Origin of the sequence: Nocardiopsis ansamitocini, from assembly GCF_030268225.1 — a bacterium.
GTDB classification, from domain to species: Bacteria; Actinomycetota; Actinomycetes; order Streptosporangiales; family Streptosporangiaceae; genus Nocardiopsis_D; species Nocardiopsis_D ansamitocini.
Genome location: NZ_BSQG01000007.1, coordinates 56,836 through 222,358 on the forward strand (window position 1 = coordinate 56,836; position 165,523 = coordinate 222,358).

126 protein-coding genes, 1 tRNA gene and 1 CRISPR repeat array (1 of these 128 cut by a window edge) are annotated in these 165,523 nt (G+C 70.3%); of the genes, 74 read left to right on the forward strand and 53 right to left on the reverse strand.

The window, feature by feature from the left end; translation table 11 throughout:
- From QSJ59_RS18605 to QSJ59_RS18640, 8 genes are all read left to right on the forward strand, one after another.
- Positions 1–246: the 3' portion of a DUF485 domain-containing protein gene (locus QSJ59_RS18605; RefSeq protein WP_285760946.1), read on the forward strand. 192 nt of this gene lie to the left of the window's left edge; the window shows 246 of its 438 coding nt (coding positions 193–438); the start codon falls outside the window, past its left edge; the stop codon is at positions 244–246.
- Entirely contained in the window at positions 243–1,904 is a 1,662-nt protein-coding gene (locus QSJ59_RS18610; RefSeq protein WP_285760948.1) for a solute symporter family protein, read from the forward strand. Before QSJ59_RS18605 ends, QSJ59_RS18610 begins: the two co-directional genes overlap by 4 nt.
- A gap of 484 nt (positions 1,905–2,388) precedes the next feature.
- Entirely contained in the window at positions 2,389–4,257 is a 1,869-nt protein-coding gene (locus tag QSJ59_RS18615; RefSeq protein WP_285760950.1) for a hypothetical protein, read from the forward strand.
- Complete coding sequence (locus QSJ59_RS18620) at positions 4,254–4,925, forward strand: hypothetical protein (protein WP_285760952.1); 672 nt, start codon at positions 4,254–4,256, stop codon at positions 4,923–4,925. Before QSJ59_RS18615 ends, QSJ59_RS18620 begins: the two co-directional genes overlap by 4 nt.
- Positions 4,922–6,799, forward strand: coding sequence for a hypothetical protein (locus tag QSJ59_RS18625; RefSeq protein ID WP_285760954.1), 1,878 nt, complete (start codon positions 4,922–4,924; stop codon positions 6,797–6,799). Before QSJ59_RS18620 ends, QSJ59_RS18625 begins: the two co-directional genes overlap by 4 nt.
- Positions 6,799–8,565: an RAMP superfamily CRISPR-associated protein gene (locus QSJ59_RS18630; RefSeq protein WP_285760956.1), complete on the forward strand. Its 1,767-nt coding sequence runs from the start codon at positions 6,799–6,801 to the stop codon at positions 8,563–8,565. Before QSJ59_RS18625 ends, QSJ59_RS18630 begins: the two co-directional genes overlap by 1 nt.
- A complete protein-coding gene (locus tag QSJ59_RS18635; RefSeq protein WP_285760958.1) occupies positions 8,562–9,353 on the forward strand; it encodes a hypothetical protein in 792 nt (263 codons plus the stop codon). Before QSJ59_RS18630 ends, QSJ59_RS18635 begins: the two co-directional genes overlap by 4 nt.
- On the forward strand, positions 9,350–11,785 hold the full coding sequence (locus QSJ59_RS18640; protein ID WP_285760960.1) for a TIGR03986 family type III CRISPR-associated RAMP protein: 2,436 nt from the start codon (positions 9,350–9,352) through the stop codon (positions 11,783–11,785). The genes QSJ59_RS18635 and QSJ59_RS18640 overlap by 4 nt, the downstream gene beginning before the upstream one ends.
- 74 nt (positions 11,786–11,859) lie before the next feature.
- On the opposite strand, the gene QSJ59_RS18645 is transcribed toward QSJ59_RS18640, so the two are convergent.
- The 4 genes from QSJ59_RS18645 to QSJ59_RS18660 all read right to left on the reverse strand — a co-directional run bounded on the left by QSJ59_RS18645 (position 11,860) and on the right by QSJ59_RS18660 (position 15,269).
- A complete protein-coding gene (locus tag QSJ59_RS18645; RefSeq protein WP_285760962.1) occupies positions 11,860–13,362 on the reverse strand; it encodes a hypothetical protein in 1,503 nt (500 codons plus the stop codon).
- Complete coding sequence (locus QSJ59_RS18650; protein ID WP_285760964.1) at positions 13,359–14,411, reverse strand: hypothetical protein; 1,053 nt, start codon at positions 14,409–14,411, stop codon at positions 13,359–13,361. The genes QSJ59_RS18645 and QSJ59_RS18650 overlap by 4 nt, the downstream gene beginning before the upstream one ends.
- Positions 14,412–14,491: 80 nt before the next feature.
- Entirely contained in the window at positions 14,492–14,848 is a 357-nt protein-coding gene (locus QSJ59_RS18655; RefSeq protein WP_285760966.1) for a hypothetical protein, read from the reverse strand.
- A 151-nt stretch (positions 14,849–14,999) separates the two neighbouring features.
- On the reverse strand, positions 15,000–15,269 hold the full coding sequence (locus tag QSJ59_RS18660; RefSeq protein ID WP_285760967.1) for a hypothetical protein: 270 nt from the start codon (positions 15,267–15,269) through the stop codon (positions 15,000–15,002).
- Between the two features lie 218 nt (positions 15,270–15,487).
- Here QSJ59_RS18660 and QSJ59_RS18665 point away from each other — a divergent pair, with 218 nt between their 5' ends.
- The 3 genes from QSJ59_RS18665 (at position 15,488) to QSJ59_RS18675 (ending at position 18,971) form a co-directional block, all read left to right on the forward strand.
- A complete protein-coding gene (locus QSJ59_RS18665; RefSeq protein ID WP_285760969.1) occupies positions 15,488–16,345 on the forward strand; it encodes a helix-turn-helix domain-containing protein in 858 nt (285 codons plus the stop codon).
- Complete coding sequence (locus QSJ59_RS18670; RefSeq protein WP_285760971.1) at positions 16,342–16,590, forward strand: DUF397 domain-containing protein; 249 nt, start codon at positions 16,342–16,344, stop codon at positions 16,588–16,590. Before QSJ59_RS18665 ends, QSJ59_RS18670 begins: the two co-directional genes overlap by 4 nt.
- A 470-nt stretch (positions 16,591–17,060) precedes the next feature.
- Positions 17,061–18,971: a rhamnogalacturonan lyase gene (locus tag QSJ59_RS18675; protein ID WP_285760973.1), complete on the forward strand. Its 1,911-nt coding sequence runs from the start codon at positions 17,061–17,063 to the stop codon at positions 18,969–18,971.
- Positions 18,972–19,158: 187 nt separating this feature from the next.
- Here QSJ59_RS18675 and QSJ59_RS18680 read toward each other — a convergent pair whose 3' ends face one another.
- The 7 genes from QSJ59_RS18680 to tkt all read right to left on the reverse strand — a co-directional run bounded on the left by QSJ59_RS18680 (position 19,159) and on the right by tkt (position 28,709).
- Positions 19,159–20,040 (reverse strand): sulfurtransferase, encoded by an 882-nt coding sequence (locus QSJ59_RS18680; protein WP_285760974.1) that lies wholly within the window; start codon positions 20,038–20,040, stop codon positions 19,159–19,161.
- A gap of 121 nt (positions 20,041–20,161) precedes the next feature.
- A complete protein-coding gene (gene pgl / locus QSJ59_RS18685; protein ID WP_285760976.1) occupies positions 20,162–20,950 on the reverse strand; it encodes a 6-phosphogluconolactonase in 789 nt (262 codons plus the stop codon).
- Positions 20,947–21,873, reverse strand: coding sequence for a glucose-6-phosphate dehydrogenase assembly protein OpcA (locus QSJ59_RS18690; RefSeq protein ID WP_285760979.1), 927 nt, complete (start codon positions 21,871–21,873; stop codon positions 20,947–20,949). The genes pgl and QSJ59_RS18690 overlap by 4 nt, the downstream gene beginning before the upstream one ends.
- A gap of 57 nt (positions 21,874–21,930) precedes the next feature.
- Positions 21,931–23,460, reverse strand: a complete 1,530-nt coding sequence (gene zwf, locus QSJ59_RS18695) for a glucose-6-phosphate dehydrogenase (RefSeq protein ID WP_285761101.1) — start codon at positions 23,458–23,460, stop codon at positions 21,931–21,933.
- 84 nt (positions 23,461–23,544) lie between these two features.
- Positions 23,545–25,179 carry a glucose-6-phosphate isomerase gene (locus QSJ59_RS18700; RefSeq protein WP_285760981.1) on the reverse strand — a complete coding sequence of 545 codons (1,635 nt, stop codon included), beginning with the start codon at positions 25,177–25,179 and terminating at the stop codon, positions 23,545–23,547.
- 197 nt (positions 25,180–25,376) lie between these two features.
- Positions 25,377–26,483 (reverse strand): transaldolase, encoded by a 1,107-nt coding sequence (gene tal / locus QSJ59_RS18705; protein WP_285760983.1) that lies wholly within the window; start codon positions 26,481–26,483, stop codon positions 25,377–25,379.
- A gap of 105 nt (positions 26,484–26,588) precedes the next feature.
- Positions 26,589–28,709, reverse strand: a complete 2,121-nt coding sequence (tkt, locus tag QSJ59_RS18710) for a transketolase (protein ID WP_285760985.1) — start codon at positions 28,707–28,709, stop codon at positions 26,589–26,591.
- Between the two features lie 588 nt (positions 28,710–29,297).
- Here tkt and QSJ59_RS18715 point away from each other — a divergent pair.
- The 3 genes from QSJ59_RS18715 (at position 29,298) to QSJ59_RS18725 (ending at position 36,254) form a co-directional block, all read left to right on the forward strand.
- The gene (locus QSJ59_RS18715; protein ID WP_285760987.1) at positions 29,298–30,287 is read left to right on the forward strand and encodes a heme o synthase; all 990 of its coding nucleotides are present in this window, start codon (positions 29,298–29,300) and stop codon (positions 30,285–30,287) included.
- Between the two features lie 235 nt (positions 30,288–30,522).
- A complete protein-coding gene (locus QSJ59_RS18720; RefSeq protein ID WP_285760989.1) occupies positions 30,523–31,407 on the forward strand; it encodes a DUF4132 domain-containing protein in 885 nt (294 codons plus the stop codon).
- Complete coding sequence (locus QSJ59_RS18725; protein WP_285760991.1) at positions 31,404–36,254, forward strand: hypothetical protein; 4,851 nt, start codon at positions 31,404–31,406, stop codon at positions 36,252–36,254. Before QSJ59_RS18720 ends, QSJ59_RS18725 begins: the two co-directional genes overlap by 4 nt.
- Positions 36,255–36,309: 55 nt before the next feature.
- Here QSJ59_RS18725 and QSJ59_RS18730 read toward each other — a convergent pair whose 3' ends face one another.
- Entirely contained in the window at positions 36,310–36,723 is a 414-nt protein-coding gene (locus QSJ59_RS18730; RefSeq protein ID WP_285760993.1) for a hypothetical protein, read from the reverse strand.
- A 138-nt stretch (positions 36,724–36,861) separates the two neighbouring features.
- Between QSJ59_RS18730 and QSJ59_RS18735 the strand changes: the two genes are divergently transcribed.
- From QSJ59_RS18735 to QSJ59_RS18745, 3 genes are all read left to right on the forward strand, one after another.
- A complete protein-coding gene (locus QSJ59_RS18735; protein WP_285760995.1) occupies positions 36,862–38,037 on the forward strand; it encodes an ATP-binding protein in 1,176 nt (391 codons plus the stop codon).
- Positions 38,034–41,633: a DUF5682 family protein gene (locus QSJ59_RS18740; RefSeq protein WP_285760997.1), complete on the forward strand. Its 3,600-nt coding sequence runs from the start codon at positions 38,034–38,036 to the stop codon at positions 41,631–41,633. The genes QSJ59_RS18735 and QSJ59_RS18740 overlap by 4 nt, the downstream gene beginning before the upstream one ends.
- Positions 41,634–41,746: 113 nt before the next feature.
- The gene (locus tag QSJ59_RS18745; protein WP_285760999.1) at positions 41,747–43,537 is read left to right on the forward strand and encodes a hypothetical protein; all 1,791 of its coding nucleotides are present in this window, start codon (positions 41,747–41,749) and stop codon (positions 43,535–43,537) included.
- Between the two features lie 447 nt (positions 43,538–43,984).
- Here the strand turns inward: QSJ59_RS18745 and QSJ59_RS18750 are convergent, their stop codons facing one another.
- Positions 43,985–44,857, reverse strand: coding sequence for a hypothetical protein (locus tag QSJ59_RS18750; RefSeq protein ID WP_285761001.1), 873 nt, complete (start codon positions 44,855–44,857; stop codon positions 43,985–43,987).
- Between the two features lie 159 nt (positions 44,858–45,016).
- Between QSJ59_RS18750 and QSJ59_RS18755 the strand changes: the two genes are divergently transcribed.
- Positions 45,017–46,312 carry a PrsW family intramembrane metalloprotease gene (locus QSJ59_RS18755; RefSeq protein WP_285761003.1) on the forward strand — a complete coding sequence of 432 codons (1,296 nt, stop codon included), beginning with the start codon at positions 45,017–45,019 and terminating at the stop codon, positions 46,310–46,312.
- Here the strand turns inward: QSJ59_RS18755 and QSJ59_RS18760 are convergent.
- Both QSJ59_RS18760 and QSJ59_RS18765 read right to left on the reverse strand, forming a co-directional pair.
- Complete coding sequence (locus QSJ59_RS18760) at positions 46,242–47,324, reverse strand: COX15/CtaA family protein (RefSeq protein WP_285761005.1); 1,083 nt, start codon at positions 47,322–47,324, stop codon at positions 46,242–46,244. The genes QSJ59_RS18755 and QSJ59_RS18760 overlap by 71 nt on opposite strands.
- Positions 47,325–47,468: 144 nt before the next feature.
- Positions 47,469–48,467 (reverse strand): EamA family transporter, encoded by a 999-nt coding sequence (locus QSJ59_RS18765; RefSeq protein WP_432707504.1) that lies wholly within the window; start codon positions 48,465–48,467, stop codon positions 47,469–47,471.
- 228 nt (positions 48,468–48,695) lie between these two features.
- On the opposite strand from QSJ59_RS18765, the gene QSJ59_RS18770 reads away from it, so the two are divergent.
- The 3 genes from QSJ59_RS18770 to arcC all read left to right on the forward strand — a co-directional run bounded on the left by QSJ59_RS18770 (position 48,696) and on the right by arcC (position 52,062).
- On the forward strand, positions 48,696–49,916 hold the full coding sequence (locus QSJ59_RS18770) for an arginine deiminase (protein ID WP_285761007.1): 1,221 nt from the start codon (positions 48,696–48,698) through the stop codon (positions 49,914–49,916).
- Positions 49,917–50,064: 148 nt separating this feature from the next.
- Positions 50,065–51,069, forward strand: a complete 1,005-nt coding sequence (gene argF / locus QSJ59_RS18775; RefSeq protein ID WP_285761009.1) for an ornithine carbamoyltransferase — start codon at positions 50,065–50,067, stop codon at positions 51,067–51,069.
- Positions 51,070–51,075: 6 nt separating this feature from the next.
- A complete protein-coding gene (arcC, locus tag QSJ59_RS18780; protein ID WP_285761011.1) occupies positions 51,076–52,062 on the forward strand; it encodes a carbamate kinase in 987 nt (328 codons plus the stop codon).
- 21 nt (positions 52,063–52,083) lie between these two features.
- Here the strand turns inward: arcC and QSJ59_RS18785 are convergent, their stop codons facing one another.
- From QSJ59_RS18785 to QSJ59_RS18795, 3 genes are read right to left on the reverse strand one after another with little or no spacing between them, the layout of a single operon-like run.
- A complete protein-coding gene (locus tag QSJ59_RS18785) occupies positions 52,084–52,479 on the reverse strand; it encodes a hypothetical protein (RefSeq protein WP_285761013.1) in 396 nt (131 codons plus the stop codon).
- 27 nt (positions 52,480–52,506) lie between these two features.
- Complete coding sequence (locus tag QSJ59_RS18790) at positions 52,507–53,304, reverse strand: ABC transporter permease (RefSeq protein WP_285761014.1); 798 nt, start codon at positions 53,302–53,304, stop codon at positions 52,507–52,509.
- Positions 53,301–54,233 (reverse strand): ABC transporter ATP-binding protein, encoded by a 933-nt coding sequence (locus QSJ59_RS18795; RefSeq protein ID WP_285761015.1) that lies wholly within the window; start codon positions 54,231–54,233, stop codon positions 53,301–53,303. The genes QSJ59_RS18790 and QSJ59_RS18795 overlap by 4 nt, the downstream gene beginning before the upstream one ends.
- A 308-nt stretch (positions 54,234–54,541) precedes the next feature.
- Between QSJ59_RS18795 and QSJ59_RS18800 the strand changes: the two genes are divergently transcribed.
- Genes QSJ59_RS18800 through QSJ59_RS18835 form a run of 8 tightly spaced genes read left to right on the forward strand, consistent with a single transcriptional unit; the run spans position 54,542 to position 61,183 of the window.
- Positions 54,542–55,345 (forward strand): helix-turn-helix transcriptional regulator, encoded by an 804-nt coding sequence (locus tag QSJ59_RS18800; protein WP_285761016.1) that lies wholly within the window; start codon positions 54,542–54,544, stop codon positions 55,343–55,345.
- A complete protein-coding gene (gene sufB / locus QSJ59_RS18805; RefSeq protein WP_285761017.1) occupies positions 55,345–56,757 on the forward strand; it encodes a Fe-S cluster assembly protein SufB in 1,413 nt (470 codons plus the stop codon). The genes QSJ59_RS18800 and sufB overlap by 1 nt, the downstream gene beginning before the upstream one ends.
- 2 nt (positions 56,758–56,759) lie before the next feature.
- On the forward strand, positions 56,760–57,920 hold the full coding sequence (gene sufD, locus QSJ59_RS18810; protein WP_285761018.1) for a Fe-S cluster assembly protein SufD: 1,161 nt from the start codon (positions 56,760–56,762) through the stop codon (positions 57,918–57,920).
- Positions 57,913–58,242, forward strand: a complete 330-nt coding sequence (locus QSJ59_RS18815; RefSeq protein WP_285761019.1) for a non-heme iron oxygenase ferredoxin subunit — start codon at positions 57,913–57,915, stop codon at positions 58,240–58,242. The genes sufD and QSJ59_RS18815 overlap by 8 nt, the downstream gene beginning before the upstream one ends.
- A 15-nt stretch (positions 58,243–58,257) precedes the next feature.
- Positions 58,258–59,019 (forward strand): Fe-S cluster assembly ATPase SufC, encoded by a 762-nt coding sequence (gene sufC, locus QSJ59_RS18820; protein ID WP_285761020.1) that lies wholly within the window; start codon positions 58,258–58,260, stop codon positions 59,017–59,019.
- Between the two features lie 2 nt (positions 59,020–59,021).
- A complete protein-coding gene (locus QSJ59_RS18825) occupies positions 59,022–60,299 on the forward strand; it encodes a cysteine desulfurase (protein WP_285761021.1) in 1,278 nt (425 codons plus the stop codon).
- An 18-nt stretch (positions 60,300–60,317) separates the two neighbouring features.
- The gene (sufU, locus tag QSJ59_RS18830) at positions 60,318–60,797 is read left to right on the forward strand and encodes a Fe-S cluster assembly sulfur transfer protein SufU (protein ID WP_285761103.1); all 480 of its coding nucleotides are present in this window, start codon (positions 60,318–60,320) and stop codon (positions 60,795–60,797) included.
- The gene (locus QSJ59_RS18835) at positions 60,794–61,183 is read left to right on the forward strand and encodes a metal-sulfur cluster assembly factor (RefSeq protein ID WP_285761022.1); all 390 of its coding nucleotides are present in this window, start codon (positions 60,794–60,796) and stop codon (positions 61,181–61,183) included. Before sufU ends, QSJ59_RS18835 begins: the two co-directional genes overlap by 4 nt.
- 90 nt (positions 61,184–61,273) lie before the next feature.
- Here the strand turns inward: QSJ59_RS18835 and QSJ59_RS18840 are convergent, their stop codons facing one another.
- The 3 genes from QSJ59_RS18840 to QSJ59_RS18850 all read right to left on the reverse strand — a co-directional run bounded on the left by QSJ59_RS18840 (position 61,274) and on the right by QSJ59_RS18850 (position 65,108).
- The gene (locus QSJ59_RS18840) at positions 61,274–62,017 is read right to left on the reverse strand and encodes a GNAT family N-acetyltransferase (protein WP_285761023.1); all 744 of its coding nucleotides are present in this window, start codon (positions 62,015–62,017) and stop codon (positions 61,274–61,276) included.
- Positions 62,018–62,106: 89 nt separating this feature from the next.
- Complete coding sequence (locus tag QSJ59_RS18845) at positions 62,107–64,248, reverse strand: hypothetical protein (RefSeq protein WP_285761024.1); 2,142 nt, start codon at positions 64,246–64,248, stop codon at positions 62,107–62,109.
- A 410-nt stretch (positions 64,249–64,658) separates the two neighbouring features.
- Positions 64,659–65,108 carry an SseB family protein gene (locus QSJ59_RS18850; protein WP_285761025.1) on the reverse strand — a complete coding sequence of 150 codons (450 nt, stop codon included), beginning with the start codon at positions 65,106–65,108 and terminating at the stop codon, positions 64,659–64,661.
- A 263-nt stretch (positions 65,109–65,371) separates the two neighbouring features.
- Here QSJ59_RS18850 and QSJ59_RS18855 point away from each other — a divergent pair, with 263 nt between their 5' ends.
- Complete coding sequence (locus tag QSJ59_RS18855) at positions 65,372–66,202, forward strand: SGNH/GDSL hydrolase family protein (protein ID WP_285761026.1); 831 nt, start codon at positions 65,372–65,374, stop codon at positions 66,200–66,202.
- A 21-nt stretch (positions 66,203–66,223) separates the two neighbouring features.
- Here QSJ59_RS18855 and QSJ59_RS18860 read toward each other — a convergent pair whose 3' ends face one another.
- The 6 genes from QSJ59_RS18860 to QSJ59_RS18885 all read right to left on the reverse strand — a co-directional run bounded on the left by QSJ59_RS18860 (position 66,224) and on the right by QSJ59_RS18885 (position 71,930).
- Positions 66,224–66,934, reverse strand: a complete 711-nt coding sequence (locus QSJ59_RS18860) for a nucleotidyltransferase domain-containing protein (RefSeq protein ID WP_285761027.1) — start codon at positions 66,932–66,934, stop codon at positions 66,224–66,226.
- Positions 66,935–66,998: 64 nt separating this feature from the next.
- Complete coding sequence (locus QSJ59_RS18865) at positions 66,999–68,144, reverse strand: EAL domain-containing protein (RefSeq protein WP_285761028.1); 1,146 nt, start codon at positions 68,142–68,144, stop codon at positions 66,999–67,001.
- Between the two features lie 226 nt (positions 68,145–68,370).
- Complete coding sequence (gene fabF / locus QSJ59_RS18870; protein WP_285761029.1) at positions 68,371–69,609, reverse strand: beta-ketoacyl-ACP synthase II; 1,239 nt, start codon at positions 69,607–69,609, stop codon at positions 68,371–68,373.
- Positions 69,610–69,762: 153 nt separating this feature from the next.
- Positions 69,763–70,002, reverse strand: a complete 240-nt coding sequence (locus QSJ59_RS18875) for an acyl carrier protein (protein ID WP_285761030.1) — start codon at positions 70,000–70,002, stop codon at positions 69,763–69,765.
- Between the two features lie 90 nt (positions 70,003–70,092).
- Positions 70,093–71,046: a beta-ketoacyl-ACP synthase III gene (locus tag QSJ59_RS18880; RefSeq protein WP_285761031.1), complete on the reverse strand. Its 954-nt coding sequence runs from the start codon at positions 71,044–71,046 to the stop codon at positions 70,093–70,095.
- Positions 71,046–71,930, reverse strand: a complete 885-nt coding sequence (locus QSJ59_RS18885) for an ACP S-malonyltransferase (RefSeq protein WP_432707506.1) — start codon at positions 71,928–71,930, stop codon at positions 71,046–71,048. Before QSJ59_RS18885 ends, QSJ59_RS18880 begins: the two co-directional genes overlap by 1 nt.
- Positions 71,931–72,196: 266 nt before the next feature.
- Between QSJ59_RS18885 and QSJ59_RS18890 the strand changes: the two genes are divergently transcribed.
- Both QSJ59_RS18890 and QSJ59_RS18895 read left to right on the forward strand, forming a co-directional pair.
- Positions 72,197–73,402, forward strand: a complete 1,206-nt coding sequence (locus QSJ59_RS18890) for a PucR family transcriptional regulator (protein ID WP_285761033.1) — start codon at positions 72,197–72,199, stop codon at positions 73,400–73,402.
- 278 nt (positions 73,403–73,680) lie between these two features.
- The gene (locus QSJ59_RS18895) at positions 73,681–74,517 is read left to right on the forward strand and encodes a hypothetical protein (protein ID WP_285761034.1); all 837 of its coding nucleotides are present in this window, start codon (positions 73,681–73,683) and stop codon (positions 74,515–74,517) included.
- On the opposite strand, the gene QSJ59_RS18900 is transcribed toward QSJ59_RS18895, so the two are convergent.
- Positions 74,514–74,906 (reverse strand): DUF1304 domain-containing protein, encoded by a 393-nt coding sequence (locus QSJ59_RS18900; RefSeq protein WP_285761035.1) that lies wholly within the window; start codon positions 74,904–74,906, stop codon positions 74,514–74,516. The two genes, QSJ59_RS18895 and QSJ59_RS18900, sit on opposite strands and share 4 nt — an antisense overlap.
- 58 nt (positions 74,907–74,964) lie before the next feature.
- Positions 74,965–75,675: a GntR family transcriptional regulator gene (locus QSJ59_RS18905; protein ID WP_285761036.1), complete on the reverse strand. Its 711-nt coding sequence runs from the start codon at positions 75,673–75,675 to the stop codon at positions 74,965–74,967.
- 251 nt (positions 75,676–75,926) lie between these two features.
- Here QSJ59_RS18905 and QSJ59_RS18910 point away from each other — a divergent pair, with 251 nt between their 5' ends.
- From QSJ59_RS18910 to QSJ59_RS18930, 5 genes are all read left to right on the forward strand, one after another.
- Entirely contained in the window at positions 75,927–77,171 is a 1,245-nt protein-coding gene (locus QSJ59_RS18910) for an NRAMP family divalent metal transporter (protein WP_285761037.1), read from the forward strand.
- Positions 77,172–77,229: 58 nt separating this feature from the next.
- Entirely contained in the window at positions 77,230–78,021 is a 792-nt protein-coding gene (locus tag QSJ59_RS18915) for a LamB/YcsF family protein (protein WP_285761038.1), read from the forward strand.
- A 91-nt stretch (positions 78,022–78,112) separates the two neighbouring features.
- Entirely contained in the window at positions 78,113–78,718 is a 606-nt protein-coding gene (gene pxpB, locus QSJ59_RS18920; RefSeq protein ID WP_285761039.1) for a 5-oxoprolinase subunit PxpB, read from the forward strand.
- A 54-nt stretch (positions 78,719–78,772) separates the two neighbouring features.
- The gene (locus QSJ59_RS18925; RefSeq protein ID WP_285761040.1) at positions 78,773–79,633 is read left to right on the forward strand and encodes a 5-oxoprolinase subunit C family protein; all 861 of its coding nucleotides are present in this window, start codon (positions 78,773–78,775) and stop codon (positions 79,631–79,633) included.
- A gap of 35 nt (positions 79,634–79,668) precedes the next feature.
- Complete coding sequence (locus QSJ59_RS18930) at positions 79,669–80,463, forward strand: putative hydro-lyase (protein WP_285761041.1); 795 nt, start codon at positions 79,669–79,671, stop codon at positions 80,461–80,463.
- 9 nt (positions 80,464–80,472) lie between these two features.
- Here QSJ59_RS18930 and QSJ59_RS18935 read toward each other — a convergent pair whose 3' ends face one another.
- Entirely contained in the window at positions 80,473–82,188 is a 1,716-nt protein-coding gene (locus QSJ59_RS18935; RefSeq protein ID WP_285761042.1) for an alkaline phosphatase D family protein, read from the reverse strand.
- A gap of 164 nt (positions 82,189–82,352) precedes the next feature.
- Here QSJ59_RS18935 and QSJ59_RS18940 point away from each other — a divergent pair, with 164 nt between their 5' ends.
- From QSJ59_RS18940 to QSJ59_RS18985, 10 genes are all read left to right on the forward strand, one after another.
- Entirely contained in the window at positions 82,353–82,781 is a 429-nt protein-coding gene (locus QSJ59_RS18940; protein WP_285761043.1) for a YjbQ family protein, read from the forward strand.
- 149 nt (positions 82,782–82,930) lie between these two features.
- Positions 82,931–83,362: a DUF3052 domain-containing protein gene (locus tag QSJ59_RS18945; protein ID WP_285761044.1), complete on the forward strand. Its 432-nt coding sequence runs from the start codon at positions 82,931–82,933 to the stop codon at positions 83,360–83,362.
- A gap of 126 nt (positions 83,363–83,488) precedes the next feature.
- On the forward strand, positions 83,489–83,950 hold the full coding sequence (locus QSJ59_RS18950) for a peroxiredoxin (protein WP_285761045.1): 462 nt from the start codon (positions 83,489–83,491) through the stop codon (positions 83,948–83,950).
- A 21-nt stretch (positions 83,951–83,971) separates the two neighbouring features.
- Positions 83,972–84,322: a hypothetical protein gene (locus QSJ59_RS18955; protein ID WP_285761046.1), complete on the forward strand. Its 351-nt coding sequence runs from the start codon at positions 83,972–83,974 to the stop codon at positions 84,320–84,322.
- A 60-nt stretch (positions 84,323–84,382) separates the two neighbouring features.
- Positions 84,383–84,456 (forward strand) — tRNA-Val (locus QSJ59_RS18960).
- Positions 84,457–86,033: 1,577 nt separating this feature from the next.
- The gene (locus QSJ59_RS18965) at positions 86,034–87,527 is read left to right on the forward strand and encodes a pectate lyase family protein (RefSeq protein WP_490247822.1); all 1,494 of its coding nucleotides are present in this window, start codon (positions 86,034–86,036) and stop codon (positions 87,525–87,527) included.
- 248 nt (positions 87,528–87,775) lie between these two features.
- Positions 87,776–88,180, forward strand: coding sequence for a hypothetical protein (locus QSJ59_RS18970; protein WP_285761047.1), 405 nt, complete (start codon positions 87,776–87,778; stop codon positions 88,178–88,180).
- A 207-nt stretch (positions 88,181–88,387) separates the two neighbouring features.
- Complete coding sequence (locus tag QSJ59_RS18975) at positions 88,388–89,572, forward strand: cytochrome P450 (RefSeq protein ID WP_285761048.1); 1,185 nt, start codon at positions 88,388–88,390, stop codon at positions 89,570–89,572.
- A 220-nt stretch (positions 89,573–89,792) separates the two neighbouring features.
- Complete coding sequence (locus tag QSJ59_RS18980) at positions 89,793–90,362, forward strand: TetR/AcrR family transcriptional regulator (RefSeq protein WP_285761049.1); 570 nt, start codon at positions 89,793–89,795, stop codon at positions 90,360–90,362.
- Positions 90,363–90,451: 89 nt separating this feature from the next.
- The gene (locus tag QSJ59_RS18985) at positions 90,452–91,636 is read left to right on the forward strand and encodes a GDSL-type esterase/lipase family protein (RefSeq protein WP_285761050.1); all 1,185 of its coding nucleotides are present in this window, start codon (positions 90,452–90,454) and stop codon (positions 91,634–91,636) included.
- A gap of 64 nt (positions 91,637–91,700) precedes the next feature.
- Here QSJ59_RS18985 and QSJ59_RS18990 read toward each other — a convergent pair whose 3' ends face one another.
- The gene (locus QSJ59_RS18990) at positions 91,701–92,615 is read right to left on the reverse strand and encodes an aminoglycoside phosphotransferase family protein (RefSeq protein WP_285761051.1); all 915 of its coding nucleotides are present in this window, start codon (positions 92,613–92,615) and stop codon (positions 91,701–91,703) included.
- Positions 92,616–92,830: 215 nt separating this feature from the next.
- On the reverse strand, positions 92,831–93,571 hold the full coding sequence (locus QSJ59_RS18995) for a sulfite exporter TauE/SafE family protein (protein WP_285761052.1): 741 nt from the start codon (positions 93,569–93,571) through the stop codon (positions 92,831–92,833).
- A 449-nt stretch (positions 93,572–94,020) separates the two neighbouring features.
- On the opposite strand from QSJ59_RS18995, the gene QSJ59_RS19000 reads away from it, so the two are divergent.
- Positions 94,021–94,788: a bestrophin-like domain gene (locus QSJ59_RS19000; RefSeq protein WP_285761053.1), complete on the forward strand. Its 768-nt coding sequence runs from the start codon at positions 94,021–94,023 to the stop codon at positions 94,786–94,788.
- Between the two features lie 69 nt (positions 94,789–94,857).
- On the opposite strand, the gene QSJ59_RS19005 is transcribed toward QSJ59_RS19000, so the two are convergent.
- Positions 94,858–95,577, reverse strand: a complete 720-nt coding sequence (locus tag QSJ59_RS19005) for a hypothetical protein (RefSeq protein WP_285761054.1) — start codon at positions 95,575–95,577, stop codon at positions 94,858–94,860.
- 567 nt (positions 95,578–96,144) lie between these two features.
- On the opposite strand from QSJ59_RS19005, the gene QSJ59_RS19010 reads away from it, so the two are divergent.
- From QSJ59_RS19010 to QSJ59_RS19020, 3 genes are all read left to right on the forward strand, one after another.
- Positions 96,145–97,554: a family 2B encapsulin nanocompartment shell protein gene (locus QSJ59_RS19010; RefSeq protein WP_285761055.1), complete on the forward strand. Its 1,410-nt coding sequence runs from the start codon at positions 96,145–96,147 to the stop codon at positions 97,552–97,554.
- Between the two features lie 139 nt (positions 97,555–97,693).
- Positions 97,694–99,088 (forward strand): family 2B encapsulin nanocompartment shell protein, encoded by a 1,395-nt coding sequence (locus QSJ59_RS19015; RefSeq protein ID WP_432707507.1) that lies wholly within the window; start codon positions 97,694–97,696, stop codon positions 99,086–99,088.
- 30 nt (positions 99,089–99,118) lie between these two features.
- Positions 99,119–100,159 (forward strand): family 2 encapsulin nanocompartment cargo protein polyprenyl transferase, encoded by a 1,041-nt coding sequence (locus tag QSJ59_RS19020; RefSeq protein ID WP_285761056.1) that lies wholly within the window; start codon positions 99,119–99,121, stop codon positions 100,157–100,159.
- Between the two features lie 6 nt (positions 100,160–100,165).
- Here QSJ59_RS19020 and recD2 read toward each other — a convergent pair whose 3' ends face one another.
- Complete coding sequence (recD2, locus tag QSJ59_RS19025) at positions 100,166–102,391, reverse strand: SF1B family DNA helicase RecD2 (protein ID WP_285761057.1); 2,226 nt, start codon at positions 102,389–102,391, stop codon at positions 100,166–100,168.
- A gap of 195 nt (positions 102,392–102,586) precedes the next feature.
- Here recD2 and QSJ59_RS19030 point away from each other — a divergent pair, with 195 nt between their 5' ends.
- Entirely contained in the window at positions 102,587–104,128 is a 1,542-nt protein-coding gene (locus QSJ59_RS19030; protein ID WP_285761058.1) for an amidohydrolase, read from the forward strand.
- A gap of 172 nt (positions 104,129–104,300) precedes the next feature.
- Positions 104,301–104,687 carry an RNA-binding S4 domain-containing protein gene (locus QSJ59_RS19035; RefSeq protein ID WP_285761106.1) on the forward strand — a complete coding sequence of 129 codons (387 nt, stop codon included), beginning with the start codon at positions 104,301–104,303 and terminating at the stop codon, positions 104,685–104,687.
- 48 nt (positions 104,688–104,735) lie between these two features.
- On the opposite strand, the gene QSJ59_RS19040 is transcribed toward QSJ59_RS19035, so the two are convergent.
- Positions 104,736–105,242, reverse strand: a complete 507-nt coding sequence (locus QSJ59_RS19040; RefSeq protein ID WP_285761059.1) for a MarR family winged helix-turn-helix transcriptional regulator — start codon at positions 105,240–105,242, stop codon at positions 104,736–104,738.
- 193 nt (positions 105,243–105,435) lie between these two features.
- On the opposite strand from QSJ59_RS19040, the gene QSJ59_RS19045 reads away from it, so the two are divergent.
- From QSJ59_RS19045 to QSJ59_RS19105, 13 genes are all read left to right on the forward strand, one after another.
- Positions 105,436–106,344, forward strand: coding sequence for an STAS domain-containing protein (locus tag QSJ59_RS19045; protein WP_285761060.1), 909 nt, complete (start codon positions 105,436–105,438; stop codon positions 106,342–106,344).
- A 30-nt stretch (positions 106,345–106,374) separates the two neighbouring features.
- Positions 106,375–106,815, forward strand: a complete 441-nt coding sequence (locus tag QSJ59_RS19050) for an STAS domain-containing protein (RefSeq protein WP_285761061.1) — start codon at positions 106,375–106,377, stop codon at positions 106,813–106,815.
- Positions 106,812–107,252: an ATP-binding protein gene (locus QSJ59_RS19055; RefSeq protein WP_285761062.1), complete on the forward strand. Its 441-nt coding sequence runs from the start codon at positions 106,812–106,814 to the stop codon at positions 107,250–107,252. Before QSJ59_RS19050 ends, QSJ59_RS19055 begins: the two co-directional genes overlap by 4 nt.
- Positions 107,249–108,340 (forward strand): ATP-binding SpoIIE family protein phosphatase, encoded by a 1,092-nt coding sequence (locus QSJ59_RS19060; protein ID WP_285761063.1) that lies wholly within the window; start codon positions 107,249–107,251, stop codon positions 108,338–108,340. Before QSJ59_RS19055 ends, QSJ59_RS19060 begins: the two co-directional genes overlap by 4 nt.
- Positions 108,337–110,184 carry a PP2C family protein-serine/threonine phosphatase gene (locus QSJ59_RS19065; RefSeq protein WP_285761064.1) on the forward strand — a complete coding sequence of 616 codons (1,848 nt, stop codon included), beginning with the start codon at positions 108,337–108,339 and terminating at the stop codon, positions 110,182–110,184. The genes QSJ59_RS19060 and QSJ59_RS19065 overlap by 4 nt, the downstream gene beginning before the upstream one ends.
- A 113-nt stretch (positions 110,185–110,297) precedes the next feature.
- Positions 110,298–110,453 carry a hypothetical protein gene (locus QSJ59_RS19070; protein ID WP_285761065.1) on the forward strand — a complete coding sequence of 52 codons (156 nt, stop codon included), beginning with the start codon at positions 110,298–110,300 and terminating at the stop codon, positions 110,451–110,453.
- A 212-nt stretch (positions 110,454–110,665) separates the two neighbouring features.
- Positions 110,666–110,998: direct repeats of the CRISPR family, unit length 29 nt; unit sequence GGTGCTCCCCGCGCACGCGGGGATGGTCC.
- Between the two features lie 253 nt (positions 110,999–111,251).
- Positions 111,252–112,343 carry a VIT1/CCC1 transporter family protein gene (locus QSJ59_RS19075; protein WP_285761066.1) on the forward strand — a complete coding sequence of 364 codons (1,092 nt, stop codon included), beginning with the start codon at positions 111,252–111,254 and terminating at the stop codon, positions 112,341–112,343.
- Between the two features lie 311 nt (positions 112,344–112,654).
- Positions 112,655–113,101, forward strand: coding sequence for an STAS domain-containing protein (locus QSJ59_RS19080; RefSeq protein ID WP_285761067.1), 447 nt, complete (start codon positions 112,655–112,657; stop codon positions 113,099–113,101).
- 249 nt (positions 113,102–113,350) lie between these two features.
- Entirely contained in the window at positions 113,351–115,072 is a 1,722-nt protein-coding gene (locus QSJ59_RS19085; protein ID WP_285761068.1) for an ATP-binding cassette domain-containing protein, read from the forward strand.
- Complete coding sequence (locus QSJ59_RS19090; protein ID WP_285761069.1) at positions 115,069–116,904, forward strand: ABC transporter ATP-binding protein; 1,836 nt, start codon at positions 115,069–115,071, stop codon at positions 116,902–116,904. Before QSJ59_RS19085 ends, QSJ59_RS19090 begins: the two co-directional genes overlap by 4 nt.
- Before the next feature lie 667 nt (positions 116,905–117,571).
- Positions 117,572–117,823 carry a hypothetical protein gene (locus QSJ59_RS19095; protein WP_285761070.1) on the forward strand — a complete coding sequence of 84 codons (252 nt, stop codon included), beginning with the start codon at positions 117,572–117,574 and terminating at the stop codon, positions 117,821–117,823.
- Positions 117,824–118,085: 262 nt separating this feature from the next.
- Positions 118,086–119,327, forward strand: a complete 1,242-nt coding sequence (locus tag QSJ59_RS19100) for a 2-isopropylmalate synthase (RefSeq protein WP_285761071.1) — start codon at positions 118,086–118,088, stop codon at positions 119,325–119,327.
- Positions 119,324–120,073 (forward strand): hypothetical protein, encoded by a 750-nt coding sequence (locus QSJ59_RS19105; protein WP_285761072.1) that lies wholly within the window; start codon positions 119,324–119,326, stop codon positions 120,071–120,073. The genes QSJ59_RS19100 and QSJ59_RS19105 overlap by 4 nt, the downstream gene beginning before the upstream one ends.
- On the opposite strand, the gene QSJ59_RS19110 is transcribed toward QSJ59_RS19105, so the two are convergent.
- From QSJ59_RS19110 to QSJ59_RS19170, 13 genes are all read right to left on the reverse strand, one after another.
- On the reverse strand, positions 120,009–122,342 hold the full coding sequence (locus tag QSJ59_RS19110) for a heavy metal translocating P-type ATPase (RefSeq protein ID WP_285761073.1): 2,334 nt from the start codon (positions 122,340–122,342) through the stop codon (positions 120,009–120,011). The genes QSJ59_RS19105 and QSJ59_RS19110 overlap by 65 nt on opposite strands.
- 68 nt (positions 122,343–122,410) lie before the next feature.
- Positions 122,411–124,813, reverse strand: a complete 2,403-nt coding sequence (locus QSJ59_RS19115; RefSeq protein WP_285761074.1) for a glycoside hydrolase family 65 protein — start codon at positions 124,811–124,813, stop codon at positions 122,411–122,413.
- Positions 124,795–125,592, reverse strand: a complete 798-nt coding sequence (locus QSJ59_RS19120; RefSeq protein WP_285761075.1) for an HAD family hydrolase — start codon at positions 125,590–125,592, stop codon at positions 124,795–124,797. Before QSJ59_RS19120 ends, QSJ59_RS19115 begins: the two co-directional genes overlap by 19 nt.
- Before the next feature lie 137 nt (positions 125,593–125,729).
- On the reverse strand, positions 125,730–126,764 hold the full coding sequence (locus QSJ59_RS19125) for a zinc-binding alcohol dehydrogenase family protein (RefSeq protein ID WP_285761076.1): 1,035 nt from the start codon (positions 126,762–126,764) through the stop codon (positions 125,730–125,732).
- 96 nt (positions 126,765–126,860) lie between these two features.
- Positions 126,861–127,577 carry a CBS domain-containing protein gene (locus QSJ59_RS19130; protein WP_285761077.1) on the reverse strand — a complete coding sequence of 239 codons (717 nt, stop codon included), beginning with the start codon at positions 127,575–127,577 and terminating at the stop codon, positions 126,861–126,863.
- Between the two features lie 214 nt (positions 127,578–127,791).
- The gene (locus QSJ59_RS19135) at positions 127,792–128,688 is read right to left on the reverse strand and encodes a universal stress protein (RefSeq protein WP_285761078.1); all 897 of its coding nucleotides are present in this window, start codon (positions 128,686–128,688) and stop codon (positions 127,792–127,794) included.
- A gap of 64 nt (positions 128,689–128,752) precedes the next feature.
- Complete coding sequence (locus QSJ59_RS19140) at positions 128,753–129,460, reverse strand: response regulator transcription factor (protein WP_285761079.1); 708 nt, start codon at positions 129,458–129,460, stop codon at positions 128,753–128,755.
- A 100-nt stretch (positions 129,461–129,560) separates the two neighbouring features.
- On the reverse strand, positions 129,561–130,235 hold the full coding sequence (locus QSJ59_RS19145; RefSeq protein ID WP_285761080.1) for a helix-turn-helix domain-containing protein: 675 nt from the start codon (positions 130,233–130,235) through the stop codon (positions 129,561–129,563).
- 156 nt (positions 130,236–130,391) lie between these two features.
- Positions 130,392–132,116 carry a sensor histidine kinase gene (locus QSJ59_RS19150; RefSeq protein ID WP_285761081.1) on the reverse strand — a complete coding sequence of 575 codons (1,725 nt, stop codon included), beginning with the start codon at positions 132,114–132,116 and terminating at the stop codon, positions 130,392–130,394.
- 223 nt (positions 132,117–132,339) lie between these two features.
- The gene (locus QSJ59_RS19155; protein ID WP_285761082.1) at positions 132,340–133,329 is read right to left on the reverse strand and encodes an Acg family FMN-binding oxidoreductase; all 990 of its coding nucleotides are present in this window, start codon (positions 133,327–133,329) and stop codon (positions 132,340–132,342) included.
- 5 nt (positions 133,330–133,334) lie between these two features.
- Positions 133,335–133,835 carry a universal stress protein gene (locus tag QSJ59_RS19160; protein WP_285761083.1) on the reverse strand — a complete coding sequence of 167 codons (501 nt, stop codon included), beginning with the start codon at positions 133,833–133,835 and terminating at the stop codon, positions 133,335–133,337.
- 183 nt (positions 133,836–134,018) lie between these two features.
- Complete coding sequence (locus tag QSJ59_RS19165; RefSeq protein WP_285761084.1) at positions 134,019–135,533, reverse strand: bifunctional aminoglycoside phosphotransferase/ATP-binding protein; 1,515 nt, start codon at positions 135,531–135,533, stop codon at positions 134,019–134,021.
- 70 nt (positions 135,534–135,603) lie between these two features.
- The gene (locus tag QSJ59_RS19170) at positions 135,604–135,981 is read right to left on the reverse strand and encodes an Hsp20/alpha crystallin family protein (protein ID WP_285761085.1); all 378 of its coding nucleotides are present in this window, start codon (positions 135,979–135,981) and stop codon (positions 135,604–135,606) included.
- 494 nt (positions 135,982–136,475) lie between these two features.
- Here QSJ59_RS19170 and QSJ59_RS19175 point away from each other — a divergent pair, with 494 nt between their 5' ends.
- The 3 genes from QSJ59_RS19175 (at position 136,476) to QSJ59_RS19185 (ending at position 141,922) form a co-directional block, all read left to right on the forward strand.
- Positions 136,476–137,333, forward strand: a complete 858-nt coding sequence (locus QSJ59_RS19175) for a universal stress protein (RefSeq protein WP_285761086.1) — start codon at positions 136,476–136,478, stop codon at positions 137,331–137,333.
- 746 nt (positions 137,334–138,079) lie between these two features.
- Positions 138,080–138,412 (forward strand): histone-like nucleoid-structuring protein Lsr2, encoded by a 333-nt coding sequence (locus tag QSJ59_RS19180; protein WP_285761087.1) that lies wholly within the window; start codon positions 138,080–138,082, stop codon positions 138,410–138,412.
- A gap of 342 nt (positions 138,413–138,754) precedes the next feature.
- Positions 138,755–141,922, forward strand: a complete 3,168-nt coding sequence (locus tag QSJ59_RS19185) for an ATP-binding protein (RefSeq protein WP_285761088.1) — start codon at positions 138,755–138,757, stop codon at positions 141,920–141,922.
- Here the strand turns inward: QSJ59_RS19185 and QSJ59_RS19190 are convergent.
- Together QSJ59_RS19190 and QSJ59_RS19195 are read right to left on the reverse strand one after the other, a co-directional pair.
- Positions 141,912–142,562 (reverse strand): response regulator transcription factor, encoded by a 651-nt coding sequence (locus tag QSJ59_RS19190; RefSeq protein ID WP_285761089.1) that lies wholly within the window; start codon positions 142,560–142,562, stop codon positions 141,912–141,914. The genes QSJ59_RS19185 and QSJ59_RS19190 overlap by 11 nt on opposite strands.
- Positions 142,550–143,755: a sensor histidine kinase gene (locus QSJ59_RS19195; protein WP_285761090.1), complete on the reverse strand. Its 1,206-nt coding sequence runs from the start codon at positions 143,753–143,755 to the stop codon at positions 142,550–142,552. The genes QSJ59_RS19190 and QSJ59_RS19195 overlap by 13 nt, the downstream gene beginning before the upstream one ends.
- Before the next feature lie 403 nt (positions 143,756–144,158).
- On the opposite strand from QSJ59_RS19195, the gene QSJ59_RS19200 reads away from it, so the two are divergent.
- From QSJ59_RS19200 to QSJ59_RS19220, 5 genes are all read left to right on the forward strand, one after another.
- Positions 144,159–144,869, forward strand: a complete 711-nt coding sequence (locus QSJ59_RS19200; protein ID WP_285761091.1) for an ABC transporter ATP-binding protein — start codon at positions 144,159–144,161, stop codon at positions 144,867–144,869.
- Positions 144,866–147,424, forward strand: a complete 2,559-nt coding sequence (locus QSJ59_RS19205; RefSeq protein ID WP_285761092.1) for an ABC transporter permease — start codon at positions 144,866–144,868, stop codon at positions 147,422–147,424. Before QSJ59_RS19200 ends, QSJ59_RS19205 begins: the two co-directional genes overlap by 4 nt.
- A 364-nt stretch (positions 147,425–147,788) precedes the next feature.
- Positions 147,789–148,778, forward strand: a complete 990-nt coding sequence (locus QSJ59_RS19210) for an ATP-binding cassette domain-containing protein (protein WP_285761093.1) — start codon at positions 147,789–147,791, stop codon at positions 148,776–148,778.
- Positions 148,775–149,596 carry an ABC transporter permease gene (locus QSJ59_RS19215; protein ID WP_285761094.1) on the forward strand — a complete coding sequence of 274 codons (822 nt, stop codon included), beginning with the start codon at positions 148,775–148,777 and terminating at the stop codon, positions 149,594–149,596. The genes QSJ59_RS19210 and QSJ59_RS19215 overlap by 4 nt, the downstream gene beginning before the upstream one ends.
- A 121-nt stretch (positions 149,597–149,717) precedes the next feature.
- A complete protein-coding gene (locus tag QSJ59_RS19220; RefSeq protein WP_285761095.1) occupies positions 149,718–150,683 on the forward strand; it encodes an ArsR/SmtB family transcription factor in 966 nt (321 codons plus the stop codon).
- Positions 150,684–150,716: 33 nt separating this feature from the next.
- Here QSJ59_RS19220 and QSJ59_RS19225 read toward each other — a convergent pair whose 3' ends face one another.
- The 3 genes from QSJ59_RS19225 to QSJ59_RS19235 all read right to left on the reverse strand — a co-directional run.
- On the reverse strand, positions 150,717–150,926 hold the full coding sequence (locus QSJ59_RS19225) for an MbtH family protein (RefSeq protein WP_285761096.1): 210 nt from the start codon (positions 150,924–150,926) through the stop codon (positions 150,717–150,719).
- Positions 150,927–150,975: 49 nt separating this feature from the next.
- Positions 150,976–158,844, reverse strand: a complete 7,869-nt coding sequence (locus QSJ59_RS19230; RefSeq protein ID WP_285761097.1) for a non-ribosomal peptide synthetase — start codon at positions 158,842–158,844, stop codon at positions 150,976–150,978.
- A 69-nt stretch (positions 158,845–158,913) separates the two neighbouring features.
- The coding region (locus tag QSJ59_RS19235; protein ID WP_285761098.1) for a non-ribosomal peptide synthetase at positions 158,914–165,523 on the reverse strand (6,610 nt) is incomplete at its 5' end.

Consider the following 165,523-nt stretch of genomic DNA (forward strand, 5'->3'; position numbering starts at 1 on the left):
TCCCTGGGCTGGTATCTCGCTTATGTTTTCCTCACCGTCTACGCCCGTGATCTAATGGCGATCCGAGTCGCCGGATCGATCAATATCGGTCTGCTCGTTGGAACCGGACAGTTCGTCTCGACCTTCCTGCTCGCCTGGGGCTACGCCCGTTGTGCCGAGCGTTCCATCGATCCCGTCGCCGTCGAGTTGCACACCGAGATGCGAGCGGCCGACGCCGCCCGCAACGGCGAAACGGTGCGTCCGTGACCCTCGGGCAGCTCTGGACCATCGCATTCTTCGCGCTCTTCGTCGCCGTCACCGCCATCGTCACCGTCCGGGCCCGACGCGGCGCAGCGGGCATCCTCGACTTCTATGCCGGTGGACGGCGCTTCGGCAGTACCCAGAACGGCCTGGCGCTGACCGGTGACTACCTTTCGGCGGCCTCCCTCCTCGGCATCGCCGGGATCATCGCGCTCGACGGCTACGACGGCTTCCTCTACTCGGTGGGCTTCCTGGTGGCGTGGCTGCTGGTACTCCCGTTGGCGCAGCTGATACGCAACACCGGCCGCTTCACCATGGCCGACGTCCCCGCTTTCCGGATGCGCCGGATGCGGGTCCGGATGGCCTGCACCACGTCCACGGTGACCGTTTCGGTCTTCTACCTGCTCGCCCAGATGGTCGGTGCGGGAGCGCTGGTCACGCTCATGCTCGGCATCGACCAGGGGGGTTCCTTCCTCGGAATGGATGCCGTCCAGGCCAGGACGGCATCCATCGTCGCGGTCGGAGTGCTGATGGTCGGTTACGTCATGTACGGCGGGATGAAGGCCGCGACCTGGCTGCAGATCATCAAGGCCGTCGTACTGCTCACCGGAACCGGGCTGCTCACGTTCGCGGTCCTTGCGGTGTTCGGGTTCAACGTCGACGACATGCTCACGGCAGCGGCCGACACCAGCGGCCGGGGACAGGCGTTCCTCGAACCCGGGCTGCGGTTCGGCCAGGAGGTGGCCGCGGACCCCGCCCGGACCCTCATCAACAAACTCGACCTGGTCAGCCTGGCGCTGGGGCTGGTCCTGGGCACCGTCGCGCTTCCGCACATCCTGACGCGCTTCTACACCGTGCCCGACGGCAGGGCGGCGCGCGCCTCGGTCAACCGCACCATCCTGCTGGTGGGCGCGTTCTATCTCATGACCTTGGTGCTGGGGTTCGGTGCGGCGGCCCTGGTCGGCCCGGAGCGCATCGCCGCCCAGGACCCCTCCGGCAACACCGCCGTTCCCCAGCTCGCCCGGGAGGTCGGCGAGCTGCTGGGCGGACCGGTCGGCGGCGCCGTGCTGCTCGCGTTCATCTGCGCGGTCGCCCTGGCCACGATCCTCGCGGTCGTCGCCAGTCTCACCCTGGCGTCGTCGGCCTCGTTGGCACACGACCTCTTCGGCCACGTCCTGATGTGGGGGCGTTCCAAGGAGTCCCAGGAGGTGGGCGTGGCCCGTCTCGCGGCGGTGCTGGTCGGAGCCGTGGCGATCGGTCTGGCCGTCGTCGCCCAGAACCTCAACGTCGCTTTCCTGGTCGGCCTGGCCTTCGCCATTGCCGCCGCCGCCAACCTCCCGGTCATCGTGCTGTCGCTGTTCTGGCGTCGCTTCAACACCAGCGGGGTCGAGGCCGGTGTCTACGGGGGACTGCTGTCCTCTGTGCTCCTGGTCCTGCTGTCGCCGGTGATGTCGGGCAAGACCGATCCGGTGACCGGAGCGAACCTCTCGCTGCTGCCCTCCTGGATCGACATCCAGCTCTTCCCCCTGGAGAACCCCGGTCTGGTCTCCATCCCGCTCGGCTTCCTCTGCGCCGTCGTCGGGACCCTGCTCTCCCGTGAACGCAACACCGCCCGCTACCAGGAGCTCCGCGTCCGGTCCCTGACCGGTACGGGCGCGCACTGAGCCGGTGGGGGCCGGGCGGGCCGGGGAACGCACCGGCGCGACGATCGTTCGCGGCCGGACGGTCACCGTCGGTCAGAAAGTCGTGCGAATCCGGGTAATCCCCGGCCGGAAACTGACCGCTAGTGGCCGTTCGATCCCCTAAAAAGCGGAAATCTCGCCGATGCGGCCCGTACGGCAGTCCGGATCGGCCACCATGTCCTCTACCCCGCATGCACGAATCAGCGGGCACTGCGCAGCGCCGCCGCTCCATTGGCCAGGGGGCCTCTTGGCCGGCGGTGTCCTCGCGTGGAGACGGCAACTGATCGTGCCGTGCGCTGGTGCCCCTGTTCGGTCCGGACCCCTCGTCGGCCTGTCCGGAACCGTCCTCGCATCGGCGCGCGGTCTTGGATCCATCGAGCCCCTGAGCGGTGTTCGCCCGGTCCGGCCACCCGAAATCCCGTCCACGTCCCACAGTGACCCGTTTCCCACCAGTGAGAAGGAGCCGATGAACGCACCACCCCCCGACGAGGGAGTGATCGTGGCGATCGACCTGCGCGGCATCCAGGATTTCGTGTACGGGAGCCCTCGCCTCCTCGACGCGATCGGCCGCGCGGTACTCGTCGCCAACCTCACCCGCACCCGGGAACCCGAGCCCGATGAGACCGGCACCCCCAGGCGCTTCTCCCCCGACATCCGGTCGTTGCTCCCCGACGACCACACCGTGCTCCGCGACGCCGGGGGCACACTCATCGTGGACCTGCCCGGTCCCGGCCGCGAGAACGCCCGCCGGTTCACCGCCCGCTACACCCGGCTGCTGCGCGACATCACCGCGCAGCTCTCGCCGGTGGTGGTGCACATCGGCTACGGCGGACCGGAGGACCACCACGCCGATCGCCGGGCCGCGGCGGCCGTGGTCAACGACCGGTTCCAGGCCGCGCGGCTCACCGCGCCGCTGCACCTGGCAGTGTCCGGCCTGGGTGTCACCGCGCCCTGCGACGTGACCGGGCGCCCGGCGGGTGGTGTGGACCGCAGCCGTGAACACGGCATCAAGAGCGAGCACAACGCCAACGCCAAGAGGCGACTCGACGACGCGGTGGAGGGCGAGCACCTTGCCCGGCTCGGCACCGTGCACGAGCGCGTCTCCCACGACGTCGCGGTGGCCCGGGGGCTGGGCCGCGACTGGCACCGCTCCTACGAGTCGACGTGGCTGGGCGGCGACACCCGGTTGCGGCTGCCCACCGAGGTGGACCACCTCGGACGCTCGATCGGAGACGTCAGCAGCCTGGCCGTCCTCCACTTGGACTTCAACGGGCTGGGCGACCTCCTCCAGCGGTTCCGTGCCGAGCTGGGCGGGAGGACCGACCCCGCCGTCGACACCGCGTTCGAGCTGAAGAAGGTCTCCGACGACATCGCCCGCCTCACCGAGGGGCTGGCCACCGCGCTGATCCGCGCCGTGTCCGGCGCGATCACCAAGGAGAACGGCAAACCCGTGCTGATCGGCCGGTGCGGGAACCGTTTCGTCCCGCACCACATCAAGGACACAACGCCCTCGGTCTCCGTGCGCCCCACCGTCGTGGCCGGCGACGACCCCATCAAGGACATAACGACCTCGGTCCCCGTGCGCCCCATCGTCGTGGCCGGCGACGACCTCACCGTCATGTGCGACGCCCGCCTCGCCTGGAGCGTGGCCCGCTTCGCCATCGAGTGGTTGGACGCCGACCCCGCCGCCCTCGCCGAGAACGACCCCCGCTACGGCATGGCCGATCGCATCGGGCAGGTGTGGGAACGTGTCGTGCCCCTGACCGGGGTCCGTACCGGAGTGCCCACGGTGGGTATCGGCATCGCGGTGCAGCCGGTGGGCGCGCCCATGTCGGTGGGCTACAAGGTGTGCGAGACGATGTGCCGTCTCGCCAAGGACCACAAGGGCAAAAATGAGAAAAATGACCGTCCTGGCTCGACGAATGGCGCCCCGAAACAGCCCGTCGTCGACCATTTGATCGCCTGGTCGCTGCGCTTCGACGACCCCCAGCGGATCGCCGAGCGGATGACCGCCGACCGCGACACCCGCACCGCCCAACCCATGACCGGCGCGGACTTTCGCGTGTTCCTGCACGAGTACCTCGACGGCGGCGCGCGCAGTCTGCGCCGGGGGGAGCTCGCCGAACAGCGGTCCTGGCTGCTGTCGTCGCTCAAGCCGCTGCTCCTCGCCGGGGGCGACCTCGAACCGGAGAAGAGGCGCAGGCGGGACCGGGGACTGCCCGCCGACCTGCCCGAATCGCTTCCCGGGGCGCTGCTGGACGCGCTGGCCCTGCTGGACCTGCACATGGACCTTCCCCTGGCCGAGGCCCGGAGCACGAGCCCGGAGGCGACGTGAGCGACACACCCACCCACCTGGTCATCGATCTGGTGTCACCCGCCCTGTTCGTCGGGCACAGCGCCACCGGGACCCACGCCCACACCGACGTCGTCACCGACGCCCACGGTCTGCCGCACCTGCCCCGGCAACGGGTCCTGGCGCTGCTGCGCATGGGTGCGGTCAGCGCCGCCCTCGCGGACGGGTCGCTGCTGGCTCCGGCGCACCGCCTGTTCGGTACGGCACGCTCCAACAAGGAGGACCGTGCGCTGCGGTTGCGCGACGCCGTCCTGGACGACTCCGTGCGCGCCGCCGTCGCCCTCGCCCTGGAGAACAGGGCAGAGGCCGCTCGTCTGCCGCTCCTGGCGGCGGTCACCGACGGATTCACCTGCCTGGAGAGCGGAATCGAGGTGGACCAGCACGGCGCACCGGTCCCGGGCCGACTGCGCACCGTGCGCGCCCTGCTGCCCGGTATGTGCCTGGCCACCCCCTTGTCATGGACGCGTGAGCCGACCGAGGACGAGGTGCGCTGCCTGGCCCGTGCCGCGCTCGCCTTCACCCAGGCCGGCCTGCGCACGAGCCGGGGGCGGGGCCGGGTGGACGCCCGGCTCGCCAAGGGCCGCGACGACTCCGAGCGCAACACCCGAACCCTGGCCTGGGCCGGTCTTGCCCGAGAGGAGACCCCATGACATCGACACCGTCCGTCGGCTACCTGCCGCTGCGCATCCTGCTCACCGAGTCCCTGGTCGTGCGCACCCGGTTCGATCCGATGAGCATCACCACCGACACCGTCATCAGCGGCCGTGCCCAGCGCGGGATGCTGGCCGCCGCGCTGCCGAGAAACCGGCATGACGAACTGATCGACGCCTGGATCGCCCGGGGCGAGGCCATCCGCTTCGCCCCCGCCTTCCCCCGGCTGGAAGCGGCCGAGAAACAACCCGTCGCCACGGTCCCGGCCCCGTTGTCGCTCTCCGGGGAGAAGAAGCCGGAGGACACCGACAAGCGCGCGCTCGTGGACCGACTCGTCCAGGAGCCCGGTGCTTCCGCCGTCCCGCTGCGCGCGCTCACCGGGACGATCACCCCCGACTTCCGCCACCTCGTCACCCCCATGACCAGCACCGAGCAGTACCTGGGGGTGGAGCGCACCGGACAACTCCAGCCCGGTGTCCCGTTCATCACCACCAGCCTCGACCCCGGCCAGGTGTTCGAGGCCCGTTGGCGGCTCTCCGCCGGGAGCCCGGACGAACTGGAAGCACTGGCCGGGGACATCCTCGGCGTTCTCGCCGGGCGCGAGGGGCGCCTCTCCCTCGGTTCGGGCGGCACCCGCGCGCACGGCGGCGGGGTGCGCGTCACCTGTGCCGCGCCATCCGGCACGGGGCATACGGTCATGGACCGAACCAGCCACGCCCGAACGGTCTGGCGAGCGGGAACCGATCGCTTCCTCGTGCTGCTCGCGCCCGCCCTGCTCACCGACGGCGCGGGGGTCCACAACCCCCTCGTCTTCGCCAAGCACGCACTGGAGGTCGTGCGGAGCCTGTTGGGCCGGGAACGGGAAGCCGTCGTGCCTGTGGGCTCCTACGTCGAACCGCGGATCGTCGGCGCCTACCACCGTCTCTACCACGGCCCGATGGCCGAGCGCCGGGCCGCGGCCCCGGGGTCGGTCCTGAGGCTGCGAGCCTGCCGCGACATCGGTATCTCCGAGATCCGCGCGCTGGAGGACATCCAACTCGGCGAGCGCGCCGTCGACGGCTTCGGGGCCTTCGTCCTGCTTCCGCCACCCCACGACGAGGCGGTTCTCAAGGCCAACCGCAAGCCCGTACCCGCGTGTGAGCAAGCACCGCGCGGCGCCTCGCCGCGTCGCCGCGTCCTGCTGGCCGACGGGACCGGCGTCGACGTCGAGGAGGACATCGCCGACGGCACGGCTTTGCGGCCCGGAAGCGGTACGCCACTGTCCACTCTTTACGACGCGATGCTGTGGCAGGCGGTGGCCGAGCCGGTCCGCGCCCGCGCCCGCGATCTCGCGGCCGGCATGGTCGGCACCCTCACCCCCAGCCTGCTGGGCCGGCTGCGCGAGATCGCCGCTGCCCCGGTCGCTCCTGAGGGGAACGAAGACGCCGCGCGCACGACCCTGAAGCGCCTGGCCCTGGCGGTCACCTCCGACAAACCCGAGGCGAGCCTCGGTGCCGTCAGCCCCTTCAAGCCGTTCACCAGTTCGGCGCTGGCCGCCGTCGAGACCGCGAAGGTCACCCTCTACAAGGAAAAGACCTCTGTCCAGAACTGGCTTTGCCAGACAGCGAAGGACCCCGCAGCCTCGTGGACGAACAACAAGGCGCAAGGAACCGAGCTCGCGAAGGCGATCAACACGGTGGACCTCGCGGGTGGTTCCGTCCGGGACGCGTCCGGAGAGTTGTCCACCGCCGCTCAGAAGTGGCTCAGCGATCCGGCCGTGCTCGCCCGGCTCTCCCTGCTGTTGATCACCACCTGGCTGGCCGAACGCACCCGGATCGCCCACCAGAACGAGACCGAGCGGGCCGACCGCGCCGAATCGGGGGAGAGGTCCTGATGTCCACGACAAAGAACAGCGAAGACACGACCCAGGGGGTGCCCGGCCTCGCCGCCGGGGCGATCCGCGAGACCGCCCTTGTGTGGGAGGTCGCCGTGCGGCTGCGGCTGCTGGGCGACACCCACGTCGGCGCCGCCCTGGACACCCCGCGCCACGCCGCCGAGAGCGACGTCGCCGGGCTCGTCGATCGCGACCCCGTCTCGGGGGTCCCGCGCCTGCGCGCCACCACCCTGGCCGGGTTGCTGCGCCACCACCTCACCGCACGGCTGGGCGGCCTCGACGCGCCCACCGGCCCCGACGACCCGGTACCCCGGGGCGCCGATGTCCTGTTCGGGAAGCCGAGCGTTCCCAGGGAACCGAACGAACTGGGCCCCGGCGCCACCGACAGCCCCCTCGAACTCGACGACTGCGTCGCCCTCCTGCCCGAGGGGGTGGGAATCTCCGTGCGCACCGGCAACCGCATCGACCGGAATCGGGGTGCGGCCGCCTCCGGTGGCCTGTGGCAGTTCGAGGTCCTGCCCGCCGGGACGCTGTTCACCGCCACTCTGCGGCTGCGCGTGCGCAACCGGGCCGACGAGGGTCGCCTGCTGGCGCTGCTCGCCCTGGCCGCCGACGGCCTGCGCGGTCCCGTGGCCGGACCCGATATTCGGCTGGGTGCGCGCACCGGACGCGGCTACGGTGCGGTGCGCGCCGAGGTCTGGCACGCCCGCCGCCACGACCTCGCCACCGTCGAGGGCTGGGCCGGCTACTACGCCTGGACCTGGGCCGAACGCCGTCAGCGCGCCGAACGCGGCCTGGACGCCGGACCGCGCGACGAGCGGCTGCGCGACCTGCTGGACAGCCGGGCGTCCGAGTGCGCCGACGCCTACCGTGCCGCCCTGGACGCCGTGGGCGCGGATCAGCGTGACCGCGACGAGTTGGTCCTGGCCGTGGCCGTGGCGGAACAGCCCGCCGAGGTGCTGGCCGCCGGGGCCGGTGGTCCGGTCCGCCCCGGCCTGGTCATGATCGGCGACGTTCCCGGCCCGGGAGCCCCCGACCGCACCGACCGAGCGCACCGCACCCGTCCCCGCTTCACCGGTGACGGGGCGGTCGAGTGGCAACCCATGCTCGGCGACACCGGACTGTTCGCGATGGTCAAGCGGATCGGCCGACGACTCGCGACGGACGCCGCCGACGCCGCCGGGTACGCCGGGGGAGAGGCGCGACCGGCCGGACCGGAGGCCCGTACCGGAGCGGTTCGCGCCCGCGCCTGGCACGCCTCCTGGTGGGGGGAGGACCCGGCACCGGGCTCGGGTCGCCCGCCCGCGCCGTCCCAGGTCAGGCTGCGCGACGCCCCCGCCATCGACGGCGGTCACCCCATGGCGGTGACCCGCAACAGCATCGACGCGCTGTTCGGCGACACCGTGGACGGCCGGCTGTTCACCGACGCCCTGCACGCGGGTGGCACGGCCCGCGTGGTCCTGGACGTCTTTGGTGCCGACGACTCCGTGCGCGGCCTGCTGGCCCTCGTGGTCCGGGAACTGGGCACCGTCGCCTTCGACGGTGTCGGTGCGGGCTGGGGGGTGGGCCAGGGGCGGCTCACCGTCACCGGCGCGACCCTGACCCGCCACCGGCCAGGTGCCGCACCCGAGCCCACCGACCTGATCGCGGCCGTGCACGGCACCGACCCCGTGGCCCGCTCACGCGCCCAGGAGTGGGTCGGCGCGCTGCACGACCGGTTGGCCCCCACCGCCGCCGCCGACGCACCCCGAGGAGAGGACCGATGACCGCAGTGAACCCCGCCCGGCCGGAGCCGGACCGGCTGAAGCCCATGGGTGTGGAAAACGTGAGCCTGTCCGTTGAGGACATCACCACGCTGCACGCCGAAGTGTTCGGCAAGGTGCCCGACAAGCAGGGCCGCAGCAGTCTCCTCGACCGTTACGACCCCGGCACGACCCAGTGGCTCATCGCCGAGTTCGGTGACGGCCGCATCGTCGGCGCCTGCCCCGGTAAGGAGTGGCGGCTGTCCAGCACGGGTCCGGAGCCGTTGCCCAGGTTCTCGGCCCCGCATCCCGGTGCCTGGCACCGCACATCGGACAAGGACGACACCGACGCCTGGCGGCTCCTGGAGGCGGTCGTGTTCTCCGCCAACGCCCAGATCCGGGTGGGGGAGGGGGCGCGCGCCGCTTGGCTGCTGCGCGACGGCGACCTCGACGCCTTGGTCGAAAAGCCGTGGCTCGCCCCCCGCGACCGCTCGTTCCTGCTGGCCGGATACCCGGGAAACCCCAACCGATCCGGCCGCCCAGACCGGCCCGGCCAGAAGCACCGATGGGTCTCGCACGACGACGTGACCTTCACCATCGCCGAGGAACTGTCCGGGGCCACCGTGGTCCATCCAGTGAGGTGGGAGAAGCCCTGCCCCGCCTCCACGGGAAAGCCGCCGCAGGGCAGCTGGCTGAGCGTGCGCGAGTACTGGGGGCAGGACGAAACGACCGGTGAGGTCGTGGTCGCGGCGCACCGGCTCACCGGTTACCACGTCGGCGACGACCCCCACCCCGAGGGAGACACGAAGTGAGCACGGAGAAGCCCCGGTCGACCCCGGGAAACATTCAGCCGGGCAAACCGAACCCGGCGACGTTAGCGAAGCTGTCGGGCCCGGCGTTCGCGCAGCAGAAACCCGGCGGAGCGACGGCGAGACAGGGCGGTCCGGGCACGTCCGGTGCCAAACCGGGTGCGGGGGTTGATCGTCGTCTCGCCGCCGACGCCCCGCCGCCCGAGCCGGGAGCCAACCCGGGCACCGACTTCCACGCCCTCGCCCCCTACGGCGCGATCCCGCTGCCCGAGACGCCGATGCCCGCCACCCGGCTCCAGGCGTCGGCGCTGGACCTCCTCGGTCCCGACGCCTCGCCGGACGCACTGCTCAGGAGCCATGACTCCCGGCTGCCCGGCACGCACACCGGCTGGATCGACCTGGAGATTCGCGCCCTGACCCCGCTGTTCGTGGGGACCACCCAGGACGAGCGGCAAGAAGGGGAACCGCCGCCCGTCGCCCGTTCCGCGCACGTCGAGAACCGCCCGGTCATCCCGGGCGCGTCACTGCGCGGCCTGCTGCGCAACGAGCTGCGCCTGCTCACCGGCGGCGAGACCGGTCCAGTCAACACCCCGCAGCTGTTCTTCCGGGCGCCGGTAGACCTGCGTCCGGATTCCGTCAAGAACAACAAGGAGGAGTACCGCACCCGCTTGGTGGGGGACCGTCTGCACAAGCAGTACAAGAAGATCGAAAAGATCGATGAGAAACGCAAGGTCAGCGCGGGCTTTCTCGTTCATAGGGAGAGCGGCTGGTCCATCGTCGAGCTGGCCGCCAAGAAACCGTGGACGATCAGCTTCAAGGCCATCCGGGCCAGCCTCGCAGAGCGCTCGTTCGGCTACGCCGAACGCGACTTCCCCGACCCGCCGCGGGACAACACCTACGTGCCCGCCGAGCACCACTCGGCGTTCCAGTACCGCAGGGTGTGGGCGATGCTCAAACCGGAGGAGCTGACGGCGTTCCTGATCGCGCCGACGGAGGAGACCGCGAAGAAGAAGCGCGCCGAACTGTTGCTGAACGGTGAGCGGGGGACCGAGATCCGTCAGTGCGTCCTCGTTCTCACCGGCGCGGCGGGTGAACCCCGGAACAACGCCTACCTCTTCCCGATTCCCACCGGTTTCCGTGACGGACTGCCAGTGGACGAGGGCCTGATTCGCCTTTTCGAGTCCGCCGAGCAGATCACCAAATACCAGCAGAAGAACTTCCACGAAGAACTGTCGGTCACCAGTGGCGACCCGGAGCGGCCGCCGCTGGCCAACGGGCGCGGCGGCGGCCTTCCCCGGCGTTCGCTCGAACCCGTCTGGTTCCAGACCGTCGATGGAACGGTGGTCTCCTTCGGGCGATCGGGGGGTTACCGGGTCGCGGTGGGCGACTTCGATCCGTTGAGTAAGGTGGTTCCCGCCGCCGTGCTCGGTCCGCAGGAGTGCAGGAGCGGTCACCGGGCCGGTGAAACGGAGCGGCCCGACCGCGACCGCCCCGCCGATGTGCCGCGTGCGATCTTCGGCGATATCGACCTTCTCGCAGAAGACGAGGGTAAGCGGCTCGCCGCGCGCGGCAGGGTCAGCGTAGGCGCGGCGCTGAGCGAGAGCACGGACGTCGAGTTCACCGATCCGCTGCGGGTCGAGCTGCTGTCGCCGCAGCGGGGCTGTTTCGCCAACTACCTCGTCCAACCCCATCCCGGGTTCGACCCCAAGAAGCCGCTCGACCTGGTCACCTGGTCACACGAGGGCGACGTCCGGCTCGGCGGGTACAAGGTCTACCTGCACCGTCACGACGAGCAGCCCACGGGCCCGCGCGCCAATGACCGGCACGCTCAGCTGCGCCCGAAACCGGAGACCGACCCTTTGGCGACCGAGCGCGACGTGCGCCCGGTCCGCGAAGGCACCGTCTTCCACGGCCGCCTCACCTTCACCAACCTGGCCGAGGCCGAACTCGGCGCGCTCATGCGGGCACTCCTGCTCGGCAACCCGGCCGACGGTGGGGCCGCCCGTGACCCGCGCTACGCGCACAAGATCGGGATGGGCAAGCCGCTGGGCCTGGGCAGCGTGCACATCACCCCGCGCCTGCACCTGGTGGACGCCACCGAACGCACCCGGTCGCTCGATCCGTTGGCCGGGGTGCGCGCCGTTGACGACGCCGGTGTGGAGAAGCTGCTGGCCGCCTTCGACGACGCGCTGCTGGAGTGGGAGCGCGGGCAGCCGGTCAAACGAGGGGAGTCCGTCCCGCAGCGGTGGGAGGACGTTCCTCGGGTGCGCGAACGGCTGTGCGCGGCCCAGTGGCGCGAGCGGCTGCCGGAGAGCTGGACCCGCACCATGACCCTGGACGAGTTCAAGCGTTTCCCGGTGCTGCCCGCCGTCAGCGAGCGGTTCGCGCGCCACCGGCAGCACGGCCGTCCCCGGCCGGGGCGCACCACCGCCTGATCCGGGGATTCAAGCGGTTTTCCGGTGGGTGCGGTCCACGGGCCGCGCCCACCGGTCACGCGGCGGAGCGGTTCTCACCGCTGCCAACGCAGGTGCGCCAGCGGCGCGGTGATCGGCCGGTCGTCCCACAGGATCTGCGAGAACACCCCAACGGCCAGGCACCAGCCGGTCGCCAGCACCAGCACCGCCCACGGATCACCGCCGGTGCCGTGCCACAACGATTCCCACCTGGCGGCCGCGGCGGTGTCGGCCAGTACCGGCGCCACCGCCACCAGCCCGATCAGGCTCACCAGGAACGCGTGCGCCGCGCCCAGCGCGGTGACGCCCAGCGCCCGGGCGAGTGCCTGCCCGCCCGACACCCCGTGGTTGCGTGCCTCCACCACCAGGTAGCACCACGCCACCGCCGCCAGCAGCACCGCTGCCCACGGTGCCGAGGGGAACGCCGGGTCGAGCCGCGCGCGCTGCCACCAGTCGGGAAACGCCACCAGCACCACCAGGCCCACGGCACACGCCGCCGGGATGCGCAGAGCCCAGGGGGCGGAGCGCTGCCGGCCCAGCGCGGCCGTGTCCAGGATGGCCAGCAGGTAGGCGGCCGCGCCCAGCCCCGCCGCCGGGGTGAAGAGTCCGGACACGGCCAGGCCGAACGCGCCCGCAGCCGCCCCCACCACTGTGAGGGGTAAAAACCAGTTCCAGCCGGGCACGTGGCCGTACAGGGCGAGTCCCGCCGCCGACAGCAGCTGGAACCGGGGGAGCAGGTGCCGCTCCACCACGTCGGCGGACACCGCCTCGTCCTCGCCGTCGGGCGGGGCGGGTTTGTCCAGCGGAGCGGACGACAGGACGAGCGGCCCCCTCCAGTAAGAGTTCTGCGCCGTCGCCAGCTCACTCAGCTCTGCCTCCACCATCGCCGGGTCGGCGGCGGACAACAACGGATGTGACTGGTAGGAGTCCAGGCACGATTGCCAGTCCCGGCGGGCGGCGCGGGCGCGTGCCAGCAGAAGCTTTTCGCTTCCGGCCCCGAACGCCCAGCCGACGACTCCGTGCACTCGTGCGCTATGGGCATCGGCCGCCCCCCATACCCAGTTCCCGGAGTCCTGCTGGCGGTGCCGGAACGGCTCGCTGAGCACCAGGAAGCGCAGGCGCGCGGCCAACGGCAGCAGCCGCCGCGTCTCCGCCTGGTCGGCGCTCTCCACCGCCGACCACACCGCCTCGGCCGCCCGGCAGGCAATCGCCCACCGTTCGGCGGGAGAACCCTGCGGCGGTTGCTCGGAGTCCGAACCGGTGACCAGGAAATGGGGAGTGGTCAGCAGCACGCGCAGTGTCGAGTGCCTTTCCGTCTCTTCCGGTACCAGCGCCTGGGCGAGCCCGCCGGTCATGGCCTCCACACCCGCCGCCTCCTGGCCCCAGGGGCGGTCGGCCCAGTCGGACAGCGTCGCCAGCAGGGGGCAGACCCGCCGCCAAGCCGTCTTCGGGTCCCCCGAAGCACCCAGGTGCGACAGGGCGGGTGCGCCCATGACTCCCGACCTCAGACGCCGCGCGAGCCCGTCCAGCGGGTCCGTCTCCGCCTCTGTCGCGGTCACGGCTTCGCAGGTTCGGTGAAGAGGGCGCGCAGCCCTTCACCGAAGGGCGTGAGTTCGAACCGTCTGTTCACCCGCTGGTAGACGTATCCTTCGAGGTCGTCGTTCTGGGCTCCCCTGGCGGCGAAGGACTCCGGGTGCTCGTCGGCCTCGCGAAAGACCTCTTTGACGAGTGCGTAGGGGAGATCGCGCAGCGGTACGGGGATCAGCCGTTCCCTGCGCGACTCGTGCATCATCCGGGCCGACACCGACGCCACTTCCGCATGCTCTGCTCCGTTGCGGGACCGCAGCGAGCGCATCCCTTCGGCGAGCCCGATCAGGTAGGGGAGCGGGGCACGGTATCCGCCGGTCAGGTGGAAGACGTAGCGGTGTCCGGGGCCGGCCAGGGTGTCGATCAGGCGGCTGCCGAGGGTGCCGATGTGGCGCATCGCGCGGGAGAGGTCGCCTCCGTGGAGCAGATCCAGCCCGGGGACGGGGGCGATCAGCACGCGTCCGTGCGCGGGCTCCGAGGCATCCTTCGGAGAAGCGAGGTAGTCCACCCGTGAGCGGTCCCCACCGGTGAGGGCCAGCGCGTTCCACAGGGCGGCGCGGGTCCCGACGGCGGTGTCGCTGGGGATCAGCACCACCACGTCGTGCAGACCCGCGCGGACGTGCGGGGGGAGCTGGAGGGTGTCGGGGCTCCCGGGGTGCGCCAGGGAGGCGAGTTCGGCGCTGGCCCCGCTCAGGAACAGTTCCGGCCGCAGAACGGCGATGTCGGCGTCGAGCTCCTTCGCCTCTGCGGTGTCGCCGTTCAGTTCGTGTTTCAACCGTTTCCGGTGGGCGTCCGCCAAGGTCCGTTGAATGTCTGGGTCGGGGTTCTCCACCGGGATGAGCCGGTCGACGTGTGCGCGTGTCTTGGCCCCCCGCTCGGGTGCGCCCGGTGCGTTGCGCCACGGTTGCATGGGCGAGTGGTCGTTGATCAGCGTGTTTCGCAGTGACAGCCCCACCGTCACGATGTGCACGGTGCCGGGGCGGGGCTTGCGCCCGAGTATCTCGGAAATGGTTCTCCGCATACGGTTTCCTCTCGCAAAGGTATGCGCTGACCGATGAGGAAACCGGTGCGGTGGGAGGGCCCGGTGAAGCCGTTTTCCGCTCAAGCCCTCTCGGTCAACGACCGTGAACGCTCCTCGATACTGCGCGCTATCCCTTCGCGCAGCCAAGGGATCCCCTTCAACGATTCGGCCGCTTCCGGCCACCGTTCACGGACCCCCCGAACCACGGAGGCCGCCGTGTCCGCGAGGTGCGTCTCGCCCGCGCCCAGCCGGACCGCCAACCGGTCGAACGTGGACAGGGAGACCGCCGAGAAGCGCTTGGTCCCGCCGAACTTGAGCCCCAGGGTCTCCGCGCCGTCCGGGTGGTACACGCCGTTGGAGACCAGGTCGTAGGCGGGCGACAGGTCTTCGATCTCGTGGATCTCCGTCTCAGGGCTGCCCTTCAACCTCTCGCTCACGATTTCCTTGCTCCTAGCGTTCGCACCAGACGGCACCGCGGCCGACGGTGCGTTTGCCTTGACCCTGGTCTGATGCATGGGAGAGGCGCGTCGTGGTCCGGATCGGCTGGAACCTCTTTTTCCGAGGCCCGAGCCGATCCGGATGAGGTGATCAGATCCAGACCACGTGGCCGCCGACCCGTGCGGCGAAACGTTCGGGGTCCGACAGCGAGTAGAAGCCGTGTTCGTCGATCCCGCGTGCCACGGCGCCCCCGGCGGGGTTGGTCGCGCCGTAGTAGGCGTGCTCGGTGTCGTCGCTGTCGTCGTCGGTGTACACGTCGATGTAGAACGCGCGGGGCACCTCCGTGGGAGGGGCTGCCGTCTCCTCGGGAGCGGGGGCGCCGTGGTAGACAGGACGTGAGTCGAGGGACGGGTCGTCCATAGGACACCTTTCTCGGTTCGAGGCCCGAGCGGGGTGGTTGGTAGCCGGTTTCCGCTCGGGCCGCTCTGCGTTCGGGGGCTGGTGGCCGTATCGGTCGGGTCTCGAATGTCCAGTTTCTGTGACGGCCGTCTCACCTGCTGTTATGATTGCACATATTCTAGTAACTCACAAGCTTGTGCAGAAAGAAGCTTGTAAATATGTGGGAAGGGGAGTAGGTGATGGTCAGCCGCAAAGCGCCCACGCCGACTCTGCGTAGTCGCTGGCTCGGCAGCCGCCTGCGACAGCTGAGAGAGGAGAGTGGTCTGAGCATTGAGGAGGTGGCCGACTACCTTCAACGCAACATGGGCACCGTCAGCCGGTTCGAGAATGGGATCTATCCCGTACGCCGCCCGGACATGCAGGCGATGCTCACCCTCTACGGGGTCAACGAGCCGCGTCGGAGAGAGACCCTCACCGGCCTCAGTGAGAGCGTATGGCGCACCGGTTGGTGGGACGGCTACGCCGACGACTTCAGGGAGTTCGTGGACTTCGTGTGGTTGGAGGAACAGGCCGACGAGCAGTTGCTCTTCGACAACACGGTGCTGCCGGGGTTGTTGCAGACCGAGGACTACGCTCGCGCCGTCATCGAGGCGGCCGAGTTCGACGGAAGTGCCGAGTACATCGAGCGCGGTGTCGCGCTGCGCATGGAGCGCCAGAAGATTCTGGACCGGCGGAACCTCAGAATTCGCTCGATCATCGACGAGGCGCTCCTCCACCGACAGGCAGGCGGTCCCGAAATCATGCGTGACCAGTTGCGGCACCTGCTCGCCTGCGCGCAGCGGCCATCGGTCCAACTCCGGGTACTGCCGTTCAGCGCCGGAATGCACGCGAGTCCAACCGGTTCGTTCATTCTCTTCAAAATGGCCGAACCGTACCCTGAGGTGACGTGTGTAGAGACTTTGAAGGGAGCTCTCTACATCGAATTGCCCGATTCCGAGGCGGTGGCCGAGCGCTACGATCGGTTGTGGGAGGTATCTCTCGGCCAGGAAGAATCTGCTGCGCTTATTGCGGCAAGGATCGAGGAGCGAGCACTGTGACCACTATTCCGACACCGCAGGAGCTTTCGGAGCGGGAGCGTGCGGGTGTCGCGTGGCACATCAGTACCTACAGTTCCAACGGCGGCGCCGCGTGTGTCGAGGCCGGGCTGCTGGGTGACGGGTCGGGTCGGGTGGCGGTGCGGCACAGTCATCACCCGGATGCCGCCGTGGTCGTTTACACCCGGCAGGAGTGGGAGGCGTTCACCGCCGGTGTGCGTTCGGGGGAGTTCGATTTTCACGCGTGACGCCCTCGGCCGAAACGGTCACGGTCCAACGGGGTGCCGGACGATCGCGGCGGGCCTCGCGCGCGGTGGAGGCGGTAGCGCTCTCGGCGGCCCGTTCCTGAGCTGACCGCCCGGCCCCTGCGCAGTGGTCCGTTCCGGTACGCCGAGGCTGCTCCACTCCCCTCGCCCCGCCACTCCCCGCCCGCAGGCCGAAGAGCCCCCCGACTCGCGTCCCCCGGGCTCCTCCGAGTCCGCCCGCTGCTTCTCCCGCGAACGCGCAATCGCCTATGGCGCAGGGGTTCTCGGTGCGTATCTTTCGTGTTACGTTCTGTCCCACCCTTAGCAGGTAAGCGCTTACCTTTTGTGGGGAAAGGGGAGGCGCGTTCTGCAAGGTCGTCCGGGCTCCGCTTGTGGTGGGGCCCGGTCAAACCAGCAGGCGGTCGGGGACAGCGACCCCGCCCGCCTCGAAAGTGCTCATAAGGAGTGCTCCTGTGCGATCCCCCCTACCCTCCTCACCCTCCGGTCCAGGCCGGCTCCGCCGAACCGCGGCCCTCCTCGGCCTCCTCGCGCTGACCGCCGCGCCCCTGACCGCGGCCCCCGCCCACGCGGACGTCCCCGCCGCGCAGTCCGCCGCAGCCGCCGATCCCACGGGCACCCGCCAGGCCGAGCGCCTCGACCGCGGTCTGATCAGCGTGCGCAGCGGTAACGGCAACCTGGTGAGCTGGCGCCTCCTCGGCGGTGACCCGCCAAACGTCGGGTTCGACGTCTACCGCGGCTCCACCAAGGTCAACTCCTCCCCGCTCACCGGGGCCACCTCCTATCTGGACTCCGGTGCGGCGGCCAGCGCCTCCTACACGGTGCGCGCGGTCGTCAACGGCACCGAGCAGGCAGCGTCATCCGCCTCGCTCACCTTCACCAACGGTTACCTGGACGTCCCCCTCCAGCGCCCCGCGGGCGGCACCGTCAACGGCTCCGCCTACACCTACGACGCCAACGACGCCGGCGTCGGAGACCTCGACGGCGACGGCCGCTACGAGATCATCCTCAAGTGGGAGCCCACAAACGCCCAGGACAACTCCAATTCCGGTTACACCGGCCCCGTCATCATCGACGCCTACACCCTCACCGGCACCAGGCTGTGGCGCATCGACCTCGGCCGCAACATTCGCGCCGGGGCGCACTACACCCAGTTCCAGGTGTACGACTACGACGGGGACGGGCGCGCCGAGGTCGCGATGAAGACCGCCGACGGCACGCGCGACGGCGCCGGGACGGTCATCGGTTCGGCCTCGGCCGACCACCGAAACTCCGCCGGTTACGTGTTGAGCGGTCCTGAGTTCCTCACCGTTTTCGACGGCCGCACCGGCCGGGCCCTGGACACCGTGGACTACGTGCCCGCGCGCGGCACCGTCTCCTCGTGGGGCGACAACTACGGCAACCGGGTCGACCGCTTCCTGGCCGGGACCGCCTACCTCGACGGCCGGCGTCCCAGCATGATCTTCTCGCGCGGCTACTACACGCGCACCGTCATCGCCGCCTGGGACTTCCGCAACGGCCAGCTCACCCGGCGCTGGACCTTCGACACCAACAGCTCCACCAACAGCGGCCAGGGCTATGACGGCCAGGGTTTCCACAGCCTGTCCATCGCCGACGCCGACGGCGACGGCCGCGACGAGATCATGTTCGGCGCGATGGCCGTGGACGACAACGGCTCCCGGCTCTGGACCACCCGCTACGGCCACGGCGACGCCCTGCACGTCGGGGACTTCGTGCCGGGCCGCCCCGGCCTGGAGGTCTACGGGGTGTCGGAGAGCGCGAGCCAGCCAGACGCCTGGCTGGCCGACGCGAGGACCGGGGCCACCCTGTGGCGTACCGCAACCGGCGGCGACAACGGACGCGGTGTGGCCGGCGACATCTGGGCGGGCAGCCCCGGTGCGGAGTTCTGGTCGGCACGCGTGGGCGGGCTGGCCAACACCTCCGGCCAGAACGTGGCCCGCAAGCCCGGTTCGACGAACTTCCTCGCCTGGTGGGACGGCGATCCCAGCAGGGAACTGCTTGACCAGACCCAGATCGACAAGTACGGGCCCAGCGGCGACACCCGTCTGCTCACCGGTTCCGGCGTGGCCGCGAACAACGGCACGAAGGCCACCCCCGCGCTGTCGGGGGACATCCTCGGCGACTGGCGTGAAGAGGTCGTCTGGCGCACCGGTGACAACTCGGCACTGCGCGTCTACTCCAGTCCGCACGCCACCGACCGCCGCATCCCCACCCTGATGCACGACACCCAGTACCGCACCGCGATCGCCTGGCAGAACACCGCCTACAACCAGCCGCCGCACCCTTCGTTCCACATCGGTGACGGCATGGCGACCCCGCCGTGGCCCGACATCTACCACCCCTGATCCTCCCGGGGCGAACAAGGGGGCGGACGGTCCCGACGGGCCGCCCGCCCCCTCCGTGCGGGACGGGGCCGGGAACTCACCAGGGCCGGAGGCCCTTTCCGGCCGGGGCAGCCGGACGAACGCTTCACCGGGCAACCGGGATCCCCCGATTCCCCGGCGGGTGGAGGGCCGTTCCGGGATACCGCCCCTATCGAGGGGAGGAGCCGGTGACCAGGGGCAGAGAGCTGTCGGCGCTCCACTCCGTCAACGAGCCGTCGTAGACGGCCACGTCGTCCCGGCCCACCAGGGCCAGGGCGTGCGCAACCCCGGTGGCGGCGATTCCGCCACCGCAGTAGGTGACGGGAGCGACGCCAGGGTCGAGCAGCCCCGCCCGATCGAAGATCACGCGCAGTTCCTCGACCGGCTTGAGCAGTCCGGTCGAGGGGTCGGTGATCTCGGTGACCGGCAGGTTGATACTGCCGGGGATGTGCCCGGGGCGGCTGTACGTGGTCCGTTCGCCCCGGTAGGTCTCGGGATCCAAAACGTTGACCAGCACGGTGCGCTCGTCGTCGACAGCGGCTGCGACCTCCTCCTTCGAACGCAGCAGCCCGGGGCGACGCGCGGGAGTGAACTCCGCGGGCGGCACAGTGGAAGGGGCATCGGTGACGGGCCGTCCGGAGGCCGTCCAGGCCCGCAGGCCGCCGTCGAGCACGGCCGCGTTGTCGAAACCCTCCAGGCGCAGATGCCACCACAGGCGGGTGGCCCAGAAACCGCTGCTCTGGTCGTAGAGCACGACGCGCCGTCCGTCGCCGATGCCCAGTTTCGCGGCGCTCGCCGCGAACTTCTCCGAGGGCGGGACCGTCCAGGCCCCGGAAGCCTCGGTGTCGGCGAAGTCCGTGAGCAGGTCGGCGAAGACCGCACCGGGGATGTGCTCGGCCTCGTACGTGGATCGTCCGGATTCCAGGGTGTAGGGGCCGTTCGCGGGCAGTGCCAGGTGGGTGGTGGAGTCGACCACCACGAGGCCGTCGTCGTCGAGGTGCTCGGCCAGCCAGGCCGCGCTCACCGTGGGTGCACTGTCGTGAGACGTCATCGCCACTCCTTTTTCATACTAAAACGGTCGAAAATTAATAGTATGCGACGGGAATGGAAAAGCCCTGGTGACGATGGACACCAGGGCGATTCGACACCATGGGCGGAGCCCGTGCGGACGGCTAACCGCCCGCACCCGTGCGCAACTCCTCCGGCAGGGCGCCGGCGGCCTCGGCGTCCAGGAGGAACAGTGTGCGCGAGCGCCCCCGTGCACCGGCCGCCGGGACCTCCAGAGGGCCGGCCTCCTTGGCCAGGGCCAGTCGCACCGCCTCTGCCTTGCCCGTCCCCGACGCCAGCAGCCACACCTCCCGCGAGGCGCGGATCGCAGGCAGGGTCAGCGACACCCGGGTCGGCGGCGGCTTGGGCGAGTCGTGCACCGCGACCACCGCCTGCCCCGTCTCGCGCAGGGCCGGGTGCTCCGGGAACAGCGACGCCACATGGGTGTCGGGCCCCACGCCCAGCAGGCATACGTCGAAGGAGGGCGAATCGGCGCCGTCGGCCGCCGCGCGCAACTCCTCGGCGTAACGGGCCGCCCCCGGCTCCGGCTCGGGACCGTCGGCCCCGTCCGACGCGGGCATGGCGTGCACCCGATCGGCCGGGAGCGCTATGTGGTCCAACAGCGCGGCCCGCGCCTGTGTCTCGTTGCGCTCGGGGTCGCCCGTGGGAAGGAAACGCTCGTCACCCCACCACACGTCCACCCGCTGCCAGTCCACGGCGTCGCGCGCGGGGGCCGCGGCCAACTCCTTCAGCACCGCGATGCCGATCCCACCACCGGTCAGCACGATCGAGGCACTGCCGCGCAGTGCCTGGGCGTCCACCAGGCGGGTGATGATGCGCGCCGCCGTCGCGTGCGCCAGCAGGCCGGAATCGGGATGGACGACGACGGTGGGCGGGTTGGCGATAGTGGTCACGCCGAGACTCCTGTCGTCCTGATGGCAGCCGCCATGTGGCGCACGGTCCGCTCATAGGTCTCGTCCGGGTCCAGCCGGCGCAACTCCTCGGAGAGGAACTCCGAGACCCGTCGCCGTGCCAGTGCCACCGTCTGGTCGGGCTGGTTGGGCCGTTTCAGCGTCGCTACCCGTCCGTCCAGGCGCGAGATCTGGATCTCGCCCTCATCGGTGAACAGCTTGGCGTCGGTGATGCCGGGACCGCCCGACTCCTTGCGCTCCACCTCGACCTCCAGTTGCTGCGACAACCAGGCCGCCAGCAGGTTGGCGCTGGGGTAGTGCGACTCGGCGCTCACCTCGGCCGCCGACACCCAACCGCACGGCTGGTCCATCGTGGAGGCAAGCAACGAGCGCCACGGCGTGAGCCGGGTCCAGGTGAAGTCGGTGTCGCCCGGAACGTAGTGCTCGACCCTGGCCAGCAGGTCGGCCATGGGGTCGGCGGCGCTCTGGGCGTCGGTGATGCGCCGGTGGGCCAGACGTCCCACGGGGTCCTCCGCGGGGTTGGCCGGTCCGGTGCCGGGCCACCAGGCGACGATCGGCGCGTCGGGGACCAGCAGCGGGGTGATCACCGAATCGGCGTGTTCGCCGAGAGGTCCGTAGAGCCGCAGCAGCAGTGCCTCGCCGGGACCGGCCGTGCCGGGACGGCGGATCTCGGCGTCGATCGCCGGCTCGGCGTCCGGGTCGCGTCGGATCAGCGCGATCACCCGACTGGGGTGCTCGTGGCCGGCCTCGGTCGCCGCGCGCACCGCGTCGTAGTGGTCGGCCTCGTCGGTGACGATGATCAGGGTGAGTACGAGGTTCATCGCGCCGCCTCCGACGCTACGCCGCTCGGTGGCCAGGGCCTCGGCGATCTGCGACGTCGTCGTGCGGGGAAGGTAGAGCGTCATGGGTCCTCCATGAGAAGCGGGTGCCATCCGGGTGCGCCGTCGGCGAGGACAACGGGATCAGGGCCTGCGCCACTGCCGGCCGTCGCGGGCCAGCAGTTCGTGTGCGGACTTCGGCCCCCACGCGCCCGACTCGTACTGCTCGGGCCGACCGGCCTTGACCCAGTGCTCCTCGATCGGGTCGAGGATGCGCCAGGACAGCTCGACCTCCTCCTGGCGGGGGAACAACGGCGGGTCGCCGATGAGCACGTCCAGGATGAGCCGCTCGTACGCCTCTGGGCTTGCCTCGGTGAAGGACTCGCCGTAGCTGAAGTCCATGCTCACGTCGCGCACTTCCATCGCGGCTCCCGGAACCTTGGAGCCGAACCGCAGCGTCACGCCCTCGTCGGGCTGGACCCGGATCACCAGCGAGTTGGCGCCCTGCTCCTCGGTGGCGGTATGGCTGAACACCCGGTTGGCGGTGCGCTGGAACACCAGGGCCACCTCCGTGACCCTGCGCCCCAGGCGCTTGCCGGTGCGCAGGTAGAACGGGACGCCCGCCCAGCGCCTGGTGTTCACCCCCAGCTTGATCGCGGCATAGGTCTCGGTGGTGGAGTCGGACGGGATGCCCTCCTCCTCCAGGTATCCCACGACCGACGCGCCGCCCTGCCAGCCCGCGGCGTACTGCCCGCGAGCGGTGGCCGTCTCCAGGTCTTCGGGCAGTTCCACCGCTGAGAGCGCCTTCTCCTTCTCCGCCCGGATCGCGTCGGCGGTGAAGGACAGCGGTTCTTCCATGGCCACCAGTGCCAACAGCTGCAGCAGGTGGTTCTGGATGACGTCGCGCGCCGCGCCGATGCCGTCGTAGTAGCCGGCCCGGCCGCCCACCCCGATGTCCTCGGCCATCGTGATCTGCACGTGGTCGATGTAGGAGCGGTTCCAGATCGGCTCGAACAGCGTATTAGCGAACCGCAGCGCCATCAGGTTCTGGACGGTTTCCTTGCCCAGGTAGTGGTCGATGCGAAACACCGACTGCGGCGGGAACACGTCGTCCACGACCGCGTTGAGGTCCTGGGCGCTCTTCAGGTCGTGGCCGAAGGGCTTCTCGATGACGACCCTGCGCCAGGCGTGCTCCTCGGACTCGGCCAGACCACTGCGCTTGAGCTGGGTGACCACCGTCGGGAACAGTTTCGGCGGCAACGAGAGGTAGAACGCGTAGTTGCCGCCGGTGCCCCGGTCCGCGTCCAGTTCGCGCACGGTGTCGGCCAGTTTGTCGAAGGCGTCGTCGTCGTGCAGTTCGCCGGGGACGAAACGCATCCCCTCGCTGAGCTGGCGCCACACGTCCTCCCGGAACGGGGTGCGCGCGTGTTCGCGGACGGCCTCGTGGGCGACCTGCGCGAAGTCCTGGTGGGCCCAGTCCCGGCGGGCGAAACCCACCAGTCCGAAGCCCGGCGGCAGCAGGCCCCGGTTGGCCAGGTCGTAGATGGCGGGGAGCAGTTTCTTGCGGGCCAGGTCGCCGGTCACCCCGAACAGTACGAGCACGCTGGGCCCGGCGATGCGCGGCAGGCGCCGGTCCAGCACGTCACGCAGTGGATTCGGGACCGCGCCCGGCATCACCGGTTCTTTCACGATCGTTCTCCCCAAGAGGTGGTGGGTGGTGTGCGCCGGGCGCGATCCGCGCGCCCGGCGCGACAGGGATCAGGGCTGGACGGAGCCCAGCGCGGAGGTCAGTTCGGTCAGGCCCGCGGCCCGGTCGCGCAGGTGCAGGCGCACCGCGGGCCGGCCGCGTTCGGCGATCGCACCGAAGTCGCCGAGCGCCTGGGCCAGCTGCAGCCTCCCGAACGAGTACGGCTTGCCCGGTACGGGCAGGTCGCGGACGGTCTCGCCGGTGATCTGCAAGAACACGCCGTTGGCGGGTCCGCCCTTGTGGTATTGGCCCGTGGAGTGCAGGAAGCGCGGCCCCCACCCGAAGGTGACCGGGCGCGGCGTCAGCGCGGCCAGTCCCGGGCGCAGCGTCGCCGCGGCGGTGTCGCCGTGACGGTCGAGGTAGGCCATGACGGCGAGATAGCCGTCCTCGGGAACGGCCCGCAGCAGTACCTGTAGCACCGAGGCGAGGTCCTTGGCCTCCCCGAGCAGTTCGGGGTCGGCCGTGTAGACCTCGACCGCCCCTTCGACCAGTAGCGGCGTGCCGGTCGGCAGCGGCCCGTCGTCGCCCGCCGAGTCCAGCAGCGCCTTGGTGTTGTCCTTGGACTCCTGGACGTTGGGCTGGTTGAAGGGGTCGATCCCCAGGAGGCGCCCGGCTACGGCCGTGGCGTACTCCCAGGCCAGGAACTGTGCTCCCAGCGGTCCCGACACCAGGGTGTCGGCGTGTGCGGCGTCGGGGCCGCCGTCCTCGGAATAGGCGATCAGGTGGGTGTCGGGGCCGGGAACGAATCCGGGGGCCTCCGCGCCCTCCACGACCACCGGCAGCAGCCCGGTGCCGTTCTTGCCGGTCGATTCGGCCACCAGCTGCTCGATCCAGTCGCCGAGCCCGGCCGGGGTCGCTCCGGCCAGCACGACCTTGTCGTGACCGGCGAACCCGCCCAGTGCCGCACCCAGCAGCAGCGCGGCGTTGCCCCCCTCGGCCAGTGTCTCCGACACGGCGGCCGCCTCGTCCAGGAGCGCTTCGACGTCCACCCCGGCCAGTGCACTGGGCACGAGACCGAATGCGGTCAGCGCGCTGTAGCGCCCCCCGACATCGGGGTCCGCGAGCACGGTGGGGTAGCCCTTCTCCGCGGCCAGGGCGGCCAACGGGGAACCGGGGTCGGTGACGACCACGATGCGTTCGACGGGGTCGATCCCGGCGTCGGTGAACGCCTGCTCGAAGGCGCGGCGGTGGCTGTCGGTCTCCACCGTGCCGCCACTCTTCGAGGACACCACCACGACCGTACGCTCCAGGTCGGTGCCCAACGCGGTGCGCACCTGGCCGGCGTCGGTGGTGTCGAGGGCGACCAGGGAGGCGTTGCGGCTGGCCGTGATCACCTCGGGCGCCAGCGAGGAGCCGCCCATCCCGGCCAGGACGACGCGGTCCAGCCCCAGGGCCCGCTTGTCAGCGGCGAGCTGTGCGATCTGGCCCAGCAGTGCCCGCGAGGTCTGTGCCAGGTCCATCCAGCCCAGGCGCACGGCGGCCTCGGCCGCGGCGTCGGTGCCCCAAAGGGTGGCGTCCTTGGCGGCAAGCCTGGCTGCCACATCGTCCTGTTCGAGAACCCCGTCCACGGCCGCGCGCGCTGCGGAGTGCACAGCACCGCGCAGCGTGATCGTGAGGTTTGCGGCGCGTACCTGATCACTGCTCAAAGCGATTGGTCCTTCCTCGTCTCACACACGGACTCTGCAATTGTGTCGGGACCGCGTCGTCGGAGAGAATTCACGCAACCAGCCGTTCCGCGATTGGGGCGGCCGAAACCTCGGAGTGGGAGCGCGAGTGGCAGCGCGGGTCCGGAGCCGGCACCCGGGAGCGGCCGGGCGGGTCGCCCCGCCCGGCCGCTCGGTGCTCAGCGCTGCTTGTCCAACTCCTGCGCGACGCGTTCGAGCAGTTCCTCCCAGGACTTCTCGAACTTCACGACGCCCTCGTCCTCCAGCACCTTGACCACGTCGTCCAGGTCTACGCCCGCCGCGGCCAGCGCGTCGAGGTCGGCGCGGGCGGCCGCGTAGGTGCCGCGCACCGTGTCGCCGCTGATCTCGCCGTGGTCGGCAGTGGCCTGCAGGGTGGCCTCGGGCATCGTGTTGACCGTGTTGGGGGCGACGAGCTCGGTGACGTAGAGGGTGTCGGGCAGCGCGGGGTCCTTGACACCGGTGGACGCCCACAGGGGGCGCTGGGCCTGTGCCCCGTCTGCGACGAGCGCCTCCCAACGCCGGCCGGCGAAGACCTCCTCGTAGGCGGCGTAGGCAAGACGCGCGTTGGCCAGTGCGGCCTTGCTGCGCAGTCCCAGCGCCTGCTCGGTGCCGATGGCGTTCAGTCGCTTGTCCACCTCGGAGTCCACCCGGCTGACGAAGAACGACGCCACCGAATGGATTTCGGACAGGTCGTGACCGTTGGCCTTCGCCTGCTCCAGACCCGAGACGAACGCCTCCATGACCGCGCGGTAGCGGTCCAGGGAGAAGATCAGGGTCACGTTCACGCTGATGCCCTCGGCCAGCGCCGCCGTGATGGCGGGCAGCCCCTCGACCGTCGCCGGGATCTTGATCATCAGGTTGGGACGGTCTACCAGCCACCACAGGGCGCGCGCCTCGGCGATGGTGCGCTCGGTGTCCCGGGCCAGGCGCGGGTCCACCTCCAGGGAGACCCGGCCGTCCACCCCTCCGCCGTCGCGGTATACCGGAAGCAGCACGTCGGCGCCCCAGCGGATGTCGTAGGCGGTGATGGCGCGCACGGCCTCGTCCACCGACACGCGCCGGATCGCCAGGTCGTGCAGTTGGGCGTCGTAGGCGTCGCCCTCGCTCAGGGCCTTGGCGAAGATCGTCGGGTTGGAGGTGACCCCGACCACGTTGCGCTCGGCGATCAGTGCGGCCAGGCCGCCGCTGCGCAGCCGTTCCCGGCTGATGTCGTCCAGCCAGACCGCCACGCCTGCGTCGGACAGCTTCTGAAGTGGGCTGGTCATAATCGCTCTTCCCTCGATCCCCATCGTCGTTGCGGCGTCGTCGACGGTGGTCGCCTGCCGACGAAGCGGAGGGCCCCGCTCAACGCGAGGCCCTCCCGTCAACCGCTAGCTACCGGTCGTTGTTCCACTTTCGTAGCCCAGTTTGGCGATACTGGCGTGCACTGCCGCCTCCACCCGCTCAGGGGTGATCCCGAACTGCTCGTACAGCGTCTGGTACGGCGCCGAGGCACCGAAGTGCTCCAGGCTCACCGACTCGCCGGCGTCGCCGATCAGCTCGCGCCACCCCAGGGCCAGCCCCGCCTCGACCGAGACGCGGGCCCGCACCTCCGGCGGGAGCACGCGCTGGCGGTAGGCGTCGTTCTGCTCGTTGAACCACTCCACGCACGGCATGGACACCACGCGGGTGGGTGTTCCGGCGTCCTCCAGGCGCCGGCGCGCGGCCAGGGCGATCTCCACCTCGCTGCCGGTGGCGATGATGATCGCCTGCGGGCGGCCGTCGCTCGCCTCGGCCAGCACGTAGCCGCCCTTGGCGGTGCCCTCGGCCGGACCGTACTCCGAACGGTCCAGGACCGGCACGTTCTGGCGGGTGAGCGCCAGGGCGGCCGGGCCGTCGCCCCGCTCGATGATGGTGCGCCAGGCCACGGCCGTCTCGTTGGCGTCGCCGGGACGCACCACGGCCAGGCCCGGGATGGCGCGCAGCGCCCACAGGTGCTCCACCGGCTGGTGGGTGGGGCCGTCTTCGCCCAGGCCGATGGAGTCGTGCGTCCACACGTAGGTGACCGGCAGCTTCATCAGTGCGGCCAGGCGTACAGCAGGGCGCATGTAGTCGCTGAACACCAGGAACGTGCCGCCGTAGGGGCGGGTCGGGCCGTGCAGGGCGATCCCGTTCAGGATCGAGCCCATGCCGTGCTCACGAATGCCGAAGTGCAGCACCCGGCCGTAGCGGTTGCCCGAGAACGCCTTGGTGGAGTACTCCTCGGGGATGAACGACGGCTCGCCCTTGGGCGTGGTGTTGTTGGATCCGGCGAGGTCGGCCGAACCGCCCCACAGCTCGGGGAGCACCGGGGCGATCGCGCTCAGCACGTTGCCGGAGGCGCTGCGGGTGGCCATTCCCTTGGCGTCGGTGTCGAAGGTCGGGACGGCTTCCTCCCAGCCCACGGGCAGCGCGCCGGAGAAGAGCCGGTCGAACAGTTCGGAGCGCTCCCCGGCGCCCGTGCGCCACGCTGCCAGGAACCCGTCCCACTCCGCGCGTGCCTCGCGTCCGCGGGCAACCGCGGCGCGGGTGTGCTCCAGGAGCTCGGCGGGCACGTCGAAGCGGGTGTCGGGGCTGAGGCCGAGCACCTGCTTGGTGGCCTGCAGTTCCTCGGTGCCCAGCTTAGAGCCGTGGACGGCGCCGGTGTTCTGCTTGTTGGGCGCGGGCCAGCCGATGATGGTGCGCAGCCGGATGAAGGACGGGCGGTCGGGCTCGGACTGGGCGGCCGTGATCGCCGCGTGCAGCGCCTCGATGTCCTCGTGGTAGGAACCGCCGCTGGTCCAGTCGACTTCCTGGACGTGCCAGCCGTAGGCCGCGTAGCGCTCGGCAACGTTCTCGGTGAACGCGATCTGGGTGTCGTCCTCGATGGAGATCCGGTTGTCGTCCCAGATCATGATCAGGTTGCCGAGCTTCTGCGTGCCCGCCAGCGAGCTCGCCTCGTGGGAGACACCCTCCTGGACGTCGCCGTCGGAGCAGATGGCGTACACGAAGTGGTCGAACGGACTCTCGCCCTGCGCGGCCTCGGGGTCGAACAGGCCGCGCTCGCGGCGGGCGGCCATCGCCATGCCGACCGCGTTGCCCACTCCCTGGCCCAGCGGACCGGTGGTGGTCTCCACGCCCGCGGTGTGCCCGAACTCGGGGTGCCCGGGGGTCAGGCTTCCCCATTGGCGCAGTCGCTTGATGTCGTCCAGGCTCAGGCCGTAGCCCGCCAGGTAGAGCTGGATGTAGAGGGTGAGGCTGGAGTGGCCGCACGACAGCACGAACCGGTCCCGGCCGACCCAGGTCGGCTCGCTGGGATCGTGTCGCATGATCTTCTGGAACAGCAGGTAGGCGGCTGGGGCCAAGCTCATCGCGGTTCCGGGGTGGCCGGACCCCGCTTCCTCAACCGCGTCCATCGCGAGGGCGCGGACCAGGTCGACGGCACGCTGGTCCAGCTCCGACCACTCAAGGGTCTTGGAGGTACCGGTGTTCACGCGGGCTCAGGGCTCCTTTCGCGCATCCAGGCCAGTGGCAGGCATGGTGGCCCGAAGAAAAAGTAGGTGGGTCAGGTGGTCCGGGACGCCGCGTTGCCCGCACCGCCAGGCGCGACGGCTAGCGACACACGGAGTGGCGGCGGGTGCCATCCGCAGTCCGCGGGGTGCGAAATGCCCAGGGGCATGACTACCCCGACCCTATCGCGCAAACCCCTCAAGCAGGATGTTCACCCCGCCCCACCTCAGGAGGCGGCATATGGCAGGCTCGCAGGAACCGTTCACGTGCCCGGTGCCGTTTCGAGGCGGACCCGGTGAGAGCCGCCATCTGGTAAGCACTACACTCTGTCGTTGATGGATTGTGGACGGCTCGCGCGGTTGAGCCTGAGACCAGGGCCGTTTTGGGAGGCCGAACCGCGGGTCCGCTGTGGCGAGCGGGCGATCAGTCGTGAAGATTCCCTAATTCTTTCGAGGTTCTAGCGTGTCTGTAGAGCGGATGACCCCCGCCGTGCGTTTCGCGCCGCACGGTCGGCGGGCCGAACGGCGGCGGAGTGCTCCGACCGGGCACGCGTCGAGGAACCGGCGGTCGTCATGACCCTGCTCGACAGGTCCGCGGCCACCCCCGACGCACCCGACCCCGATCCCGCCGACGCTCCCGCCGTCGAGTCCTCGGTCCGTTCGCGTTCTTTCGGCGCCTACGTGCGCGCCTATGTGGCGCTGTCCAAGCCGCGCGTCATCGAACTGCTGCTCATCACCACCATCCCGGTGATGTTCGTGGCGGCCCAGGGCGTGCCTCCGCTGTGGACGGCCGTGTGGACGCTGCTGTTCGGCACGATGTCCGCGGCCAGCGCCAATGCGATCAACTGCTACATCGACCGCGACATCGACCAGGAGATGCGCCGGACCCGCAAGCGGCCCGGAGCCATGCACCAGGTCACCCCCCGCGGGGCGATGATTTATGGCCTCACCCTGGCAGTGGGCTCCACAGTCGGGTTCGCGCTGCTGGTCAACTGGCTTTCCGCGGTGCTTTCGCTGTTCGCGATCGCGTTCTACATCTTCGTCTACACGATGCTGCTCAAGCGGCGCACCGCACAGAACGTCGTATGGGGCGGTATCGCCGGGTGCATGCCGGTGCTGATCGGTTGGGCGGCGGTCACCGATCGTCTCGACTGGGCGCCTTTCATCCTGTTCCTGGTGGTGTTCTTCTGGACCCCCCCGCACACCTGGGCGCTGGCGATGCGCTACCGCGAGGACTACGCCGCGGCCAACGTGCCCATGCTGCCCGTCGTCGCCGGCGACCGTCGGGTGCTGCTGGAGTGCGTGCTCTACACCTGGGCGACCGTCGTGGTCTCGCTGATCCTGTGGCCGGTGGCCCAGACCACGCTGTTCTACCCGGCGGTGGCCGGCGTGCTCGGCCTCGTCTTCCTGGTCCAGGCGCACCGCCTGTTCAACCAGTCGCGCGCCGGTGTGTCGGGCGCCAAGCTGAAGACGATGAACTTCTTCCACCTCTCCAACGCCTACCTGGCGCTGCTCTTCGTGGCGGTCACCATCGACCCGCTCCTGAAGGGCCTGTTCGCCTGAGCGCGAGGCCGCCCGCCCGATCCGGGCGCGCGTGAAATCCGGTGATGCGGATGGGCCGTGCCGACCGGCACGGCCCATTGGCATGAACAGTCCCAAAGCCTGACGGGGAAGGGCAGCTGGCTTTCCCGAACGCCGTTGCCCGTGTCGCTGCCGGGCGCCGGCCGGCCTGCGGCGGGGAGGTCCGGCGATACGCAAGGGCTGTGCTTTGTCGCAGGGGCTCGCTATAACTTCTGCCATGTCCACCACTTCCCCTCCCACCGCCGAGCTGAACTGGGCAGAAGGCCCAGACGGCTACTCGCTCGCGCTGGACGGCACCACCCTCGTGTGTCGCAACGCCAAGGGCCGCCGCCTCAAGTCCGTGCCCAAGAAGGTGCGCGGCTCCGCCGAGGCCGAGCGCCTCACCTCCCTGGCCCAGTTCCTGGAGCGCCACGAGCGCGAGTGCCGCCACAGCGTGGAGTCCTGGCTGCTCGGTTCGCTCCCGGTCCCCGCTGCCACCCTCGCCCAGGTCTGGCCCGACCCGACCTGGCAGGACCTGCTCGCCAACCTCTTCGTGCTCCCCGCGCAGGGCGGCGAAGGCGGCTTCCTGCGCGGCGTCGACGACAACGGGCGCATCGGCGTCGTCGACCTCGACGCCGAGAGCACGTGGCTGGAGGCCGACCGCGTCGTCCTGGCCCACCCCGTCCTCATCGAGGACCTCGACGACGTCCGCGAGTTCGCCCTCGAACTCGACATCACCCAGCGCCTGCCCCAGCTCACCCGCGAGGTCCACCACAAACCGAGCCCCATCGCCCCCGACGCGACCGCGGTCACCGACTACGGCGACGCGGTCTTCGCCGAGCAGCGCCACGCGGTGGGCCGCGCCCAGCGTCTCGGCTTCGCCGTGCGCGGCGGCTATGCCGTATGCCGCGTGCTCGAAGGCGGCCGGTCCGTCCAGGCCCGCTACTGGATCGGTGCCGACTCGCCCGACTACCAGACCGAGGCCGGCTCCCTGATCTGGGTCGACGCCGACGAGCGCCCCATCAGGCTCACCGATGTGGGCCCCATCGCCTGGTCCGAAGGCATCCGCATGGCCGAGCTCGTCTACGCGGGCCGCACGATCAACGAGCAGGAGTCCCAGTGACCGCCACCCACAGCACCGCGATCGGACTCCTCGACGCGGGCCTCGCCCCCCTCGACATTGCCGATGACGGACACATCGACCCGGTGCGCGCCCGCGGCTACACCCATCCCGCCCTCGGCGAGCGCCGCCTGGTGCGCCTGGTCCCCGACACCCTCGCCCCGGCCGAGGACGCGGCGCTGGAGTTCCTGAACTTCGCCGCGCCCACCGTTTCCGAGCCACTGTCCATGGCCCGCCCGCGCGGCCTCGGCTACCCCGAATGGGCGCTGGTGCACGACCCCGAGCGCACCGCCGAGGCGCTCGCCCTGGTCAAGCCGATGGAGCGCGCGGCCCGCACGGCCGCCACCCGACCCGGTGCCGCCATCGAGGCATTCACCCGTCTGGCCACCACCGTCCCGGTCGCCCACCTCGCCTCCTATTGGGAGCAGGTCGGCCGGATCTTCATCGCCGCAGACGGCGCCACCACCGCCGCCGTCATGTTCGGCAAGGCCCGCGAGGCCGAGATCGTCTACAGCCTGCCCGTGCACGAGACCACCAGGCGCGAGGCGTTCCTGGAGTTCGCGTTCGCCGGCGCGCTCACCGTCAAGGCCCTGGCCAACCATGCCGCGGAGCTCAGTCGCCGCTACGAGCCCGCCCGTGCCTACACCGAGTTCCGCGAGCTGTCGCTGCGCCGGACCCTGGGCGGCCTCCCGCCCTGGACCAACCTCCCCAAGCAGCTGCGCTCCCTTGCCACGGCAGCCGGCCTGGACGCCGGCGCGGAGGAGACCGCGCTGCTGCGCGAGCTCATCGACATCCCGGTCGCCGCAGCCGCACCCGGCGGTTTCTGGAGGGCCGCCCGGGCCTCCACGGTCGCCCTCGGCCGTGCCGACGCCGACGCCGCCCGCGCGCTCCTGGGGCTCTTCCCCAACGGTGACACCGCCTTCCAGGGGTGGTGGCTGGACCTGCTGGCCGACGCGGGCGCACTGGACCTGCTCTCCGACGCGGGAGAGGCCGTGCCCGGCGGCGCGGCAGGCTGGCTGTCCCGCATGGTCCGGCACGTCAGGGGCTGGCGCAGTACCACCCCGGCCCAGCTCTTCGACCTCCTGCCGCGCATCGCCGAGCGTCTCATCGCCGACGGCGAGCCCCTCTACCTCGACGGCGGATACCCAGGGCGGGGCCGCGAGGTCGACCTCGGCCTCCTCGACCTCTGCCTCCACCTCGGAGTGCCGGTCCACCCGCCGCGCGAAGGCAGCCACCTGGACCTCGCGGACTGGGCGTACAGCGGCCGAAAGGTCCCGCGCCGCGACCTCGCCTCGTTGCTGGCCGACCCGGTCTGGGAGCCGCTGCTGGAACAGGCCGTCGCCGACTACGGCGGCCACCAGGAGGTGTTGGAGGACCTGCTGCCCTATCCGTTCCTGCACCCCTATGTGGACCGTCGGCTGCACGCCCTCGTGGGCGGCCTGGCCGGGAAGGCCCTGGGCGAGGCGCAGGTGACCATCGAGAGCCTCTCCCGCCAGGTCAGGGGCGAGGCGTTCACCGCCTTCCCCGATCGCCGTGCCGAACTCGACGCGGTCGACTTCGACGAGATCCTGGCCAGGACCCTGCGCGCCGGCATCCTCGACGAGTACGGCTGGGACGCCCTCGACGAGGCCGTCCGCGAGCTGGCCGGCGACAGGCCCAAGAAGCATGCGCTCACTACGACCACGAGCTGGCCGGTGCTCACGCTCACCTCCCAGACCAAGGCGATCGCCGTGGGACCGAAGGGGCGTGTGGCCGAGCACGACCTGCGCCTGCCCCCGGGGGGCAAGCAGCCGCTCGCCGTCTACTCCGGCGGTCAGTTCCTCGTCTGCTACCGCCAGGGGTACGACGATCACGCCTACTGGTCAACAGACCCCGAGACCCGGTTGGAGATCGACAACTACGGTGCCGTCTCCAACTGGCGCTGGCACACCACCGGAAGCCCCGCCCAGCTCGGCGCGGACGGGCTCCGCCTCTCCGGGCACCGTGCACTCGCGCCCGGTGACAAACCGGCCAAGGCCGACCTGCGCCTGTTGGGCGACGGTGCGACCTACTGGGTGCACGAGCACAACACCCTGCGCGAGGTGGACCCCGTCACCGGCGGTCGAGGCCGCGCCAGCCTCCCCGCCTTCCTCGAGGAACTGCCCGTCGCCCAGGGCGAACACCTGCTGTTGGGGAGCTCCAGCCTCGCCCGGCTCCCCGACGGATGCGGTCCCAGCCCGCTCGGCCACGCGGACGGCCTGGCCGGCTTCGCGGTGGTGCGGACCTCCTTCGGGAGGGGGTGGGGCGCGACCCACTCCTACCGGGTCACCACCATCGACGGCCGGACCCGCGCAGTGGCGCTGAAGCAGGGCGAACGCTACGCCCGGCCCGTCCCCGCGGGGCTCATCAGCTACCCGGGCGGCGCCGAGCACGTCCTCTCCAACGACAACGGCCTCTCCCTCCACGGAGCCGACGGAGCCCAGATCTGGAGCTGCCACATCGGCTCCGCCTGCGACTGCACCGCCAAACTGGGCACCCCCTATCTGCCCGAAGTGGCGTTCTGGCACTTCATGACCGCTCGTGATGTCGTCGCCTCCGCCCGGCTGCGCTCCGTTCGCGCGGCCGACCTCGCACCACTGCTCACGGCCGCCGAGGAGGAACACCGCGACGCCGCCGGGGCAGCGCGCACGGAGGCCGCGGCAGCCGCGCTGCTCGCGGACGGCTCCCACACGCCGCACCCTTCCCTGGTGAAGGGCGTCGCGGGCATCGCGCTGGCGGTCGTACGCCAGCAGAGGGCCCTGCGCAGGAAGGCGGTACAGGTCACCCGTACCGCCGCGGTTCCCGTCCAGAAGGAGAGCGCCGCCCTCACCAAGGGGCTCCAGCGTTTCCTGAGTGCCCGCCCCAGCGGTCCGTCCGACACCGTCGCCCAGATCCGGACGGTCTCGGACTTCCTGCGCGGTTCGACCGACGCCGACGCCGCGTCGCGCCATCCGCACTCCTCCGTCGACTGGACGGGCCTGGTCGGCGCGATCGCGCTCCCGGCCTGGTACGCCGTTTTGCCGAGCACCCCCGAAGACGTGCGCTCCGAACTCGTCGGCTTCCTCGGAGCCTGGTCGGAGACGGTCTTCGCCGACCCCTCCGCCTCCCTGGACCACGGCCTCATCCGGCTCGCCGGCGAGGACCGCATCGCGCACGCCGCCCCCGACGGCCGCCGCCGCCTCGGCCTGAACATGGCCGCGTACATCCCCGACATCGAGCGCCGGTACGGGAAGTTCACCCGGGCACGCCGCTTCGTCGAGCTGCGGCGCGGGCCGGCGCTCACGATCGAGGCCCCGGCCGCCGAGCACGAACGCGACCGGATGGCCCCGGGGTGGGGCTCCCCCGCCCAGCTCCAGGCCCTCGTCACCGCGGCCGCCGAGCACGGCCCCCTCACCTGGGACCCCGAAGCCGCACAGCTCCTGGCCGACCGAACCGGACTGACCCGGGCCGCAGCGGTCCTGCTGCTGACGTGCTCGATGCGCCTGACCCGTTGGGAGAGGCCGCTGGCCCCCCAGGCGAGGACCCTGCTGGGGCTCAAGGCCGCCGAGGCGGAGCTCGGCGCGACCGAGCTGTCCGCCCTCGGCCGGGACGGCCTGCTGCCGCTGTTCCGTTCCGTGCTGCCCGAGACCCCCGAGGAGATCGCCGGACTGTGGAGCCCCGGTGGGACCCTGGTCGTGGCCGAACGCCTGGCCGAGGCGTGGAACGCGCGCTTCGGCCCCAGGCTCCCCCTGGACGGGACGACGCTGGCGGCCCTCGGTTCCCTCGCCCCCTCCGCGCAGGTGCTGGACTGGGTCCGCATGCTCGCAGACCCTGCCGGCGCGCCCGCCCTGGCCCAGGACACGCGTTCCTGGCTGGGGAGGGAGGAACGGGGCAACGGGCATCGCGCCGTCGAGTTGTTCTTCTCCGACAGAACGACCATCACGCTCTCCGACATCGTCCCCGCCCTCACCGCCCTCATCCCCTGGGCCTACACCGAGCTGCCCGAGGGAAACCCCGTACGCAGCGGCATTCCCGCGGTGCTGCGCGCGGTACTGGACCGGCTCGCCGCCCCCGACCTCCTGCTCTTCGCCATGCGCAGTTGGGCGCACGGGGACGAGTCCCGGAACCGGCTCCTGGAGCAGATCGGGGGGACGCCCTACCGCGACCCCAAGGGCACCGAACCCTTCGGGCAAAGCGGTGACAACGGCGTCTCGGTGCTCGTGGCGGAGGGGGCGTACGCGCAGCTGTACTTCCGCCCGGCCCGGCTCGGCGACGACGCCGACTCCCGGGTGCTGCGCGCGATGGCCGCCGACTCCTCCCCCTACGGCGCCCTGGTGAACCACGTGGACCTGCTGCGCAGTCCCGGCTTCGCGGCGATCGCGCAGCGCGTGGCGGACGGCCTCCCCGACGGTGCCTACGAGTTCGACCCGGGGGCTTCCGCGCCCCGGACCACCGAGGAGGCGGCGCAGGCACTCGGGGTGTCCTCGGAGGCGGCCCGGCTCTACCTCCAGTTGCTGGCGATGCTCGAACCCACCGACAAGCGGGTGCGTGCGGCCAACGGCTGGACCCCGGCCCGGCACAAGAAGGCACAGACCGAACTCGTGGACGCCGGCCTGGTCGTCGCGGCCAAACGCTCCCGAGCGGGACGGTCGGTGTTCCTGCCCGGTCAGTGGATCGACGCCAAGGCGCCCAACCTGCCCTTCGAGGCGTGGAAACTGCCGCTTTACGGTCTCACGACCGACAGCATGGGGCGTCCCGAAGGGCAGCTGACCAGGTTCGTCGCGCTGGATTCCCTGCCCGCGATCGTCGACCGTGCCTGGCAGCGGGTGCGCGGAGGGGACGGGCCCCGCTAGGGGTGAGGGTGCCCGCGAACCCGATCGCGGGCACCCGCTCCGGACGCGGGACCGCTCAGGCCGACACGCGCCCCGCCGAACGTGTCCACGTCCATACCAGGACCCACGCCACCAGGACCACCAGGAGCATCGCCACCGGAACGTGCAGTTCAAGCATCAGGTGGCTGCCCAGGTAGGCCTGGACGAACCCCAGGCCGAACGCGAGCGCGCTCACCACCGCCGGCAGTGGGGATCCCCGGCCGGGACGCCACAGCAACAGCGCGGCGACGAACTGGAGCCCGGCCACCACGTGCAGCACGATCGCCCCACCGGCGTGCAGGGAAAGAGCGGTGAAGTCCTGTTCCACCAACCGGCCCGCCGTGACGAACTCCCAGACCAACACTGCGGTCTGCGCCAACACCGCTGCGCGCAGGCCCCACAGCGGAATCGAGTATCGGGCGGGGACAGCGGTGCGCGCCGTCTGAGACATCGTTGCGGCTCCTTATCCGGATCAAACCAGCCGGGACACGGGGGAGCATAGCCGCCGCTGTCGGACGGTACCGGCTCTCCGCACTGTCAGCACCCTTTGATACTTCTTACTCACCCCACCAGCCTTCGAGGAGACCCGGTGTCCGTCACCACGACCGACGTACAGATCGAGCCGGCCGAGCGCCGCCACGCCGAGGAACTCGCCTTCCTCGCCGCCCACGACTCCGGTCCGCGCCCGCCGGGCTGGCGCCTCACCCCGCGCTCGGTCGTCGTCTTCATCGTCGGCAGCGCCGGCGCCAAACTGCGTCTCGCCGACCCCGTCGACGGCCTCCCCGCCGCCATGGAGATCACGCCCAAGTTCGTCGGTGAACGCGGACTCGTGGAACGCTGCGTGGTCACCCTCGCCGGAGAACGAGGACTGCTCCTGGTGGGCGAACCCGGTACCGCCAAGTCGCTGCTGTCGGAGCTGCTGTCGGCCGCCGTCAGCGGGACCAGCGCCCTCACCGTCCAGGGCACGGCCGGAACCACCGAGGAGCACCTCCGGTACGGCTGGAACTACGCCCTGCTCCTGGCCAAGGGGCCCACCCCCGAGGCCCTCGCCCCCTCGCCGGTGCTCACCGCACTGCGTGGCGGCCGCCTGGCCAGGGTGGAGGAGGTCACCCGTTGCCTTCCCGAGGTCCAGGACGCGCTGGTCTCCCTGCTCTCCGACCGTCGCATGGCCGTGCCCGAACTGGCCGGCCTGACCGGAAGCGGTACCGGTGCCGACCTCGACGACGGTATTTTCCTGGCCCGCCCCGGCTTCAACGTCATCGCCACCGCCAACCTGCGCGACCGGGGCGTGTCGGAGATGAGTGCGGCCCTCAAACGACGCTTCAACTTCGAAGTCGTACCGCCCATCGCCGACCTCGACGCCGAGGTCACCCTGGTGCGCCGCCAGGCCGGTGCCGCGCTCGCCCGGCACGGCCACGAGCTCCCCGTGGACGACGCGGTTCTGGAAGCCCTCGTCACCGCCTTTCGCGACCTGCGTTCCGGCACCTCTGCGGAGGGCTGGCCCGTGGAGCGGCCCACCACCGTGCTGAGCACCGCCGAGGCGGTGGGCGTCACCACCTCGCTGGGATTGCAGAGCGCCTACCTGGACGTGGCCGACCCCCTCTCCCTACTGCCGGGGTACCTCCTGGGGGCGGTCCGCAAGGACGACGCCGACGACCAGGGCCGGCTGCTGGCCTACTGGGATTCCACTATTCGCCACCGGGCGGAGAAGGGCGCCCGCCTGTGGAAACGCCTCTACGAGCTGCGCCACGTGGTGGGGGAGTGAGCGCCCGGGCTGCCGCCCCCCACGGGGCGGACACGGCGACGGGCATCGGCCCCGACGAAGCCACGGCCCTGCCCGAGGCCCTGGCCGCCGCCCGTGCACCCCACATCATCGGCGTACGCCACCACTCCCCGGCGCTGGCCGCGGCGATGCCCGCCCTCCTGGAAGCCGCCTCCCCCGACGCAGTCCTCGTCGAACTCCCGCTTGAGGCCCAACCCTGGTTGGAGTGGCTGGCCCACCCCGACACCCGCGCACCCGTCGCACTGGTCCTCGGCGACCCGTCCCGCGACCGCCACGGCTACTACCCCTTCGCCGACTTCTCCCCGGAGCTCGCCGCTCTGCGCTGGGCGTACGCCAACGGAGTGCCCGCCTACGCGATCGACCTCCCCTGTGCGCTTTCGGTCCCCGACGACGCACCCGATTTCGACCGCACCCCGGGGCTGACCGACGCGCTCCTGCGCACTACCGCGACCACCGACTCCGAGGAGATGTGGGACCGCATGGTGGAGGCGCGGTCCTACGGGGCCCAGCCCGAGCAGGTCCGCCGTGCCGCCCTCACCTTCGGCTGGGCGACCAGGGCCGACACCCTGGGAAGGGGCGGTGCGGGCGCCCGCGACCGTGCCCGTGAAGCGTGGATGCGCCGTCGCATCGCCGAGATCGGGGCCCGGCGCCCGGTCGCCGTCGTAGGGGCCTTCCACGCGGCCGCCCTCCTCCCCGACGACCATCGCTTTGCCCACCTGCGGGGCCCGCAACCGGACGGGCTGCCCGCCACCGCCGAGGTAACCGTTCCCGCCCCCGGTACCGCCACCGACACGGGACTCACCACCGCGCTCATCCCCTACACGTTCGCCCTCCTGGACTCCCGTTCGGGCTACCCTGCCGGAATCCGCGACCCGCAGTGGCAGCAGGACGTCTACGAGACGGGCGGCCGCCCGGAGGAGGTCGAACGCGCGGCCGCACGCAGGTTCGCCGGCCTGGGCACGCACTTGCGCGCCCAGGGGCACGTCTCCGGGGTCACCGACACAGTCGCCGCCTACCGGATGGCCCGCGACCTCGCAGTCCTGCGCGGTCTGCCCGCCCCCGGACGACGCGAACTCATCGAGAGCCTCACCAGTGCACTGGCCCAGGGCGAACCGCTGGGCAGGGCCCGCGCCATCGCCCGTGCGGCCCAGCGCGAACTCGTGGGATCCAGGCGAGGCGCGCCCGCCCCCCAGTCCCCCGAGGCCGGACTCACCGTGCACGTGCGCGTGCTGCTGGCCGACCTCGGCCTTCCAGGGCCCGACGGTTCCGGAAAGGTCGAGGAAATACGGCTGGACCCCCTGCGCACCCGACGCGACCGTGACCGCCACATCGCCCTCCAGCGGCTCTGCGCAGCCGGAGTGGGGTACGCCGAGCAGCGCGGATCCTCCGGTGTCGGAGGCACCGAAGCCCTCGGCCGCACCTGGAGCGTGCGTTGGAGTCCCACCACGGCCGCCACCGTGGAACTGAGCGCCTGCTACGGGATCACTCTGGACCAGGCCGCGCGCGGGCGCCTGCGGGCCAGGCTGCGCACGGCACAGGAGAGCGCCGACAACGGTGAGATCACCCCCGCCGTTGCCGGTGCCCTGCTCGGTGACGCGGCCGAGTGCGCACTGCCCGATCTCGTCGGCGAACTCGGGGAGCGCATCGAGACCGAGGTGCTGCCGCGAGCCGGCCTGGCCGACGCCGTCGAACTGCACGAACACGTCCGACGCATCGCCGCAGGCCAGGTCCCCGGCATGGCTGCCGCCCCCGAGTCCCTGACCCGGCTGGGCATTCGGCTGGCCGAGGCGGCCGTGGCATCGGTACCGGGGATGTCCGGCAGCACCGACCCCGCCGACGCCGTGGCGCTGCTGCGGGTGGTACGCCTGGTGCAGGCCCAGACCGCGCTGCCCGGTGCGGTCGGCCCCCAACGCCTGCTGTGGCACCTGCGCGCACTCGCCGCCGACGGCGGTCCCCTCGCGCAGGGGGCGGCGTGCGCCGCGCTGCTGCTCTTGGAGGAGACCGGTACCGACGAATTCGCCGCCCGCCTGTCGGGGTGGCTGGATCTGCCCGCGGCCCACGGCCCGCGCGAAGGCGACCACGCCCCCGGACGCGTCCTCTCCCTGCGTCTCACCGGTGTCCTGACCGTGGCCGCGGCCGTGGTCGAAGGCGACCCCGGAGTGCTGGACGCACTGACCGGGCGGGTGGAGACCTGGTCGGACGACGCATTCCTGCAGCGACTGCCCGCTCTGCGCGACGGCTTCGAGACGCTCTCGACCGCTGCGCGCAGCCGTTTCCTGGAAACCATCATCGAACGCATCGGGGACACCGGCGGCGGCCTCGCCGTCGCCCCGGAGACCGCCGTGGCCTGGGCGCGGGCCGACCTCGCCGCCCGCGACGCCGTTCACGCCCTGCTGCCCGGCCTGACACTGGGCGCCTCCGTCACTGCCCCGGCGGAGCAGGCCCCCGTCGCAGGACCGCCGCGCTCGGAAGAGGCCCGGGTGATCGGCCCCGCCGACCGGTGGCGTCTCGTCCTGGGCCAGGCACCCCAGGCCGCCGGCGAGAAGGGGGCGCGCGCCGCGGCCGCCCTGGACGAGCTGTACGGGCGAGGCCACGGAGAAGGGTCCCGGGCGTCCGGCGGGGCGGGAACCGGCGCCTCGCACCCCGCGCCACGGGAATGGTCCCAGGAACTGGAGGCGCTGTTCGGTGAGAGGGTGCGCGAGGAGGTGCTGGGCCGCGCCGCGCAGAGGGGACGCTCCGATGTGCTGGAGCAGCTCGCCCCGGAAAAGGTCGCCCCCTCGGTGGACCTCTTGGAACAGGTGTTGTCCCTGGCCGGGGGGATGCCCGAGGCGCGAGTGGCCCGGCTCAGACCGCTCGTCGACCAGCTCGTCGCCCAGTTGGTCCGCCAACTCGCGCGGCGACTGGCGCCCGCCCTGTCGGGACTGTCGGTACCGCGCCCCACCCGGCGTCGTGGTGGGCGGCTCGACCTCGGGCGCACGCTGCGCGCCAACCTGCACACGGTGCGCCCCGGCCCGGACGGCCCACAGGTCGTTCCGGAAAGGCCGATCTTCACCACCAAGGCCAAGAAGAGCGCGGACTGGCATGTGCGAATCGTGGTGGACGTATCAGGGTCGATGGAGCGGTCCACCATCTACGCCGCTCTGGTGGCGGCGGTCCTGCACGGCCTGCCGGCGTTGAGCGTGTCGTTCACGACTTTCTCCACCCAGGTCGTCGACCTCACCGACCGGGTCAGCGATCCACTGGCCCTGCTCCTGGAGGTCGCGGTCGGCGGGGGCACCGATATCGGTGCCGGCCTCGCCTACACCCGTGCCCGGATGACCGTTCCCGGTCGGACCATCGTCGCCCTGATCACCGACTTCGAGGAGGGCGGGAGCCTGTCCCGCACCCTGGGAGAGGTACGGGCACTGGCCGGTTCGGGTGCGCACCTGCTGGGGTTGGCGGCCCTGGACGATGCCGGCAAGCCCGTCTACAACAAGGCCACTGCCCAGCAGTTCGTCGCGGCGGGAATGCCCGTGGCGGCGCTGAGCCCCCAGGAGCTCGCGGCCTGGATCGGTGAGCAGATCCGCGGCAGCGGTTAGGCGCACCCCGGATGTCCTTCCCCTCCCTTCGTCCTTCCCGTACGCACGGAGTCCGACCGGCTTTCACCCCCGGTCCAGGCTCCTCCCGCGCCAGCCCGCCGAGGAGGCCCCCGGTGACCCAGCCCCGCCCACGCATCGACCCCGGTTTGCTCGCCGACCTGCTCGCCGCCGCGCCCGCCCGGGTGCGCAAGAAGATCGACGCCGACCCCCGCGCCGCCCAGTCATGGGAGTGGACTCTCGACGGCGACAGCTGGCTCGTCGCAGCGGGCACCGAGACCGTACGCCTGGGGGCGTCCGACATCACCGAAGCCGGCCAGGTCGGCTGCGGCTGCCTGCTCAGCCCCCGCTGCCTGCACCTGCTCTCGGTCGTCGGGCTCCTCGACAGCACCGACCCCCCTGAGCCGGGGGTGGACGGGCAGCCGGTCCACCCGCCGGCCCCCGACCCCGCCGAACCGTCCCGCACCGGAACCGTCGACGCCCTCGCCGAACAGGTGGAGGTCGACGAGGACACCCGCACCGCGGCCCGGTTCGCCTGGAGCGCAGGAGCAGGAGCCCTTGCCGTCGGGGTGCGCGCCGCCGGTGCGGCGGAGCGCGTCGAACTGCTGCGCGCGGCCGGGCTGGCCAGGGTCGCCCGGCTGCCCCGGCTCGCCGCCGCCTGCACCGCCGTGGCCGCCGGACCGCGCGACTTCGCCGGCCCCGGTTTCGCGTTGGCCGCCTACGCCGCCGAGCTGTCGAGCCTGTTGGATGTCGCCTGGCGGTTGGGCGGCGGCCCCGAGGGGCCCAGACCGGCCGCGACCCTGGCCGATGTCGGTATCGGGCGTCGTGCCTACACCCGGATCGGTTCGCTGCGGCTCTACGGTCTGGGCTGCGAACGCGTCGTCACCACCTCTGGTTACGGCGGGGTGGTCAGCCACGCCGTCTCCTTCGAGGAGGACGCGCCGCGCTTCTGGCGTATCGGGGCCGTCACGCCAGGGGGAGCGGACCGGGTCGTTCCGGCCTACGGCGGTTCGGTCGCCTTCGGACGGGTCTCGCTCAGCCACCGCGCCCTGACCCGGTCCGGTCTCATCGCCCAGGAGGTGAGCGCCAGCGCGGACGGCCGACTCAGCGGCGGCGCGGCCACCACGGCCGCCCCCATGGGCGGATGCGCCTGGAACGAGCGCCCCTTGGCGGTGCTCTGGGAGCGGCCCCTGGCCGACCAGGTCGGTGCGGCGTTGGCCGCGTTGGCCGCACCGGCGCACCGCACCGGCGCGGACCTGGTCTTCGTCGACCTCGCCCTCACCGGTCTGCTGGACGGGGGAGACGTCGGCGCGGTGGAGGCCGCGACCGGGCGCCGCCTGGTGCTGTCGGCGGGAACGGCGCGCGATCACCAGGGCGTCCGGACCCTCGCCCGCCTGGCCGCGGTTCCCGGCCTGCGGATGCGGGTGGTGGCCCGGCCGGTCGTCGACGCCCCCGGGACGCTCATGCCCCTGACCGTGGCACCGGACCCCGCCTTCCCGCTCGCGGCCGACTGGAAAGGGCTGGTCAACATCTCGCTCGACGACGTCCCGGGAACCGCCGCGCAGTCGGCGAAACCCGAACCGGGGGTGCCCGCGCATCCGGTTCGGGCTTCGCCCTTCACCGGGGTGGCCCGCGTCCTCAACCGGGTGGCAGAGGCGGGCCGCGACGCCGCTCCGCAGCCAGGCGTGCTGCCCGCCCAGCTGCGCAGGCATCACCTGCCGACGGCTGCGGGGCTCCTCGCCGAGCTCACCGGCGCCGCCCGGTACCGCCTGCGCACCACCACCGGCGAGTCGGCCGTCCCGCCGCCCGACGCCCTGGCCACGGCCTGGCTGGCCGCCATGACCTATCTGGACAGTGCCCGTTCCCACCTCGACGCCGACGCCTGGGCGCTGGCCGGCCATGACTGAGCGCTGCCCGGGCCTCGGGTCCCGGGCCGACCGCGGGGTGTTGTCCCATCGGGGAACGTGGCCTCCTGCGGCCGTTGCCGAACTGGCCGGGGGAGTGGACGCGCCTCGTCGGGGCCTTCGGCGCCACGGCACTGACGATGGCCCGCTGCGTGAACGGTTCCACGGCGGAAACCGTGCTGGGCAATACACCCTGGAACGGCGAGGGGCTCTGGTGCCGGAAGGCGAGGCGGCCGGGAACACTGCTCTTTCCCCGTGGGAGGAGCATCTCGACGGCGTCCAGGTGCACCAGGGGTGCCCGACGCGGACGATGCCGGTCGGACGAGGCAAGGAACACCGGTCGAGTCGGTGCGGGGCCGCCGCTGGACGAGACCGGCCCCCATCCGCTCTGCCGAGTCGTGATCGGCGCCGTGGCGTGCGGTGCCCCTGTCGGGATGCTCCTACTGGATGTCAGTCGAAGAGGTCCGCTGCCGTCGCGGCCGTGATGGCGCGGCGCAGCCAGAGGGTGAGCTCATCGGGGTCGGTGCAGGAGGTGATCCGCTCGCGCACCGGCTCGGGAACCGCGATGCCGCGGGCATCGAGGATCGTCAGCACGCTCTCGGCCTTGCCCTCGGTCTTGCCCTCTTGGAAGGGGCGGCCGACGAAGTCGGTCTTGAACTCGTAGGTGCCTGCGGTCACGGCGTCCTCCAGGTACTTCCTGGCCGCGGCGGGAAGCGCCGCGAGCACGTAGTCAGAATACAGGGTGCTCTTCGACTCATCGAGGGAGTCGAAAGCAGGCAGCAGCGCGTCCAGTACGGTCGGATCGTCGACGTGGTTGTGGGCCGCGGCCAGGATCGCCAGTTCCGGTTCGGCGCGAGCCTCCTCGGGATCGGTGACCGGCTTGAGTGAGGAGAGCCCCAAGGCGAGGGGCCGGTGTACCAGATAGCCGCCGCCCAGGTCGATCGGTGTGGAACACCACCGTGCCAACGCCTCTGTGGGGGTCAGGGCGAGCAGGATCACCGGGCAGCCGAGGCGGGCGCGCAGGTTCGCCACGTACGCGGGCCAGCTGAAGCGTTTGTGCTGGTCGTAGCCGTTCTGACACTCAACTACGATCGCCAGGACCGGTGCGTCCGACTGCTCGCCGGGGTCCGCGTCCTGTTCGAGCACCACCACGGAATCCGCGCGCAGTTCGGGGGGCGCGGTCGTGGTCATGTCCCCCGAGTCGCAGCGGACCCGGGCGAAGTCGGGCAGCGGCCGTTCCGAGACGTGGTCGAGCAGTCGTACGGCGAGATCGGGCGCATGCCTGATCAGGTCGAGGGGGAACTCGTGGTCGAGTGAGGGCATGTCGATGAGATTAGGGGCACTGCTCCCGAAGGCGTGGCGCAACGGCGAAACATCCGGATATGTCGACATGCGGCACTGGCGTCATGCCGGTCGGCCGCGAAACCCCGATGCTTTCGCAGAGCCCGTTCTTCCTCTCCCGGCCCGCTACGCTCAGATGCCATGCCTGTCCTTGACACCAGAGCGATCCTCGAAGGCCGCAAACCCGGACGGCGCTCCGTCGGGTTGATCGTCGGCAGCGTCATCGGCGTGATCTGCATGTGTCTGATGCTGAGCTACCTGTTCCTGACGGGATTCGTCGCAGCGGGCCCGGCCGGGATCGTCGCGTTCTTCATCAGCGTGGTGGCCGCGGTCATCCCGGTCACGATCCTGATCCCGTTGATCCTGCTGCTGGACCGCCTCGAACCGGAGCCCCACAGCATGCTGGTGTTCGCGTTCCTGTGGGGTGCGGGGATCGCGGTCCTGGCCGCGCTCATCCTCAACACCCTGGGGCTGGAGCTCTACACGGTCCCGACCTTCGGCACCGACCTGGGGACCTTCATCACCACCGCGGTGGGCGCCCCACTGGTCGAGGAGAGTGCCAAGGGAGCCGCGCTGCTGTTCCTGCTGTGGCGGCGCCGCCACGAGATCGACTCCTACACCGACGGGGTCATCTACGCGGCGATGGTGGCCACCGGCTTCGCCTTCACGGAGAACATCTCCTACTTCCTCTCGGCGCTGTTCTCCGACGGCTTCGGCGGTTTCGCCTTCACCTTCGTCCTGCGTGGACTGATCGTCCCCTTCGGCCATCCGATCTACACGGCGATGACCGGATTGGGCGTGGCCTACGCGGCCATGCACAATGGCCGCGCCCGCTTCCTCGCCCCGATCGGGGGATGGATGCTGGCCGTCTTCCTGCACGGGATGTGGAACGCCTCGACCGTTTTCGGCTGGATCGGTCTGGGGGTCGCCTACCTCGTGCTGTTCGGCCTGCTCGTAGGGATCGTGGCCATCGCGGTGCACGACCGCCACAATCAGGTCGCGGCCATCGGCCACTACCTGCCGCCCTACATCCCCACCGGTCTGGTGACCCCGGCCGACGTGAACATGCTCAGTTCGATGCGCGGGCGCAAACAGGCCCGAGCCTGGGCCGCGCGCAACGCAGGCCGCCCCGGACGCAGGGCCATGGAGGATTATCAGATGGCCGCCACCGAGTTGGCGCTGCTCCACCAGCGCATCAACCGCGGTGTGGCGCCCCCCGCCTGGTGGGAGCGGCGCGATGCCTTCCTCGCGCTCATGCACGTGGCCCGCGACGCGTTCCTGGGGCGGATCGCCCAGCCAGCGGCGCCCTCATGGACACCGCAGGCCACCGACTCCGGGTTCCTCCGTCGGGCGGAGTTCTCGCACGTCATCGCCCAGGCGCAAGCCCAGCAGCACCGGCAGCATCCGGGACCTCCGCCGCAGGGCCCGATGCAGTAGGCGCAGTCCGCTCGGTGGTGGCGAAGTACAGGCGCAGGATCGCCACCCACGTCACGGTGGACCCCAGTACGTGCAGTACCACCAGCCACTCGGGCAGGTGCAGCGCGTACTGGACGTAGCCGATCGTGCCCTGGACGATGATCGCGGCGATCAGCAGCCACGCCTGGCGGCGCACCACCTGCGGGGCACGCGTGGCGATCGCCATGACCACGACGGCCACCGCCAGTGCCGACACCGCCCAGGCGAGGACGGAGTGGATCCGCGTCACCACTTCCAGGTCGAAGCCCCAGCGCGGTGCGGCAGCGTCCCCTCCGTGCGGTCCGGTTCCGGTGACCACCGTGCCCGCCACGATCAGCACCAGGCCCAGCGGTACCATCGCGGTGGCCGTACGGTGCAGCGGCCTGGTGACGGTGCGCTTCAGCGGCCCTTGCGGTTCCCGGCAGCGCACGTACAGGGCCACGGTCACGATCACCACGAGAGTGGACAGCACGAAGTGCGACCCCACTGCCGCAGGGTGCAGGTCCGTCCACACGGTGATCCCGCCCACGACTCCCTGGCCGAGCACGCCGACCGGGACGATGGCGGCCATGAACACCAGGTCGCGGCGCTTGGGCCGGGTACGCACCGCAGCCACGAGCACGATCACGCCGACCGCCAGCACCAGGAAGGTCAGCGTGCGGTTGCCGAATTCGATGGCGGCGTTGAGCGCCGCGTGTTCGACGCCCACCGGGACGAAGCTCTCGGGTGTGCACTTGGGCCACTCCGAGCAGCCCAGGCCCGAGGAAGTCACGCGAACGGTGGCGCCGGTGACGGCGATTCCGGAGTTGACCACGATGTTGCCCAGCGCCCACCAGCGCAGCGAGCGTGTCGTCGGCTGCCAGATGGTGCGCGCCAGCAGTGCCAGGACCACCACGCCGAGCACGGCCAGTGCCACCTGCCACACCCAGAAGGGCTGGCCGAGAAGCACGAGTTCATCCGTCGCCGCGGCGGCGAGAGGGGGAGAGCCAGTCATACGACACACTGTAGTAGAGGGTTTTCGGTGCGGCTCTCGGGCCCGCCCAACCTCTGTGAGCAGCACGGACGGTCGTTCCCGGGGAGGGGTGGCCGCGCGCCGCGCCCACCGGACCGACGGGGCGGACGCAAGGGACGGTAACAACTACTGCGGCGGTCCACCCGCATCCGGTTGTGCTCGGCCCGTGCCCGGATCGGTCCGATCGGCGCGCGCCGCAGGCCCCCCGGCGGCCCGGCCCGCAGAGCGCGTGGCCCCTACGCTCGCGGCGACGACGCATCCCACCGCCAGCCACTGCCAGCCCGAGAGGAATTCGCCCAGCAGTGCCACGCCGACCAACGCGGCGGCTGCGGGCTCCAGGCTCATCAAGATCCCGAACACCCGCGGCGGCATCCGGCGCAGTGCCTGCATCTCCAGGGTGTAGGGGACGACCGACGACAGCAGGCCCACGGCCAGGCCGATCGCGAGCAGGGTCGGGTCGACGAGTGCGGCGCCGCCCTGGGAGATCCCGGCCGGGGCGATCAGGACCACCCCCACCACGCTGGCGATGGCGAGTCCGGAGGTGCCCGAGAAGCGCTGTCCGGTGGCCGCGCTGAGCAGGATGTAGCCGGCCCACGCGGCGCCGGCCAGCAGCGCGAAGGCCACCCCCGCGATGGTGAGATCGCCTCCGCCGCGTCCCAGGAGCAGCACGCCTGTCGCGGCCAGGGCCACCCACACCAGGTCGACGCGCCGCCGCGATCCGGCTACCGCGACGGCCAACGGGCCCAGGAATTCGATGGTCACCGCGATGCCCAGCGGGATCCGCGCGAACGATTCGTAGATGGCGTAGTTCATGGTCGCCAGGGACACCCCGAAACCGACCACCACCAGCCAGTCGGCGCGGGTCCGGCCGCGCAGCCTGGGACGCGCGATGGCCAGCAGCACCAGGGCCGAGGTGAGCAGCCGCAGCCACACCACCGCGCTCGGTGGCAACACGTCGAACAGGTTCTTGGCGATTCCCGCGCCCACCTGGACCGAGAGGATGCCGATCAGCACCATCCAGGTGGGGGAGAGCGAGCCCCCGGCGGCGCGCGTCAGTTCCGCGGCGCGGGGGAGGAGTCCCCTGCGAGGTGTAGCGGGAGGGCCCGCATCCGGATGCGCATTCACAGCCGATCATCCTATGTACCTGCGGTCGGGGCGTCGGCCGCAGGCCGTCCGGTTGTCCACGTCCATGCACGGCGAAGCCGTTTCCTCCTGGGAGCGGGGCAGCGTAAGTGAGCCGGCCTCCGGGAAGGTCCTCCGGTGGGTGCTGTCCCTGCCTGCCGTTCCGTGGTCACCGCGTCCGGCGTCTCCGGGCCCCGTGAGGGGCCGTCCAGCAACAGAAACCGAGGAGTCATGGCCTTTTCCGTCGCGTCCGAGGTAGGACGATTGCGCCAGGTCATCGTGCACCGTCCCGACCTGGAGCTGAAGCGGCTCACCCCCAGCAACAAGGATGACCTGCTCTTCGACGACGTGCTGTGGGTCGGCCGGGCCCGCGAGGAGCACGACGCCTTTGCCGACGCCCTGCGCGATCGCGGCGTCACCGTGCACGTCTTCCACGAACTGCTCCAGACGGTCCTGGACCTGCCCGAGGCAAGGTCCCACATCCTCGACCACGCGCTGGACGAGCGCTTCTACGGTCCGTTGGCCATCGACGCCATCCGCAACTGTTTCGACGTGATGGACTCCCCGACCCTGCGGCGTTTCCTCATCGGTGGCATCACCAAGCGCGAACTGCTGGAACGGGCGCAGGTGCCGTCCTCCGTGTGGTTCCACACCCTCAAGCCCGACGACTTCGTGCTCCCGCCCCTGCCCAACCACCTGTTCACCCGCGACACCTCCTGTTGGCTCTACCACGGAGTGTCCATCAATCCGATGCGCAAGAGAGCGCGTATGCGTGAGACCAACCACTACGAGGCGATCTACCGGTGGCACCCGTTGTTCGCCCGGGCGGAGTTCGAGATCTGGAATCCCGGTCAGGCCAATGCGCCGGCGACCATCGAGGGCGGCGACGTCATGCCCATCGGCAACGACTCGGTGCTGATCGGTATCAGTGAGCGCACCCAGTCGCAGTCGGTGGAGCTACTGGCCAGGGAGCTGTTCTCCCGGGGCGGAGCCCGGCGCATCCTGGGGATCGACATGCCAAAGGCCCGTGCCGTCATGCATCTGGACACCGTCATGACCAACGTCGACTACGGAGTGTTCACCAAGTACGCCGGTCTGGGAATGCTTCCCTCGTACACGATCGAGCCCGGCGACAACGACAAGGAGCTCAAGGTCACCGACCATGCTCCCGAGGACATGCACCGTGCGATCGCCGCCGCTGCCGGAGTGGACGACATCAAGGTGCTCACCCCCACCCAGGACGTCTTCTCCTCCGAACGCGAGCAGTGGGACGACGGCTGCAACGTCTTCGCCGTCGAGCCGGGCGTCGTGCTCTCCTACGAGCGCAACGTCACTTCCAACACCTATCTGCGCAGGAACGGTATCGAGGTCATCACCGTGCAGGGCAGCGAACTCGGACGCGGTCGAGGCGGGCCGCACTGTATGACCTGTCCGATCGAACGTGATGCGTAGCCCACTGGAAACCATTTCGCATGCATATGCGAATCTATGTATGTTTTTCCAGATGGTGCCGAGTGCACCCGTTCGCAACGACTGAGGCGCCCGCTGTCGGGGGCGCGAACCCGCCCGGCAACGGGCAGACACGGAGAGGGAAGCCGCAATGGCGTTCAACCTGCGCAACCGCAGTTTCGTGAAGGAACTCGACTTCACCCCCCAGGAGATCGCCTTCCTGCTCGCGCTCTCGCGCGACCTCAAGGCGGCCAAGTACGCCGGTACCGAGCGCCAGCGCCTCGCGGGCAAGAACATCGCCCTGATCTTCGAGAAGAGCTCCACCCGGACCCGCTGCGCCTTCGAGGTGGCCGCCCATGATCAGGGCGCCCACGTCACCTACCTGGACCCTGCCGGCTCCCAGATCGGGCACAAGGAGTCGATGAAGGACACCGCGCGTGTCCTCGGCCGGATGTACGACGGCATCGAGTACCGCGGATCCAAGCAGGCCCTGGTGGAGGAACTGGCCGAGTACTCGGGCGTTCCCGTCTGGAACGGTCTCACCGACGAGTGGCATCCCACCCAGATGCTCGCCGATTTCCTCACCATCACCGAGCACACCGACAAGCCGATCGGCGAGGTCACGTTCGCCTACATGGGCGACGCCCGCAACAACCTCGGCAATTCGTTGACCGTGACCGGAGCGCTCCTGGGCATGGACGTCCGCATGGTCGCCCCCAGGCAACTGTGGCCGGACGAGGAGACGGTGGCCCGGCCGGCACGCGAGATCGCCGAGTCGACCGGGGCCACGGTCACCTTCACCGACGACATCGCCGCCGGCCTGGCCGGCGCGGACTTCGTCTACACCGACGTGTGGGTGTCGATGGGCGAGCCCGCCGAGGTGTGGGACGAGCGCATCGCGCTGCTCACGCCCTACCAGGTCAACATGGCGGCGCTCAAGGCCACCAACAACCCCGACGTCAAGTTCATGCACTGCCTGCCGGCCTTCCACGACCGTGGCACCGCGCTCGGCGAGGAGATCTTCCAACGGACCGGCATGGCGGCACTGGAAGTCACCGACGAGGTCTTCGAGTCGCCCGCCTCCATCGTCTTCGACCAGGCGGAGAACCGGATGCATACGATCAAGGCCGTCATGGTCGCCACCCTGGGGAGCTAGTCCGCGATGCGAGTAGTCGCGGCGCTCGGGGGCAACGCGCTCCTACGGCGCGGCCAGCGCCCCGACGCCGAAGTCCAGCGCGCCAACGTGGCCGCCGCGGTGCGCGCGCTGGCACCGCTGGCCGCCGACAACGAGCTGGTCGTCACACACGGCAACGGTCCGCAGGTGGGGATCCTCGCGTTGGAGAGTGCTGCCGACCACTCGCTCGCCCACCCCTATCCCTTCGATGTCCTGGGCGCCCAGACCCAGGGCATGATCGGCTACTGGTTGTTGCAGGCGCTGCAGAACGCGCTGCCCGGTCGTCAAGTGGCTGCACTGATCAATCAGACCCTGGTCGCGCGGGGGGACCCGGCGTTTCGCGACCCGACCAAGTTCGTCGGTCCGGTCTACGACCGGGCGGAGGCCCGACGGCTTGCCGCGGAGCGCGGCTGGGTGGTCAAGCCGGACGGCGACCGGTGGCGCCGCGTCGTCCCCTCCCCGCGGCCCCGGCGCGTGGTGGAGACCCGGCTGATCCGACTCCTGCTGGACTCGGGAGCCATCGCGGTCTGCGGCGGGGGAGGTGGCGTTCCGGTCATCCGCAACGAGCAGGGGCACCTCGCCGGGGTCGAGGCGGTGGTCGACAAGGACCTGACCGCCGCATTGCTGGCCGAGGCACTGGAAGCCGACATCCTCCTCCTGCTCACCGATGTCGCACAGGTCATGGTCGACTACGGCACCCCCGAGGAACGCGGTATCGCCAACGCCACACCCGCGGAACTGGCCGCGCTGGACCTTCCGGCCGGCTCCATGGGGCCCAAGGCCGAGGCGGCCTGCCGGTTCACCGAGCTCACCGGGGGAACGGCCGCGATCGGTTCGCTCGCCGACGCCGCGGAGATCGTGGCGGGTCGGGCGGGCACCGTCGTCACCCCCAGCGGGACCTATCCCGGAACGGGCCTCGCCGGTCCGGGGCGTCCCACCGGCCTCGGCCCGGAGACCGGGCAGGAGAAGCGGTAGCCCTGCCCTGCGCGCGGCGGATCACCGCCCCGGAAGCCACTGGGTATCGCGCCTGTCGGCCGGACCGGTGACGGTCCCGGTTCCCTCGCCCTGCGGCGCCGGCCCGGCCTTCGTGCGCGGCGGCGCCGACAGGACAGCGATCAGCAACAGCATCCAGGCGGTGAAGGTGACCAGCGGCTGTACCAGCAGCGTCACCAGACCGGCCCAGGTCTGGGTGCCCAGGTCCGCGCCGACCTGGAGGAGGATCCAGACGAAGGGCAACGCCGCTGCCAGCAGGTTGACAACCAGCGCCACGGTGACCAGGCCTCCGCGTGCGGGGCGTCGCCACAGGGTGAGGCCGATCCCGACGACCAGCAGTACGGCGGGTGGCCCGAGCTGACGCACGAGTACGAACCAGGGGACACCGAGGGATTCCATCCGCAGCAGTCTAGGTCCGGGCCGTGGCTAGTCCCACTGGAAGAAGCGGGTCGCCAGGACCGTACCCACGAGTGCCCAGACGAGGAGGACCAGCGCGGGAAGGACGGGGAAGGCCGCGCCGCCGGTGAGCACCGCTCGCAGGCCCGAGGCCAGAGCGGTGATCGGGAGCGCCTCCACCACCGGTTGCACGGCGCTCGGGTAGCGGTCGACCGGGAAGACGACGCCGCCCAGGCCGAGCAGTACCACGTAGACCAGGTTGGCCGCGGCCAGGGTCGCCTCGGCGCGCAGGGTTCCGGCCATCAGCAGCGCCAGCGAGCTGAACGCCGCGGTGGCCAGCACCAGTAGCACGACCGACGCGAGGATCGCGCCCAGGCCGCCGGAGGGACGCCATCCCAGGGCCAGTGCCACCCCGGAGAGCATCGCCACCTGGATTGCCTGAACGGCCAGTACCGCCATCGTCTTGGCGCCCAACAGGCCCAGCCGGGACAGCGGGGTGGCTCCGAGACGTTTGAGCACGCCGTAGCGCCGCTCGAAGCCGGTGCCGATCGCCTGGCCGGTGAAGGCGGTGGACATCACCGCCAGCGCGATGATGCCGGGGGCCAGGAAGTCCACTCGGGGCCCGTCGCCGAGGTCCAGTAGGGAGGTGGTGCTGAACCCGATCAGCAGCAGGACCGGGATCACCATGGTCAGCAGCAGTTGCTCGCCGTTGCGCAGCAGTACCCGCAGTTCCATTCCGGCCTGGGCCAGGATCAGGCGGTTCAGTGGTGCCGCACCGGGGCGGGGGGTGAAGGTTCCGGGTTCGACGAAGGAAGGGGAGGAAGTCATGATTCGCGCAGGTCCCGACCGGTGAGTTCGAGGAAGACGTCTTCGAGGGTGCGCCGTTGGATGCGCAGGTCCTCGGGCAGGATGTCGTTGGCCGCGCACCAGGTGGTCACGGTGGCCAGGAAACCGGGGTCCACTCCGCCCGGCTCGGTGGTGGTGACGACGTACTGGCCGCCGGAATGCTCCTCCACACCGCACCGTCCGGGCAGGGCCCGCAGCAGGGACGTGGAGTCCAGGCCGGGGGAGGCGCGGAAACGCAGTTCGTGGTCGGCGTCGGTGAGGTCGCCGGTCGGGCCGTCGGCGACCACGCGACCGCGATCGATGATCACCACGCGGTCGGCCAGGCGTTCGGCCTCCTCCATGTAGTGGGTGGTCAGTACGACCCCCACTCCGGAGGCCCGCAGCTCGGTGACCAGGTCCCAGGCCGCCATCCTGGCCTGGGGGTCCAACCCGGCGGTGGGCTCGTCCAAGAAGACCAGTTCGGGGCGGCCGATCACCGCGGCGGCAAGGGAGAGCCGCTGCTGCTGGCCGCCCGACAGCCGACGAAACGGGGTACGCGCCGCCGATGTCAACCCCAGACGTTCCAGGAGGAGGTCGGGAGGGACGGGAGCGGCGTGGAAGGAGGCCATCAACCGCAGCCACTCGCCGGCGCGTGCGCCGGTCGGTACCCCACCCGACTGCAACATGACCCCGACCTTGGGTTTGAGGGTGCGCGCGTCGCCGATCGGGTCGAGTCCGAGGACGCGGACCCGGCCGGCGTCACCGCGCCGAAACCCTTCGCAAATCTCGATGGTGGAGGTCTTGCCGGCACCGTTGGGCCCCAGGAGAGCGGTCACGGCCCCACGCGGTGCACAGAAGGACACGCCGGCCACGGCGGTGGTGTCGCCATAGCGTTTGACCAAGTCGGTTACCTCGACCGCGGCTGTGTCCATGACCGAAAGTGTAGGACGGCACCGCACGTGGGGTGCACCGGCCCGTGTCGGCGACGTCGCGCAGCAGGGGCCGTCGCCCCCGGGGCCGTCGTGTCGCACAGTCGGGACCATCGATTTCCCTTCCATTATTTGAGACTGGAGTCTCAAATAATGGATATTGTGCGCCTGTGTCTTCATCCCGGTTGGCCGTGTGGCGCGTTTCATTGCCGCGAAACGCCTGTTAGGCAAGGCTAACCTGCGTGATCTATGGCATCGGTCACGGTTTGCCGAAGGGGACTTAATTAAGCCACACTGATGTTGTGAAATACATGGGCGATCATCAGCGAGCAGACGGGACGGCCGTATCGGGCACGTCCCGCGCGCACGCTGTGCCCGAGCTCGGTGCCGAGACCGGCACGCGCGCCCGGGTCGCCCGCCTCATTCTCGAACATGGTCCGATCACGGCGTCCATGCTGGGCGAGCGGCTCGGACTGACGCCCGCCGCGATCCGCCGCCATCTCGACAATCTCATGGCCGAAGGAATGGTCGAGGCCCGCGACGCCCGCCCTATGGGGCGCCGGGGCAGAGGCCGTCCCGCCCGCGTCTTCGCGCTCACGGGTGCGGGGCGCGACGCCTTCGTCCACGGCTACGACGACCTCGCCTCCAGCGCACTGCGCTTCCTCGCCGAGAAAGCCGGTCCCGAGGCAGTCGCCGAGTTCGCCCACCGTCAGGTGGCCGACCTCGAACGCCGCTACCGTCCTCTGCTCGCCGCCGTCCCTCCGCAACAGCGGATCCGGCTGCTCGCAGAGGCACTGTCGGCCGACGGCTACGCGGCCTCGGCCACAAAGGCCCCCGTGCCCGGCGGCGGAGAGCAGCTGTGCCAGCATCACTGCCCGGTCGCCCACGTGGCAGCGGAGTTCCCGGAGCTGTGCGACGCCGAGGTCGAGGCGTTCTCGCGGCTGCTGGGCACACCGGTGCGGCGCCTGGCCACCATCGCCCACGGCGACGGTGTCTGCACCACGCACGTCAGTCCCCGCGACATCAGTACCAGTGCCCACGCCGGCGCCCGCCCCGAGCGGAACGCCGAGGGGCAACGCCAAAACAGGACGTCCCGTCCAGGAGGATCCGCGTAATGACGTCTATCGCGCACCCCGAGCTCGAAGGGCTCGGCACCTATGAGTACGGCTGGGCCGACTCCGACGTGGCCGGCGCCTCCGCGCGCCGAGGCCTCAACAAGGATGTCGTCCTCGACATCTCCGGCAAGAAGAGCGAGCCGGAGTGGATGCGCGACCTGCGCCTGAAGTCCCTCAAGCTCTTCGACAAGAAGCCCATGCCGGCCTGGGGCGCCGACCTCTCGAAGATCGACTTCGACAACATCAAGTACTTCGTGCGCTCCACGGAGAAGCAGGCCACCTCGTGGGAGGACCTGCCCGAGGACATCAAGAACACCTATGACAAGCTCGGCATCCCCGAGGCCGAGAAGCAGCGCCTGGTCGCCGGTGTCGCCGCGCAGTACGAGTCCGAGGTCGTCTACCACCAGATCCGTGAGGACCTGGAGGAGCAGGGCGTCATCTTCCTGGACACCGACACCGCCCTGAAGGAGCACCCCGAGCTCTTCCAGGAGTACTTCGGCACGGTGATCCCCCCCGGCGACAACAAGTTCGCCGCGCTCAACACGGCCGTGTGGAGCGGTGGCTCGTTCATCTACGTGCCGCCGAACGTCAACGTCGAGATCCCGCTCCAGGCCTACTTCCGGATCAACACCGAGAACATGGGCCAGTTCGAGCGGACGCTGATCATCGTCGACGAGGGCGCCTACGTCCACTACGTCGAGGGCTGTACCGCACCGATCTACAAGTCGGACTCGCTGCACTCCGCGGTCGTGGAGATCATCGTCAAGAAGAACGCCCGCTGCCGTTACACGACCATCCAGAACTGGTCGAACAACGTCTTCAACCTGGTCACCAAGCGCGCCGTGGCCTACGAGGGCGCCACCATGGAGTGGATCGACGGCAACATCGGCTCCCAGGTCACCATGAAGTACCCGGCTGTCTACCTCATGGGCGAGCACGCCAAGGGCGAGACGCTGTCCATCGCCTTCGCCGGCGAGGGCCAGCACCAGGACACCGGGTCCAAGATGGTGCACTGCGCGCCCAACACCTCGTCCACCATCATCTCCAAGTCGGTGGCCCGTGGCGGGGGACGTGCCTCCTACCGCGGTCTGGTCCAGGTCCAGGAGGGTGCGGAGCACTCCAAGTCCACGGTCAAGTGCGACGCGCTCCTGATCGACACGATCAGCCGCTCCGACACCTACCCCTACGTGGACCTGCGCGAGGACGACGTGGAGATGGGCCACGAGGCCACCGTCTCCAAGGTCAGTGAGGACCAGCTCTTCTACCTCATGAGCCGTGGGATGGACGAGGACGAGGCCATGGCCATGATCGTCCGCGGGTTCGTCGAGCCCATCGCGCGCGAACTCCCCATGGAGTACGCGCTGGAACTGAACCGGCTCATCGAGCTTCAGATGGAAGGAGCGGTCGGCTAATCATGGCCAGCCCCAATCTCGGAATCAAGGAACACTCGCACGGCGGGGACCTTCCTGTTTCCAAACTCGACGTCCACGGATCGTTCGACCTGAACGACTTCCCCAAGCCCAACGGGCGTGAGGAAGAGTGGCGCTTCACCCCGCTGCGCCGCCTCAGGGGCCTGCACGACGGCCGCGACATCGCCGACGGCGTGGTCACGGTCGACATCAAGGCGCCCGACGGCGTCACGGTTGAGACAGTGGGCCGCGACGACGCTCGACTGGGCACGTCCTTCCTGCCCACCGACCGGGTCAGCGCCCTGGCCTACGCCACCTTCGCCACCGCCACCGTCGTGACGGTGCCAAAGGACGTCCAGGCCGACGCCCCGGTGTTCGTCACGACCACCGGTGTCGAGCAGGGTGACGCCTACGGCCACATCGTGGTGCGTGCCGAGCGCCACTCCAGCGCCACCGTGGTCCTGGAGTACACCGGAAGCTCCGTCTACGCCGACAACGTCGAGTTCATCGTCGAGGACGGCGCCCGACTCAACGTCATCAGCCTCCAGGACTGGGAGCGCGACGCCGTCCAGGTCTCGCACCACTACGCCAGGGTCGGCCGCGACGCCCGCTTCAAGAGCTTCGTGATCACGCTGGGCGGCGACCTCGTCCGGCTGTCGCCCAAGGTCGCCTACACCGGCCCCGGCGGCGACGCCGAGCTGCACGGCCTCTACTTCACCGGTCCGGGCCAGCACCACGAGCACCGCTCGCTCATCGACCACAACGTGTCCAAGACCCGGAGCCGGGTCGAGTACAAGGGCGCGCTCAGTGGAGAAGGCGCCCACGCGGTGTGGATCGGCGACGTCATCATCGGCGAGGGCACCGAGGGCACCGACTCCTACGAGCTCAACCGCAACCTCGCACTCACCGACGGCACCCGGGTCGACTCCGTTCCCAACCTGGAGATCTTCACCGGAGAGGTCGAAGGGGCGGGCCACGCCAGTGCCTCCGGCCGTCTCGACGACATTCACCTCTTCTACCTCCAGTCGCGCGGAATTCCCGCCGACGAGGCCCGACGCCTGGTGCTGCGCGGCTACTTCGCCGAGCTCATCAACCGCATCGAGGTCCCGGAGCTGCGCGAGCGGATCATGGAAGAGGTCGAGGAGAAGCTGGCTCTCCATGAGTAACGACGGTTTCGTACGGGCCTGCGGCCTGGGCGACCTCCCCGACGAGGGCGCCCTGGCCGTGGAGGTCGACGACAACCCGGTCGCGATCGTGCGCTCCGAGGGGCAGGTCTACGCCCTGCGCGACGTCTGCTCCCACGCCGAGGTCAACCTGTCGGAGGGCGAGGTCGAGGACGGCACCATCGAGTGCTGGCTGCACGGTTCGTGCTTCGACCTGCGCACGGGAAAGCCGATCAACCCGCCCGCAACCCAGGCGGTACCCACGTACGTAGTGAAGATCGACGGCGACGACGTCCTCGTCGCGTTGAACACGAAGAACTCTTAGAGGCTGATCAATAAGATGACCAAGTTCGAGATTCGCGGTCTGCGCGCCGATGTCCTCATCGGTGCCGACGAGCGCCAGGAGATCCTCAAGGGCGTCGACCTCACCATCAACTCCGGTGAGACCCACGCCATCATGGGCCCCAACGGCTCGGGCAAGTCCACTCTCGCCTACGCCATCGCGGGCCACCCCAAGTACGAGATCACCGGCGGCGACGTCCTCCTCGACGGTGAGAGCGTCCTGGAGATGAGCGTGGACGAGCGCGCCCGCGCCGGCATGTTCCTCGCCATGCAGTACCCGGTCGAGGTCCCCGGCGTCTCCATGTCCAACTTCCTGCGCAGCGCCGTCACCGCCGTGCGTGGAGAGGCCCCCAAGCTGCGGGCCTTCTCCAAGGAGCTCCAGGGCGCCATGAGTGGCCTCTCCATCGAGTCCTCCTTCGCCGCCCGCGGCGTCAACGAGGGCTTCTCCGGCGGTGAGAAGAAGCGCCACGAGATCCTCCAGCTCGAGCTGCTCAAGCCGAAGGTGGCCATCCTCGACGAGACCGACTCCGGCCTCGACGTGGACGCGCTCAAGGTCGTGTCCGAGGGCGTCAACCGCGCCCGGGCCACCGGTGAGGTCGGCGTCATGCTGATCACCCACTACACCCGGATCCTCAACTACGTGAAGCCCGACTTCGTGCACGTCTTCGCGGCCGGCCGTATCGCCGAATCCGGCGGTCCCGAGCTCGCCGACGTGCTGGAGGCCGACGGCTACGAGCGGTTCGTGAAGGCGGGCGCTTAACCGTGACCGCACGCGAGCTGGACGTCGAGGCGATCCGGGCCGATTTTCCGATCCTGGCCCGGAGCGTCCGCGACGAGCGTCCGCTGGTGTATCTCGACTCCGGGGCGACCTCGCAGAAACCCCGGCAGGTCCTCGATGCCGAGCGGGAGTTCTACGAACACCACAACGCGGCGGTGCACCGCGGCGCGCACCAGCTCGCGGAGGAGGCCACCGACGCCTATGAGGCCGCCCGCGCCACCATCGCGGCCTTCATCGGTGCCCAGACAGACGAGGTGGTGTTCACCAAGAACGCCACCGAGGCCGTCAACCTCGTCGCCTACGCCATGAGCAACGCCGCCACCGCGGGCGACGAATTCGCCCGCATGGTGGTCGGGCCGGGCGACGAGGTCGTCGTCACCGAGATGGAGCACCACGCCAACCTGGTGCCCTGGCAGGAACTGTGCAGGCGCACCGGGGCGACCCTGCGCTGGTTCGGGCTCACCGACGAGGGCCGTCTGGATCTGTCCGATCTCGACGAACTGGTCAACGAGCGCACCAAGCTGGTCGCGCTCGCCCACCAGTCCAACGTGCTGGGCACCGTCAACCCGGTCGCCACCATCGCCGCCCGCGCCCGTGAGGTCGGTGCGCTGGTGCTCCTGGACGGCGCCCAGTCGGTACCGCACATGCCGGTGGACGTCGCCGCACTCGACGCCGACTTCCTGGTGTTCTCCGGGCACAAGATGCTCGGGCCCAACGGGATCGGCGTGCTGTGGGGCCGTCGCGAGCTGTTGGCGGGCATGCCGCCCTTCATCTCGGGCGGCTCCATGATCGGTGTCGTGCGTATGGAGGGCGCCACCTGGGCGGACCCGCCGCAGCGTTTCGAGGCCGGCGTGCCGATGGCCCCGCAGGCGGTCGGGCTGGCCGCTGCGTGCGACTACCTCAGTGCCATCGGAATGGACAACGTCGCCGCCCATGAGCACGCGCTCGTGGAATACGCGCTCAAACAGGTGGGTTCCATCGAGGGCGTGCGCATCATCGGCCCCACTGACGCCGATGGGCGTGGTGGAGCGGTGTCCTTCACGGTCGAGGGTATTCATCCCCACGATGTGGGGCAGGTGTTGGACGATCGCGGTCTGGCCGTGCGGGTGGGGCACCACTGCGCGTGGCCGCTGCACCGGCGCTACTCGGTCATCGCCACCACCCGCGCCTCGTTCTACCTCTACAACTCCTTCGCCGACGTGGACGCCTTGGCCGACGGTATCCGCGAGGCGCAGCGGTTCTTCGGCGTGGCCCGAAGCTAGAAGGGGCGTTTGGAAACCATGAAGCTGGACGCGATGTACCAGGAGATCATCCTGGACCACTACCGCAACCCTCACCACAAGGGTTTGCGGGACCCGTTCAACGCGGAGAGCCACCACATCAACCCGACCTGCGGGGACGAGGTGACGCTGCGCGTCGCCCTGGATCCCGCGGGGGCCGAGCTCGACAGCGCGGCCACGGTCGCCGACGTCTCCTACGACAGCATGGGCTGCTCCATCAGCCAGGCCAGTGCCTCGGTCATGGCCGACCTGCTGATCGGCAAGACGGTCGACGAGGGACTGGCCGTGCTGGACGAGTTCACCACCCTGATGCAGTCCAGGGGACAGGGCGAACCCGACGAGGACGTGTTGGAAGACGCCGTCGCCTTCGCCGGGGTCTCCCAGTACCCGGCCCGTATCAAGTGCGCCCTGCTCGCCTGGATGGCGTGGAAGGACGCGACGGCCAAGTCACTGGCAACAGAGAAGGAGGGCGCCGCATGACCGCAGGAAACGAGACCGTCCAGGTCCCCGACACCGACGCTCCGAACGTCCAGGACGCGGGTGAGGGCACCGAGGTCGACCAGGAGCTCCAGGAAGAGCTCATCGAGGCGTTGAAGGACGTCATCGATCCCGAACTCGGCGTGAACGTCGTGGACCTCGGGCTGATCTACGGCGTCAACGTCGACGGTCAGATCATCACCATCGACATGACCCTGACCAGCGCCGCCTGTCCCCTGACCGACGTGCTCGAGGAGCAGGCCAACAGCGCGCTGGAGGAGTTCGGCCGCGAGGTCAAGATCAACTGGGTCTGGATGCCGCCGTGGGGTCCGGACAAGATCACCGATGACGGGCGCGACCAGCTGCGCATGCTCGGTTTCAACGTCTGAGACCGTTCGAGACCATGCCGAGGGGGTGTCCCGCCACAGGGCGGGGCGCCCCCTCGTGCCCTCCGCCGAAACAGTGCCCCGGTGGAGGGGCTAGGGGACCACCACGGTCTGCACGCTCTCGCGCAGGGCGAAGCCCAGCTTCTCGTAGAGCCCCCGTGCCGGATTGCCCTCGGTCACCGCCAGCCCGAGCTCGGCCGTGCCGCGGTCGGCGGCCAGCACCACGGCGCGGCGCAGAAGAGCCGCGCCTGTTCCCCGTGGAGCGCGGGGATGTTTGAAGAGTTCCCCGACCCAGTCCAGGTCCGGTTCGCGCTCGAACACCAGCACCCCTGCCAGCACCCGATCCTCGGGATCCACCGCCAGCCCGCTCGCCGGTAGCAACGGGCCCAGGACCGCGCCCGACAGCAGGTGTTCGTACAGCGAGCGGCTCGTCGCGGCGTCCCAGGCGTGGTGGTCGGGATGCCCGGGGGGATAGGCGGCTTCGAGCGCGGGCAGCACCGCGTCGATGTCGCGGTCGTACGGTGTGATCCGGATTCCTTCGCCCAGGACGGGTGAGCGCCAGTCGGGGGGAGAGGCAACGCGGCGCAGGTCGCGACGGAGGTCGTGCGCGTGGCGCATGGGGATCGCGCCCCGTCGCAGTAGTTCTTCGCCCAGGGGCGGGTCGACGCTCACGGCCCAGCCGGACAACCGGGTCAGGATCGTGTCGACGGTTCCCGGACCCAAAGGACGCACCGTATGCGCCCAGGGGAGTCCGGCGCGGGTGTCGCGCAGATAGCTGAGTGCCGGGGCACCGTCGTCGTCGAAAGCGACGTGCCGGCCGGTTTCGGCCGCGGTCACGGCGTTCCCGTGCGGTGGAGTGGCGCTGCGCTCATGTCCGCACAGTGTGGACCGCGCTTTCTCGCCCCGCAACCCGGTTCTTCGTCGTCTCAGCGCGAGGCGTAGAGCGTGGACCGCAATTCGGCCGCGATGTCGTCGTCACCGCGTTTGGTCAGCATTTCGATGAGTTGCGTCGGATTGTTGTTCGTCCTGTCCTCGCCGTCCTCGCTGATCCGACGGCCGATGATCTCCAACGCCTCGTCGGTTCCCGCAGCCGCGGTGTAGCCGATCAGGTTGAGAGCCTTGCCGATGGAGCCGTTGTCGCCCAATGCTGCCGTGGGCAGCAGCCGGGCGTCCAAGCGGTCGCCGTTGACGGTGATGAACACGCGGTCGCCGGGCTGGGCCCCCTGGCGGCGCAGCAACGGTCGCAACGAGTCGAACGCGGGCTGGTCCCGCCATACCAGGACCAGGAGATCCGCGCCGGGGCCGGTCAGGCACAGCAACCGTCCCGGCTGCAGCCCCAGATGGGTGGCGTAGCCCGGGGGGACGGTCACCGGTGCGCCGTTGAGCTGGTCGGCGCTGACGTCCACCCGGTGCCACCAGCGTCCGTCCGGTGCGCGGAAGCAGCGAGCCGAGGTGGAGACCCCCAGAACGGGCTCCGGCCGAGGTGCGGCAACCGTCGGCCTGCGCCGTATCGGCAGGCCGCCCGCGGTGGTGGAACCGGGGGAGTCGGGGGTGACCGCTGCGTGTCCGGAGAAGGCGGGCGCCTCGGGGGCGTCGAGGGGCACCGTTTCGTCGACCAGAACGTAGCCGTCGTGGATACTCACGCCGGGCGTACTCAGCAGCCAGGCGCGCAGCGCCTGCGCTCTGATCCCGAGCTTGCCCAGGCGGAGCCCGGCCTCGGTGATGCTGGGCTGGCCCACCACGACCTGGCGGGTCTGCCAGCGCAGCGTTCCCGTCTCCGCCGACAGCAGCCATCCGTTGTCCAGACGGCGGTCGGTGAAGAGGGTGATGATCACCCGCCACAGCGGGATCCCGAGGGACGGGATGTCCACGGGGTGGTCGGGGTGGGAGCCGATCAGGTGATCCACCGTGGTGGCGGTGCCGAGCTGTTCGGAGACGTCGCGTACGTGCTTGGCGATGGGCGCGCCGGCAGGCGAGCCGAGCCAATGGAGCAGGCGCTCTTCGACGGTGCGCTGGGCGGTGCGGAGCTCGCCGATCTCCACCCGTAGCTGGTCCGAGAGCAGCCTGATGCTGGTGGGGTCGGCGGCGAACAGTCGTTCGGCGGCAACCAGCCGCTCAAGGTCGTTCCACTCGCGAAACAGCCGGTCGAGCAGATCGATCAGCGGGTACTGGCCGAGTTCGGGGGCCGGCGCGGTGGCGATGTCGGGGACTTCGGGAACGGCCGGGGTCTCCCCGCGCATTGCCTTGGGCGGGCCGAAGGCGGGGCGCCGCAGGGTGCGGCCCGGGCCCAGAAGGGTACTGCCACCGCGCCGGGCCAGCGCAGGCGTCGCCCCGGTGGCCGAACTGGATCGTCCGGAGCGGCCCGAGCGGGTGGGAGCCGCGTTGGCCCGCTCCTCGGCGAGATCCTCGTCCCGGTTGGCCCGGAGCGCGCGCAGGGTGCGGATGGCGCGGGTGGCCGGGCTCTGCGGTGAGATCTCGGGATCGGTCGTGGGGCCCGCGCAGTCCGAGCCGGTCGCGTTGGTGAGATAGGCCAGCGCGTTGTGCACGTGCTCGGGGGCCGAGGCGGGGATCCAGTTGGCGACGGTCCGCACTGCCTCGATCATCAGAGCGGGGGAGGGGGTCGGCCCGCCGCTGGGGTCGCGGGTGAACGGGTGGACCGCCCGCCACATGACCATGCTGACGACCTCGACGACGTCGCAGTTGCCGGGGAAGCCCCATTCGCGCATGGTTGCGGGGGAGGCCGCGACGAGTTGTTCCCAGTTGCCGGCTGTGGCCAGCACCGCGCCGCGGACGGGCTCGGCGACCTCGTCCATGTCGACGGACAGCGCCCGCAGGGTGGGGAGGAATTCGCAGACGGCGAGGTGGTCCCACTGTTCCACGGTGAGCCGCGCGAGGCAGTGCGCAAGCCAGGTGGGCCCGGCGATGTCGAGGACGCGGGGGAGGGGCAGCGAGCGCCACCAGCCGTCCACGAGTCGGGTGTGCTGCAGGATCTCGGAGATGTCGGCTGACTTGCTCCAGCGAAGAGCCGGGGCGAGGTCGGTTAGGCAGATCGGGGAGACGGCGTTCATCTGCTGGGGACCTCGACCTCCTGGCATACGGCTCGCGAGCGTGTGGGAGCGGCACTGGCATTCGGCTGTGCGCTACACACTACGCCTCCCCGGGCGTGCGCGGATGCCGGACGTGTGGGTTCGATGCGGCGGCTGCGCCTTGCGGGAGATCGCGTTCGGAGCTGAATGCTGATTCGACTTTACGTGGTGCTGATCTCTCGCAGATCGTACGGGCGTGCGCGCGCTATGTGTAGCCCAAGGCGGAGAAAACGGACAGTCGATGGTGAAGTGGCAGGTCAGTGGATCTCGTTCTGGCGTGGGGAATGATCGTCCGACATTCGCTTTTGCTGTGGCAGAAGTCACATTATTGACGCGTCGGGTGGGGGGCCGGTCAGCGGACCGGCCCCCCACCCGACCCCCGAGGTCGCTGTCTACTCGGCGGCCAGGGTGGCCACCGTCTCCGGATAGATCGGGACGCTCGCCTTGTTGCCGGGATTCACGGCCAGCCCCACGTTGCCGGGCAGCACGTCGGCGAGGTCCTGGGTCGGGATGATCGTGTACGGCAGTTCTCCACTGCGCGCGCTCAACTGCTCCTCGGAGGTGAACACGGGGACGAACGGCGAACCCTTGAGGTCCAGCGTCGGCAGCGCGATGGAGCCGTCGTCCTGGACGCCGGATCCTTCGGGAAGGGGGACCCACAGTGAGCCCTCCCGCAGGGCGCCGATGAAGCGCGACACCGACTCCGCGCCCTCGCTCTGGGTGTCGTCCGCGCTCTCGGGGGCGGCGGCGGTCCGCTCTATGGCCTCGGCGAGGGCGTTCTCCACCGGGTTGACGGGAAACGGTACGGAATCGCCTTCGGCCGAGCCGGTCGGCGTGGTCATGGCAGGACGCTCCTTATGAGTAGGGCACGAGGGTCGGAATCGGCATCCCCGAGGAGTGGTGCGCACGGTTCCCGGATGCCTCGACCAAAACCCGCATTTCATCAAACGCGCCGGTGAACAGCGGCGGTATGCTTATCTGGTCCGCTTTACCCCGACCGTTCGGCTTGACACATTCACCCTCGTGTTACGCAAGGCACGCACTCCGTGGTCCCCATGGGCCCCGTCATTCAGCGTGTCGGTGTCAAGCAGCATGATTGGTTGACGTGACTGATCTCGAGATGAACCCCCCTGACCGCATGCAGGCGGAGACCTCCGCGGTCATCCGCTCTTACGTCGCCATCGGGGACAGCATTACCGAAGGGCTCGACGACCCGAATCCTGATGGCTCCTACCTCGGGTTCGCCGATCGCCTGGCCCAGCACCTGGGCGCTGCCACCTCGGGCTTCCGATATGCCAACCTCGCCGTACGGGGCCGCCGATCGCACCAGATCTTCGGCGAGCAGTTGGAGCAGACACTGAAGTTCGCCCCCGAACTCGTCACGGTCAACGCCGGCGGCAACGACGTCCTGCGTCCCAACACCAACCTCGACCGCCTCGCCCAGCAGTTCGACGACGGTGTGCGCCGGCTGCGCGAGGCAGGTATCCGGGTGGTCATCCTCTCCGGCTACGACACCGGCTGGATCCCGGTGCTGCGGGTCTACCGTGGACGTATCGCCGTGTTCAGCATGCACCTGCGCGCCATCGCCGAGCGCAACGACTGCGACATCGTCGACCTGTGGTCGATGAACGCCCTCAACGACCCGCGTGCCTGGAGCACCGATCGCCTGCACTTCAACGGGGCGGGCCACCAGATCGTCACCGCGCGCATCGCCGAGATCCTCGGGCAGCCCATGGGCGGCCGTGAACTCTGGGCCCACCCCTGGGCGACACCCAACCTCCAGCTCCCGCGGATCCTGCGCCGTCGTCAGACCCGCAAGTGGGCCGTGGACTATCTGGTGCCCTGGTTGAGTCGCCGGGCGATGGGCCGTTCCTCGGGTGACGGCCGTCTTCCCAAGCGGCCCGACATGACCGAACTGGCACCCGACGAGGACTAGCGTCCGCTCATGCCCTCCGGATCAGGATTCCGGTTGCCCCTTGCGTCGATACCCCGACCGCAGCGGACCACCAGCCAGATCCAGGATCTGCGTGGCCACCATCACAAGAGCGCCGGCATCCCCGGTGCTCGCCAGGCGCTGCGCCTGTGCCAGTCGGGCGTGCACCACCGGATCGCACTCCAGCAGCCGCTGGGACAGCCACTTGCCCGCTCCCGACCACTCCCGCCGCACCAGCAGCACCAACCGTGCCCCGCTCCGCACGGTCTCGGCCGCGATGAATCCTCGCTCGTCGGTGTCGGTGCACCCCGTCAGGTCGTCCACCAGGTCGGTCAGCGCATAGCGCGCGTCCTCCAATTCACCGGGTGTGGCGGGGGAGGGGCCGGCCGCAAGGCGAGCGCGCGCCTGGCGTGCGATGGACGCCCCGGTGCCCTCGACGTCGATCAGGAGCTCCCCCGTGGCACACATCGACAACAGGGGCGAGCACCGGGAGGCCGCCTCCCTGCGCGCAGCAGAGTGCCACGACGCCTCGGTGTGCGCGAACACCTCCACCGGCCATTCCCGGTGGACCAGGCTTTCGCGGTAAGGAGCCGGAGGGCCGGTGAGGATCACCACGATGTCCAGGTCCGACGTCGGGGTACGCCGCGGTGTACGGGAACTGCCCGCCAGAAAGGCCGCCCGCGCGTCCGGATGGTTCTTCCACAGCAGATCGATCGCTGCTTCCAGGGGGTCCATGCGGGTATTCAACCCGAATCCGGGCCGCAGCGCGCTCCCTTGCGGAGGCCGTTCCTGCGCGACCTCATCCCCTCGACAGGCTGCGGATCAGATCGCTCACATGGACGACCCCCATGCACTGGCCGAACTCGTTCACCGCGATCAGGTCCTCGTACACCCGCTCGCGCTCGGTGCCCGCCGACCGCAGCGCCGCGAGAGCCGGAGCCGTGCGCGCAACCGTCCGGGGAGCACCTGCCAGCCGCTGAGCGGGGCGCCGCGCGTGCAGCGCATGTCCGTAGGGCCCGGTGATGGACAGCAGGAACCGGGCACGGTCCAGCGCCGCCACCGGGCGTTCCCGGTGGTCGATGAGGATGACGCTGCTGAGTGCGGAGTCGTTGCCGAACGCTTCCAGCACCTCTTCGGAGGTGGCATCCTGCGTCATCGTCACCGCCGGGACCATGAATTCCGAGACCCGCGGACCCACGTCGACACCGGTCGATGTCGACTCCAACAGCGCCGCGTCCGGGATCGGGGCGACGCGTTCGCCGGGCGCCCAGTCGTCCCGCGCGAAGACCGGCCCCTGCGCCAATCGGACCCCCGCCTTGCGCAATCCCACCAACTGCGCTGTTGAGCACACCCCAGCGGCCAACGGAAAACTTCCCGCGCCCCGGCCGATACGGGTCATGCCCTCGACGATCGCGGTCAGCCGCTCGTCCCCGGGAACACCCGCAGTCAACTCCGCGTCCACGCGGAAGAAGAACGGCGCGGACCGTACGAGGAGGTCCGGCGCGATCCGCGCCGTCCCCAGCGCCGAGCGGAACCCCAGCTCCCGGAGCACGGCCACCCCACGCGTCAGCTGCTCGGACGGTAGTTCGCGCAGCCCGGCGTCCACCATGAGGGTGATGTCGCGAGGACGCCGCCCGGCGCGGCGAAACCAGCTTTCCAGCAAGGAGAACGGCTCCCGGCCCGCACACAGCAGCCGTGCGGGAACCGGCAGGACCAGCGGCAGCAGGCTTTCGCGATCCAGCGCGCTGCGGGCCAGCGCCAGGAGCCGTTCGCCCAGTGCAGCGGCGTCGTCGCCCTGCCCGGCGTCGGTGGCCGGGGCGACCTCCACGGCGAGCACCGCTCCGGAGTCCAGGTCCACGATCGGTCGCAGCCGAGCGGTCGGCGGCTCGGCCCGACCGGTTTCGAGCCGCGCGCCGCGGGGGGAGGCACTCGTGGGCAAAGACACCCGTTCATGCTCTCCGGGCAGGGAAACCTTCGAAAGACACCCCGGTGAAGACGTGTTGAACTCATCGCCCGTGCACAACGGTGGGGTGGGCGGGGGAGGTGTTCCCGCCCACCCCACCGTTGCCCGCGCTGCCACAAAAGGGTGCTGTGGGCGGCGCCGCGCCGTGCCGCGGGTTTTTCCGAGCACGCCACGGACCGCCCGCGACCGGGGAAGACACCGTTCGGGGTTACGGCCGGCGGAAGACCAGGGCGATGTTGTGCCCCCCGAAGCCGAAGGAGTTGTTGACCGCTGCGGCGTCGCCGGGAGCGAGCTCGCGCGGCTTGTCGCGCACGATGTCGACCACGACACCGGGATCGATCTCGCGGAGGTTGCGCGTGGCCGGCACCACACCGTTGTACAGGGACAGAACCGAGGCGATGGACTCCACCGCGCCGGCACCGCCCAGGAGGTGACCGGTCATGGACTTGGTCGAGGTGACCGCGACCCGGTCGGCCACGGAGTCGCCCAGCGCGCTGCGGATGGCGACGGTCTCGGCCACGTCGCCCGCGGGGGTGGACGTTGCATGCGCGTTGACGTGCACGATGTCGTCGGGGCTGAGCCCGGCGTCGGTGATGGCCGCGGAGATGGCGCGCGCCGCACCGGCACCCACCGGGTCGGGCTGCACGATGTCGTGGGCGTCGCAGGTGTAGCCGGAGCCGGCGGCCACCGCGTAGACCCGGGCGCCACGTGCGGCCGCGTGCTCGGCGGACTCCAGGATCACGATGCCGGCGCCCTCGCCCATGACGAAGCCGTCACGGTCGACGTCGAAGGGGCGCGATGCCGCCTGCGGGTCGTCGTTGCGGGTCGACAGCGCGCGCATGGAAGCGAACGAGGCGATGTTGAGCGGGTGGATCGCGGCCTCGGTGCCTCCGGCGATCACGACATCGGCACGGCCGGAGCGGATCATCTCGATGGCGTCGCCGATCGCCTCGGCGCTGGAGGCGCACGCGCTCACCGGGACGTGGGCCCCTGCCCGGGCGGTGAACTCCAGGGCGACGGCCGCTGCGGGGCTGTTGGGCATCAGCATCGGCACCGTGAACGGCGAGACGCGCTTCCAGCCCTGCTCGCGGAAGATGTCGTACTGGTTGAGGATCGTGAGGATCCCCCCTATGCCGCTGGAGACGACGACGCCCAGGCGCAACGGGTCGACCTCGGGAGCGCCGGCGTCGGCCCATGCCTCACGGGCGGCGACCAGCGAGAACTGCTGGGTCCGGTCGAGACGGCGCAGCCGGTGGCGCTCCAGTTTCTCGGCAGGGTCGACGGCGGCGACACCGCCGAAGTGCACGGGGAGTGAGTCGTGCCACTCCTCGGGAAGCGAGGTGATCCCCGACCGACCCTCGAGCAGCGCGGACCAGGTGGTGGCGACGTCACCCCCAAGAGGGGTGGTGGCTCCGAGGCCGGTGACGACGACTTCGCGAGTACTCATGGCCGATCGCCCTTCAGGTCAGATGGTCGAACCCCGATGGCGCGGTGCCGATGATGACGGGGAGGAGTGGGAGGCCGCGGGCCCCACCGGGATCGGTGGGCCCGCGGTGCCCGCCGGCGAACCGCTCCGGCGGGCGAGAAGAGCGAGGCGCCGCTACTTCTGGATGAAGGTGATGACGTCCTGGACCGTCTTGAGGTCCTTCAGCTGGTCGTCGGGGATCTCCACGCCGAACTTGTCCTGCGCGGCGACGGCGATCTCGACCATCGACAGGGAGTCGATGTCGAGGTCGTCCACGAAGCTCTTCTCCGGGCTGACCTGGTCCGCGGGGACACCGGCGATCTCGTCGATGATCTCGCCGAGGCCGGCCAGAATCTCCTGCTCAGAGTGGGCCATGTCAGGTTTCTCCTTCTTGATGCGAGTAGAACGGTTGGTCATGATGGGACCCCGGGCGCAACCGCCCGTGCGGGGTTGGTCCATCGATGTCTAGGGAATGCGCAAGACCTGCGCGGCATACGTCAGACCCGCGCCGTACCCCATGGTCAGCACAGTGCTTCCCGAGGGCAGCTCGCCGCGTCCGATCATGCGCGACAGCGCGAGCGGGACGGACGCCGACGATGTGTTGCCCGCGGTGACAATATCGCGGGCGATGAGCGCCTGCGGAGCCCCCAGCTTGCGAGCGATGGCTTCGACGATGCGCAGGTTGGCCTGGTGCGGGACGAACGCGGTCAGTTCCTCGGGGGCCACGCCCGCGCGTTCCATGGCCTCCAGCGCCACCGGGTACAGCTCGGTGGTGGTCCACCGGAAGACCGCCTGGCCTTCCTGGTGGAGGTATTTGTTCTCGCGCATGTAGATCTTGTCGGCGCGGTCTCCGGCGCTGCCCCAGGCCACGGGCCCGATGCCGGGCTCCTCCGAGGCGGACACGACCGCGGCCCCGGCACCGTCGGCGAAGATCACACACGTCGTTCGGTCGGTCCAGTCCATCCACTGCGACAGCTTCTCGGAGCCGATGACCAGGACGTTGCGCGCTGACCCCGCGCGTACCGCGTCATTGGCGACCGCCAGCGCGTAGCAGAAGCCCGCGCAGGCGGCGTTGACGTCGAAGGCGCCGGGCGCCTCGATCCCGAGGCGGGTGGCCACTCCGGCGGCGGCACTGGGGATCTGGTCGAGCTGGGTGCAGGTCGCGACGATGACGAGGTCGATGTCGGAGGGGCTCAGTCCGCTTGCTGCGAGCGCCTTGCCGCCCGCGACCACCGCCATGTCGCCCACGGTCTCGTCGGGACCGGCGATGCGCCGCTCCTTGATGCCGACGCGGCTTTGGATCCACTCGTCGGAGGTGTCGATCCGGGCTACCAGGTCGGCGTTGGTGACAACGTTGGCCGGCTGGTAGTCGCCGAAGGCGACGATGCGTGCTCCGGGTGAGCTCGGAGGAAATTTCATCAGCTCTGCCCTTCCAGGTCTGCGGTACCCGGACCCGCGTGCGCCTTGACGAGCTCGCGTGCACGGTCCAGGTCCTCGGGGGTCTTGACGGCGAGCAGTTCGACGCCTCGCATCGAGCGCTTTGCCAGACCGGTCAGAGTACCCGCGGGCGGCAGTTCGATCACGGCGGTCACGCCCAGGTCGATCAGCGACCGGGTGCAGGAGTCCCAGCGCACGGGGGAACTGATCTGGGACACGAGCCTGGAGAGGTAGTCGGTGCCCGAGGCCACTGCGGCGCCGTCGCGGTTGGACAGCAGCCGGACAACGGGGTCGACCGGTGTGAGCCCATCGGCCAGTACTTGTACCCGCTTCACCGCGGGCTCCATGTGGAGAGTGTGGAAGGCGCCGGCCACCGACAGCGGGCGCAGCCGGGCCTTGGCCGGAGGGGCGTCGGCGAACGCCTGAAGCTCGCCCAGGGTCCCGGCGGCCACGATCTGACCGGAGCCGTTGTCGTTGGCCGCTGTCAGCCCGGCTGCCCCGATCGCGGCCAGCACCTCGTCGCGGTCACCGCCCAGGACCGCGGTCATCCCGGTGGGGGCGACCGCGGCGGCGTCGGCCATCCCGCGGCCTCGCTCGGCGACCAGGGCCAGCGCGTCGCTGGGGGAGAGAACGCCGGCGATCGCGGCGGCGGTGAACTCGCCGACGCTGTGTCCGGCGACGACGTCGACGGACCCGCGGGCCTCGTCCAGGGTGCCCAACAGCGCGGTGGCCGCGGCTGCCCCTGCACTGACCAGCAGGGGTTGGGCCACTGCTGTGTCGCGGATCTCATCGGCGTCTGCGGTCGTGCCGTAGCGAACCAGATCGAGCCCGGCGACCTCGGACCATTCGGCGAACACTTCGGTCATACCGGGGAGTTCGAGCCATGGGGAGAGGAAACCGGGAACCTGGGCACCTTGGCCGGGAGCGACGATTGCAAGCACGACATCAACCTTGCCCTGTGGAACATCACCAGCTTGATGGGGACAGGCACGAACTTTGACCATCTCGTTTTGTAGGCTTTCCACAAAGAGGGTGGAGTGGGGGCCGTAAGTGCGTGTTCCATCTCACCTTATGACCGCTTGGTAGTGCACGGGGGCGCCGCCCGGAGGAGCAGGCTGCCACCCTAAGGAGGGTGACCACGGATTCTCATGACTCCTCGCCCGATTCCGACGCCGAAAGCGTTCGGGTCGAAACCGTCCAGCGCCTGGAAAGAGCCATGGGCGCGCTCGGTACCGCCGCTGTCGCCAGGATGGAGCAGCGGTTGTTCTGGTTCCGCGCGATGTCGGCGGAGGACCGTTCCTGGGTCGGGTTGGTGGCCCAGTCGGGTGTGGCCGCCTTCGTCGACTGGTTCAAGAACCCCGACCGAGTGCGTCCGGCCATCGCCGTGGAGGTGTTCGGCACCGCTCCGCGTGAACTCACCCGCTCCGTCTCGCTCCAGCAGACCGTGGAGATGGTCCGCGTCGTCATCGACGTCGTGGAGACCCGGGTCCAGGAGCTCGCGGCGCCAGGCGGCGAGCAGCAGTTGCGCGAGGCCATGTTGCACTACAGCCGAGAGGTCGCCTTCAGTACCGCCAAGGTCTATGCCCGGGCCGCCGAGGCGCGCGGCGCGTGGGACGCCCGGCTGGAGGCACTCATCGTCGAGGCGCTGCTCCACGGCGACCGCGAGGAGGGGCTGCAGACCTGGAGCGCCGCGCTGGGCTGGTCGCGCACTCCCGTCATGGCCGTCGCCGGACTCCTGGGCGGCCAGGACGCGGAGGAGGTCCTGGCCGACCTGCGGGCGATGGCCCGCCGGGCCGGCCACGACGTGTTGGCGGGTGCCCAGGGCGATCGGGTCGTCGTCGTGATCGGTGTCGCCGACCAGTTCGGAGCGGCCCCCATCTCCGCGGTCGAGCCACTGGCCGGTCTCTTCGGGCCCGGTCCGGTCGTGGTGGGGCCGCCGGTCACCGACCTGTACGCCGCGGGCCGTTCGGCCCGCGCAGCCGTGGACGGGTTGCGGGCGGCCCCGGCCTGGCCGGACGCTCCTCGTCCGGTCTCCGCCGCCGACCTCCTACCCGAGCGGGCCCTCGACGGGGACGAGGCGGCTCGGCGCAGACTCATCCAGGAGATCTACCTGCCTCTGCGCGGCGCAGGCTCTCCGTTGTTGGACACCCTTTCGGTGTACTTGGAGCACGCGTCCTCGCTGGAGTCGACCGCACGCATGCTTTTCGTGCACCCCAACACCGTGCGCTACCGACTCAGCAGGGTCGCCGAACTCACCGGGTTCACCCCCTCGGACGGGCGCGGCTCGTTCGCGCTGAGGGTGGCCGTAACGCTTGGCCGATTGTCGGAGCGCGACTGAGGCGACCGATCCGGAACCTTTACGTGGCAGCCCTCGTTGCATTCAGTGGGACGTGACCGAAAGTGGTTCGTGCGTATGGTCCTCAATATGGGGTATCACGGGCCACGGCGGAGATGGAAACCGGATAACGTGGGTCATGAGCGGCGCGATCACGGTGGGCACCTGATCGCTGCCGCCGAGCAGACGCCTGCCCTCCTCGCGGGCGCGCTCGACCAGGGACGGTCTGTCCTGCTTGGTCTGCGGCGGCACATGGGTTTGGGGCGATAACGGTGTTCGGAGTGAAGCGGCTCTACGCAGGACTGGCGCGGATGGTGGGCGAGCCCACGGCGGCCGGCCACCTCCGGCGGCAGGTGTTCTTTTTCGTCCCCATACCGGTGCTGCTCGGAGGAGTCCTCGCTCTCGCGCTCGACACGCAGTGGTCGGCTCCCGGCTGGACGATCCTGTTCTCGGGGTCGATCTCGGTGACCTGCCTGTTGATCGCCTTTCTGGTGCATCCGACCCCGCTGCCCGAGGGCCTCTCCCAGGAGGCGTCGGTCCGGCGTTCGCTGCACCGTTTCCGTCAGATCACCGGTCTGCGGATCACGCTGGCGATGCTGCCGATCCTGCTCGGGGCCGGTGCCGCCCTGGCAGGCGGCGGGATGTTCCCCTACGCCGTGGCCATGGCCCTGGCCTGGCCGCAACTGCTGCTGGCCCTGCCCGGATACTTCACCGTCTCGCGGGCCCGCAGGGCCATGGAGGCGTGGGGGACCAAGGCGTACCTGTGGGCCGCCCTGGCCCAGCCCGCCAAGGTCGAGTGGCCGCTGATCACCCGCTACCTCGCCCGCCGCAAGGCCAAGGCCGCGTCCGCAGCCGTTCGGGGACCGAGCCGCCCCGCCCCCCGGCCTGCTCCGGCTCCGGCCGTTCAGGAGCAGGCCGCCCCGTCCGCCCAGGTCACACCCGAGCCCGAGCCGCAGGCTCCCGCACACCGTCCCGAGCCGCTCATTCCGGGGCTGCTCGCCACGGGGGGCTCGGCGGTCGTGCCGCGTCCTTCCGGCCAGTTGCTGCGGCTGCGGGCCAACACTCGGCCCAAGCAGCGCAGCAGCCGCTCCGAGTCCCGTCAGCGCACCAAGAACTAGTCGGTCGCGGCCAGCGCCAGCAGACTCGCCAGCAGGGCGAGTAGGGGGAACAGCCCCTGTTTGAGCGCGCTGCCCCGCATCCGTGGGTCGGAGAAGGCCAGCACGATCGCTGCGCCGGCCATGCATCCGCATGCGAACAGCGACAGGGTGGTCCCCACGACAGGGGCGCCCCCGAGGGATACGGCAATTCCGCCCAGCGCACCCAGCGCCAGGAACAGGTTGTACCAGCCCTGGTTGAACGCCCAGGGACGCACCGCGGGCAAGGTATCGGGGGTGACCAGGAAGACCCGTGCGACTCCTGGCCGGTGCAGCAGGAAGCTCTCCATGACGAAGACGGCGACGTGAAACAGCCCGGACAGGGCGACAAGGACCAACACGGCTAGATTCATCCGGTCATTATTGTCCTGTCCGGTGACCGCTCGTCGCCGGGAGGCTACCGCCCCGGGGTCACCGCGTGGTGACGCCCCGTCCGCCGGAGAACGCCTCGACCAACTGGCGTTCGGCGGCGTCGAAGTACTCGGCCAGGCGGTCGGCGGCCTCGTCGAACGCCCCGGCGGCCAGAGAGTCGTAGATCTCGCGGTTCTCGCCCAGGTAGGGCGCGTGGAACTCGCGCGGAGCGGCCATCGCGTGGAAGACCAGGCGAAGCTCGGCCAGTAGTTGGTGCATGACCTCGTCGATGCGCGGACTGCCCGAGAGCCGGCCGATGGCTTCGTGGAAGTGCATGTTGGCGGTGCCGATGCCCCACCAGTCCCCCCGGGACTCGGCGCGCTCGCCTTCCTCCACAGCGGCCCCGACCGCGCGCACCGCGGCCTGAGGGGCATGGGCGGCGCCGCGCACCGCCGAGAGCTCCAAGGGGCGGCGGACCCGGTACAGGTCCACCACGTCGGCCAGGGTCGGCTTGGCCACGAAGACACCGCGGTTGAACTCGTGCACGAGCAGGCGCTCGTGTCCCAGCAGTCGAAACGCTTCGCGCAGGGTGTTGCGCGAGACCTTGAACTTCTGCCGGATCTTCTCCTCCGACAGGCGGGTGCCCGGAGCGAGCGCGCCGTCGATGACCAGGGCGCGCAGCTTGTCGGCGACCCGCTCAGCGGTGCTGGAGCGCTCCAGTTCCTCCCCGACATCGGGAATCCGGTCGATCCAGTCGTCCGTCACCGTCACGCCTGCTCCTTGTTCACCGTGTCCCACGTCTCGACAGTCCTGCCCATTGTCGCCGATCGCCGTGCCCATGGGAGGTGTGGGACCGCAATGCCCGAGGGGAAACCCTGTCGGCACTGGTCGGCGGGTAAAAGTTACCGAAATTTACCCGCATGAAATCGCAGTATTGGAGTATTGTTCAACAACTCGGCGACAGTGTGGTCACCATCACTTCCCCTGTCCTTCCTTTGGCCCCAGACCGTGGAGATTCCCGCATGAGCGAGCCACCCAAGGCCGGCATCCGCCCCAACCTGAAGCGCACCGCCGGCAGCAGCGTCCTGCTGGGTGCCATGTTCTTGATGGCCACCAGCGCCATCGGTCCCGGGTTCATCACCCAGACCACGAACTTCACCGCCCAGCTCGGTGCCACGTTCGCTTTTGCGATCATGGTCTCGGTACTGGTGGACATCGCGGTCCAGCTCAACATCTGGCGGGTCGTCGGCGTGGCCGGCACCCGCGCCCAGGACCTCGCCAACAAGGTCCTGCCCGGCGCCGGCTACCTGCTCGCGGCCCTCATCGTCTTCGGCGGCCTCGTCTTCAACGTCGGAAACATCGCCGGTACCGGCCTCGGCCTGGACGCCCTGGCCGGCATCGACGTCAAGATCGGCGGCGCGGTCTCCGCGGCGATCGCCATCGCCCTGTTCATGGTCAAGCGCGCCGGCGTGGCCATGGACCGCATCATGGTGGTCCTGGGCGTGCTCATGATCGCCATGACCCTCTACGTGGCCTTCGCCTCCAGCCCCCCGGTCGGCGAGGCCCTGCGCCAGGCCGTGTGGCCCGACGAGCTGGGCACTGACCTGTTCCTGGCCACCGTCACCATCATCGGCGGTACCGTCGGCGGCTACATCACCTACGCCGGCGCCCACCGCCTGGTCGATGCCGGGGTCAGCGGCCCCGCCAACGTCAAGGAGATCACCCGGGCCTCGGTCACCGGCATCATCGTCACCGGTGTCATGCGGGTGCTGCTGTTCCTCGCGGTGCTCGGCGTGGTCGCCGGAGGCGTGTCCATCCTCGACTCGCCCAACCCGCCGGCCGAGGCGTTCTCCCAGGCCGCCGGAGAGGTCGGACTGCGCCTGTTCGGCGTCATCCTGTGGGCCGCCGGCATCAGCTCCGTCATCGGAGCCTCCTACACCTCGATCTCCTTCGTCGCGACCTTCTCCCCGCGCCTGGAGCGCAACCGCGGCTGGCTCGTCGCCGCGTTCATCTCCATCTCGGCCGTCATCTACCTGCTGCTGGACCAGACCCCTACGACCCTGCTGGTCCTGGCCGGTGCACTCAACGGGCTCATCCTTCCGGTGGGACTGGGCATCATGCTTTGGGTGGCGCTGCGCCGCTCGCGCGACCTCCTGCACGGTTACCAGTACCCCAAGTGGCTGCTGGTGGTCGGCGTCGTCGCCTGGCTGCTCACCATCTTCATCGCCTACCAGGCACTGGGCGGAATCTCCTCGCTCTGGTCCTGACCCCGTCGCCGGCGGCCGCGATCGCGGCCGCCGGCCCCACCGCACAAGGAGCCCACCGATGACCATGGACCTCAACTCCGACCTCGGCGAGAGCTTCGGCCGGTGGGAACTGGGCGACGACGAGGCGCTGCTGTCCATCGTCACCAGCGCCAACGTCGCCTGCGGTTTCCACGCCGGCGACCCCACCGTGCTGCGCCGCACCTGTGCCGCGGCCGTCGGGAACGGGGTCGTCATCGGAGCGCAGGTCGGCTATCGCGACCTCGCCGGATTCGGCCGACGCTTCATCGACGCCGATCCGGGCGAACTCACCAACGACGTCGTCTACCAGATCGGCGCCCTGGACGCCTTCGCCCGCATCGCCGGGGACCGGGTCCGCTACGTCAAGCCGCACGGCGCCCTCTACAACGCCATCGTGCACCACGAGGCCCAGGCGGCGGCCGTCGTCGAGGCGGTCCGGCTCTACGATCCCGAACTGCCCGTCATGGGACTGCCGGGATCGGTATGGCTGCGCGCCGCGGAGCAGGCGGGGCTGCGCACCATCAGGGAGGCGTTCGCCGACCGCGCCTATACCCCCGAGGGCACCCTCGTCTCCCGTCGCGAACCCGGAGCCGTCCTGCACGACCCCCGTGAGATCGCCGACCGCTGCCTGCGCATCGCACACGGCGAACCGGTGAGCGCGATCGACGGCACGCCGGTGCACATCCGGGCCGACTCCCTGTGCGTGCACGGCGACAGCCCCGGCGCGGTCCAGATCGCCCGCGAGGTCGCCGACCACCTGGGCACATCCGGTGTCCAGATCGCGCCCTTCGTCCCCCGGAGCGGTCGCCGGCCCTCGGACCACACGCGTTGAGGCACCAGAGTGGAAGAAGACCCACCGTGCAGGACGACCGGACCCCGCGCAGGGTGCCCCTGCCGGCGAAGGCCACCGCGAGGAGACAACGATGCGCATCCTGAACTGCGGCGACACCGGTGTGCTGGTCGAGGTCGCCGACCTCGACCAGGTGCTCGCCCTCCAAGCCGCCCTGGCCGAGGAGCCCCCACCGGGAGTCAGCGAGGCCGTCCCGGCCGCGCGCACCGTCCTGCTGCGACTGGAACCCGGAGCGGACCCGGCCGCGGTGGCCTCCTCGGTGCGTGCCCTGCGGCCCAGCCCCGGCCACCGCCCCGATTCCGGCGAGATCGAGATCCCCGTGCACTACGACGGCGAGGACCTCGCCGACATCGCCGCACACACCGGACTCAGCCGCAACGAGGTCGTGTCCGCGCACACCGCGGCCCTCTGGACCGTCGCCTTCTGCGGTTTCGCCCCCGGGTTCGGCTACCTCGTCGGCGACGACCCGCGTCTGCACGTCCCGCGCCGCGCCGAAGCACGCACCCGCGTCCCCGCCGGATCAGTGGCGCTGGCCGGAGAATTCACCGGGGTCTACCCGCGCAGTTCGCCGGGCGGATGGCAGCTCCTCGGTCGTACCGATGCCCGCATCTGGGACCTCGACCGTGATCCACCCGGCCTGCTGCGCCCCGGAACCCGGGTCCGTTTCATCGCGGCCTAGCAGGGCCCCAAGACACCACCGCCCCTTTTCCCGTGGAAGAAGACGACAGCACTGATGGCAGCCGCAGCCCTGGAAGTACTGGCGACCGGACCGCTCGCAACGGTGCAGGACACCGGTCGACCCGGGCATGCCGGTCTGGGAGTGGGCCGTTCGGGAGCCGCTGACGCGCGCTCCCACGCCCTGGCCAACCGGCTGCTCGCCAACCCCGTGCACGCCGCAACCCTGGAAGTCACCTTCGGCGGACTGCGCGTGCGCGCGCGGGGAACACTGACGGTCGCCGTCACCGGAGCCCCGTGTCCGCTGACCGTCAACGGACACGGGGCGGCCCTCAACAGCGTCCTCACCCTTGCCGACGGCGCCGAACTGGTGATGGGCACCCCGGCCACGGGACTGCGCAGCTACCTCGCGGTGCGGGGCGGCATCGACGTGCCCCCCGTGCTCGGTTCGCGCAGCACCGACACCCTCGCCCAACTCGGCCCCGAGCGGCCCGCTCCGGGAACGCTCCTCCCGGTGGGGGCCCCACCGGAACGGTTCCCCGTCACCGATTTCGCCCCCGTCGCCGCCATCGAGGGCCTCGAACTCGACCTGCGCGTCGTACCGGGCCCGCGCGACGACTGGTTCACCCCCGAAGCCGTGGGCACCCTCCTGTCCGCCGCCTACGAGGTGACCTCCCGCAGCGACCGGGTGGGCGCCCGTCTCCTCGGACCCGCGCTGACCCGCCGCGTCCACCAGGAACTGCCCAGCGAAGGCATGGTGGCCGGCTCGCTCCAGGTTCCCCCCGACGGCGACCCGGTCCTGTTCCTGGCCGACCATCCCGTGACCGGCGGCTACCCGGTGATCGCCGTGGTGGTCGCCGCCGACGTCTCCCGTGCAGCCCAGGCCCGCCCCGGCAGCCGCCTGCGGTTCCACCGCTGAAACCGCCCGATCCGAGACCGCCCCAGGAGGACACCGTGCCCCAGCCGCCCACCGCCCCCGCAGCACTGGCACCCGCCCAGGCGCGCGCCCTTTTCCGCGCGGGACTCAGCACTCCCACAGCCGGCTACTGCGCCGGCTACGCCCAGGCCAACCTCATCGCCCTGCCTCGCGACCTGGCCTTCGACTTCCTGCTGTTCGCCCAGCGCAACCCCAAGGCGTGTCCGGTCCTCGACGTCACCGAGCCCGGTGAGACCCGTTCGGCCGTCTTCGACGGCGACCTGCGCACCGACCTGCCCGCCTACCGCGTCTACGTCGACGGTCGGCTCACCGAGGAGACCACCGACGCCGGCGCCGCCTGGCGCGACGACCTCGTTGCCTTCCTCATCGGGTGCAGCTTCACCTTCGAGACCCCCCTCATCGAGGCAGGTATCCCGGTCCGCCACGTCGAGACCGGAACCAACGTCGCCATGTACCGCACCAACCGTGACTGCCGGCCCGCGGGCCGGCTCGCCGGTCCCCTCGTCGTGTCCATGCGGCCCGTCCCCGCCGACCGGGTCGCCGACGCGGTACGCATCACCTCGCGCTACCCGGCCGTGCACGGCGCCCCCGTCCACGTCGGCGACCCCGCCGCACTGGGCATCGCCGACCTCGGCCGTCCCGACTTCGGCGACCCCGTCGAGGTCCGGGCCGGGGAGATCCCGGTCTTCTGGGCCTGCGGAGTCACCCCGCAGGCCGCGGTCATGGCGTCACGGCCTGCCTACGCCATCGCCCACGCCCCCGGCCACATGGCGGTGACCGACGTCCGTGACAGCGTCTATCAGACGCCCTGAGACGTCGTCTCACCCGGTCAGGGGGTGCTCTGCCAGTTCCCGGACCCTGGGGCGCTCCGACGCCTCAGAGGCGATCTGGCGCGCTGCCGCGGGCACCGACGGCGAGTGGTCCCAGCGAACCGTGGCCGAGCGGCCGTCCAGGGTGAGCGTTGCCAGTGCGTTGTCGTACCAGGGGCCCTCGGCCAGTCGCCAGTCCAACACCGGTGCGCGGACACCCGCCAGCCGAGCGAGCCCCCGGCACAACAGCCCGGTGACCGTGCGCACCGCGACCCACATCAGCCGCCGCATCATCGGCTGCATCCAGTTGCAGGTCGGTGAGCACACCAACTGCGCGATCGTGGTCGTCGACCCCGCAGCTGAACCGCCGCGTGCCCGGGCCCGCGCCAAATAGGAGAAGTGCACGTCCCCGCCGAGGAAGAGCACGCTCGCCGGGGCCGCCCCGCGTTTGCCCCCGGCGACCTCCAGCACCGCCTCCGCAACCGCTCCGAAGGATCGCTGGAAAGCCGGCCAGTGCTCCAGGTCCACCTCCTGGCGCAGTTTCTCGCTCGGGCCGCGCAACCATCGGCCCCACGCCCCGGCGCACAACGCCTCGTTCCACGCCTCCAGGTAGTGCACCCCGGCGGGCATCAGGAACGGGAGCGTGCTGGCGAGCACCAGGTGGTCGACGTCGCCGCTCAACTGCTCGTCCAGCCACGCCGAATCGTCGGGGCCCAGAATCGAGCGTGCGCGGTCGTCGGCCACATCGCGGCCGCACCGGGTGTCCACCATCACCACCCGGCTGCGGCCGAAGTCGTGCCGGTGGCTCCAGCGGTAACTGGTGGGCTCGCTGTGGGCCCGCCAGGCGAACGCGTCCAGTGCCGCGCCCCCGTCTCCCGCGGATGTCATCTCCTGCCACACCGGGTCGGCGGCCCGCGTTTCGGGGGACAGGTTGCCCAGGTGCTGGTAGATCCAGTACGTCCCCAGCCCCGAGGTGATGCGCGGGCGCCACCACGGTGTCCGGGCGATCTGCTCGCGCCAGGTGCCCGATGTGTTCCAGTCGTCACGAATATCGTGGTCGTCGAACAGCATCAGGGTGGGAACCGTCGACAACAGCCAGCGGATATCGGGGTCGGTCCACGCCTGCCGGTACAGCTCGGCGTATTCGTCGAAGAACACGACCTCGTCGTCGGGGGCGCGATCCCGCTCGTCCTCGCCCTCGCGCCGATGCGCCAGGAACTCCTCCATCGACTCCTGGAGTTCGTCGGCGTACACCTGGTCGCCGATGAGCAGCAGCGCTGTCGGCTCGCCTGCGGCCGGTTCGTTTCCGATGTCCCCGACACGTTCGGCGGCCAGGCGCAGCGCATAGGCGCGCAGCATGTCCACCCCGTAACGCAGGACCGCGGCGGCGGAGTGGTCGGTGGGGGTGTGGCACGAGCCGAACAGCAACCGTGCCGGGGCCGAGTGGTCCAGCGGGCGCAGCGTGCTCGGCGGATAGGGGGAGTCCGCCTCGGGCCACACCCGGGTCTCGTCCAGGTACACCTGGTAGGGCACCTGTTTGCCGGGTGCGAGCCCTTCGAGCTCGCACAGGGCGTAGTGGTGGCCGTGCACGGTGAAGGTCTCGGTGCGCACGCTCACGTCCTGTGCGCTGACCGTGACGGTGCACGCCGCGTCGGTCTCCACCCAGATCACGGCAGTGGTCTCGGTCACGTGCCGCAGCATCGGACCGAGCCGCAGTTCGGTACTCACTCTCTACTCCCAGCTCGTCGGGGGACGAATCGGCCCGGGGCAGAGGACACCCCTAGGCCGAGTATGACTTCTCGTCCGACTACCCGACGAGGGCGGCGGCGTGCGTTCGAACACCTGCGGATCCGGCACGATTGTGCCGGGCCCATTGTGGGTAGCCGTTGCGCATGCGGACCAAATTGCTCGACCTGCATACCGGTGGGTCCGAGACCGTCACCGACATCACGCCCCAGTGCACCGACTTCGTTGCAGAGACCGGCGGGGACGGCCTGCTCAACGTTTTCGTCCCGCATGCGACCGCGGGAGTGGCGGTCATGGAACTGGGCGCCCGATCCGACGAGGACCTGCTCGCGGCCCTGGGCGACCTGCTGCCCGCGGACGACCGCTGGCGTCACCGCCACGGCTCGCCCGGACACGGAAGATCGCACGTGATGCCCGCGTTGATCGCTCCATACGCCACCGTTCCGGTGATTTCAGGGAGGCCCGCGCTGGGTACATGGCAATCTATCGCCATCGTGGACGTCAACATCGATAATCCGCATCGTCAGGTCCGGCTGTCGTTCTTGACGAGTTCCGCTGACGGGGCAGGATGGTAGAAGCAGAGCGCACGACGGGTGCGACGCGTTGACGGATCAGGTACCCAGCGTGTGAACTTAGCCAGCAACGGCGGGATCGACTCCGGAAACGGGACTAGTCGCGGCCGAGCCCGTAAGGAGCGGGCGACATCGAGTGGAGGAGGACTTTCGTGAGCGCGACCGCGGGTCAGGCACAGAGCGAACGTGGCCTGGCCGATCGACTCGGATTCAAGCCGGGTCAGGTGGTGCAGGAATTCGGGTTCGACGATGACGTGGATGAGCAGCTGCGCGCGTCGATCGCCGAGCGCACCGGCAGTGAGCTGGTTGATGAGGACTACGAGGACGTCGTAGACGCGGCACTGCTGTGGTGGCGCGACGATGAGGAGGATGACCTCACCGACGTGCTCGTGGACGTGTCGGCCACGATTGAGGGCGGCGGAACACTTCTGGTGCTGACCCCCAAGGCCGGCCGTGAGGGGCACGTCTCGCCCAGCGATGTCGCGGAGGCCGCGACGACGGCGGGACTGTCGCAGACCAGCGCTGTGAGCGCGGGATCCGACTGGTCGGGAACCCGACTGGTCCTGCCCAAGGCGCACCGCTGATTCGATTCTGCGAGCCCACCCGGCGACGCCGCAGGCGTCTGACCTAGGGCGGCACGTGCCGCCCGTCGGGCGATTGACGGGCGGCACAACAACGGAACTCGCGCATCAACGACCAGGGACGAGCCAATGTCGATCGAAGTCGGCCAGAACGCCCCGGACTTCGAGCTCTCCGACCAGCACGGTCAAACCGTGCGGTTGTCGGACTTCAAGGGCCGAGCCGACGTCTTCGTGGTGTTCTACCCGCTTGCCTTCTCCGGCATCTGCGGGGGAGAGCTGAGGGAGCTGCGCGACAGCATCGCGGACTTCTCCAACAGCGATGTGCGGCTGCTGAGCATCTCGGTCGATTCCATGTTCGCCCACCGTGTGTGGGCCGACCAGGAGGACCTGCAGTATCCGCTGCTCTCGGATTTCTGGCCACACGGCGCGGTCGCCCAGGCGTATGGTGTCTTCGACGATGCCAAGGGCGTCGCGCTGCGCGGTACCTTCCTCGTGGACAAGGAGGGGGTCGTGCGCTTCAAGGTCGTCAACCCGATCTCCGAGGCCCGCGATATCGAGGACTACCGCAAGGCCCTTGCCGAGCTGAGCTGACTCAACCACCAAGGAGAATCCATGCCCTGCTATCTGTGCGGGGCGCGGCAGGGTGACCCTGCCCGGGGCGCGCAGCCGTGGAAACGCGGGGTGCGCCACGAGCGCCAGGTACTGGTCTGTCCGGAATGCCAACTCACCCAGGACTGGAAGGCCGACATCGACAGGTGCGGCCATTGCCGGTCCACGTTCTTGATCTCGCGACTCGGCGAGATCGAGTGCCACGACTGCAGGACCGTGCGCGAGCAGACGGTCCCGATCCCTGTCCAGGACCGCTCACCCGTGGACGCGGCCCTCACCGACGAGGTCGAGCGCGCGCTGTCCCGCGCCTTGAGCGGCCTGACGGCCCCGCTCGCCCAACGGGCGCGCCGATAGTCGTGAAACCGGTAGTATCGGGTGGAGCCGCCCCGGTGAAAGCCGGGGTGAGCTGTGTCCGGGCGCGTAGCTCAGTTGGTTAGAGCCCTCGCCTTACAAGCGAGTGGTCGGAGGTTCGAGTCCTCTCGCGCCCACAGCCCTTTGACTACGAAAAACGCCCCTTGAACTGTGGAAACAGTTCAAGGGGCGTTGTCATGCCTTAGTGGCTGTCAGTGGTTGCTTGCGGCTTCTGACGGGTGGCTGCGCTGAATACGCGCTGAAGTTCTACGGGCGCCTCAGCGCCTCTTCGATCTGCTTCTTCGCACGCTCCTCCTCACCTACGAGGCACTTGGCGCAGATCTTTTTCAGCACCGCGACACCGTGACCGGCCCACTGGGCGATCGGCGTTCTCGGAGGCCCCGGCATCGAGCCGCCTGGAGACGCACGTGTGGCGCGGTGTGCAAGGTGTCGCCGCCATCGGGGCGATGTCGTCCCCATTTCGGTAAGCGTTATCCGCCGGGCGTGCCGCCGTGCTCCCCGATGGGTGATGGCGGAGAGCATCTCTGTCCCGGGTCCCAGTGGGACGCCCGCCTCCGAACTCCTGTTGTGCCGGCTCGTCCTTGCACTCTCGGGGGCGTTGTCGTGGGACGTGCAGCGGTAGGTGCGGGACGGCGCCCGCTGTCCCGCGGCCACGCGAGACCTTCGGTGACCCGCCGTATGTCCGCCGGCTTCACGGGTGCGGGACGCAGCCGGGCCCCTCTGGTCGTTCGTCGCGGTGGGCGAGGGGGCCGCAGGACGGTGCCCTCGTGTGTCGAAGTACATTCGAGCGTGTTCTTGCATTTCCGGCAAATTTTATGTAGAGGCTCTTGAAGAGTCGAGGTTTGAACAAGACCGGTGGCCGTGTGAAGTTTTGTTCCGCAGGTGCGTGAGCCGGATGTCGCGTGACTTTCGGTGTTCCTCGACTTTTTGCGCCGAGCGATCGGGGCATCCGCGCGAGTTGTGAATCCTGGCGGTTTGCTCGGTTGGTCGACTCTGTGAATTTTTGGGATGATCTCGAAGCGTCCAGCCGTACTGACCATGGGGTTGGTGGTGCCCGCCCCGGTTGACGCGCGAGGAGAGGGCCTCCCGCCATCCGAGTGTCCGGCCGTTTGAATCAATGCGTCCAGGACCGTTCGCGATTTGGCTCGCAGGCGGTTCACGAAATCCCGCCCTATCCTTTCGATCGGGTGGGATCTTGTTATTTCCTGGCTCGTCGAAAGGTCCCGATACCGGTCCGAGAATTCCCTTTCCTTCAGGGCGCTTCGCGTGCCGTGGACGCCTTTCCGGCCGCCCGGGGCAGCACGAGTTTTCTGTCCCGCCGTGGCTCCGGGGAGTCGCCGCCCGGGGTGGGGAGAGGGGCGGAAGGGCGCGTGCGCACCGGTTCCGGTGCAGGCGGTCGCGACCGGGCGTCTGTGTCCGGTCCGCTGAGTCGTCGACGAGACGGACCAACGGGTTGCGCTCAGAAGCACCCGACTCGAATTTCGGCGTTGGATTTCAATGAAATCGCAGTACAAAGGGCGTAAAGCGAAGTCGGGGCGTTCGGTTCCCCCAAAAAAGGTTGCGGGAACCCTCTTGACATGGAAAGCGCTTTCTTTACTCTCGGAGGAAGTTACGCCAATGTTTTTTCTCTATTGCCGAAGGGTGAACAGTGAGGCGATCCATTACGCGTCGACTTACATCGACGCTGGTCACCATGGTCATGGTGACGGCCGGTCTGTCCCTGCCGATGTCCCCGGCATCGGCGCAGACCGGTAGCGCCACGGGGTACGCGAGCCAGAACGGCGGGACCACCGGCGGCGCGGGCGGACAGACGGTGCGGGCCACGACCGGAACCCAGATCCACCAGGCCCTGTGCAGCCGGCCCAGCACCAGTACACCGATCATCATCGAGGTGCAGGGAACCATCAACCACGGCAACACCTCCAAGGTGTCGGGCCCCGGTTGCGATACTGCTGCCGACGTGATCGAGCTCAAGAAGATCAGCAACGTCACGATCGTCGGCACTGGCAGCGGAGCCGTGTTCGACCAGCTGGGCATCCACATCCGGGAGTCCAGCAACATCATCGTCCAGAACGTGACCGTCCGGAACGTCAAGAAGTCCGGCTCGCCCACGTCCAACGGCGGTGACGCCATCGGGATGGAAAGCGGTGTCCGCAACGTCTGGATCGACCACGTCACCCTGGAGGCGTCGGGCGGTGAGTCGGAGGGCTACGACGGCCTCTTCGACCTGAAGAACAACACCCAGTACGTCACCCTCTCCTACAGCATCCTGCGCAACTCCGGCCGTGGCGGTCTGGTCGGGTCCAGCGAGAGCGACCGCTCGAACGGCTATGTCACGTACCACCACAACCGATACGAGAACATCGACTCGCGCGTGCCCCTGCTGCGCGGCGGCATAGGGCACATGTACAACAACCACTACGCGGGGATCCACGCGTCCGGCATCAACTCCCGGGCCGGGGCCCGCGCGAAGGTGGAGAACAACTACTTCGAGGACTCCAAGGACGTCCTGGGCACCTTCTACACCAACGAGAGGGGTTCCTGGGAGGTCGGCGGCAACATCTTCGACAACGTGACCTGGTCCAGCGAGGGCAACCAGAACTACCCCGCCGGGCCCAACCCGCGGTCCACCACGTCGGTGAGTATTCCCTACACCTACGGGCTCGATGACGCGGGCTGCGTGCCGGAGGTGCTGAGCCAGACCGCAGGTGCGGGCAAGGGCAACCGGGTCTCCGACGGCAACTGCGAAGCGGAGGAGCCGACCGACCCCACCGACCCCACCGACCCGACAGATCCCACCGACCCCACCGACCCTCCCGCGGGGACCAACCTCAGCACCGGGGCCGGCGCCGACGGCTCCAGCAAGGCCGGCGGGACCAGCTACGGCAACGTCGTCGACGGCAACATGGGCACCTACTGGTCGCCGAGCGGCTCGACCGGTCGCATCTCGGTCAAGTGGGACTCCGGCACCGCGGTGTCCAGGATCAACATCCGTGAGGCGGTCGGAGCCGGAGGCAACATCGGTTCCTGGCGGGTCGTCAACAACGACACCGGTGCCGTTCTGGCCACCGGAAGCGGAGCGGGCGTCGTCACCTTCAACCGGACGACGCTTCGAAAGATCAATTTCGAGATCACCAGCTCGAACGGCACCCCCCGCGTCGCGGAGTTCGAGACCTACGCCGGTTAGTGTCGGTGGGCGGGCTACCTCCCGCGGCGGTAGCGAAGCCGACCTGTGACCGATCCGGCCGAGAGCACCGGAGCCGGCCGGTCCGTCCGAAGAACTGGGCGGGCCGGCCGTTCCGGCTGTTGACGCCAGGGCCGGGCCGCGGGGCCCTTCGGTTGGGGTTCAGGGAGTCACCGCCATGGCGATCGCCCATCCCCACCGGTCGGCACCGCCTCTGGCAGCGCCCCGATACGTCCGGGTGACCTGAGATCGTGGCCGGCCTGCTCGCTCCGGCGGCCGTGGTCGCACCCGTGCTCTTCGGTCCGCTCGGCCCGTTGGACCTGGACTCGGTGACCTTCGGGCTGGTCGCCACCCCGTCGGCTTCGCCGCAGCGTGTGCCGGACCACATGCGCTGGATGCTCGTCGGTGTGGTGGCGGGCATGGTCGCCTTGATCGTCAAAAGTGTGCTGAGCCATGCCGGCACGTCCCTGAACGGTTCGACGCCAACCTCAAGACATGTACGACGACGCGGGTGGTGGCGGCGCGTGGCCGCTGCGGGCCCGACGGAGCGGGTCGGCCTCGGCTGCTTTCTGCCCCGTCCGTCGATGCGGGCCAGGGCGGTGGGTGGGAAGAGCCCACCGCGAACCGGTCAGCCCGGTCGGCGGATTGTGGCCTGAATTTTTGCTCCGATGTTCCTCAAGTGCCGGACCTCCACCCAGTCGATTACTTATTGTTATCAATGATTGCCGAAAGTGATATCCCGGGGTTCTGGGCGGCGGGCGGCCATCCCTTCACTGTTACTCAAGGCAAAATCGCACCGTTCTCCCGCTGTCCTGGGCATTCGGGGCCTTCCACTCCGAACCTCCACACAGTCAGGGAGAGCCATGAACGAGACATTGCCCTACTTCCCCTTCGCTCACCACGGTGATGCCGTGAGCCCGGAATGTCGCCAATTGCAGGAGACGCGGCCCATCAGCCGCGTGCGCACTGCCTCGGCAGAGGCGTGGCTGATCACCAGTCACCCGATGGCCGTCCGGGCGCTTGAGGACGAACGCCTGTCCCCGGCCCTGCAAGCGGACCTACAGGCGCCCGGTCAGGTCCTCGGGATGCCTGCGGACGCGGTCTCCTCCATGGAGACCTTCGCGCGAGACGGACTGCGCAAGGAATTCCTGCGTGCCATTGCGCCTCCGCGCCTGGCCGAACTCGAACCCTGGGCCCGCGGGGCCGCGCGGTCCATTCTCGACGGGATCGCCGCGTCCCCGCAGCCGGTGGACCTGTTCTCCGGGTACGCCAGGAGGTTTCCGATCGCCCTGAGCTGTCGCCTGGTCGGCATGCCGCTCGCCGAAGGCGAGACGCTCGCGGAACTGAGCGAGGCAGTGATGTCGCTTCGCCCCCGGGAGCCCGACGCCTATCTCGACGACTGGCAGCAGCTGCGCGATTATTTCAGTGGTTTGTTGGCCCGCCCGGGCCTGCCCGACGGCGTCGCCCGTCGCTACCGTGATGCCAACGCGGCGCGCCCTCCCGCGGACCGCGTCGACGAGACCCGGGTTGCCGATGCGCTGGCCTGGTTCTTCGAATCCAGCCACGTCAGCGCCTCCAGTGTGCTGGGACATGCCTTCGTGACCATGCTCGACCAGTGCGGGATGATGGAGCACCTGCGGGGTGATTCCGGGGACCTGTCCGGTGTAGTGGAGGAAGCGCTGCGCCACGCCCTGTTCCTGAACACCGGCCTGCAACGTGTGGCCAGGCAGGACATCGAGTTGGGCGGCACGACGATACGCGCGGGCGAACTCGTGCTGATCAGTGCGGACACGGCCAACCGTGACCCCGAGGCGTTCCCCCGGCCCGAGTGCTTCGATCCGAGCCGTGCCGCCAAGGGGCATCTGGCGTTCGGGCACGGCGCGGGCCACTGCCCGGGCAGCGCCCTGGGGAGGCTGATGCTGAAAGTGGCGATCGGTGAACTCGCGGACCGGTTTCCCCGGATGCGCCTGGCTGTTCCGTGCACCGAGATCGAGTGGCGCGACGACCTCCTGAACCGTCGGCCCATCCGGATTCCCGTCAGCTGGTGAGTCCGGAGTCCGTTCGCGCGACGTGCGCCGGGCCCCTCCGTGGAGTGCTCGACGGCTGAGAGCGGCTGGTCGTCCCGGCCGCACCGCATGGCCGGGACGACCCGGGCGGATGCCGAGACGCAGCCGTCCGGCTCGCTTGCCAGCTTCCTGAAGGTTGGGATTATTTGCCTAAAGGTATTAGGCAAATGTACGATCCTTTTCGTCAAAGAGAAGGAGCGATATGGCACGCGCGGGACTGACGACGGAACGCCTCGCCCGAGCAGGGGCAGAGCTGGCCGACGAGGCCGGCTTCGACCAGGTGACCGTCTCCGCGCTGGCCAGACGGTTCGACGTCAAGGTCGCGAGTCTGTATTCGCACCTGAGGAACTCCCACGACCTCAAGACCAGGATCGCCCTGCTCGCTCTGGAGGAACTAGCCGACCGGGCCGCCGATGCCCTTGCCGGGCGCGCGGGCAAGGACGCGCTGACCGCTCTTGCGAACGTCTACCGCGACTATGCCCGCGAGCATCCCGGCCGCTACGCCGCAGCCCAGCTCAGGTTGGACCCGGAGACGGCGGTCGCGAGCGCCGGAGTCCGGCACGCCCAGATGACACGGGCGATCCTGCGCGGTTACGACCTGACGGAGCCGGACCAGACCCACGCCGTCCGGCTGCTGGGCAGTGTCTTCCACGGCTACGTGACCCTGGAGATGGGAGGAGGGTTCAGCCATAGCGCCCCCGACACCCAGGAAACCTGGTCACGGACGATGGACGCCCTCGACGCCCTGCTGCGGAACTGGCCCGCGTCCTGAGCGCCGCCGGTGCTTCGCCGCCGCCGGTCGATGCGCGCAGCGGCAACGGGTCAACGCAACCCCACACCCTCGACCAACAGGCTGACATGATGAGCACCCAGAACAACTGGACCACCACACCCATCACTCCCGACCTCCTGCGCGGCGCTCTCGACCTGGAGCACACCGAGCACGGTGTGCTTCCCCACCGGCTGCCGGCAGCGGCCCGTGCCCAGTGCGCCGATCCGCAGCTGACCATGGCGGAGTCCCAGCCTTCGGGGGTGCGGTTGGTCTTTCGGACCCGGGCCACTGCCGTCGAGCTCGACGTATTGCCCACCAAGCGCTCCTACACCGGCGCCCCGCCACGCCCCGACGGGGTGTACGACCTCGTCGTCGACGGTCGGCTCGTCGACCAGGCCGTCGCAGCCGGCGGCAACGCCCTGGTCATCGATATGGCCACCGGTGCCGCCGAGACCCGCCCCGGCCCGGTCGGCACCCTCCGTTTCACCGGTCTGCCCGATCACGACAAGGACGTCGAGATCTGGCTGCCGCACAACGAGACCACCGAACTCGTCGCTCTGCGCACCGACGCCCGCACCGAACCCGCGCCGGACCGGGGGCGAAAGGTCTGGCTGCACCACGGAAGCTCGATCAGCCACGGCTCCGACGCCGCCAGCCCCACCACCACCTGGCCCGCGCTCGCGGCCGCCCTCGGCGCCGCGGAGCTGGTCAACCTCGGCCTGGCCGGCAGCGCTCTGCTCGACCCCTTCACCGCCCGCGCCATGCGCGACACTCCCGCAGACCTGATCAGCCTCAAGATCGGCATCAACCTGGTCAACTCCGACCTGATGCGCCTGCGCGCCTTCGCCCCCGCGGTGCACGGCTTCCTCGACACCATTCGCGAAGGACACCCCACCACGCCGTTGCTCGTCGTCTCGCCCCTCCACTGCCCCATCCACGAAGACACGCCGGGCCCCTGCGCTGTCGACCTCAGTAGTCTCGGCGCCGGAGAACTGCGGTTCCGAGCGACCGGCGATCCTGGTGAGCGCGCCGCCGGGAAGTTGACGCTCGCCGTCATCCGGGAGGAACTGTCCCGTATCGTGCAGCAACGGGCGGCCGACGATCCGAACCTGGACTACCTCGACGGTCGTGCCCTCTACGGGGAGGCGGACTTCGCCGAACTTCCGCTGCCCGACCAGCTCCACCCGGACGCCGCCGCACACCGCCGCATCGGCGAACGCTTCGCCGAACTGGCCTTCGGCAACGGCGGCCCGTTCTCCACCGAGCCTGTCTGAGGGCCTCGCACCCTCAAGGCGGAGACAGCCGGCGGGCACGCCCCGCTCCTTCGCGCGACCGCGTTCAGCGATCGTCGGAGGCCCGGTCGGCGGCGAGGGCGTCCAGCGTGCGGCGGGTCGCCTCCGTCAGTTCCGTGCCGGGCTCGGGCAGGGCTTGGGCCAGTCCCCAGCCGCGTCCGCGCACCCAGGTGGCGTCGTCGACTCCGAGTGCCGATCGAAAGACCTGCCTGGTGTGCCGGGTCGCCAGAAACAGCCAGGCGGGGATCAGGTCGCAGGCGGGGTCGCCCACGGCCAGGGTTCCGAAGTCGATGACCGCGCTCAGCCGGCCGTCCTTCATCAGGAGGTTGCCGGCGGCAAGGTCGCCGTGCACCCACACCGGTGCCTTCCCCCAGGCCGGGGCGGACATGGCGGCCTCCCACACCCCGTTGAGGAGGGCCAGGTCGTAGCGCCCCTCCAAGGCGGCGATCTTGGGGAGTACGCGCGCCTCCACGGTGACCGAGTCGGCGCTGTCGCCCATGGCAACGCCGCGAAACCCGTTACTCCACTCGGGGGGAGGGCCGCCGGTGGCGTCCGCGCCCTGGAGCGCGGTGATGAACGCGGCCAGGTCCGCCGCCGCTCGGTCGGGTGCGTCCAATCGCTCGAACCGCATGTCCTCGCCGTCGATCCACCGGTAGACCGACCAGGGGAAAGGAAAGTCCGCGTCGGGTTCGCCCCGTCCCAGGGGGTGCGGGACGGGGAGCGGTAGGTACGGGGCGAGGCGGGGAAGCCAGCGTTGCTCACGTTCCACCTGGCCGGTCCATCGGGGACAGCGGGGGAGCCGTACCGACATCTCCTCGCCGAGCCGGAAGGTCATGTTGTCGTACCCCGGTTTGGCGACGGCCCGGACGGTGTGGCCGGACCATTGGGGGAACTGGGCGCTGATCAGTCGCGTGACCAGGTGGGAGTCGATACGCGGGTGGGATTTGCGGCTGGTGGGCAATGCGCACCCTTTCGCTCGGTCGGATGTCCATCCCATCCGCCGAAAGGAACGGCTGTCCACTTGTTTTCGGCCGCTCCCGAGTGACACCACGGCCCGTCCGCGCGCCTGTCGCCCGACACCGACCCGGACAGGCTTAAATGATCTACGTCGTAAAGGCGATGGTTGTGAGCAACGCATCGGTCATCGAAAGCCGGTCGGGCAAATGTGGTGCGGGTTCACGCCCACGCGTCCCAGGCGAGTTTGGCGGCCAGGCCCAGACCGGCCAGGCCGATGCCGATCCGCAGCGGCCGCATGGGGAGTCGCCGGACGATCGCGGGGCTGATGCGGCCACCGATGAAGAAGCCGACGGCGAGCGGGAGGACGGCCGCCCAGTGCACCGGTCCGAACACGGCGAACGCCAACGCGGCCACAGCGTTGGGTGCCACCATCACCACGTTCTTCAACGCGTTGATCCGGGCCAGTGTCTCGTTGAACAGTGCCAGTAGCAGAGCGAGCAGCAGGACTCCTGCGGCAGCGCCGAAATAACCGCCGTAGACTCCGATCGCGAACACCACGACCCCTGTTCTGGCGCGGTGGGACTCCGCTGCGTCGAACGTGCTGGGGCGCGGGGGGAGAAGCACCATCAACGATGCTCCTCCGACGAGTACCGGAACGACTCGGGCGAAGGTGTCGCCTGGGGCTGCGAGGAGCAGGGCACCACCACATGCGCCACCCATCCCGGCCAGGAGTGCGAAGCGGCGGATCCGGTGGCCTTGGCCCCGCAATTCGAGCCGCGACCCCGCGGTCGCCCCGATGCCGTTGAACACCAGGGCCACCGTGTTGGTGACGTTGGCGGCCACGGGCGACAGGCCCGTCGCCAACAGGGCCGGATAGGACACCAGGGACGCCAGTCCCGCGATTGACCCGGTCAAGCCGGCAAGAACGCCAGCTCCGAGCAGTAGTAACGCCTCAAGCATGGTTAGCGAGTCTAACGATCTGGGACTGCCGTCCCATGGGTGGCCCCGCTGCGGGGCGTCCACCAGTGGCGGGCCCGGTCTCCTTTCGCCCGTATTGATTGGCAAAAAGGAGTAATGGGGCATTGTTTTGCTTTTGGTGGTCCGGTGGTGGGTTCTGGTGGTCGCGTGCGGTTGGGGCTGCTGCTTTTCTGGTGATCGGCCTGTGCTTGGTGCTTCGGGTGGAGTAGGATTCGGATTGGATTTTCTGCCGACGATTCCCAATCATGGTCACCTGAAATTGATCAGCTGGTACTCGCGGGCTCTTTAGCCGTAATGGTTGGTTGAACCGGCGGATCTGCATGCAGTCGTACTGTTGATTGCCGCGCTTTGCACATTTCCCGGCGGACCCGGATCCCGGCGACAATCACTCCTCAGTTTCCCCGCGGCCTTGTACCCGGAAGAGAAAAACCTTGGAATTCGTCCTGATCACCGTTGCCGTTGCACTGCTCGCCCTGGGCGGGTTCTTCGCCGTGCGCAGGTACGCCATCTCCGACGACGACTGCGGTGGGCCGATCGGCTCGTTCGTCGCCCCGGGCGTGCTGGCCATCTACCTCGTCGCCGTTGCGATGGCCATCGTCATCGGCTGGGAGAACAACTCCGCGGCCCAGGACTTGTCGGTTAGAGAGTCGGCAGCCGCCACCGACCTGTACTGGAGTACCGGGGCGATGCCGGAGGAGGAAGGGGAGCGGGTCCGCGCCGCCCTGCGTGACTACCTCGGCTCGGTGATCGAGGACGACTGGCCGCTGATGGCGGCCGGGGCCATGAGCGATGTCGCCGAAGAACGCCTCGGTGAGCTGCGGATGAGCGTCGGGGCGATCACCGCGGACGATCAGAGCGCGGTAATGGACCGGATGCTCGCCCACCAGGAGACGGCGTCGCTGATCGAGTTGCGCATCGACCGCGGTGACACCGCTGGCCCCAACATCCCGACCCTGTTGCTGTTGGCGAGCGTCGTGAGCGCGGTCGCGGTCATCGTCATGCCCTTCGCCATGGGGGTCAAGGGATCTCCCACCCGCAGGTTCTGGGCGATCGTCAACCTCGCACTGGTGGCCGGCAGCGTGTTGGTGCTGTTCTTCATCGACAACCCTTATGCCGGCCTGCTGGCCCTGGACCCCGGCAGCGTCGAGGACACCCTGGCCGGGTTCGATCGGATCGACCAGATCTTCGCCGGGGTCTGAGGCGCCCCGCGGCTCCGCGGATCGATCACCGCGGAGCCTGTGCTGGAGCAGGCGCCGCATGTCCCTCGCTCAGGAGGAGCGCGAGCGCGACGACCCCACCGAGGCCCCCACGCACACCCCGATGATGATCAGCATGACCGCCATGGTCTGCGGGGTGCTGAGGCCGGCTGAGGGGCGGTCGTCGCCCGCGCCGTGTGCCTCCGTCACGATCGTCAGGAGCTCGGCCCGAACCGGTGGGGTCAGCGGCGCGGGTGGCGCCGACGGGAAGGCCGGTTCGGCGGCGGACGGGACCGGCTCGGGGGCCGGTTGCGGCATCGGCGGCACCACGACCGGAAACAGCGGGGCGGCCAGGCCGGGGGAGGGAGCCGGTGGGTCTGTGGCGGGAGCCGGGGGAGGCGCAGAGACGGAAGGCGCGGGGGAAGGGGAAGGCGCCGGTGGCGACGGCTGCGCGGACCAACTCGGGCTGGGCGTCGGGGGCGCGGGTGACGGTACCGGCGGATGACAGTACCCGAAGTGGCCGTAGACGACGGTGATCCATTCCAGGCATCCCACGACGTCGTCGTAGATCTCCACCCCGAGCCCGGGCAGGTCCTGGGCGGGCCCGGGAATCGTGTCGGGGACGGACGCGGTGGGAAGGCCGACCTCGGGGAGCGGAGGGCTCGGGGGGTCGGCCGGTGCGCCCCCTGTCGTGGCGGCCAACGCTGCGGCGCCGATGAGGAGCGCGCCCGTTCCCCGTGTCGCCGCCCGTAGGGCCTGCAGCTGGTTGGGCCGGTGTCGACGACGCCACACGTGAGCACTCTCCGTACCTGATTGATTGCTTTTCGGAGTGTAGTGCTGCTCGGGATGGTGGATCCGGGAGTTGGGAGAAGTCGGTGGGCTGGGTTTCGCGGGTGTGCGCCGCAGGGCCGGCGGGGCGCGGTCGGCCCTGCCGGCGGCGGGGGGTAAGGCTGTTTTCGGGTGGGTTTTTCCGTGATTTCGGTTGGACTCGGCGCCGGCTGATCCTTCGCCTGTTCGGGGCGGCCGAAACCGGGTTTCACGATTATTTTGCGGAGTTTCGACTGCTTTATCGGTATTAAAAGACACCGGTGGGAGGCGTGATCGAATTCGCTTTCCCTGTGCGGTGACGGGGTTTCGGTTCAAGAGGATTTCTTTCTCCGACTTCGCGCTTGGTCGGCGGGTAATATCGCTCCAGCTGCGTTCGGTGGGCTTTTGGTAGACGAATTGATTTCGCCATTGCTGGGTCCAAGTGATTTCCGGTCCCGTAGTGTGCTCGTTGATTCGTACCCTTTTTCCTCGGGTGCGTGGCCGGATGTCCGCTTCTCCCATTAACTTTCTCGTTGATCGGCGGTTCGTTTCGTGACGGAAACTATTGGCACCGGTGCTGCTACGGGTGAGACTCAGCTGAGCCTGGGTACCGCGGCGGCGCGCAATCTGGCCACGACCACCAAGTCGGTGCCCCAGATGCAGGGCATCTCCTCCCGTTGGCTGCTGCGCAAGCTGCCCTGGGTGCAGGCCGCGGGTGGTGCCTACCGGGTGAACCGGCGGTTGAGCTATGCGGTCGGGGACGGTCGGGTGACGTTCACCAGCACCGGTTCGACCGTTCGGGTCATCCCGCAGGAACTGCAAGAACTCGCGCTGTTGCGGGGGTTCGACGACGAGGCCACGCTGAGTGCGCTGGCCGACCGGTTCGAGCAGCGCGAGTTCGCCCCCGGGGACGCGCTTGTCACCTCGGGCGACCCCGCCGAGCAGTTGTTCCTCATCGCGCACGGCAAGATCGGCATGGTCGTGGCCGGCGAGTACGGCAACGACACGGCACTGGGCACGCTCGCCGACGGCGATCACTTCGGCGACCGTGCGCTTGCCGATTCCCCGGGGGACTGGGAGTTCACCGCCAAGGCCCTGACCGCCTGCACCGTTCTGGTCCTGCCCCGCCGGGCCTTCCAGGAGCTGACCGACCAGTCAGAGCAGCTGCGCGAGCACATCAACCAGGTGCAGTCCGCCACCACCCAGCCCAGCAACAACCACGGCGAGGCGGCGATTGATTTGTCGTCGGGGCATGTGGGTGAGCCGGTGTTGCCGGGGACGTTCGTGGATTATGAGTTGGCGCCGCGTGAGTATGAGTTGAGTGTGGCTCAGACGGTGTTGCGGGTGCACAGTCGGGTGGCTGATCTGTACAACCAGCCGATGAACCAGGTGGAGCAGCAGTTGCGGCTGACCATCGAGGCGTTGCGGGAGCGTCAGGAGCACGAGCTGATCAACAGTCGTGACTTCGGGTTGTTGCACAATGCTGATCTGAAGCAGCGGATTCATACGCGTACGGGGCCGCCCACCCCCGACGACCTTGACGAACTGCTTGCGAAGGTGTGGAAGGACCCCGGTTTCTTCCTGGCCCACCCGCGAACCATCGCGGCGTTTGGCCGGGAGTGCACCCGCAGGGGAATCTACCCCCAGAGCATCGACATCAACGGCCACCAGGTCCCGGCCTGGCGCGGCGTGGCGATCCTGCCCTCGAACAAGATCCCGGTCTCCAAGACCCGGACCAGCTCCATTCTCCTGATGCGCACCGGCGAGGCCCAGCAGGGCGTCATCGGCCTGCACCAGACCGGCATCCCCGACGAGTACCAGCCCGGCCTGTCCGTGCGGTTCATGGGGATCAACGACCAGGCGGTCATCTCCTACCTGGTCAGCGCCTACTACTCCGCCGCGGTCCTGGTGCCCGACGCCCTCGCCGTCCTGGAGCACGTGGAGATCGGTCGCGAGGACTGACCCGGACCTTATGGTCCATCGGCCCCGGTCCGCCGGCCCGGCCCCCGGTCGTACATGCCCGGCGGGCCGGGCCGTCCTGCGGTACGGGGCCGCTTCTTCCCAGCACGAACACTGATTGGCGGTAGCAGAAATGACCATCATGGAGTCGCGTCCCAGCGCCGAAGAGGCGAGCGCCCAGCTGAGTCTGGCCACCGGCGCGGCGCGCAAACTGGCCACGACCACCAAGTCGGTGCCCCAGATGCAGGGCATCTCGCCGCGTTGGCTGCTGAACAAGCTGCCCTGGGTGGAGGCCGCGGGTGGTGCCTACCGGGTGAACCGGCGGTTGAGCTATGCGGTCGGGGACGGTCGGGTGACGTTCACCAGCACCGGTTCGACCGTTCGGGTCATCCCGCAGGAACTCTGCGAGCTGCCGCTGTTGCGCGGGTTCGACGACGTCGCCGCGCTGAGTGCGCTGGCCGACCGGTTCGAGCAGCGCGAGTTCGCTGCCGACGAGGTGATCGTGCGCTCGGGGGAGGACCTCGACCGGGTGTTCCTCATCGCGCACGGCAAGGTCGGTAAGACCGGCCTGGGCGAGTACGGCAACGACACGGCACTGGGCACGCTCGCAGACGGTGACTACTTCGGCCACCAGGCCCTGGCCGGGGACGCCGGCACGTTCGACTTCACCGCCAAGGCGGTCACCCCCTGCACCGTTCTGGTCCTCCCCGCCCGGGAGCTGGGCCAGGTCGCCGACCGGGTCGAATCGCTGCGCGAGTACCTGGACCGGGTCGACCACGGAGACTCCCAGCCGCAGAACAAGTACGGCGAGGCGGCGATTGATTTGTCGTCGGGGCATGTGGGTGAGCCGGTGTTGCCGGGGACGTTCGTGGATTATGAGTTGGCGCCGCGTGAGTATGAGTTGAGTGTGGCTCAGACGGTGTTGCGGGTGCACAGTCGGGTGGCTGATCTGTACAACCAGCCGATGAACCAGGTGGAGCAGCAGTTGCGGCTGACCATCGAGGCGTTGCGGGAGCGTCAGGAGCACGAGCTGATCAACAGTCGTGACTTCGGGTTGTTGCACAATGCTGATCTGAAGCAGCGGATTCATACGCGTACGGGGCCGCCCACCCCCGACGACCTCGACGAACTGCTGTCGCGTCGCCGTAAGTCCGAGTTCTTCCTGGCCCACCCCGAAACCATCGCGGCGTTTGGCCGGGAGTGCAGCAAACGCGGGATCTATCCCGGCTCCGAGCGGGTGGAGGGCCACGCCGTCACCACGTGGCGCGGCGTTCCGCTGCTGCCCTGCGACAAGATCCCGATCTCCGACACCCGGACCAGTTCCATCCTGGTCATGCGCACCGGCGTCGACGACCAGGGGGTCGTGGGCCTGCACCAGACCGGCATCCCCGACGAGTACGAGCCCGGCCTGAACGTGCGGTTCATGGGGATCAACGACCAGGCCGTTATCTCCTACCTGGTCAGCACCTACTATTCCGCCGCGGTCCTGGTGCCCGACGCCCTCGGCGTCCTCGAACACGTTGAAATCGGACACTGAGTTCCGCGGAAGCAAGGGGGGAAGGGCCACATGACCTCAACGGGGGAACTGATCGAGGGCAGGCCGGCCCGTGAAGTGTTGGCGTGGAGCCGCGCCGTTGTGGAGCCCGCCCTGCGGGCCACCGCCGACGGGCTGCCCGAGTCGATGCGACACATCGCCGGTTACCACTTCGGTTGGTGGGACGAGAAGGGGAGCCCGAGCGCGACCAGCGGGGGCAAGGCGATCCGGCCGGCGCTGGCCGTGCTGTCGGCCCAGGCGGTCGGAGGGACCGCGCAGGACGCGTTGCCCGCGGCTGTGGCCGTGCAGTTGGTACACGACTTCTCGCTGCTGCACGACGATGTGATGGACGGCGACGTCTCCCGCCGCCACCGGCCCACGGCCTGGACGGTGTTCGGGCGGGGGCCGGCGATCCTGGCGGGGGACGCGCTGGTCACGGTCGCCTTCGACGTCCTCGCCGCCAGCGGTCACCCTGCGGCGGCCTCGGGGATGCGCATGCTCAGCAAGACGGTCCTGGGCCTGGTCGAGGGACAGAGCGCCGATGTGTCCTTCGAGGAGCGCACCGATGTGGGCCTCCCCGAGTGCGTGCGCATGGTGGAGGGCAAGACCGGCACGTTGCTGGGCTGTTCGTGTGCCTTGGGGGCGGCGTACGGGGGTGGAACCCCCGAGCAGGTCGAGGCGCTGGGCGATTTCGGACGTAATGTGGGGCTCGCGTTCCAGCTCGTGGACGACCTCCTCGGTATCTGGGGCGACCCCGACATCACCGGTAAGCCCGTCTACTCCGATCTGCGCAACCGCAAGAAGTCCCTGCCGGTCGTGGCCGCATTGGACTCTCCGACCCCCGAGGCCGAGGAGTTGGCGGCGCTTTACTACCGGGCGGAGCCGCTCACCGACAGCGAGTTGGTGCACGCCGCACGGTTGGTCGACGGCGCGGGAGGGCGGTCCTGGAGCCAGCAGCGGGCCGATGAGCTGCTGGACCAGTCACTGCTGCGGTTGGAGGCCGAGTTGCCGGCCTCCCAGGCCGTCGCGGAGTTGAGTGCTCTCGCGCGGCTGGCGGTGCGCCGCGACCACTGAGGACTGTCAGCGCGGGGGGCGTTGGTCGGCCAGGCGGTGGCCCAGCGCGGTGTGGCGGCGGCCGGCGCCGGCGTTGCGCACCGCCTGGGCGATCGCCTTGCGGGCACCCACCAGGACGACGAGTTTCTTGGCGCGGGTGATGGCGGTGTAGAGAAGGTTGCGTTGCAACATCATCCACGCGCTCATGGTCACCGGGACCACCACGCAGGGGTATTCGCTGCCTTGGGAGCGGTGCACGGTCAGCGCGTAGGCGTGGGTGAGTTCGTCGAGTTCGCTGAACTCGTAGCCGATCTCCTCGTTCTCGTCGGTGCGCACGGTCATCGTCTGCTCGTCGTTGTCGATGGCGATGACGTTGCCCAGGGTTCCGTTGAAGACGCCGTTGGCGCCCTTGTCGTAGTTGTTGCGGATCTGGGTGACCTTGTCGCCCACGCGGAAGGTGCGCCCGCCGAAGCGCCGTTCGGGCAGTCCTTCGCGCCCGGGGGTGAGGGCGTTCTGCAACAGGGTGTTGAGGTTGCCGGCTCCGGCGGGGCCGCGATGCATCGGGGCCAGTACCTGGACGTCGCGCCGCGGGTCGAGGCCGAACTTCGCGGGGATGCGGTTGGCGACCACGTCCACGGTGATGTCGGCTGCGGCGTCGGTGTCGTCGCAGCCGAACAGGAAGAAGTCGTCCATCCCGTCCAGCAGGATGGGCTCACCGGTGTTGACACGGTGGGCGTTGACCACCACGCCCGAGCGCGCTGCCTGGCGAAAGACCTGGGTGAGGCGGACGTTGGGGACGGGGGAGCCCGCGCTCAGCAGGTCGCGCAGGACCTGGCCGGCTCCCACCGAGGGCAGCTGGTCCACGTCGCCGACCAGGAGCAGGTGGGCGCCGGGGGCGACTGCCTTGGCGAGTTTGTTGGCCAGGAGCAGGTCCAGCATGGAGGCCTCGTCCACTACCAACAGGTCGCAGTCCAGGGGGCGGTCGCGGTCGTAGGAGGCGTCGCCGCCGGGTTTGAGTTCCAGGAGCCGGTGCACGGTGGCGGCCTCGTGCCCGGTGAGTTCGGTGAGGCGCTTGGCGGCACGTCCGGTCGGCGCGGCCAGGACGATCTTGGCCCCTTTGGCGGCGGCCAGGGTGATGATCGAGGCCACGGTGAAGGACTTGCCGCAGCCGGGGCCGCCGGTGAGTACCGCGACCTTCGAGGTGAGGGCGAGACGGACGGCTTTTTCCTGTTCGGGGGCGAGTTCTGTTCCGGTGCGCTCCTTCAACCACCCCAGGGCGCGGTCCCAGTCGACGTCGTGGAAGGCGCCCATCCGGTCGGTTTCGGCGCCCAGCAGGGTACGGAGCTGGCCGGCAAGGGAGATCTCGGCGCGGTGGAAGGGCACCAGGTACACCCCCGCCACGGCCCCGTTGTCGCCGTCGGGCAGTTTCTCGCGGACCACTCCCTCTTCGGCCACGAGTTCGGCGAGGCAGTCGATGACCAGTGCCGAGTCCACCTGCAAGATCTTGACCGCGTCGGAGATCAGTTTCTCTTCGGGGAGGTAGCAGTGGCCGCTGCTGGTGGATTCGGACAGGGTGAACTGGATGCCGGCCTTGACCCGTTGGGGGCTGTCGTGGGGGATGCCCACCGCGCGGGCGATGGTGTCGGCGGTCTTGAAGCCGATGCCCCATACGTCGGCGGCCAGCGAGTAGGGCTCCTCCCTGACCACGCGGATGGAGGCGTCCCCGTGCTTCTTGTAGATCTTCACCGCCAGGGAGGTGGAGACGTCGATGCCCTGGAGAAAGACCATGACTTCTTTGATGGCCTTCTGTTCTTCCCACGCCTCGGCGATGATCTTGGTCCGTTTGGGGCCGAGCTTGGGGACCTCGATGAGGCGTTCGGGGGAGTGCTCGATGACGTCGAGGGCGGCGGCGCCGAAGTGGCCGACGATGTGTTCGGCCAGGCGTGGCCCCACGCCTTTGACGAGTCCGGAACCGAGGTAGCGCTGAATGCCCTGCACGGTGGCGGGCAGGACGGTGGTGTAGTTCTCCACCTGGAACTGCTTGCCGTACTGGGGGTGGGACCCCCAGCGGCCTTCCATGCGCAGGGACTCGCCGGGGTGGGCGCCCAGGAGCGCGCCGACCACTGTGACCAGGTCGCCGCCGCGTCCGGGGTCCACGCGGGCCACGGTGTAGCCGGTGTCCTCGTTGGCATAGGTGATGCGTTCCAGCACCGCTTCCAGGACCGAGAAGCGAAACGGTTCGCCCGAAGCCACCGCCCAACACCTCCTGCGCGGGTCGTCAATAGGGCCGGCTCGACGCTATCCGACCGTCGAGACAGCGGGGAGCGGAAAATAGGGTTCTGCCGTCTTTCCCCGCTGTGCTGTTGCCACCATCATGTGGGAGGGCCCTGATGCGAGCCGTGGTCGGGTCGTGGTTCCCACACGATGGGGCCCGGGGTGCCGACAGTCGTGACCTTCGACCGTGAGGACTGCACCGTGCCCGATTCCGCCATTGATCCCCGCGACCCGCAACGCTCAGCGCCGCACACCCTGTTGCGCGACGTGCGCTTGGGCAGCGGCGGCCCCACGGTCGATGTGCGTTCGGCGGGCGGGAGAGTCGTGGAGGTGATGGCGCCGGGCGCACCCGAGGACGGTGCCCGGGTGCTGCGGTGTGCGGGAGGCACCCTGCTGCCGGGGCTGGTGGACGCGCACGTGCACGCCGTGCAATGGGCGGGGGCCCGACGGAAGGTGTCGTTGGCGGCGGCCGACTCCGCGCAGGCAGCGGTCGACCTGCTGGCCGCCGAGCTGGAGCGTCGCCCCGTGCCGGCGGGCGAGCTGGTCCAGGGGTACGACTTCCGCGACGGGTTGTGGCCCGATCTTTTGCACAAGGACCTGCTGGAGCGGGCCCTGCCGGGCCGCGCGGTCACCCTGTTCAGCAGTGACCTGCACACGTGCTGGCTCAGCCCGGCCGCGCTCGACCTCATCGGCCGCGACCATCCCACGGGGGTCTTCGTCGAGGGCGAGTGCATGGCGGTCACCGCGGCCCTGCCCGCTGAACCGGTCGCGTTGCGCGACCGCTGGGTGATGGAGGCGATGGAGGCCGCTGCGGCGCGCGGGGTCACCGGGGTCACCGATTTCGAGTTCGCCGACACGGTCGAGGACTGGACCCGGCGCCTCCGGACGGCCCCGCCGACGGTGCGGGTCGCCTGCTCCATCGCGCGGCCCCTGCTCGACGCGGCGATCGGGCGTGGACTGCGCACGGGGCAGCCCGTGCCCGAGGGGCACGGCGTGCTGACGGTCGGCCCGCTCAAGCTGTTCGTGGACGGCTCGCTCAACACCCGTACGGCGCTGTGCCACGAGCCCTACCCGGGGGCGGACGCCGGCTCCGGGCGTTTGGAACTGGAACCCGAGGAGCTCGTGGCATTGATGGAGCGGGCCTGGGCGCACGGCGTGGAGCCGGCGGTGCACGCCATCGGAGATCGCGCGGCGACAGTGGCCCTGGACGCCTTCGCCGAGGTGGGCTGTCCGGGCAGGGTGGAGCACGCCCAGTTGGTGCGCGCCGAGGACCTGCACCGGTTCGCGGCGCTGGGCGTCGTGGTCGGGGTGCAGCCCGCGCACGCCCCCGACGACCGCGACGTCGCCGAGCGCTACTGGCCGGACCGTCTGGAGCGGGCCTACCGCTACGCCGACCTGCTGGCGGCGGGTGCCCGCCTGGAGATCGGTTCCGACGCTCCCGTGGCGCCCTTGGACCCCTGGGACGGGATCGCCTCGGCGGTGGCCCGGACCGATGACGAGCGGCCGCCCTGGCACGCTGAACAGGCGATCCCGGTGGGGGCGGCGCTGGCCGCCGCGAGCGAGGGCCGCACCGGGATCGCGGTGGGGGACCGGGCCGATCTGATGGTCACCGCGCTGGATCCGGCGGAGGTCGCGCCCCAGGACCTGCGTGAACTGCCCGTTGTCGCGACGCTGCTCGCCGGTCGCCCCACCCATGTGGCCGACGCGCTGCGTTGAGCGGTGGTGGGGCGCCCGGGGCGGCCCCCGTGCGGGCGGATGGGTATTACAGTGCGGACGGGGACGGCCGGGAGCCATGAGCCGTTCAGTGTCGACGGACAGGACATGCACCGTGAAGGACCAGGGAGAGAACCCCGCTGGAGCGGGCGGCGCCGAGGGGCGGACCGCACCGGTGCGGCCGTTGCCACCGGGGCCGTCCACCGCCCGGGTCGACCGTTGGCTGTGGGCGGTTCGCCTCACCAAGACCCGCGCCGATGCGGCGCAGGCGTGCCGGGCGGGCCACGTCCGGGTCAACGACCGCCCGGCCAAGCCCGCCACGGCGGTGCGCGTGGGCGACGACGTCCGGATCCACCTCAACGCCAGGACCCGCATCGTGGAGGTCGGCCACGTGATCGAGAAGCGGGTGGGTGCGCCCGATGCCGTGCGCTGCTACGTCGACAACACCCCGGTCCTGCCCCCGGAGGCCACGATCCCGGTGGCCAGACGGGACCGGGGGGCGGGCCGTCCCACCAAGCGCGATCGCCGACAGCTCGACCGGCTGCGCGTCGAGGAGCCCTGACCGGTCCGCGCCGCTGTGGCGGTGCGGACCGGTCGTTTCGGCGTGCGTTCAGGCGAGCGGTTCTTCCACTGGGGAGAGGTCACCGGCGGCGAGTCCCGCGGGGTGCTGTTCCCGGAGCGGATCGACCTCGGAGGAGGGCGCGGGCAGGGCGATCCGGGGCAGCAGGCCGGCCAAGACGCTGCGGTCCGCGGCCGGGATGAGGTTCCATGCCTGTTCCAGCCGCCGACGCCGGTAGCCGTGGATGGAGGTCAGCAGGGTGCGGCCCGCCGGCGTCAGGAAGACGATCACTCTCCGTCCAGCGGGGCGCCGTTCGAGCAGCCCGTGGCGTTCCAGCCGGTCGCACAGCCGGGTGGCCGAGGACGGCGGGAGGCCCAGGACCTCGGCCAGGGAGGACAGGTTGGTGTCGGACCGCTCCAGCGCGGTCAGGACGCGCATCTGCTGTTCGGAGATGCTCGGTGCTACTTGTTCACGTGTCGTGCGCCACAGTCCGATCAGTGTCTCGGCGATCTGTTCGAGCGCGGTGATCGTTTCCGTCGGCGTGGGTTGCCTGTCCACTGTCGCACCCTCTCTGTCGAAGGCAAGCGGGAGGGCATGGACGCCGTGGTTTCCGCTGAGCGGCGACGAATGTCTCGTCTGGCGCCATGCCCGCTAACATTTGCTGCGCGGCAACTATTCTGGGTCGATCGTGCCCGGCCGAGTGAGGCCGGAGCCGCGGATCTACTATCGCAACAGACGAGGAGGCATGTGAATGTCGGAGCCCGACGCGACGACGCAGCGCTCAGCGGCACAGTCCGTGGCTGATGTCCTGCTGCGGCGCCGTGAGCAGGTGGCACAACGGTGGGCGGAGCTCCCGCTGTTTCGTACCGTGTTCACGGTCACCCGTGACGAGGCGGTGGAAGCGGGACAGTCCGTCGTGGACGCGTTGGCCGTGGTCGCGTCGTCCGGACGTCCCGGCGACCTGGAGGCGTCGGGTTTCGATCCGGTCCGTGTCCAGATCGGGCGGATGTCGGCTTCGCGCTCGCGTGCGGGCGTGTCCGTGGGCCAGGTGGCCGCCGAGGTCGCGGCGCTCAAGGACGCCGTCGTGGACCTGCTGAAGGCGGAGTTGGAGCAGGAGCCCGCTGAGATCCGGCACGAGGCCGTGCTCTTCGCCTCGGAGCTGCTTGCCACCCTGCGGCTGGTGACGCTGGAGACCATGCTCGACGACGGCCAGGAGATCATCGTGCGCCAACGCCAGCAACTGCTGGAGGGCGCCACCCCGGTGATCAAGCTCTGGGAGGGCATCGTGGCGGTGCCGCTGATCGGCACGCTGGACAGCGCCCGCAGCCAGGTGGTCATGGAGAGCCTGCTGGAGGCGATCGTCGCCCAGCAGGCCAAGGTCGTGATCCTGGACATCACCGGTGTCTCCACGGTGGACACCCTGGTGGCCCAGCACCTGATGAAGACGGTCGCCTCGGCGCGGTTGATGGGGGCCGAGTGCATCGTCTCCGGAATCCGTCCCGCGATCGCCCAGACCATCGTCCAGCTCGGTATCGACCTCGGGTCGGTCATCACCCGATCGTCCCTCGCCGACGCGCTCGCGATGGCACTGCACCGGATCGGTCTTCGCGTGCACTCGGCACCCGATTCTCCACCTGTCGCAGGTCCGGCCGCCCTCTGAGTCAACGATCCTAAGGAGGGGCGCACCCCCGTGTCCCAGATCCCGGTCATCCCCCTCGGGGACGTCCTTTTCGTCAGCATCCAAGGAGAACTCTACGACGCCGTCGCCCTCAGCCTGCAGGACGATGTCACCAACGCGATCCAGGCCCACAACGCACGCGGCGTGATCATCGACATCTCCGCGCTGGACATGGTGGACTCCTTCCTCGGCAGGGTGCTGGCCGAGATCGCCGGCTGCTCGCGACTGCTGGGCGCGGACACGGTGGTCACGGGAATGCGTCCGGCCGTGGCCATCACCCTGGTCGAGCTCGGCCTGACCCTGCCGGAACTGCGGACCGCGCGCACGGTCGAGGACGCGGCCTTGATGCTGGGCGTGTGGGTGTCCTCCAGGACCTCGCGTGCGGCCCCCGTGGCCGTTCGACAGGACGAGCCGGAGGCCATGGACGGCGGCAGTGGAACGGACGGCCCATGAGCACGCCGGTGGACGAGACGGTGCGGCTGCGGATCGGTTCCGACGCCGACCTCTCCGCGGTGCGCCTCCAGGTCCGCGCCAAGGCGCAGGCGGCCGGGTTCGGCCTGGTGCAGCAGACCAAACTGGTGACCGCCGCCAGCGAGCTGGCTCGCAACACCCTCGTCCACGGCGGGGGAGGAGAGATGGAGATGAGCGAGGTCGCCCAGGCGGGCGTGCACGGCATCAAGTTGGCCTTCACCGATTCCGGGCCGGGGATCGCCGACGTCGAACAAGCGCTCGCCGACGGTTACACCAGCGGGAACGGGTTGGGCATGGGGTTGGGCGGAGCGCGTCGCCTCGTCCACCACTTCGACATCGACACCCGCTCCCAGGGCACCACCGTCACGATCGTGTCGTGGGCCACCACGCCGGTCGACCCGCGGGCAGTGTTGCGGTGACACGTGTCTGGGACGTGCCCGTGCACGACGCGACGCGGGTCAGGGACGCGCGGGTCGCCGTCGAGGAGGCGGCGGAGCTGGTGGGCCTGGGGGAGCGGCGCAGCGCCTCCGCGGCCCTGGTCGCCACCGAGCTCGCCACCAATCTCCTCAAGCACGGCGGCGGCGGACGGATGCTGATCGAACTGGCGCCCCATCCGGCGGCCGACCGCGACCGCGGCGCCGAGGCACCGGAGGCGGCCGTACAGATCCTGGCCATCGACCACGGCGACGGCATCCCCAGTCTCGCGGACGCAATGCAGGACGGTTTCTCCAGCACCGACTCCCTGGGAGCGGGGCTGGGGACCTGCCGGCGGACCTCCGACGTGTTCGACATCCACAGCGCCCGTGGCCGGGGCACCGTTGTGCTTGCACGGATCGCGCGCCCCGTTCCCGAGTACCTGTCGGTCGAGCCGCCCGCCCCGATCCTCGGGCGCATCGGCGGCGTGCACGTGCCTGTGGCGGGGATGCAGGAGTCCGGGGACGCCTGGACCTGCTGGTCCTCTCCGGGGCGCCGCACCCTGATGGTCGTCGACGGGCTGGGGCACGGCCCCGAGGCAGCCGAGGCGGGCGACGCGGCGGTCCGACGTTTCCACCGGTCGCCCGACCTGCCGTTGGAGGCGCTGCTGCGGGAGATCGACACCGCGCTGCACGGCACCCGGGGAGCGGCCATCGCCATCGCCCGGATCGATCCGTGGGCGGGACGCCTCGACTACGCCGGTATCGGCAACATCGCCGCGCGCCTGCGTACGGGGGGGCAGTGGCAGCACCTGCTGTCCAAGCCGGGTATCGTCGGCGCGCACCGGACGGTGGCCGCACCCCCGGCCCGCCACCCCTGGACCGCAGATGGCCTGCTGGTCATGCACAGCGACGGGTTACCCAACCGGTGGCAGTACAGCGGTGACGCCGACGGGGAACTGCACCGCCACGATCCCGCGCTGATCTCCGCGGTGCTGCTGCGCGACGCCAGCAGTCCGGCCAGTACCAACCGCGACGACACCACCATCGCCATCGCCACCGCCGATGGGGACCCGTGGCAGGAACGATCATGAACGACACCTTGCTTTCCCGCACCATCGCCACCATCGACGATGCCGTGATGGCGCGGGCCGCGGCCGGAGCCATCACGGTGGCGGCCGACCTCGACCCGGTCGAGCGCCTGGCCTTCCTGGCGGAGCTCTCGCGCAATCTGCGCCTCGTACTGATCGCGGAGGGCGATCACCACCTCCTCATCGGCACGGTGCCCGACCCCACCCCGCGTCTGCGGGCCGCGTTGCACCCGCCCGCGGACGCGGCCGGCGAGGTGGCCGCGGCGGTCTGGGAGGCCGAGGCGGGACTGGGCGCGGAGGCCACCGCCGACCGGTTGGTCGAGGCGGCGGCCGGGGCCGAGGGCGGGACGGACCCCGAACGGGTCCGGGACGAGGCCGTGCAGGCGCTGTTGGACGGCGACGAGGACGCCGGTACGGTCGTGGAGCTGTTGCGCGAGGAACGCGCGCTCGTGGAGTGGCACCGCGACGAGATCGAGCACACCAACCGCGGCGTCCTGGCCCTGCACGCCGAACTCGACGCCGCCAGCCAGGCCCAGCGCCGACTGCTGGAGGCCGAGCACGCCGCGCGCACCACCGCCGAGACCGCGCGCAACCGGCTCAACTTCCTCTCCAGCGCCAGTGTCGCGCTGGCCGTCTCGCTGAATCACGAGGAGGTCCTGCGCCGCCTCACCCAACTGCTCGTGCCTGAGCGCGCCAGGGCGGCGCGGGTGTGGCTGCTGGACACGCGCCAGGGGCTGAGCCGGGCCATCTCCGCCGAAGGGGTCAGCGAACCCGGCGATGAGGACCGCCACCCCGCCGAGGCGGCGGTGCGCACCAGGCGCGTTCAGCACGTCGGTCCACGACCGACCGGCATCGAGGGCCTTGAGGACATCGTTGTCTCTGAGGACGAACCGCCGATGCTGGCCGTTCCGCTGATCGCGCGCGACACCGTCCTGGGCGTCCTCACGCTGACCGCCCCCGGCGACACCGTCACCCCCGACGAGGCGGTCATGCTGGTCGAACTGTCCCGCCGGGCCGCGATCTCCGCCGACAACGCCCTGCGCTACGAGCGCGAGCGCGACATCGCCGAAACGCTTCAGCGCGCGATGCTCACCGATCTCCCCGCTCGTGCCGACCTCCGGCTGGCGGCCCGGTACCTGCCCGCCACCAGCGGGATGAACGTGGGCGGCGACTGGTACGACGTCTTCCTGCAACCCGACGACAGCCTGATCGGCGTCATCGGCGACGTCACCGGGCACGGCATCCAGGCCGCGGTCATGATGGGCCAACTGCGCAACGCGTTGCGCGCCTACGCCATCGAGGGGCACGGTCCGGGCGGTCTGCTCACCCGGCTGCACAACCTGCTGCGCCATCTGGAACCGGACCTGTTCGCCAGTGCGATCATCGCCAGGATCCAGCCGGGAAACCCCACGGTCTCCTGGTCCAGTGCGGGGCATCTCCCGCCGTTGCTGCGCGACCCCGACGGCCGGGTGCACGTTCTCCAGCCCCGCCTGGGCGCCATGCTCGGGCTGCCCATCGACCAGACCATCGAGGACCACGAACTCACCCTCGCCCCCGGCTCCACCCTCCTGCTCTACACCGACGGCCTCGTCGAGCGCCGCGCCAACGGTGTCGACCCCGGGATCGACCAGCTCGCCGAGGTCTTCGGTCGCCTGGGGCCGGTCCTGGAGCACGACCCCGACACCGCCGCCGATCTCATCCTCGAAGAGATGCTGCGCGACTACCCGGGGGAGGACGATGTGTGCCTGCTGCTCTGCCACGCGGACGGCGCGGTGTCCGGGACCGAGGGAACCAGTCGCCTCTCCGGTGTGGCCGGCACCACGGTGGTGATGTCCCAGACGGGCTGAACCGGCCACGAAGAACCGGGCGGTCGGCTCCCGCCCACCGCGCCCGGGGAACGGGGACCGCCCTTGTCGAGCAGGCACCTCCGGTGTTGCGGGGGAGGGGCGGTGCCGCCTCGATGCTCGCCGCCGCAGAGACGCGAAGAGCCGGCCCCGATGACGGCCCCTCGGTGGGCGGCACGATGCGCGGCGAAACCGCTGGGTGGCGGATGCGCCCCGGGGCGACCCCGGGACTGTCGGTGTTGCCCGACGTCCGCGCCGTGCCCTGCGAGTGATGCGTGTGCGGCGACGCAAGCCGCGGGAGGACTATCCGGGCTCTGCCCGACGGGATTGATCTCCGGAACAGACCGTTTCCGGTGCCTCGCTCCGATGAACCTGTGTGGTTACTTCCTTAGCGCGAGGAAAAGGGTTTTTCATGTCGGATGTTCTTTTCTCGACAAGTGAATGAAACGAGGGTTACCCACTGGTAGAGTCCCTGGTCATTAAGGGTGCTCCCCGCGCACGCGGGGATGGTCCTGCCCCTGATGTCTCGGAGATAGTCCGCGTACGGTGCTCCCCGCGCACGCGGGGATGGTCCGTTCCATTTGCGGGCCACGGCCACGGGTACCTGGTGCTCCCCGCGCACGCGGGGATGGTCCCTACGGCGACGGGATCAACAACTCCGTGGAGGGGTGCTCCCCGCGCACGCGGGGATGGTCCGCCCCGCAGGCATCGCCTGCGGGGCTTTGTCGTGTGCTCCCCGCGCACGCGGGGATGGACCGCCGTTTTGCATTGTCGCCTTTAGCGGTCTGCGTGAGCCCCGCGCACGCGGGGACGGACCGAGCGTGTCTATGTTCGTCACCGTTGTACGCATCGCCCGAGCACTGGACGTCCCGGTGCGGGGGTGTTGTGGAACGAGGAGGACAGCGGCTCCGACGAGGAGCACACCCGCAGCCCACCCGGCAGCGGGACCATGCCGGGATGGGGGCTTACAAGAACGTCCCGACCAAAGACGTTCGTTCCGGCTGTTCGGCGTGCTCCTGGGCAGTACCGGGGTGTGCGCAGCCGCCGGTCCGAGCGAAGGGACGTCCACCATGTCCGATGAGGGTTCCGGCGCGACCCCGCAGCCGCCGCCCGCGACACTGCGCAAGTGGCGTCGCCTGCTTGCCAACGAGCGCGAGGCCGCTCGTGGATACCGCGAACTGGCATCGCGCCGTACCGGTGAGGAGCGCGACATCCTGCTGGGGCTGGCCGCGGCCGAGCAGCGCCACGTCGCCCACTGGGAGGGCCTGCTGGGCGAGCATGTCGGACCGCCGCGTCGCGGCAGCCCCCAGACCCGGGTGCTCACCTTCCTCGCCCGCCATTTCGGCTGGGTCTTCGTGCTCGCACTCATGCAGCAGGCGGAGGCGCGCCCCCTTTACGAAGGCGACGCCGACGCGCCCGCCGCCATGGCGGCCGACGAGCGCATCCACGGTGAGGTCGTGCGCGGGTTGGCCGCGCGCGGGCGCACACGGATGTCGGGGACGCTTCGTGCCGCGGTCTTCGGCGCCAACGACGGCCTGGTCAGCAATATCTCGCTGGTGCTGGGGGTCATCGGTGGGGGAGCGAGCCCCCAGACCGTGCTGCTGACCGGGATGTCGGGGCTGCTGGCCGGGGCGCTGTCCATGGCCGCGGGGGAGTTCATCTCGGTGAATTCTCAGCGTGAACTGCTGGCGGCCTCCGACCCCGACGGTCGGGCGCGGGAGTCGGTGGTCCACCTCGACGTCGACGCCAACGAACTCGCGCTGGTGTATCGGGCCCGGGGGATGTCCGCCGACGAGGCACATGCCCACGCCGATGCCGTGCTGCGGCAGGGCGCGTCCGCCCCCGCGTCCGCCGAACCGGTCCGCGAACGGGGCACCGACGCCGTGGGAAGCGGCCTGGGCGCCGCGGCGTCCAGTTTCGCGTTCTTCGCCACCGGTGCGCTCATCCCGGTCCTGCCGTTCCTGTTCGGGGCGGGCGGGGTGACCGCTGTGGTCGTCGCCGGCGTGCTCACCGGCTCCGCGTTGATGCTGACCGGAGGGGTGGTGGGGGTGCTCTCGGGGGCGCCGCCGTTGTGGCGGGCGCTGCGCCAACTGGTGATCGGCGCGGCCGCCGCGACCGCCACCTACCTGCTCGGGCTGGCGTTCGGCGCCGTGACCGGGTGAGGGAGGAACAGGACAGGGGCGCAGCACTCAGCCGCCCCGGCCGGGGGCGCCTGCCGACACGGCACCGTGGGGACCGCGAGCGAGGGGAGGCCGGCCAAGCCGAACAGTGAACCCGGTCCGCCCGGACCGGGCCGAACCCGTAGGCGGCGAACATCACCACCCCCGCTCCCTCCGAGCCCAGGCCCGCGAACGAGGTCACGGGCGCCCGCGCCTCCTCGCCCGCGACCTCTTGCCGACGCGATCGACCGCGCCTGCCGTCGGGCCGGTTGGCGCGGGTTCGTGAGGGTGGACTCACCGGGAGTGCCGGGGCGATGCCCGAAACAGTGGGCATACCGGAGATGATGGACTTCTCCGCTGTCTTTCCCGTCTGCGAGGCTTTTCCCATGAGACCGCCCTACGACCTGCCCCCGCTGCCGGTGTCGACCGTTCAGGGATGCAGCGTGGTCACCCTGCCAGCGGACATCGACATGCTGGTGCGCGACCACATCACCGCCACCCTGCACCAGGTGCTCCAGGAGGGGCCCGCCGCGATGGTCATCGACATGACCGCCACGTCCTTCTGCGACTCCGCCGGGATCTCGGTGTTCATGAGCGCCTACCGGCGTGCCCGCGAGGCCGACGTGGGCCTGCACCTGGCCATCGCCAACCCCCGGGTGCGCAGGGTCTTCCACCTCGCCGGGATCGACCTCGTCACAGCCATCCACGCCACTCTCGACGAGGCGGTTCACGCCGCGCGTACCGCCTCGGGCCGGCCCTGAGCGTTCTTCCGGGGGCGGCCCGGCCGCCCGAACCGGCGCTTCGCGCCCCTCGTCGAGCAGGTCGCGCAGGTATCGACGAGCCTTCCGCCCGCCACGGCATTCGATACCTTCACTCAAGGCACCCCCTCACCGATAAATTAGGGTAGCCTAACTTTGTTTTGAGTGTCAGGAGTTTCATGACCGAGTCGCAGGCGCCCGCTGCCACCGGTGCGGCCCCGGCCCGCCCCCCGAAACACGAGACCCGCCCCCATGTCGGTTGACGCCCGGCCCCCCGGGGGCGGTGGCCGCCTGCTGCGCCGTGCGCTGGCCAGGAACCGCGGCCGTCTCGCCGTCGGTGTCACCGGCGCCTCCGGTCACCAGGCCGCAGAAGCGATGGTGCCGGTTGCGATCGGCCTGATCATCGACCGCGCCGTCGCCACCGGTGACCTTTTCGCACTCGCCCTCTCCCTGGTCGGTCTGGTGGTCCTGTTCACCTTCCTGACCATGGCCTGGCGCTTCGGAGCCCGCTCGCTGGTCGCCGCCATCCAGCGCGAGGCCCACCTGCTGCGGGTCGAGGCCGCGGGCCGCATGGTCGACCCCCGAAGGCAGCAGACCGGGAAGCTCTCCGGCGAACTCCTCAGCATCGCCACCTCCGACGCCGACCGGATGTCCCGGCTGCTGCACTTCGTACCGGCCTTCGTCTCCGGTCTGGTCGCCCTTGCCGTCGCCGCGGTTGCGCTGCTGCGCATCGACACCGCCCTGGGGCTCGCCGTACTCGTGGGGGTTCCTCTTCTGGTCGTGGCCGTGCAGCTCCTGGGGCCGCTGCTCACCCGGAGGGCCGCCCTCCAACAGGCGGCCACCGCCGAGACCACGGCGCTGGCCACCGACCTGATTCGCGGAATCTCCGCATTGCGCGGGATCGGGGCCGAGCACAACGCAGCCCTGCGCTACCGCGACTCCAGCGGTGCCGCCCTGCGCAGCACCCTGCGGGCAGCCGCCCCCACCGGCGCCTACCACGGCGCAACCATCGCGGGCGGCGGTCTGCTCCTCGCGGGGGTCGCCGCACTCGCGGGATGGGCGGCCCTACAGGGCCGGATCAGCATCGGAGAGCTGGTGGCCGTCGTCGGCCTGGCCCAGTTCATCACCGAACCGGTACGCGAACTCGGTCTGTGCGGCCAGGGGATCGCCCTGTGTCGCGCCTCGGCGCGTCGGCTGGCGATGGTGTTCGACGCCGGTTTCCGGCTCGCCCCCGGAGAGCTCGACGTCAAAGGCACGGGCCGAGTGGAACTGCGCGGGGTGCACTACCGGTCGCTGCGCGGGATCGACCTGGAGTTGCAGCCGGGGGAGATGCTCGGTGTGGTCAGTTACGACCCTGCCGACGCCCAGGCACTGGCGGCGTTGCTGGCCGGTCGGGTCCCGCCCCGGGAACGTGAAGGCGAGATCCTCTTCGACGGGGTCCCGCTGGAGCGGATCTCCCTGGACGCGGCCCGCCGCGCCGTCCTCGTGGAACCGCACGAGGTCGACCTGTTCGAGGGGTCACTGCGCTCCAACGTGCTGGTCGGGGCTCCCGAGAGCACAGAGGACGCCCTCGATTCGGCGCTGCGCGCCTCCGCCGGGAACGAGGCCGTCAGTGCCCATCCCGACGGCCTCGACCACCGGATCACCGACCGCGGCACGGTCCTCTCGGGTGGCCAGCGCCAACGGTTGGGCCTTGCCCGAGCGTTGGTCGCCCGCCCGTCGGTGCTGGTGCTCGACGAGCCCACGACGGCGGTCGACGCCATGACCGAGGAAAGCATCGCCGAAGGGCTGCGGCTGGCCCGGCACGGTGCCGAGGCCGACGCGGCCTACGGAACGATCGTGCTGACCAGCAGCCCCGCGCTCCTGGCCCGCGCCGATCGGGTGCTGGTGGTCGCGGGGGGAGCCGTCGTCGGTGAAGGCACGCACGCCGAACTCGCCGGCGATCCCGACTACCGAAAGGCGGTGCTGCGATGACGGTCGACACGCAACGACCACGGGAGGCGGCAGCACCGGCTGCGCACCGGCTGCTTCCGATCGCCTCGGCGCGGGAGACACTGGCCCTCGTCCTGGCCGAGCTGGGGCAGGCCAGGAGCGGCGCGCTGGCGGCCCTGTCGCTGTCCGTGGCCGCCAACGCCTGCCTGTTGGTCGCCCCCTGGGTCCTGGGCCTCCTGGTCGACGCCGTGACCCAGGGAACGACGGGTGTCCAGGTCGCGTCCTTCGCCGTGATCATCGCCGTGGCCGCCGTTGTGGGCGGTGTGCTCACCTCGGTGGCGTTCACCCTGGTCGCGCGCACGGGGGAGACCGTCCTGGCCCGGCTCCGGGAGCGGGTGGTCGAACGTACCCTTCGGTTGCCGGCCCCCACCCTCGCCCGGTTGAGCGCGGGCGACCTGCTCTCCCGGGTCGGGGACGACGTCTCCGTGGTCAGCGAGACCGTGCGGGAGAAGGTCCCGTTCATCCTGTCCGCGCTGATCACGGTGGTACTCACCATGGGCGGTCTGTTCGCCCTGGACTGGCGTCTGGGGCTGGCCGGCATGTGCTCGCTGCCCGTCTACGTGTGGTCCCTGCGCTGGTACCTGCCGCGTTCTGCCCCGCTCTACGCCCAGGAGCGCGCTGCCATGGGCGAGCGGGCCCAGGCGCTGGTGGGATCGCTGCACGGAGTGGAGACGGTGCACGCCTACCGGTTGCACGACCGACGCCTGAGCTTGGTGAACGAGCGCTCCACCGCAGCGATGAACACGACCGTCCGGGTGTTCAGGCTCTTCACCCGGTTCGCCGGTGGAATGAACATGGCCGAGTGCGTCGGTCTGGCGGCCATCGTCACGGTGGGGTTCTGGCTGGTCGGCGCCGACCTGGTGACGGTGGGGGCGACCACCGCGGCCGCGCTCTACTTCCACCGCCTCTTCGGGCCGCTGGGCGCGATCATGCTCACCTTCAACGACGTGCAGTCGGCGGGGGTCAGCCTGGCCCGGATGGCCGGGGTGGCGCTACTGCCCGAGCCGGAGGCCCCGGCCGACCCCGTACGGCCGGGCGACGCCGGCGTCGAGATCCGTGGAGTCGCCCACCGCTACGACGACGGCCCGGTCGTGCTCGACGGGGTCACGTTGCACATCGCCCCCGGTGAGCGGGTGGCCCTCGTCGGAAGCAGCGGTGCCGGAAAGACCACCCTGGCTTCCGTGGTCGTGGGGCTCATCGCCCCGACCGAGGGAACGGTACTGCTGGGCGGGGTACCCGTCGAGCGGCTCCACCCCGATGTCATGCGGCGGCACCTGGCGCTGATCAGCCAGGAGTCGCACGTGTTCGCCGGAACGTTCGCCGACAACGTCCGGCTGGCGGCACCGGAGGCCACCGAAACGCAGGTGCTCGAAGCGTTGGACACGGTCGGGGCCCGCGACTGGGCGCTCGCGTTGCCCGACGGCGTGGCCACCGTGGTCGGGGAGAGCGGACTGCGGTTGACGGCACACCAGGCGCAGCACCTCGCGCTGGCGCGCCTGGTACTCGCCGACCCCGCCGTGGCGGTGCTGGACGAGGCCAGTGCGGAGGCCGGGAGCGCGGGTGCCCGCGATCTCGAACGTGCTGCCACAGCCGCCACCCGGGGACGAACGACCCTGGTGGTCGCCCACCGGCTTCCCCAGGCGGTGGAGGCCGACCGGATCGTGGTGCTCGAAGGAGGACGGATCGTCGAGGTCGGCCCGCACGCCGAACTGGTGGCCCGTGGCGGCCGTTACGCCGCGTTGTGGAGGGCCTGGCAGGACGGCGGTTGTGACGCCAACGATCCCGACGAGCGGCTGTCGGCCGCCGACGCCTGAGGCGGGGCGCCCGGAACCGGGGGCGGGAACCGTGTGCGGTCCCGGCTCCGTCCGGTCCGTCGGCGCGAGGACCGGACGAATTCCCGCGCATCCGCGACCGGCGCCCGGGGCCCTTCCCCCGGCGGCGTCGTAGGGCGGACGTCGTGGGTCCGTCGACCGTCGAAGCGGGCCCGGACGGGGCGGTGCGGCCGGCGCTGCACGGAGGGGGCCCGGGTGCGGTTCCGGGGTGTACGGGCAGCCCGAAACCGATCGGTCGGGTGCGGTCTGCCCGCGGTTGGGCCGCCCGGGGCTCTTGCCCGTGGGCGAGGCGCGGGCGGTCCACTGGTCGCGGCATTGCCTGCGCTTCACCTTTGGGCCCGGCACGGTCCGGGACAGGGGAAGCGAGAAGGGAAGCCCAGCAGCGGATCGGGCGCGATCGCGCAAAAGTCCTGTTCGTCGCCGTGCATTTGATGGCGGGGTTGACCAACGGCACCCCAACGACGGCAATTATTACTTTCGGTCGCTCAGCGGGTTTGCAGGGTTAGCGTCCGTCTCTGAGGGTCATGGGACCTATTAGCCATTCATTCACCGGTGATCGTCTTCGGGTCGCTTCGGCAGAGCTGGGGGTCCGGGAGGCGTAGAACGCAATGGCAGACAGTTACACCGCCAGAGAAAGGAAGTATCAGCAATGAGCCGCAAGACTCTGGCCCGCATCGCCTTCACCGCTGTCGCTGTTCCGGCGCTGGCCTTTGGAGCTCCGGCGCTGGCCCTGGCCGACAGCTACTACAACGCGAACTACACCTCGGCAGGGTACGACGGGGCGTTCTCCGGGAGCGTGAGCTCCTACGCCAACAGTGGCTACTACTACGGTCACGGCTACTACGGCAACGGCTACTACGGCAACGGCTACTACGGTGGCGGTTACGACTACTGGTACTAAACGCACGAGCCTGAGGCCGAGGCCGCGACCCTTCGGGGGCCGCGGTCTCCCCTGTGTCCCGGGTGTTGCGCCATGGGCGCCGCCCGGTTTCCAGATCGCCCCGCTTCCCCCTCCTGCCCCTGTCGACGGGGTCGGGGCTCGGAGGGTCCGCAGCAGCCATGAAAAGACATTTCCCCCAAAGTAATTAATTGGCTACTTTCTGTTGTCATCGGTGGCAGGATTGGCATTCCGAACAGGGGTGCGCAGAACTGCGGGGGAACCGGTGAGCCGGGATGTGATTCGCGAGTCCGCTCTGGCGGGCAGGGTGGTGCTGTGGGAGGAATCGGCCCGCGACGGTGCGCAGGCCAAAACGTTGATGAGCCCGGACTTCCGGGTCCGCCTCGCCCGTGAGCACGGACGGGTCTTCGGGGCGGACGGCCCGCGCCATGTGGTTTTCGCGGCAGGGTTTCCGGCGGTGTGCGCGCAAGAGTTCGAAGCGGTCCGACGCGTCGCCGTGGAGGCGGAAGGTCTGGTCAGCGTGGCCGCGGTGTGCCGGGGCACAGTCGCGGACGTCCGGCAGGCATTGGCGTCCGTGCGGGACACCGCACACGCGCGGATCATGGTCGTCGTTCCCGCGTCGGAGCCGATGGCCGCGGTGATGACGCACCGGACGGCCGGCGCGGCCCTGGAGGAGGGGGTCGCGCTCGTCCAGGCCGCGCGGGAGCGTGACGACCGGGTGGCGGTGGACGTCTGTCTCGCCGACGCCTCACGAGCCGACCACGGACTCATGGCCGCCGGCGCGTCGGCGATGACCGAGGCCGGAGCGGGAACCGTGCTCCTCGCCGACACCGTCGGCTGCCAGCTCCCGGCCGAGGCGGGGGGCATGTTCGCGCGGGTCCGGGCCGCATCCGGGGACGAGGTCGTCCTGGCCTCGCACATGCACAACGACCTCGGCCTGGGCCTGTGCAACACGATCGAGGCGCTGCGTGCGGGCGTGCGGGTCGTGTCCAGCTCCTGGCTGGGCATCGCAGAGCGCAGCGGACTGGTGGCAACGGAACAACTGCTCTTCCTGCTCGCCTACCGGGCCGAACGCACAGCGGTACTCCTGGGGGAGGCGATCGCCCCGTGGTGGACGGCCCCCGACCTGACCAGGCTGCCCGCCATCGCGCGGATGGTCTCCCAGGAAACAGGGGTACCGCTGAGCGTGACGTCACCGATCGTCGGTTCCGGAGTGGGGACGATCTCCACCGGTACACCCTTCGTGCACCCCCAACTCTTCCAACCGTTCGACCCGCAGGAGTCGCTGGGCATCACCCCGACAGTGGTGCTCACCCATCTGGCCAGCGCCCGGGTGGTGCGTGCGGTGGCCGCCGGCCTGGGACACGAACTCGACGACGAGCAGGTCCGCACGGCGATGACGTGGGTCAAGTCCCGTGCCTACCGGTCGGGGCAGGCCGTCGTCGCCGATCAGGACTTCGCCGGCTACCTCGACAGACAGCAGACCGTGGGAGTGGGCGAGCGATGAATGCGGGCATCGTCGACACGCGCGGTGCCCGATGCGCGCTCGGCAGGGGGGAGGCCGTCGTCCTGCCCAATCCGGCACCGCTGACCTTCGTCGTCGCGGCCACCAGTCCGCAGGCCGTCAACGCGGCCAAAGGACGTCCGCTCGATCAGGCCGTCGCACTCTGGACCCACGGGGTACGCGCACTCACGGCCCTCGACGGCGCGCTCGATCTCCACGGCCGGACCGTATCGGTGGCCGGCCGCCTGCTCAGCGAGGAGCGGGTGACCCTGTTGGTCCCCCTGCGGTCGACCGCCCACCCGCCGCACTGGCTTCGCCCGGCCAGCAGGGACGGGTGGGCCCTGCTCTTCGGCGCCCGCTGGGCCCCCTTGTCGCCCGTTCTGGCAGGTGCGCCGATCCTCTACGTGAGCAGCGCCAATCGCACCGGTCACCCGCCGGCCGCCTCGGTCGCCGAAGCCATCGCGATGTTCGCGGCCACCCCCGTTCTCGGGGCGGTCGTGCCCGACTGCGCCGCGGAGCGGGGCCGCGGTGCCCCCCGCAGGGCGACCACGACCCTGCGCCTGCACCCAGACGGACGACTGGAGCTGCACCGCCGCGGAGCGCAGGACCTGGTCCATCCCGATCCCGAGGAGTACCTCGACCGCATCCGCGCCGCCTACTGTTCGGAAAACGGCCCGGAGCCGTTCAGCGGTCTTTCCCCGCGCCGTCGCCGGTCGCCAAGACGTGGTAGTTCTCCTCCTCCTGGGTGAAATGCAACTGGAGTACCGCGTACAACTCGATCACCAGCCGGGCGGCGTGTCGCCGTGTCTCGGGGCGGCAGTCGGTGCGCAGTTCCCCGATCGCGGCGCCGATCCGCCGGGAGAGGACGTCGATCTCCGAATGCCCCCGGCTCATCGCCGCGGTTGCGCCCCGGACCCCCAGGGCCCGGTCGACCTGTGGGTAGAGCAGCTTCTCGTCGCGCTCCTCGTGCTCGCCCACTTCGGCCAGGAACGCGGTCAGGCCGTCGAGCAGTTCCGTACTCGGTTCCCCGCTCCCCAGCGCTATGGCTTCGGACACCTGGGGCAGCTCGTGGATGCGCGGCCACAGCCTGTGGTGTTCCTCGTCGAGTGAGCGCACCAGTTCGGCCGATGCCCCTCTGAGTTCGTGGGAATGTCCGCGCAGTCCGCCGTTCAGGGCACGCAGGGCGTTGACCACCACAGCGACGTCGATCAACTCCTGGAGCACAGCGCCCGCTGTGGGAGGCAGCAGCCCTGCGGCGGCCACCAGCATCGCGCCGAACGAGAGCACCATGCCCACCAGGGCGCTCTCCCGTGCGATGGAACGGGTCCGCCGGGCGATGACCAGGGTCTCGGCGAGCCGAGCCAACCGGTCCACGGTGATGACCACGTCCGCTGACTCCGATGAGGCGGTCGACCCGCGTGCGCCCAGCGCCACTCCGACTCCGGCGCATGCAAGCGCAGGCGCGTCGTTGACACCGTCGCCGACCATGACCGTCGGTGCCCGACCGCTCTCCGTCCGGACGACCTCGACCTTGTCCTCGGGGGACTGCTCCGCGCGGACCTCGTCGGCTCCCACGTACGCGCCGACGAGGTCCGCCACGGCCTGCCGGTCACCGGTGACCATCACGGTCCGGTCGATGCCCGCGATGCGCAGCAACCGGAACGTGCGCGGCGCGTCGGTGCGCAGGCGGTCCTTGAGCAGCAGCACTCCGGCGAACCGACCGTCGACCCCGACGAAAACGGTTACCGACCCGTCCCGTGCGGCCTCGGAACGGGCCGCGGACACCCAAGGCGGTTCTTCCTCACCGCACCCTGCCCAGGCGGCTTTTCCCACCCTGACCAGGTGCTCGCCCACCACCCCCTCAATGCCTTCACCGAGGGATTCGGACACCCGCCCGGGTTGCTCCAGCCCCAGACCGTTTTCGCGCGCGGCGCGAACGATGGCCGTGGCCAGTACATGCGCGGAGACCTGGTCCAGACAGGCGGCCAGGCGCAGGACGTCCTCGCCGGAGCCGTCGGTTCCGGTGGCGGTGCGGGCCAGCCGAGGCCGCCCCTCGGTGACGGTTCCGGTCTTGTCGAACAGGAGTACCCGGGCGCGGGCCAGCCGCTCCAGCGCGGCACCGCTCTTGACGATCACCCCGCGCCGTGCGCACCGGGACATCCCCGAGGTGAAGGCGATGGGGGCGGCCAGGATCAGGGGGCAGGGCGTCGCCACGACCAGTACCGCCACGGCCCGCACCGGATCCTGGGACATCAGCCAGGCGACGCCGGCCACCACGACCGACACGGGAAGGAAAATCGCTGAGTATCGATCGGCCAGCCGTACGAACGGGGCGTTGTCGCTCTTGGCGTCACCGGCCAGCCGGACGATGGCGGCGAACGTGCCCCGCCGGGCGTCGGTCGTGGCCCGCAGCCGGAATGGGCCGGCCGCGTTGACCGTCCCACTGCGCGCGGCCTCACCGGCCTGCCGTTCGACCGGTAGGGGTTCACCGGTCACCACGGACTCGTCGAGAACCGCGGCGTCCCCCTCGATCCTGCCGTCGACGGGGAGGACCTCCCCAGAGCGGACCAGGAGAAGGTCGCCCGGCCGCACGTCGTCGGCCGGGACCGTGACGATCTCCCCGTCCAGCAGCCGATGCGCGGTCGTGGGCGATCGCGCCAGCAGCGCGCTCAGATCGCGTCGGGCCCTTCGGCCGGCCCGCTCCTCCAGCACACGCCCACCGGTGAGCATCACCGCGATGATCGACCCGGCCAGGAACTCGCCGACCAGCAGCGTTCCGATGAGCGCCAGCAATGCGAGGGTGTCGGTGCCGAAGCGTTTGTGGCGCAGGCCGTCGAGCACCCACCAGGCCGACGCCGCGGTCCCCAGGAGGGTGGCGCCCAGCCACGCGGTGTGCGCGGAGGAGGGCGACCAGGCGAGATGGAGCAGACCCCCGGACACGAGTCCCGCCAGACACAGGACGAGCAGGGCCGACTGCGTGCTGGGGCCTTTGCGGACTGCGTCGTTGCCCTGGTCCATGTTCTCCACTGTGCGGTCTTTCCGCTCGCCCGGGGCAGGGAGGAGGTCCCGATGGGCCGGGCCGTTGGTCACGTGTCGGTCTGCCCCGGGGCACTGGGAAGCGCGCACGTGCGGCCCGCGGACACCCGCACCTTCTGTCCCTTGAGCTCCACGGTGACGGGTGGGGCGCGGTCGTCGGGCATCTCGATCCCGACCCGTTCGTCGAAGAAGTCCAGGCGCATTCCCCAATGACCGCGATAGCGCAGGGTGAAGGACAGGCCGTCGAGTTCGGCGGGAACCAACGGGCTCAGTTGGAGGCTTTCGTTACGTGCGACCAGGCCGGTGTAACAACGGGTGAGCAGGTCGACGGTGCCGGCCATCGAGCCCAGGTGGATGCCTTCGGAAGTGGTCCCGCCCTGGACGTCGTCGAAGTCGCAGCGGAGCGCGTCGAGGAAGAACTCCCAGGAGGCGTGCCGGTCCGTACGGGCAACCACCCAGGAGTGCACGACGGAGCTGAGGGTGGAGCCGTGACAGGTGCGCGCCATGTAGTAGTCGACCGTGCGCGGGATGAGGCCGGGATCGTAGGGATAGCCCAGGTCCTCCAGGAGCTCGGCGAGTTCTTCCGCGGGAAGCAGGAAGAACAGCATGAGCACGTCGGCTTGCTTCGAGGCCTTGTAGCGGTTGCATGAGTCGCCTTCCGCCTCCAGGATCCGGTCGAGTCTGCGGATGTCGCCGTAGGTCTTGCGGTACCCGGGCCAGTCCAGTTCGGCCAGCGACTCGTATCCGGCGAACTGGCTGATGACACCGTCGTGGAAGGGGACGCGCATCCTGGTGCAGATGTCCTCGAACCGGTCGAGTTCTTCCGGTGCCACCTCCAGTTGCTCCAGGAGTTCGGCCCTGCCGCGTCCGGGCAGGGCCGCCAGCGTGTCCAGCGCCCGGCGCAGTACCCACACCGTCATGACGTTGGTGTAGGCGTTGTCGTCCACCCCTGCCGTGTCCCGGTCGGGGTAACCGTCGTGGTATTCGTCCGGCCCCATGACACCGCGGATCACGTAGCGGCCGAGATCGGTGTCGAGCGAGGCGAGCGAGGCGAGCAGCCGGGCGGTCTCCAGCAGTAGTTCGGCGCCGAAGTCGACGAGGAAACTCGTCTCGCCGGTCACCTGGTAGTGCTGCCAGACGTTGTGGGCGATCGCGATGTTGACGTGGCGCTGCAGGTGCGAGTTGTCGGGGATCCACCGCTTCGACCGTGGGTTGACGTGCAGCCTCTGGGCTTCCTCCCTGCCGTCGCTGCCGCTCTGCCAGGGGAACATGGCTCCCCGGTGCCCCGCCGCGTGTGCTGCCGCACGGGCCTGGGGAAGCCTGCGCCAGCGGTAGCGCAGCAGGGCGCGCGCGGTCTCGGGGAACCGCGTCGTGAGGAACGGGAAGACGAACAGCTCGTCCCAGAAGACGTGCCCCCGGTACGCCTCCCCGTGCAGGCCGCGCGCGGGGACCCCCACGTCGAGGTCCGCTGTGTGCGGTGACAGCGTCTGGAGCAGGTGGAACTGGTGGAGGTTCAGAAGCCGTTGGTCCTCCTCGTTCCCGATGTCCACCGACGACGCCCACCACAGCCGGCCCCAGGCCGCGTGGTGACGGTGCGACAGTTCGTCGAAGCCCTCAGCCAGCGAGACGTTCTCCAGTGCCTCGGTCAGACAGTCGCTGATCGCGGTGTCACGGGAAGTGTGGATGGCCACGACCTTCTCCACCGTCACGCCCCGGGACGCGCGGGCTTCGACCTCCAGGTCCTGTTGGATCAGGCCGTCCGGGGAATCCGGCCACGTCACCGTGGGAGCCGGGCCCTGGGTGACCGTTGTGCGGGCAGCCAGGGCGATGTCGATGCCGGAGGACACGGTCCGTGACCGCAGCCACATGAGACCCGGGGAGTGCCTTCCGCTGCCCGCGGGGCGCAGGTGCGTGCGGTCGAGGCCTCTGTAACGGGCAACCCCGGCGTTCACCACCCGGCCGTCCAGCCCGGAGCGGACCGTCAACGTCCCCGTCCAGTTCTGCGGAACGATCACGGTTCGTAGCGCCACCACGTGCGGGGAGTCCATCGACACCAGCCGACGCTGCTCGAATCGTGTCCGTCGTCCCCCTCGGTCGCGGACCACACCGGTACGGATCAGCACACCGGAGCGCATGTCCAGTTCGCGTTCGTCCTCCTCGACGAAGTTTCCGCCGCCGCCCAGCCAGTCCCCGCCGTCCGCCCGGAAGGTGAACGGCAACCAGTTCGGGACGTTGACGATGTCCTCGTTCTCCACTTCGTGGCCTCCGACCGTCGAGGTGAGCCGGTCGTAGCAGCCCGCGACATAGGTCCCCGGATAATGCGTGCCGTCGGCGTGCGACTCCGCAGCCGCGCCGCGCGTGGCGAGATACCCGTTGGCCAGTGTGCACAAGGCCTCCCGGACCCCCTCGGCCGCTGGGTCGAAGCCGCTGTATGTCAGGCGCCAGTGATCCATGGGACCGCCTTCTTCTCACTCAGGGCCAGTTCCCCCAGGTCCGCCACGACGACGTCGGCTCCGCGGTCGATCAGCCCGTCGTGCTGCCCCGCGCGGTCGACGCCCACGGTGAACCCGAAACCGCCGCGGCGTGCGGCCTCGACCCCGGCCAGGGAGTCCTCGACCACGGCGGCACGGGACGGGGCCACGGCCAGGCGCCGCGCGGCCTCCTGGAACAGGGCCGGGTCGGGCTTGCCGGGCAGGCTCCACCGAGCCGCGTCGATGCCGTCCACCCGGACGTCGAACAGGGCGGTCACCCCCGCGGCCCGTAGGACCGCCTTGCAGTTGCGACTGGCCGAGACCGCGGCGGTTCGAAGGCCTCTGTCGCGGAGCTCGTGGACGAAAGCCACCGTTGAGGGAAAGGCGGCGACGCCGTACCTGCGGATGTAGTCCAGGAAATAGTGGTCCTTGCGATCGCCCAGGGAGGACACGGTGAGGGCTTCCGGCCGGTTCGGTTCGTCCCCCTCCGGAAGGGTGATGTCGCGTGAGGCCAGGAAGGTTCGGACACCGTCGGACCGGCCCATGCCATCGACGAACCTCCGATAGTCCTGGCGCAGGTCGAATGGCCGGAACGGCCCGAGGCCACTGCGGGACCGGTCCAGGAGGAATTCGTCGAATGTCCGCTTCCACGCCGCGGCGTGCACCGATGCGGTATCGGTGACCACTCCGTCGACGTCGAAGATCACCGCCAGGATCTGGCCGAGCGGTACACCGTTGCCGTTGCTGTCGAACACCTTCATCACATCCTCTCCACGCCTGGCCGGCTCCTCTCGGCCCGTCCACCTCCCATTCCACGCCGTTTTCATGCCCGCCGACCGGGGCGTTGGTCATGATCCGCAGGACCGAAGGCACCCGGGGCGGTCCCGGACCGGCCGGTTCAGTCCGGTCCGGACGCGAAGTCGAGGACAGCCGCCCCGTCGACCCTGTCCGCGGCAACGTCCGCCAACGCACGGTCGGCCTGGTCGAACGAGTAGGAAGTGGTCGTCACGGACAGCGGGTTCCCGGCCGCGATCGCGAGGAAGCCCCGGGCGTCGTCTCTGGTGTTCGCGGTCACGCTGCGCACGGTGCGCTCCTGGAAGAGGTGCCGCTGGTAGTTCAGCGGTGGGATGTCGCTGAGGTGGATGCCCGCGATCGACAGGGTCCCTCCGCGTTCGAGGGCGCTGAGGGCCGTCGGAACCAGGGTGCCGACCGGTGCGAACAGGATCGCGGAGTCCAGTGGTTCGGGTGGGGCCGTGTCGGCTCCGGACGCGGAGGCACACCCCAGCTCCAGGGCCAGGGCGCGGGCCCGCGCCGCACGTGTCATCACGTGCACCCGTGCCCCACCGGCCAGCGCGACCTGCGCGGTGAGATGGGCCGAGGCACCGAAGCCGTAGATGCCGAGCACGCCTCCGGCCGGCAACTGCGCGCGCCGCAGCGCCCGGTAGCCGATTATGCCCGCACACAGCAGCGGCGCGGTGGCCGGGGCCGCCGCGTCCTCGGGCAGCGGGTAGACATAGCGTTCGTCGGCGCTCAGGTAGCGCGCGTATCCGCCGTCGACGTCCCAGCCGGTGTACGTGGAGCGCGGACACAGGTTCTCGGCTCCGCGCAGGCAGTACCGGCACGTTCCACAGGTCGAGTGCAGCCAGGCGACGCCCACCCGGCTACCAACGGTGATCTCGTGCGCGTCGGGACCGTGCGCGACGACGTTTCCGACCACCTCGTGGCCCGGTACGGTGCCGCGGTGCTTGGGCCGGAGATCGCCTTCGGCGAGGTGGAGATCGGTCCGGCACACCGCGCACGCTTCCACCCGGACCAGTAGTTCGCGCTCCACCGGTCGCGGAACCGGGCGGCGCACCAGGCGCAACGGCTTCGTCGCGATCGGTCCCGGGCTGTCGACGACCCATGCGTCCATCTCGGCGGCGACTGTGTCCATGCCCTCAAGCCCACCACCGATTCCCGTGTCGGGCGGAGGGGCGAAGGCCCTCGTTTCCGGGACCTTCTTCCCCGGGGCCGTCCGGAGCCGTGCCGGTCAGGCTCCGCTGTTCCATTGAACGTAGGCGGGCACGACGTCGTCGGTTCGCCAGTCGGGACCGACGGGGACCGACACCACGCCCTCCACACCGCTGACGCGCCTGACCAGTTTCTGGGCCTCGCTGCGCCGCTCCACGGTTCCCGACAGGGTGACCACACCGTCGTGTACGGCCGCTGCGGGGTGCTCGATGCGGATGCTCCGCATCGCGACGGCCAGTTCGGCCTGGACCGTTTCGGTGATGTCGTCGTCATCGTGGAGGAACACCAGGAGCAGGTTGCGTCGACTGATCATTCCTTTCAGACACCCCGAGTCGTCCACTACCGGCAAGTGCCGTATTCCGCATCGTTCGATGAGCCGCGCCGCCTCGACCACGGAGGCACCGGTGCGAATCGTCACGGCGGGGCGGGTCATGAGATCGGCGGCCCGCCGCCCCGCGGCCTTGGCCGCCGGAGGGGATGCCTGTAGACCGGTGCCGCGCAACCGGTCGCGCAGCCGGGACCGCACTGGAGGCCGGTAGGCGTCGTCTTCCTTGAACTCCTCCTTGTACAGCAGGTCTCCCTCCGAGACCACTCCGATCACCCGGCCGTCCCGGGCGATCACCGGAAGCGCACCTACTCCGTACTCCACCATCGTGGCGACGATCTTCTTGTAATCGGCTTCCTCGGTCACCGAGACGACCCTCGTCGTCATGACCTCGCCGACAGTGCTGTCCATGCCGCCCCCTTGTTTTCGGCCGGACCCGGGCCCGGCCGGTAACCGGAAACGCCGCCGCCCCCGACGGACAGCGACCTGCTCTCCTCCTCCACTCTCCTCCGATCACGCCGTACCGGGGAGAGTCCTCCGTGCCTTCGTCGAGGGACCTTCGTGCCACTGCCGTTGCGGATCGTCCCCGAGCGCTTCCGTGTCGGAGGCCCCACCCGAGTCGTCGTCAGGAGCGGTCTCCGGCGTGCACGACCATCACGGGGCAGCGCGCGTGCGACAGCACTGACTGGCTGATCGACCCAAGGAGCATTCCGCCGAAGCCGCCCCGCCCATGCGACCCGACCACGAGCAGGTCCGCCTTTTCCGATTCGGCGGCCAGTACCTCGGCGGGGTGACCGGAGACCGCCTTCTCCCGCACAGCCACGTCGGGGTGCAGCTCCCTCTGTCCGGCGAGCGACTCCGACAGGTGCCGGCGGGCCTCCTCCAAGGCGGCGCCTCTCTCAGGCACACCGGAGAACCCCGGGGGAGGGGTCTCCAGGGTGCGGAAAACACCGTGTGAGGCGTGGTCGTACGCGGTCACCGCGTGCACGGTCGCCCCACGGGCGGACGCCTCGGTGAATCCCCAGGCGGCTGCGACCTGCGCTGTGTCGGAACCGTCGACGCCCACCACCACGCGGCCGGTGGCGGAGCGGGGTTCCCGGGTGACGACGGTGACAGGACATGCCGCCCTGGCGGCGAGCTCCAGGCCGGTGGAGCCGAGAAGAACAGCTTGAAGGCCGTGCAGACCACGTGAGCCGACGACGACGGTGTGCGCGTTCTCGGCCTCCAGGAGCAGGGTGGGGGCGACCCCGCCGGTGATGTGTACGGCCTCGACGGTCAGTTCCGGGGCACGTCGACGGACTTCGTCGGCGGCGGCGGCCACAAGCCGCCGGGGAAGTTCGTCGATGTCGAAACCCGGGAGGTCGCGCGGGATCGTGTGGTGGAGAGGCCACTCGAACGCATACACGATGCGCAATCCGCGGTGCGTCAGGAGGGCCTGGTCGGTGGCCCAGGCGAGGGCGCGTTCGCTACCGGGCGTCGCGTCGATCGCCGCGACCACGGGCTCGGTGCTGTTGTGGGACACGGGTGCCTCCTCGAACACTCGAATCGCTCCGTTTCCGGTTCCCGCCGTCTGCGGGAGGATCCCGCTAAGGGGGCGGTGTGCTCCCGCTTCCAGATGGTCGTTCCTGGTCGTGCCGGGTGCTTTCGGCTTTGAGTCGTGCGGCCAGTGCGGCGGCCTGGGTGCGGCGTTGCATGTCGAGTTTGGCCAGCACGGTGGAGACGTGGTTCTTCACCGTCTTCTCCGCGAGGAAGACCCGTTCGCCGATCTGGCGGTTGGTCAGCCCCTCGCCGATGAGGGTGAAGATCCGGTGTTCGCGCTCGGTCAGCTCCGACAGCGGGTCCTCGCGGGTGGCGTCCTGGCGGATGCGCTCCATGATGCGGGCGGTGCTGCGCGGGTCCAGCAGGGACTGTCCGGCTGCGACGGTGCGCACCGCGCCCACGAGGTCGGAGCCGTGGATCTGCTTGAGGACGTATCCGGCGGCGCCGGCCATGACGGCTTCGTAGAGGGCGTCGTCGTCGGAGTAGGAGGTGAGCATCAGGCAGGCCAGGCCGGGCAGTTGGGAGCGGACGTCGCGGCAGACCTCCACGCCGCTGCCGTCGGGCAGGCGCACGTCCAGGACGGCCACGTCGGGTCGGGTCGCGGGGATCCTGGCGAGTGCTTGGGCGGCGGTGGCGGCCTCGCCCACGATCACGATGTCGCCCTCGGCCTCCAGCAGGGCCGCCACCCCGCGGCGCACCACGGCGTGGTCGTCGACCAGGAACACCCGGATCACGTCGTCACCGGTCTCTTTCACGTGAAAGCCTCCTCGGGGTGCTGTGCCGTACCGGAAGGCCCGCACCCGTCTGGTCCTTTCCGCACGCCTACCGTGTCCCCGGCCCTCGGGAGCCCCTCCGTCATGGGTGCCCTCCGAGGACCCTGCGCCCGGTGATCTTCGTGGGAACGATCATGACCAAGAGGTCCCGCTTTCCGGCGGCCCAGGGCCGGACGGGCGCGGTCGCCCGCAGCGCGGACAGTTCGGCGGTGTCGCGCACGGCACGCGCCCGGCCGGTGATCAGCACGCTCCACCCCTCGCTCGTGGCGCCGTCGAGCCTGTCCGTCTCGAAGCAGACGTCGATGCCGATGGCGTGCTCGGCGATCATTCCGTGCGCGGCCGTGCGGAAGACGACTCCGTTGCCGGCTATGAGGAAGTTGACGGGAAGTACGGTCGGCGCGGTGTCCCCGGCCACGGTGAAGGCGATGCGCCCCACCCCGCCCTTTCCGATCAGCTCCATGCACTCCTGCGAGTCCAGGGAACACAGGCGGGGATCCGGGATCCGGGTGCTTGCCGATCCCGCCGGTTCCTCGAATCCCGCCCCCAGCAGTGAGTCCGGACTGGTGTGCAGAGCGTCGGCCAATCGGTTGAGTGCGGCCCTGCTCAGGTTGGGGGGGTTGTGTTCCAGGTAGTCGATGTATCCGAGGGCCATGCCCGCACGCTCGGCGAGCTGCGGTCGGGTCAGGCCCAGTTCGATGCGACGGTGCGCCACCCTTCTGCCGAGGTCGTCCCGCGATCTGTTCGAATCATTCGTCACGTTCACCGTTCCCCCTCGGAGCGCGTGTGCTCGGACACCCCTCCTCAGCTGATGTCCGCAACGTCACTGTTCCAACCAGGGCGAACGTCCCGGATTGTCGTCTTGCGCGATTTCTGTCGAGGTGGTGTCGACGGAGCAGGGCCCCGGACCGTCGGTTCAGGTGAGGCAGTCCTCGTCGAGGGGCGCGCTCCAGTGGAGCCGTGTCCCTCCCCTCACCCCGGGGCCGGCCTCGAACGCCCCGCCCAAGGCCCTCGCCCGGTCGGCGAGGTTGCGCAGACCACTGCGCCGCCCCTGCTCGGGGATGCCGATCCCGTCGTCGGTCACCTCGATGCTCACCGCGTCGTCGACCGTGACGCGGATCTCCACTCGCGAGGCCCCGGCGTGCCGGGCGACATTGGAGAGCGCTTCGCGCAGGACCGCCAGGACATGCTCGGAGACATGGTCGGGGACCCTGCTGTCGATGGGGCCGTCCAAGCGCAGGTCGGCGGAGAAGCCCAGCGGACCGGTGGCCTCGTTGACCACCTCCAGGATCTGGTTGCGCAGCCACGGGCGGTCGCCGCCGACGTTTTGCAGGGCGAAGATCGTCGAGCGGATCTGGCGGATGGTGTCGTCCAGGTCGTCCACGGCCTGTCGGACCCGGTGGGCGGGGTCGGGGGAGTCGATGCGCCGGACGCTGCCCATCAACGACATCGCGATGGCGAACAGGCGCTGGATCACGATGTCGTGCAGGTCTTTGGCGATGCGGTCCCGGTCCTCCAGGATGCTCAGCCGCTCGGCGTCGCTGCGTGTTCGGGCCAGTTCCAGGGCCACGGTCGCGTGGTCGGCGAAGGAGTGCAGCATGTGCACGGTCGAGGCGGGGAAGGGGGCGCTGCCCCGGTTCCTGGCCAGGAGCAGGACGCCCATGACGCCGTCGCGTCCACCCAGCGGAACCACCAGGGCCGGCCCGGTCCCCAGGTCGTGCAGGAGAAGCGCGGGTTCACCGCACGGCTGGGTGGAATCGGCGAAGACGGGTGCACCGTTGCGCACCGCCTGCCCGACCAAGGTTCCTTCCACGTCCATGGTCCGGCCGAGCCACTCCGCGGAACCGGGGCCGTCGGCGGTGCGCACGGTCAGCCGCTTGTCGTGGTCGTCGGGGGTCGCGATTGCCACCAGTTCGGCGTCGGCCATGCGTCGTGCGCGATGGGCGATGAGTTGCAGTACTTCGTCGGCCCCGGCGCCGCGCAGCAGCCGGGTGGTGATCTCGTCGGAGGCGTCCAGCCACAGTTCCCGGCGGTGGGTCTGTCCGTACAGGCGCGCGTTGGCGATCCCCACGCCCGCGGCGGTGGCCAGTGCGGTGACGACGGCCTCGTCGTCCTCGTCGAAGTGTCCGCCGTCGGCCTTCTCGGTCAGGTACAGGTTGCCGAACACCTCGTCGCGGATGCGGATCGGCACCCCGAGGAATCCGCGCATGGGCGGGTGGCCGGGAGGGAATCCCCGGGAGGCGGGGTGGTCGGCCAGGTTCTTCAGGCGAAGAGGGCGGGGGGACTTGATCAACAGGCCGAGCACGCCCCGGCCCTGCGGCCAGTGCTCGATGGCTGCGATCTGCTCCCGGTCCAGACCCACAGGGACGAACCGCTCCAGTTCGCCGTCGCCGCCGATGACTCCGAGCGCCCCGTAGCGGGCGTCGACCAGCGCCATGGACGTTTCGACGATCCGGCGCAACATCGTTTCCAGATCCAGGCCGCTGCCGATGGTGACCACCGCGTTGAGCAGGCCGTGCACCCGATCTCGCGTCAACATCACCCTGTCGAGGCGTTCCTGTACTTCCACGAGCAACTCATCGGGTTGTCCCTGGGGGAGGAGAAGGTCGGCCCGCTCTGGTTCGGGAGCGTTGTTGGCCATGGTCGGTCCCCAAGGAAGTCGAAGCGTTGTCGTAATCACCCGTTGGTGTTCCCTGAGGCCGATTGTAGGCTCCTCTCGGAGGAATATCGGCTGGTCAGCGCGGTGAATTGTCGATGGTCGCTTAAAAACGAGCACAGGATCGAACCCCCGCCGACGGTCGGCGGCACTGCTCAACAGGGCCGGTCTGCCTCGGCCGGGCAGCACGGCCACCGTCACCGCTCGGTCAGTAGCCGGTCAACATGGACTCGATCGCCTCGTCGCGCTCATCGAAGCAGGGCCCTGCCCGGCCCAGGCGCATGAGCATCTGCGGGTGGGCGCCGCCGCACAGGCGTTCGGTGACGAAAGCGCGCAACAGCGGCTCTTCCAGGGGTTGGGTGTGAAACGCCGAGGCGACCCCCGCCGCTGTCGCTGTCAGCAGCACACGCTCCAGGGCCTGCCCGGCGGCCAGGTGACTCACCCGTGTATCGGAGACCGTGGTGAGTAGCGCTACCGTGCCTCGTACGGCGCCGTGGACTTCTCGGCTTCCGCTGATCCGGCCGTGTCCGTAGTCCCGGTCGGGGAACAGTGCGCCGGCGACCCGCCGTTCGGGCGGGAAGTCCGCGGCCCGCATCCCGCCCGGTCGTCCGCTCTTGGGCGCGTGGACCCAGCGCGCCAGCTCGTCGGTGTGCGCGCGCTCGCGCCGGTGGATGTGTTCGGCAGCGGCCACGAGGCCGGCGAGGGAGTGGACCAGCGAGTCGTCGGTGACCAGCCTCAGGGTCGCTTCCTCGGCGGAAGCGGCCGCCACCAGGACCCGGGCAAGTTGTTCGTTGCCGATGTCGGAAAGGAACGGCCCGCGATGGGTCCGCCGTTGTTCGATGGAGTCGAACAGCAGGTTGTCGAGTCCGCTCGCCTGCGCCTCCTCTGTCGTGATCACGTCCGCGAGGAGCCCGGGACGGTCCGGATCGGGGAAGACCTCGACCCGCGGAATGACACCGTGTGCGCGCAGCGCGGTCCGGATGTTGAACAGCGCCGCGCCGCAGCTGATCACCAGCTCCCTCGCCCCAGGGTCGGCCGTGCCCAGCTGCCGGTCGGTGTCGGTGCTGATGGAGATACGGCCGCTGTCGTCGACCAGTCTCCATGGCCGCGTGTTGTGGACCGACGGAGCCCGTTCGGCGGCGCGCAGTGCGGCCCGAACGGGATCGCTTCCGGTCAGGCGGGTGCTGTGCGTCCTCAACGTACTCACCTCTTCTCGGCCGCGTTTCCGACGAGCCCCGGTCGCGATGACGCGGACTCCTGCTGCATCGGCAAGGGGATAACCACGACAGGGCACGAAGCGGTGCGGACGCATGCCGACGTGGTCGGGCCCAGGGCCGGGGACGTCGGGGAAGAGTGCTCCGGCGCTCCCAGTACCAATAGTGCCGCGCTGGTGGCGGCCTTGTTCAGGGCCCGGGCGGCGAGAGCGTCGTAGACCAGGACCTGGAGGACACGGGTTCCGCTGCCCTTGGCCTCTTCGGCCGCACGGTGGAGTTCGTGGATGGCGACCGCGTGTTGGGCGGTGGTGTCCCCGTCGGCTCCCGCGTATTGGGCACGTGGGAGCCGGCCGTCATCGAGCGCGCGCACGATCCACAGCTCGCAGTCGCGCAGGCGTGCTTCGCGGGCAGCCCAGTCCAAAGCCACGGTCGCTGGCCTCGAACCGTCGTAGCCGACGACGATCGCTTCTGCCGCGGATGTCTCGTTCATCGGGTGAACCTCTCGTGTGTGCCGCCAACGTCCTTGTCGGAGCCGCCGCCGCAGGAGCGGATGGTCGGCCGCCGAGCCTTCCTGTCCTCACTCCATCCGATGGCCGGCAGCTCGGCCAGGGCCTGACGGTTGCCATGACGGGGACAGAGGTCCCGTCGACGTTTCGGCCCCCCGCAGGGCCGGTCAGTCGGCGGTCAACAGGGGGCGGCTGGGGAGCCACTGGGCCACCGGCGGACTGGGCCTGGCCACTGCCAGCATCTCCTCCAGCGCGGCCCGCACACTGTGTGAGGTGTCCACGCACGTCGCGTCGGGCCATGGTGCGAAGGTCGATGACACGGCTCGCTCGATCGCGGCGTCGGCGTCGGAGAGGCAACCGTCCCTGGGACGTTCGGCCAGACGCCGGGCCACGGTCGCGGCGGGCGCTGTGCAGCGGAACTGCGTGAAGTCGGCGGCGTTGTCCTCGGCGGTCATCGCTGCGGCCTGCCGCCACGAGGCATCGGCCCAGCAGGCGTCGAGCACGACCGATTCTCCGTTGGCCAGGAGCAGCCCCGCGCGTTCGAGTATTTCGGTGTAGACCCGCCTGCTCGTCTCCGCATCGTAGGGACCCTCCCCGAAGGCGGCGGCGGAGGAGGCAAGGGGAGAAATCCCGCACTGTTCCTTCCGGACCCGGTCACTGCTGATGAGTACCGCCCCGAGCAGGTCGGCCAGTCCACCGGCGACCGTTGTCTTGCCCGTTGCGGGCGTACCGCCGACGACGACCAGCCGTACCGCTCCGTCGCGCAGGTGTCCGAGGGCGATGTGTTCGAGCAGCCGTGCCTGCGGCCCTGCCGAGCCGTCGCCCTGGGTGTGGCGCAGACAGGCGACCTTGGCGCGCACGAGCGCCCGGTAGGCCACGTAGTGGTGGTGGAGCGACGCGGGTGCGGGGTCGCCGGTGAACTCGGCGTAGAGGCGAAGGAACACCTCGGCTGCCCCGGCGGCGCCGAGCCGTTCCAGGTCCATCGCCAGGAAAGCCGCGTCGTCCAGCGCGTCGACCCAGCGCAGCCGGTCGTCGAACTCCAGGCAGTCCAGGATGCGCGGGCCGTCGTCGAGGCAGAAGATGTCATCGGCGAGCAGGTCGCCGTGTCCGTCGATGACGCGCCCTGCGTCGACACGGGCGGTGAACAGGGCCTGCCGACCGTCGACGAACCGTAGGGCCAGCCGTTCGATCTCCTCGGTCTCCCCGCCCAGTACCTCGCCACGAAAAGGGCGGATCTGGTGGAGACTGGCGGCCCATCTGCCCCGAAGCGCGTCGGTCGACCCTTGCTCACGGACCTCCGGGCCGCTCGGCGCGCGGCTGTGGAACGCGGCCAGGAGGCGGGCGACGGCGCGTAGTTCGCCGCCGAGATCGCGATCGCCGTGCACCAGGGTGGACAGTCGGCGCGACTCCGGCATCCGTCGCATCGCGATCAGGTGATCGAACGGTCGTCCGGTGGAGTCGACGACATCGAGCACGCCCTCGTACACGTCAGGGGCGAGACGGCTGTTCAGTTCGACCTCGCGCAGGCAGGCGGCCAACCGCAGCTCGCGCGTACTGTAGTCCAGGAACCCGAAGTCCTTCGGTTTTTTCAGCTTGTAGGCCTTTTCCCCGATGAGGACGACCACGCCCGCATGGGTTTCCCGGATGTCCGCGTAGCGAGCCCCGGCAACGTTTGGCTGCATGTGTTGTCCTCTGCCTCGAAGCGCCGTCGCGCGAGGGACCTGCACGAACACCCCCGCGCGGTGTCCGCGTCTACTCGGTGGAGCTGATGGGGACTCGGCGGCTTTCCGTTCCCTGTTGGGCGAGGCCGAGGCTGACTTCGAGAATCCCTTTCTCATACGTCGCGGTCACGTCGTTCTCGTCGCAGTTCTTCGGGAGCGCGACGGTGCGGGTGAACGAGCCGTAGCGAAATTCCGAACGGCGGCCTTCCCGGTGCTCCTCCCGCCGTTCGGCTTCGATGGTCAGCCGTCCGGGCGATACCGTCACAGCGACGTCCTTGTCCGGATCGATGCCGGGAAGTTCGGCCCGGATGACGTAGTGCCCGTCGCGCACGACGTCTTCGACGCTGATGTCCGACAGGTGCCGGAACGGTAGGAGCGGGGATTCGAGCAGTTCGGTGAGATCGGGCATGAATTGGTGTCCTTCGCGACGTGCGAGCGTGTCCATGGTCTCCTCCGTCGTTGGTCGGTGTCCTCTCCTGCCCTCCCAGTCCACCCCCGTGACGCCCGGGGCGGCATGGTCCGTTCGTCTGCCCGGCCAGGGCCGAAGGTCACTCTCGTCGGTGTCCGGGTGTCCGGGTGTCCGGGTGTCCGGGTGTCCGGGTGTCCGGCACTACGGCCACCGCGGCGCAAAGTCCCTTTCGTTGAACTTTCGGTGCTTCTGGTGTCGGGGAGTCGTCCTGCGGGACATGGGGCGGCCGGTCCCGGCGACCGTCCGTGAGCGGGGAAGCCGGCCCTCCACGCCGCTGTGCGGGACCTGTCGGCCCTTCGCGTCCGGTGGGTGCGTGTGGCACGCGGAGACGACCGGTGACTTTCGAAGTACCGGGAGAGGACCTCGGACCGTTGGTGGTGAGGGCCGCAAAGGTTGAGGCTTGTCCCAGGAGCATCGAGTGCGAGGGGGTTGTGATGAAGAGGGAGATTCTGGTCGGGGTGGACGGATCGGGGACCGGACTGAGGGCGGTCGACTGGGCTGCCGGTGAGGCGGCACGCCGTGGATGTGCTCTGCGGTTGCTGACCGCGTTCGCCCTTCCCTCGGGCGAGGCCGCGTTCGTGTGGCCGGAGGACGAGATCCGGAAGAACTCGACAGCGGTCCTGAGGGAGGCGGAGGAGCACGTCCACGAAATCGCCCCTGGCACGGAGGTCGCCTCGACCACTGTGATCAGTGCGCCGGCCGCCACGTTGGTGGAGCTGGCAGAGACGGCGCTGATGGTGGTCGTGGGGCTACGAGGGAGAGGAGGGTTTCCCGGCTTGAGGATCGGTTCCGTCGCCTATCAGGTCGCCGCTCACTGTTCGGTGCCGGTCGTGGTGGTCGGTCCGGAGCCTGTCGTCGACTCCGAGGCCGAGGTCGTCGTCGGACTGGACGGCTCCGAGTCCTCCGAGGACGTCCTGGCGGAGGCGTTCGAGTGGGCTGCCCTGACGGGCACGCGGCTACGTGCGATCCGAGCCTGGACCGATCCGATGCTTCCGGCGCCGGCCATGCGACCGATGCTCTACGACACCGATCGGGTCCGGGAGGCGGAGGCCGCCGCACTCCACCACGCGCTGTCGCCGTGGAAGTCCAAGTATCCGCAGGTGGAGGTTGTTGCCCAGGTAATGGAGCAGCAACCGGTCCACGCCTTGGTCGATGCTGCCGAGCACGCCCGCCTGCTCGTCGTGGGGGCGAGGGGCAGGCGCGGGTTCAGCCGGTTGGCCCTGGGGGGAACCGCGCACGGATTGCTGCACCACGCGCCGTGCCCGATCATGGTCGTCCACAAGACGCCTTGACCCGACGTGATCGGAGAGGGGATTTCTCCGAAGAACGATTGCCTGAGCGAGGTCGACGTCGACGAACCGGGCTTTCTCCGGCCTCTCGGGCTCTCGGTGTGAATACGGATCGAAGCTGCCGAAGACCGCGTCGTCAACGGCGGTAGGTGGTCGGGCCGAGTCGGCGCGGCCCCATTGAGGGACCGGTATGGAACGGAGCTGTGACCCCGTCTCGGCTTGCGGGGTTTGCCGGCCGGGCGTTGCGGAAATCCTGGTTTCCAGGGCATTCAGCCGTTTCTTTTGCGGCTGCTGCTGCCCATTTCTTCGCCGGGCGTCGGGGCCTCTCCCCTCCGATGCCGTCGGGCTCTCCGCGTTTGCCCGAGGTGTCTGGAAGTCACGCGGAACCGTCGTTTTCGCTACGGTCCCAAAGTTGCTCTTCCGGTGGAGAGGGAAGCTCGGGTCGACGGTGCCACTATGGGGAGCGGTGGGAAAAATGATTAACGCGCGGTCGATTGGAAAGGTGGTCCGAGGGAGACGCGTCGACTGAGGCCGCCGTCCTTCTCGGCTTCCCTGTGGCAGGGGCGGTCCAATGGGGGGTTCGGCGTGTGATGGGCAGTTGGCCAATGGGGGAGTCCTGTATCTCCTTGGAGCTTAAAATATAACCTTTCAATATTTCCTTGGATCATGTAGAAATAGCTTTCTCGGGGCGTGCGTGTAGGCTATATTGATCTTGTAGGGAATAGTAGATTTGTTTAAGGAATAACTTCGTGGCGCAAAAAGTCCAGGTAATGCTCATTGATGACCTTAACGGGGGAGAGGCCGAGGAGACCGTCTCTTTCGCTGTGGATGGTGCCACCTACGAGATCGACCTCAGTGGGGACAATGCCGCTGCGTTGCGTGAGTCGCTCGCGCCGTTCGTCGATGCCGCTCGCAAGGCTCCGGCCAAGGGGCGCACGGTGCGCGGGGCCAAGCAACGCACCGCACCCGGTCGGGAGCGCAGCTCGGAGGTTCGCGCCTGGGCCAAGGCCCAGGGGAAAGAGGTCAGCGAGCGAGGCCGGATCCCGCAGTCGATCATGGACGAGTACGAAGCCGCCCACTGATCCACTGCTTTTCGCTCAGTAGGTCCTAGGGGCGAGGTCCTTCCTCGCCCCTATCGGTGAGGCACGACCGGTGTCGCGTGCGCTCCCGTGCACCCCGCCTGCGCTTCGGCGCCCGCGGTGCGGTGGACCCGGTCCGCTCGGGCCGGGGACTCGCCGGCGTCGTCCTCGCCATCCACCACGGGAGCCCCACCGACCAGATCGCCCACGTCGGGATCGACCGGTCCCCGACCCGGCGCCGATCGGCGGACCGGAGCGTTCGTCTGCTCCGGCGACCGTGCGCTGACCGGCTCCGGTCGCCCGAATCGGGGCACCCGACCCGCGGGATCTGAGAAAATGGCGGATGTGCGAGTAGCGTTGCTGGGCCCCTTCGAGCTCCTGGACGGGCAGAGCCGTACCGTCGCACTCGGCGGACGTCGGGTCGAGACCCTGCTCGCCCGCCTCGCACTGTCGCCCGGCGAACTGGTCCCGGCCGGCTTGCTGATCGACGATCTGTGGGGCGACGCCCCCTCCGGAGGCGGAGCCAACGCACTCCAGCGACTGGTCTCGCGGGCTCGACGCGCGATCCAGGAGCACGGCGCCGGCGACGTGACGGTCCAGTCGGGGCCAGGCGGCTACCTGCTCACCGTCGCCCCCGACGAGGTGGACGCCACCGTATTCGAGGGGCTGGCCGCAGAGGGGCGTCGGCTGCTGCGCGAGTCCGACCCCGCGCGGGCCGTCGAGCCACTGCGCGGCGCCCTGGAGCTGTGGCGCGGCGTCCCGCTCGCCGAGTTCGATGTCGGCTTCGCCCATGCGGCAGCCCAGCGACTGGGGGAGCTGCGGCTGTCGGCCACAGAGGACCTGTTCGAGGCCGAACTCCGGCTGGGCCGCTCCGCGGAAGCCGCGGTCGAGCTCGCACGGTTGTGCGCGGAGCACCCTCTCCGGGAACGTGCCGCGGGCCTGCTGATGATGGCGCTGAACGCGAGCGGTCGCCAGACCGACGCCCTGGGCGCCTACGAACGCATCCGATCCGCGCTGGCCGAGGAACTGGGCGCCGACCCCTCCCCCTGGCTAGGCGAACTGCACGTGGGCCTGCTCCGCGGAAACAGTGCCGCGCGGCAGGGGGACGGCAAGGAGCAGCCGCGATCGGAGGCGGCCAGGCTGCCCGCGCGACTCGCCCGGTTCGTCGGCCGCCGGAACGAACTCGCGCAGTTGGAGACGGCGCTGGAACGTTCGCGCCTGACCACCCTGTTCGGTTCCGGTGGGGTGGGCAAGACCCGCCTGGCCATCGAGTACGCGACCCGGTTGCGCGACCGCACGGCCGAACGCATCCGGTTCGTGGAGCTCGCCCCGCTCCGGGCGGGGACCGACCTGGCCGAGACGGTCGCCGCCGCGCTCGGCTCGGGCCAGACCCTGCTGCTCGACCGGCCCTTTCCCGACCGCAACCGCTTCGACCAGCTCGTGTCCGTGCTGTCGGGCGATCCCACCCTTCTCATCCTGGACAACTGCGAGCACATGCTCGACGACGTCGTCCTGTTCGTCGGACGAATCCTCACCGACTGCCCCCAGCTACGGATCCTGGCCACCAGCCGCGAGCCGCTGGCGATCACCGGCGAGGCGCTGTGCCACATCGGCCCGCTGGGCGTCCCGGAAAACGTCGAGGATGCGGAAGGGGCCGCGGCCATCCAGCTCTTCTGTGACCGCGCGGCCCTGGTCAGGCCCGGTTTCGCCCTCACCCCCGAGACTGTCGGGGCCGTTGTGGAGATCTGCCGCAGACTCGACGGTCTTCCGTTGGCCGTCGAACTGGCCGCAGCCCGGTTGCGCACCATGACCGTGCGGCAGGTGGCCGACCGCCTGGACGACCGCTTCCGGCTGCTCACCGGTGGCAATCGCACCTCAGGGGTGCGCCACCGTACGCTTCGCGCGGTACTGGACTGGAGTTGGGACCTCCTGGAGGAGCCCGAACGCGTCCTGGCCCGGCGCCTGTCGGTCATGGCCGGGGGGACCACCGCCGACGCGGCGGCGGTTGTGTGCGCCGGGGCCGGCCTGATCGGTGACGACGTGCTGTACGTGCTCTCCTCCCTGGCGGAGAAGTCACTGGTCCAGGTGCTGGAGCCGGAGCCCGGCGAGGTCCGCTACCGAATGCCCGAGACCACCCGGGCCTACTGCCGGGAGCGGCTGGTCGAGGCAGAGGAACTGGTCCGTACCGAGGTCGCGTGCACCGCGTATCTCCTGGAACTGGCCGAGCGTGCCGGAACCGGGCTGCACGGCCGCGACCAGCCCCGACTCCTGGCCCTGTTGGACGCCGAGCACGACAACCTCGTCCAGGCCGTGCAGCGCGCGGTCGTCGACGCCGACCTGGACGTCGCGGTGCGGTTGTGCCTCGCGCTGAGCTGGTACTGGGTGATGCGCGGGCGTTACGCCGAGGCGGACCGCTGGTTCGGTGCGCTGCTGCGGTTCGGTGACGGTATCCCGGTGCGGGCCCGCGCGGTGTTCGCGGCGACACGCGTGGTCATCCCGGTGTCCTTGGAAGCGGACCGTGCCCGGGTCACCGCCGAGGCCGCCGACCTCGCGGACCGCGTCGGCGCCATGGCCGACCACCGGCTGCTGGCCATGGTGGAGCCCAAGTGCTGGCTGCTGGTGGGCGACTACGAGCGCCTGGCCGCCAGCGCCGAGCGTGCCCGTGCGCATCCCGACCCCTGGGCCAGGGCGGCGGGGATCGCGTCGTTGGGCCTGGCCGCCCAGGCAGCAGGGGACGTGGCAGCCGCCGAGCGGCACGTCGTTTCGGCCCTGATGGCGTTTCGCGAACTCGGTGACCTATGGATGGCCGGACAGCTCATCAGCGAGCTGTCGGACTTCCAGTCGCTGCGGGGGGACACCCTGGAGGCCGTGCACAGCCTGGGGGAGGCACTGGAGGCGGTCCGTATGGTCGGCTCACCTGACGACCTCACCCCCATCCTGATCCGGCGGGGGACCGAACAGTTGCGTTCGGGGATGCTCGCCGAGGCCGAGGCCAGTTTCCACCAGGCCCTGGGCAGCACCCGCTCGCCGGCCACCGAGCACCGGATCCTGGTGTCGGTAGGTCTCGCCCGGTTGGCGCTGGCGCGCGGGCGCCCCGAAACCGCTCGCGTGTTGCTGGCAGACGCCTCGGCGCTGCTGGGTGACGCGTCGTTCGGGGTCCTTGCGTTGCGGGTGGAGGTACTGCTCCAGGTGGCGGCCCTGAAACTGGAAATGGACGCGACGGTTCCGGCGGCCCGTGCGGCGTTCGAGTCGGCGGTTCGGCTCGCCCGGGAGTTCGGCGACAAGGCGGTTCAGGCCAAGGCCGCCGAGGTCGGGGCGCAAGTCCTGTTGGCCGAGGGCGATCCGCAGGCCGCGGCCCGGACCTTGGGTGAGGCGACCCGGCTGAGAGGGGTGCGCGACGACGGAAGCCCACAGGTCAGGGGACTGGTGGCGCGGCTTACGGCAGCCCTGGGGGACGAGGGCTACCGGCGCGCCTACGCGGCCGGGGCAGGAACGGCCCCGCTCAGCTGTTGAGGAAGGCCAGTACCGCCAGGACCCGGCGGTGCCCGCTTCCGGTTCCCGACGCGGCCAACCCGAGCTTGCCGAAGATGTTGCCGATGTGCTTGCTGACCGCTGCCGAGGACAGCTCCAGCAGGTGACAGATCCTCGCGTTGTCGTGTCCCTCGGCCATCAGCGCCAGGACCTCGCGTTCACGCGCGGTGAGCGAGCCGAGGGGGTCGCCGGCGGTGTGTCGGCTGAACAACTGGGAGATCACCTCGGGGTCCAGTGCGATGCCACCGGAGGCGACCCGGCGCAGGGCGTCGACGAAGTCGCCGACCTCGCCCACCCGGTCCTTGAGCAGGTAACCGATGCCGCTGGCACCGTCGCCCAGAAGTTCTGTGGCGTACCCGTCCTCGACGTAGGCGGAGAGGACCAGCACCGGGAAACCGGGGGTGGCCCGTCGCAGTTGGGCGGCGGCACGCAGCCCTTCGTCGCGGAAGGTCGGAGGAAGGCGGACATCGACCACCACCGCATCGGGGGTGTGCCGGTTGACGAGGACCATGAACTCCTCGATGTCCGCGGCGGCCCCCACGACCTCGACCCCTTCGGTCTCAAGGAGGAGCGCGAGTCCCTGGCGCAGCAGGGCGTCGTCCTCGGCTATCACGACCCGCATGGCAGCACCACCCGGATCGTGGTCGGCCCGCCCGGCGGACTGGCGACCTCGGTCGTTCCGTCGAACGCGGCTGCCCGGCGCCGAATCCCGGCCAGGCCGGTTCCCGACGCCTCGTCGGCGCCGCCGTGACCGTCGTCGACGACCTCGACGCACATCGCGGTGTCGTCGATGCGCAGTTCCACCTGGATGGCGGTGGCGCCGGCGTGTTTGATCGCGTTGGTCAACGATTCCGCGACCACGAAGTAGGCGGCGACCTCCAACGCGGCCGGTGCGCGTTCGAGCTCCGTCAGTCGGGTGGAGCAGGGGACCGGGCAGCGTGCGGCCAGCGCCGACACGGCGCTGGCCAGCCCGCGGTCGGCCAGTATCGGCGGATAGATGCTGCGGACGACGCCGCGGAGTTCGGCGAGCGCGTCGTCGGCCGCGGTCTGTGCGGTCGTGATCAGTTCCAGGGCCTTGGCCGGGTCGGTGCGCAGCATCCGCTCCACCAAGCCGAGGTGCATGCGTACCGCGACCAGCCGGTTCTGTGTGCCGTCGTGGAGGTCGCGCTCGATTCTGCGCAGTTCCGCGCCGTGTGCCTCCAGAGCTTCGAACCGGGAGGCGGTCACTTCGGCGAGCCGGACACTGATCCCCGCACGGCCGACGGAGGTCAGCAGGGCGTAGGCGATTCGGGCGTGCCCGGTGGCCATCGCCGGCACCGCCACCATGAGCGCCGCGATGTAGACGAGGCCGGCGACCGGAGTGAGAATTGCCGCCGGCCAGGAATCAACAGGGTAGCCAGCTGGATTGACCGCAAAGCCTTCGGGGAGTATCCACCACCACAGCGGAATGGTCAGAGAAATCGTGGTGCCGACGGTGAGGATGAGTACGGTTACCCCGAAAAGCAGGCCGACGACCGCATTCGTGAAAATCCAGCGGAGCTGGAGCCAGAAACCGATTATTGCGGATGCCCGTAATTTGTCTCGGTGGGGGCCAGTGCGGCCGAGGAGTCGTGTGCTGGAACGAAGATCGCGGTCGGCTGCTCTTTCGACGGCTCCCATGAGAAGGGTGCGGAGGGGAATCCCGATTCCCACCGCCGACAGTCCCTGCGCCCCCAGCAGGCCGCACAGCAGGAACCAGTAGACGAGGGAATTGCCGCCCGCGTCCAAGAGGTAGGGCAGGCCCGATCTGGTGTCGCGGATCAATCGTTGCGCCACAAAACCCCTGTTGGGAGAGGGTTTCCGTGAGTCGTCGAGGCGGATTTGAGGCTGTTCGTCTCCCGCGGGGAACCGCGAGTGCGAATTCAATTCCATGGAATCGGTGATCGTCCCAACCCCCTTCCGGTTCGCCCGCGCAGCCGCAGTATTTCGATGTGCCGGCACCGCGGCCGCCTGTTCTACCGTTCCCGGCGGCGTCGGTTCCGTCTTTTTCGGGCTGTCGCCGGTAAACGGCAGATAATCCTTCGTCGCGGGAATTTCACGAAACTGATGTATGGTACCGTCGCGACGATTATTCAGAGGGGGGAGCCTCGTGGCAAGTGGGGTGGGGGATTACGGTCGTGCGGTGCGCACCACCGGCAGGGGGGCGGGAGGAGAATCCGGCCCGATAAACGCGCTGAGAATGGACGGACTATACAAGACGTACGGGTCTGGTGAGAATCAGGTCGATGCTCTTCGGGATATTTCCGTAGGGCTTGCCGCGGGCACGTTCACGGCGGTAATGGGCCCCTCGGGCTCGGGGAAGAGCACCTTCCTGCACTGCGCGGCGGGGCTCGACCGGCCCACCCGGGGAGAGGTCTGGCTCGGCGACACGCCGCTCTCGACCATGCGCGAGACCAAATTGACCCGGCTGCGCCGCGACCGGATCGGCTTCGTCTTCCAGGCATACAACCTGCTCCAGGCGCTGACCGTGCAGGACAACATCACGATGCCGCTGCGGCTCAGCGGTCGCCCCCTGGACCGTGCCTGGTGCGACCGCGTCATCGCCCAGGTCGGTATCGCCGACCGGCTGCGGCACCGTCCCGCCGAGCTCTCCGGCGGTCAGCAGCAGCGTGTGGCCATCGCACGCGCACTGATCGCCCGCCCCGACCTGGTCCTGGCCGACGAACCCACCGGGGCCCTCGACTCCCGGACCGGTGGCCAGGTCCTGGCGCTGCTACGCGACATCGTCACCGACATGGGGCAGACCGTGCTCATGGTCACGCATGATCCGGTGGCGGCCTCCTTCGCCCAGAGCGTGCTGTTCCTTGCCGACGGGCGGTTGGTGGAACGCCTGGAATCGCCCACCCCCGATGCCGTCGCCGAGCGCATGACCCACCTCGGGGACCGGTGAGCACCGTGCTGTCGATCGCGTGGAAGACGCTGCGCGCGCGCAAGGCCGCATTCGTCGGTGCGTTCGTCGCACTGCTGGGCGGTTCGGCGGTGCTGACCGCCTCCGGGGTGCTGCTGGAGTCCGGGCTGCGCTCCTCGGTCGCTCCCGAGCGCTATGCCGGGGCGTCCCTGGTGGTGGCCGCCGACCAGACGTTGCGGTTGCCCGGGGCCGACTTCACGGTTCGTGAGCGGCTGCCCGAGCCGGTCACCCTGGACGCGGGCACCGCCGCCACGATCGACGCACTGGCGGGGGTGGACCGTGCCATCGGCGACTACCGGGTGGCGGTGGCGGTGCGCTCCACCGGCAGCACCGATGCCCCGGCACCCGCGTCCGGGCACGGCTGGGACTCCGCCGGACTGGCACCCTACGCCCTGACCGACGGCCGAGCCCCCGAGTCCGACGGCGATGTCGTCCTGGACGCGGCCGTCGCCCGGAACGCGGGGGTCGGCGTCGGGGACAGCGTCGACCTCGTCGTCCGGTCCGCGGCTGCCCCGTACAGGGTCAGCGGGACCGCGGTCCCGGAGTCGGGGGAGACCTTCCGACGTACCGGGGCGGTGTTCTTCACCGAACAGGAGGCCGGACGGCTCTCGGGGCACGCGGGCCGTTTCGACGCCGTCGGAGTGCTCGCCGCCCCCGGAAGCGACATCGACGCCCTCGCCGGCTCCATTGCCGAAGAGGTGGCCGAACCGGTCGTCGTCCACGAGGGTTCCGCCGCCAGTCAGGTCGAGTTCGCCGACGTGGGCGCTTCTCGTGGGGTGCTGCTGCTGGTGGCGGGTTCCTTCGGTGGGATGGCCATGCTGATCGCGATGTTCGTCGTGGCCACGACCCTGGCGCTGTCCATCGACCAGCGGCGCCGGGAGTTCGCCGTTTTGCGCGCGATCGGTTCGACCCCCTGGCAGATCGTCCGACTGGTCGCGGCCGAAGCCCTGCTCCTCTCCCTGCTCGGCGGAATCGCGGGTGTCGTGCCCGGCTTCCTGCTCGCCGAACTCCTGCGCGGCTTGTTCGCCGGCTTGGGAGTGGTGCCCCCCGACCTGCCGATGTCGATGGGCCCGCTGCCACCCCTGGCGGCCGTACTGCTGATCGTCGTGACCGCGGTGGCGGGCGGCCTGGTCGCCGCGGTCCGGCCTGCCCGGATCAACCCCGTCGAGGCACTGCGCGAATCCGCCGTCCCTCCGGCCGACCTTCCCCGGTGGCGCAGGACGGCCGGTCTCATCTGCCTGGTCCTGGGGGGTACCGCCGCGCTGACCCCGCTGTCGGTCCAGGGCGCGATCGGCGCTGCGGGCACCGGGAGCGCCGCGCTGCTCCTCGTGGTCGCGGTGGCGCTGCTGGGGCCGGTCGTGCTGCGCGGTGCCGTCTCGGTGTGCGCGGTACCGCTGCGATGGTCGCGGGTGAGCGGTTTCCTGGCCGCGGCCAACAGCGAGTCCGGTGCGCGGCGCATGAGCGCGGCGGTGACCCCGTTGGTCCTGGCGATCGGATTCACCGTGACCATGGTCTACTCCCAGAATGTGGTGGCCGCGGCCGTCCAGGCCCAGTCGCAGCGCGCGATCACGGCGGACTTCGTGGTCGCCGACACCGGTTCCGGCGGGGTCGGTGAGGAGGCCGCGGACGCGGTACGCGCCGTGCCCGGTGTGGCACGGGCGACCGCGGTGGCCACGACCACGGTCTTCGTCCCCTACAGCGTGTTCGGCGACCCCGACCTCGCGGTCTACTCCGCGCGGGGGGTCACCTCCCAGGGCCTGGCCCAGACCGTCGATCTCGGCGTCGTCGACGGCGACCTCGCCGACCTGTCCGGTCGCGCGGTCGCGCTGGAGGACTCCGGCGCCGGCCTGCTGGGCGCCTCGGTGGGCGACGACGTCGAGGTGCGCTTGGGCGACGGCGCGACCGAGACACTGCGCCTGGTGGCCACCTACGAGCACGGTATGGGGTTCGCCGAGATGACCCTGCCGATGGAGGTGGTGGAGGGACACCTCGGGGCCGCCCCCAGTCATCTGCTGGTCCGCGCCCAGGACGGCGAGGCATCGGCCGTCGAGGCGCGGCTCGCCGAACTGGTGCAGCGCTATCCCGGTCTGACCGTCACCGACCGGGGCGCGTTCACCGCGGCCGCCGGCGCGGAGGCCGCGTTGGTGGCCTGGGTGAATCTCGTGGGACTCGCGATGATCCTGGCCTACATCGCCATCGCGGTCGTCAACACGTTGGTGATGGCCACTGCGGGGCGCGCACGGGAGTTCGCCCTCCTGCGCCTGATCGGGATGTCGCGTGCCCAGGTGGTGCGCACCATGCGGTTGGAGGCACTGCTGCTCGTGACCCTGGCCGCCCTGCTGGGCACGGCCGTCGCGGCCGTGCCGTTGGGGGTGCTGAGCCTGGCCTTCCTGGGCACTCTGCTTCCGGCAGGGTCACCACTCGCCTACTTCGGGGTGCTGGCCGTGACCGCCCTGTTGGGGCTGGTGTCGGTGCTGGTCCCCGTGCGCCTGGCGCTGCGCAGCAGGCCGGTGGACGCGGTCGGTGTCCGGGAGTAGCCGGCGGACGCCGCCCCGGCCGGGGTGAGCTCCCAGGCGCACGCCGTGGGGCGCCCCACTGCTCGTCCAGTTGAGATCCCTGCTCTCCTTCTCGGGGAGCAGGGATCTTTTTAGCCTCGGCCGTGGGAGTCGGTCGGCGTCCCCGCCTCCGTCGGAACGCGTGCCCCGCTCGGCGCGCAGCGGCACCGGCCCGGTCCGAACCGACAACGGAGGGGCCCGCGGCGGATGCGTGGGCCGTCGTCCTGCCCAGCAGCGGTTGCCGCTCACCGCTGCGCCCGGCCCTGTTTTTGAGATGTCAGCGTCCTGTGGGTGCCGTGTCAGGTCCCGCGCCCACTGTGGGGTGCAGACCTAGGAGGAACCTTCGATGACACTTGCGATCCAGGCCGAAGGCCTGGTGAAACGCTTCGGTGACACAACGGCGCTGGCCGGGGTGGACCTGGCCGTGCCGGCCGGCAGCATTCTCGGGGTGCTCGGCCCCAACGGTGCGGGCAAGACCACGGCTGTGCGCATCCTCGCGACGCTGTTGCGTCCCGACGCCGGAACCGTCACCGTCGCCGGCTACGACGCCCTGCGCGATCCGGTACTCGTGCGGGGTGTGATCGGGCTGACCGGCCAGTACGCCTCCGTCGACGAGGAGCTCACCGGTTACGAGAACCTGGTGCTGATCGGACGGCTCCTGGAACTGCCCTCCCGGGAGGCCAAAGCGCGGGCCACGGAGCTGCTGGAACGCTTCGACCTCGTCGAGGCGGGCGGCAGGGCGATCAAGACCTACTCCGGGGGCATGCGGCGCCGGGTCGACCTGGCCTCCAGCCTGGTGGGCCGCCCCCAGGTGCTCTACCTGGACGAGCCCACCACCGGCCTGGACCCCCGCAGCCGCAACCAGGTGTGGGACATCGTCCGCCGGCTCTCCGACGAGGGGACCTCGGTGCTGCTGACCACCCAGTACCTGGAAGAGGCCGACCAGCTCGCCGAGCGGATCACTGTGATCGACCACGGCCGCGTCGTCGCCGAGGGGCGCCCCGAGGAACTGAAGCGGCGTGTTGGCGGGCGCAGCATCCAGGTGCGTCCGGCAGACCCCGCCGACAGTGCGCGTACCGCGCGCATCCTCGGCGAACTGACCGGGTGCGTTCCCGCCTCCGACAACGACACGGGTCTGCTCACCGCTCCGGTCGACGACCCCGTCCTGCTGTCGGCGCTGGTGCGCCGCCTGGACGAGGCCGCGATCAGTGCGGAGGAACTGGCCATCCGGCTGCCGAGTCTGGACGAAGTCTTCCTCGCCATCACCGGACGCCCCGCACAGGCGGAGGCCGAGACCAGCGGCCCGAGCGCCGTCCCCGAACGGAGCGCCGTATGACCGCCCTCGCCCAACGCCCCCCGCTCGTCCACATACCTCCACGGCGACGCATCGGCCCGCTCCGCGGCCTGCGCCACGGACTCACCCTCGCCAACCGCAACATCCGCTACATCGTCCGCTCTCCCTCGACCCTGATCGACACCGTCATCCAACCGGTGCTGTTCCTTCTGGTGTTCGTGTTCCTCTTCGGCGGGGCCATCGCGGGAGGGTGGCAGGAGTACCTCCAGACCCTGGTCCCCGGACTGATGGTGCAGATCACCCTCTACGCGAGCGTCGGCACCGGGCTCGCCCTGAACACCGACATCTCCAAAGGGGTCTTCGACCGGTTCCGCAGCCTGCCCATCGCGCGTTCGGCGCCGCTGGTAGGCGCGGTCCTGGGCGACGTGGTCCGCTACGCGGTCGCGGTGACCGTGCTCCTCGCCCTGGCGTTCGCGCTCGGGTTCCGCACGAGCACGGGCCTGTTGCCGGTGCTCGGGGCGGTCGCCCTGGTGATCGTGTTCGGACTCACCCTGTGCTGGCTGTCCGTGCTGGTCGGGATGGTCGCCAAGAACCCTCAGGCCGTGCCGGGTATCGCCATGGCGGTGATTTTGCCCCTGACGTTCGGCAGCAACATCTTCGCCGACCCGCAGACGATGCCCGGGTGGCTCCAGGTGTGGGTTGCCGTCAACCCGGTGACGCACTTCGTCGACGCCGTCCGCGGCCTGATGCTGGGGGGCGAGACGGCCGGTCCGCTGATGGCGAGCCTGGTCGCCGTCGTCCTCCTGCACGCGGTCCTGTTCCCGTTGGCGATCCGCGCCTACCTGCGCCGCACTCGCTGACCCGCTCCACCCGCACCGAACCGATACGACGCACGGGTGCCGCCCGGGGCCACAAGCCCGCTACGGACGGCACCCGGTGCTGGGACGCGCCCCAGCACCGCAACGATCGAGGAGTTCTCCCTTGTCCACGACCCATTTCACCCACGACGACATCGCGCGGACACGTCTGTCTCCGGCCACGAACCCGATGATCGAGGCGCTCTTCGCGCTGGACTTCCTGTTGTGCGACCCGGGGCGGGCCCGGCCCGGCGGCTGGGTGCGCCACGCGCGCGCCCGCCTCGCGGAGACGGCCAGTATCCGCTCGGAGCTGGAGCGCGCGGCCGGACTGGCCGCCGAGCTGATGCCGTTCCTCCAGGACTCGGCCGCCTCCCCGGGGGTCCGTGACACCACTGGCTGGCCCCCGGCGCTGCGCGGCCCCATGGCGACACTGGTCGAGGTGCAGCGCTCGTGTGTCGCGCCGTACTGGTCCAGTGTGCGCGGCCTTCAGGCGCAAGCCGGGCGCCGGGTCCACCGGTTGATCGCCGAACACGGTATCGCCGCAGCGTTGGAGACCGCCGGAGAGCGCGTGCGGTGGTCGGGGGGAGTCCTCACCCTGGACGACGGCGCGGACCGCACGGTGTTCCTCGGCGGTCGGGGCGCGATCCTGCTGCCGTCGGTGTTCCTGAGCGGCGGCCCGCGGTTCTTCTCCTGGCCCGAACCGGGCACCGGCCGGGCCACCGGTGTCCTTGCCTTCTCGGTGTGCCCGCACGGACGGGCGGCCGGCGCCCTGACCAAGGAGGACGAGGACGTCCCGGAGACGCTGGCCAGGCTCTTGGGGCGGACCAGGGCCGCGGTGCTGGCCGCCCTGACTCGCGCGCGTTCCACCGGTGGGTTGAGCCGGGAGCTCAACATCTCGGCGACCACGGTCAGCGAACACACCTCGGTGCTGCGCGGTGCGGGACTGATCACCACGACCCGGCGCAGCAACAGCGTGCGACACCTCGTCACCCCCTTGGGGATGACGGTGCTGCACTCACCGGGGGAACAGCAGGAGCAGTGGTGCGGGGAGTGCGCATACCGCAACACACCGCTGGCGCGCTCGGCATGAGAACGGCGGCCCCGCACCGGGGCCGCCGGCCGGCTAACCCTCCATCGCCTTGACCAGACTCGCGGGTCGGAGGTCGGTCCAGTTGCGTTCGACGTACTCCAGTGCGTCGGCGCGGCCGGTCGCGGCCAGTGCTACGTCCCAGCCCTCGGGCACCTGCGCGAACGACGGCCACAGGGAGTGCTGGCCCTCGTCGTTGACCAGGACCAGGAAGGTGCCGTTCTCGTCGTCGAAGGGGTTGGTCACGGGGGTTCCTTTCAATCGGTGGGTGCTGTGGTGGTCGGTGGGGACGGGCTCAGCGCCCGTCGGGTGGGGCCGCGCCCGCGATGGCGCGCAGGTGGTCGGCGAAGGCCAGTGCGACGCGTTCGACGGTTTCCCGGTGGTGCAGCTCGGTCGAGTAGGTCCAGGAGAACTCCAGCCGTTCACCGGTGACGGCCCCGGTGACGTCGAGAAGGTTGGTGCGTTCCTGGCTGGGCGCCTGGTCGCCGCCGGGGGAGGACAGGAAGCGGTGGTAGAGGCCGCCTCCGCCGTCGTCGCCGAATCGGCCGAGGTAGTTGAAGGAGACAGGGACGGTGGGCATCGCACGCAGGGGGTCGGTCCGCGGCCCCGTCGCCAGGTGGCGCAGGGCCCCGAAGCCGATGCCCCGGTTGGGGACGCGGCGCAGCTGCCGTTTGACCGAGGAGACTGTTGTGCGCCAGCCGCCGTCGGCCCCGACGTCGAGCAGCACCGGGTAGACGGTGGTGAACCAGCCGACGGTGCGGGACAGGTCGATCTCGTCGAACAGTTCCTCCCTGCCGTGCCCCTCCATCTCCACCAAAACGCGCGAGGAGCCGGTCCACTCGCCGAGGGCCCGGCCCAGTGCGGCCAGGAGCACGTCGTTGACCTGGCTGCGAAATACCCCGGGGACGCCGTGCAGCAGCCGCCGGGTGTCCCCCGGGGACAGGGACACCGTGACCACGTCCTGGGAGGCGACGGTTCCGGGGCCCTCGACGGGAAGGTCGACCGGGATCGGGGCGACCGGCTGCGTGGCGACAGTGGTCCAGTGGTCGATCTCGTCGTCGAAGCCGCCCTCCCCGGTGAACTTCGCGAGGCGAAGCGCCCAGTCCCGGAAGGAGCTGGTGGCGGTGCCGAGGTCGAGGGCCCGCCCCGATGCGAGTTGCCGATGGGCTGTTGCCAGGTCCTCCAGGAGTACCCGCCAGGACACACCGTCCACGACCAGGTGGTGGGCCGACAGCAGCAGTCGGGAGTGGCGGTCGGTTCCGCCGTCGAAGAGGACCGCGTCCAGGAGAGGCCCCTGGGCCAGACGTGCCGCTGGGCGCTCCCTGTGCGCGACCGCGTCCACCGCCGCCGCCAGGCCGGCGTCGTCCAGCGCGCGGACGTCCACCGTACGCATCAAGTGCCTGGCGTCCTGCTCGGCCGGGATCCACTGGTGCCACCGACCGTCCCGGTGCTCCGCGCGGGCGCGCAGCATGGCGTGACGGGTGCCGAGCGCGGCCACGGCCTGTTCCACCAGCGCGGGGTCGGTGCCCTTTTCCAGTTCCACGAGCACCGACATGTCGAAGTGCCAGGGGGCGTGCGGATGGGTGTCGAGGAACCAGCGCTGCACCGGGGTCAGCGCGACGTCGCCGGTGACCGGGGGCGAGGCCGCCGTCGGTTTCGCGGAACCCACGGCGGCCGTTTCGCCGATTCCAGCCGCCAGCCCGGCGATCGTCTGGCGCACGAAGACGTCCTTCGAGGTCAGTGCGAGGCCGGCCCGGCGGGCGCGCGAGACGAGCTGGATGGTGAGGATGGACTCGCCGCCCAAGTCGAAGAAGTTGTCCTCCACACCGATCTTCTCCACTCCGAGCAGCTCCGACCAGATCTCGGCCAGCACCCGCTCGGCCTCGGTGCTGGGCGGAAGATAACCGGCCCCGCCCAGCGCCTCGTGGCGCACGGCGGGCAGTGCGCGGCGGTCGAGTTTGCCGTTGGCGCTGAGCGGGAGCTCGTCCAGCACCACCACGGCAGCGGGGACCATGTACTCGGGCAGGAGGTGGCGCAGACGGGCGCGTGCGTCAGCGGCGGAGAACGTTCCGGCGACGTCCTGGTCGACCACCGCGTAGGCGACCAGCCGGGCGGGCCCCGACGGCTCCCGCTGGAGCACGACCGCGTTGTGGCGTACTTCCGCAAGACCGGCCAGCGCGGCCTCGACCTCGCCGAGTTCGATGCGGAAGCCGCGCAGTTTCACCTGGGAGTCGGACCGGCCGATGAACTCCAGCTGGGCCTCGGACGTCCACCGCACCACGTCGCCGGTGCGGTACAGCCGCCCGCCCGCCCCGAAGGGGTCGGCGACGAAGCGTTCCGCCGTGCTGCCCGGACGGCCGTCGTAGCCCTGCGCGACGCACGCGCCGGCCAGGTACAGCTCGCCGTGCACCCCCGTCGGTACCGGCCGGAGCCGGTCGTCCAGCACATGGACGTCGACCCCGGGCATGGGGCGGCCGATGAGGGGGCGCACACCGGCGCGAATCGGCCAGTAGACGCTGTTGACCGTGTTCTCGGTGGGGCCGTAGAAGTTGTACCCGGTGGCCACCCCACCCGCGTGCAGTGCGTCGAGCAGCGCGTCGTCCAGGGCCTCGGCGCCCACGGTGAGCACGGTCGGCCGGTGCGCGCCCTCGGCGAGCAGCCCCGCGGCCACGAGCTGGGCGAGGTAGGAGGGTGTGGTGTCGAAGTAGTCGATCCGGTGGCCGTCGAGGTAGCGGCACAGCGCTTCGGCGTCCAGGCGGGTGTCCTCGTCGATGACGTGCAGGTGCTGTCCGTGCAGTAGCCACACGAGCGGGTCCCAGGAGGCGTCGAAGGACCAGGCGGCGATGTGTGCGGCGGTCAGGTCGCGCTCGGGCACACCGGCGGGGGCGAGCACCGCGTGGCGGTAGCCCTCGATCATGGCGCGCAGGTTGGCGTGGCTGACCACCACCCCCTTTGGGGTGCCGGTGGAGCCGGAGGTGTACATGACGTAGGCGGTGTGGGCGTCGCTCAGGGGGAGGAGCCGCTCGGCGTCGGTGATCGGCGCGCTGTCGTGTGCGGTGAATGCGGCTGCGGTGTCGGCCGCGTCGACGACCACGACGGGCCGGTCGGGGCCCAGCAGGTCGGTGAGCCCGGGAGCGGTGGCCTCGGCGGCCAGGACCAGGGAGGGGGCGGCCTGCTCGACGATGCCGCGCACCCGCTCCGCCGGGTAGGCGGGGTCGATGGGGACGTAGGCGGCTCCCGCGCGCAGTACCGCGAACACGGCGATGACGGCGTCGGCGGTGCGGGGAAGGAGCAGCGCGACCCGGTCGCCCGGGCCCACCCCCGCGGCGACGAGGAAGCGGGCCGTCCGGTTGACGCGGCGTTCCAGTTCGCCGAAGGACAGGGTGAGGGCCCCGGCGGTGAGCGCGGGCCGGTCCGGCCCGCGGTGTGCCGCGTCGGTCAGGCCGCCCAGGACGTGGCCGGTCCCGGGCTCCTGGACGGGGCCCCTCGCCGCGGCCGACAGGGCGGAGCGCTCCTCGGGGGTGCGCAGGTCGAGATCGTCCAGTGGGGTTCGGGGGGAGCCGGCGAACAGGCCCAGCAGGGCGCACAGGTGGTCGCTGAGACGGTCGACGGTGGCGGGCTCGAACAGGGCGGTGTCGTACTCGATCGCCCCGAGCAGCCGCCCTCCGCTCTCGGTGAAGTCCACGCTGATGTCGAACAGTGAGTACCGCCGGGTCAGCGGGTGTTCCCGCAGCGACAGCCCGGCCAGTTCCAGATGTTCCTCCGGCGCGTTCTGCAACGCCACGACCGCCTGGACCAGGGTCGGCCGCGCGGGGTCGCGTTCGGGTGCCACCGCCTCCACGACCCGGTCGAAGGGGACGTCGGCGTGCGCGAACGCCTCCAGCAGGCCCTCGCGCACCGAGGCCAGTAGATCGGCGAGGGTTCCGGTGTCGTCGACGCGGGTGCGTACCGCCAGTGTGTTGGTGAAGAACCCGACGACGCCCTCCAACTCGGCGCGTTCACGGCCGGAGGTGACGGTGCCCACCGTGATGTCGCGCTGGCCGGAGTAGCGCGACAGCAGGAGTTGGACGGCGGCGGTCAGCACCATGAACAGTGTGGTGTCGTGGGAGCGTCCCAGTTCCCGCAGGCCGGTGTGGATGTCGGCCGGCACCTCGAAGAGGCGGGTGGCGCCGGTGGTCCCGCGCACCGGGGGGCGTGGATGGTCGGTGGGCAGTTCCAGGGGCGTGACACCGTCCAGGTGTGTGGCCCAGTAGGCCAGGGCGTCCTCGAAGTCCGCGCTGTTCAGGTACGCGTCCTGCCAGGCCGCGAAGTCGGCGTACTGCAACGGCACCGGTGCCAGTCCGGCCTGCTCGGCGAGCTGGTCCGCGGGGAGCCCCGGGTGAGCGGCTGCGGCCGCGTACAGGGCGCCGAGTTCGCGGGTGAGCACCGACATCGACCAGGCATCCATGACGATGTGGTGCAGGGTCAGCAGGAGCACGTGGTCCTCGGGGCCCAGGGCGACCAGCAGCGACCGCACGAGTGGTCCGGTCCCCAGGGAGAAGGGGAGGTCTACCTGCTCGGCGAGCAGCCGGTCCAGCTCGGCGTCCCGCAGGGGGGCGTCCCACGCGGAGAGGTCGGCGGTGGCCGGGGTGGTCGCCACCCGGTCGTGCACGACCTGGACGGGGCGGCCCTCACGCTCCTCGAAGGTGGTGCGCAGCGACTCGTGCCGGCCCACCAGTTCCGCCAGGGCGGCGTCCAGTGCGGCGCGGTCCAGCGGGCCGGCCAGTCGCAGTGCGGCACCGGAGTTGTACTCGGCGCTGCCGGGCTCGTACTGGTCGAGGAACCACAGTCGGCGCTGGGCGGCCGACAGCGGCAGGTCGGCGCCGCGCGCCACGGGGGTGATGCGCGCGCCCGGTGCCTCGCCGCGTCCCGCGGCGGCGAGCAGCACGGGGGCGAACCCGGCGATCGTGGGGTGGTCGAAGACGGCCCGTGGCGGCAGCCGTACCCCGAACGCGTCGGCCACGCGGGAGGTCAGCCGGATGGCGCCGATGGAGTCGCCCCCCGCGCCGAAGAAGTCGTCGTGTACTCCTACGCGTTCCCGCCCCAGGAGGTCGCGCCACAGCGCGGCGAGGGCCTCCTCGGTGGCGTCGCGCGGTGCGACCGTTTCGGCCGGCCCGGTTCGGTCCACGGCAGGAAGGGCGGACCGGTCCACCTTGCCGTTGCCGGTCAGGGGGATGGCGGCCATGCGGTGCACCACCGCGGGCACCATGTATCCGGGGAGGACGGCCGCGGCCCGCCCGCGCACCTCCTCGGCCCCGACACCGTCGTCGAGGACGACGTAGGCGAGGAGCCGGCTTCCCGCTGCGGTGCGTTCAGCGGTCACGACCGCTTGCGCGACCCCGGTCAGCGCGGTCAGCGCGGCTTCGACCTCGCCGGGTTCGATCCGGTGGCCACGGATCTTGACCTGATCATCCACCCGGCCGATGAATTCCAGTTCGCCGTCGGGGCGCCGCCGCACTACGTCACCGGAGCGGTACATCCGCGCCCCCGGTACGCCGAACGGGTCGGCCACGAAACGTCCCGCGCTCAGACCGGGCCTGCGCCAGTAGCCGCGGGCCAGGCCGTCCCCGGCGATGTAGAGCTCACCGGGAACCCCGTTGCCCACCGGGCGCAGCCACGGGTCGAGCACGTACACCCGGGTGCCGGAGACCGGCCCGCCGATGGGGGGCGTGTTCGCCCCGGTCAACGGCCGGCTCATCGTGGCGCACACGGTGGACTCGGTGGGGCCGTAGGCGTTGACCATCGTGCGGTCCGGGGCGAACGTCGCGACCAGTTCCCCGGAACACGCCTCTCCGGCCACCAACAGCGTCGACACCGGGCCCAGTTCGGTTGGCGACAGTGCGGGCAGCAGTGCGGGCGGCAGGGTGACGTGGCTGATCCGGTGCTCGCGCAGGGCCGCGGGCAACCCCTCGCCCAGCAGGGTCCGCTGCGGCAGGACCACGACGGCTGCACCGTTGAGCAGTGCCACCGCCAGTTCGGCGATCGCGGCGTCGAAGCTGGGGGAGGCGAATTGCAGCATCCTGCTGTCGGTGCCGACCGCGAGCACGGTCCCTTGGGCGTGCGCCAGGCTCGCGATGCCGCGGTGCGTCACGACGACACCCTTGGGGGTGCCGGTGGAGCCGGAGGTGTAGATGACGTAGGCGGCGTCGTCGATCCCGATCCCGATCCCGATCCCGATCCCGGAGTCGGGGGCGGAGCCGACGGGCGCGGTGGCCGCCTCGGCCACCGATACCGCCTCGACCGACGACGGCAGCCGGCCGGCGAGCCCTGGGACGGTCAGCACCGTGCGCACGCCCGAGTCCTCGATCATGAACGCCAGACGCCGGGCCGGGTAGTCGGGGTCCAACGGAAGGTAGGCGCCACCCGCGCGGGTGATGCCCAGCAACGCCACCACCAGTTCGGCGCCGCGTTCCAGGCAGACACCGACGAACATGCCGCGGCGCACGCCGCGCTCGCGCAGCCCGGCAGCCAGGGTGCGGACCCGCGCGTCGAGTTCGGCGTAACTGAGCTCCCCGCCGGGAAAGACCACCGCGGTGGCGTCGGGGTGGGCCGCGACCCGGTCGGCGAACAGTTCCGGCAGGGTGCGCGGTACCGGCGGGGCACCGGCAGCGGCCCCTGCTGCCAGGATGCGGGCGCGCTCGGCGTCGGCGACGAGGTCGATCGCACGCAGCGGACGCTCGTCACCCACCGCGGCGAACACCGCGCGCAGGTCCGCGCCCAGCGACTCGATGGTGGCGCGGTCGAAGAGGTCGGTGCTGAACTCCACGCCGACGTCGATCCCCTCGGGACCGGGGGCGAACTCCACGGTCAGATCGAACACGGAGTGCTCGCGCCGCACCGGGAACACCTCGGCGGCGAGGTCCCCCAGGGAGACGGCCCGGGCGTCGCCGGCGTTCTGGACGACGATCGCGGCCTGGACCAGAGGGGGGATGGAACTGTCGCGTTCGCCCAGCACGGCGTCGACCACCGTGTCGAAGGGCACTTCGGCGTGGTCGAGGTCGGCCAGCACGTCGTCCTTGGTGCGGTCCAGGAGGTCGCCGAAGCAGTCGCGCTCGTCGATGTGTCCGCGCAGGGCAACGGTGTTGACGAAGAAACCGGTGACCCCGTGCAGGCGGGGGTCCTCGCGGCCGCTGGTGACCGTGCCCACGACCACGTCCTGGGTCCGGCTCCACCTCGCCAGGGTTAGGCGCACTCCGGCGACCAGGAGCACGAACAGGTTCGCGTCGCGGGCCCGCGCGACCTCGGCCATGCGCGTGGCGGTCGCCGCGGGCAGCCGGAAGGTGACGGAGTCGCCGTGGGTGCCGCGCACCGGCGGTCGTGGACGATCGGTGGGCAGTTTTAGCGGCTGCGCCCCCGTGAGCCGTTCGCGCCAGTGCGCCAGGGACTGCTCGTGGCGTGCGCCGGTGAGACGGCCGTTCTGCCAGACGGCGTAGTCGGCGTACTGGATTTCCAGTTCGCTCAACGAGGCGGCGGCGGGCAGGGCGATAGCAGCAAGGTCCGGGGAGGCGCACGCGGCGGTGTAGAGCCGGTCGAGTTCGTCGCGCAGCAGTCCGATGGACCAGCCGTCGGTGATGATGTGGTGCAGCACCACGAGCAGCACGCACCGCCCGGGGCCCGCGTGCAGCAGGTGGATGCGCAGCAGCGGCCCGGTCTCCAGGTCGAAAGGCAGGGCGTAGCATTCGCCCACCCGTGCGGACAGGGCGTCCTCCCCGCCGGGAGGCGCGGACTCGGTCCGCAGGGGCGGGGCAGTCGGTTCGTGCACGACCTGCACGCCCTCGCCGTCGACCTCGTGGAAGGTGGTGCGCAGCGACTCGTGCCGCACCACCAGCGCCGCGCAGGCCCGAGCCAGAGCGGCTTCGTCCAGGTCGCCGTGCAGGTCCAGGGCGAACCCGGAGTTGTAGTCCGCTCGCCCGGGCGCCATCCGGTCCAGGAACCACAACCGCCGTTGAGCGGGTGAGAGCACGATGGGCGCGTCGCGCGGCACACGGGGGATCTCCGCGTTCCGCTCGCGCCGCGCGGCCAACCGCCGCAGCATCTCCGCGCGTACCCGGGCACTGGTCCCGGTGGACGGGGGTTCGGCGATGCGGGGGGTAGCGGGGCCGTCCTGGGCCGGGTTGGCGGTCATCGCCTGGTCCTCCACCGTTGGGTCGAAAAACGTCTCGGGCTGGGGGCGGTCGGGGTGGGACGCACCGGCTCAGCCGCCCATCTCGTCCAGAACCGCGGCCTCCACCGCGGCGGCGAACTCCCGCAGCGTCTGGTGGTCGAACACGGTCCGAGTGGGGAGACGGACCGCGAACGCGGCTTCGATCTCCCCGGTCACGCGGATACTGGCCACCGAGTCGCCGCCGATCTCGAAGAAGTTGTCGTGCACACCGACCCGGTCGAGCTTGAGTGCGGTGGACCAGATATCGGCGACGACCTCTTCGGCGACCGTCTCCGGCGCGGTGTAGCGGGCCCGTGCGGCCGGCGCCCAGTCGGGGGCGGGCAGTGCCCCGCGGTCCACCTTGCCGTTGTGGTTGAGGGGAAGCGCGTCCATGACCGTGAGCACTGCGGGCACCATGTAGGCGGGCAGGGACGCTCCCAGCGCTGCCGTCAGTGCCCCCGTGTCGGGTGCGTGGCCGGTTTCGGGCCGGATATGGCCCACCAGGACCTGGGTGCCCGAGGGGGCGGTGGCCACGGTCACCGCGGCCTGGGCCACCCCCGCGCACGCGGTCAGCGCGGCCTCCACCTCGCCCAGTTCGATGCGGTGCCCGCGCACTTTGACCTGGCCGTCGGCACGGCCCAGGAACTCGATGCGGCCGTCGGTCCCCCAGCGCACCACGTCACCGGTGCGGTAGAGCCGTCCGCCCGAACCGAAGGGATCGGCCACGAACCGTTCGGCGGTGAGCCCGGGACGCCCCTCGTAGCCGCGTGCCACACCGTCGCCGGCGAGGTAGAGCTCACCGGGCACCCCGACCGGTACGGGCCGCACCATCGCGTCGAGCACGTAGGCCCGGGTGCCGTCCATGGGGCGACCGATGGGCGTCCGGGCGGACTGTGCTCCGACAAGGTCGATCGGGGTGCAGGTGGCGAAGGTCGTCGTCTCGGTGGGGCCGTACACGTGCACGACCCGGGTGGTCGGGCACGCCTGGAGCACGCGGGCGAACGCCGCGGGCTGGGCGGCCTCGCCTCCGGTCCACACCTCGCCCAGGTCGGCGAAGCACTCCGGATCCTGTTGGGCGAACAGGGTGAACAGGGCGGTGGTGAGAAACAGTGCGCGCACGCCGTGCTCCCTGCCGGCCCGGCGGATCTCCGCGGCGGTGAGGTCGCCCTCGGCCACGACCACGGCACCCCCGCCCAGCAGTGGCGCCCACACCTCGTAGGTGGCGGCGTCGAAGGCGTGCGGGGAGTGCCACAGCACCCGTTCGTGGCCGCGGCGCCAGTGTCGGTCCAGGGCCAGGCCCACGATGTTGTGGTGGTTCACGACCACGCCTTTGGGCGCACCGGTGGAGCCGGAGGTGAACATCGTGTACGCGGCTGTGGCCGGGGGCACCGCGACAGCGTCGGCGAGGGGCCCCGAGTCGGGGCCGAGGTCGGTGTCGGGCCCGAACTCCAGGATCTGCGGCACCGAGGTGTCGGGAAGCCGATCCGCCATCGCGGGGTCGACGACGGCCGTGCACGCCCCGGTGTCGGCGCGTAGCCGGGCGACCCGGTCGGGCGGGAACGACGCGTGCACGGGAACGTAGGCCGCGCCTGCCTTGAGCACGGCGAGCATCGCCACCACGACCCGTGGGGAACGCGGCATCAGCAGCAGCACCCGCGACTCAGGGCCCACCCCCAGATCGCGCAGCCGTGCGGCGAGGCGTCCGGACTCGGCGTCCAGTTCGGCGTAGGTGAGGGTGCGTTCGGTGGAGATCAGCGCAGGGGCGTCCGGGTGCTTGGCGACCCGGGCGCCGAACAGGTCGGTCACCGAGCCCGCCGGCAGGTCGGCGTGCTCGCCCCGGGCCAGGCCCAGGGGGCGGTGCGGTGCGGTGCGTTCCAGCCGGCCCAGCGGAGCGTCGGGAGCGGCGGCCAGTGCGGTGACGATACCGGCCAGGTCGGCGAGCAGTCCTCGGATCGTGGCCGCGTCGAAGTGGGCCGGTTCGTAGCCGATGAGCAGCCGGATGCGCTCGCCGTCGTAGGCGCTGAGGGCCAACGGGTAGTTGGTGGCCTCGCTGGCGGTCACACCGGAGACGGTGACGCCGTGGTCGGTGGTGGTGTCGGGGTAGTTCTCGAAGACGACGATGCTGTCGAACAGGGGGGTGTCGGCGGGGAGGTCGGTGTGGTTGTGGATGGCTGTGAGTGAGATGTGGTCGTGGGGGCGTGAGTGGAGTTGGTTGTCTTGGATGGTGTGTAGCCAGTGGGTGACGGTTGTGGTGGGGTCGATTCGTATGCGTACGGGCAGGGTGTTGATGAAGATGCCGATGGTGGATTCGACGTTGGGGAGGTCGGTGGGGCGTCCGGAGGTCGTGGCGCCGAAGACGATGTCGGTCTGGCCGGAGTGGGCCGACAGCAGCAGCGCCCACGCGCCCTGGACCACGGCGTTGACCGTGAGCCGGTTGCGGCGTGCGAATCCGTGGACCGCCTCCGAGGCGTCGGCCGACAGGTCGTGGCTGATGCGCAGACTGGAGCGGGCGGCGCGGACGTCCTCGGGTGCGCGGTCGTAGGGCAGCGCGACGGGGGTGTCGAACCCGGCCAGTGCGTCGCGCCAGTACGCGAGCCCGGCTTCCTGGTCCTGCTCGCCCAGCCAGCGCAGGTGCTCGCGGAAGCCGGGGCGCGCGGGGAGCGCCCCGCCGCGGTAGGCGGTGAGGACGTCGTCGAGTACCAGTGGCAGGCTCCAGCCGTCCAGGAGCAGGTGGTGGAAGGTCCAGACCAGTTGGACCCTGGTGTCGTCCAGGCGGGCCAGCGCCACCCGCGCGGCGGGGGCGACGGCGAGGTCGATACCGGTGGCCTCGTCGGCGGCCAGTAGCGCGGTGAGCGCGTCGGCCTGTTCTGCCGGGGAACGTCCCCGCCAGTCCAGCACCGTCACGGGCAGCACGGCGTCGCGGTGTACCAGCAGCACGGGGGACGGCGTTCCCCGCCACACCGCCGACGTGCGCAGCAGGGGAGTGGCCGCCACGAGTTCCTGCCAGGCACGGGCCAGCGCTCCGGTGTCGTCGACCCCGTCGAGCTCCAGCACGATCTGTTCGAGGTACGCACCCGAGTCGGGTTCGAGTAGGGAGTGGAAGAGCATGCCCTGTTGCATGGGGGTGAGGGGGTAGACGTCCTCGATGGTGCGGCCCGCCCCGACGAGCCGGTCGAGGGTCTGCTGGTCCAGGTCCACGAGCGGGAAGTCCGACGGGGTCGCGCCGCCGCGACCCTCGGCGAGGCAGAAATCGGCCAGCTCGGCCAGTTCCGCGGTGAAGCGCTCCGCGAGCCCGGTCACGGTGGACTCCTCGTGGAGCGTGCGCGAGTAGGCCCAGTCGAAGACGAGGGCGCCGCCCTCCAACCGGCCCACCACGTCGATCAGGTGGGCGCGCTCGGCCTCGGGGGACTCCGCACCTCCCGGCCGGATCGAGGTGAACAGGGAATCGGGGCCGGTGGTGTCGAAGCGGCCCAGGTAGTTGAAGCTGACGGCGGGGGTGGGGACGGCGGCCAGTGCGGCCTGTTGTTCGCTGGTGCCCAGGTAGCGCAGTGCGCCGAAGCCCACGCCGCGGTTGGGCACCGCGCGCAACGTCTCCTTGGTCTCCTTCAGCGACGCGGCCCGGTCGGTGCCGACCCCCAGTGCCACGGGGAACATGCTGGTGAACCAGCCCACCGTGCGGGAGGTGTCCACTCCCTCGAACAGGTCCTCGCGGCCGTGGCCCTCCAGATCGACGAGGATCCGTTCCCTGCCCGTCCACGCGCACAGCACCCGGCCCAGTGCGGCCAGCAGCACGTCGTTGACCTGCGTGCGATACACCGCTGGGACGTCCTGGACGAGGCGCCGGGTCAGGTCCGGGGGGAGTGTCGTCGACACCAGGGAGCGGGAGGCGACCGTGTTGTCCCCTGTCCCGTCCACCGGGACCGCCGCGGGTGCGTCCAGGTTCGTCCAGTAGTGGGTTTCGGTGTCGAAGCCGCCGGTGGTGGTGAGGGTGGTCAGTTGTCGGGCCCATTGGGGGAAGGGGGTGGTGCGTGGTCCGAGGTCGGGTGGGTGGCCGGTGGTGGTGTGGGTGTAGGCGGTTGCGAGGTCGTCGAGGAGGATGCGCCAGGACACGCCGTCCACGATGAGGTGGTGGGCGACCAGGAGCAGTTGGGTGGGTTCGTTGTCGTTGCCGGTGAACAGGACGGCTCGGATGAGTGGTCCCGTGGCCAGGTCCAGGGATGCCTGCACCCGCTCCACCACGGTGGCGACCAACGCATCCAGCGCCTCTCCCGTTGCCGCTGAGGCGTCCACGAATTCCACGACCGGTCCGGCATCGGCCTCGGTGCCGATGCGCGGCCCCGGGCCGTCGCCGCCGTCCACCCGCAGCCGCAGCATGTCGTGCCGGTCCAGCAGCACGCCGATCGCGGCCACGAGCGCCGCGCGGTCCAGGCGTTGGGCCGTCTCCACCAGCACCGACATGGTGAAGTGGTGCGGGGACAGCGGGTGGGTGTCGAAGAACCACCGCATGATCGGCGTCTGCGCCACCGGCCCGTACACGGGGCCGTCGACGGCCCCCGCTTCGCGGGCCGGTGGTGCGGCTGCGGCCAGCGCCGCCACGGTCTGGTGGGTGAAGACGTCCTTGGAGCTGAGGGAAACCCCCGCGCGGCGGGCGCGCGAGACCAACTGGATGCTGACGATGGAGTCGCCGCCCAGGTCGAAGAAGTTGTCGTGCACGCCTACCCGGTCCACGCCCAGGACCGAGGCGAACACCTCGGCCAGCACCCGCTCGGCGTCCGTGCGTGGGGCGACATGGTCCCCGGCGCTCTTTGCCCCGGGGGCGGGCAGCGCACGATGGTCGGTCTTGCCGTTGGGGGTGCGGGGGATCGCGTCCACGACGACCACGGCCGTGGGCACCATCGCGCCCGGCAGGACCGCGGCCACAGCCGTGCGCAGCCGTGCTCCGTCCGGCACGCTTCCCGGGCCGCCCACGACGTAGCCCACCAGCTGCCGCACACCGGGCCGGTCCTCACGGACCACGGCCACGGCCTGGCGCACACCGGGCTGGGCCGCCAGCGCCGCCTCGATCTCGCCCAACTCGATGCGCACACCGCGCACCTTCACCTGGCCGTCGGCGCGGCCCAGGAACTCCAATTGCCCCGAAAAGGTCCATCGGGCCAGGTCGCCCGTGCGGTAGAGGCGCCCGCCCGAACCGAAGGGGTCGGCCACGAACCGCTCGGCGGTCAGCGCATTCCTGCCGTGATAGCCGCGGGCCACGCCCGCCCCGCCCACGTACAACTCACCCGGTGCGCCCACCGGTACCGGCCGCAGGAATGTGTCCAGCACGTAGATGCGGGTGCCCTGGACCGGACGGCCGATCGGTGGGGTGCGGCCCGGTTCGAGGGGGTCGCTCAGCGAGGCGGCGATCGTGATCTCGGTCGGCCCGTAAGCGTTGACCATGCGCCTCCCCGGTGCCCAGCGGCGCACGAGTTCGGCCGGGCACGCCTCGGCGCCCACCACCAGGGTGCGCAGGTCGGGGAAGTCGCCTTCGGGCAGAGTGGCCAGTACCGACGGCGGAACGATCGTGAGGTTGACGCGGTAGTCCCGCAGCACCCCGGCCAGCGCCTCTCCGGCCAGTGCTCCCGGAGGTGGCAGGACCAGCGCGGCACCTGCGCCCAGGGCCATCAGCACCTCCATGACGGAGGCGTCGAAACTGGCGGAGGCCAGTTGCAGGACCCGGAACCCCTGCTCGGTGGCGAAGCGGTGCGCCTGCGCGGCGGCCAACTCCGCCACCCCCCGGTGGGTGACCACCACTCCCTTGGGAGTGCCGGTGGAGCCGGAGGTGTAGATCAGGTAGGCGGCGTCGTCCAGCCCGATGACGGGCCGTACCGCCTCGGGTGCCGATCCGGCGGGCGTCCTCGCCAGCGCGTCCGGGGACACCCGGCGCACCCCCTCGGGCAGGGCGAGGGCGGTGCCGTCGCCGGCGATGACCACGCGGGTCCCGGAGTCGGCGATCATGAACGCCAGACGCTCGGGCGGGTAGCCGGGATCCAGCGGAAGGTAGGCGGCCCCGGCCCCGACCACGCCCAACAGTGCTGCGACCAGGTCCGGGCCTCGCTCCAGCGCAACCCCCACCACCGCGCCCCGGCCCACGCCCAGGGCGAGCAGGCCCTCGGTGACGGTGTCGGCGCGATCCGCCAGACCTGCGTAGTCGATCTCCGTGCCGGCACTGATCAGGGCCGGCGCGTCAGGGCGCTGTGCCACCTGCTCCGCCAGCAGCTCCACCAGAGTCTGTGCGCGCGACGGCCCCTCGGGGGCACCCCACGTGTGCAGGACGAGGTCCCGTTCGGCGGCGTCCTGTTGCGGCAGCGCCGCGAGGACGTGCTCCGGCCCGGCCACGAGCGCATCCACCAGACACAGGAACCGGTCCAGGAGGGTGGCGGCGGTATCCGGATCGAAGTGGGCGGGGTCGTACGCGAGATGGAACCCGACGCGCTCGCCGTCGTAGGCGACCAGGGTCAGGGGATAATTCGTGGCCTCGTGCGCACCGGCCTCCTCGACGGTGACGCCGTGGTCGGTGGTGGTGTCGGGGTAGTTCTCGAAGACGACGATGCTGTCGAACAGGGGGGTGTCGGCGGGGAGGTCGGTGTGGTTGTGGATGGCTGTGAGTGAGATGTGGTCGTGG

Coding starts and splice junctions, on each gene's coding strand:
- QSJ59_RS18615 (WP_285760950.1), top strand. CDS start 2,389: ATGAACGCACCACCCCCCGACGAGGGAGTGATCGTGGCGATCGACCTG.
- QSJ59_RS18625 (WP_285760954.1), top strand. CDS start 4,922: ATGACATCGACACCGTCCGTCGGCTACCTGCCGCTGCGCATCCTGCTC.
- QSJ59_RS18630 (WP_285760956.1), top strand. CDS start 6,799: ATGTCCACGACAAAGAACAGCGAAGACACGACCCAGGGGGTGCCCGGC.
- QSJ59_RS18635 (WP_285760958.1), top strand. CDS start 8,562: ATGACCGCAGTGAACCCCGCCCGGCCGGAGCCGGACCGGCTGAAGCCC.
- QSJ59_RS18650 (WP_285760964.1), bottom strand. CDS start 14,411: ATGCGGAGAACCATTTCCGAGATACTCGGGCGCAAGCCCCGCCCCGGC.
- QSJ59_RS18660 (WP_285760967.1), bottom strand. CDS start 15,269: ATGGACGACCCGTCCCTCGACTCACGTCCTGTCTACCACGGCGCCCCC.
- QSJ59_RS18665 (WP_285760969.1), top strand. CDS start 15,488: ATGGTCAGCCGCAAAGCGCCCACGCCGACTCTGCGTAGTCGCTGGCTC.
- QSJ59_RS18680 (WP_285760974.1), bottom strand. CDS start 20,040: ATGACGTCTCACGACAGTGCACCCACGGTGAGCGCGGCCTGGCTGGCC.
- QSJ59_RS18690 (WP_285760979.1), bottom strand. CDS start 21,873: ATGACGCTCTACCTTCCCCGCACGACGACGTCGCAGATCGCCGAGGCC.
- zwf (WP_285761101.1), bottom strand. CDS start 23,460: ATGCCGGGCGCGGTCCCGAATCCACTGCGTGACGTGCTGGACCGGCGC.
- tal (WP_285760983.1), bottom strand. CDS start 26,483: ATGACCAGCCCACTTCAGAAGCTGTCCGACGCAGGCGTGGCGGTCTGG.
- QSJ59_RS18715 (WP_285760987.1), top strand. CDS start 29,298: ATGACCCTGCTCGACAGGTCCGCGGCCACCCCCGACGCACCCGACCCC.
- QSJ59_RS18720 (WP_285760989.1), top strand. CDS start 30,523: ATGTCCACCACTTCCCCTCCCACCGCCGAGCTGAACTGGGCAGAAGGC.
- QSJ59_RS18730 (WP_285760993.1), bottom strand. CDS start 36,723: ATGTCTCAGACGGCGCGCACCGCTGTCCCCGCCCGATACTCGATTCCG.
- QSJ59_RS18750 (WP_285761001.1), bottom strand. CDS start 44,857: ATGCCCTCACTCGACCACGAGTTCCCCCTCGACCTGATCAGGCATGCG.
- QSJ59_RS18755 (WP_285761003.1), top strand. CDS start 45,017: ATGCCTGTCCTTGACACCAGAGCGATCCTCGAAGGCCGCAAACCCGGA.
- QSJ59_RS18760 (WP_285761005.1), bottom strand. CDS start 47,324: ATGACTGGCTCTCCCCCTCTCGCCGCCGCGGCGACGGATGAACTCGTG.
- QSJ59_RS18770 (WP_285761007.1), top strand. CDS start 48,696: ATGGCCTTTTCCGTCGCGTCCGAGGTAGGACGATTGCGCCAGGTCATC.
- argF (WP_285761009.1), top strand. CDS start 50,065: ATGGCGTTCAACCTGCGCAACCGCAGTTTCGTGAAGGAACTCGACTTC.
- arcC (WP_285761011.1), top strand. CDS start 51,076: ATGCGAGTAGTCGCGGCGCTCGGGGGCAACGCGCTCCTACGGCGCGGC.
- QSJ59_RS18785 (WP_285761013.1), bottom strand. CDS start 52,479: ATGGAATCCCTCGGTGTCCCCTGGTTCGTACTCGTGCGTCAGCTCGGG.
- QSJ59_RS18790 (WP_285761014.1), bottom strand. CDS start 53,304: ATGACTTCCTCCCCTTCCTTCGTCGAACCCGGAACCTTCACCCCCCGC.
- QSJ59_RS18795 (WP_285761015.1), bottom strand. CDS start 54,233: ATGGACACAGCCGCGGTCGAGGTAACCGACTTGGTCAAACGCTATGGC.
- QSJ59_RS18800 (WP_285761016.1), top strand. CDS start 54,542: ATGGGCGATCATCAGCGAGCAGACGGGACGGCCGTATCGGGCACGTCC.
- sufB (WP_285761017.1), top strand. CDS start 55,345: ATGACGTCTATCGCGCACCCCGAGCTCGAAGGGCTCGGCACCTATGAG.
- sufD (WP_285761018.1), top strand. CDS start 56,760: ATGGCCAGCCCCAATCTCGGAATCAAGGAACACTCGCACGGCGGGGAC.
- QSJ59_RS18815 (WP_285761019.1), top strand. CDS start 57,913: ATGAGTAACGACGGTTTCGTACGGGCCTGCGGCCTGGGCGACCTCCCC.
- sufC (WP_285761020.1), top strand. CDS start 58,258: ATGACCAAGTTCGAGATTCGCGGTCTGCGCGCCGATGTCCTCATCGGT.
- sufU (WP_285761103.1), top strand. CDS start 60,318: ATGAAGCTGGACGCGATGTACCAGGAGATCATCCTGGACCACTACCGC.
- QSJ59_RS18835 (WP_285761022.1), top strand. CDS start 60,794: ATGACCGCAGGAAACGAGACCGTCCAGGTCCCCGACACCGACGCTCCG.
- QSJ59_RS18845 (WP_285761024.1), bottom strand. CDS start 64,248: ATGAACGCCGTCTCCCCGATCTGCCTAACCGACCTCGCCCCGGCTCTT.
- QSJ59_RS18850 (WP_285761025.1), bottom strand. CDS start 65,108: ATGACCACGCCGACCGGCTCGGCCGAAGGCGATTCCGTACCGTTTCCC.
- QSJ59_RS18860 (WP_285761027.1), bottom strand. CDS start 66,934: ATGGACCCCCTGGAAGCAGCGATCGATCTGCTGTGGAAGAACCATCCG.
- fabF (WP_285761029.1), bottom strand. CDS start 69,609: ATGAGTACTCGCGAAGTCGTCGTCACCGGCCTCGGAGCCACCACCCCT.
- QSJ59_RS18875 (WP_285761030.1), bottom strand. CDS start 70,002: ATGGCCCACTCTGAGCAGGAGATTCTGGCCGGCCTCGGCGAGATCATC.
- QSJ59_RS18880 (WP_285761031.1), bottom strand. CDS start 71,046: ATGAAATTTCCTCCGAGCTCACCCGGAGCACGCATCGTCGCCTTCGGC.
- QSJ59_RS18885 (WP_432707506.1), bottom strand. CDS start 71,930: ATGACCGAAGTGTTCGCCGAATGGTCCGAGGTCGCCGGGCTCGATCTG.
- QSJ59_RS18900 (WP_285761035.1), bottom strand. CDS start 74,906: ATGAATCTAGCCGTGTTGGTCCTTGTCGCCCTGTCCGGGCTGTTTCAC.
- QSJ59_RS18910 (WP_285761037.1), top strand. CDS start 75,927: ATGAGCGAGCCACCCAAGGCCGGCATCCGCCCCAACCTGAAGCGCACC.
- QSJ59_RS18915 (WP_285761038.1), top strand. CDS start 77,230: ATGACCATGGACCTCAACTCCGACCTCGGCGAGAGCTTCGGCCGGTGG.
- pxpB (WP_285761039.1), top strand. CDS start 78,113: ATGCGCATCCTGAACTGCGGCGACACCGGTGTGCTGGTCGAGGTCGCC.
- QSJ59_RS18925 (WP_285761040.1), top strand. CDS start 78,773: ATGGCAGCCGCAGCCCTGGAAGTACTGGCGACCGGACCGCTCGCAACG.
- QSJ59_RS18940 (WP_285761043.1), top strand. CDS start 82,353: ATGCGGACCAAATTGCTCGACCTGCATACCGGTGGGTCCGAGACCGTC.
- QSJ59_RS18950 (WP_285761045.1), top strand. CDS start 83,489: ATGTCGATCGAAGTCGGCCAGAACGCCCCGGACTTCGAGCTCTCCGAC.
- QSJ59_RS18955 (WP_285761046.1), top strand. CDS start 83,972: ATGCCCTGCTATCTGTGCGGGGCGCGGCAGGGTGACCCTGCCCGGGGC.
- QSJ59_RS18965 (WP_490247822.1), top strand. CDS start 86,034: ATGGTCATGGTGACGGCCGGTCTGTCCCTGCCGATGTCCCCGGCATCG.
- QSJ59_RS18975 (WP_285761048.1), top strand. CDS start 88,388: ATGAACGAGACATTGCCCTACTTCCCCTTCGCTCACCACGGTGATGCC.
- QSJ59_RS18980 (WP_285761049.1), top strand. CDS start 89,793: ATGGCACGCGCGGGACTGACGACGGAACGCCTCGCCCGAGCAGGGGCA.
- QSJ59_RS18985 (WP_285761050.1), top strand. CDS start 90,452: ATGAGCACCCAGAACAACTGGACCACCACACCCATCACTCCCGACCTC.
- QSJ59_RS18995 (WP_285761052.1), bottom strand. CDS start 93,571: ATGCTTGAGGCGTTACTACTGCTCGGAGCTGGCGTTCTTGCCGGCTTG.
- QSJ59_RS19015 (WP_432707507.1), top strand. CDS start 97,694: ATGGAGTCGCGTCCCAGCGCCGAAGAGGCGAGCGCCCAGCTGAGTCTG.
- QSJ59_RS19020 (WP_285761056.1), top strand. CDS start 99,119: ATGACCTCAACGGGGGAACTGATCGAGGGCAGGCCGGCCCGTGAAGTG.
- QSJ59_RS19045 (WP_285761060.1), top strand. CDS start 105,436: ATGTCGGAGCCCGACGCGACGACGCAGCGCTCAGCGGCACAGTCCGTG.
- QSJ59_RS19055 (WP_285761062.1), top strand. CDS start 106,812: ATGAGCACGCCGGTGGACGAGACGGTGCGGCTGCGGATCGGTTCCGAC.
- QSJ59_RS19065 (WP_285761064.1), top strand. CDS start 108,337: ATGAACGACACCTTGCTTTCCCGCACCATCGCCACCATCGACGATGCC.
- QSJ59_RS19070 (WP_285761065.1), top strand. CDS start 110,298: ATGCTCGCCGCCGCAGAGACGCGAAGAGCCGGCCCCGATGACGGCCCC.
- QSJ59_RS19075 (WP_285761066.1), top strand. CDS start 111,252: ATGTCCGATGAGGGTTCCGGCGCGACCCCGCAGCCGCCGCCCGCGACA.
- QSJ59_RS19080 (WP_285761067.1), top strand. CDS start 112,655: ATGCCCGAAACAGTGGGCATACCGGAGATGATGGACTTCTCCGCTGTC.
- QSJ59_RS19085 (WP_285761068.1), top strand. CDS start 113,351: ATGTCGGTTGACGCCCGGCCCCCCGGGGGCGGTGGCCGCCTGCTGCGC.
- QSJ59_RS19090 (WP_285761069.1), top strand. CDS start 115,069: ATGACGGTCGACACGCAACGACCACGGGAGGCGGCAGCACCGGCTGCG.
- QSJ59_RS19095 (WP_285761070.1), top strand. CDS start 117,572: ATGAGCCGCAAGACTCTGGCCCGCATCGCCTTCACCGCTGTCGCTGTT.
- QSJ59_RS19105 (WP_285761072.1), top strand. CDS start 119,324: ATGAATGCGGGCATCGTCGACACGCGCGGTGCCCGATGCGCGCTCGGC.
- QSJ59_RS19110 (WP_285761073.1), bottom strand. CDS start 122,342: ATGGACCAGGGCAACGACGCAGTCCGCAAAGGCCCCAGCACGCAGTCG.
- QSJ59_RS19115 (WP_285761074.1), bottom strand. CDS start 124,813: ATGGATCACTGGCGCCTGACATACAGCGGCTTCGACCCAGCGGCCGAG.
- QSJ59_RS19120 (WP_285761075.1), bottom strand. CDS start 125,592: ATGAAGGTGTTCGACAGCAACGGCAACGGTGTACCGCTCGGCCAGATC.
- QSJ59_RS19125 (WP_285761076.1), bottom strand. CDS start 126,764: ATGGACACAGTCGCCGCCGAGATGGACGCATGGGTCGTCGACAGCCCG.
- QSJ59_RS19130 (WP_285761077.1), bottom strand. CDS start 127,577: ATGGACAGCACTGTCGGCGAGGTCATGACGACGAGGGTCGTCTCGGTG.
- QSJ59_RS19150 (WP_285761081.1), bottom strand. CDS start 132,116: ATGGCCAACAACGCTCCCGAACCAGAGCGGGCCGACCTTCTCCTCCCC.
- QSJ59_RS19160 (WP_285761083.1), bottom strand. CDS start 133,835: ATGAACGAGACATCCGCGGCAGAAGCGATCGTCGTCGGCTACGACGGT.
- QSJ59_RS19165 (WP_285761084.1), bottom strand. CDS start 135,533: ATGCAGCCAAACGTTGCCGGGGCTCGCTACGCGGACATCCGGGAAACC.
- QSJ59_RS19170 (WP_285761085.1), bottom strand. CDS start 135,981: ATGCCCGATCTCACCGAACTGCTCGAATCCCCGCTCCTACCGTTCCGG.
- QSJ59_RS19175 (WP_285761086.1), top strand. CDS start 136,476: ATGAAGAGGGAGATTCTGGTCGGGGTGGACGGATCGGGGACCGGACTG.
- QSJ59_RS19190 (WP_285761089.1), bottom strand. CDS start 142,562: ATGCGGGTCGTGATAGCCGAGGACGACGCCCTGCTGCGCCAGGGACTC.
- QSJ59_RS19200 (WP_285761091.1), top strand. CDS start 144,159: ATGGACGGACTATACAAGACGTACGGGTCTGGTGAGAATCAGGTCGAT.
- QSJ59_RS19210 (WP_285761093.1), top strand. CDS start 147,789: ATGACACTTGCGATCCAGGCCGAAGGCCTGGTGAAACGCTTCGGTGAC.
- QSJ59_RS19215 (WP_285761094.1), top strand. CDS start 148,775: ATGACCGCCCTCGCCCAACGCCCCCCGCTCGTCCACATACCTCCACGG.
- QSJ59_RS19230 (WP_285761097.1), bottom strand. CDS start 158,844: ATGACCGCCAACCCGGCCCAGGACGGCCCCGCTACCCCCCGCATCGCC.